This window comes from Collinsella sp. BM28 (assembly GCF_054551995.1).
In genome coordinates, this window is the sequence record NZ_JBTOLJ010000001.1 from 1,897,034 (window position 1) to 2,067,161 (window position 170,128).

A 170,128-nucleotide genomic window follows, 5' to 3' on the forward strand; every position below is an offset into this window, starting at 1 on the left:
GAATTCGGACAGGTTGGTGTCGAGAGACATGCGGCTTCCCCTCTGGATACCATGCGCGGTCATACGTTGGGAATTATACGCTCGCAAAGCGTTCTGCCTGCGCGCACGCCGAAACGACATGGCTTCGCGACTCAAATCCCATTCATTCAAATCCCATTCATGGCCTCAATTTAGCGCCTGTCCCTCAATTGAGGTCGCGGCGGTATGGTGAAACGGGGCGTTTTGGAACGAACAGCGGCACCACGGGCGCACTCCCGCATGATTCACCATACAATGGCGGTATTACACCCGCTATCCCACGAGGTGGACATGGACGAGCAGAACGCACCGCGCCCAACGGCAGTCCCGCGCGGAGTCTCCGAGGGCACGCACCAGCGACCCGGTCGCAAGCACATGGGCATCGCAACCAGCGACCCCACCTATCTGCCGCCCGTCGACAACCCTCGAGCACCTGCAAGCAATCGCGCGACGCACATACCCAGACGCAAGGCATCGCTTGGAAAGGGTGGTTCCGCCCAGGCGAGTGGCGGCACGGCACGCACGGGCGGATACATCCCGCCGAGCACTCCCACGCTGCAGGTTCGCGGGCGCGGCGGCGAGCAGGGCCTCGGCCAGCCGAGCAGCTATATTTCTCAGCCTAAAAAAGGGCGATCCATCTTCGTGTCCCGGCATGATCGCGCACGCAAACGCGTGCAGCTCCTCCTGCTCATCTTGATACTTGCCGCCATCGCCCTCGCCCTGTTCTGGTTCTTCGTTCTTCGATAGCGCCATTGACCGCCATGACCAACGCCAACGAACCCTATGTGTACGCCGACAGTGCGGCAACCACACCGCTCTCGCCCCGTGCGCTTGAGGCGATGATGCCGTACCTGACCACGAAGTTCGGCAACCCAAGCGGGATCCATCGCATGGCGCGCGAGACGGCCAGCGCGCTCGACGGAGCACGCAACGACATGGCGCGCCTCCTTGGGGCGGCGAACGCGTCGGACATCTACTTCACGAGCGGCGGATCCGAGTCGGACAACTGGATACTACGCGGCGCCGTGCAGCGCTACCGGGACCTCTACGGAGCGGCTACGCCCGTTCGGATTGTCACGAGCGCCATCGAGCACCATGCGATCCTCCACTGCTGCGAGGCGCTCGAGCGGGAAGGCGTCCAGGTGACGTACCTGCCCGTTGATCGCCAGGGGCTCGTGCACGCCGAGGACCTCGAAGAGGCACTCACCGCCAACGAACGCGCCGCCGCATGCGGTATCGAGGCTCCCGGATTCGCCGCGGCTCCCGGGCACATCACTGCCTCCGCGGGTGGCGATGCCCCTGGACTCGCCACCCCGCCCGCCACTGCCTTGGTCTCGATCATGCTTGCGAACAACGAGGTCGGCACCATCGAACCCATCCGCGAGCTCGCCGCCGTTGCCCACGCCCACGGTGCTCCCTTCCACACCGATGCGGTGCAGGCCGTGGGGCACATCCCCGTCGACGTACAAGAACTGGGCATCGACGCCCTTTCGCTCTCCGCGCACAAGTTCCACGGCCCACGTGGCGTTGGGGCGCTCTATCTGCGCAAGGGCTTCTCCATTCCACCGCTCATCACCGGCGGGGCCCAGGAACGCGGTGAGCGCGCCGGTACCGAGAACGTCGCAGGCATCGTGGGCATGGTCACCGCCCTCGAGGAAGCGTGCGAAACGCTCCGGTCCGACATCCTGCGCATCTCATCCTTACGCAATGAGCTCATTCGCCACCTTCTCGGCGAGGTCGAGGACATGGCCCTCACCGGCACGCCAATCAAATACGCCTCAGCCGATGGCACGAAAACCCCGTGCACCCCGGCCTGCGATGCGTCAGCTCTCCCGGACCGCAATGCACCAGTCTCCCGCGCCACAGATGGCGGCGCGACCGGTGAACCCAGCGCTGCCTCCGACGGAGAGGCCCTAGACCGCTCTCCCTCAATCGGCCGTCTCCCCTCGATCGCATCCTTCACCTGCGACGACGTTGACGGCGAGCTCCTCGTGGTCCTGCTCGACCGGGCAGGCGTCGCGGCGGCAACCGGTTCTGCCTGTTCCACCGGCTCAACCGAACCTTCGCACGTACTCACTGCCATGGGGATTCCCGCGCAGTGCGCCCGCGGTGCGCTGCGCCTTTCGCTCGCGAGCGACATCACCGCCGAGGACGTCACCCTCCTCAGCAAGCGTATCCCCGCCTGCATCCGCAAAGCGCGCCTCATCAGCTCCATACGGTAAAGGGCGGTGGTCGAAAGCGCGGTTGCCGAACGGGCAGCTGTCGGACGACGGCCCTCCGTCCATCAGCTCGCCCATCAACCCGCTCTCATCATCGGGCTTCACAGCCCCTCGCGATCGGCATGGCCACGCCGACCGCCAAGTTCGATGAGGTTTTTCGTATCAATTTTGCAATTCCGCGAGTACAAGGTAATTTCAGCTGAGTCCGACCTGCGTTTTTCATTGCAAACCATGTCTGCTACCAACCGAAATTAAAAATCAATACGAAAAACCTCACCCAACTCGCGCTCGGCGCGTCTCAACCGCCCGCCACGCGCCCCAAGCGCAGCCGAACATCAAAAGACGGACCGCCCGCAAAAGCGAGCGGCCCGTCTTCAGCTCCAGGACACGCGCGAAAACGCATGTATAAAACGCACCCGTCCCTAATTGCACATCACTGCGCGCTAGGACAGCAGCTTGCGGCCATCTTCCTCGATTGCGGCAATGAGTGCATCGGCGGCCGCGGCGTCCTCGCCCTTGGCAAAGATGTAGAGCTTGATCTTGGGCTCGGTGCCGGAGGGACGCACGATGGCCTTGTTGCCGCCCTCGAGGTCGAACTCGATAACGTCGGCCTTGGGCAGGCCATTCACGCAGTTCGCGTAGTCCACGACCGCCTCGACCTTGGCGCCGGCGATCTCAGAGGGGGCCTCAGCGCGCAGGGCTTTCATGATGCCGGTCATCTTGGCGGCGCCGTCGGCGCCGGGATAGCTCAGCGAGACGGTCTTGTTGTGATAGTAGCCGTACTTCTCATACAGCGCGCGCATGGCCTGAACCAGGTTGAGGCCCTGCAGTTTGTAGTACTGGGCCATCTGGCAGATGAGCATGGAGGCATTGACGGCGTCCTTGTCGCGCACGTGGTCGCCGGACAGATAGCCGTAGCTCTCCTCGAAGCCAAAGATGAAGCGGTCGACCTCGCCGGCGTCGGACAGGCCGGTGATGATGTCGCCGATGTACTTGAAGCCGGTAAGGCAGCGGCGCAGCTCAAAGCCGTACTCCTCGGCCAGCGCGTCAACCATGGCAGAGGACACGATGGTGGTGACGGCGACCTTGCGGGAGAGATCCTCGCCACGCTCGGCGCGCATCTTGCAGATGTAGTCGAGCAGCAGGACGCCCATCTCGTTGCCGGTCAGCAACGTGTAGTCGTCACCATCGGCGCAGGCCACGCCCACACGATCGGCGTCGGGGTCGGTCGCGAGTAGCAAGTCGGGCTTGACCTCCTGGCACAGATCGATGCCCTTCTGCATGGCCTCGCGGATCTCGGGGTTGGGATACGGGCAGGTGGGGAAGTCGCCGTCCGGGTCGCGCTGCTCGGGGACCACGGTGATGTCGGTCACGCCAACCTTGTTGAGGACGGTAGTGACCGGAATCAGACCCGTGCCGTTGAGCGGCGTGTACACGAGCTTGAGCGGGGCGTTGGCGATCTGCTCGGGCGTGAGGTTGTTCACGGACTTGGCGGCCACGGCGTCGTAGTAGGCGTCCAGCACCTCGTCGCCGATCCACTTGACCAGGCCCTGCTCGACGGCGGCATCGAAGTCCATGGTCTTGACGTCATGGAACGGGTCACACGCGTTCATGGCGGCGGAGATGGCGTCAGCGGCCTCAGAGGTGATCTGGCAGCCGTCGGGGCCGTAGGCCTTGTAGCCGTTGTAGGCGGCGGGGTTGTGGCTCGCGGTCATGCAGATGCCGCCGGAGCACTCGAGGTAGCGGGTGGCCCAGGAGAGCGTGGGCACCGGGGAGATCTTGGGGTAGACGTAGGAGGTCACGCCGTTCGCCGCGAGGATGGCAGCGGTGGTCTTAACGAACAGCTCGCCATTGTTGCGGCTATCGCGCGCGATAGCGACCGTGGGGTTCTCGAAGTTCTTCACCAGGTAGTCAGCGAAGCCCTGCGTGGCGCGGCCGACGGTGTAGATGTTCATGCGGTTGGTGCCGGCCCCCAGCGTGCCGCGCAAGCCCGCAGTGCCGAATGCGAGGTCCTGGAAGAACGCATCGGTGATCGCGCTCTCGTCGCCCGCCTCCTTCATCGCCTTCAGCTCGGCGAGAAGCCCTTCATCAGTGACATTCTCGATCCACGTGGCGAGAAGCTCATGCACATCAGCCATGGTCTTACCTTTCCCAATCCAACTTACCGTGCGGCGCCCGCCCAAAACGGACGCGGATATCTGCATCATACGCCCTCATGCCGCCAGGCGTGGCAAATTCCCCGAGTCGCAAGCGGAATATTCGGTGAGGGGTCAAAAGGGCAAATGGCGCGATTTTCCCAACTCACATCTAGCCCAAATACAAGATGAACATTTGTAAAACTCCTACGTACCTTATCGGGAATTGACCTATCCTGTTGAGCCGTACGCTGGTCCATAAGTCCGCGGAAAGGAATTGAATCATGACCAAACTCTATCAGCGTGAAGGCGCGTACATTCCGCGCGTGGCGGCCGTGCACGACATGTGCGGTTACGGCAAGTGCTCACTCGGCGTGGCGATCCCCGTGCTCAGTGCGGCGGGCGTCGACGTCTGCCCGGTGCCCACGGCCCTCTTTAGCGCCCACACCAAGTTCCCCGTCTTCCACATGCACGACACCACCGACATGCTCGAGGCCTACCTCGACGCCTGGCGCGAGGAGAACGTGGAGCTCGACGGCGTGTATTCGGGCTTCCTTGGCTCGGCCGAGCAGGTCGCCGTCATCCAGCGCCTGTACCGCGAGTACCCGAACGCCCTGCGCATCGTCGACCCCGTCATGGGCGACGGTGGCGTGAAGTACCCCACCTACACCGACGAGTTGTGCAAGGCCATGGCCGCGCTCGTCGACGGTGCCGACGTCCTCACACCCAACCTCACCGAGGCGTCCATCCTCACGGGCATCCCCTACGAGGGTCAGGACGTCTCCATTGAGTTCGTGCAGAAAAACGCCAGCGCCCTACTCGACATGGGCGCCAAGACCGTCGTCATCAAGGGCGTCGTGCACGAGGGCGAGCCCATCATCCACAACTACATCGCGAGCGCAGCCGACGGCGGCGCCGTGGAGGAGGTCTCCAGTGAGCTTCTCCCCTACATGCTCCATGGCACGGGTGACCTGTTCGCCAGCGCGCTAACCGCCGCCATCTACACCGGCCGTACCACGCGCGAGGCCGTTGAGTTCGCGGGCGACCTCGTCCGCGACGCCATGCGTGTGACCGTTGAGCAGCCCGATTTCGAGATGCGCGGCGTCTCCTTCGAGCCCACCCTCGGCAAGGTCGCAGCTCTGCTGGGCTAAGCCCGCGTGCGCCGCACCCGCGGTGCACCCCTGGGTGTGCCAAAGGGGCACGTCCCCAATTGGCACGCCAAGTGCCCCGGACCGGACTGGCACGGCCGACGCCGCGGCCCGCTCCCTACTCCGCCAACAGGGCGTCTTTGTCGCGCAGGGTGAGTTCCTCGTCGATCTCGCTCTGCGTGGCGCCGGGGTTCTCCGTGAGCGAGCTCACCGAATTCACCTGCTCCTGAATAGCCTCGGCAAGGTCGTCATCCATACCGATGATCTTGAGCTCCCAGTCGATGTTCGTCGGCGTGCTCGACTGCGACTTGGTCCACACAAACGTGAGCATCGCGCGACGCGTTCCACGCGCGGGAACAAAGCCGAACAGGCTATCGTGCTGATACGCGCCTTTGCTATCCACAAGCGCGTACACGTTGTAGACAACACGGTTGATCTTATCGTTGAGCAGCGCGTTGGTCGCCAAGGCGCTCGCCTGAATCTGCGAGTTCGACAGAATCTCAAGCTCGTTGCGCGAATCCGTGTCCACCACGGAGACCTCGACCGCTCCGGTCTTCTCGCTCGCCTCATCCACCGTGAAATCGTCGGGAAACTGCGTGAAGCCGTTACCCCACTCCACGCCCGATTCCATTGCGTGCGAGACCGTGTCGACGTTGGTGCGCTCGGACAGGTTCGCCGTGTTCAGGCGCCTGCTCACGCCGTACACGATCTGCATGCCCATCACAAACACGAATACGCCCAGGATAACCGCAATGGCAGTGCGGGAAATCGCCTTACTTACCTGCGAGCCCGACGGATCTTGCTCTGACAGCGGGTCGATTTTGCCGGTACGCGCCTGCGAGCGCTCGTGGTCGGCGGCATCGCGCTCAGCTTCCGCGGCCTCGCCCGCCGTCCGTCGCGCGAGCAGCCGACGCTTGAGCCTCCCCTCGCGCGCTGCTGCTCGATTGGGATCGAGCACGCCAGAGGAATCGAGTTCGGAAAAAAGCTCCTCCGCCTCGTCGGGTGTCATATTGTGCTTGCTGCTCATCGCCTACCTCACGTCGCGCGCCCGCGTGCCCTCAAACTGCATCCGATAGTAACGGGCATACGTACCGCCGCGCGCGAGAAGCTCGTCGTGCGTGCCGCGCTCCACAACGCGACCATGCTCAACCGTCGCGATTTCATCCGCGTTTTTAATGGTGGAGAGACGGTGCGCGATGATGATCGTGGTGCGGTCGGCAGCAAGGCGCTCGAGAGATTCCTGAACGGCCTCCTCGCTCTCGTTGTCGAGGGCAGAGGTCGCCTCGTCCAAGATTAGGATCGCGGGGTTCTTGAGGAACACGCGCGCAATGGCCACGCGCTGCTTCTGGCCTCCGGAAAGGCGACTGCCGCGCTCTCCCACCAGCGTGTCGTATCCCTCAGGCAAGCTGGCAATGAAATCATGGATGTTCGCTTTACGCGCCGCGTCCTCGATCTCCTTGTCCGTCGCGCCCGGGCGGCCGTAGGCGATGTTCTCGCGCAGCGTGCCGTCGAACAGATAGACGTCCTGCTGCACCAAACCGATGGCGCGGCGCAGGCTCTTTTGCGTCACCGAGCGCACGTCCTGGCCGTCAATGGAAATCGAGCCGGACGTCACATCGTAAAAACGCGGAAGCAGCGAACACGTGGTGGACTTACCGCCACCGGAGGGCCCCACGAGCGCGATCGTCTCGCCCGGGCGAATGCTGAGGCTCATGTGGTCGATGACCGGTCGCTCGCGCTCGGCGCCGTCCTCTCCGATCTCGGCGTCGGGGTAGGAGAAGCAGACGTCGCGATACTCGATGGCGCCCTGGCGTACCTGCAGCTCGGTAGCACCGGGCCTATCCTGGATGTCGGGGGCTGTCTGCAGCACTTCGTCCATGCGGTGGAAACCTGCGGCGGCCTTCTGGAAGTTCTCCGTGGAGTTCACGAGCGTCTCGATGGGTGTGGCGAACAGCGAGATGTACAGCGCGAACGTCGCCATGTCGACGGCCGTCATCTGCCCCTGAGCCACCAGATAGCCGCCGAGCACCACGATGGTCACGTACAGCACGCCAGTCATGAGCGCGCTGGTGGCCTGGTAACTTCCCATCACGTGGTACTGCGCGACCTTGGAGTCGAGATAACGGTCGTTGGAGGCGCGGAACTTGGCGCGCTCCGTTTCCTCGTTGGCAAACGACTTCACCACGCGCATCCCGGCGAGCGAGTCTTGGAGCTGCGCATTCACGTCGGAAATGCGATGGCGGTTGTCGGCGAACACGGCGCGCATATGGAAGTTCTGGCGCACCATGATCACAACGAACACGGCGGTGATGAGTGCCATCGCGCCCGCCAGCACCGGAGAAATGGTGAAGAGGATCACGAAGGCGCCGATGATCTCGATACCGCAGATGATGATCCACTCGGGCACGTGGTGCGCCGCCTCGCAGATGTCGAACAGGTCGTTGACCACGCGGCTCATCATGTCGCCGGAGTTGTGGGCGTCGAAATAGGCGAAGCTGAATCGCTCGTACTGGTCGAACAGCTCCTCGCGCATACGCGACTCCATGCGGGCGCCCATGATGTGGCCCTGCGCCGACACGAAGTACCGGCACGCGCAGCGAATCGCGTAGAGAATGATGAGGCCAGCGGCGATATACCCCAGCGCGCCCATAATGGCGACCTGCCCCTCGGTGAACAGCCCGTTGGTCAGGCCGCGCAGGATGCTCGGAAACGCCAAGTCAATGCCAGCAAGCACCAGTGCACACAGCGTGTCCGCAATAAAAAGTCCCTTCTCGGGCCCATAATAGGAAAGAAACCGTTTGAACATAGGCAAAGCCCTCAACAAACCCTTCACTCTAGCAAACCCGACCGTCCCACGGGCGCTCTCCCCCGCGCCGCAATCTCGCCGAGCAGGTCAACGCAGGTGGCGGGGGAGGGTTTTTGCGCCTGGGCGATTCCGCAGGAACGAGGACCAGCCCAGGTGTAAATACCCTCCCCCGCCGCCGGCCAGCTACAGCCGATGCGAGATCGCGTCGCAGGCGAGCGCGCCCACGACGGTCTTTGCGTCCTCGATCTTGCCGTCGAGCACCGCATCGATGAGCTCCGCAAGCGGCACCAGGTCCACGTTCACGAACTCGTCGTCATCCGGGTGCGCGCCGGCAAACGTGAGTCCCGTGGCCATGTAGATGTGAATGACCTCATCGCAAAAGCCGGGCGTGGTCGCAATCGTGGTGAGGTACTGAATGCGCGATGCCTTAAAGCCTGTTTCTTCAAGCAGCTCGCGCTTTGCGCATTCGATCGGGTCCTCGCCCGGATCGAGCTTTCCGGCGGGTATCTCAACCGTCACGCGATCAATCGCCGTGCGATACTGACGCACCAGCACAATCTTGCCGCTTGAGGTGAGCGCAACCACGGCGGAGGCACCCGGATGCCGAACCAGATCGCGACCAGCGATGCGCCCGTTCGGCAGCTCGACCTGAGCGCTGCGCACATCGAGGAACTTGCCCTTCCAGGCCTGCTCCTCCGAGAGGATGCGCTCGTGCAGCCCAGCATCGCGCGGATCGTCGTCGCCGAGCACCAAGGCGGGCTCGGTCTGCTCCATCTCGTTAGCCTCCGCTTCAACGACCTCGGCTTCGAACTCCTCGTTCCGCCCTTCGTCCATCATCGTCATCCTCCTACTTGCATCTTTGAAATGAGAGGTAGGAATGTCGAAAAAACGTCGAAATTTGACGCCGATTTTCGACATTCCTACCCTCTTCGTCCCATGAGAGCGGTCAGCGCAAAGTACGGCGACCCTATGCGTCCCAGGCGTCGCGGCCGCGCAGGGCGCGCAGACCGATGTCGTGACGAAGCGTCTTGCCCTCGAAGTCGATCTTATCGCAGGCAGCGTACGCCAAGTCGCGGGCGGCCTCAAAGGTGTCGCCCAACGCCGTCACGTCGAGCACGCGGCCGCCCGAGGTCACGAGCTCGCCGGCGTCGGTCATGGCGGTGCCGGCGTGGTACACGGTCACGTTCTCCATGGCCTCGGCATCCTCGATACCGGTGATGGCCTTGCCCTTTTCGTACGAACCGGGGTAGCCGGCGCTCGTGAGAACCACGGAGACGGCCCACTCGTCGCGCCACTCAAGCTCGATCTCATCCAAACGACGCTCGGCGCAGGCCAGCATGACCTCGACCAGGTCGCTCTTAAGGCGCGGCATGAGGACCTCAGTCTCGGGGTCGCCAAAGCGCGCGTTGTACTCGATCACCTTGGGGCCCTGGGGCGTGAGCATGAAGCCGCCGTACAGGCAGCCACGATAGTCGATGCCCTCACGCTGCGTGGCGGCGATGGTCTCCTCGAGGATGCGGCACATCTCGGCATGCTCCTCGGGCGTCACGATCGGCACCGGGCTGTACACGCCCATGCCGCCGGTATTGGGGCCCAAATCGCCCTCGAGGGCGCGCTTGTGGTCCTGCGAGGTGGCCATGGGGCGAACCGTCTTGCCGTCGGTGAAGGCCAGCAACGTGCACTCGGGGCCGGTGAGCATCTCCTCAATGACCACGGTGCTGCCCGCGTCGCCAAAGGCGCCGTCGAAGCACCCGTGCACGGCGTTCAGCGCCTCGTCGAGTGTGAGCGCCACCACGACGCCCTTGCCTGCCGCAAGGCCATCGGCCTTCACGACCACCGGGGCGCCCTGCTCGCGCACGTACGCAAGTGCCTCATCCTCGCTGGTAAAGGAGCCGTACGCCGCTGTGGGAATGCCGGCGCGGGCCATGAGCTCCTTGGAGAAGCGCTTGGAGCCCTCAAGCTGAGCACCCTCGGCACCCGGGCCAAAGCACGGGATGCCAGCTGCGCGCACCGCGTCGGCGACGCCCACCACGAGCGGAGCCTCGGGACCAATGACGACCAAGCCGCAGCCGGTCTCGCGGGCGAAGTCCGCCACGGCGGCGGGGTCCTCGGCATCAAGCGCCACGTTCTCGCCCACGGCAAGCGTTCCGCCATTGCCCGGGGCGATGTACAGGGTGCCGCAAAGCGGGGACTCGGCAAGCTTCGCCGCCAGGGCGTGCTCGCGACCGCCGCTGCCGAGCAGCAGGATGTCGATAGTGTTCTCGGTTGCGCTCATGCGTCCTCCTTATGCACGAACGGGCCCCAAACGGAGCCCGCTCAAAATTAACTCAACCAGAGATGTATCTCAGGTCCGAGGTAACGGGCTTTCCAGGTGCCGAAGATCGGGGTGAACGAGGAGGGAGCACGCCTAGCGTGCGGCGACCGACGAGTGAACCCCGAGCTTCGGGTGGCTGGGAAGTCCGTTACCAGTCGCGGACGATGGTCTGTTCACGATCCGGGCCCACGGCAACGAACGAGATCTTGCAGCCGGCGAGCTTCTCGATGTAGGCCACATAATCCCGCGCTGCTTGGGGCAGCTCATCGAACGTACGGCATCCGGTGATGTCGCACTTCCAACCGGGCAGCTCCTCATACACCGGCACGGCGCTCGCGAACGCGGCGGCGTGCTCGGGTACGCTCGTGTAACGAACGCCGTCGCAGTCGTAGGCCACGCAGACCTTGATGGTGTCGAACTCGGACAGCACATCGAGCTTGGTGAGGGCGATGTCGGTCAGGCCGTTCACACGCGTGGCATAGCGGGCAATCACGCCGTCGAACCAGCCGCAACGACGGCGGCGGCCGGTGGTCACGCCGTACTCGTAGCCGACCTCGGTAAGAGTGCGGCCCTCTTGGCTCGTCTCATAGTCGAGCTCGGTGGGCATGGGGCCGGAGCCCACGCGGGTGATGTATGCCTTCATGATACCCAGCACGCGGTCGATGTTCTTCATGCCCACTCCGGAGCCCGTCACGGCACCACCAGCGGTGCAGTTGGACGAGGTCACAAACGGGTACGTGCCGTGGTCGATATCGAGCAGCGTGGCCTGCGCGCCCTCGAACAGAATGGTCTTGCCCTGCTCGACCAGATCGTTGAGCAACAGTCCCGTCTCGCAGATGTAGGGACGCAGGCGCTCGGCCATGGGGAGGTAGGTCTCGGAAATCTGGTCAACCGTGTAGGTGGGCAGGTTGAAGATGCGCTCGAGCTGAGGATTCACGCGGTCGAGAACCGCGGACAGCCTGGACCGGAACGTCTCCTCGTCCAGCAGGTCCTGCATACGGATGCCGATGCGCGCCATCTTGTCCTGATAGCACGGGCCGATACCGCGCTTGGTGGTCCCGATGCTGTTCTTGCCGAGCAGCTCCTCGTACGCGCCGTCGAGGTCGATGTGATAGGGCATGATCACGTGCGCGTTGCCGGAGACCTTGAGGTTGGCGGTGGAGATGCCATCGCCCTCGAACATGTCGATCTCCTCAAGCAGGACCGCGGGGTTCACCACGCAGCCATTGCCGATGACCGAAATGCATTCGGGATACATGATGCCCGAGGGAACCTGGTGAAGGCCGTACTTCTTATCGCCCACCACGATGGTGTGACCGGCGTTGTTGCCGCCCTGATAGCGAACGACGCAATCGAACTCGGGAGCGATCAAGTCGCAGATCTTGCCCTTGCCCTCGTCGCCCCACTGGGTTCCCACCAACACTGTTGACGGCATGACTACTCCTCATTCCGTGCGCACGGAGGCTTGATCCGCACGAGTCGTCTTGTACGCCGGGGGTTTATCCGGCACGGCCGGGCAAAATCGACCCAGCGTTCCCATTATAGGCGTACTACGGCCCCGCGCCGCCAGCGATGCGGCACGGGGCCTCATTCCACCATTACTCAATAGGGCTAGACACGCCCCCTGCCGGCGAACACGCTGCGACACGTCTGCGACAAAATGTCGCAGACGTGGGGGGGTTTGGGCTGAACGCGCATTACTCGGCGGCGTGTTCGTCAATCTCGTAGAACTTCGTGGAAGCGGGCAGGAACATCAGGTCCACATCTCCGATGGGGCCCGAACGGTTCTTCGCCACGATCACGCGCGTGATGCCAAAGTCCGGGCGGTCTTCTCGCTCTGCCTCGCTCTCGGTGCTCGAGCGGTCCAACAGCATGACGATGTCGGCGTCCTGCTCGATGGAGCCCGATTCACGCAGGTCGCTCATTTGCGGGCGCTTGCCCGTACGTCCCTCGAGCGAACGGTTGAGCTGGGAGAGCATGATCACGGGGACGCCGAGCTCCTTGGCCATGATCTTGAGGCCACGACTCATCTCGGAGACCTCGACGGCGCGGTTGCCGTTGTAGTTCTTGCCCGCCGGAGGATTCACCAGCTGCAGGTAGTCCAGGATGATGACGGCCCGCTCCTTGTTGTGGAGCATACGGCGCGCCTTGGCGCGGATCTCGGTGACCGTGGTGCCCGGCGTGTCGTCAATGAGGATATCGAGGCGGCTGAGCTCGCCGATCGCCTCGTTGATGTTCGCCCACTCCTCGGGCGAGATGCGGCCGGTACGAAAGTTCGACATGTTGACCATGGCCTGAGCGCAAATGAAGCGCTGCGCGATTTCCTTGCCGCTCATCTCCAGGGAGAAGAAGCCGACCGTGTAGCCATCGGCGGCGGCGTTGAGTGCCAAGTTGAGTGCGAACGAGGTCTTACCGACTGCCGGGCGGGCACCCAGGACCACGAGCTGGCCCTCGCGCAGGCCCATGAGCATGCGGTCGAGGCTGGGATATCCGGTGGGGGCGCCATGGACGTCGCCGCCCGCGCGCGCGACCTCCTCGGCCTCCTGATACGCCTCGGTCATGAAGTCCGTGAGACCCTTGTACGAGCTCTTGACCTCGCGCTCGGTGACCGAGAGCAGCATGGACTCGGCGCGCTCGATGACCTCCTTGGTGTCGAGCGGAGAATCGTAGGCGAGCGCGCTGATCTGATTGGTCGCGCCAATGATCTCGCGCAGCATGGCATCGCGACGCACGATCTCGGCATGATGCTGCCAGTGCGCAAGCGCGAGCGTGTTGCCCATGAGTTCGAGGATATAGGCCTCGCCGCCCACCGATTCAAGCTTGTCGATGGAGCGCAGATAGTCGATGAGCGAGATGGAGTCGATGGGCATGCTGCTCTCGTACATGCCGGACATCGCCGTGAAGATCGTCTTGTGCGAGGGACGGTAGAAGTCATCGGGGAGCAGCTCGACGAGGGCCTCCTCGACAACCTCGCCCGAGAGCATCATGGCGGCTAAGACGTTGCCTTCGGCCTCTATGTTGTTGGGCAACCCCTTAAGGGCTCCCAAATCGGCAGAACCGGTCTGCGACCATCCGTCGCTCACGATCTCCACGCGCGCTCCTTCCCCACATTCTTCACGCAGGCACCCAAGGTGAGGCCCGCAATATGGCTGGACAACCAATGGTAGGGTATCCCCACGATTCCGAAAAGCACAATCCCAGCTCAAGTCAAGCGTTTTGTGGGGACAGAGCGCACTCCACAGACGGATGTTGAAAAGTCGGCTTCTCCATCTGGGCGCGCATGGGTTATCAACGTTTTCCACATTTTTGTACGATGACCCGTGATGGTTTTCCACAGATGCAGTTCTGACCTGCAGTTTTCAACGTTTTACCAGCTAGAGAAGGTTTCTTTGCATACAGCTTATATGATGATTCGGTGAACACGCAGGTAAAGGCCACTTTTTGAGTATGTTCGCTGGTAGAGGGCTTGCAACCTTGAAGTGGTACTTGAACTTGAGCCCAGCCCCTTCCAACTGGGACTTTTTCACATGTTCGCACGCCAAGACACAGGCCCTGTGGATTTCTCTCAAGTTTTCCCACGGAAGCGACAGCAAAAAGGACCCCGCACAACGATGCGGGGTCCCAAGGGAATAGGGTTCGTAATGTCCCTATGCTGCAACCTGCAGCTTGAACTACCTCCGGTGCTTAGCAAGCGCGAGGCCAGCAGCGGCAATGCCGATGCCCACGATCGCGATGCCGCCCACCATCAGGAGCGTAGAGTCGCCCGTGCCGGGAAGGCCCGTACCAGGCTTGGAGGGCTCGGTGGTTCCAGAGCCGGGCTTCGAGGGGTCGTCCGGATTGGTGCTTCCGGCCTTCTCCCACTGCGCCACGAGCGTGATGTCACCTGTAACGGCAGCAGAGAAGTCGTAGACCTTGCCGTTGAGCGTCCAACCCTTAAAGACGTAGCCCGCGCGGATCGGGTCGTTCGGCTTGGTAACCGCCTTGCCATCGACAACGGTAACGGACTCGGGCGCCACGCCCTCGTAGCCGTAGTCGAAGGTCACCGTGTGCTCCTGCTGGGACTCGGGCTTAGCGAGCTCCAGCGCGTCGATGGCCTTCTGCAGCGCATCACACGCGGCGTCGAACTCACCATAGGTGGTCTCAAACGTGCCCGCCTCGATCTCGGCGCGGACCTTGGCCGCAAACTCCTCGGCGGATTTCAGCGCGGTCTCAAGTTGCGCCACCGAATCGGCAGTGTAGCTGTCCTTGTTCTCAAGGGCGGTCTTTGCCTGGGCGATGATCGCATCGAGCTTCTCGATGCCAAACGGATCGCCCAGCGTCTGCTGCTCGGGACCCATGACCTCAAGCTCAACGACGTGGTTCGTATTACCGGTATGGCCAGGGCGCGTGTTGCCGTTCATGTACACGCGCACGTACCGCGCCTTCGTTCCACGGGCGACGTCGAACGATTTGCCCTCGGCGGTCTCGGCGTACGCCTCGTCTTCACCCTTGCCAAAGCCGTTCTTGTTGTCGGCATCGGAGTTGTAGACGATCGTGTCGTCCGCGTCGAACGTCTCGTCCTCGGAAAGGACGATGGTGGTGTTGGGATACGTGCGGCCGTCGCTGTAGAAGCGGACCAGGTTGATGCCCGTCACGTCCTCAATGGCCCCCAGATCGACCTGGAGATACGAGCTCTCAGCGCGGTCGTCATGGCCGAACTCGCCATACATGGCGCTCGAGCCCTTCTCGCCATCGACCGCCATGCTCGCAGGACGATCGGGGTTGTTCTCGGCGGCGGAATCATCCGCGGTCCAGTGCGCGGAGGCGTTCTTGCCCTTTGCGTGGTTCACGAACTCGGGCTCGCCCAGGCCGGGAACCAGCTTGGCACGGGCGGCGCGCAGTGCGTCATAGGCAGCCTGCTGGGCAGCGGTGTCGCCACTCTTCAAGGCCTCCTCGGCCTGCTCAAGCAGAGCATCCATGTTCGCCGCGGCCCAGGACTCGGCGGTCACCTTGTCCTTGAGGGCGCGGGTCTCGGCAATAAGGTCCTCGAGCGGAGAGGCCGGAACCTCGTCGTAGCCCAGTGCGCGGTCGTACACCTTGTAATCGGTCGCGGCGGCATCGACCTTGATCTCGCCCGCCTTGATGCTGTAACCAGCGGTCTTCTCGACATCGTAGCCGTTGCCGGAAATCTCGCCGTTCACGTACAACTTGAGCATACCGTTGTTCTCACGGGCACCGCTGATGGTCGTGATGCCGGAGACGGTGCTTTCGGACGTGGCGGTCACACCGTTAACGGTGAAGTAGGCCTTGCCTTCGGCATCGATACCGAGCGCCCACTGATCGCCCTGGGAGAGCAGGACGGTATCCGCTGCGGCGTCCTTGACGGTCGCCACAACGGTAAAGCCATTCGGACCCTCCACGGAACCAGCGGCACGCGTCCCTGTGAGGATGAGGCCGTCGGCATGGAAGGTACGAACAATGGAGCCCTCAAACGTGTTGCCGGCAGAATCGGCACCGGCAATCGCCTTGATCTCGACCGCCGCGCCGTTGGCGGGAGCGGCAGGCAGGGTGATGTCAAAGGTCTTGAGGTCGGCGTAGGCGGTGATGGCGTCCTCGGCCAGCTCCACCTTCTTACCGTCGATCAGCACCTCGAGCTGGGTATTGTACACGTGCTCGGAAGCCTGAACGCGCAGCGTCGTATTGCCCTCGTTGTACAGGCGCTCAAAGGTAGGCGCCGTTGTGTCACCACCCTTGGAGAGGTGCCAAATCTGGGTCTCGCCGGGCTTCAGGGTCACGGAGACCTTCTGGCCCTTGGCGATGGTCCTGGGTGCCTCGGCAGCGCTCTTGCCACCCTGGGTGTACACGTGGTCGCGCACGACCTGATAGGTGCCATCCTCGGTGCAGCCAATGCCGGCGTCGAGGGTGAACTCGATGGTGCGCTCGGCGTTAGCCGGGTTGCGCATGGAGATGATGCCCTCGTTGCCCGCGGTGTTGAAACCTGAGAAGCCGTAGGCCTCCTGCGTACCGGGCGTGTTGACCGTGGGATTGCTCGTCAAGCCAGCGTTCGACGCGGGGTCGCCGCCGATCCACTTGGCGTTGCGGAGCATGTCGAAGTTGCCCTCTTCCCATGCGAGGAAGTCGGCGTTGATGAGGTACTTCTCGTCGTTGAAGAGCGAGTCGGAGTAGTAGAGCTCCCAGAAGGCGGTGCCGCGCGTGCCCTGCATGAACAGGTAATTACGGAACTGCTCGCCGTCCATGGAGTCGGCGGTGATGCCGGTGCCCTCTTTGCCGTAGATCGGATCGTGGTTGTAGAGGTTTGCGAGCGGGAACTGGAACTGGTTGGAGTTGATGAACTCGTAGTAGCAGGCGTCACGGTACGTGAGCATGGTGTTCATCTTGTCGTTGCCCGCGCCGCCGTGGACCTCGCCGCGGTCGCCCACGCACTGGATCCACACGGAGTTGGACCACTGCAGGAACCACGGGCTGGGGTTGACGTAGCAGGTGAGCGAGATCCACAGATCCTCGATCTGCTCGGTGCTGGCGGTCTCCCACACCTTGTCGAACAGGACGATCCACTTCTCCCACAGGTCGGTGGCGTGGAAGTACCCGTTGGGACCACCGTACATATGCTGGTGAGCCTCGTCATAGCCCACGGCGCTCTCGCCCGAGGCAAAGGCGCCGTACTGGGCGCTGTCGGCAAAGCCGTCCCACTTCCAGTAGTTGACGCCGTAATCTTCCATCCACGTAACGGCCATGTCGGTGAAGTTGGTCACGTAGCGCTGGTCGGCCACGTCGATGGAGCCGCCGGCAGAGGAGCCCTTACCCGCATCCTGGATGATCGAGGCAAGGTTGCCGTAGTAGTTGTAGCCGCCGCGCGGGCCGATCCAAACACCAAAGTTGGAGCCGAGCTTGCGCACCAAGTTCGAAGACGGGGTCAGACCGTCGGGGAACTTGTTATTGAACTGCCAGAAACCGGTGTTGTTGACGCCGTACTTGCCGTCAACCGAGCCGTTCCTGCGCAGATCGTCGCCCGTGGTGTACTGCGTCTCGTTCTTGCGGTACTGGTTCCAGCCATCGTCGACCACGTAGGACTCGAGCGGGCGCACGCCGGTCTCGGAGAGCTGCTTATCCACGGCCTTGAACGACTCGATGATGTTCTCGTCGTCGATGAACATCATGTTGTCGAACCAGGAGTTGTACTGGATGCGGAACTCACTCGGCTTGGAGATGCTCGTGATGTAGGCGTAGAAGTCGGACTGGACAACGTTCATGTCGGAGCCGTTCGAGTGGGTGGCACCGCAGACCGTCTGCCACGAGACGTACTTTCCGTCCGTGGTGAGCTGGTTGTCGCGCTTGAAATCGGCGAAGTTCTTGCCCGTCCAATAGCGGGTGCGGCCCAGGCTGTCGGCAATCTGCGTGTCGGTCTCGGGGAACTCCGAGCCCATGAACAGGCCGTTCACGTAGATGGGCTGGCCGAGCGTCGCCTTGGCAGCGTCCATCTGCACGACGCCGGACTCCTTGGGGACCGTCCACATGGTGTCATCGCTCGACGTGACGATGTGCTCGCCGTCGATGAAGTTGATGCGAGCCGTTTCGTCCTCAAGCTTGACCTCGAGGAACTTGCGCATGAAGTGGTCGCCGTCGTACATGACGACCTTCTCCACCACGGTGCCGTCGGCGGAGCCGAACTGGGCGGCGTCAAAGGTGAAGGCGATCATCTTGCCGGGCTTGTCCGTGGTATCGGAAATCGCCACGTCCTTGAGTTTGAGCTTGCTGGCGGCAAAGCCCGAACCCTCGCCCTTGGGAACGGAGGTGAACTTCTCGGCGAACAAGTCGAGCTCAGATCCGGAGACAAAGTTGCCGTTCGCGCCCTGCGTCACGCGGAAGCCCACATAGCGACCGCTCTGTGCCTCATCGAGACCAAAGTAGATCATCTTGGACGTGTTGCCATCGTAGGCACCGGCGTAGTCGACCGTAAAGGAGCCCTTCTTGCTGGTCTCCTTATAAAGGTCGCTCTTGCTGTCCGCAACGTACAGCTCGAACTTCTGCACATTGCCGTTCGAGGTGGCGCTGCCCGGACGACCGGCGTAACCGACGGTCTGGAAGGCGGACTTGGCACCCTCGCCGCGATCGATGGTGATGTCCACGGGCATCTGGTTCGTAGTGCCCGTGCCATCGTTGTTGTAGCGAGAGTGGAAGTAGGTGCCAACGTTGCCGTCGAACAGCGCGGCGACACCGCCGCCGTCACCGTTCTGCACCGAGCTCGCCTCGGCAGACCACGAGGTGGTGGCACTGGCGGTGACCACACTCTTGCCAGCGGCGTCCTTGGCGTCGAACTCAGCGACGTTGATCGCGGTGTTGATTTTGTTAGCATCCCAGTGATGGGACTCAGTCGCCGTGAGGCGAAGCGCCGTGGTGGTAACGGCCTTGTTCAGCTGAACCGCAGTCTTGCCAGTAGCGTTGAACTCGCCCCGCGCAGCCTCAGTCCAAGCGTCGCCCTGCTTATACTCAAGGACGTACTTCTTGATACGACCGGTGCAGTCCCAGTTGGTTCCGCTTACGCGCGGCGTGTATTCAAAGGACGCGACAGTCTTCGCACCGTCAAAGTTGATGATTATCGACTGCCCGCCCTTGGTGTCTTCGGAGCACCAGTAGGTGGCAGGATCGCCGTCAATCGCGTTTGCGGCGGCGTTCCCCGCCTCGTCCATAGTCGACGAAACCTCGACGGTCGCCGTCGCGGGCGCCTTCCCAGCGGGTTTGACACTCGTCAGCGCCTCACTTGGCTCCACGCGAGAACTCTCAACGAGCTGCTCGATATAGAACTCCTCGGAGCCCTCCTGAGGCGTGAATTTCGATTTTCCAAGCTTGTTGTTTATTTCGGTGGTCTTGAGGACACCGTCCTTGATGGACCACGTACGCGATATCGCATCGTTTCCCATTGTGACGGTATCACCGGTTTTATTGGCGATTACGCTACCGTAACCCGCCGCCATTGCCTGCGCCGGAGCAGAAAAACTGAGCACGCCAGCTACTGCAAAAGCGGCAACTGTCGCAAATCTGCTCTTCCTCATCCGCACCCCCCTTTCCTCACTTGCGGACCATCTGCACAGTCCGCCCCCAATTAAACAGATTGACCATATCCCAAGCGGGTAAGTGGTTTAGATACGAGGGGGGGCACCGCCAACGGCCGATTATCATCGGCAAACGGTCAGTACTGGTTACAACCAGAAGATACCTTCCACATTTTTATCAGGTCTTATTCAGACTGGTATTTGTGGTACCTACCAATCTTTCCGTCATGAGCGCAGACTGAAAACACGCTGAACACCGCTGTTGACTGATTCCCGCGCAGGCCCAAGCCGCACACACCGGCACGCGCCCCGATGGCACGCGTGCCTTGAGTCCGGCAGTGACCCCTCGAGCGCCATCGGGGCGCCAGTGGATCACGTCCTCATTTGGCGCGCCCGCATCGGCCCAACAGCAAAATGGGGTCCCGCGCTTGGCACGGGACCCCATTCGAGTCGCTATATGCTATGCGTGCGGCACGTGCTACTCGGCGGCAGCCTCGGTCTCAACCTCGGCAGTCTCCTCGGCAACAACCTCAGCCTCGGCCTCGTCAGCCTCGGCCTCCTCAACGCCCACGAGGACGATGATGGAGGTGCGGATCTCGCGGTAAATGGAGATGGACACCTCGTGAGCGCCGGCAACCTTAATCGGCTTACCGAGCTCGATGCGCTTGCGGTCGACCTCGACGTCCAGCTGGGCCTTGATCGCGTCGGCGATCATGGCGGCGGTGACGGAACCGAAGAGGATGCCCTCCTCGCCGACCTTGGCATCGACGAGGACCTTCTGGCCCTCGAGCTTGGCCTTGAGAGCCTCAGCATCGGCAAGACGGACGGCTTCGCGCTTCTCGATATTCTTGCGGCGCTCCTCGAGCTGCTTGAGGTTACCCTTGGTAGCAGCAACGGCGAGCTTCTGCGGAATCAGGTAGTTCTCGGCATAACCCTGAGCGACGTCGATGATGTCGCCCTCGCCGCCCTTGCCCTTGATCTCGTCAAGCAGAACAACTTTCATGGGTACCCTCCCTACTTCTTCTCGCGAGGACCGCGGGTGGACACCACGGGCACGGCGTACGGCAGGAGAGCCATCTCGCGGGCGCGCTTGATGGCGTTCGCGATGTCGTGCTGATGCTGCGTGCAGGCGCCAGTGACGCGGCGCGGCTTGATCTTGCCGCGGTCGGTCATGTACTTGCGGAGGAGCTGAGTATCCTTGTAGTCGATATACTCAGTGCCCTCCTTACAGAACTGGCAGTACTTGCGACGCGGCTGACGGGCAGAATAATCATTAGCCATGTCTCAATACCTTTCGTGAACGACGGCTCGGCTTATGCCGTGCCGTCAACTACAAATCACCCCTAGAACGGGATGTCCTCATCGTAGACGTCGACCGCAGGGGGAACCGGAGCCGCCATGGGCGCCGGAGCCTGCTGCGGAGCGGACGCAGGAGCGTAGCCGCCCTGCTGACCGTAGGACGGGGCAGGCGCATAACCACCCGCATCGCCCTGCTGACCGCGGGACATGAACTCGATCTCATCGACGATGACCTCGAGCTTGCTGCGGCGCTGACCGTCACGCTCCCAAGAGCTGTAACGGAGCTTGCCCTCGATCGCGACCTTCGACCCCTTCGAGAGATAGCGCTTCACGGCCTCCGCGCGGGTGCCGAACATCGTGCAGTCCACGAAGTTCGGGTAGTCCTCCCACTCGCCCGTCTGAGGATTCCGGCGACGGTCGTTGACGGCCACGCCGAAGCTCAGGACCTGCGTGCCGCCAGAAGTAACGCGCAACTCGGGATCGCGGGTAAGATTACCGGAAATGTTGACTCGGTTGATGCTCATACGTGTTCACTACCTCTCATGCGGCGCATATGGGTGCCGCATCCATACAAATGACCTACTCCTGGTCGTCGCGACGGACGATCATGTGGCGGATCACGGCGTCGGTAATACGAAGCACGCGATCGAGCTCCGCGATGGAAGCCGGGTCTGCATGGAAGTTGATGAGGGTGTAGTCACCTTCGGTGAGCTTGTCGATCTCGTAAGCGAGCTTGCGCTTGCCCCACTCGTCGACGTTGTCAACCTTACCATTGCCCTCGGCGATCGTGGTGTCGATGCGCTTCATCACGGCGAGACGAGTCTCGGGATCGAGGTTGGGGTTAACGAAGAACAGCAGTTCATAAGCCTTCATGTGGTCACCTCCTCTGGACAAACGGCTTCGGGTCGTGAAGGTGCGCCCGAAGCAGGAAAAGACGTGCTAACTATAGCCGAGTCTGCACATCTTGCAAGGTGCCCCATCATCCACCCCATGACCTCCACAAATGCAAGAGCCTCTGCCCCGGCGCTCGCGTGTGTGATCCGCCATGGCACCAGCATGCCACGCCATCCCGACACAATTCTGCGTTTTGCAGCGCAAGCCCTGACCGCCCTTTCCGCATCATCCGACACGACCCACGCCCTCGCAGGTCATCGGCACGTCGACCCCGCCATGCAATGGCCCCCGTACGTGGGTTCTCCTCAGAACTACCACGCACGGGGGCTCACGTCGTCTTCACACGATGCACACAAGGTACCGGGTCTTTTCCGGACCTTATTTGTCCTCGGCCTCATCATCCGAGGTAATGGGGCCCAAAAGGATAGGCTCCTTAGAATCCTCCGCGCTCCCCTGCTCGGACTCGCCCGAGGAGTCGGTGCAACTTGCCGCATCGCTGGACGGGCAAGAGCCCTCCTCCGCGTCCAAGGGAACAACCGGATCGACGGGAATATCGGCATCCTCCGACAAGGGCGTAACCGGGTCAGCCTGCGGGGTCGACGGCTCTACAGGCGATGCGGCGGGCTCCTGCGCCGCATGGGCAGACGGCTCGGCGGGAACGGACGTGGACGGCTCGGTAACGAAATCGGTATTCGTCGCGCCTGCAGGGGTGACGGGGGGAACGGGAGCGGACTGCACGCCAGACGCGTAGCCATCCCGATGCGGCACGTCAGCAGGCAACGGATCGCCCGAAACACCCCAGCGGTCCACGTCAAAGCGGCAGAACCACTGTCCCATCGCGTTCATCGAAACCAGGCTCATTGCGGTGCTGATCACTCCGCCAATAAACGTGAGGGCGATGACGCACAGCAAGAACAGCAGCAGCGGACCAGCGCCGATCTGCAGCAGCCGTTCGAGAATGAAATGCCAACCGCTCATATAGGACCCCGAGATGCCCATGAATGCGGTGGCGCTCATGAGGCTGCCCACGGCAACCAGACCGCAAACAAGCGTGACGATGAACGCATAGGCGCCCGAGATAAGCCCACCTATGAACACGACGCCAAACGTATGTAGAAATCCGCCGAAATCGCGGCCGATCATCTGGAAGAGGCGGTCGAGACGCCAACCCGCGGAAAAGCTGTCGTACAACGTGGAACGAAGCGACGCCGCCTGCAAAAACGAACCCATAAGACCACTCGCGAAGATGGTGAACAACGAGAACGTCGCACCGGACGTTACGGCGAGCATCGTGCTCACCGCGTTGCCGCCCGTCAGGCCGGAGACGAGCAGATACAAAGATCCGGGGAACACGACCTGCAAAATCAGTGCCACCACGATTCCCATCGAAATCGTGACCAAAAACGCACGGCCGCCGGTGGAGAGCACCTTGCCGTAATCGACCCCGCGCTGCTTGGGTGCCGAGTCTACACCCCAAGCGGTGAGACGCGCCCATTCCATTCCATAGCCGAGCAAGGCAATCTGCCCCAAAATGGGAATCCAGCCCACCAACGTCAGCACCAGGACCGGCTTAAGCCAGCCCTTATCGCGCGTGAGCATATGCCATGAGGATACAAATCCCAGGTTTCGTGCGTTCATTCTGCCTCATCTCCATGTTGGACATCTTTTTCAAGATGCAGTGTATCCCGATGAACGCCCCCTGTACACGCGCGTGCACGGGATTAAGCAGGGCTTAAGACGAGCGCAAGTCAACCGTAAGGATCCTCGCGGGTTCGAATCCATGCAAGGTAAACGAAAAAGCGAGCCGCGCGGGCTCGCCTCTGGTTCGAAAATGGCGGAGGAGGAGGGATTCGCCGGGCGCTCCGCGCCCTCCCCTCGCTGCGCGCCTACGGCGCTTGCGGGCTACGCTGGAAAACGCTGCCGCGTTTCCTCAGCTCCGCCCCCTCACGGGTTCGAATCCACGCAGGGGATACGAAAAAGCGAGCCGCGCGGGCTCGCCTCTGTTTCGAAAATGGCGGAGGAGGAGGGATTCGAACCCTCGTACGGGGAGTACCCGTAAACGGTTTTCGAGACCGCCGCATTCAACCACTCTGCCACTCCTCCGTAAGAAGTGAAAACGGCACGTCACCCATATGGATGCGTGCCGCTGAAAGTTCTGGCGGAGAGTCAGGGATTTGAACCCTGGAGACGCTTTTGGCGCCTACACGATTTCCAATCGTGCTCCTTCGGCCACTCGGACAACTCTCCGTGAATGCAGGGGCTATTGTACCGTACTTTCCCACGCGCGCAAGTGAAATTGTGAGAAAGATTGCCAAACCCGGCGGGCCTCTTGATTTCCAACTTCAGCGAAACACTTAGCACACTCAGCGCAACACGTTTCGATAAGCGCGGGAAGACGGTGACCATGGCGGGAATCCGCAGAGACCCAGCGGGTCGATAGAGCCCTGTCGCCCATCACCCCCCCCCGTTAGGTGCCCATCGCCCCTCCGCAAGTGCCGTCAGGGCTGCGGGCACCCGTCAACGCCAGCAGGCTCCCGTCACCGCCCGGGCCCAAGCACCCATCGCGTGCCCCATCTGGCGCCTTGGCCTCTCTCGGCAGCTCGGGTCCTTGGGTAGCTCGAGTCCCATCTGGCCCCCTGGGCAGCCCGAGCTCCGCACTTTGTGAGAAAAGACGGGTTTGAAATGAACGCATCATTTCAAACCCATGATAAATCACATTACCATGCCCCTTTATGTGAGGAATCGTGGGTTTGAAACTCCCATTCTGTTTCAAACCCACGATTCCTCACATCCAAAACGGACCCCGGCCGCGCAGACCAAATATCGATGCGTACTTCGCCCCGCGCCATACCTCGGCTAAGATTGATAGGCGCAGGCACCGCTGCGCATCGAAGGCGCGGGCGTCGGCGCGCAGGGCAAGTGCACTGCAGGCTCGCATCGCAGGCGCATCGTGAAGGGAGACCAGCCATGAGTCCAGCCGTCTTGGCAGTTACTGCACACGCTGCCAACGCGATGGCCTTGGGCGAAGAGATGGTCCCGATCCCCATTGCGTTCGAAATGGTCGCCGTCATCGTGGCGGCGGCGTCTGGTGTGCTCGCCGCGCGCGAAAACAAGCTCGACCTCATCGGCGCCATCGGCCTCGCCGTGCTTGTGTCGCTGGGCGGTGGCTTGACCCGCGATGTCATTCTTCAGGAGCACAACGTCTACATCCTGCAGCAACCCCTCGCCCTGCCGGTATCCATCGGCACCGCGGCGGCCGTCTTCGCCTTTCCCTGGATGGTCGAAAAGCCCGACCGGCTTATCTCCGTTCTCGACATCTTCGCCGTCGGCCTGTTCGCCGTCATGGGTGCCGACAAAACAATGGCATACGGCTACCCGCCCATCACCTGCGTGATGATGGGCTTCATCACCGCCGTGGGCGGCGGCATGCTGCGCGATATATGCCTTGCGCGCGTACCCTATATCTTCCGGCGCAGCAACCTGTACGCCATGGCGGCAATCGCCGGCGCCATCACCTATATGGTTCTCATCGAAAGCCTGGGAATGTGGAACATCGCTGCTGCGTTCATCAGCGTCGCGCTCACGATGTTCATCCGTTGGTGGTCCATCCGGTTCAACATCATGAGCCCCACGGAATTCGATCCGCACAAGATGCCCGAACCTGTCAAGAAAGTTGCCCGCCCTGTGGTTCGGCCCATCCAACGCGCCGGGCGGCGCATAAGCGCCAAGATGTCCCACGAGGCCGAACACGCACGAACCCGGCCGCGTGACGGGTCGGACTTGAAGCGCGGTGGCTCCGCGAGGAACCGGAGATCTCAGTAGCGAGGAACCGGAGATCTCAGTAATTAGATAGGGTGCTTTTACTGAAAGGGAATTTTGCAGCACAACGCTTCAAGCTCCGACGTGCGCAGCTGAGCCACGCCACGCCTCGCACGAAAATGGCCCCACGCACGGCGGGCCGCCGCCCCGTGGCAACGACCCGCCCATCGGCACGCTCTCTCATGCGGCACAAAGCTTGTCCCAGTTCACGCTCGGCGCACGCGATTTGCCCGAGTATACGCGATCGGTCCGAGCATTAAAGCGCGGTCATGCTAAAGCTGTACTCCGCGGTCTTGCCGGGCGCCAGGATCGTGATGTCGCGCTTATGCTCAAGTACGTCGTCCTCGCTCGTGAGCGTGGCATGGCCGGTCCAAGGCTCCAGCGCGATGAACGGCGAGTTGCCCTCTTGGGCGGACCACAGACCAATGTACTTGAAGTCGGCGAAGTCGACACGCATGCCGCGACCGCTCTTGGTGCCGCGCAGCGTGAGCGTTCCGCCGGGGACATCGGTGAGCATAACGGCATCGTGCGCGAACAGGCTCCGCGTAACCGGCAGCACGTCCGAATTTTCGACTGGGACGAAGGACTCATCGAAGGTGAGGAGGCCGCCCTCGGCGATGCGAGGTGCGGTGCACGTCCAGGGCTCGGCGAACTCGAAAACGTAATCCTCGAAGTCCTCGCTCTCGGCGCCCGGCGCGGGAACGTTAAACGCGGGGTGGCCGCCAACGGAGAACGGCAGATCAACGTCACCGGTGTTGGTGACGGTGAACGTCTGTGTCAGCGTGGCATCGCCCGTGATTGCGTAGGTCATGTTGAGCTTGAAGTGATATGGGTAGGCCTTGAGAGTCTCGGGGGTGTCGCGGTACTCGAACGTCACCGCATACCCATCCTCAGCCATGCCGACGACGGCGTGCTCCGCGGTGCGGGCGAGGCCGTGGCGTTCCATGCGGCAGGCGCCCTCTGAGCACGTTGCCTCCCCGCCACGGATGGAGCCCACGATGGGAAACAGCACCGGTGCGTGCTTGCCCCAAAACGTTGGATCAGCCTGCCACAGATACTCCCTGTCATCTACGACGAAGCTTGTGAGCTCGGCGCCCATGGATGATATCTGAGCGGTGACGTTGCCTTTGGCAATGGTGGTGACAGTCGACATGGCAGGACCTTTCAATCGAGGGCGAAGCGGCGCACATGGCAACCCCGCCAGGCTGGCGCCTCCAATCGGGCGCCGTTGCATCCATTATCCCCGTTTTTCGCTCTGCGAAGCCCCTTTACGGAGCCCGGTGCCCCACCATCGAAAGTCTGTCGCAGTTTTGCGCGAATTCCCAAGCATTCATAGCCGTAGAACCTCTTCTACCTGCGTGTTTGCGAGTCTAATCAATCGGCCGCTCAGCGGGGAGTCAAAATGCGGCAAAACCTCAAGCTTGACGGAATGCTTCTAAAACGGGTTGTGCACGAACCAAAAATTAATTCGGTTCCTGATTATTTGGTACCTTGACTGTTGTTCGCAAGAGTCCTAATCTCTACACGGCCAAACAACAATGACATATATGGGAGGTGGAGATGACAGACCATGAGTACCACGAGGCGCTTGACGCGAGCGCCCCGGCGGAGACTGACGAGGACATTGCCCGTGCCAAGCGCATCCTGCAGGGCCTGGGTTTCTGCGGGCACTATATGCACTTTCACGGCGGTGGGCGATCGGGGCAGGTGCCCATCCTGTGCATGCTCGACCGCTGTGGGGGCCGACTCTCGCAGCAGGAACTCGGATCTCGCTTTGAGATCAAGCCCGGCTCGTTGTCGGAGATCCTATCCAAAATGGAGTGTGCGAGGCTCATTGAGCGTACGCGCGACACCAAGGACCGCCGTCAGCTTTTCGTGCACCTCACGCAGGCGGGTCGGGAGCTCGCCCAGCACGAGCACGACAAGCGGGAGGCCTTCAGACGCGCCGCGTTCTCGGCACTCACCGTCGAAGAGCAAGAACAACTCGCCGAAATGCTCGAGAAGATCCGTGTGACCTGGGAGGAGTTAGATGGTTAATACGCTTGCTGCATCCATTCGAAACTACAAGTGGCCCACAATCGCCACGCCAATCTTGGTGTTGTTCGAGGTCGCCTGCGAGATGGCGATCCCCTTTGTGACTGCCAACCTCATCGACGTCATCAAAGACGGCGCAACGGTCGCCGAGATCCTGCCCACGGCCGGGGTCCTCGTCGTCATCGCTCTCATATCGCTGCTGTTCGGTGCCGCTGCGGGCATTACCTGTAGCTACGCGAGCTGTGGATTCGCCAAGAACCTCCGTCACGACCTCTTCTACAAGATCCAGACGTTCTCGTTCGCCAACATCGACCGCTTCTCCAGCTCCTCGCTGGTCACACGCCTCACCACCGACGTCACCAACGTCCAGCAGGCGTTCATGCTCATCATCCGCATCGCCGTCCGTGCGCCGCTCGTGCTGGTCTTCGCGTTCGCGATGGCTTACGCCATGGGCGGTTCCATCTCCTTCGTGTATCTCGCCATGATTCCGCTGCTCGGTGGCGGTCTTGGTTTCATCATCCACAAGGTCGGCCCCATTTTCACCCGCGTGTTTCACAAGTACGACGCGCTCAACGAATCGGTCGAGGAGAACGTCACCGGCATGCGCGTGGTAAAGAGCTACGTGCGCGAAGACTACGAGAAGCAGAAGTTCGCGCACGCCGCGCAGGACGTCTGCGCCGACTTCACCCGCGCCGAAAAGCTTCTGGCTTTCAACAACCCGATGATGAACCTGTGCGTCAACGGCGCATTCGTCCTCATCATCTTCCTCGGGTCCAAGCTCATCATCACGAGCCAGGGCGAGCTATTCGACGTCGGCCAGCTCTCGTCCACCTTCACCTACGGCTTCCAGATTCTCATGAGCCTCATGCAGCTCTCCATGATCTTCGTCATGGTGACCATGGCCGAGGAAAGCGCCAATCGTATCGTCGAGGTGCTTCACGACGAGCCCACCATCGCCAATCCGAACGAACCCATTTATGAGGTCGCGGACGGCTCCATCGACTTCGACAACGTGAGCTTCAAGTATTCCGAGCATGCCGAGCGGCAGGCGCTCGATGGCATCGATCTTCACATCGCCAGCGGCGAGACCATCGGCATCATCGGCGGTACCGGATCCGCGAAGTCCACGCTCGTCAACCTCATCGCACGCCTATACGACGTCACCGAGGGCACGGTCCGTGTGGGTGGGCGTGACGTTCGCGACTACGACCTCGACTCCCTGCGTCATCAGGTCGCCATGGTTCTGCAGAAGAACGTGCTCTTTAGCGGCACCATCGCCGACAATCTGCGCTGGGGCGATCCCGATGCCACCGACGATGAGGTCCGAGAGGCGGCACACCTGGCCTGTGCCGACGAGTTCGTCGACGGCTTCCCCAAGGGCTACGATACGTGGATCGAGCAGGGGGGCTCCAACGTCTCCGGTGGCCAGAAGCAACGCCTCTGCATTGCGCGCGCCCTGCTCCGCCGCCCCAAGATCTTGATTCTCGACGACTCCACGAGCGCCGTCGACACCAAGACGGACGCCAAGATCCGCGCCGGTCTGGCCGAATACCTGCCCGAGACAACCAAGCTCATCATCGCGCAGCGCATTACGAGTGTGCAGGACGCCGACCGCATCATCGTCATGGAGGGCGGCCGCATCGCCAGCATCGGTACGCACGACGAGCTCATGGAGAGCTCCGAGATCTACCGCGAGACATTCGTCTCTCAAAACAAGATGAGCGAGGAGGCTCAGGAAGGAGGTGAGGCGCATGAGTAAGGCAACCACCGCAGCTCGCGCAAAGAATCGCCGCCCCGGAACGCTCAAACGTCTCGTCAAGATGCTGTTCTCGTTCTACCCCGTCCTGTTGCCGTTGGTCATGGCCGGCGTACTCCTATGCGGCCTCATCAACTCAGTTGGCTCGCTCTTCCTGCAAAAAGCCCTCGAAGTCATCTCGTCCTCTTGGCAGACGGGTGACTGGGCGGCGGCACAGCCCAAGATTGTGGGCCTCGTGACCGCCCTCGCCATTATCTACCTCATAGGCAACCTCTCCTCCCTGTTCTGGAATCGCTACATGGCCGTCATCACGCAGGGCTCTCTCGAGAAGCTCCGTGAAAAGATGTTCAATCGCATGCAGGACCTTCCCATCAGGTATTTCGACACCAACCAGCGCGGCGACATCATGTCGCACTACACCAACGACATCGACACGCTGCGCCAGATGATCTCGCAGTCCCTTCCCAACCTCCTACAAACCGTCATCGTGCTCGCCACCGTCTTGTTCATCATGTTCTACTTCTCGGCATGGATGGGCTTGGTGATCATCGCCGGTGTAGCCGTCATGACGTTCCTCACCAAGCTGCTCGGCTCCAACTCCGCGCGCTTCTTCATCGCGCAGCAAACCGAGCTCGGCGTTGTTGAGGGACACATCGAGGAAGTCATGAACGGCCAGAAGGTCGTCAAGGCGTTTTGCCACGAACATGCGGCGGAGGAGGACTTCGACGAGCGCAACGAGAAGCTCTTCGAGGTCTCGCAGAAGGCCAACATGTTCGCCAACATCCTCATGCCCATCCTGATGAACCTCGGCAACCTCATCTATGTCGTGGTTGCGCTTGCCGGTGGCGTCTTTTTGGCGCTCGGCGTGCCCAACCTCTCCTTCTCCGGCCTTCCGCTGTCCATCGCCGTGGTGGCTCCCTTCCTCAATATGACAAAACAGTTCTGCGGCCAGATTGGACAGGTCTCCCAGCAAATCAACGCCGTGGTCATGGGTCTCGCCGGAGCGGACCGCATCTTTGAGCTGCTCGACCAGGAGCCGGAGGTTGACGAGGGGTACGTGACGCTTGTCAACGCCCAGGTCAACCCCAGCACCTGGGAGATCGAAGAGGCTGATCACCGCACGGGCCTCTGGGCGTGGAAGCATCCGCACAAGGCCGACGGCACCGTGACGTACGTTCCGCTGCGCGGCGACGTCCGCATGGTCGATGTCGACTTTGGCTACACCCCCGACCATGAGGTTCTGCACGGCGTCTCGGTCTACGCCAAACCCGGTCAGAAAGTGGCGTTTGTCGGTGCTACGGGCGCAGGCAAGACCACGATCACCAACCTCATCAATCGCTTCTACGACATCGCGGACGGCAAGATCCGATACGACGGCATCAACGTGAACAAGATCAAGAAGGCAGACCTTCGCCGATCCCTGGGCGTGGTGCTCCAAGACGTCAACCTGTTCACCGGCACCGTCATGGACAACATCCGGTACGGCAAGCTCGATGCGACCGACGAGGAGTGCATCAAGGCAGCCGAGCTCGCAGGTGCCGACGACTTCATCCGCCGCCTGCCCGATGGCTACAGCACCATGCTTACCGGCAACGGTTCGCAGCTCAGCCAGGGCCAACGCCAGCTCGTCTCCATCGCCCGTGCCGCCGTCGCCGATCCGCCCGCGATGATTCTCGATGAGGCGACGAGCTCCATCGACACGCGCACCGAGGCGATTGTCCAGCGCGGCATGGATGCCCTTATGCAGGGACGCACCACGTTCGTCATCGCGCACCGACTCTCGACGGTCCGCAACTCCGATGTGATCATCTGCCTCGACCACGGTCGCGTAATCGAACGCGGCACGCATGATGAGCTCATCGCCAAGAAGGGTTACTACTACCAGCTCTACACCGGCGCATTCGAACTCGAATAGCGGACAAGCCCCCGCATCTTTGCCCAATCCCTCGCCTCGCCCACCCGAACCGCGCTTTGCGGGTACGGGTGGGCGAAGTTTTTGCGTGTGGCTACACCGTCGACATGAAATCGGCGGCAAGGGGTCGTATCTCGAACCAGGGGATGCCGTTTCTCACCACGGTGATCGTCTCCCCCGTACTGTTGGCATACGCCGCCAACCTGCTTAGATGCGTCTTTGCCGCTCGCATGGGAACACGGCCCTCATCGCGCAGCCATCTGCCGAGCGGTACTCCGCACCAACTGTCCCCACCCGCCTGCTCATCGCTCACCGAATCGATGAGTGCTTGTTCCAAAAAGCCCCGCGGTCCCGCATTTGGATCCGCCTTCACGCACAACCCGGTCATCTCGTCCTCCTTCTCTGTGTGGAGCACGAGCGTATCAGGCGCTTCCGACCAGTTCTCCAACGGCTTCTCACGCATGGCTTGCACCTGAGTCCGCATGTTCTGACACCCCAGCTCAGCACCCCTACCTTCGTTCACAAGGGCATCGTAAGGCACACGCATCTTCACGTGATATACGGAAAACGACCCTTGACAGCCACCTGCCAAGGGCCGTTTTGGCTTTATAGGGGTTTAAGCTTTCGCAGAAGAAGGAATGTGCCCTATCGGGACTCCCGTTCCCGCTCCTCGAGCGCGCGCCTGAGCGCTTCGATGTCGGCCTCCGTGCGCTTTGATTTGCGCCACAAGGAGAGTACGAACACAAACAACGCCAGCAAGATGCCCACATACGCAGCCAAGACAAAGGGCGCCGCAGGCAAAACAGTCGAATAGACCTCGGAAAGAATCGGATCCATTTAGCCCTCCTCAGGCTCGTTGGTTGCGGGAGAAACGACCGCGGCGCAGCTGGCGCCATCGCGGCCATCGGCAACGACGGTCGCGGCCTTTGTCCGCAGGCGCTCAAGCGCCTCGGCGGCGGCCGCACGGGACGCGGCGGAATCGAAATCCTCAAGGCGCCGCTTGAGCTCCTCAACCTCATCGGCGGCGGCATTCACCCGCAGCGCATAGCGATACAGAGCAAACGCGACCATGAGCACACCCGCCATACCCAGCAAAAACGGAATGAGCATAAGCGGCGGCAGACCAGAATCCGTCCTGAACACCACCGGATGCACCGAGCTCGGCACCAAGCGCGTGATGAGGAACGAAATGGGCGCATCCACAAACGAGACAACGCAAAACACTGCGGCGAAGCGTGCGATCTTCTCGGGATCATCGAGCGCGTTGCGCAGCACAAAGTACCCAATCACCAGCAGCATCAGGATGAAGTACGTAGTGAGTCGAGGCTCCCACACCCACCAGACGCCCCACTCGAAGCGCGTCCAAAGATCGCCCGAGATCATGGTTGCCACGATGAACACAAGCGTGACCTGCATGGCGGTGCGCGAGCGCACATCGCGCGCACGGTCCTTGGTCACAAGGAACCGCAGGGCGTGGTAAGCCGCCACCCCCATGAACACGAACGAGGCAATCGCAACGGGAACATGCAAGTAGAAGATCTTTTGGCTCAGCAGCAACTTGGTGGTGACCATTTGCCCCGCAATCACCACGGATTCGGACAGTCGCGCACCCTGCACGAGCGGCGCCAAGGTGAACGTCCATACCACGTCAGTCGCGATGAGCAGCGCGCCCAGCACGAGCAGGGCGGGCACCATTGCATTAGATTTCTTCAAGGTCACAAGACCCCCTTCCTTTTTGATTAGGTATGGTACCAGCTCGTTGGATCACGAATCGAGAACGAACTCGTAGAGGCCCCAAGCGGCTGCAATCATCACGACATCGTAGGTGCCGGCGAGCGCAAGGCTCCTCCAGAACGTGGCAAAGGTTCCCTCAACGCCAGCGAGCGCGACGCCGGTGGCCGAGACGCATGCATACAGCAGCGGAAACGCCACCGGTATGAACAGGATGGCGAGCAAGACGTCCTTGCCGCGCGTGTCGATCGCCATGGTCGACAGCAAGGTGCCCACACCGGCGACGCCCACCGTGCCCACCAACAACGGCAGCACGATCATCGGCGCAGTGGCGGACAGCGGTGCACCCGAGAGGAAGAAGACGAAGAACAGCGGTACGGTCACCAGCTCAACGGCGAGCAGGAACAGCAGATTCGAAGTCGTCTTGGCCAAGAACACGACCGCGCGGTCAACCGGCGCCAGCAGGATGCCCTCCAGGCAGCCCGACTCGGTCTCGTGCGAAAAACTGCGATTGAGACCAAGCAGGCTCGTAAACACGATAAGTGCCCACAGCAGACCGCCGGAAAAGGAGACAACCTGCAGTTTGTCCCCCACCTGCGCCAACGCGGCCCCGTACACCGTCAGCACCAAAAGCGAGTACACAGCCATCGAGGTGAGCATCTCGCGCGTGCGCAATTCCTGCCGCACGTCCTTGCCCAACAGGGCGCGATACTGGGCGAACGCCGAGGGTTTGGAGGTTGAGGGCTTGGCCGGGGCGTCCGAGGCGCGCGGGGCGCCGATAGCACCCGCGCCAACGGCGGCACCCGGAGCGACAACGGCACCCTGCGCCCCCACGTCACCACGACGCAGGCTCTCCCGCTTCTCCTCCATCTACGCCACCCCCATTCCCACGGTCGCCAAATACAAGTCGCGGAATGCCCCGCGGTCCACGTCGGCCTTCTGGGCGCACACCACGACCGCGCCCTGCGCCAGGATGAGGGCATGGGTGCATAGGTCGTAGCCCTTCTCGAGGTCATGACTCACCATCACGAAGGTCCGCCCCTCGCGCACACGGTCGATAAGCTGGTCGAAGAGCTCCGCCGCATGAGGGTCGAGTCCGGAATAGGGTTCATCGAGCAACACGATCTCGGGGTCGCTGATAAGTGCCCGGGCAATCGAGAGCCGCTGCTGCATGCCGCGCGAGAACGTACGCACGCAGTCGTTCCGCCGATGATCGAGCTCGACCAAACGCAGCAAATCGTCGATGCGCGCCTGTGCCGCAGCACCCGCCATGCCGTAGAGCGAGGCGAAGAACGCCAGGTTCTCTTGGGCGGTCAGGTCTCCATAGAGCATCGGCTTGTGGGAAATGAGCCCTACGCGAGCGCGCAAGGCATCGGGCTCCTCCAGGGCATTTACGCCGAGCATACGCAGTTCGCCGCATGTGGGGCGCGCCAGCAAGGCGAGCTCGCGCAGTAACGTTGTCTTGCCGGCGCCGTTGGGGCCAAATATTGAGAGGAAGGCGCCTTGGGGCAGCACGAGGTCGACCCCATCCAACGCGCGCCTGCCGCCGAACTGCTTGACAAGGCCACGCGCTTCAATGGCGAACGGATCGCACGCTCCCAAAGCCCCATCGCGGGAACCGGGGGCAAACGGCAGGGGACGGGCCGTCATCGCGCATTCGCCTTCGCTTGGGCACGAGCGCGCTCGTCTGCCGCCAGCAGCGGCGTGGCACGACGCGGCGCGAATGCCAAGACGATGCCTAAAGTCGAGATGGCGCCGCCCGCCCAAGTCAACAGGATGAGCGGGTTGACCTTGACGTTGATGGAAAGCGTGCCGTCGGCGTTCAGGCCCTGGAACGCCACGAACAAGTCTTCGAGCGGACGCGTAAGCACCGCGGCATCGAGGGTCGACTGACTCGTTGCGGCGGCAACCTTCATGGAAGGTGCCACATGCCCCATTAGGTTCCCCTGCTCATCAGCCACATCAAGTTCCACGCGCATGACTTCGTTATCCTGGCTGTCGGCATAGCGCTCGGTATCGGTCAGGGTCAGCACGTAGCCCCCCACCTGGACCGACTCGCCCTTCTCGCCGGCAAGGCTCACCGTCACATCGCGCACGTACATCATGGAACCCACCAGACCGAGCGCGGCGATCGCAATGCCCAGGTGGCACAGGTAGCCGCCGGCCTGCGCAGGCGAGCGACGGAACAGGTTGAACGCGGCGGCCGGCGCGCCCTCTCCTTTGTTCCGCATGCGGGCCCGCACCCCGCGCACCAAAAGGTAGGCCGAAGCGGCAATCAGCAGCGAAATAGCCGCGAGGGCCACGATTGTCAGCGCGAAGTAATACACCGCGGGCCCCTGTTCGGCCAAAGCGTCGGCAGCCGATCCGCCATCGGCCAAGATGGCACTGTAGGTGGGCATCAGCTTCGTCCCAAAGAGCACAAGTCCGGCCACAAAAAGGCAGGCGGCCACCGCAAGCGGACGGCGCATATGCCCCCAAAACGCAGGGCCCTGCGTCTTGCGCCAACCAAGGAGCGGACACACAGCCATGAGCAGTAGCACCACGACGGCGACCGGCCGCGCCACGGCGTTATACGCACCCGCCGCGACCACGGCGCCGCCCAGCGGCATCCATGTGGGAAGGGCGCTCGACACCGTAAGGTAGGCCACGAGCGCGCCCGCCATCACCATGATGATGTTCGTGAGATAGTACGATCCGTTCTTGGAGAGCATCGACTCGATCTGGTCGTCATCCTCGCCGATCTCGCCGTGACGGTACAGCAGGCCAAGCAAAAACGCTAGGCCACTTGCCACCATAATCGCTAGGAAGAAATATGTGGACACCGGGTCCTCGGCAAACGCATGCACACTTTGGACCAAGCCCGAGCGCGTGATGAACGTGCCAAGCACCACGAAAATGAACGTGATGGTGGCAGTGAACATGCTCCAACGCTTGAAGATGCCGTGCTTACGGTACATCGTAAAGCTGTGGATCATCGCCACGCAGGTGAGCCAGCTCATAAGGCTCGCATTCTCCACGGCGTCCCATGCCCAAAAACCGCCCCAGCCCAGGACCACGTACGCCCACACGGCACCCAGGCCCATGCCGATGGACAGGAAGATAAAACCGAACACCGCAACGCGGTCGCACAGTTCGACCCAGCGGGCCGAAAGATCGCCCGTGATAAGAGCCGCCATGGCGTACGCGAACGGCAACGTCATGGCGGCGTAGCCGATGAAGGTCGCCGGCGGGTGGAGAATCATCGCCCAATGCATGAGCAACGGGTTCATGCCGCCGATCTTGCTGGCGAGCGTGCCGTCGGCGTTGAGGTACTCGGCGGCGGTGGGCATGAACGGATTGTTGGAGCTCGAGAACACGAGCGCTGCGACGAACAGGGCGACGATGACCTGCGCCACGCCCAGGGCCACCAACGTGAGGTCCTCATGTGCGCGGCGGCGACGGCACGCCTGCACGGCAACGAAGGCGGAGATGAGCCACGTCCACAACAGCAGCGATCCCTGGCGACCGGCCCACACGGCACTCACCCGGTAGAGCGGCTGCAGGGGGCTGTCCGTCGCGGGGTAATTCGAAACCACATACGCTAGGCTGTAATTCTCCGTGAGCATGCACACGAGGATGATGCCCACACATGCCGTCAGCAGGGCGAAGCTCGCGTAGACGAACGCCTGCCCAGCGTGGCGCATGCGCGCAATCGGCACCGAGGGTTCCGGGGCCGTTGAGGGCGCGGCGCCGGAACCTGCCGCCCCCGTACTTGCCACTTTGCCGCTCGCCACGAGCAGCACTGCCGACACCAGCGCGAATACCAGGGCGAGCGCCTGGAATACATTACCTATCGTCGATACCATGCAGCACCTTTCCCGTATCTCGACATCCCGCGCGTCGACGCCATGCGCGCCCACGGGCCCATTTCGTTGTCCTTTACGTTCCTACTTGGTGATGGAGGCATCAATTGCAGGCTGCTCCGTCGCCACGAAGTTGCCATCGGAATCAAGATGACCGGACACGACCACGGCGACGCCGTCCGCGATCTGCTCATCAAGCCCTCCGCTATACACCACGTTGAGCGTAGCGCCCTGGGATTCGATGGTGAATCGAATGGCGGAGCTGGCATCGTTGACGTCACCCTCAACATAACCGCACACCTTGGTGTCCTCGAACAGCATGGCGTCCGCCTGGTCGAGTAGACCCTTCACCGTGAGGGATCCCTCGGCGCTCTCGTACTTGGACGGGCACTTGGTGACCATCTCCGTGCAGTTGAGGAACGGCGGGTTGTCCACGTCACCCGTGCAGATGGCCACAACACCCGCGCCAAACGTCGCGGGCAGCGCCCCCTCGTAGCCAACGCGCAGACGAACCGAGGGGTTCGGCGCGCCCGACTCATCCTCAGGCGCGATGTCAAAGGTCACACGCGCGCCGTCCTTCTCGATAGAATCTGCCACGACCACGCCGCTCACCTGGACTTTTTTACCTTGGTACGATCCGGTTGCGACGTCGGCGACCGTAACCGACGAAGCGGAACCACCCGCCCCCGCAATCGCCACGATCACCAGCATGGCAATGGCAATGATGCCGCCCATCACCACTAAACGACGCTTGGCCTTCTTGTTCATGTCGCTCCTCATGCCCTCGCCACGCGGACGCCCCGACGCGGCGGGAGCCCATGGCGGCGCTCTTTGCGTTTTTGACAGCCAATAAGTATACAATGTGCGCTGGCAGGCCGCATCGTGCGGCAATTCCTCCCCGTTAACGGAAGGTTCATCATCATGCTGCTAGCCATCGACATGGGTAACACGCAAACCGCCCTCGGCCTGTTTGACGGCAACGAGCTCCTGCATGCCTGGCGCATGCCCACCGACCGCGCCTTCACCAAAGACGAGATACACGTGCGCCTGCTCGGCTATTTCCGCAAAGACGGACTCGAGCTCTCCTGCGTGGATGCCATTGCCTTCGCCGGAGTCGTCCCTCAGCTCATGCGCGAATGGGAGGGCGTGGCCGAAGTGATTGGCGCGCGTCTTATCGTGGTCGGGGCGCAAACCTCCGCCGTAACCGCAATTGAGGCAGCCTCACCTGCCGAAGTCGGCGCCGACCGCATTGCCAACGCCACCGCGGCAGCGGCGCTCTATGGCAGCCCGAGCATCGTGGTGGACTTTGGCACAGCGACCAACATCGACGTGGTGAACGAACATGGAGCGTATATCGGCGGGTGTATCGCCCCCGGGATCCGCGTGTCACTCGATGCCCTTACCGCCCGCGCGGCCCGTTTGGCCAGCGTGCCCCTCGAAGCTCCGGCGCATGCCATCGGGCGCAACACCGTCGAGGCGGTGCAGAGCGGCACGGTGGTGGGTGCCGCCGCGATGGCGGAGGGGCTGGTCGCGCGCATCAAGCGCGAGCTGGGGCGCGACGACGCGTGCGTCATAGCCACGGGCGGACTTGCGGGCATCGTCTCCGAGGCCACCGACGTCTTCGATGTGGTCGACACCCAGCTCACCATCAAGGGCATCTGCGAGATCTACCGCCGCCTGGCCTAACCCGGCCCAAACTGGGTCAGGCTGGCCTGGGCTGGGTCCGTTCAGCCTGACCCAGTTCAGCCCAGCGCGGTGCCTGCATGCGCTCCCCCACCGCGGACGCGAGCGGGCGGCTTACAGGGTGCCGAGCTCCGCCACTACGTGGCCCACGCGGTCCTCGGGCTCCTTGACGTCGAGGCCCTCGTAGCGGAAGAAGCGCGCCGGGTTATGCATGAGGTCCTCAAGCGGAACCAACACGAAATCGCGCTCGCCCAGGCCGGGATGCGGGAGGCGTAGCTTTTCGCCGCCATGGATCTCGTTATCCATCCACAGCAGATCGCAGTCGATAACGCGCGGGCCGTTGGGGCGTGTACCCTTGCCGCGTGTGCGGCCGAGCTTCTGCTCGATCTTCATGAGCTCTTCGAGCAGGATGAGCGGAGCGAGCTCGGTCTTGATCTCAACCACGGCGTTGGCGAATGCCGGCTGGCGCGTCTCGTACGCGGGCTCGCTTTCGTAGATGCGCGAGCTGGCAGAGACACACGTCATGGGAATCTGCGCAATGAGGTCGCGGGCGGCGCGGATGTTCTCCTCTCGCTGGCCCTTGTTCGATCCGAGCGCCACGTATGCGCGGCGAGGCTGAGGGCGCGCAATGGCCCAGAAGCCGTTGAGGAACTGGTAAAAGCCCGCAACGTCGTGCACGCGAACAATGTTGGCACCCTGCTCGATAGCTCCCAGGCACACGCCGAAGGTGGCGATGTCGCGGTCATGTGCGTCCTCGACACCGGCGATGGCGCCCACCAGGCGCTTGCGCGACACGGCGCACAGCGTGGGATAGCCGAGCGAGGCGATCTTGCCCATCTCGCGCTGGATCACGATGTCCTCGTTGGCATCCTTGCCAAAACCGGGGCCGGGATCGAGGCAGATGCGCTCGCGGTCGACGCCCGCGTGAATGAGCGCGCGGGCCTGATCGGAGAGGAAACCCATGACGCGACGCATGATGGGGGCGGAATCGGGCAGGGTGAAGCGGCGGAGCTGCGACGTGCGGTTACCCGAGCCCGTGCGAGCGGCGGAACGTGCCATAACGGAGGCGAGGTCGTCGCCGGCTACTGCGGGCTCCGCGGCAACGGCGGCGGACTGGGGCATATCGAGCGCGACGACCTCGCTCTCGGCGGCGGGAGACTCGTCGCCGAGCGCGGCGGCGTCGCCGTTCGGGCCAACCGCCGCGGCATCGAACGGGAGCTGCGGCTGCAACGGCTGAATCATGCCCGAGATAAGCTTGGCCTTGGCAGCGCGCTTGGACTTGCCGGTTGCACCCAAGGCGCGGGCCGCGGCCTCCGCCTCACGAGCCTTCTCGGCCATGAACGCGGCGGCCGAGGTGTCAAGCTGCACGGCGGTGTGGGTGCGCGGACGCTCAAACTCGCCCACCTCACCTGCATGCATGACCACGAGGCCGCAATCGCTATCCTTCACAAAATCGACCATGCGCGGGTCCGTGAAGCCCGTCACGTCGTTCACGATCGACGCGCCCACGCGCACGGCGGCCTTGGCAACCTCCACGTGACGCGTGTCGATCGACACGATGGCACCCGCCCGCGCAAGGGCCTTGACCACGGGCAACACGCGCTGCGCCTCGGTATCGGGATCGACCGGGGTAAAGCCGGGGCGTGTGGACTCGCCACCGACATCGATGATGTCGGCACCGTCGTCGAGCATCTTGAGCCCGTGCGCAATCGCGGCATCGGTGTCGAGGTGCTCGCCGCCATCGCTAAACGAATCGGGGGTCACGTTCAGGACGCCCATGATGCGCGGGCGATCGAACTTGAGCTCGTACTTGCCGCAGCGCCAGACTTTGGAATCGCGTGCCATGAGGATCCTTTCGAGAACGTTCGAGTCCCTCTATTGTATCCAGCGAGGGCAGGCGCGTCACACTCGCACGCGATTTCCCATTTCCTCTAGTATAGTTACCCGAATGAAACCTTACATCGCCCTGCAGATGTAGCTCGTTGACGCACTCTGCAGGTGCAGAAATGGAGCCCTCTATGACCGCCACCCGGACTTACCGTCTCGCCTCTTGGAACGTGAACGGCCTGCGCGCCGTCCTCAAGAAGGACCCGAGCTTCACCGACATCGCCGCCGAGCTCGACGCCGACGTACTCGCTCTGCAGGAGACCAAGCTGCAGGAGGGCCAGGTCGACATCGACCTGCCCGGCTACCACCAAACGTGGAGCTACGCCGAGCGCAAGGGTTACTCGGGCACCGCCGTGTTCAGCCGCGAGGAGCCCCTCTCCGTCCGCCACGCCGACGCCGTGCTCGACGCGGGCCGCGGGGCGGGACTCGACGACGACCGCCTCGAGCTGGTTGCCGCGGCGGCAACCGAGGGCCGCGTGTGCGCGCTCGAGTTCGAGCACTATTGGTTCGTGGACGTCTACACGCCCAACGCCCAAAACGAGCTCGCCCGCCTGAACGTGCGCATGGCATGGGACGACGCCTACCGCGCCTTTCTGCGCTCCCTCGAGGACGAGACCGGCAAACCCGTCGTGACCTGCGGGGATTTCAACGTCGCCCATAACGAGATCGACCTCAAGAACCCCAAGTCGAACCGCGGCAACGCGGGCTTCTCCGATGAGGAGCGGGCCAAGTTCGGCGAGCTGCTCGACGCCGGCTACACCGACACCTTCCGCGCCGCCAACCCCGGCCTCGAGGGCGCCTACAGCTGGTGGAGCTACCGCTTCAACGCACGCAAGAACAATGCGGGCTGGCGCATCGACTACTTCCTGGTGAGCGATTCCATCGCCGACCGCGTGCGCGCCACGGGCATCCGCAGCGACATCTTCGGCTCGGACCATTGCCCCGTCACGCTGGAGATCGAGCTGTAAGCAACGACGGCAATCGCGGGCGGGCGGGCGCATGGCGCGCACCTTTGCCGTCGACTCCCGCGCGTCTCCGTACCGCCGCGAAGCGCGTTATCCGCGCGCGGCACCGAATCCCGCAATCCGCCAGCATCGACCCCCTCGGGCGCGGCACCATCGAGCAAGACCTTGCCGGACGAGAACCCATCCAGCGCGCCCGCGCCGGGCGCATCAGTGCCGACGGCCTCGCCATACAGCCGCGCAAGAGCGGGAACCCCACCCAACGCGTGCTCAAGCGGCATGCGCGCCTTGAACACAAAACTGTTCAGCGCAATAGACAGCACCGCCGCGCCAAGAATCAGGCTGTACTGATCCTGCGTGAGCACGCCGAGCGCCATGCCCGTCTGTCCAATGAGAAACGAGAACTCGCCAATCTGCGACAAACCTGCCGCAATGGTGAGCGAGCTTGCGAGCCCCGCGCGAAACGCCACCGGGAGCACCACCAAAATAACCACCGTGATCAGGTCCTCCACGATGAGCCATCCCGTCGCGATGCGACCGCCCTCGGTGTCGGCGAGGCCCGCGTCGGCCAGGTTTTTGATGAGCACGACCGTCGAAGCGATGGATACGGACAGGCCGAGCATGATGCCCGCCTCGATCGGCCAGCCCAGAGCAAGGCCCAGCCCACAGCCGGTGAGTGTGCCGAGGGCTGTTTGCAGCAAGGCACCCGGCACCGCAACGCGACGCACGGCCACGAGGTCGTCGAAGGAGAAGTGCAGGCCGGTGCCGAACATCATGAACATGACGCCCACCTCGGCAAGCTGGCTCATCGCATGCGAATCTCCGATGAAGCCCGGGGTGAACGGCCCTACCGCAAGACCGCCGAGCAGGTAACCCACAACCGGTGGGAGGCGCGCGGCACGGGCGAGGATGCCGCCCAAAAACGCCGCGACGAGGGCGATGACAAACGTGGCGAGGAGAATGCTGTCTCCGTGCATGTGGACCTCCGGGTGGGCACGCGCCCGGTCGAATCAGCTACATACGATGTTTGCATGAGATCAGTCTACCCACGCAGGCCGTATTTGCGCGCCACGCGGTTGATGCGGCGCGTCCACGGGCCATACAGGACCGCAAGAAACACCGCGGTCGCCACACCGTGAATGACGTCGAACGGCAGAGATGCCGCCACATACGTCAGAGCGCCAGGCCAGGTAAACGGGCGCACGAACCCCAAGACGCCGTAGGCGTTGATGATCACGCCGTAGAGGGCCCCAGAAGCAAGTCCGCATGTGACGAGTGTCACCATACGCGGCTTACCCGTGGCGCGGTTGTCGAATACGCCGGCGCTTGCGAGCACTCCGCCCAGGTATCCGACCATGCCCCAGGCGTACATCTGCCACGGACTCCACATGCCCTGACCAAAGAAGAAGTTACTGGCGAGCGCGGCGAGGGCCCCAACCATGAAGCCGTTTCGGCGGCCCAGGGTGGCTCCGGCGATGATCGCGATGGCCGAGACCGGCTTGAAGTCCGGCACCGCGGCGAACAAGATACGCCCGGCGGCCGCAAGGGCGGAGAGCACAAGCGTGGGCATAATCTGCCTCAGCGCCGGACGACCCGCCTCGTACCCCGCGAAGAACAAGGCGAGCACCACCGTCACCACCAGCAACATGAGCAGCGCCGTTTGGGCAAAGCCCGCAACGAGGGCCAATCCCATCGCAAGCGGAACCGCAGCGAGGAGCACGACCTCGAGCAGGGCTCCTCCGGGATAGGCGGCCAGCCCGTCAGGCGATGCCGCAGCACGCTGTTTCTCGTCGTCAAACCTCATGTACATCACAGCCGGTAGAAGATGTTGTTGCGGAAGAACTCGTCGGCAGGCTCCGTGCAGGCAACCTCGCCGTCAAACAGCAGCGAGACGCTGTTGGCAAGGCTCGAGACGAGCTCCAGGTCGTGCGTCGCCATAACGATGGTGGCACCCCGCGCGCGTTCCTCCTCGAGCACCTCCGCGACCCTGCGGCGAGCCGCGCGGTCGAGCCCCTTGGTGGGCTCATCGAGCAGCAGCAAGCGCGGCCGTACCAGGAGCACCTTGCCCAAGGCAAGCAGCTGACGCTGACCGCCCGACAAATCATACGGATGCGCAGCAGCGCGGTCGGCAAGGCCGAGCCTCGAAAGCATGGCCTCGACCTCTTGCGGCCCGTAAGCTCCAACGCTCGACCATTCCATAAGCTCGTCTAGCACGCACTCCTCGGCGAACAATGCCTTGGGGTTCTGCGGCAGTAGGGCCCTCTCGCGCACATCGATGCAAACGGCACCCTTCTGTACGCGTTTCGTTCCCGCCATCAGCGCCAGCAGCGTGGACTTTCCGCAGCCATTGCCACCCACCAGTGCGTGCAGATCGCCCGTGCGCACGGACAGCTCGGTGCCGCGCAGGACCCAATCTTCGTCGCGTCCATAGCGAAACCACGCACCACGCACCTCGACGGCAGTGCCGCCGTTCGCGGCACCGGCGCGCATCCGACCAGCGTGCGTGGTCGTAGCAGCCGCCTCGCCTGCAGCTCCTCGTATGGAAACGCGGCGGCCAAACTCCTCGAGCGCCACCTCGTGCACGCGGCCGCTCCGCAGCTCGAACGCGCACGTGGCGTAATCTGCCATGAGCTCCGGCGCATGGGTGGCCACGATCACCGTACAGCCCAGCTCGCGATTCACGCGAAACAGCGCATGCAGGAAATTCTTGGTCGCAATGGGATCAAGCTGCGCGGTGGGCTCGTCGAGCAGCAGCAGGCGCGGCTGCATCACCAGCGTGGATGCCAAGGCCAGAAGTTGTTTGCGCCCGCCCGAGAGCGCGTCCGTGGCGCAGCGAAACCAGTCGCCCATGCCAAAGAAATACCCCGCCTCCGCCACGCGACGCCGTATCTCGGCCTGGGGAACGCCCAGGTTCTCCAAGCCAAACGCCATCTCGTGCCATACGCTGTCGCACACGATCTGGTTGTCGGGATCCTGAAAGACAAACCCCACCGTACGGGCAGATTCCTCGTCCGAAAGGTCGTCCACCGGATGCCCGAATACCCGAACCGATCCTGCCCGGCGGCCAACTGGCGCAATCTGCGGCTTCACCAGCGACAGCAGGGTGGACTTGCCCGAACCGGTATCGCCCACCAAAAGGGCAAACGCGCCCGGCTCGATACTCAGGCAGACATCCTCTAGAACAGGCGCGGGCGAATCGGGATAGGAAAAAGTCAGACCTTGGAAAGAGAGCGCCGGGGCAAGCGCATGTGCGGGGGCTTCGGCCTGCGCGCGAGCTCCGCCGTCGTCCGCACGACACCCCGTGCCGCCCGTGCAAAGCCCATCGTCCGCACAGGGCCCTCCGTCATCCACGCCGAGCCCCCTGTTGCCCGTACCGGCTTGGCAATCGCTCATGTGAATCTCCTCATCTCATATATATGGAGCACGGCGGGCGTGAACATCCAGGCTGCGTACGGCAGGTACCCCCACCACATATCAATAGGGCTAAGACGCGGGTAGAACGCGTAGGGCGCGGTCAACGTCCAGGAGACCCACGCGCACAGGAGCCCTCCCATCAGCAGCATCGCCGCCGCGGCGGCATCGCGCGGCGTGAACCGATACGGCATGTAGGTCGTCCTGTGCTTGCAGGCGCCCCAGCCCCGGGCGCGCATGGCGTCGGCCGTCTCAAGCGAGTCCTCCATAGCCCACCCCATGAGCACGGAGCTCTGACGCAACCGGCTCGCAACGCCGGCGGGCAGCCCTCGACCCCGGGCAGCGCGTCCCCCCGATCTCAACGGCAGGTGCCACTCCGACGCGCCGACAACGGCCTCCGCGCTCGCCCGCGACGCACGCGGCCCCTGCGAACCGTGCTCCTTCGACCTCGCCTCTGCACCGTTCTCAGCACCGCCCCCCGCAGACACCGCGCAGCTCCGCGCCACATCCTGCGCTGACGCAATCGCGCGACCCTGCCTCAAAAACCTCGGCACCAGGCGCATCGTCATCGAGACCATAAGTGCCACAACGGGAATCGAATTTCCCAACAAGCCCAAAACCTTGTCATACGAAAGCATCGCGGAGGCGGCGGCGAACCACTGAACGCTCGCGAGGAACAAAAGCGCCATCGCGCAGCCGTAGAGCAGGCTCTCCATAAAGACCGGTCGCCCAAAGAACACAAACAGCTCGGTCGACCCCATGTGGACGAACAGGGGGTTCACCAGGGTGATCACGAGAACCACCGGCAGCTGCCAGCGCAGTGACCCCAGCGCCGCCCAGATGCCGCGCGCGCACGCCGCGTATGCAAATCCGCCGGCGAACGAGATAGCCACCAAGACCGGATGCATCGAAAACATGGTAAGAGCGAGCGTGATCGTGATGAACACCGCGGGCACCACGGGGTGCATGGCGTCGAACGCCGTGTGTCGTACTGCCCGAGCCAAGAGCGCACCTCCCCTGTGACAATTGCACGCGCATCCCCCGGTGCGCACCATCCGCCTCCCACGCTGCGGTATCATCGCATTACGCGCGCCATGCGCGCGTGGAACCTGCAACCAATCTTTGGGAGCCATATATGGATGTTACCGCGATTGTAATGGCCGCCGGCGAGGGCACGCGCATGAAGTCAAACCATGCCAAAGTGTCTCACAAGATTTTGGGAAAGCCCATGGCCTGTTGGGTCATCGACTCCGCGCTCGCGGCGGGCTGCAACCGCGTCATCGTTGTTGTGGGTAGCCACTCCGATGAGGTCCGCGCCATGATCGCCAGTGCCTATGAGGGCACGCCTGCCGCCGGTGTCGTCGAGTGCGTCGAGCAGGCCGAGCGCCTCGGCACCGGTCACGCCGTCCGCTGCGCGCTGGAGGCCACCGGCATCGATGCCGGACCCATCGTGGTCCTCAACGGCGACCTGCCGCTCATCCAGGCCGACACCATCCGCACCTTCGCCAACACGGTCGCCAACGGCACACACGCCGGTGCGGTGCTCACCTTCACTCCGCCTGCGCCCTTCGGCTACGGCCGCATCGAGCTCGCCGCAGACGGCTCGGTCAACCGCATCATCGAGCAGAAGGACTGCACGCCCGAGCAGGATGCCGAGCTGCTGGAATGCAATGCCGGCTGCTACGCCTTCGACGGTGCGCTGCTCGCCGCCCACATCGGCGAAATCGGCAACGACAACGCGCAGGCTGAGTACTACTTGCCCGACATGGTCGAGATCCTCAAGGACCACGGCCATGCCGTCACCATCTTCCACTGCGATGACTACCGCGACGGCCTGGGCGTGAACAGCCGCGTGCAGCTCGCCGAGCTCACCGCCATCGCGCGCGACCGCATCAACGAGCGCCTCATGACCGAGGGCGTCACGTTCATCGATCCCGCCCAGGCGTGGATTTCCCCCGACGCGACAATCGGTCGCGACACGGTCGTGTGGCCGCAGACGCACCTCATCGGCACCTGCCGCATCGGAGAGGGCTGCCAGCTCGGCCCCAACACCCGCCTCACCAACGTGGTCGCCGGCGACAACTGTTCGCTCGATGAAACCGTGGCCATCGACGTTGCGATCGAGAACGGCGTCACCTGCGGCCCCCGCTGCTACCTGCGCCCGGGTACGCACTTGCTCGACCGCGCGCACGTGGGCACGCATGTGGAGATCAAGAAGTCCACCATTGGCGTGGGCTCCAAGGTGCCGCACCTCTCCTACATTGGCGACACCACCATGGGCGCCGGCGTCAACGTGGGCGCGGGCTCCATCACCTGCAACTACGACGGCAAGAACAAACACGCCACCACCATCGGCGACCGCACGTTCATTGGCTCGGACACCATGATGGTCGCCCCCGTGAACATCGGCGACGACGCGATCACCGGCGCGAGCAGCTGCATCACACGTGACGTGCCCAGCGGCGCGCTCGCCGTCGAGCGTAACGACCAGCGCATCATCGAGGGCTACACCGAGAAGCGCCGCGCTCGCCTCTAAGTTTCAATTGGGGACAGGCACAAATTGAACATGCCGCCCGAGGTGCTTCGCCAAGGGTCCGCCGGCCATCCGTCACTTCGGAAGGCCGGCTTTTTCATGAACGCCGCAAGCCCAGCATATTTTCAATTTGTACCTGTCCCCAATTGAAACACCGCTCCTCTCACCGATGAAGTTTCCTTGGGCGGATTATCGATGGTCAAATAGCTGGCAAAGTGGCTAATATATAGAGCGTGTATGGATGTTGTGGCGTATAAAGGAGAAGTCATGCCAACAACCGATCCCAAAAAGACCGTTGATATGAGCAAGATCCTGCGAGTGTACTCCGGTTCCTCCAACCGTCCGCTTGCCCAGAAGATCGCCAACCAGCTCGGCGTTGAGCTCTCCGGACTCACCCTCAAGCAGTTCGCCAACGGCGAGATCTACGCCCGTTACGACGAGACCGTCCGTGGCGCCGACGTGTTCCTCATCCAGTCCGTCGCCGGCGGGAACGTCAACGACATGCTGATGGAGCTCCTCATCGCCACCGACGCCGCCAAGCGCGCATCCGCCCGTTCCATCACCGCCGTCATCACCCACTACGGTTACGCCCGCCAGGACCGCAAGGCCGGCCCGCGTGAGCCCATCACCGCTCGCCTCGTCGCCAACCTCCTCGAGTGCGCCGGCGTCGACCGCATCATCACGCTCGACCTGCACCAGGGCCAGATCCAGGGCTTCTTCGACATCCCGGTGAACCACCTTTCCGCGTTGCCGCTCTTTGCCGATTACTATGACGCCAAGGGCTTCGATACCGACAATCTAGTCGTTGTCTCCCCCGACGTGGGTCGCGCCAAGGCCGCCAAGAAGCTCTCCGACATGCTCGGCTGCAGCCTCGCCATCGCGCACAAGGGCCGTCCGCGCCACAACGCGGCCGAAGTCATGGGCATCATTGGCGATATTGAGGGCAAGACCTGCATCATCAACGACGACATGATCGACACCGCCGGCACCCTGTGCGCCAACGTGCGCGAGCTCAAGGCTCTCGGCGCTGGCGACATCTACGTGTGCGCAACCCACGGCATCTTCTCCGGCCAGGCCATCCAGCGCCTGAACGATGCGCCTATCGTCGAGTGCCTGGTCACCGACGCCATCCCCGTTGAGGAAGGCGGCAAGATCAAGACCATCTCCGTCGCCGGTGAGTTCGCCGAGACCATCTCCGCCGTGTACTACGAGCAGTCCGTAAGCACGCTCGTGGGCGGCGACTTCGCCATGTAAGGTAGCCGCGCTCATAGCTGCACCAAGCAGAGTTCTGCGGTAGGTTGCCCCCGTCTTCCAGGCTAGAGTCTGGGAAACGGGGGCTTTTTCTTTCCGATCAACTCCGTTTTCGTCCATGGAGAACCTTACCTCCATGGTGCTCCAGCTAAGAAGCATCTAGGTTCTAGAAAAATGGCTAATTATTACCGTTTTGTATCCCCCAAATGACCCTAGAAGCAGTTCTTGGTGCCATCAGCCACCCTCATTCGGCCATATCCGCTTGTTTGTGCTCATTTTTAAGCAGTTTTGCCGTGTTTTCTTTGACTTCAAGAGCCCAAGACCGTCGGAATCGTCCTCCAGCAGCCGACGGACGATACAAAACGGTAATTTTTAGCCATTTTTCTCAATTCACGTTTCTCGTGCCACGGGCGCGCGCCTTGATGTAGCTTCTTTACATGGACGCACTTGTTTTCTCACATATCTCGGCCTTGCGCGCAATCAGGCGTGCACGAGGGGCGTATTCTGCCGTTCCGTGGAGGTCGCTTACCGTCGCCGAACAACGCCGAGTTCTGGCGAATTGCAAGCCCAACCTCTCGACACTCGATTTTGATTATCTTGGTCGCCATGCCCTTTGGAATGGCGAGGACGGTGAGCGCCTTGACGTTCTCGTATCTGACCCAACATGTCGCCGAGCCAGAAAGCCCCTGACGTGCCATGTTATGTCGCGCGATCTTCCCGCTGGATCCATCCTCGAAATCGAGCGCGGTCTTTACTGCACCTCCCCCGCGTTCACCGCATATCTCTATTCGCGTGGCCGCTCCGTCCCAGAAATCGCCGCGCTCCTCATGGAGCTTCTTGGAACGTATTCCCTGCCTCACAATGCAACGCTTTCCATTGCGAGGGGCAAAACGTGGTCGTCAATGGACGGCATCCGGCTCCCCAATTCCGCGTCAGCCGAAACGCACCTCAGCGGCCTCGACACCTCCGCCGAGACCGACCCCGAGATTAACGACGTCTCCGATACGCCCCTTGGCGCGCCCGATGGAACAGCAACGCACCGCACACACGGCAACCAGCAGGTCAAGATTGAACAGACCCATTATTCATGCGAGCCGGCCGCCACCAAAAAGCAACTCAGGGCAATCGCGAAGTGGACCAAAAGCAGCCGTGACCATGCCTTTCGCCGAGCGGTCGACCTCGTCGCACCCAATTCCGCCTCGCCGGCAGAAACCATCCAGTACTGCATGCTCGGATTCCCCATGCAGTACGGAGGCTTTAATTGCGCCGCGCTACCCGACGGCATGTTGCTCAACCACCGCATCGACTTTACGCATGACGCGGTGCTCATGTCATCGGGTATGCCCTATGCCGTTGCCGATTGTTTCATTCCCGCAGCCAATGTCGACGTCGAATACAACGGCACGGGACACGAGGAGCTCCCCGCTCGCATCCACGACGGCAACCGCAACAACGGCCTTCGCTGCATGGGCATCAACGTTATCGTTATTCAACGCGACCAAATGCGCGACATCCAAGCGCTCGAGGCCATCGCGCGCACCATATACCGCTTTGCCCACATGCGGTTTAGGTACCAAGGAAAAGGCCATCGCGCCAAGCAGGCAAACCTGCTCAACGCCCTTCGAGGTGCGGTGGGGCTTAAGCCCGTGTAGCGCTACATGTTGCTCGGGATACCAGCAACTTATGCTCTCCCTGCGGGGTCGTTAACACCGCCGATCCGCATCGGCGGGCCACGTGGCTGCATGGTCATCACGGAATGCGCGCCCAGGCGGCCGCCCTCTCAAGATAGACAGCCCCCGCGTCATGACATAAGACGCGACTAAACGCGGGATTGACAGCGTTGCCTTGAACTACCGCCGCTTCTTTAGAATGATGGCGCCCGTAATTAACAGCACGCCCAGTACACCGAAAACAAACGGACCGTAGGTGCTGAGCAAGTTATCGCCTGTCTGCGCAAGGAGGTCGTCGGACCCCGCCGATACGCTCTCGCCGTCTTCTTGGGCGGTGAAGATCCACTTGATCTCATGCGACTGGCCCTGGAGCTCGTTGCCGATGCTCGTGGGCACCGTCATCGTTATACGCAGGCCCCGAGCGTTATCGGCGGTATAGGCACCGAGGTCGAGAGGCGCCCCCTCCGCCGAGGCGAGCCCGGAGAGCGTTCCCTGCGCGACGAGCGAACCCGTATCGTCGCACACCTCGATCGTCGCATCACCCAAAGCGTCCAGCGTCGCGCCGGACGCATCGGGGCGCATGCTCAGCGTCACGCCCCGCTCGACATGGCGGGCGGCGAGCTGAAACTCTTGCACGATCACGTCTCCGGGAAAGACGTCGGCAGCCGTCGCGATAACATCCTGTTCCTGCAGGTTCTCGCTGTGCCACGCCTTCGCCGCACCGTCGTACACCACCAACGGCTCGCCAACTGCGGGAGCCGCGCAGGCAACGGACGGCAAGCCGAAAGCGAGCACGAAGGCACAGGCAGCGACCATCGTTGCGAAAAGCCTCTTCACCATATCGCCTCCTACTTCCTCACAAGCACACCGTCGACGCCGACCGCAAGGCCGCTCGATGCCGACCACACCTTGTCGAACCCTTCGCCGGCAGACAAATTGGCCTGCAAAGCCTGAGTCGAGATATCGACCACAAGGCTTTTGCCCGCCACCGTGCCCGTCTGTCGAACCTCGTCGATGAGATTCTCGGTTTTGCCACCAGCCTCCACGGGCACGGACCAGTAGTAATAGCCGTCGGCGCCTTTGATCCAGCGCTCGCCCGTAGACGCCGTAAGGGCATCGCCCCACGTGATCGAATAGCCCTGGCCCTCCTGCGGCGCATCCCAGAGCTGGTTGCCATTTTTGTCTTCCCAATAGATGGATACGGTCGCACGCATGTATGCCGGCGCCGTACCTTCGTTTTTCACGAAGACGTTCTCTTTGACCGTGGAAGAGGCATCGAACGCTTCTTCGATGGAAGGCTGAATTTCGCCACGCGTGAACGTGTTGAGCACGTTGTCCTGCACTCCAAACCACGCCACCGCACCGCCGGCACCGCACATGGCGAGCACGGCGACGGCGACGATCACGGCGCGCTTGAGGGGACGCCGGCCGCCGCGACGCACCGGCGCGCCCCCCAGTGTCGGCTCCCCAGCGCACCCGCACGCATCGGCGCTGCCGACGGGGCGGAAATGGGCGCCCCGGGAGCCCTGAGGCGTGCCCGCCCCAAGACGGTCCCTATCGCGCTTGCCGCTCGCCATCAGCGCCCACCTCCATTCTCAACCGGATTCCTGCCGACTCCGAACACGTTCTTCGCACGGTCCTCGCCGTCGAGGTACTTGTCGTTCGTAAGCGCGTTGGTCACCTTGGCCGTGCCCTGGCTGCGGACCAGCACGACGTTATCCGGCCTACCTTCGACGGTCATGCCGCCTTCGAAGAACTGATACGTCGGGCTGTAGCGCCAGCCCCAGCTGGTTTCAACAACCTTGTAGTAACCCCACGGCACGTTGATCGTCTCCGAAGCGGTTGCCGCGCCCTGGCCGTTGTCCTGTGCAGTCATGGTCACCGTCGCGCTCTTAGCATCTTGCGCAACCTCACCGTTCTCGTCGCATTCAGTCACCGTAAAGGTGAAGGTGGAGCCGGCAGCCATAAGCGGAGCGGTCTTTTCGATCGTCAGCGAACCTGTGGTATCGAACTCGAACACGGCATCGCCTTCATGGCCCACGCCCAGATGCCCCGTCGCCTTCTTGTCGAGCTGTTTGGCCTTCGTAAAGTCGAAGTTGTCGAAGATGGCAACGAGCTTGCCGTCGACAGAAGCCGCACGGTCCGCCTCAGGCTTCGCATAGTGAACCTGATCCATATGGACAGTCAGGGTGTCGCCCAAATAAAGCGTGCGAGGACCGAACGCAATCTTGACGGCGGGCGTTGCGCCTTCGGCGTTGGGATCGGCAACTTCCTTTTCCAGTGCTGCAGGGTCTATCTGCCACACCAGATTGGAAGCGGCGTACGGCGCGCCATCCTGGTCAAGTGCGTTCAGGCGATGCGTCACCGGATACAGGTGCATCTCCGTCACGCCCGCATTCGTCATGCTCTCGACAATGGAAGCTCTGCAGAACGCATCCCAAGGCACGGTCTCCGTGTCGGATTTCTTCCACTCCCACTCCTTGAAGAGCTCCTTCACCTGGCCCTCGGCGTCTTTCTTGGACAGGAAGCCCTCCATGGCGGCCGTCTGCTCGCCGCCGACGACCGTAGCCTCAACTTCGACGTCCTCCATCTGAGGCGTGCCGTCGGGGTTATAGACAGGGTTGCCGTCGGGTCCGATTATGGGCTTCTGGACAGTTATCTTCTGCACAAAAGCTGATTTGTCATCGGCGGTGAACTCGATCGTGTCCGTGCTTGCCTCGAGCGGACCGTCCGCCCCGTCCATGTCCGGGAAGTGGTAAACCACCTTGTACACCTGCGTCTTCTGGTAGACCGCGGTATAGAGATTGCCGGCAAACATCTCATCGCCCGTCACGCGACTGCCCGGCACGGGCGTGCCTTCAACCGTGGCCTTGCCATCCGCGTCGACGGTCATGTCAATGTAATCCTTGTACCAGCCGATGAACTTATAGCCGTCCACCGCATCGGCCTCAAGCGCTACATAAGTCTGTGGGCCCTGCGGGGTGCTTGCGGTTTTCACCGTCGCACGACGGTGATCCACGCCGACGCCGTCCGTATTGTCGATGTTCGAATTCACGCGCACGTTGGCCTGATCGCCTTCGGTGCCGATGATGCGGTATATCGGCCACAACTCCATCGAGTGCTCAACAATCGTGTATTCGTCAACCATCTTGGACGCGTCGGCCGCATCGAACATGAGGTACTCGGCGCCTTTGGCGGGCTGCTGCTCGGTCCAGCCCACAAAGGCGGCGCCATCCACCTTGAACTCCGGCACCGGGCCGCGGCCGAGCGGCTCGCCCGCCTTCTTTGCGACAACCTTGGTCGCGGAGCCTGCTTCACCAGAGGGACGCACGTGATACGTCACATCCAGCTCAGCATCGCGGGTCGCCTCGTAGTTCGCCACGATCACGTAATGGGAGCCGGCCTTGATGGTGTAGACGAGCTTCGCGTTGTCGTTGCCCACGGCTGCGCCGCCGCTCGTGACCGGATTGCCGTTACCGTCCGTCGCGCGGATGGTGTCAATCACCGTGCCCTCGGGACTCTCGATGGTCCAAGATGCCAGCGAATACTTCTCAACCGTAGCCGATTCGATGTCGGCCTTCACCGCAACAGTCTTGGTGCCGTCACCGTTAATTGCCACATCGGCCAACGCGGGGGTGATTTCAGGGTTCGCAGGCTCAGTCAGTGCAGTGCCACGCGTGATATTGGTCGTAGTCTCGCAACTGTAGTCTGCATACACGGGATACAGCATCATGGGGCGATCGCATAGACGGTCTTCCTTGACCAAATACGGCTCGATCGTGTCGATGGATACCTTCGCCGTACGCGTATCTTCGCTATATAGGCTCTCGTACTCGCCCTCCGTCATCGTTCCCGCTTTAAGCTCGTATTTGTCGATCCAGCCCAGGAACAGCGAATCGGGGCGCTTCTTCTGCATATATTCATCAGACGGAGACGCTTCGATAGCGACCTTCAACCCATTAGGCTCTTCGCTTGCATCGCCACCGGTGTATTTCAAATAGCGGAATTCGTACTCAGAATCCGACTCCATGAACACCTTCTGGAATCCATCTGTGAACCCCGCATCACCGGCATAATCCGAATACGCACGGCTCACCACCTTGTCTCCGACATTTTCGCCAGCGTCAACAAATCTCACCTGAGCAACAAGATGGGCCTCATATGAATAGCGATTCGGCTTGGTGAAGTGTGCACCCGTCTCCCACGGATTGTTCGGGCTGGTTCCCTCGTTGCTATTCTGCTGCCACGACCATCCGATGAACTTAAACCCTGCGGGGTCTGTTGGCTCAGCTTTCAGCTCGAAGTTTTTACCGATATTATCGGGGTTGCCACTCATGTAGATACGTGCGGAATTGGGAAAATCGAACGTGGCAACGATATCGTACACGCCACCACTAGTTTTTTCGTTATGCCCATTCACTACATGATGGGCAACAATGCCACCCGCGAGCAACGTTGCGGCGTCATCGCCGGAAACATGGCCGCCAATCATTTCGTTCAAAGACCAGTGGTCGATGGTTTCGCGATAAAACTCAGGACCCCTCAGCTTGTCAAAGCTGGAACAATACGTCTTCCAGCGCTCCGTATACAAACGAGGGGATTCCCATTCAGCGATTCCACCCATAAGATACGCCGAGGCGTAGTAATCCACGCGGTACTCAAAGCGGGCGTAGTAGTAATGCTTCTGCGTTAGGTCGACATCGTCGGGAATCGTCACCACCGGATCGCCGCTCAACTTCCTGCCGAACTCGTACTGATACGCCGTAGACCTATCACCCGCCGCGTTATACACCACGTCCGGCTTCTCCTTATACACCGGCTCGCCGTTCGCGTTCTGCTTGACCTCGTACCAGCCCAGGAAGCGGTAGCCATCGGGCAATGCGCCTTCGGCACTGAGGCCGTTGATTCCCAGCTCGTATTTTCCGTCTTTCGCAGTGACCGTAGCCTGAGCAACGCCTTCGCGCACATTCACATCCGAACTGGTCGAATCGAGCTCGTGACCCTCGGCGATCACATTGATGTTGGCGCCGAGCGATGCGTAGACGGGATACAGGTCCATGGGACGCTCGATAGGCTCGCCGCCCTCGAAAAACGTGCCGCTGGCCTTCATGGCATTGAGCTCGGGCGTGGTCACATCGGGCCAACCGCCACCGGTAACTTTGTTTTTCTGCGTGGTCCAGCCCAGGAACTTCGCGGCACCGGCCACCGGAGCGTTTTCGCCGCCCTCGCGGTCGGCCTTCGGCTCGCCCACGCCGGGCAGCGCGTCCTGGTGGTTGTACCAATCGTCATCCGTTTGCGGCGTCGCCTCCGTTGCAGAGCTGTCCTTGTCGATCACGTCGCCCTTCACATCGTGGAACAGCACCTGGGCCTGGTAGTAGGCAACAAACAGGTCGTTATCCGAGAACTGGGCGCCCTCGTCGGCGCCCGTTCCAGAATTGGTCGCCACGTGCTCAAGTTCGGCACTCACCTGCTCGCCGTTCGGCTCGGGCGGCACCATGGGGTCGAAGAACGCGTGCTTGCCCTGCTGGATATGGTTGGACGTCACGCCCTTGTTGCGGAACCACCCCTGGAAACGGAAGCCCTCGTTGGCATCGGAAGACACCATGGCCAGCGCCGTGTTCGCAGCGCGGTCGTTGTTCACCGTTGCCGTGAACGTCAGCTCGGTCTCGTTGGCACTCACCGGCTGCACGGCGAAGTTGTACGGATCGGCCGTCTTCTGCTCTTTGCCGAGCGTGGATTGCGAGATGGTCACGTCACCCGCGCCCGGGAAGTCGAGCGTGGCCTTCACGGAGTCGCCGTGGACGGGGATGCCCAGGTAGTCGTCCATGATCCACTTGTTCACATGACCGGGGATCTGGTTGTCGATCGTGGAGAGGCGCACCTCATCTCCCTCGAAGTCATAGCCCTCCCCTTCCCAGAACAGGCGGTCGGCGTACTTCGCGTCGTCCACGATGGGGCCGTAGCTGAAGCCCTGGGCAGACGGGCCGTGCTCGCCGCCGCTATAGTTGAGGCCCAGCCAGTCGCCCCAGGCGCGTACGTAACCGTTGGGATGTGGCTTGATGGCAGAGTCCTTGCCCACGATATCGTTGCGCTTGAAGTACGAGTTGTAGAGACCCGTATCCTCGTTCCAGTCGCGCTCCACCAGGCCGGACAGGTACACGTTGCTCTGGATGATGGGGATGACGGCGACGGCGTTCCACTGATAGCTCTCCATGTTGCCGGCGTAATGGCAGCGGATGACCTGGCTCGCGTTGGCGCCCTCGCTCCCGCTCTTCGCATGCGCGATGATGCCACCCACGTAGCCGATGTTGCCCGAACCCACGCCTACGTAGTTGGCGACCCAGGTATGCACCCATGCCGTGGAGAAGCAGTCCACCACATCGACGTCGTTGGTATAGCCCACGATACCGCCTGCATACACACCCTGGCCCGCCACGGCGCCGACCGCCACCTCATAGCGGTTGTAGACCTCGGTTTGATATTTGTAATGGCCGTTGTCGTCGCGAGCGTACACGCTGGTATCAGGCTTCGCCGACCGATCGATGTAGTACTGATTGTTGGGGAGCACACGGCAATACTCGATCTGGGAGTCCTCCGCCGAGCCCACGAGCGCACCCAGGTACAAGCCCTCGCCGCCCAGGCCCGAGACGGCGACGACGGAGTTGTTCACCGCACGGCCTCCCTGGACGGTGCAGTCGTACATGTACGACTTGTCGAGCATCTCGCCCGCGATGATGCCGCCCATGACGCCCGCGTTGGTGATGAGCGACACCGCGTTGTTGGCCGGCGTGACCGAGATGGTGCAGTCCTCCATGCGCACCGATTCGATGCGCGTGTTTCTGGCCTGGCCCACCAGCACGCCGCCGCGGAAATCCGCGCCGACGTAGCAATCGGAGAAGTGCACGTCATGCAGGTAGGCGCCCTCGGTGAAGCTGAACAGGCCGGTGTTCGCCTTGGGTTTCCACAGGTCGCGATGGTAGTCGAGGTGCCTGATGTAGTGGCCGCGGCCGTCGAACTCGCCCCTGAAGGGGTGGTCCTTATCGCCGAAGGTGAGCGACCCCAGCTCGGTGATGATCTGGTCGATCTTTCCCTCGCCGTCGGGAATGGATGTGAAATCGATGTCGGCTTCGAGCGCGATCGTCTTGCCCTCGAAGCTCATGTAGTTTCCGTCCACCATGCCGCGCGACTGCTTGATGAGCTCGATCATCTCATCGACGTCGTGCACCAGGATGGGATCGACACCGCGGTCGAGGGCCAGCGCCCCCTGAGGCACTGCGAGCGAGCAGACCGCCAGGACGAGGGCGCCCAGCACGGCAGCCAGGACGACGCCTCTTGGACTCCGGGGCGCAGGAGCACCCTCGCCTGCCACTGCGCGCAGCCCGCGGCCGCCATGCGCCGCCGTCCTCGTTTCAACGCGGGCATCGTGAGCAATACCGCCCGGTTGCCTCTTCACGCTGCTCATCATGCCGGCCACCCCTCAGCCTCAAGCACGTCGTCGCTCTTCTGGTTCTCGCTCTGCACGGCGTAGCCGTCGGCCACCAAGCGGTAGGTGCACCCCTCCCCATGGCGGGCGATGGCGGCGGCGGTATCCACGTCCACACCGGTGACGGCAGGCTCTGAAATCTCGCCAGGCTCGAGCGCGGCAGTGAGATATAGGTAGCCATCGGACGGGTTACGCTGGATCCACGCGTCGTTGCCGACGTCGTAGGAAACGAGGTCGTCGGCCGGGCGCGGCGTGCCGGCGGCGTCGATGCACTCGAAGCGCAGCTTGACGCGGATGAACAGGGCGTGGTTGCCTGTATTCTTCACGCGGACGATGCGCTCCATGTGGACCGACCCGGTACCCAGCTCGCCGCCTTCGGGCGCAGGGATCTCCGCACCGGTCTCGTCTAAGGTGGTGATGGTGGTCTCGATCCCGACCGCGCCGAATTGCAGGCGATCGAGAAACGGCTTCTCTCGCGTGATGACAGAGAGGGTCTGTGCAGCGGCGAACACGCAGATTACGGCAACCAGGAGCATCCAGAGCCGCTTGCGCGTTTTCGTTGAGTCGGCTGTAGCTTGCGTATTGTCCGCAGGCATGAGCAGACCCCCTTTCTCATAACGCGGGATACCGGGAGCGGGAGAGGCCCCGCCCCCGGCGATCTGTTTATATTCCTTCACGCATGGTAAATAGCGAGGTAACGGGCTGGGTTAGGCCTTAACCTTCTCCGCCCACTTCTTGACGTTTGCCTCGATTTCCTTCTTGGCCTCGTCGGTCAGCTGGTTCTTGCTGCCGTCAGCATACTCGTGGTCGCCAGAAGCAGCAGCGAAGTAGGCGCTCACCGTGATGCTGTTCTTGTCATCGGTAATCTGGGTCGCGTCAAACCCATCACTGGTATAAATCTTGTCGAAGAGCTCGCCGGTGTAGTTAGCCTTGTTCTCCGGGACGCCAGGCGTCGGGGCGAGCATGGCCCAATCGCTTCCACTGTCGCCAACATACACAAACAGGCCCTTCGTGTAAGTCTCGGCGTCCACGTCGGTGATGGCAGCGTTCTTGCTGCCCGAGTACTTAGTAAAGTAACCCTCAACCGGTTTCCAACCCTTTCCAAGCACGAAGTACGCATCGGCGGGCAGGGTATTCTCAACCATAGCGAAGACGTACGTCGGCCTAGAATCCTTGCCGATGCCCATGTTGGGGTTCTTCGGCGTAATGGACCCTGGGGTCAGAGGAGACTTGTCATCCCAGTCGGTCTCGATGATGTTGCCGTCAGTGTCGGGATCGGTCTGGTCGGTTCCGGGCTCCGTAGGCCTATTAGGATTGGGCTTCACTTCGGGATCGGTGATACCGTTGCCCTGCACGAAGGTGTTGGTCTTGCTATCCTGCGCGCTAAACCACGCAAAGACACCGCCCACCGCGAGGATGCAGCAGAGCGCGAGCGCGACCACCAGGCCCGTCCTCTTCCTACCTGTTTGCTTCGAATCCATGGTGTCCATCCTTTCTGCTTTTGGATTCCTCTTATGTGCCAAGGCGTATGGCGCCCCGTGTCACCTCATGTGCTTTGGGGCCGGAGTCTCCGACACCCGCTTGTCAGGCGTGCGCATGCTCAGCAGTTCGAGCACGATGCTCACGCCTATCACCACGGCAACGCCGGCAATGACCATGAAGACCCCCGGTGGCTGCGTGACGAACGCGTTGACGTAGCCCAGCAGCGGAACGCACGCCACGACCGTGCCGATCAGGCTCGACCACGGGACCGGCGCCGCATCGGGCGAGATATTTCCTTGTGAGTCAACATTGGCGATACCATGTGTCTTGAACTCGCGCGCGGCGGAATCGATTTCATAGACCTCGTGGGTCACGAGCGTGCCCGACTCAAGCTTGAACGTGATGGCATCGCCGACCACGACCTCAGATGGGTCGACGGCGCGCACATATATGAGCGACCCCACGGGAAGCTCCGGCTCCATCGATCCGGAAAGCACGGCATACGGGGTGAGTCCGATCAAGCGAACCCCCGCAAACGCTATGACCAATGCGGCAACCAGCGCAAGCAGTACCGCCAGCACCGCGTTCCAAATCCGAGTCAACATCTTCCACACCATCTCGTGCCGTCGCGCCAAGGACGCGGCGCAGGGTCGAAAACGACCCCTACGATTAGACACACAGGATTTATTAGTTATAGCCCCCCCCCCGCACACTTTGTCAACTTTGTGTGTTGGTTCATTATCAAAGCTATCTGGCAGTTTTTATGCTCGCAACGATGCGCCTCCCCCCACTATTAGCGATTGGTGCACCCGTTTTCTGTAAGCCCCTCGGAACTCACGGGGGCATCGCCCAACTTATGCTCTCCCTGCGGGGGTCGTTGACAGCGCCGCACGGCACACGCACCATGTTCTGCAGGAAGTATCAACAGCAAGGAGACCTCATGGCCGCAGCACAGCCCAAGAAAATCCGTATGGTCGCCGGCCTCGGCAACCCCGGCGACGAGTACGCCGCTACCCGCCACAACGCCGGCTTTTGCGCCATCGACATCCTCGCTCGGCAGGCGGGCGTAAGCTATTGGAAGAACCAGGCGGGCGCCGAGGTCGCGCTCATCAGCGTGAACGACCCCGAAGAGGAGGGCGGCAAGCGCGAAGTCGTGCTGGTCAAGCCCCAGTCGTACATGAACACGAGCGGCGGGCCCATCTCCAAGCTCTGCGCGCAGTACAAAGTGAAGCCCGAAGAGCTGCTCGTGATCCACGACGAGCTGGACATCCCAGCGGGCGACGTACGCGTTAAGGTCGGCGGCGGGCACGCCGGCCACAACGGCCTGCGCTCCATCATCGACAAACTCGGCAGTCGCGACTTCTCGCGCGTCCGCGCCGGCATTGGCGACCCTCCGGGACGTATGCCCGTGGCCGATTTCGTGCTCAAGCAACTGCGCGCCAAGGAGGCCGAGGATTTCGGCTTTATGACGCAAGCCGCCGCTGAGGCCGCCGCGCTGGCCGTGACGCGCGGCGTCATCTTTGCCCGCGACCACGTCAACGGCGGCGCGGGATCCAACGGCAAGCACTAGGAGCCCAACCTCAATTTAGGGACAGGCACCGAATTGAGATGGAGACGCCAACGAGCACCGCCGGGCAGTCGTTGTAAAACTATCCCTAGCTGCTTCCCAGCAACGCCCACCGAACAACGGCCCACCATTGGCCCGATAGCACATCGGTTCGAACCCCGAATGGGAAACGCGCGGTATACTGAACACCGTATGCGCATATTCGCCATGCGCATATGCCGCTTAGGCTTCATCGGGGAACTCGTGCGCGCTACCTGCGCAAACGCCCCCGACCAATCAGAGAGGGGTTCTATGTTTGAAATCCTGAAAAAGACGCAGTTCTCGGACAAGGTGTTCGAGTTCCGCGTCCACGCCCCGAGGATGGCCAAGAAAGCTCACGCCGGCCAGTTCCTCATGGTGCGCATCGACGATACCGGCGAGCGCGTGCCATTCACCTTCGCCAACTGGAATGCGGAGGAGGGCTGGATCGAGTTCATCTTCATGGTGATCGGCAAGACCACCAAGTGCCTCTCCGAACTCAACGAGGGCGACTTCATCCGCGACATCACCGGACCGCTGGGCAAGCCCACCGAGATCGAGGGCGACTCCGTGGCCGTCATCGGCGGCGGCGTGGGCTTGGCCATCGCCTACCCCGTAGCCCGTATGCTCTGCGAGCAGGGCAAGAACGTCTACGTCATCATGGGTGCCCGCACCAAGGACCTCCTCATCCTGCATGAGCAGTTCGACGCACTGCCGCTCGCCGGCCTATACGTCACCACGGACGACGGCACCATGGGCGAGAAGGGCGTCGTGACTCTGCCGCTCGCGCGCCTGTGCGAGACGGACGCAATCGACCACGCCTTCTGCGTTGGCCCCGTGCCGATGATGAAGTTCTCCTCCCTCACCTGCCACGAGCACAACATCCCGATCATCGCCAGCCTCAACCCCATCATGGTCGACGGCACCGGCATGTGTGGTTGCTGCCGTGTCGAGGTGGGCGGCGAGACCAAGTTCGCCTGCGTCGACGGCCCCGATTTCGACGCCAGCGCCGTCGACTGGGACGACCTGGCCGCGCGCCAGGCCAGCTACCGCGGCGAAGAGGCCGTTTCCACCAAGCGTCATGAGGAGGCCTGCGCATGCCAGAAGTAAAGAAGTATCGCCCGAACATCGGCGCTCCCCGCACTGCTCCGAACGAGGAGCCGGCCGCTGAGCGCGCGTGCGATTTCCGCCCGGTCGACACGGGCTTCACCAAGGAAGACGCCATCGCCGAGGCCAACCGCTGCCTCGACTGCAAGAAGCCCCTGTGCATGCAGGGTTGCCCCGTCGGCGTGAACATCCCCGGCTTCATCTCCAAGATCCGCGATGAAGACTGGGCGGGCGCCCTCGAAACCATCAAGGGCGACAACCTGCTGCCCTCCGTCTGCGGCCGCGTGTGCCCGCAGGAGAACCAGTGCGAGGGCAAGTGCATCCTCGGCCGCAAGGGCGAGGCCGTGGCCATCGGCCAACTCGAGCGCATGGTGGGCGACATGGCCGACGAGGTCGGCCGCGCCCCGGCGTGCAAGCCCAAGAACGGCAAGAAGGTCGCCATCGTGGGCTCCGGCCCCTCCGGCATCGCCTGCGCCGGCGAGCTCGCACGCGAGGGCTTCGACGTCACCGTGTTCGAGGCCTTCTTCACCGGCGGCGGCGTGCTGACCTACGGCATCCCCGAGTTCCGCCTGCCCAAGAAGATCGTCAAGCGCGAGATCGACGGCCTGGAGCAGCTCGGCGTGCACTTCGAGTACAATTCCGTCGCCGGCCGCCTGTTCGACGCCGACGAGCTCTTCAACGAGGAGGGCTTCGACGCCCTGTACCTCGCCGTGGGCGCCGGTCTCCCCCGCTTCCTCAAGGTCCCGGGCGAGAACCTGCCCGGCGTGTACTGTGCCAACGAGTACCTCACCCGCACCAACCTCATGCACGCGTACGACTTCCCCGTCTACGACACCCCGATCCGCCAGGGCAAGAACGTCGTGGTGTTCGGCGGCGGCAACGTTGCCATGGACGCCGCCCGCACCGCTCTGCGCCTGGGCGCCGACAGCGTGACGCTGGCCTACCGCCGCACCGAGGCCGAGATGCCCGCGCGACTGGCCGAGGTCCATCACGCCAAGGAAGAAGGCGTGCACATCCTGGAGCTCGTCAACCCGCTCGAGTTCATCAAGGGCGAGGACGGCTTTGTGTCCGCAGTCAAGCTGGAGCGCATGGAGCTCGGCGAGCCCGACGCCTCCGGCCGTCGCCGACCGGTCCCCGTGGCCGACTCCGCCTTTGAGATCCCCTGCGATGTGGCCATCACCGCCATCGGCACCATGGCCAACCCCTTCGCCAAGCTCTGCGCCGACGTCGAGCTCAACCGCTGGGGCCTCATCGAGGCCGACGAGGACGGCCGCACGAGCAACCCCAAGGTGTGGGCCGGCGGTGACATCGTGACCGGTGCCGCCACCGTCATCCTCGCCATGGGCGCCGGCAAGAAGGCCGCCGCCTCCATCAAGAAGGAGCTGCTGGGCGAGTAAGCGCTCCGCGATTCCCATAACGGCATCCGGCCCGTCGACCACACGGTCGGCGGGCCGTTTTGCGCCGCGGCGATTGCGGAGCCCGGGCAGGACGCCATCGTGCGTGCCATTGGGCATGAACTGCGCAGCCGACCCCGGCGCCGACCGATGCGTACGCGTCCCTTTGTGCACGCCATGCCCGCAGGCCGCCCGCTCCCCCCTTGCATGCCAAAACGGGTACCATGAGTACACAGCCCATTTCGAACGCACGCAAGGAGCAGCACGTGACCAGCAGCACGAGCGCCGCGGCCGGTACAGCATCCAACCCCGACTACGACCTGCCCGGTAACGACCTCGATCCCAACAACCTCACCGCCGAGCAGCGCAAGACCATCCCGCTCATCATCCGCGTGTACGGGGCGCTTTGCGCACTCGACGGCATCATCGCGCTCCCGCTTATGGGCGCGTACTTCGGAATCATCCTGTACCGACTCGCCATTGGACAGGAAAGCGCGCTGATTGGCTCCGACCTCACGCTCACCTTCACCATGACGGCCATCGGATCGGTGCTGACCTTCATCTCCTCCGTCGCGCTCATCATCTTTGGCTGGACGCTTCTCAAAAGCTACCGCCGCGACGCCGGACGCTGGGCATACGCGCTCATCGTCATGACCGTGGGGCAAATCCTCATCGACGTCATGCTCCAGGGCATCGGCGTGCACCTCATCCGCCCCGCCATCCAGCTCGCCATCCTCACCGGTCTGTCGACCACCATCGACCCCACCTTGCGCGAGGAACGCGAACTCCAGCGCCACTTGCGCGACCTGGAAGACCGCGTTGCCGCGGCAGGCGGCATGCTCGGCCGCGATCTTACAGGTGAGGGTTACATTAAGCTGAACTTCTTCAACCTGTTCTGGGTCTTCATGGTGTGCTGCGTGCTCGGTCTCATCATCGAGGTCATCTTCCATATGGTGTACGTCGAACCGGGCGTCTACCAGGATCGAGCCGGCCTTCTGTTCGGGCCGTTCAGTCCCATCTACGGCTTTGGCGCCGTGCTGCTCACCATCGCGCTCAACCGGTTTTACAAGAAGAGCTTCGTCATTATCTTCCTAGTGAGTGCCGTTATCGGCGGCGTGTTCGAGGCTGCTGCGAGTTGGTGGATGCAGACGTCGTTCGGCGCCATCGCATGGAGCTACTCCTATGAGCTGCTGCCCGGCGTGTCCGATCCGATGGCGATCCTATTCGCCGGGCGCACGTCTACGCCGTTCATGCTCATGTGGGGCACGCTCGGCCTATTCTGGATCAAGCTGTGCCTGCCCAGGCTTCTCAAGCTCATCAACCTGATCCCCTGGAAGATGCGCTATTCACTCACCACGGTAGTGGCCGCGCTCATGTTGACGAACGGCGTCATGACGCTGCAGGCGCTCGATTGTTGGTTCTGCCGTGAGAGCGGCATCGCGCCGAGCTCGCCCGTCGAGGAGTTCTACGCCGAGCACTTCGACAACGCGTACATGGAGCATCGCTTCCAGAGCATGACGATCCACCCCAAGACCTCGAGCCGCGTGGATTCGCCCAAGACGGAGGCGTAGGATCAGCCGCAACATGCCAAAAAGGGGGGGGCGAGCCCCTTGGCACGCGAGCCTTGGCGAAGGAGAATGACCCGAGACACCTCATATCTGCAGGCGCGCCAAAACTGGCTAAAAAATACCGATTTGTATCCATAAGCGCGGCGCCATGCTGCCCATTTCACCCTAAACGCGCCCCTAACCGGGGTGCATCATGTCGCGAAAACGATTCGTGGAAACACTACACCCACGTGAACAGGCGTTTTTCCAATCTCGGTCCTTTGGCCGAGGTGTCGTTGGCGGGACGAGCGATACAAAACGGTAGTTTTTAGCCACTTCGGGGATATATACGATCCACATCCATTGAACTTCCGGGCAGAACGCAATCGAGCGTCACTGCGCCCGCCCCTCCCCATGTTCAATCTCGTTGACGCACTCGTTTTTGATGGTTGCCACGAGATGCTGCAGGCCGTCGATCACACGCGGGCGGATGTCGCCGCCGATGAGCACGAGCATGATGTCGTCGCCCACCGCAAGCTCACCGGAGTTGAGCCATACGCGCACGTACCCAATGCCGGGCAGGGTGCGCGCCTCCTCTACCGCAGCGGCGACCTTGTTCTCGTCGTAGGAAAAGTGCATGCCGGTGACTTTGTCGCCAGGCTGGACGCCATCGGTTTCGATTCCGCGTGCTTCGGCTTTGGGGGTCTCACGCACGGTGCCGTTGTGGACAAGGTACATGCCGCACGCGCGGAACGACGGGTCCGCTTTGGCCTCGCGCAACCACGCGTCGATAGAGGGCATATCTGCCATGGGTAAACTCGCTTTCTGCCAGATGGCCCTTGTTGGAACACCTGAGACGACTCGCATGGCAAGCGCGGACATCGCGCCGCCAGCACATCAACCACCCATCTTCTTTAGATTGAGCAGTTTCCATTGTGCCTCAGGACTCTGCGCGGCGCGCTGCGCAACTTCACCATCTCCAAAAAGAAGCTCTGGGCAGTAGTCCCCTTGGGACAATCGCTCCAGGTATTCTTTTTCTAAATCGTTTTTGGGAAGGACGAAACTCTCGACAAACCTCTCCGCCTTTTGCATAAGACTATCGAGAGTCGGGGCTTTTTCAAGCTGGCGCAACATGGGGACGAGCTGCTCTTCGACCTCCTTTTCACATTTTTCAAAACGAAGTGACCTGCCAATAAAGCTGTTTGGAAAATGAGCGGACAGCGAAGCATAGTACAGCAGCACCTTGTGAAGCAGCTCGTCTGGCGCCTCTACGCCGTTACAGTGCTCCGCCAGATTTCCGATGTCGTACAAATCGCGTATTTTGACCCTGTCAAAATACGCCTTGACCTTGTCCCCTGCCAATTCATAATCGTCAAACATCAAAACATCCAAATCGGGGCGCAGCGGAGACTGCCTCACTCGGAGCGGAATCAGGGGCGACCTATTCATGTAAATGCAATCGATCTTTACATGATCATTTCCCCAGTTTCCCCTATACCTCAATACAAATGTCCGTCCCGCATGTCCGCCTTCGCGAGCGTCAACTCTATATCCTAAATAGCTTGCAACTTTCTGTATGCCGCGCTCGATCCCTGGACGCTCTCTCATCATTTCCGCCCGTGAAAGACTCCCCACGTACGACATGTCTATATCAACCGACAAACGCGGAAGACCAAACATGAACAGGTTGATCGCTGTACCACCATGCATCGCAAGCTTGCCCTTTAAATCTGGGTGGCGACCCATTTCTGCCAGCAGCTCCAAAAGGCGGTTGACCTTGTCGAGCGTTTCCGGTCGGAAGCTTTCAATATCTATAGGACCCATGAGCGCAGCTCCTCTTGATCCGCAGGCAAACACAGGTTCCAGCGTTTTGACCAACCCGGGCTTCGCGTTTGTCTTTTGTCCAACCTGTATGGTCCGCCCGTCACCATGGTCTCTAGTCGGTCGAGCTGCTCATCTAGCACACGCCAATCGCGCTGCTTTTGCTCTAACAACCAGCCAACCCTCGCAGCAAGCGAGGCTGACCCTTGCTCCACAAGAGCAAGCAGCTCATCAACATCAAGGTAGGGAAAAAGCGAAAGGGATCGCAGCGCCTCCTCTACGCCACCCGCCCTATCTGTATAGCGCAAACAATCGACTAGCGTTTGCTCGCGCGTGGTAACTCCGGCCCCATTAGCGCCAACCGCTCCTATCAACTGATAGCGAATCGATCTGTCGCAAGCGTATGGTATATACAAAACACCGCCATAGGAGAACTTGGTCTTTATTGTTCTCGACCTAAACTGACACATGCTTGATACATTATGAGCAACGCCGTGGACCTCAAGGGCAGAGTGAAAAGAAATGACTGCATCTAGATCGATCGCCGCAAGGACATCCAGCGCACTCACGCCCGCGCCAGAATAATCCCCAATCTTTGAAACGTATGCGCCGCGTCGAATTCTCTCGATGCTTCCATGCTTTATCGCGCGATCCAAAGTTGTCCTCACCGATGCGGCAGACATACCAGACTCCGACATAAGCTGCTCAACGGTGAAGACTTGATTTCTTTCTATGTAGTCTCTGAACTTCATACTGACAAATTATAGTAGAAACAACTACACTTTGTATACTTTTCTAGTGATTATTGTCAGTATTCCATATTAACAGCCTCCAGAAACGAGTACCTCAATCAAAAAGTGTGGGATTTATCGCAGACCCTCGGACGCGTCCCGAGGCCATTCCTCAACTTCTTAAAGCCACGAATCGGCCGATTTTGTAACGAGTTTCCGAACACCCCGAGTAGAGGGACAATGATAAAAGATTTTATCTGCGGCGATGATGCCAAAAATGTCCCTCTACTCGGCACGCCTCAAAACTCGTTACAAAAACGCCCGATTCGTGGCACTCCACCCGCAACAGGGTCCCGGCGTGCCAAAAGGGGTACGTCCCCAAATGGCACGCCGGGCGGTTTGGCGTTTGGGAACGTACCCCCTTTGGAGCGGGGATGTCTTTTTGGAGCGCAGGTAGTTTTGCGCTTAGGGCTGGACGGTGTCGTACTCGGCGATGAGCGTGCACACCATTGCGGCGCGCTTGGTCTGCGCCAAGAAAGCATCGTCGCAGGTCACCAGCGTGAGCACCTTGGTTGCGTTGCTCAACTCCGTGTCGGCGTCCGTCGCCTTCGCCTCGGCGTGCTTAATGGAATCAGAGAGGTACTGCGCCAGACCACCATCACCCTCGAACGACGTCTGCCGCGCTTCGACGTAGTCGTCATCAACACGCATCGTAAACAGGGGCTTCAGCTCGTAGGTCTTCTCGGGCGTGATGTAGTAGACCTTCTCTATCGAGTCGAACTTCTCCTGATCAAGCGAATCGTACACCTGCGTGAACATCGAGCCGTCGTTCATGTGGTGACCGTACAGCGTCGTCTGCTGGTCAACAAGACCCGGCGCGGTTCCTTCGGAATCGAGGAAGACGGTGCCGTTGGCGTTATAGTCGCCCGAAATCAGCGTACGCAGATAGGTGTCATTGGTTTTGCCTTGGACGACGACGTAGTTGATGTTCGTGCCGGGGATGTAGATCCAGCCCACCACGTCCTCGTTCACCTTTTTGAGCGCATCGAAGTCGATGACCGGCACACCATCACCGCCCTCATCGGAGAGCGTGACCGCCTCTTTGGTAAGGCCATCGTAGAAATCCGCCGCCTGCTTGTAACCAATCTGCGCATGAACGAACAGACCGCCGGCCACGAGTAATAGCACGACCCCTATGGCGATGAGCACGTACGACGCGATATTGCGACCACGGCGGGGTCGTGGCGCGCTCGACGTCGACCCGGGCCTACCGCCGCGCGTGCCCGTCGAGCCTTGGGGGCGCGCATAAGGAGAAGCCTGAGCTACGCGGGGCGGCCGAATAGGCTGGGACACCCGCGCCCCGCTTGAGGGCGCGGCATTGTACGTCGCCCGGTTCTGCGGCGCGGTGACGTGCGACATCTGGCGAGGCGGTGAGGCGGCATGAGACCCCCGGTTCTGAGAGGCGGCGGCGCCTCCCATTGAGGTCGTATTCGGCTGGGGCGCGGCACCACTGGGCTTAAAGTGCCTTCCTCCGGTTGCCATACCGGGCTACGCTTCGGCCATATCGCGCTTGAGCCGCGCGATCGCATCACGGTACTCGGGCATGGTGGCGCCGAGAATCTGCGTGGCGTAAATTGCGGCGTTCTTGGCGCCATTGATGGCCACGCAGGCAACCGGCACGCCGGAAGGCATCTGAACCATGGAAAGCAGGGAGTCGAGTCCGCCCAGGTCGCTTGTCTTCACGGGGACGCCAATCACCGGCAACGGGGTGAATGCCGCCACGACACCACCCAGGTGGGCCGCCTTGCCAGCCGCGGCGACGATGACCTTGATGCCGCGGTCGGCAGCGGTCTCCGCCCACTCGTGGACCTTCGCGGGATTGCGGTGGGCGCTCGCAATGACGAGCTCGTAGGGCACGCCGAGGGCGTCGAGCTCGGCCGTGCAGCCCTCCATGACGGGCATATCGGATTTGGAACCCATGATGATTCCGACGAGCGGGGTCTTCTCGGAAGCGTTATCCATGGTAGTACCTCTCGGTCTTGTGTCTACAACGCTTCAAAGTATAGCCGAGACCGGCGAAATGCCAGCTATTAGCCTACTTGTTTCTCGGGTATCCGCATGTGCGTTCACCGGCTGGTCGAAACCTTGGCCGAAGGGTGACGGGCCGTGCGGATATGGGGAGATTATCCGATGATTCCGAGGGCGGTTGTCCCCGTTGCCTTCGCTCCTTTGGCAGTGTATTACCTCCTAGCTTGAATTTTTGCGTGCTGTCAGATGTTACCGGTGCCCAGGCCAGACAATCCGGGCATCATGCGGGAAAAAGGGACAAAAGCGTCCCCTACGCTTTCCTCCCCATACAACACGGGAGAACGGGAGGAACGGTGAAACGCTTTCGGACACACCTCGCCGCGCGCCGGCGACACGATCACTTCATCGCATCGAGAGGGCCGCGTGCAAAACCGCGACGTCCCGCTCCCAAGCTACTCGCCGCGCTCGCCGTGGCCGCCGTTGTCGCGCTGGGCATGCTGGCGGGAACGATGGAGGGCGGCAAGGCTACACCTACCGCATATGCGGCACCCAGCACGATCACCGGCAAGGCGGACATCGTCATTACGAACAAACAGCAGGCATACTATGAAGGTGCCGTGGCCCAATGCAAGGCAACGATCCATCTTCCCGATGGGTCGACGCAGATCGCCTATGGGCGCTGCATCTCGGGCATTCATTACGCCGTCCCCTACGACGGAACCTATGACTATGTGGGAACTCTCCAGCAGGACGGCACGTATTCCATCGTCATCCACTCCAACACGAGCGGCGGTGCAAACGCCGACGCGTTCCTCGAAGGCGAGATGTGGGGAACGCAGCAGATGGGAGAGATCCACCTGCGCTACAACCCCAAGGTAACAGTACGGTTTACCAAGACGTCGGCGGATGTCGAAATCACCAAGGGAAACGGGACGTACTTCCTCAAAGGCGCCGTTTACGACATCTATCGAGCGTCCGATGGGGCAAAAGTCACCTCAATAACAACGGACGAGCATGGGCACGCCTCCTGCGAGCTCACGCCCAACACCTCATACTACGCCATAGAGGTCAAAGCGCCGGCAGGGTTCAGCCTCAACAAGCAGCGCATCGAATTCTCCACCGGTGATTCCGAGGGCTCGGTCCCCCTCTCCGACAAGGCGGGGACCGTACGGCTCATCATCGCCAAAAAGGATTCCGCCACGGGCGGGAAAGCGCAGGTGGGAGCATCGCTCGAGGGTGCTGAGTTTCGCGTGACATCAACCTCCACATCCGGCTGGAGCGCAACGGGAACCACAAACAAAGAGGGGTCAGTCGTGTTCGACGCGGTGCCGCTCGGAAACATCGTCGTCACCGAGACCAAGGCACCTGCGGGATACAAGCTTGATCCAAACGCCCATACCTACACGGTCGGCGCCGATCAGCTGGGAGATGCCGAGGTCATCACCCTTGAGCCCGATGATTTCATCGAGCATGTCATCGCGTTCGACATCGACATCGTCAAATACCGTGACACCGGGGCCGAGGGATCGGGGCTGCAACATGCCGGGCCGGGCATCCGATTCGAGATCATCTCGAACACAACCGGCAAAACCGTTGGCTCCCTCATCACCGACGAGAACGGCAAAGCGTCCACCGATCGCGCCGAGACGGTGAATCGGGAGGCGATTGCCGCCGACAAGACGGATGACCCGCAGAAACCCTGGATGGGCGAGGGAAAACGCGTGGAGGGCATATCCGGCGCGCTCCCTTATGATGCCAAGGGCTATACGGTCCGCGAAGATCCTTCCACCACACCTGAGGGCTATCGTCCCTGTCCCGATTGGACCATCGGCGTGGACGCCATGGCAGACGGGGCGAGCCTACATTACATCGTCGATAACGACCTCATCACCTCGCGCATCCAGGTGGTCAAGGCCGATGCCGAAAGCGGGCAAACCGTACCGCTCGCCGGCTTCTCCTTCCAACTCTTGGACAAAGATCTCAAGCCTATTACCCAAGAGGTTTGGTATCCCAACCACAGTGAAGTCTCCATATTCGAAACCGACGAGACGGGAACCGTCACGTTTCCCGAGGCACTCAGGTCGGGAACGTATTATCTTCGCGAGGTGGCGGCGCGGGAGCCATATCTTCTTCCAAACAAGGATGTCAAGGTCGTCATTTCAGACGAGCATGAAACCGGCCCGGTGACTGTTGTCCGTGTGGCGGACGAGCAGGCACGGGGAGTCGCATCCATCCACAAGACCTGCTCTGAAAAGGATGATTGTCCACACCTTACCGAGTTTCAGGAGCCCAGCAAATCGCTTCAAACAGGGAAAATATCATCCCAGAGCAAATATGATGCAGCCTATGGCCTTGCAGGCGCCGAGTTCGATGTGGTGGCCCTCGATGACGTTATCAGCCCCGATGGAACCATTCAGGCAACCGCCGGACAGATCGTCGATCACGTGGTGACGCAGGAAGGCGGCTGGGCACAGTCCAGAGAACTGCCCTTAGGGATGGGCGGCGCGCGCTATGCCTTCGTTGAAACGAAGGCTCCAGATGGGCACGTTCTTGACGCGACGCCGCTCGAATTCACCCTCACATACCAAGACAGCTCCACGAACCTCGTGTATGCGGATGTCGAAGCGGCCAATGAACCCACGCATCTTGAAGTCGATAAGAACATTACGGACAACGGTGCTCCTTTGGAAGGTGCGTCCTTCTCCTTGTGGGATAGACGAGACGAGATCTCCGTCTCTCCGAACGAGGGCGGCGCGATCGCGGTGCGTGCTCCCGAGGGATCAAACGTCTGCGCCCAGCAGCGCGTTCCCTACGCCGTCATCGAGCTCGTCAAGCCAGACGCCATATCCGTCTCCCTCCAGCGTGAGGGAAGCTCTCCCCTCGAACTCACAACATCCCAAACCAACCTCGAGCCCGGCTTATACGCGCTTTCCGTTATTCGCGATGGCAAGCAACTCGACATCGACCTCAAGGAACTCGACATCGTCGAAAACCAGAGATATGTTCTTTCCATCACACAAGGGGTGTTCGGTACGAGCGCGACACTCGCGCATGCGGGAGATGCGTGCAAGCCGGTTGAGCTCACGTATCGGAAAGAAGACAACGCTTACACAGCAAGCGATCTTTCTGCCGGGCGTTACGAGCTAACCGTCGATGGAGGTGAGGCGCACACCGCAACCTTGGGAACCACCGCCTCATACGCCATGTTCGATTCGGGGACGTGGACAGATCTCCCCATCCTTCTTACCGGCAGCGCCACAACGTTCGACGCCTCCACGGATGCGAGCGGAACTCTGACCGTAAAGCACCTGGAGGAGGGGGCGTATGGCCTGCGAGAAACGGGGGCTCCCCCTGGTTTTATTGGCCCATACCTTCCTATCTTCTTCTCAGTCGACGCACATGGCCAGATTGAGGGTAAGCAAACCCACACCGTGACCGTAGAAAACGACTACACAAAAGTCGAGATCTCCAAAAGGGATATCACCAACGAAGAGGAGGTGGAAGGAGCCAAGTTGAGCATCCTCAACAATAAGGGTGAAGTCGTTGAGCAGTGGACGAGCGGAAGTGAGGCCCATCGTATCGATCGACTCGCACCGGGTACCTACACGCTCGTTGAGGATATGACCCCACGCGGGTACGACAAGGCCAAGAGTGTCGCGTTCACCGTTGAGGAAACGGGGGCGGTGCAGACCGTCACCATGTACGACGAGCCCGTTACCGTTCAAGGGGAAATCGACAAGCGTCAGGAAATCGCCGACCCAACGGCACCCGATACCGTCGAAAACGGAGACGGTCTTAATCAAGCGAACGTCACGGTCTCCCCCGAAGGCCGATTCGACTACAGCATCGACTTTAGAAACACAAGCTCCACCTGGGTCGACGAGTTCACCGTCACCGATGACCTGGATGCCGTGCGCGAGGGGCTGGCGATATTCGAGGGAATCACGACGCCGGTTGCGCGCGAGGACTTCGACGGCAAGCTCAACGTGTGGTACACCACGAACAACATCGATGATGACCATATGGATGAAAGTGGTGCAAACGCGACGCGTGACGATGGGCACGACAACCCCTGGCTCACCGACCCCGCCACGGTGCATCTAGGCGATGATGGTCGCGCGGTCTCTTATGCGGGCTGGGCCCTGTGGACACAAGACCTGCCGGCAGACGAAGCCCACATGTTGTTCGCAAAGGACCTTGGCCTAGGTGAGGGGGAATACATCACGGGTATTCGCCTTGAGTATGGTCGAGTGGAGCAGTCGTTTACGTCACGGCGCGATTCTTGGAAGCGTGATGACCTTAAAGATCCGCACGATGATCTAGACCGTATCGAGCGCGCGCAAAGCTCAAAGAGCGAGGGGGATAATCCAGCGGAACAGTCGTTGTCCCCCGCAGTCATTCACATGCGCGCGACCGGCGAATATCTCGCCGGCACCGATTTGTCTAATTCAGCCCACGTGGATTTGTATCGCAACGGAGGCGGTACCGGACTCGAAGACCATGACGAAGACTACGTAACCCAAACGCCGGGCAATGAACCCAAGGGCCCGCTCGCCCAAACGGGGTGGGCATCACCGGCGGCCTTCCTGCTTGCCGGGGCACTAGCCGCCGGCGGTGTGGGCCTCGCCTGCGGCAGGAGAGCACGTGTTCGGCCGCAGCGCCCTTATCTCAAACGGCGATCATGAGCGTTGGAGGACGACGTATTCGACCGCTCTTCAAGCGCGCCATGATGCTCACTGCAACGCTGCTCGCCGCGACGGCGGGCATCATGGCCGCCGGCACGTCACGCTCACTATCTCGATATAGCACGCTTGAGGTCGAGGTGATTGGCGATTCCCCAAACAACGCGGCAAAAGAGGGCATCGACTGGCCCTCTCTGAGGAAGGAGAACCCCGATGTAGTCGGATGGCTAACGGTTGAGGGCACGAGCATCAGCTACCCCGTTACATCAGAACGGGGAGAGCATGCTGGCGGATGGTATTTGAAACACGATTTCTGGGGGAGGGCAAGCACCTTGGGCTGTCCCTATATCGACCCCCGTTGCACTACGGAAGCTTCCCATATCCTCATCTATGGACACACCGTGGATGCGCCAGACTCGATGTTCACGCCGCTTTCGCACGCCTATGAACAGCAGACCTTTTCACTCATCGGAGACGCGCATTGGTCAACCCCCGAGCATGGAGATGCAACGTTTAAGCCTCTCATGGCAATCAACGTCGATGCCTTATACCCAGACATCCAGCAGTTCCGATTCGCCAGCAACAGTGGTCTGCGCTCCTTTTTGCGCTCCCTTTCCAAAGACGCCTCATGCTGCGCCGAAAACAAGGAGGAACTTATCGAACGGGCTCGCCGTGTACTCAGCTTGGTGACCTGCCCGTCACCCCATGAAGGAGAGTGCACAAGAACCATCGTGATCTTTGTCCAACTGCAAGCACGATCGCGACCACTTCGTACAAAGCATTTCCAGCCATAAAAGGGCCTCCCATTTCTTGTGTCCAAGAAATGGGAGGCAGTTCAGGCATATCGCTAGGGCCGGGGGCAAACGACAAGGGCGGGCGCCAGAGGCCTACTCGGTTAGCTAGAGACCCACTCGGTTAGCTCCTCGTCCTCCTGGGTTACAGCCTGATTCTCCTCAGCTCGCTGAGCGCGCACGCTATCAGGTGTAGACCATTTCTCTCCCAGATAGTACGACAAGCCCAACCCGAGCAAGACGGCGATGGTCGCCCCGATCAAATACTGAACCCAATGTTCCTTGATGTACCTGAACACGGTCTCTCCCCTATAGCATGTGTACCGCTTTTACGAGCGGCGGATGACCTCGGTGACCACATCGGACACGAAGGCAACGTTGTCCGTATCCACGTTGTACGGCTGATCCTCCTCCGTATGGGCGAGGGCGAAGCCGGTGCCCTCAACACCACCGATGGTCAGGGAGCGCAAGCTCATACCCATGGCGACATGGGCATCGGTTGTCACGTACGGCATGTCGACCGTCGCACACTCGCGATGGAAGTCGCTGCTCACCTGCTGGACCAACTTCATGATGCGCTTGTCACCCTTGAAGACGCGTTGCTCACCTTCGGTGGCGAGCATGGCGAGCTGACCCGCACCCACGCTCTCGAGGTTGATGAGGAACACACCGCGAAGCTTGTCACGATGGGCATCGAGGAAGGCGCGGATGCCGGCGTTGCCGTTTTCGGATGCGCCCGTGGCCACGAACCAGATGTCGTGTCCCAAAAGCTCGTCATCGCCCATGTCGGCAACGGCCTCGCGCAGCTCCTCCTCGGTTGCGCCGTCGTAGCCAGCGGCGCCGCCCTTCCATCCGTCGTCGAAGTTGTCCCAGGAACCGATGTCGTTCCCCGTGGACTTGGCATCAAACGAGCCATCGACACCAAGCCACTCACTCATGCTGTCATCGTTCTTCCTCTTGCGTCCAAAGAGGCGGCCGATTCCACGGTGCGGCTTCTCTTGAGCGGGCGCCGGGGCGCTGATGGTCTCAAACGACTGCTCAGGAGCTGCAACGGGCTCGGGAGAACTGATGACCGTAAAGGCACTGCGGGCCTCGGAGGCGACATCAGCGGTCCCGCTTTGGTTCGGAACATTTGGGACACCCTGAACGCCAAACGGATCGGCCGGGGCGGCGGAAGGATCAGGTAAATCGAACAAGGAGGCGCGGTTCGCCGTCTGGGGTACCCGGGGCACAGGGGCGTCCGCCGTGCTCGGCACGTTGATGGTGCGCTTGGGGCGTGCCGGCACCGCAGAGTCTATCTGGGCCATGAGGGAGTCAACCGTCTCCACAGGCTGGACGGAGGGCTGGACGGGCATGGCAATCGTGCCGGACATGTCGGCTTCTCCGCGAGGCGTGGCAGAGGGCATCGCGAACACCTCAGTAGCGCCAGCTGCGTCCTGATCCTCGTGATCCTCCTCCACGTGATGCTCTTCCTCAACGGGCTGCCCCGCAGGGGCCTCCTCTGCAGCAGCGTCAACGGCGGCGTTCCCATCCTCAGAAGGAGTCTCGTCGCTCGCCGCCATGGCCGTCTCCTCAGCAGCTTCGTCCTCAGCCTCGTCCTCGATGACCTCATACTCAGCTTCCATCACGACGTCGAAGTCGTCTTCTTCCTCGACCTCTTCCTGAGGGGCGAACGCTTCTTCAAATCCGTCCTCATCCTCAGCCTCATCGTAGGCCTCGGCGAGCTCGCTCTCATCGTTAGTGTCCTCTTCGGAATAATCCTGCTCGAGCTCAACATCCTCGTCGTAGGTGTCGTATGCGTCATACGCGACGGCGGCGGGAGCCTCCTCCTCATGCTCAACCTCAAACGCGGTTGGGGTCTCGGGCTCGGGCTCATCACCCGGTTCGTACAGCACGACGCAGCTCTCGGGAAGCATACCCAAACCGCGAATCACGTCAGCGCCAAAACGAACGTTGCCCGCGCTGTTCAAGTAGAAGGGAAGCTTGGGCTCGGGGGCGGCGGCATCCAAATCAAGCTCGGACTGCGTCCCGGCACCGAGATCTTCTTCCTCGCTCTCCAGGTCCTCTTCGACAACAGGCGCGCTATCAATAGCGGGCATGGTGGCGACCGTGGCATCGGCGTCGAGCTGCTCCTCGACCTCATCCTCCGCGGGAGCGACATCGTTCTCGACATTCATGGTCACCGTCGACCCAAGATCAACAGCAGGAAGATCGGTAGCCGTCGCGCCGAGCACGTCGACGGGCTCGAGCACCACAGGCACCTCGGGAACCTGCTCGACAACCTTACCAACCTCGGCGGTCTCGGTAACCTCGTCCGCCTCGCCATTCTGCTCGTCTTGCCCCTCAACCTCGTGGGGGTAAGCCATGGCAGCCTCCGCCTCAGCGGCAGCAGCCGCCTCTGCCGCGGCGATCGCGTCTTCGAGGATGCGCTGCTGCTCGGCGAAATACTCGTCCGCCGGCGTATCATGCGGGAATTCCTCACCAAGCTCGTACGGCGAAACGGCATCCATCACGCCGAGCATCGCGGCAACGGAAGACTTGTTCGACACGGCGCCCGTGGTATACGGCAACACGAAACGATTGGCAATAATCGCAACGCCGTTCGCCAGCGGAACCAAAGCAGCAAGAATGGCGAGAACCCAAAGCACCGCTTTGGCGGCACCCGGAACGGGGAACAGGCGAATGAACGCGAGAACCGCGGGCGCGACCATCGCAAAGGGCAGCAACTTGACGATGAGGGGCTTGTACGCCGCGAACGGCTCACGGGCAAGCAGGTCCTCACGCGGCGAATCGTAATGGGCGACCACCACGACAGGGCGGTTGCGGGGCGAGGCGAGCGGGCCGGAAGCACGATGGTAGGCGATGACATTCTGGCTCAAACCACCAGAGCCCAAACCGGAGATCACGGGGCGACCCGTGCGCTCGAGCACGTAGACAACGGCGGCGGCGAGGGCCAAAAGCAGGCCGACCACGCCAAGGGCCCCTCCAATGCCGCAAAGCACGGCACCGACGAAAGCGACGATACCCAAGATGGCCTGGGCAACCTTGGTCATGCCACTCGCGCTGAACTCTTGCATCTCGGGCGTGAATCCGTGATCGGCAAAGATCTTCGCGATGACGTTGGCCGCCTCGCGCTCCTCTTCACTACACGCCGGAGTGATACCCGTGTTCTGCAGTAGGTGGCTCAGGTATTGTTTCGTATTCGCCATGTGGGCTCCACATCGAACTCGCTTATGTGCAAACGCATCGAATTCACGATGCGCATGTATAGTCGCAAGTATACCCTTACTTATGCTTTACCTGCAGAATTTCAACCCCTCAATATGGTTCCTGCAGTCGCAATTCCCCATTAACACACGGCGAACATGAGCAGAACACCCCACCTCCTTACACTAGAATGAGGTAACCAACGAGCAGGTGTTGACCAAGTGGGAAACGGGAGGGTGCGCATGCAGAACGGAACTTCGAATGCCGCACATGACGAGGTGAAACCGCGTGCGTGGACGAAGTCCGAAGACATCGCGCGGCGCATGCTCAACCTCATGTTCTCCCTCAGCGTGGCACAAGAACCCCTCACCACTGAGCACATCATCAACGACCCCGAGATCGGCTACACCAGTCCATCTCGCGAATCGCGCATCAAGGCGTTTGCCCGCGATCGCGAATCTTTGGCCTCTCTCGGCGTCCATATTCGAGAGGCGTCCGACTCCCACAACGCCAAAAACGAGCAGCGGAGCTGGGAGATCGACCGAACTTCCACGCATGCCGACACTGCCGCGCTCTCGCCGTACGATGCGGAGGAGGCAGTTGCGGCAATCGACCAGATATTTGCACTTCACGCCGACGATCCAGCGCGTTGGCCCCTCCAAATGGCCCGCACCAAACTGTGTGAAACCGCGGGCATCTCCCCGGAGGGCTCCAGCACGCAGCCGCTGAACATCAAGCGCGATCTCACCAACTTGTGGAACGCTTTTTCGCGCAGAAGGCCGGCGTCGTTTACCTATCGCGACGCACGCGGAAACGAGAACATCCACACCGTCGACCTCTACGGATCTTTTGAACGGGGGAGCTACGTATATCTTGTCGGACGCGACCATGGGGCAGACGGGCTGCGCACTTTTAGAACCGACCGCGTTGTCTCCGCAAAAAGCTCACCGGAATCGAGCAGGCCCTACGTGATTCCCTCCGAGTTCGACATCACCGGCTCTCAATTCCTCCCCTTTGACTTCTCCGCATGCAACCCCGTCTTGGCGGAATTCTCCTTTTCGCCCGGCGTGGGCGCTCACGAGATCGAACTCATCACCAAAGGCAGGGGAGAGACACGCGATGAGGAGGACGGGTCGACGCAATGGTCCGTCGACGTACGGGACGTTGATGCCGCAGCGCGATTTGCCCTCGAGCACGCTCATATCGGCCTTTCCGTTCGTGGACCCAAGGTGCTCGTCGACTGCGTGAACCTTATAAAACAAAAGGCGGTAATGGCGCATGAACAGCAATGATAAGCCCCTGGGTAGGGACGAGATTACGAATCTGTGCTTAATTCTTCTCACTTCCCTCACCGCATCGACAGGAGGCCATATACGCATCACGGATTTTTGCCGCAAGTTCGGTATCAGTTCATCCCAGTTCGAGCGCGTTTTTGAACTGCTCCAGTCAATCGCCGATGAACGCACGGGTGCGCGCATCGCCATCGTGCGGGACGAAGATCGCGTCTCCCTCATGGGCAACGCCGGAGCAATAGAACCCGTTCGCCTCACCGCTCCCGAGGCACTTGCGCTCAACCAAGCGCTTGAACGCTGCAACCTCGACAACCGCGTGCGGGAGCGAATCGCGACGGCACTCGCCCCCATCACGCATGAAGCCACAGGCAAGCGCCTCCTCTCCGGCGATGCCCTCTTCGGCGGATTCTATCCCGCCGTCGCCGAGGCAATCGCCTATGGGGTGCGCCTGCGCATGAAGTATCGCGCCATATCCGAAGATGCCCCGTGCGAGCGAATCATCGACCCCGGGTACATCGAGGTCGCGGGTGATGCCGCATACCTCGTGGCGTGGAATGTCGTGAAGGGTGGGCAGCGCAGCTACCGACTCGATCGCATCGATTCAGTCGAGTTGACCGAGGATTCCGTAATCGACCATCCCTTTGTCCGCCTCTCCGCCGCGGAAAGCCTGCAAAAGCATGGAGACACCGCCAAGATGCGATGGAGCACCCAAGAGGCGTTCGACGCGTCCACATGGGCGGGTATCGACCGCGATAGCGCGAAGCGCAACGACGATGGCACGGTCGAGGCGAACGTGAGTTATACCTCAACGCCATGGCTCTTCGACCAGGTGCTCGCTGCCGGTGGAGAGCTCATCATCGAGGCGCCGGATGAGCTCAGAGCTGCTCTCATCACCTACGCACGATAGACACGGGGCGCGGCGACCAAACTACCGGTGGCTGGCACGCCAAAGCTCAAGATAGCGACCTACCTGTGGGCTTTCGATACGCTGGTACGCGGCGGGCAGAGACGAGAGGAACTTCTTGCCATACCCCTTGGTCACCAAACGCGAATCCGCCAACACCAAAACGCCGGCGTCGGTCGACGTGCGAATCAGTCTACCAGCGGCCTGCTTGACCTCCAACACCGCCTCGGGCAGCGAGTAGCGGGCCCATGCGCGATCCTCACGCACACCGCGTTCGCACGAGAGCGGGTCCGTCGGGCTCGAGAACGGCAACTTGGGAATCACCACGCAGCGCAGGGTGTCGCCGGCGGCGTCAAAACCCTCCCAAAACGCCTTAAGGGCAAACAGGGAACTCGTCTCGTCGGAGAGGAATCGATCACGCAGGATCTTGGCGGACGTGTTCTTCTTCTGGCAATCGAGAGCGAGGCCCTCCTTTGACAGGCGGGGAGACACGCGGTCGAACAACTCCTCCATGTCACGCCTATTCGTAAAGAGAGTGAGCGTTGAGCCCCCCATTGCCATATGTACGTCTACCAGCAGGTTTTCCAAAGCATCGAGGTATGCCGCCCGATTACGCGGATCGGGGATATCGCCCGCAACCACCACTGCCATATTTCGCTCGAAATCGTAGCTCGAATCGAGGTGTAGAGTCTGGAAGGACTCGCGTCCCAAGCGATCCAACCCCACGGCATGGGTGAAATGATCAAAACTGCCCGAAACTGTCATGGTCGCCGAGGCGAATATCGCCGTGTGCATCTCGGGCAGCCAATTTTCAGCAAGAGCCTCACCAATATCAAGGCGCTCGGCGCTTAGGCTCTCCCCACCCGCCTTGATGCGGCGGTTGACCTGGCACGAGTAGACATAACGGTCGTTGGTGCCTTCCACCACCAGCTTGAGTCCGTCGTTCAGCTCCTTGAGACGGCGTTGCCCATCTGCGACGTCTGCGACAAGCTCCGGCTTTTCCTCCGCCACAGTCTCAACGAGTGAGGCGAGGTTCTTTGATGCCTCATCGAGTGCGTCGATGGCCGTATTCGCGACCTCGGCGAACACACCCCATGCGGCACTTTCCCGCACCTCGCGGCCAATCCACATGTTGGCGGTATCGTATCCGCTATCCGAGCGGGCAGATCGCGCGAGATCGCGCACGGCATCGAAAAGATCGGCCATGGCCAGGGATGCACGTTGCGTGCTCGAGGTCGCCTTGGCGGTCAAACCCATGAACAACGTGGCGGCGTCAGAAGCTGCGAGGTCTCGGGTGATCCTCCCCAGCGAACCGGTGCGCGCACCGCCCAACCGCTCAAAAATCGATCGGCTCTCGTCCGCAGAGACCGTGACCGCCCACTGCCTGCGAGCCTCACCTTCGATCGAATGGGCCTCGTCAACCACCCAATGACGAATAGGCGGCAGGATCTTTCCGTCCGCCGCGACATTGCGGAAGAGCAGCGAATGGTTGGTTACCACCACATCCGCGCGGGCGGCGCGCCGGCGAGATCCGTGGACCATACATTTGTCGGGGTAAAAGGGGCACAGCCGCCGAGCGCATTCGCGAGAGGAGGTGGTGAGATCTGCCTTTCGCACACTCCTCCAGCGAATGCCCAACCCATCGAGATCGCCAGCGGGCGATTGGCAGGCGTAGGCGTAGATAACGGCGATGGCGGTGAGCGTGTCTGCCGGGTCGCGCGTGGTGTGGACCTCGCTGGCGCGCGCCAAGCGCTCAAGTTTTCGCAGGCATGGGTAGTGGTCATAGCCCTTGAGGGCACAATACGTCAGACCGCCCTCGATTTCACGGGCCAGACGGGGCAGCTCGTGATACATCAGCTGATCCGCCAGATTATTCGACTTCGTGGCGATGCCAACCGTGATGTTGTTGCGTTTTGCCGCCTGAGCGAAGGGCACGAGATAGGCGATTGACTTGCCCACACCGGTACCAGCTTCGATCACGCGATGCGAAGAAGTCGCCAGGGCATCACGTACCTCGGCTGCCATCTGCATTTGCTCCACGCGCGGTTCGTAACCAGGGTACATGCGGTTGACGAGACCGTCTGGCTCAAAGCACGCTTCGACCTCTTCGCGCGAGGGCATATTGAGTCCCGGAAGCTCATCGGCATCGATACGCGCACCAAATCCCGCCGCAGACGAAGAGTCGGCGGCCAAAATGTCATGTCTGGCACTTACCAGCGAAAACACTGCTTCGGGATGGCTGCCGGCCAAGAAGCTAAAGATCGGCCGGTAGCTCCACGGTACATCGGGGTGCATATCCGCCAAACGGCGCATGAGGCCGAGCGGCAGGTCATCAAGCCCGCAAAGCAGGATGCGCCAGACACCGCACAGCGCCTCGACATCGGCATTCGCACGATGAGACACGCTCGCACACCCAAACAGCTCGGCCATGGACGCGAGCTTATGTGAACTCAAACGCGGCAATGCAATGCGCGAGAGGGCGAGAGAATCAATCCAGATGTCCGACACTTCCGAGCCGCCACTCACGGCCTCTATGAACCCTCGGTCGAAGGCTGCGTTATGGGCAATCACCGGCGCGCCACCCACGAACTCCGCAAGAGCGGCAACCGCCCCTTCGGCGGAAGGGGCGTGAGCAACATCGGCATTCGTGATACTCGTAAGCTCCGTAATCTCGGCCGGTATAAGCCCCGAGGGCTTGACGAACGTATCAAAGCGATCGACGATCTCGCGACCGCGCAAACGGGCGGCGGCGATCTCAATCAGCTCGTTCTCACGATGGGATAGCCCCGTGGTCTCGGTATCGAGCACCACCACGTCATCTTCTATCAGGCCAAACGAACGCGTCTCGGCACGGGCGGCGAGCGTTGCGTATGCGTCAATAACCTGCTGCGGAGTGCCCGGAAGCACCGCCGCAGCCATCGCGAGCGGTGATGCCGCGGCGGAGGCGCTCATCGACCGGCTCGCTCGAGGGCCAGATCGACCAGTTCGACACACAGATCGCTAAACGCGATACCGGCGTGGCGTGCCTCATCAGGCACGAGAGACTCAGGCGTCATGCCGGGAATGTTGTTAGTCTCGAGGATGACGGGGCCTTCCTCCGTGACAATTACGTCTGTACGCGAGATACCGTACAGACCCAACGCCTCATGCGCGCGACAGGCGATATCCTGCACCTGTGCGTAGACATCCTCAGGCAGCTGGGCTGGAATCCGATGGATTTCGGCGGGGTCGGCGTACTTCACCTCGAGGTCGTAAAACTCCGACTGCTTGGGCATGAGGATCTCCACCACGGGCAGAGCGCGAAGGGTGTCGCCATCGCCAACGGCGGCAACTGAACACTCGGTACCAAAGACCCGACGCTCCACCATGACCTTCTCACCGTGCTCGAATGCGAACTCAATAGCAGCGGCGAGCTCCGAGGGGTCCTTCACCAGGGAAATACCGTAGCTCGAGCCGTTCACCACCGGCTTTACGAAGCTCTGAGGCCCCACAACCTCGATGATCTCCTCTATCGAAGGCATATCGGCGCGGCCGAACGTCACACTCGGCGCGACGGGCAGGCCGGCGCGGCGATAGAGCAGCTTGGAAAGGTCCTTGTCCATGGCGATGCCGCTCGCAAGGGGAGACGAAGCCGTATAAGGGATGCCCATGAATTCCAGCACGTGCTGGGTCATGCCATCCTCGCCACCGCGGCCATGGAGGGCGATAAACGCCACATCGAACGACCCCGTGGACATGGTGTTAAGAAACGACGGGTCGGCGGGATCAACCAGCTCCACCGCTCCATAACCCGCCTCCTCGAGCCCCTGTACGACATGAGCACCCGAAGCGAGGGAAATCTCGCGCTCATCCGAGATTCCTCCCGCAAGGACTGCAATCTTCATGTCCTGGCGCGTCTTGTCGCTCATGATGTCACCTTTCAGGCTCGAATCCCCCTCAAAGCCCGTTATGGCGAGGGAGCGGTGTCCATTTCACGCAATAGCTGCGCATCTGCATCGCAAATGCCCAACAATACCCTATTGTATAGGTATATATGCCCTTGAGACGCACGAGCATCTCACCACCCGAAAGGCGACAAATGGAACGCACCGATCGTGCACGCGATATACGTCTCCTCGATTTAGAGGAACTGCAGAATTTGGTCAAAGAACTCGGTCAACCTGCTTTTCGCGCCAAGCAATTGAACGAATGGATTCACGAGAAGAACGTATGTTCGTTTGATGAGATGACCAATCTCCCTGTGGCAATGCGTGAGAAGCTATCAGAGCGCTTTTCCTTCAATGTACCGGTTGAGCTTGTTAAACAGGTCTCCAAGGATGGCTCTCGCAAGTACCTCCTGCAATTTGCCGATGGCGTCTCCGTCGAGACCGTTGGCATGCCTAATCGAAACAAGCTGGCCGTCTGCATTTCTTCTCAGGCGGGCTGCGCCATGGGATGCGCCTTTTGTGCGACCGGCCTTGCCGGCCTTTCCCGTTCTTTGACGGCTCAAGAAATGGTCGATCAGGTGCTCCATGTCTCCCGTGACTTCGGCGAGCGCGTTACGAGCGTTGTCTTCATGGGTCAAGGTGAGCCCTTCGCTAACTTCGACGCTACGATCGACGCGTTGCGAGCGCTCAACGATCCCGATGGACTCGCCATCGGAGCGCGCCATCTCACCGTCTCCACCTGTGGCGTTATCCCCGGCATTCGCAGATTCGCTGAGCTTCCCGAACAGTTTACGCTTGCGATTTCTCTGCACTCGGCCGTCCAGGGAACACGCAACCAGCTCATGCCTGGCGTGAAGAAGTACACGCTTCCCCGGCTCCACGAGGCCATCCAGCTCTATGTTGAGAAGACCGGCCGCCGCCCAACGTACGAGTTTGCCATGATCGACGGCATCAACGACACCAATCCCGAGATGCAGGCTTTGATCGACTTCTGCGCCGGGACGCTCTGCCACGTCAATCTCATTCAGCTCAACAACATTCCCGACAGTCCGTTCCGTCCTTCTCCCATCGAGAAGGTCGAAACGCTGCAGCGCCGCTTAACCATGCACGGCGTCGAGACGACTATTCGAAATTCTCGCGGCAGCGATATCGATGCCGCGTGCGGCCAGCTCAAGCAGCGCCGCTTCCGCGTTCAGTAGGGGACACTGCCAAGGAGACGTCGTCCAGGTAGTTACTCAAGGGTCCAGCCGGGAGAACTGTCCAAGAGCGCTTCCTATGGGGCGAACAGGAGGCACCACCCAGGGGAGACCATCAATCCACGGGTGATGTGTTTCACATGAAACGAAGTAGGGGTCGCGAATTGTGTTCGCGACCCCTATGTTTATATCTCTCTCATCAACCCACATGAAGGAGGTGTTATTCAAAGCCTGAGGCTAATGCTTAGCATTGGGTGGATCAAAAGCATTGAGGTGTCTTCCCGAGTATTTCACACCTACTTATTGTTAGGTACCTAATAACCTATTGACTCCCACTGTCTTTCCACCCAGTCCTGATTGACTTGAGGATTCTTGGTCAACCGTGCTGTTCGCAGAGCAACTTCTTCCGACATCTCGTCTACCTTCTTTTTCGAAGTTGAGAAGATATCGGTCACACCATTTTTCATTCGTTCGATGGACTCGGGCCGCGTCACAACAATGAATCCAACAACAGCTCCAAGCCCCACTGCCAACGAAGTTAAAGCAATCTCAGATGCCCTGCTCATCGTTTACCTCAATCATTATTTACATCGACCATAGATTCAAGGATGCGTTGCAGGTCATCCTCATCCTTGAACTCGATTTCAATCTTATTCTTACCCCGTGTCGCGCGCACCTTAACATTGGTATTGAAGATCTGCCGCAGCACACGCGCTGCCTTTTTATACGACTGCGGTGTGACCGGACGAGGTGCACGCGGCGAATCTCCGACTGAAAATAACGGAGCAAGGTTTTCAGTCGCACGAACTGACAAACCTTCAGCAATAACTTTTTCAGCAAGCTTAATCCTTGCATCCTCAAAGGGAACAGCAAGAATGGCGCGCGCATGACCAGCAGTCAGCTTACCCTCGTACATCATCTGCTGGACCGACTCTGGAAGGTCAAGGAGACGAAGTGAATTCGTTATCGCTGAACGAGACTTAGAGACAGCTTTCGAGAGAGCCTCCTGTGTCATTCCACTCGCCTTGATGAGCTGCTTGTAACCCTTTGCCTCTTCTATGGGGTTAAGATCGGATCTCTGAAGATTTTCGATCAACGCAAGTTCGAGCATCTTCTGATCGTCAACGTCCCTAACAATAACCGGAACTTTTTCGAGTCCCGCTATCTTCGAGGCCTGATACCGACGTTCACCGGCAATAATCTCATATTTAGAGCCATTCTTTCGCACGAGGAGCGGTTGCAGGACACCATTCTCGCGAATTGACTCACTCAACTCCTCGAGTTCAGATTCATTGAAATGAGTTCGTGGCTGATTGGGGTTTGGAACGATCTGCTCCAACGGCATCTCCGTCTCAGGGGCTGCAAATCCAGTCTCAGACTGAGCTTCCCCCATAAGAGAACCCAGACCACGTCCGAGCGCGGGCTTTTTCTTTGGACTAGGCACGACGAATCACCTCTGTAGCCAGATCCATATAGGCAATTGCGCCCTTGTTATGTGGCGCGTACTCAATCACAGGCATACCGTACGAAGGAGCCTCAGACACCTTTACAGAACGAGGAATGCAGGTTTTGAAGGCGGTATCTCCAAAATAGTTCTGTACTTCCTCAACGACCTGATTCGACAAAGAAGTTCGCGAGTCATACATGGTCATTAGCACACCATAGGTATCAAGGTCTTTATTAATGCGACCTTTAACCATACGCATCGACTCCAAGAGTTTCGTTACGCCTTCAAGTGCGTAATACTCGCATTGAATCGGAATGAGTACACTGTCTGCGGCAGCAAGTGCATTAATCGTTAACAAGCCAAGTGAGGGTGGACAATCTATGAGGATAAAATCGAATTCCTCTTTAACGGGATCCAGAAGATCTTTCAGACGTGTCTCTCTGGCCATAGCAGAAACGAGCTCAATTTCGGCACCGGCAAGTTGAATAGTTGCCGGAATGATGAATACCCGTTCACTAACCGTATCGTGAATGAGTTGTTCTGCGGGAACATCATGCAGGAGCGCATCGTAGATGCATTGCGAAAGTTCCTCTTTATCGACTCCGATTCCGCTCGTACTGTTACCTTGCGGATCAAAGTCGACAATCAGAACCTTACGTCCCTGCTTTCCTAATGCTGCTGCAAGATTTACCGTTGTTGTCGATTTTCCGACGCCACCTTTTTGATTGATTATTGCAATTGTGTGCAATGGCTTAGCACTTTTCGAGCGCTTAACGTCGCGAAATCCCACATTCCCTCCTGGATCTTCAATATGTATGCTGCATTACTCCCATAGGGATCAAGTTTCACGTGAAACATTGCGGACACAACAACGTCCTTTTGTCCCAACGATATAACTCATTAACAATCTTAATATGTTTCACGTGAAACAGCTAGTAAGAGATATCTTGTTTTTAAATTCACCTATGCCGTCAATTCAAGCTGCTTATGGCTTCACATTGGGATATCAATAATGAAATTTCCATTCCAATTGAGCGAACACTATTTGCGCACTGAATACCGATGCTTCGTGATTGTTTTGAACATAGTACTTATATGCTTAGTTGCCAGAGGATTAGATCTCTTAAGAAACAAACAGCCATGAACTAGCTAGAAATTTAACAATCATCTGCATTACATCAAGCCAGATGAATCACAGTTTCACGTGAAACAAGATCGGGAGACTGAGGGTAAACGCGATTGTGTTACCCTTCAATACCTGTTTCTTCTTTTAATAGCATTCTCGACATGAATGGATGATCTATTTAGATTGGTTCAGTTGGAAAACACAATAACCAACACTTCGAACATAACTCAAAACTAGAAACGCATAACGTAAAAGACAAGACGAATAAAGAAATAACCACCCCCAAACATGAGGTGGTTACAATAAAACAGACATGAATTGGAAAAGAGACTAAGAAACCAAGGGCTGTTTCTTAGCAAGACCAACAGGTCGAGGGAGATGAATCTTTGGATTCGAGACTTTCTGGTAAAGAAACACTGTGCGATGACCCAACCCACGAGGCAACTCGAACTCATCGGAACCAATGAGTTCCAATCCACATATCGAAGCTGTTTGATCTGCAATATGACATTCATCTTTGGAGGGGTTTGCCTTTGCAACAATCAAATAGCCATCTTCTTCAAGAAATGGAGTGGCATATTCAACAATGAGATTCATCTGTCCAACTGCGCGCGCAAGGACGATATCGAAAGCGTGGTGATGCGCGGTAGCATATGATTCGCAGCGATCGTGAACAGCCTCGACACCTTCTAATCCAAGTTCCTCTATAAATGCCTGAACGGCTTGAACCTTCTTACCAACCGAGTCGAGTAACACACCATCACAGCCGGTGTAAACACAGAACGGAATACCAGGGAAGCCGGCGCCGGTACCAATATCCAAGAATCTTTCCGGTTCAATGGGCAGATCCCTGGTAAGGGCAAGGGAATCGACGATATGCAGAATCAAGGCATCGTGAATATCTTGAATCCTTGTGAGATTCATATACTCATTGACCTGATTGACCATGAGTAGATGCTTGATACACATTTCCGCTTCGTCCCTACTGACCTCAATATCAAGCTCTAAACAGTAGGAGATAAGCTCATTTACGAGGTTTGAAATTTGCTCCTCGGATTCACCGAGTGCATGTAGTTGAATCCTGCGAGACGTCTCTTGCGACATAGACACCATCCAATCAAAATGACTGAGGTTAGTGTATCAAGAAGTTCAGTCATAAGAAAAGGGCACCCGAAGGTGCCCTTTCGCAAGCAAATACCTTGAAGCTTATCGAAGCGTAATGACCACGCGACGCTCAGGTTCCACACCTTCGGAGTGAGTATCAATGCGATCGTCTTCACGAAGAGCGATGTGAACAAGACGGCGTTCATATGCCGACATAGGAGGAAGGTTAACCGAACGACCCTGAGAAACAGCACGAGAGACAGCGTTCTTTGCCATACTCACAACCTTGTCGTGGCGTCGACTCTTGTAACCCTCAACGTCAATAGACACCGGATAACGGAATCCAAGCTTACGACTCACAAGCAGGGAGACAAGCGTCTGAAGAGATTCAAGCGTGCGACCATGGCGGCCAATCAGGACAGCTAAGTCGGGGGCAGTAATATCCAGAATGAGCTCACCCTCATCACCTTCGTACTCGTCAATGGAAGACCCTTCCGCATCGAAATGAGAAAGGATGGAGCGCACCACGGAAATGGCGACATCGGCAATGGTGTCGAGCTCTTCATCAGTTAAGGCGACGCCTTCTTTATAATGGACGGCAATCTCGGGATACTGGCCGACAATCTGCTCATCAGCAGACTCTACAGCCTCGTCGATAATCTCTTCAACAAGTTCGTCAGCCATGATCTTCTCCATAGTTTGGTACCTAAATAAGATTACAATCCGCTACGTGAGCTAGCGACATTAGCGGCTTTTATGGGGGCGCTTCCTGTGCTCGCGACGAACCACATCGACCTCGATGGGAGCGTTCACCATGCGCTCCTCCTCCTCGGCCTTAGCCTTCTCGATGACCTTCTGGGTGACGAAGATCTGCTGGATGACCTGCCATGCGGAGGAAACGTCATAGTACAACAGGACGCCGGCGGGAAGACCCCAGCCCATGAAGAGCATCATAACGGTCATGACGACCATCATCATCTTGGTGCTCTGCGCCTGGGCGCCCGTCTGGTTGCGCGTCATGTACAGCTGCGGGATGAACGTCAGCAGACCGAACAGGATCAGGGCGAGCAGGTACGGCAGAGCCTCGGCAAACCCACCAGCAAAGGCCTGGGAGGGAGACATGACGAGGTTGGGCAGGATGTTGAAAAAGGAGAAGCCCTGCTCAGCAGCACTGGGGAAGTAATGACCGAGGTCGCGCAGGAGGTTGAATAACGCGATCATGATCGGCATCTGGATGAGCAGGGGCAGGCACCCGCCAAAGGGGTTGAACTTGTTCTCAGAGTAGAACTTCTGCATCTCCTCTGCCTGCCGCTGGGGATCGTCCGCGTAGCGCTCTTGAATCTCCATGAGCTTAGGCTGCAGCACCTGCATACGAGCGGTCGATTTGGTCGACTTGAGCATCATGGGCGTCAAAGCGAGGCGAATAATCACCACCAAGATGATGATGGAAAGACCCCAGTCGCCCGCAAAGCCCTGTATGAGCTGAAGCGCCTGGAAGAGAATCTGAACAATCCAGTCCCACATACCAATAATCCTTACAGTAGGAACCAATACTTACGGCACGGGGTCATACCCGCCGGCATGAAACGGATGACAGCGCAAAATACGCCGCACACCCAGCCAACAGCCTTTGACCACGCCATATTTCTCTATTGCCTCAACAGCATACTGAGAACAGGTGGGGATGTATATACACGCATCGGGTAAAAGGGGCGAAATATACCGCTGGTACCCGCGAATCGCGGCAAGGCAAAAGCGCTTGAACATCCCCGTACTCCACATCCTGCTCAGTTGTTGTGGACAACGTGAGCCCGACGCAAAAGAGCGAGCAGAGCCAGCCGCATCTCCTCAGGAGAAGCGGTACGAGTGCGGGGCGTCGCGAAGAGGATAATCTCGTGGCCCTCGATGGGCAGCTCACAGGAACGCGCGGCTTCTCGCAGCACACGCTTGGAGCGGTTGCGGACCACGGCATTTCCCAACCTTTTGGCAGCAGCGAAGGCGACCCGAGCCGGATCGCCTTCGCTGACACAATCACATATAACCATGCGAATCAGAGGATGGTTGAGCCGCTTCCCCTGAGTAAACACCCGCTCAAAGTCCTGATGGGACTTGATGGTCTGCATGAGAGCTTAGTTGTCGCTCACCGTGAGACGCTTGCGGCCCTTAGCGCGACGACGGGCGAGAACGGCGCGACCGGCCTTGGTGGCCATACGGGCGCGGAAGCCGTGGGTCTTGGCGCGCTTGCGCTTGTTCGGCTGGTAAGTACGCTTCATGGTTAACATCCTCCTGGTGCGTTTCGACTACTCGAAAAATATACGCGTGAGCTAAGAGATTGTAGGGAATATGGTGCGGGAATGTCAATCTCGCAACCATGAAATACGCATACTTTTCGAAGGTGCGCGATCAAGGGCATTGGCGCCTCCCGTCACGAACCGTTTCTTTCATAACTTTTCATGCACTTATCAACAGGTTGTTAGCAGTATGTGGATAACTTTTCAGTTCTTTCCAACACTTTTCAACACAATGGGAAAACTTGTTGAAAAGTTTTGAAAGCTTCCAACGTGACCTGCTATCCTAGGTTCACGGCAAACGTAGAAAGAACGCACCATGTCAGAAGACTTCTACCCATTTGTGGATTCCGGCGATCCGGCTCCGGACAACACCCACCTCACGGGAGCAGCGCCAATACAGGAAGCCAACCGTAGCGGCGCCTCAACGGGGGCGACGGAGCGGTCGCAATCTGCATACACGACGCGAATCTCGGTGTACGACGACATGTTGTCCACACCGCGCGTCATCGTAGTCGAACAGGCGGATGTACGTACGTACCTGGAAGATGTGACCAACACCGTCCATCGCACCATGAAGGAACAGGGCGGTCACCTCTCGCTCATGATCATCCGCGAACTTGTGGAAAACTTCATACACGCGCAGTTCAGCGAGCCGGTCATTTCCATATTGGACAACGGCGACACGATTCGCTTTGCGGATCAGGGCCCCGGCATCGACGACAAGGAGCGCGCGTTTGAATTCGGCGTGACGAGTGCGGATCGATTTAAAAAGCGATACATCCGAGGAACCGGCGCGGGACTCCCCATGGTGCAGCAATATGTCGAGGCCGCCGGGGGCGCCATCTCGGTGGAAGATAACCTGGGCGCGGGGACGGTGGTCACGGTGAGCGTGAATCCCGTGCGTGTTGAGGAGATCGAGCGGGCCGTTTCACGTGGAGCAGCCGTGCGCAGTGGGCACCATGATGAGGTACCCATGCAGGCGGGCGCGCAGCCAAGTGGATTCGGGGCCGTGGGGGCGCAAACAAGTCCGAATCCGAACTGGGGAACGGGAATGCAGGCGGAAACCGATCCGCGGGCGATATCCATGGGGACGATGGCCCCGCCGTACCCACAAGGGTATCCATGGACGCCGGGGGCGGGTGTGGGTTACCCGGCATATGGCAATCCGTACGGCATGACACAGCCATACGGCGGTATCCCGCAAGGATACCCAATGCAGATGGGGCAACTGGGGCAGCAGTCGCATCAAGCGATGATGGGCGGGCAGATGATGGGAATGCCCAATCTCGGCGGCATGACCGGCGGCGCAGAGACGGCGCCCGCGTCGATGGCACCCGGGACAGCCATGCCCGGCGCGGCCATGCCCGTAGCAATGCCAACGCCGGGCATGCCGACGAATGCCATACCCGGCGAGCAGCAGCCCTCGCTCGCACCAAGACCATATGTGAGCGAGCGTGGGGCCCTTGCTCTGCGTTATATCGCACAAAACGGCAAGGGAGGCCCAACCGACCTCACGCGCACCTACGGAAATTCAGATGCAACGTGGTCGCGCGAGCTCGACACCCTCTCGGGGACGGGGCTCATATATAAACGTGGTCAGAAATACGTGCTCACCGAATTGGGTCAAGGATGGGCGCAGCAACAATAGCCCACGCACGACGGTTGGACCGCCCCTCGATGCAGAGATAAGGAATGGGGAAGATGGATAACGAAGCGCGCATACTCCTCGATGACGTCATCGAGTTTTGCCGGCGCGACGAGCGCGAGCCGCGCCTCATACATATGCTGGAACAGTGTCAGGCCGTCGCATTCGACGACGAGTCCCTCACCGTGCAGGTGCCAAGCCGGTTCGCCTATACCTACCTCGTTAAACAGCGCGAGTCTATCGAAGCGTACCTCGAGGAGATCTCCTTCATGCCCATGAGGCTTGAGGTCGTCGTCGACGGACGAGGTGCCGCTGGAGAATCGAGGGCCACCGCAGCAAGTGTGCGGGAGGCCTCACGCCGACAGGCGGAGCCTCCCCTCGCGAGCATACTCGCAGATACCAAAAGCATGCGCAGGGAGGATCCCCTCCCCTCCAACGAGAACGGCGCGGCTCCCCAAGAGAGCGTGCCAGCCGCGACCCACCCCCTCGACGCAGCGGTCTCGACTCCCACGGGCGGCGAGACCGGCCGATCGGGCATCAGCGTGGTGAACACCGTGTCCCCCGACACCTTCCGCCGCATGATGCAGGAGATGCGCGCGGGCGACCCAGGTGCAAAGAAGCCCTCCACAGGAGAAGCCGCCGCGCGCGGAAACAACCCCACGATGGTGCGCGCGGCGGCGGGGGACGGCTCCCAGCCAGGCAGGGGCCCGGCGGGCGACATCAACGCCAAATACACGTTCGACAGCTTTGTCGCGGGCGACGAGAACCGTCATGCCTTCAACAGTGCCATGCGCTTCGCGGCGTTTGCCGAGGAGCCTGGGCAATGCCCCTCGCTGTTCATCTACGGCAACTCGGGTCTTGGAAAGACTCACCTGCTCTTCGCCGTGCGCAATTACCTTGCCAAGGAAAAACCCTATATCCGCGTCAAATACGCGAATTCCCAAGCATATCTCGACGACTACATGAACGAACTCGGCGGGCAAAGAGGTCCGGGCAGCCTCATCATGCGCGAGTATCGCGATGCGGACATCCTCATCATCGATGACGTGCAGAACATCGTGGGCAAGCAGGCGTCGGTCGAGTTCTTCTTCCAACTCGTCGACAGCTTCATCCGCGATGGCAAAAAGGTCGCGTTCGCATCGGATCGCGCGCCCAAGGACCTCGCCATGGACGAACGTCTCACCAGCCGTTTTAGCCATGGCATGCTGTGCCTCGTCTCCGAGCCGGGATTTGAGATGAAGTACGTCATCCTCAAACGCTATTACGAGAACATCATCAACGGCTCGGGCAATCTCGACGGACTCAACGTCGACACGTCCCTGCTGTCAATGCTACCCGAACACGAGGGGCACCTCACTGACGAGCATCTGCGCCACATGGCGGAGATCTCGGGCAACAACATCCGCAACCTCGAAAGTTTCTGCGAACGCTGCGCGGGACTCGCTGCCGAGCGCGAGGCGTCAGGGCTCGAACTCTCGGCGTCGGATATCGATGAGACGGCAAAGACCTACTTCAACACCGCGCGCAAGATCATCCATATCGATATGGTCCAGCGGGTGGTCGAGGAGTTCTACCACGTGAGCCACGAGGAGCTGATAGGTCCCCGGCGCACCGCGACCATCGCCTTCGCGCGTCATGTCGCGGTCTATCTCGCCAACAACTTGTGCGAGATGACCACACCGGCCATCGGATCCGAGTTCGGCGGTCGCGACCATTCAACCGTACTCAACTCGCTCAAGGTCGTGGAAAACAAGATGCGCGAGGACCGGCGGATCTACGAAGACGTCCAAAACCTCAAGAACACGATCATGCTCAAATCGTAGAAGACACCTGTGGAAAACCTGTTGGAAGGTGGGGGTAGAAGTTGGGGACAACGCGGCCGTCCATGTTGAGAAAAATATGGGTCGACTCACGATGGGCAAAACTCAACGGTTGTCTACAATGGATTGTTGAGAGAAATCAATGGGTGTAACTGGGCAAACAAGCGTAGTCCACACCATCCACCGGGTTATTACTGTTGTTACTTATATATATTTAAGAGAGGAATAAAAAGAGATGAAGTTCACGGTCAGCCAATCTGCGCTCTCTGATGCCATCGCCATCGTCATGAAGGGCATTGCCCCCTCATCGACCCTTCCCATCCTCTCCGGCGTGCTCGTGCGCGCAGCAGACGGCGTCCTCGAATTCCAGACGTCCAACTACACCATCTCGATCCGTCATCGCATCGCCGCGCGTGTGGACGAAGAGGGGCAGGTCGTCATTCCATGCAAGATGCTCTCGAACATCTGCAAGACCCTACCCGATGCGCCCGTATCCTTCGATGTGACCGAACACCAGGTGAGCATTACGTGCGAGCGCTCTACGTTCCGACTGAACACGCTCGACGCCGGCGATTTCCCCGAGTTCCCCACGTTCGCCCTTGAGCGCTCCGTCGAGCTCCCCGCGAACATCTTGAGTGAAATGGTCTCCCGCGTGTGGCGCGTCACCTCGACCGACAAGAATCGCCCCGTGCTCAACGGCGTCTACATGACGGTTGAAAACAACACGATTCGCCTGGTTGCCACCGACTCGTATCGCCTTGCCGTGTGCGACACGCAGGTGGAGACCTCTACGCTGGAGGGCAGCTTCGAGCTGAACGTCCCCGCTGACGCCTTCAACGACGCGCTGGCTATCACCGGCGGCCAGGGTTCGATCCTCATCGGCTCGACCGATACGCAGGTCGTCTTCGTGGCGGGCAACACCACCTACGTCGCCCGTCGTATCGAGGGCACGTACCCCAATTACAAGGCGCTCCTCCCCGCCGCCTGCGCCACAACGGTTAAGATCGACGTTGCCGCCCTTAGTTCGGCGCTCAAGCGCGTTTCGACTGTCGCCCAGGCGAACTCCGCGGTCAAGTTCGATATCTCCGCGGAGACGGGCACCATGGTGCTTTCCGCGATTTCCAACGACCAGGACGCCGCCACCGCCACCGTCGAGGTCGAGGCGGAGGGCGCATCGGGCGTCATCGCGTTCAACTACCACTACATCTTTGGTTGCCTGAACGTTCTATCGCACGAAAAGGAGATCACGCTCGAGCTGCAGAGCTATAACCAAGCAGGCGTGTTCAAGTCGTATGACAAGATCAACTACCTGTACCTCGTCATGCCGGTGCGTATTTAGCGCCGCCGCGGGTCGGCGGCCGAGCGCGTCGCGCCCGCCGGCTGCGCGTGCCCACCGCGCCCACCCGGCGTGCCATTGTGTTGACATGCTACGTCCCCAACTGCACCAACCGCACCACATTCCCGGTCCCTTCGCCATTCCGACCATCTGAGGTTTTTCGTTCTATGAGCATCACCGCGACGGAGCTCTCCGTTGTCAATTACCGCAGCTTCGATGAGTGCGTGTTGGCGCTCAGCCCGCATGTGACGGTACTGGTGGGCCGCAATGCCGTGGGAAAGACCAATCTCGTCGAGGGGCTGCAGCTACTCACTGCCGGTTCGTCGTTCCGCAAGCCGTCTCCATCCGAGCTGCTGCGCGAGGGCGCATCGACGGGCCGCGCTCGGCTCTCGCTTGCGGGTGACGGAAGAGCGCTCGAGATGGGGCTTGAACTCGCGGACGGTAAGCGCGCATTCACCCGTAACGGCAAGCGCACCACCGCCGCTGGGGTGCGCGGCGTTTTGCCGAGCGTACTGTTTTGCCCGGATGACCTTGACATGGTCAAACGCTCGGCCTCGGTTCGCCGCGCCGCTCTCGATTCCTTTGGTGTCCAGCTGAATGCTCAGTACGCCAAGCTGCTCTCGGCATATGAGCGCACGGTCGAGCAGCGAAACAGCCTGCTGCGCGATTGCCCCGCATCGGAGCTGCTTGAGGCCTGGGACGAATCCCTGGCGGCGACCGGGGCTCAGCTTCTCATGCATCGGCGCGCCTTGCTCGCGCGCATTCGAATGCATTTTGTTGACGTCTATCGCGTCATTGCCCCGCATGAGGAGCCAGATGTGGCCTACGAGTCCACGATAGGTGAGCTGGGGGAGGGGCGCGAGGAGGTATCCAGCCAGTTCCTAGGGGCACTCCGCGAGCGCCGCACGGATGAAGTGCGCCGGGGGCTCACGCTCGTGGGCCCGCACCGCGATGAGATATCCTTCACCATAGATGGGCGCTCGGCGCGCGACTTTGGGAGCCAAGGCCAGCAGCGCTCCATCGTGCTGGCATGGAAGATCGCCGAGGTGGAGGTGACGCGCGATATCTTGGGCCGCCCGCCCCTGTTGCTGCTGGATGACGTGATGAGCGAGCTGGATGCCACGCGCCGCGAGGCCATCATGGGATTCGTGGCACAGGAGGTCCAAACGGTCATTACCACGACGAACCTCGGGTATTTTTCGGATGAGGTGCTCGACGGCGCAAAGGTCGTACGCGTGGGGTCCATCGATTGATGAGTGGCCGCGTGCCAGGGGGCGTGTTTCCCCTTGGCGCGCGAGCTTGGTGCGGACCCGCAGAAGGAGGAGCGGATGGGTCGTGTGACCGAGAAAGGGCGCCTTAACGCCACAGCCGGATTAGGGGACTTTATCAATTCCGAACGCAGCCGTCTGTTTGACGGCGCGACCCCCGAGCGCCGGCAGCAGTTTCGGCAGGCGGAGCGTCGGCATGAGATCTATCATGCCTGGAATCAGGTGTGCGCCAACTCCCGCGAGGGTAAGCACGTGACCGGCCTGCATTACGTGCCCGAACGGGACGAGCTCGTGGTGTACACGGACGGCGCCTCCTGGACGCAAGAGCTGAGCATGATGCGTGAGATTATCCGCGCGCGTATGGAGCGCTTGGGCGGCGCCGTGGGCAACATCGTGGTCAAGACGTCGCGCCCGGGGTTTGAGCGCGCATAGCGCATGGGGTCTCCGAGCGAGACTCTTTGGACTCTTGGGTTCAAGCCGACACATCGCCCTTGAGCGCACTTCTCTCATGAGGAGGCGGGAGGGACGCAGAAGAGCCCTCTATCGCCCTAAATGAGCCCTCATTGGCTTCTAGGGGTATTTGTGATGTGGTCGATATCGCGTTTTGCCATTGGTTCATGCGATAAACTGTAAAGGTTAGCCATACTTCACAGCATAGAGGGAGATTACGTGGCGGATCAGAACGAATACGGCGCGGGCGAGATTAAGATCCTCGAGGGCCTCGAGGCCGTCCGCAAGCGCCCAGGCATGTACATTGGTTCGACCTCGGTGAGCGGTTTGCACCATCTGGTGTGGGAAATCGTGGACAATTCGGTGGACGAGGCCATGGCCGGCTTCTGCACCACCATCGAGGTCACGGTGCATCCCGACAACTCCATCACCGTTGTGGACAACGGCCGCGGCATTCCTGTCGCCGAGCACCCGGTCAAAAAGATTCCGACGCTCGAGGTCGTCATGACGATCCTGCACGCCGGCGGCAAGTTCGACAACGCTGCCTACAAGGTCTCCGGCGGCCTGCACGGCGTCGGCGTCTCCGTCGTCAACGCGCTCTCCAAGAAGATGAACGTTCAGGTTCGTCGCGACGGCAAGATCTACGAGATGGAGTTCAGCCGCGGCAAGACCACCCAGAAGATGCGCGAGATCGGCACCTGCGGCACCACGGGCACCACCACCACCTTCTGGCCCGACGAGGAGATCTTCGAGACCACCGTCTACAACTACGACACCCTGCGTGATCGCCTGCAGGAGACGGCGTTCCTCAACAAGAACCTCAAGATCGTCCTTAAAGACGAACGCGCGTCGACCCCCCAGGTGGACGAGTTCTGCTACGCCGGCGGCATTATCGACTTCGTCAAGTACCTGAACGACGGCAAAACCGTGCCTGACGGTCTCAAGAACCCCATCTACCTTTCCGGCGCCTCCGAGCCCGACGCCCCGGTGGAGAAGACCGGTGAGGTCGAGATCGCGATGCAGTGGAACACCTCGTACTCCGAGACCGTCATGAGCTTCGCGAATGACATCAACACGCCCGAGGGCGGCATGCATATGGAGGGCTTCCGCACCGCCCTCACCAGCGTGATCAACGATTATGCACGTAAGAACAACATCCTCAGGGAGAAGGATGCCAACCTTACCGGCGACGATGTTCGCGAGGGTCTTACCGCTGTGGTCTCCGTCAAACTGGCCGACCCCCAGTTCGAGGGCCAGACCAAGGCGAAGCTCGGCAGCTCCTTCATGCGCACCCTCGTTCGCAAGATCGTGGCCGAGCAGTTCACCGATTACATGGAAGAACACCCCAAGCAGGCGCGCGAGATTATCAAGAAGGCGCAGCAGGCGAGCAAGGCCCGCAACGCCGCCCGCAAGGCCCGCGAGGCCACGCGCCGCAAATCCCTGCTCGAGACCGCGAGCCTGCCCGGCAAGCTCGCCGACTGCTCGGTGCGTGACGCTGAGTTGACCGAGCTCTTCATCGTCGAGGGCGACTCGGCGGGCGGCTCAGCCAAGGACGGCCGCCGCCGAGACATCCAAGCGATCCTGCCCCTGCGCGGCAAGATTCTGAACGTCGAGCGCGTGGGTGACCACCGCGCGTTCTCGAGTGATACCATCCAGTCCCTCATCACCGCCATTGGTTGTGGCGTGACCACCGGCAACGGCGATGGCGGGGACTTCGACATCACCAAGGCGCGCTACCACAAGATCATCATCATGACCGACGCCGACGTCGACGGCGCGCACATCCGCATCCTGCTGCTCACGTTCTTCTACAAATACATGCGCCCGCTCATCGATGCCGGCTACGTGTACGTCGCCTGCCCGCCGATCTTCGGCATCAAGGTCCGCAACAAAATCCACTACGTGTACCCCAACGGACGCCAGGCTGAGGACGAGATTCTGCGCGAGTCCATCGCCGCGCTCGGCCTCAACCCCGACGAGGGCGATGACGAGCAGGCAAACGGAAAGGTCACCAAAAAGCGCAAGGGCTACACCGTCCAGCGCTACAAGGGCCTCGGCGAGATGGACCCCAAGCAGCTGGCGAGCACCACGATGGACCCCAAGACCCGCATCCTGCAGCGCGTCACCATCGAGGACGCCGTGGTGGCCGACCGCGCCGTGCGCGAGCTCATGGGCTCTGAGGTCGGGTACCGCCGCGAATACATCGAAAAGCATGCTCATGATGCTCGATTCTTGGACGCTTAAGGAGGACACGTGGCTGACGATATGAACAACGACGAGCGCGAGTTCGAAGGCGCATCCGAGGGCATGCCCGAGGACCTCAAGCGCCTGCTCGCCCGCGCGAACGAGGACGAGGACGGCGGATACGACCCCGATGCCGACTCCGACGAGGAAGAGGGCGACGACGAGGAGCTCGAGGAGAGCTTTGGCGCCAACGACCGCGGCGAGGACGCCGGCACCGATGTTAACGGCGGCTCCCTGCAGATCAGCGAGTTCGGCCGCGAGATGAAGCAGTCCTTCATCGAGTACTCCATGTCGGTCATTACCGCCCGTGCTCTGCCCGATGTGCGCGATGGGCTCAAGCCGGTCCATCGCCGCATCCTGTACGCGATGAACGAGAGCGGCATCTTCCCCAACCGCCCACACAAGAAGTCCGCGTGGACGGTCGGCGAAGTTATCGGTAAGTACCACCCGCACGGCGACTCCGCGGTTTACTACACGATGGTTCGCCTTGCCCAGTGGTTCTCCATGCGCACGCCGCTCATCGACGGTCACGGCAATTTCGGCAACATCGACGGCGACGGCGCGGCGGCCATGCGTTATACCGAGTCCCGCCTGGCAAAGCCCGCCATGGAGCTCCTACGCGACTTGCAGAAGGATACGGTCGACTGGCAGCCCAACTACGATGAGTCCCTCGCTGAGCCCACCGCCCTGCCCGCGCGCTTCCCCAACTTGCTGGTCAACGGCAGTCAGGGCATCGCGGTCGGCATGGCGACCAACATCGCACCGCACAATTTGAACGAGGCCGTCGAGGCGACCTGCTACCTTATCGACCATCCCGACGCGACGGTCGACGAGCTCATGCAGATCATGCCCGGCCCCGACTTCCCCACCGGCGCCCTCATCATGGGTACCGACGGCATCCGTCAGTCCTACGAGACCGGACGCGGCTCCATCACGGTGCGCGCCAAGGCACATGTGGAGTCCACCAAGACCGGCCGCAGTCGCCTCGTTTTCACCGAGATTCCGTACATGGTGAACAAGGGCACCTTGCAGGAGAAGATCGCGAGCCTCGTCAACGAGAAGCGCATCGAGGGCATTTCCGATATGCGCGATGAGTCCACGCAAAAGGGCCTGCGCCTCGTCATCGAGCTCAAGAAGGGCGTCATCCCGCAGGTCGTGCTCAACAACCTGTACAAGTACACCTCCCTGCAGACGACCTTCGGCGCAAACAACCTTGCGCTCGTGAACGGCGTGCCCAAGTGCCTGTCGCTGCGTGAGATGCTCTCGCACTACATCGACCACCAGGTCGACGTCGTGACCCGCCGCACCCGGTTCGACCTCAAGAAGGCCCAGGCCCGCGCTCACATTCTCGAGGGCTACCTCATCGCGCTCGACCACATCGACGAGGTCATCTCCATCATCCGCTCCTCGCAGACGGACGCGGAGGCCTCCGCGCGCCTCATCGAGCGCTTCGGCTTCACGCCCGAGCAGACCACGGCCATCCTCGAGATGAAGCTCCGCCGTCTCACCGGCCTGGAACGCGACAAGATCGAGGAAGAGCTCGCCGGCCTGCGCCGCGCCATCGCCTACTACGAGGACCTGCTCGCGCACGAGGAGAAGATCCTCGGCGTGATCAAGGAAGAGATGCGCGAGATCGCCCGCAAGTTCGGCGACAAGCGCCGCACCCAGATCACCGGTGCCGAGAAGGACCTGAATGTCGAGGACCTCATCGCCGACGAGGACATGGTCGTCACCATCACCCACACCGGTTACGTCAAGCGCATCCCGGTGGCCGCGTATCGCGCGCAGAAACGCGGCGGCAAGGGCGTCTCGGGAGTGAGCCTCAAGGAAGACGACGTCATCGACGAGATGTTCATCGCCAGCACCCATGAGTACGTGCTGTTCTTCTCCACGCGTGGCAAGGTGTACCGCCTCAAGGTGCACGAGCTGCCCGAGGGCACGCGTCAGGCGCGCGGCACCGCTATCGTGAATCTACTGCCGTTTGAGGACGGCGAGAAGATCGCTTCTGTCATTTCTTGCCGCGAGTTCCCTGAGGACGAGTACCTCATGTTCGCCACGGCGGGTGGCATGGTAAAGAAGACGGCTATGGCGGCCTACGACCGTTCCCGCCGCGACGGCATTATCGCCATCAACATCAAGAGCGGTGACCGCCTGCTGGGCGTGCGCCGCGTGAAGCCTGGCGACAAGATCATCATGGCGACCACCGCCGGTAAGGCCATCATGTTCTGCGAGGACCAGGTGCGCGCCACTGGCCGCGACACGAGCGGCGTGCGCGGTATCAGCATGAAGGGCGACGCCGAGGTTCTGGGCATGGAGATCACCAGCGGCCAGGGCGAGCTTTTCGTGATCACCGAGCGCGGTTACGGCAAGCGCACCCCGGTTTCCGACTACCCGGAGCAAAACCGCGGCGGACAAGGCGTCTACACGATTCAGATGACCGAGCGCAAGGGCGCACTGGCGGCCATGAAGGTCGTGGGTCCGCAGCATGAGCTCTTTATCATTACCGAGGGCGCGACGGTCATTCGCGTCAAGACCGCCGAGATTTCCCAGACCGGTCGTGCCACACAGGGAGTGAAGATGATGAGCGTGGATGACGGCGACCGCGTGACGGCTGTGGCTCGCATGACGAGCGCCAAGAAGGAGGCCGAGGATTCCGACGAGACAGAGGGCGGGGATTCATCCGACTTGGTGGCCGAAGGCGAGACGGATGCCGAGGCTCCCGGCAGCGAGGTCCGCGTGGACATCGGATCCGGCAGCGAGCCACTTGAGGACACGATGGACGAGTAGTCCCGTTTGACACAGCGCACTTCACCAGAAAGGCCCCGTAAAGGGGCCTTTCTGGTGGGTGGCGTGCCCGCCCCCCCCGCCGAAATGCACAAATGCGGGGATAAAAGGCGAAGGTGGAAGTATGGGAGAAATGCATCAATTCCCTGACCTGCATGTTTTTCATCCTGGGAACCGCATATGCTCTGCAGATCCCGAGATTATCCCCGCATTTGCGTATTTCCGTGCGCCTCGTGGCTCCTGAGGGTGATTTTGCGCACGGACCCGGCATCCCTTCGTGCCTTAAGCGTCGCCAGGGGGCGACGGCCCCGCCCTCCGCGGGAAAGGGTGCGCGCTTTCGCGCCGGGTGTTCATACGTGGGTACAAGGTTTCTGTGGTCGACAGGCGCGGGGGAGGCCGTGGGGATGACGCTCAAAGAAAAAGCGCGGGTGCTGGCCGGCGCATCGCATTGGCGTACGCACGCACTGCGTGCATGCGGCATCGAGTCGCTTGTACTTTCCGACGGTCCGCACGGTCTGCGTAAGCAGGAGGGGAACGCTGACCACCTGGGCATTGCCGAAAGTCGTCAGGCAACATGTTTTCCCACGGCCTCGGCGCTCGCGTGCTCGTTCGACCCCAATCTCGTCCGGCGTGTTGGCGCGGCTATTGGCGAGGAGGCCCGCAGGCAGGGAGTCGACGTAGTCCTCGGGCCGGGGGTGAACATCAAGCGTCACCCACTATGTGGCCGCAATTTTGAGTATTTCAGTGAGGATCCCCTGATATCCGGCGAGTTGGGTGCCGCTATGGTGTGCGGCATCCAAAGCAAAGGAGTCAGCGCATGCCTTAAACATCTGGCTGGCAATAGCCAGGAGCACGCACGCATGGTCTCCGATTCCGTTATCGACGAGCGTACGTTACGCGAGCTGTATCTGGCGCCCTTCGAGCGCGTTATTCGCCGGTCGCATCCATGGAGCGTCATGACGGCGTACAACAAACTTAACGGCGTGTATTGCTCCGAGCACGAGTGGCTTCTGCGGGATGTGCTTCGCGGCGAGTGGGGGTTTGACGGTGTAGTTGTGAGCGACTGGGGAGCCATGAGCTCGAGCGTCTCCTCTGTGCGCGCCGGTCTCGACCTGTGCATGCCCGGCCCCCGCGCTGATCACGCGCGCGCCCTGGTAGAGGCGGTCAACGCCGGAGAGCTGGACGAGCGCCACGTAACGGAGGCGGTCGGTCATATCGCGCATCTCTCATGTAGGGTTGATGAAGGACGCCGCGCCGTTCCCGCGAGTACGCTGCCCGATGAGGAGTTGTATCGATCCCATGCCGACCTTGCCCGGGAGGCCGCCTCGCAAAGCGCGGTGCTCCTTAAAAACGAGGGCGCGCTGCCGCTTGAGACTTCGCAATCGGTGGCGGTGATCGGTGCCTTTGCCCGCATGCCTCGCTACCAAGGTTCGGGCTCATCGCGCATCAATCCAAAGTTCATCGACAATCTGTGGTATCGATTGGAGCAACGGGGTTTTGCCGCGCGCTATGCGGACGGCTACGAACCGATTATGGGCGAGACGAGCGAGCGACTCCTGCGTGATGCGGAGCAGGCCGCAGCGCACGCGGATGTTGCGGTCGTGGTTGCGGGCCTTCCCGCGCGATACGAATCCGAGGGTTTCGATCGCAAACTCATGACCATGCCCAAAGGTCAGGTCGAGCTGATCGAGCGAGTGTGTGCGGTGAATCCGCGGACGGTGGTGGTGCTGCAGGGCGGCGCCCCCATGGAAATGCCCTGGCGCGACAAGCCTGCTGCAATTCTGCTTATGTACCTCTCGGGCTGCCAGGGCGGCGGTGCCGCCGTTGACATCCTTGCGGGTGATGTCAGCCCCAGTGGCAAGCTGGCGGAAACCTGGCCTATCTGTCTGGGAGACACCGCGCTGGGAGTAACGTATCCCGACATGGACCGCGAGGTGTACTATCGCGAAGGGCCATTTGTGGGATACCGATATTACGACGCGGCGAATATCGAACCGGCGTATCCGTTTGGCTTTGGGATGTCGTATACGTCGTTTGCCTACCGCGACCTCGAACTCACGCAGAGGTGCGTGCGCCTAACGGTGGAAAACACCGGAGCGTACCGCGGCGCCGAGGTAGTGCAGCTCTATGTGGCTCCCGCCCCCGGCGTGGTTCCATCGCCCTGCCCGCCGCAGCACCTGATTGCGTTTGAGAAGGTCGTGTTGTCGCCCGGCGAATCCAACCGCATCGAATTCGCTCTTGATGACGAGGCGTTTCGCGTTTGGGACGTGCAAGATCATGCGTGGCGCGTATGGCCCGGCGCATACGAGGTACGCGCCGCCGCCTCGAGCAGAGATGTGCGCCTCTCGGGATGGATCGACGTTCCCGCACCGACGCCCCAAGGCGACGCTGGGGGTGCCACCTCAGTGGCTCCGGCCCTTCCTAACATGTATGCTCAACCTTATCCGGGATGCTTCACATCGTTGGGGGCGATTGCCGCATTTGAGGGCCTTTATAGCTCCCCGCTGCCCGTCCGCCCACCGGTCGTCCCGTTCACCGTCGATTCTACCGTTGAGGACATGGAAGCGAGCTGGCTCGGTCGCCGTATGTTTCGCATCATCGATTGGGTGATGGCAGATCCCACCAGCAAGATGGATCATATACAGCGCACCATGATGAAGGAGATGGCGGCAGACATGCCGCTGCGGTCGCTTACTACCAGCGGTGTACCGCTCGGCGCCGTTGAGGGGTTCGTGAACATGCTGAACGGGCGCTACCTCTCAGGGTTCATGCGGATCATTCACGCACTCGTCCGCAGCATTCGCGAGAGATGAGGAGACCGCACGACAAAGAAAACGGCCGAACCCGCATCGGGCTCGGCCGCCATGGTTGGGATGATGACCCAATCCTAGAAATCGTCGGGGCTCAGGTTTTTGACAAACTCATCGAAGCGCTCGATTTCCTCTTGCGACGACTGCTCATCGCGCGCGGCTTGGTACGAGATGCTTCCGGCGCGGTTCATGACATCGTCTTCAACGTAAATGGGTGCGTTTGAGCGCGTGGCGAGGGCGAGGGCATCGCTCGGACGGGCATCGAGTTTAATCTCGCGCACGCCATCGCCTTGCTCCGACACCTTGGACTCCGCGGCATTCCCCGTGCACTCAAGTACGATGTCGGCATAAAACACAGGTGCATCCCAACGGTTGATCTCCACGCGTTCCACGCGGGCTCCCAACTCCTTAACGGTGTTGAGCAGCAGGTCGTGCGCTATGGGTCGCGGAGCCGCCTTGTCGGAGTCGATGCCATTGCCAATAGAGGCGGCCTCGTAGGCTCCGGTTTGGATGGACAGCGCTCGCAGGGGCGCATCGGCGGTGGCGCCGTTTTTGCGCTCGCGCAGGACGACGACGGAGGGCACCGGTCCCGAGGCCATGACGATGCTTTCGATATCGACGCGAATCATGCAAACCTCCAGATGTGCACGGCGAGTTGCGGACGGTGAACAGACATAATACCCAAATGTCGCGATGAAGCCAGACTCGATCGCAGTCCGTGTATTTGTTCACATTGGGGCCCTCTGAGCCCGTGGGAAATTCGCCCTCAAAAAGCCGTCCTCAAAAATAATGAAAAAAGGTGTTGACGCGCCTTTGGTGCCTGGGCTATATTAATCCCCGCGTTGGACCTGTAGCTCAGTTGGTCAGAGCGTCCGGCTGATAACCGGGAGGTCACAAGTTCGAACCTTGTCAGGTCCACCACCTCTTTCGCAATAAACACCCCAGCGAGAGCCGAGTCGCCGCTGGGGTGTTTATTACTACAGTGGGGGTTTAGCTCAGCTGGGAGAGCGCGGGCTTTGCAAGCCTGAGGTCAGGGGTTCGATCCCCCTAACCTCCACCATATGAACTGATGGGGCATCGGCATAGTCGGTGCCTTTTTGCTTTTAAGGAGCAGGTCATGGCAGACGAGATGAACGACGTGCAGCAGGACGAGGTTTCCCCCGAGCTCGATTCCATGGTGTGTGATCTGCTCGACGGCTATCTCAATGCACTTGCCGACGGCGAGGATCTCGGTGTGGTCCTCATTGCCGAGGATGCTCGTGCCAATCGCTATCAAGCTTGCTTTACCGAGGATGGCCCCGAGGCGTGCCTGGAGGGTGCCAAGCATTTTGTCGAGTCGAACGCGACGGGCATCCAGTCCGATCACGTTGGCCCGCTCGATCGCTACGCCATCGCCTACGCAGGTGGTGTGGAGCTCGACTGCGAGTTCCAAGATGCCATCGTCGTGAGCTTTTACCAGCGCGGCATGTCCCTGGGCTATTCGGCATATGTACTCTACGAGGGTGCCGGAACTGGTGAGAATTTCCGTTGGTGCGATCCCGAGCCTGCTGGCGAAGAGCCCCCGCTGTTGTAGGCCGTCTGCGCCACATCGCGCGGTGCAGGCGCCCCATTCTTTGTCACACTTATGTGTAGGGCGGCAAAACCGCTGGATACAACAGCTTGTGAGCGTCACAACAGATACAATACCGCCGTGCAAAAACCGATTACCGACTATGTTGGGCGCTTTGCCGGATGAAGGCTTGCGCATCGAAGAGCTAAAGGATAAGGGGAAGCCCATGCGCGTAGATAATCTGCGAGACATCGCCATCATCGCCCACGTCGACCATGGCAAGACTACTCTGTGCGACAAGTTGCTGCGCGCCGCCGGCGCCTTCCGCGCCAACCAGGAGGTGCAAGACCGCGTGCTCGACTCCAACGATCAGGAGCGCGAGCGCGGCATCACCATTCTCGCCAAGAACATCTCCATCGATTACAACGACGTCAAGATCAACATCATCGATACCCCCGGCCACGCCGACTTCGGCGGCGAAGTCGAGCGCGTGCTGCGCATGGCCGATGGCGCGCTGCTGCTCGTCGACGCTTTTGAGGGCCCGATGCCCCAGACCCGCTTTGTGCTGCGCCACGCCATCGACACCGGCCTCTCCATCATGATCGTCATCAACAAGATCGACCGTCCCGGTGCTGATCCCGAGAAGGCATACAACGATTGTCTGGATCTCATGGCCGACCTCGGTGCCACCGACGAGCAGCTTGAGTTCGCCATGGAGCACGTTGTGTACTGCTCGGGCGTAAACGGCTACGCCCGTCTCGACCCCGAGGACGGCAACATGGACATGTATCCGCTCCTCGACATGATCGTGAACGACCTCCCCGCGCCTGAGGTGGACATCGACGGACCGCTCGCCATGCAGTGCGTCACCATCGACCACTCCAACTTCGTTGGCCGCATCGGCATCGGCCGCGTGTACTCCGGCACTATCCACACGGGTGACCAGATTCTCGTCGTGAAGAACGATGGCGAGCGCAAGACGGCTACCGTCAAGCAGCTCTTCACCTTCGACTATCTGGGCCGTACCGAGTGCTCCGAGGTGAGCGCCGGTGACCTGGCGGCTGTGGTTGGCGTGGACAACACCGACATCGGCGACGTGTATACCGATCCCGAGAATCCCGTCGAGCTCGACCCCATCGAGATCGACCCGCCCACTCTGTCCATCGTGTTCGAGGCCTCCACGTCTCCGCTCGTGGGGCGCGACGGCGACATCGTGGGCGCTCGCCAGCTCAAAGAGCGTCTGTTCAACGAGCGCGAGAACAACGTGACCATGCGCATCGAGGAGCTGCCCGATAAGAGCGGCGTTGAGGTGAGCGGTCGTGGCATCCTGCATCTTTCCGTTCTCATGGAGACCATGCGCCGCGAGGGCTACGAGTTCCAAGTTGGTCGCCCGCGCGTTCTGTTCAAGAAGGATGAGAACGGTACCCTGCAGGAGCCCATCGAGCAGGCCGTCGTGGAGTGCCCCGACGAGTACGCCGGCAAGGTTATCGAGATCTTCGGCAACGCCGGTGGCACTATGACCGGCATGGAGACGGGCACGTCCGTCACTCACGTTGAGTTCCGCATCCCCACCCGCGGCATCATGGGTCTCAAGAACCGCATCCTCAACGTCACGCACGGCGAGGGCGTGTTCTACCACACCTTCCTCGAGTATGGCCCGTATGCCGGCGAGATCGGCGGCCGCAAAAACGGCGCCATGATCGCCATGACCACCGAGAAGGCCGTCGCCTACGCTTTGGGTACCCTGCAGGAGCGCGGTTCCCTGTTCGTTGAGCCGGGTACCGAGTGCTACGAGGGCATGCTCGTGGGCGAGCGCAGCCAGCCGGGCGACATGGTCGTGAACATCGCGCGCACCAAGAACCTGGGCAATCAGCGTTCTTCCACCGCTGACATCTCGGTGCAGCTTGTGCCGCCACGCACCTTCTCTTTGGAGGAGGCGCTTGAGTACATCATCGACGACGAGCTGGTCGAGGTCACCCCCAAGAACATTCGCATGCGCAAGCGCCTGCTGAACGCCACCGACCGCAAGAAGGCGGCGAACCGCGCCGTCAAGTAATCGAATAGTGCAATGGTGCAATTGAGGACGTACCCCAATTGCACCATTTTAGGTAGGCTTCGCGCCGGCCTGGCTTCATTCGCACGATAGGGGACGGGGCCGATTCACAGGTATGCTGGTACACTGGCATGCATATGGATCGGTCCCGTCCCTTTTCCATTACATGCGGGGCGGAGTTTTGAGGTGAGTCATGAGCGAGGAATTTGAGCCGGTAGAAGGGTGTGCGGGATGCGTTGCCAACACCGCTGTCGAGGATGCGGTTGCCGTCGAGGCTCCGCACTTCGCGCCGGGTGGATCCGACAGCGCCCCCTCATCCACGCCCAACGATGACGGTGAAAAGGACGTTGGAGCCCCTACGCCTGAGGGCCTCGCCGCTATTCACGCCCGCAACGATTGGTTGATTGCAGCGGACCAGGCCCTCGCCGACCTGCGCCGTCGGTCGACGGACGGCAAGCTCACCTCTCCCGAGCGCTGGGTGAAGCGCGCGTTCGCGCCGGCGGGCGTGGATGCGAAAGCGTTCGGGGACGAGCTGCTCTCCTATATTGAGGAGCATCCGCATGCAGAGGACTCCCCTGCAATCGGCAGGCGGGAAGTGCCTGTGGGGTATGATGATCGTCCCGAGCTCGATGAGCTGGGCCTGGATGATCCTCTAACCGAGCCCGACGTGACGGATATCGTGGTGCTGTACGGCAAGTCCGGGGTGTACCTGTACTCCAAGCCGATCATGTCCCACAGCTTTGCCCATGCACTGTTCAACACGGCGGAGGGGGATGACCTAGCGACGTTTGCGGATGTGATTCGCACGGAGTCTCGCGTGTATCCGCGGCCTACGGCGGCGTCTGACTTCCTCAACAGCCCTTACTTGTGGTCCGCCTCGAAGGTTACCGAGCTCTACGAGCGCGCGACAGGCGACGACGCGTATGCGGACATTGAGCTCACCACGACCAGCTTGAACGAGTCGTTCTTCTATTCCACGCGCCATCTGAGCCCTGCGCAGGGCAAGGCGTTGGCCGAATGGTACGGCGTGGAGAAGTTCCGCAATCCATAGGAGTTCGAGCCGCCTGCCGTGCCATTGGACGTGCCATTTGGGCACGCCTCCTCGACATGTGTACCAAACGACTTACCAAACGACTACGTCCCCGATTGGGAATGGGAGAAGGGAAACGTTTATGGCAAAGCGCCGTCTGACCGAGGACACACCGTTTTTGCGCACGCCCGACATGTACCAGATCGAGAACGACGCGCCCATCACGGAGTACTCCGAGCGTTCGCTCGACCTCATCGCCGATGCCAAAAACGGCGGCATCCCCGACGGGGCCAATGCGTTTTGCAGCGTGGGCAAGGAGAAGCGCGGCACGGTGCAGATGCAACTGTTCGCGCAGATCGACCCCGAAACCGAGACCTTCGTCGAGGTGGGCTTTCGCAGCCACGGCTGCCTCGCGGCCATCGCCTGTGCTACCGCGCTCGCCACGATGTTGCGCGGCAAGACGTTCGAGGAGGCACTCGCCATAAGTAAGGAGGACATCCTCGAGGCAGTGGGTGGCCTGCCGAATGGCCGCAAGTACACCCTCACCTACGCCATCGAGGCCGTGCGTGCCATCATCGGCGATTACCTGTTACGCATCAAGGGGTGCAACCTTGCCCAGCTCAACGAGGTTATCAGGTGCGAAAGCATGTGCCCTAACTGCCTGCTCACCGAGAATTGCTCCCTGCGCGACGAGCGTGTGGACCAGGAGCTGCGCGAAGTCGGAGAGATCGAGTAGCGCCACGCGCCGACACGGGCTGGTGTCCGAGTACGGTCGCCCTTCTCAGGTACGTAAGAACAATGCTCATTATTCTCCAAATAGAATAATGAGCATCTGCGGCTTAAACGCCTTATTCAGGCATAATTGAACGTGTCTGCATGTGCGCATTTTCGCCGCGCACAGTGCTTCAAGGTTCCGCGGGTGTAGCCTCACCCGTGAAGCAAATAGGGGAGGGAACTATGAAAGAGAACACCGCCATGGAGCAGGTCGGCTCCGGTGCGGATCGTCTCGACTCCTTCTTTACCCGTCGTGGGTTTGTGAAGGTGTCGGGCGCGTTCGTGGCTGGCATGGTGGCGCTGGGGTTGCTCCCGGATTCCGCCGCCGCGGCCCCCACGAGCTCAAAGGGCGAGGTCGATTACTACGCGACCCCGGCCCACGTGCTCAAGGTCAACCGTGCTCGCTGCACCGGTTGCCAGCGCTGCGAGATGATGTGCACCCTGCAAAACGATGGTGCATCTCAGCCCGCCGCCGCCCGCATCCACGTGCACGACGGCTTCAACTTCGGCTCCGACTGGGAGTCCTTCGACGGCATTTACTATTCCTGCGAGTGGCAGATCCGCGCCTGCCACATGTGCACAACCGCTCTTTGCCAGACGTCGTGCCCGCATGGGGCCATCATCACCATGGAGAACGGCACGCGCACCGTCGACCCCGACAAGTGTGTGGGCTGCGGTACCTGCGTCGCCGCCTGCCCGTGGCACATGCCCGTGGTGAACACCGAGACCCACAAGTCCACCAAGTGCATCGCCTGCGGCCGTTGCGCCGACCAGTGCCCCAACGGCGCTCTCGAGCTCATCAAGTGGGAGAACGTGAACCACTCCTCCGGTCCCACCCGTTCCGAGATCAAGTGGCCCTACGTCAGCGAGGTCCAGGACTTCGTCGGCGGCGGCAAGATCGCCCAGTAAAGGAGAAGCGCAATGGCTGAAACCTCTTACGGTTGGGCTGGCTGGATCGCCCGCGTCAACCTTACGAGCGGAGATATCACCGAAGAGTCCGATGTCGAGATGCAGAAGGACTACATCGGCGGTATGGGCTTCGCGAACAAGATCATGTACGACGAGGTCGGCCCCGAGGTCGATTGGATGGACGAGGAGAACAAGGCCGTTCTCGCCGTCGGTCCCTTGACCGGTTCCGGTGTGCCGTTGGCGGGCCGCTCCACCTGGGCGTCCCTGTCCACGTTCACGACTGACCATCTCGTGGTCGACATGCACTGTGGCGGTCAGCTCGGTGCCATGCTCAAGTACTCGGGCCACGACGGCCTGATTATCGAGGGCAAGTCCGACAAGCCCGTTTACATTTTCATTGACGACGACAAGATCTCGATTGAGGACGCCTCCGCCCTGTGGGGCAAGGGCACGCGCGAGACTACTGAGGCCCTGTGCAAGAAGCATGGTGCCGAGTGCTGCGTCGCCGCTATCGGCCCCGCCGGCGAGAACCTGCTGCCTTACGCCTGTGTGATGAATACCCGTTCCCACTCCGCCGGTGCCGGCCTGGGAGCCGTCTTTGGCGTCAAGAATCTCAAGGCCGTCGTTATCCGCGGCACCAAGGCGGTGCACGTGGCCGACCCGCAGATGGTCGCCGACCTTTCCGACTACATGATCGCCCAGGTCATCGGCTCCAACAACAACCACGTCGTCCCGAGCACCCAGCAGTCTTGGGCTGAGTACTACGACGCCGGTTCCCGTTGGACCGCCAAGAAGGGCCTTTATTGGGCTGCCGCCGAAGGTGGTCCCATCGAGACTGGCGAGCCCAAGCCGTTTGAGCCCAACACCATGGGATACCGCTGCATGAAGTCCACCAAGGACATGGGCCCCGCCGCCGAGAAGTACACGGTCAAGATGGCCGGCTGCCACGGCTGCCCCGTTCGTTGCTACGCACAGGTGCACGTGCCGTTCGTCCAGGAGAAGACCGGTTACGAGTCCCAGGGCAACACCTGCGTGCCCAACTTCCCCTTCACGGCCTATATGCAGTCCTTCCTCAAGGCCGAGGGGATCTACGAAGAGGATGGCAAGACCCTGACCGACCTCTCCGTGAACTACAACATGCTTATCTCCGCCACGGTCGATGACCTTGGCCTGTGGTGCAACTATGCCCAGCTCTACCGCGACTTGGCCTACACCTACTCCGCGGGCATCCTCGAGAAGCACGTTCCCGCCGAGCAGATGGCCGAGTACAACTTCGACGCGATTCTCCATGGCGGCGATCCCTCCAGCTTTGTGAAGATCCTGCTGGACATCGCTTCCAACGATACGGAGAACAAGCCGATCTCCTGGCTCGGCCACGGTCCCATCGTGTGGACCAAGGAGTGGGGCTGCGAGGATTGGTTCGACAACGCCAAGTCCGCGCTCATCAACTACCGCGGTTGGCCGGTCCACCACTCCATCGAGTGCTTCGGCCAGACTGGCGGTCTGTACAACATGATGTTCAACCGCGATGACATGATCCACTCCGCCGTCAACTTCCAGGGCTGCGGTCTGCCGCAGGAGCTCAAGGAGGAGATGGCTGCCGAGATGTGGGGCGAGGGCGCTATCGACGCCACCAAGGATTACACCCCCATGAACGAGGCTAAAGCCGAGTTCGCCTGGTGGAGCATCGTCACCGACGTTCTGCACGACTCCCTCGTCCTGTGCAACTGGGTATGGCCGATGGCCATGGCCCCCGCCAAGGAGCGCAGCTATCGCGGCGACCTGGACCTCGAAGCCCAGTTCTACACCGCGGTCACCGGCCAGAAAGTCACCATTGACGACCTGTACAAGGCTGGTGAGCGTATCATGACGCTCCAGCGCGCCAACACCGTGCGCGGCATGAAGGACAAGGACGGCAACGTGGGCTGCAACGACATGCGCAATGTCCATGATGTCATTACCGAGTGGGTCTTCGAGAAGGATCCGGATATCGAGCCCTTCACCCCTGGCACCGACAAGATGGAGCGCAAGGACTGGAAGAAAGCCCTTACCATGCTCTATAAGCGCTTTGGCTGGGACGAAAAGCTCGGCTGCCCCACCAAGGAGTGCCTGAACGACCTTGGCATGAGCGATATCGCCGAGGATCTTGAGTCGCGCGGTCTGTTGACCGAGGGTGGCACCTCGTACGACAAGCGCACGCGCACGTACGACCATATTCTTGAGAAGTACTGCGGCGACAACCCGGCGCTGTCTGCGTAGACCGTCTGATCTAGAGGAGCAAGTATGGCTGATGAGATCAAGGGGACGAGCGCGGCCGAGGCCACGCCCGAGACTCCCAAGAAGAAGCGCGATTGGAAGGGCAAGCGCCTGCCCATCGTGATTGCCGTCGTGGTGGCGGCGACCGTTCTCGGCGTTGCCGGCTGGGCCTGGCGTGCTACCCCCGGTTACTGCGACGCTCTGTGCCACAGCACCATGGGCAAGTATTACGACACGTTCGAGAATCAGACCGATTCTTTGGCGTATGCCCACAAGGCCGTTGTGAATGGAAAGTGCCTTGACTGCCATGAGAACACCCTGGGCACCTCTGCCCGCATGGTGCAGTCCCAGCTGACCGGCGATCACGATACGCCGCTCGCCAAGGTGACCTATACCAATGAGTTCTGCCTGCAGAGCGGTTGCCACGCTGGTGCCGGCATCATGCCCGGCGCGAGCGAGTCTTCCACGAAGGACCTCTCGTTTGATCCGCATAGCGATTACCACGGCGTACAGCAGTGCAATTCCTGCCACCGCATGCACGACCAGAGCGTCTTCACGTGTGCCGGTTGCCACCAGGTTGGTGCCTGGGAGGGCGAAGGTGGCATTCCCGAGGGCTGGAGCAAGGTTGACCTGGGCGACGGCCAGCAGGGTGCCGTGCCGGATGGCTGGACCACTCCATTCCTGTTCGAGGCTTCCGAATAGGGCACTCAACAAGAACGACCGAAAAGGGCGGGCCTTTAGGGTCCGCCCTTTCCATAACGATGACAAGATGGAGTCATGTTGCCGATACATGCTGTGTGGCATACTGGCAGCAGTGAAAAATGTTAGGGAAAGGCACCTTTGTGATCGATCTTGATTTCAAACCGCGCGGCGTGTGCGCCCGTATGATTCACGTGGAACTCTCGGATGATGGCTCGACTATCGAAAATGTGGCGTTCGACGGAGGCTGCAACGGTAACCTCAAGGCCATCGGTAGGCTTGTCGCCGGCCAACCGGTCGATTCCATCGTCGAGCTTTTGCAGGGAAACACCTGCGGGCCGCGTAAGACCTCTTGTGCCGATCAACTCACGCTTGCCTTGCGCGAAGCACAGGCCAAGGTTCGGGCGTAGCTGCCATGAAAACTAGGGAGTACCATTTCGATTCGCGGACCGATCGCCGTGCCACTGCTTCTCGCAGCGTGAGCCGCCGAACGCTGTTCAAGGGAACTGCGGCCGCCGGAGCAGCGCTCACGGCAATATCCCTTGTGGGTTGTGGATCAGATGGCGGCGCTGCGAATGTGAGCGGTGAGCCGCAGGTCATCACTGACGACTCGAAGATCACCAACGTCACCGATGACTTCGAGGGGGTGGACAACACCCTGACCGCCCAATACGAATGGGACCTTCCCTTGGGCACTGTCCCGTTCCACTGCGAGGGGTCGTGGGCGGCACTGCTGGAGGCCCCGGCGAGCGCCCGCACGATCAACACGCTCGGCATCATTTCTCTCGCCAGCGGAAACACGTCGACTCTGGTGTCGGAACCGGTAGCGGGAAAGACCCATGCGTTCCACGATGTTCGCTGCTCGGAGCAGGTGTACGCGTGGGTTGAAATGGATTATGCGGCGGGAGCTTGGGTACTCATTGCCCAGGCACTCGAGAACGGGGTGCTTGTTGGAGATCCTGTTGAGCTCGACAAAGGCGACGCCGATTGGGAGCCGGCGCGTTTTACCGCAACGGGTTCTTCGGTCATCTGGCAGAAAATGCCCTTTGCGACGGGAGCCAAGAGCTCGGAGTTCTCCCATTGCTACCTGTGGAACGTGGGAGACGAAAAGGGTGAGGACCTGTACGAGAGTCCCGGTCGATTTGCGACGTGGCCGCGTGTGAGCGACGGTTACCTCACCATCGCCCCCCGCGTCAATTCCGATGATGGTACATATTACGGGCTCACCGCGCTTGACCTGCAGAATAACAATAAGGTTGCCGCCCAGCTGGTCATGCCCGAAACGGTCAGTCCCTTCGAAGCTGTGTTCATGGGCGAAAGTTTTGCCTTTTCGGTCGAGGCAAACTACGGATACGGCGGCAGCCTGGGGAACATGGGCACGTTCATCGGCAACTCGGGTGGTCCGTTCGTATATTTGAGCCGCGAGCCGCTCGCCTGCGTCACGGGCAAGGGGAGTCTGTACGTCATCAAAGCCCAGTCCTCGCATTTTGTGGTCGACACAAGTGCCCAGACCTATGCAATCCTCACGGCCCCAGATAAGGCGCTTGATTTTGGCGACTATCCGGCAAGCGAGGGAACGACGGATCGTCTGGTGACGTATGCCACCGTGCGAGGTGACGACGGCTTACCGGCGTTGGTGCGTCTGCGGGTGTTCGCCCTGTAAAGCGCGCCTGCTATCCAATGCCGCCCGCGCCAATGATTGAGCACTCCGCAGATTGGGCATACTTCGTTAAAGGTGTGCGCCATTTGTGTGCGCTAGAATAAAACGACGTTTGTTTGCGAGACGAGGAGGCCGCCCATGGCTTCAGATGCACGTAAGATTTTGTTGGTTGAGGATGAAAAGGCCATCCGCGACGCGGTGGCAGCCTATCTTGAGCGTGAAGGTTATTGGGTCGTGGGTGTTGGCGACGGTCAATCCGCCGTTGAGGAGTTCGAGAAGCACCAGTTTGACCTGATCGTGCTCGACCTTATGCTCCCTAAGCTTTCCGGTGAGCGTGTGTGCCGTGCCATCCGTGACACCTCTGATGTGCCGATTATCATGCTTACCGCTAAGGGAGAGGTTGAGGATCGTATCATCGGCCTCGAGCTCGGTGCGGACGACTACCTCATCAAACCCTTCTCCCCGCGTGAGCTCGTGGCGCGCGTGCGCGCCTTGTTCCGCCGCACTCACCTTGCCGACGAGCCGCAGGTCGAGGTCCTCGACTTTGGCGATCTGGTCATCGATATCTCTGGGCACAAGATTCTTGTTGAGGGCAAGGAAGTTGACCTCACCGCATCCGAGTTTAAGCTCCTCACCACGCTCGCTCGCCATCCCGGCCGCGTGTACAACCGTATGGAGCTCGTGGAGAAGGTTCTCGGTTACGACTTTGAGGGCTATGAGCGCACCATCGATAGTCACGTGAAGAACCTGCGCGCCAAGCTGGGGGATGATCCCAAAAAGCCCAAGTGGCTCTATACCGTGCACGGTGTCGGATATCGTTTTGAGGCATCCGCGCAGCCTGACAAGGCGGACAAGTAACACGACTCACGCCGGGCGCCGCATCACGTGGCGCCCATTTTATGTGGTGCGGTAGGGGGATTCATGGAGCGCCTGGTCATTGGAAAACACGGAGCCGAGGCGGAGCAGCCGTCGCCGCGAGCGAGTTGGAATACGCCTCATCCCATGCCGCGGTCGGGCATGAGCTATGGCGGGCGCATGGCGCTCTCGTTCGCCATGACATCGCTTGTAACGGTCGTTATCTTGGCACTCGTGGTCACGGTGGTTTGGGGTGGCGCGTTTTCGGATTACACACGTGCCAATGTCGAGGAGATTGCCCAAGTTGCCGCCGAGAAGCTCGCCGAGCGATACGAGGATGCCGGCGAGTGGAGCGTCGATGCCATTAAGACCGTGGCGGAGTCAAGCACCCTGTCAGACGACATCGGTATGCAGGTCAAAGATGCCGGTGGCGCTATCATGTATGACGACACGTGGCCTGCCGCCGCAATGGCGAGTACTGCCGACAAGTCAGATGGAGGGCTGGGCACCCGCAGCCCCGTTTCTAAAGCCCCAACCGATCCCGAGTCCGCCGTGGTCGCCCCCATCGTGGATAGCAATGGGGGCGAGATCGGCTCTCTCCGTCTTTGGGTGTTGGGTAGTGATGCACTGCTCACCAAGGCAGACACGGCGTTTCGCGAGCGGACGTTCAACGCCATGGGACTCGCTGCTTTTATCGCGGTCCTTATGGCGGTGGTGATTGGCTTCCTTGTTTCGCGCATGTTTACCAATCCCGTCCGCACCATCACCGACACCGCCCGCCGGATACGCGAGGGTGATCTTTCGGCACGGACGAACATGCGGGGAGAGGATGAAATCGATCAGCTGGGCGAGACATTCGACGAGATGGCCGCCAGCTTGGAGCGCGACCTCAAGCGCGAACGTCGTCTCACGTCCGACGTGGCTCATGAGCTGCGCACGCCGCTCATGGCCATGCAGGCGACCGTGGAAGCCATGCAAGACGGAGTGTATCCCACAGACGCCGAGCATCTTGAGACGGTCGCCGCGGAGACTCGCCGCTTGGCACGTCTCGTGCAGCAGACCCTCGACCTCTCCCGATTGGAGAATCACACCGCGCCCCTCAGGCTCGACAAGGTCGACATTGTGCAGCTGGCGCAAAACATCGTGAACAATCAGCATCAACTCTTCCACAACAAGGGGCTTCATCTGCGGTTCGTTAATGAGATGCAAGGTCGTTCGGCGGTCATCACGTGCGACGCGGACATGATCACGCAATGCATTATCAACCTTATGAGCAACGCCATGCGCTATACGCCCGAAGATGGATGGGTGGTTGTTTCGATCCATGGCGACCGCAAACATGTGATGGTGACGGTATCAGATACGGGTATTGGCATCGCAAAAGATGATCTTGCGAGGATATTCGGTCGTTTTTGGCGCGCAGATGCCAGCCGCGCTCGTGAGGCAGGCGGTCTGGGCGTTGGCTTGGCCGTGACCAAGCAGATCGTAGAGCGCCATCATGGCTTCATCGCGGTGGAGAGCGAACTTGAAAAGGGTACGACTTTTACGATTCATCTTCCCCGTGAGCTGGAAGAGGAGGCGTCATCCACTACAATGAAATATTAGCTGTGCTATGGCGGTAAAGGAGCGGGACAACGCCGCTGCCGCTCCGCCAGGAACAGGCCGTTGTGAGGGAAGATTTCTCAACAGCGGCGATGACATTCGCGTAAGGAGTTGACGCACATGACCACGATGGAGCGCCGTCCCGATTCCCGGGGCAAGGTCCGTGACATTTACGACGCCGGCGACAACCTGCTCATGGTTGCCTCCGACCGTATCTCCGCATTTGATTACATCTTGCCCGACGAGATTCCCTACAAGGGCGAGGTGCTCAATCGCATCTCCGCGTTCTGGTTCGATAAGTTCGCCGACCTCGTGCCCAACCATATGGTGTCCATCGACACGACCGATTTCCCGGCTGACTTCGCCGATTACGGCGACTATCTGTCCGGCCGCACCATGTTGGTCAAGAAGGCCGAGCCCATCATGATCGAGTGCATCGTTCGTGGGTATCTCACCGGTTCCGGCAAGAAGACCTACGATGCCGACGGAACCGTATGTGGCATCTCCCTGCCCGCCGGCCTCACCGAGGCATCCAAGCTCCCCGAGCCGCTGTTCACGCCGTCCACGAAGGCGGCCATCGGCGACCATGATGAGAACATCTCCTACGAGCGCTGCGTGGAGCTTGTGGGCGAGGACATCGCATCTCAGATCCGCGACCTCTCCCTCACCATCTATAAGGCAGCGGCGGAGTACGCGGCCACGCGCGGCATCATCATCGCCGACACCAAGTTCGAGTTTGGCGTGATTGACGGCAAGGTCACCCTCATCGACGAATGCCTCACGCCCGACTCAAGCCGCTTCTGGCCCGCCGATTCCTACGAGGAGGGCAAGGTCCAGCCCAGCTATGACAAGCAGTACGTGCGCGATTGGCTCAAGGTCAATTGGGACTTCTCCGGTGACGCGCCGCAGCTGCCCGCCGAGGTGATTGAGGGCACGTCCGCGCGGTATCGTGAGGCGTATGAAATCATCACGGGCGAGAAGTTCGTCCCTATGAAGTCCAAGTAAGTATCTAAGGAGAACGAGTAAGTGAGCACCCGTAGCGCCCAAAACAAGCGTACCCAGGAAAAGCTGCAGGGCGAAAACCGTCAGGGAATGGCGCGCAAATCCGCTTCGTCCGCCAAGCCCGCTCGCGCCGCCGGAAGCTCCGTGCGCGTAGTACCGTCGTCGTCCAAGGCCAAGCGCGCCGCAGCGGAGCGCGGCGAGGATCTTTCCGGCTTGTCCAAAGAGGAGAAGAAGGCACGCAAGGCTGAGCTTCGCCGTCAAGAGGACCGGGTGTATACGGCATCGAACGCCCTGCTCAACGAGAACGAGGACTATGTTCGTTTTCGCCGTATCTGGTGGGTGCTCCTCGGCATCGGCATTGCGGCGCTGGTTGGTACATGGGTGGCGCTCGCCGTCTTTGGCAAGGATGGGGCCGATACCCAGCTTGCCCAGACGGTGCAGATGGGGCTGATCATCGTCGCCTACGCTGCCATCATCATCGCGTTCATCTTTGACTTCATGAAGATTCGTCCCATCCGTAACGCCTGCCGTACTGCCGCTTCGGGTATGAGCGAGTCCAAGCTTAATGAGGCGATTGCCCGATCGGTGCAGGATAAGAAGTCCAAGAAATAAGCGCCGTTTGCGAGATTTGCCTCAAGGCGCACTCATGTCGCGAAGGCGTGGGTGCGCCTTTTGCAAAGCGGTGCAATCGGGGGCGTACCCCAATTGCAGCACTGCGTCTCTGGCGTTCAGCAAAAGAAGGGAACAGCATGTTTAGGGCCGAATTAACCGTTGAGGAAGCTCGTTCCGGGATGGCGAACCTCAAACCCAAGCTCGAGCGATATGCCGACTTGATTGTTCGCAAGGGGGTGAATGTCAAGCCTGGCCAGGAGGTCGTGGTGCAGGCTCCCGTTGACGTGGCAGCGTTCGTTCGGCTGCTTGTCGCCCGCGCCTACGCTGTCGGTGCCGGACATGTCACGGTGATTTGGAACGATGATGCGGTGACGCGCCTGACGTACGAGAACGTCGATGCCTCATGGTTTGAGACGGTCCCCGCCTGGCAGCGCGAGCAGCTCGATTCCCTTGCCGAGGCCGGCGCGTGCTTCATCTTCGTCGAAGGGGCGGATCCCGAGGCGCTCAAGGGCATTGACCCCGCCAAACCCGCTGCCGCCTCCAAGGCACGTAACACCCAATGCGTGAAGTACCGACATGGTATGGATTTCAATATCAACCCGTGGTGCATTGCCGGTGCCCCGGTTGCGGCATGGGCGCGACAGGTGTATCCGGGTGTCGAGGACGAGGTTGCGACGTACCGTCTGTGGTGCGCGATCCTCTCCGTTGCCCGCGCTGACGGGGACGATCCCGAGGCCGCCTGGGAGTTGCACAATGCGACGTTCGAAAAGAACTTGCGTCTGCTCAACGAGCGCCACTTCGATCGACTGCACTATACCTCCGCGAATGGCACCGACTTGTGGGTGGGCATGACCGATAAACACGTGTGGGAGGGAGGCTCGAGCAGTACCCCCGATGGCCATGTCTTTTTCCCCAACATCCCTACGGAGGAGGTTTTCACTTCACCGCATTGCGAGCGCGTGGACGGTGTAGTGTACTCCGCATTGCCGCTGGTACGACATGGCAACAAGATCGACCGCTTCTGGTTGCGCTTTGAGAACGGTCTGGTTGTTGATTTTGACGCCGAGGTGGGTCGCGACACCCTGGCGAGCATTCTCGACACCGACGAAGGTGCCCGCCGCTTGGGTGAAGTCGCGTTGATTTCCAAGAACACGCCGATCCGCGAGACGGAGACCCTGTTCTACGACACGCTGTACGATGAAAACGCGAGCTGCCATTTGGCGCTGGGTTCTGGTTTCCCCGAGTGCTACGAGGGCGGTTACGCCATGACGCAGGATGACCTGCGCGACCTTGGCCTGAACAAGAGCGGTACTCACGTGGACTTCATGATAGGAGCAGACGATCTGGACATCATGGGCGTCACCGCCGACGGCGAGGAGATCCCGGTGTTCGTAAACGGCCAGTGGACCTGGGAGTAGCTTGGTTCACCAGATGCCCGGACCCGTCACGAGGTCGAGGGCTTGCGTGCGCCAGTGCGCTACGCCCTCGCCTCCGGCAACCTTGGACATATCGGAAACCTTCGGATCGATGCGCGCGCACGGCGACTGAGTGGAACTTCTTGAGGTTTTTCGTATTGATTTTCCAATATGTCGAGTACACTCTCATATGGGCGGCATAAAACCGCAGGAACGCGACGCTGCATGTAAGTGACTACTTCGGATTTTCCGAGATTGATACGAAAAACCTCAACTTTTACTGCAGGCTGGGGAATGGGATCCCAGGCAAGCCAGTTCAGGCAGCCGCCGCAGTCGGTTGCGGGTGATTCGTAACAGACGGGTTCGTCTGCGTCGCCGCTCCTTTGCTGCAGTGAATCGCTTAGTGGCAAATTCTGCTACAATACGGCACGCGGGTCATTAGCTCAGTTGGCAGAGCAGGGGACTTTTAATCCCAAGGCCCAGGGTTCGAACCCCTGATGACCCACCATTATGAGAAGGCGCGAGGAGCAGCGATGCCCCTCGCGTTTTTTGTTGTAAACGGTAAGGGATGCACGCGGAAGAGAATTGGCAATCCAGTGACAGTGAATAGAACAGGCCATTATGTAACATTAATTGCATATTAGAACTTTTTAAGCAACATAGATGGATAAGCGCGTACAATACTGTGAAACCATACGGCCTTTAAGCCGGTACCGAGAGACCGAAAAGGAGACGAGATGGGTTCAAATCACCCTATGGGTGCTTGCGCATCCGCCCTGCCGCGCACGGCTATGAGCCCCCTGGCTCAACGCATCATGGATTCAACCACAAAAGGCAATACGCTCCCCGCTGTTCTGCTGCTGGCAGATGGCACCGTGTTTTACGGCCGCGCGTGCGGAGCATGCGGAACGGCGACGGGAGAGGTGTGCTTCAACACCTCGCTTGAGGGCTACTTCGAAGTTCTCACCGATCCCAGCTACGCGGGACAAATCGTAACCATGACGTATCCACAGATCGGCAATTACGGTATCGACCTTGCCGATGTTCAGAGCGCGTATCCCGGAGACGCCGACCGTCCCGCATCTGCCCCCGCGTTGCGCGGCATGGTGGTGCACGATATGTGCCGCACGCCGTCCAATTGGCGCAGCTCGTTGAGCGTTCCAGACTACCTGGCCCAGCAGGGCGTCGTCGCGATTGAGGGCGTTGATACCCGCTCCCTCGTTCAGCATCTTCGCGACCATGGCTCGCAGATGGGCATTGTTTCCACCGAGGAATTCAACCTCGATGTCCTTGCCGATCGTTTGGCGGCCGCTCCACAGCTCGTTGGCGAGAACCTGGTCAAAACGGTGAGCTGCCCCCAGCCTCATACATACGACTCCTCGGACCTGCCGGTCTCCCATGAATTTGCCCTTGCCGCCACAGCGACCCGTCGCGCTCCGTATCGTGTGGTCGCATATGATTGCGGCGTCAAGCGGGGCATTCTCGAAGGTCTGGTTCGTGCCGGCTGCGACCTCACCGTTGTGCCGTGGGATACCCCCGCAGAGGATGTTCTTGCCCAGAACCCAGACGGCGTGTTCCTCTCCAACGGTCCCGGCGATCCCGATGCCGTACCCGAGACATACATGCAAGTCCAACAGCTTGTTGGCAAGGTACCGGTGTTCGGCATCTGCTTGGGCCACCAGATGATCAGCCTTGCGGCGGGTGCGCAGATCGAGAAGCTCAAGTTCGGCCATCGCGGCGGCAACCAGCCCGTTATGAATCTGCTCACGCGTCGTGTTGAAATCACGGCGCAAAACCACGGCTTTGGTTTGGTGTTCCCCAGCTTGGGAAACTTGGTACCCGAGCTCTCTGGCGGCGTGAGCGAGCATTCGACCCAGAGCGACCTGCGCTTTTGGGTCGAGCGCGGAGTGGCACCCGTTGTGCGAAACGAACGCTTTGGCCGTATCCGCCTCACCCACGTGAACCTTAACGACGGCACCGCCGAGGGCATTCAGCTGCTCGACGTCCCCTGCTTTAGCGTGCAGTACCATCCCGAGGCCTCTCCTGGCCCCACCGACGCTCATTACCTGTTCACCGCTTTCACGCGACTCATGGACGGCGACCCGGATTACCTGGGCATCGACATCGCGGCCGACCGGTTGCACGGCTGGAATTTCGCAACGGAGGAGAACTAGCATGCCCAAGCGTACCGATATTAAGCGGATTTTGGTTATTGGATCCGGACCAATCGTGATTGGCCAGGCATGCGAGTTCGACTACTCGGGTGCTCAGGCCTGTAAGGTACTCAAAGAAGACGGATACGAGGTCGTGTTGGTCAACTCGAATCCCGCGACCATCATGACGGACCCGGGCCTCGCCGACCGCACCTACGTGGAGCCCATCACGGCGGAGTTCATTGAGAAGGTCATCGAGCGCGAGCACCCCGATGCCCTGCTGCCCACCCTGGGTGGCCAGACGGGCCTCAATGCCGCCGTCGAGCTGGCGAAGTCCGGTGTACTCGAGCGCTACGGCGTCGAGATGATCGGATGCGACCTTGATGCCATCGAGCGCGGCGAGGACCGCAAGCTGTTCAACGAGGCCATGGCTGACCTGGGTCTCGAAGTGGCGCGCTCGGGTTATGCGTACTCCGTTGAGGATGCCCTCTCGATTGTCAAAACCACCGGCTATCCCTGCGTATTGCGTCCGAGCTTCACCATGGGCGGTGCCGGCGGCGGTATCGCGCACGACGAGGAAGAGCTCATTCAAATCGTGACGCAGGGCCTTGAGCTGTCCCCGGCAGGTGAGGTCCTGGTCGAGGAATCCATTGAAGGCTGGAAAGAGTATGAGATGGAGGTCATGCGCGACCGCGCCGGCAACGGCATCATCGTGTGCTCCATCGAGAACCTCGACCCCATGGGCGTGCATACCGGCGACTCGATTACCGTCGCCCCCGCTCAAACGCTCTCGGATCTCGAGTACCAGCGCATGCGCGTCGCCTCGCTCGCCATCCTCGAGAAGATCGGAGTCGAGACCGGCGGCTCCAACGTACAGTTCGCCGTCAACCCCAAGAACGGGCGCCTTATCGTCATCGAGATGAACCCGCGCGTAAGCCGTTCCTCCGCGCTTGCCTCCAAGGCGACGGGCTTCCCCATCGCCAAGGCGGCCGCGCGCCTGGCCGTGGGCTACACGCTCGACGAGATCACCAACGACATCACCCGTGCCACGCCGGCGTGCTTTGAGCCTTCCATTGACTACTGTGTGGTCAAGGTGCCGAGGTTCGCATTCGAGAAGTTCAAAGGCACCGACACCACGCTCACCACGCGTATGAAGGCTGTGGGCGAGGTCATGGCCATCGGACGTACCTTCGAGGAGGCGCTCGGCAAGGCCATGCGCTCGCTTGAGGACGGCCATCGCGGCCTGGGGGCCGATGCCAAGGCGTCCGCGCTTGAGCAACTGTCTGACGAAGAGCTTGCCGAGCATGTCGCCCGCGCTACGGAGCAGCGCATTTTCTACCTGGCGGAGGCACTGCGTCGTGGATGGTCGGTCGAGCGTTTGCATGACCTCACGCGCATCGACCCGTGGTTCCTCTCGCGCATGCACGACATGATCGCGGTTCAGACGGCGGTTCGCGGCCTGCGTGTTGAGGACATCGACGCCGACGCGATGCGCCTGCTTAAGCAATACGGCACCTCGGATGCCCAAATCGCGCACCTTACCGGCAGCGACGAGCGCTTTGTGCGTGCGTACCGCAAGGGTTTGGGCGTGGTTCCGAGTATGAAGACGGTCGATACCTGCGCCGCCGAGTTCGAGAGCGCCACGGAGTACCACTACAAGACCTACGAGAACCTCATGCGTGTCTCTCCCGTTGCTCACCGCAGCGTGGCGGTAGACGAAGTACGCCCCTGCGACAAGCCCAAGGTCATGATCTTGGGCGCCGGTCCCAATCGTATTGGGCAGGGCATCGAGTTCGACTACTGCTGCGTACACGCTTGTTACGAGCTGGCCGAGCGCGGATACGAGACCATCATGGTCAACTGCAACCCCGAGACGGTCTCCACCGACTACGACACCTCCGACCGTTTGTACTTCGAGCCGGTTACGTATGAGGACGTCATGGATATCGTCGACGTCGAACGTCCCGTCGGCGTCATCACCACGCTCGGCGGCCAAACGCCGGTCAACCTTACGCGCCAGCTGGCCGAGAGCGGCGTGACCATCATGGGCACCCAGCCTGACGCCATTGATTTCGCCGAGGACCGCGAGCGTTTCTCGGCGTTGCTGGACCGCTTGGGCGTCATGTATCCGCCGGCAGGTATGGCAACCTCGTTTGCAGAGGCCGAGTCCGTCGCCGCCCACATCGGCTACCCGTTGCTCGTCCGCCCCAGCTATGTTTTGGGCGGTCGCGGCATGATGATTGCCTACGACGCCGAGCACCTGCGCGAGTACATGGCCGAGGCTGCGCGCGTGAGTCCCGATCACCCTATCTACCTCGACCGATTCCTCGAGGGCGCGTACGAGAGCGATGTCGACGCGTTGTGCGACGGTGAGAACGTCTATATTGGCGGCATCCTCGAGCATATCGAGGAGGCGGGCATCCACTCGGGTGACTCTGCAACGTGCATCCCGCCGTTCTCGTTCTCCGAGGGCCTCAAGGCGAAGCTCCGCGAGACCACGCGCCGCATCGCGTTGGCCCTGGGCGTGCGCGGTTTGGTGAACGTGCAGTTCGCCATTAAGGGCGAAACGGTCTACGTCATCGAGGCGAACCCCCGCGCGAGTCGTACGGTGCCGTTCATCTCGAAGGCCACGGGCGTGCCGCTGGCGCGCTATGCCGCCCGTATCATGGCGGGGGAGAGCCTTGAGTCGCTTGGCTTGACGGGCGAGTATCGCGAGCCCGAGTACTTCTGCATGAAGGAGGCCGTGATGCCCTGGGGCCGCTTCCCCGGCGCCGAGGTCATTCTTGGCCCCGAGATGAAGTCGACGGGTGAGGTCATGGGTATCGCGAAGAGCTATCCGGAGGCCTACGCTAAGACGCAGCTCGCTATCGACTACCAGCTGCCCACGCCTGAGGATGGGCGCGTGTTCATCTCGGTGTGCGACCGCGACAAGCGTCATATCCTGAGCCTTGCGCGTATCCTACGTCACCTGGGATTCGATATCGTCTCAACGGCCGGTACGGCGCGCGTGCTGCGCGGCGGCAATGTGCCGTGCGAGGTCATTGGCAAGATCGGTGCCCCTGATGACGCCGAACTCGTTGTTGGTGAGGAAGCCGAGCGCGGAATCCTCGATATGATCGCGGATGGCGAGATCGCGTTCATCATCAACACACCGTATGGTCCTGGATCCCGTGGCGACGGGTACCGCCTGCGCACCGAGGCAGTCCGTCGCGGCGTGACCTGCGTGACCGCCCTCACGGCGGCGAATGCTTACATTGCCGCCCTTGAGGCCCGTCAGTTTGGCGACGGCATGGAGGTCATCGCGCTGCAGGATCTGTAGCGCGCGGGTGGGAGTCAGGCTTTCATGTGCGTTTTAGCCGGGGGCGACACCTATCGGTGGTGTCGTCCCCGGCTTTCTTGTTGCCCGCTGAATATTACGCAATGATTCTTAATGCCTCATGACGGGCAAACCTGAGGAAATGGAAAACCATCAGCCGATTTCTAGTGGCTTTCTAGGTGTCATCTGGTTGTCGATTTCTCGCATCGGGGCGGATTGATCGGCTTTGATCTTGATTCGGCGCCTCCCCACGCCCTCACGGTTCCAGTTGCCGGAAACGGATCTTTTCGGTTCGTCGTTTTGGGCCGAAACCGGCTGAATGGCCGCTTTGCTCCGTCGAACACTTATAGAGAAAGTATGAATACTGAGCCAAATGGCCTTTTCGAACTAATACCAGTTTGAGTTCCAAAAAAACGTTGGGGAGGGGTATCCTACCATTCGCCGCTAACGACCCAAGGATAATCAAGTGAATATGAGAGTCCCCTTACAATTCATTACGTAGGATTAATAGGTCTGCTGGTACATACCAGTTGTCCTGTGTACAGCGTAGAAACCTAATGGGAAGGGGACTCACGTGCATCACAGCTCAATCTTGAAACGCAATTGGGTGCGCGGTTCGGCGGTTATTGCATCTGCGGCGCTTTCGCTTGCCCTTGCGGTGCCTGCCCAGGCGGCACCTCTTACGGGTGTGAAGGATGCCAAGGCCGACAAGAACGTCGTTACCGTGACATTCCGGCAGGGTGATGATGAGGTTACCGGTAGGATTACGTTCCTTGAGGACGACATCTTCCGTTACAACGTGGATCCCTCGGGTGAGTTTAGCGAGTATGCGGAGCCGAAGAGCGAGGCCCATAAGGCCAGGATTCAGGCACAGCCGGATTCTTCGAGCAAGTACAATCACCCCGATGCTCAGGTAAAGGCGGAGGGCGATAGGTTCGTCATCACTTCTGGTGATACCACCATCGAGTTCGCCAAGGATAGCGCCCTTATGACCGTCAAACGCGGCGGTAAGGTTGTCATGGAAGAGACCTCCCCGCTCGACGTAGATAAGGCCGGCACCGTCCAGACGCTCAAGAAGCACGACGGCGAAGACTTCTTTGGCGGCGGCACCCAGAACGGCCGCTTCATCCACACGGGCACCACCATCAATATCGCCAATGAGAGCAACTGGGTTGACGGTGGCGTGGCTTCGCCGAACCCGTTCTATTGGTCCGATAACGGCTACGGCGTCATGCGCAACACGTTTGCCGACGGCTCGTATGATTTTGGCGCGACCGATGCCGGTGTTACGACTGCCCGTCACAACGAGAACGAGCTCGACGCCTATTACTTCGTTGCCGATGCTAAGGAGGGCAAGGCCACCGCGCCGATCGCCCAGGATCTGCTCCAGGACTACTTCCAGGTCACCGGCAATCCGGTGCTCCTGCCCGAGTACGCTTTCTATGTTGGTCACTTGAATGCTTGGAACCGCGACATGTGGTCCTCCGAGGCCAAGGACGGATACGGCAAATGGCAGATTAAGGGCAGCGAGCCCGCAGGGGCCGGCACGGGTAAGGTTCAGTATGAGAAGGGCGGCACCGGTACTTCCATGCAGCCCGGCTCTCACGTGGAGTCTCTGAACGGCCACGGTGCCACTGAGCAGGGCGAAAATATCCCCGAGGGCACTGACTTCCCCAAGGAGTTCTCCGCTCAGTCCCGTTTGGACAACTACCTCGAGAACGATATGCCGCTGGGCTATTTCCTACCCAACGACGGCTATGGCGCGGGCTACGGCGTGAATGGCTTTGGCAAGACCGGCGGCGTCAATGATGACGGCACCAGCTCCGCCGAGCGCCTCGCCGCGGTCGCCGCTAACGTGCAGAACCTCAAGGAGTTCACTGATTACGCCAACGGAAAGGGTGTTGCGACCGGTCTGTGGACGCAGTCCCAGCTCTCCCCGGATTCCAATCCCGACACGCAGTGGCAGCTGCTCCGCGACTTCAAGGCCGAGGTCAACACCGGCGGCGTGACCACCCTCAAGACCGACGTTGCATGGGTCGGTAACGGCTATTCCATGGCGCTCGACGGCGTCAAGACGGCCTACGACATCATCACCGAGGACGTCAATTTCCGTCCGAACATCATCTCCCTCGACGGTTGGGCGGGTACCCAGCGCTTCGCGGGCATCTGGACCGGCGACCAGACCGGCGGCAACTGGGAGTACATCCGCTTCCACATTCCCACCTACATTGGTCAGTCCCTCTCCGGTAACCCTAACATCGGCTCCGATATGGACGGCATCTTCGGTGGCCAGCCTGTCATTGCCACGCGCGACTATCAGTGGAAGACCTTCACTCCGCTCATGCTCGACATGGACGGCTGGGGCTCCCACGTCAAGTCTCCGCAGACGCACGGCGACCCCTACACCGGCATTTCCCGTATGTACCTCAAGCTGAAGTCCCAGCTCCTGCCGTACATCTACACCTCTGCAGCATCCGCGGCGAATATCAACACGGGCAACGGTGACACCGGTCTGCCGATGATCCGCGCCATCCTGCTGAACGATGATTCTGCCTACGCTCAGAGCACCAAGACGCAGTACGAGTACACCTTCGGTGGCTCCTTCTTGGTCGCTCCTGTGTACCAGAACACCGACGGCGATGCCGCCAATGGTGGTATTGGTGACGGCAACGATCTCCGCAACGGCATCTACCTGCCCAACTATGGTACCGAGGAGGAGCCGACCATCTGGATCGACTACTTCACGGGCGACCAGTATCGCGGCGGCCAGGTGCTCAACAACTTCAATGCCCCGCTGTGGAAGCTCCCGTTGTTCGTGAAGGCTAACGCTATCGTCCCGATGTACGAGCCCAACGACAACCCCGAGGACATCGATCGCACCAAGCGCGAGGTGGAGTTCTTCGCTACGTCCGGCAAGGGCGAGTACACCCTGTTCGAGGACACCGGTACCTACATCGAGAACAAGTCGGACTCCTCCAACGAGGCGTACGGCAAGGAGGACAACATCGACTACGGCAAGAGCGTGAAGACCACGTTCACGTCCGAGGCCGATGCCAAGTCCGGCACCGCTACCTTCAAAGCGGGCAAGTCCGAGGGTGCCTACGATGGTTACGATTCCAACCGCACCACCGTCTTTACGGTGAACGTGTCCAAGGAGCCCGAGTCCGTTGTCGCCAAGAACGGCGATAAGGAGCTCACTGTCGAGAAGGTCGACTCCTTCGACGCCTTCAAGAAGGCGGAGCCTGCTGAGGGCAAGGCCGTCTACTTCTACGAGCAGACCCCGAACCTCAACTACGGCGCCACCGCCGAGAGCGAGCAGGTACGCAACGAGGACTTCTCCAAGCAGCCGATTAACACCACGCCCAAGCTGCACGTCAAGTTTGCCAAGACCGATGTGAACAGCAGTGAGCAGACGCTCGAGGTGAAGGGTTTTGAGAATAAGGGCGAGCTGCCGGGCAACACGCTCGACAAGAACCTCAAGGCTCCCGCGAACCTTGCTGCTCCCGAGGATGGCCTGACCCCCACGAGCATTAAGCTCACGTGGGATAAGGTCGAGGGTGCTACTGCGTACGACATCGAGATCGATGGCATGGTCAACAACATCCCGAGTGGCGATACCGTCGAGTTCAACGTGACGGACCTGCCGTACAACACGGAACACGAGTTCAAGATTCGCACTCGCACCGCTACCGGCTACTCCGAGTGGAGCGCGCCCCTCAAGGTCAAGACCCTTGAAGACCCGTGGCGCAATGCCCCCAAGCCTGTCCACGTTGATTGGGAAGGCGGCGAGAAGTGGGGCAAGCTGGACCTTGCGTTCGACCACGACGACAAGAGCGGCAGCAGCTTCCACTCTACCGACAGCGTTATCGGCATGCCGATGACTATCGACTACGGCAAGACCTACAGCCTGGATAAGTTCGTCTACACGCCGCGCCAGGACAACGGCGGCAACGGCAACGTGTCCAAGATGAAGGTCGAGATCAGCCTCGACGGCGCAAACTGGACCGATCTGGGTGTTCAGACGTGGGATAACAAGGGCGAGGGCAAGATGCAGCCCAAGACCGTTGACCTTAACGGTAAGTCAGCTCGCTACCTGCGTCTCACCGTTGAGGAGTCCACGGGCGGCTTCTTCTCCGCTACCGAGCTCGCGCTTTACAAGGCCGACAAGACCGAGGCTGCCGAGACCGGCTCCCTCAAGGCTCCCGGCACGGTTGGCGAGGAAGACGCGAACCATCTCCCGAACTGCTATGGTCGCGAGAATCGCGGTACTGGTACGAATGATTGGACCTCTCACATCGTCCAATCCAACGCTGACTACAACCTGAACAACGCCTACGACGTGTACGACATGTCTTTCACCATGTCCAAGCTTAACGGCGGCACCAAGAAGGACGGCAAGGTTGCCGGTGCCATCTCGGTTGTCCCCGAGAAGACTTCCGTCAAGGCGGGCGAGACCATCACGGTTGCCGTCAAGGTCAAGGACGGCAAGAACGTCAATGCTATGGGCGCCCTGGTTAAGTACCCCGTTGCAGACTTCGACTTCGTTAAGGACAGCCTCAAGGTCGCGGATAGCACGAAGGGCATGGAGAGCCACTCCGGTATGTATACCTTCAACGAGCCGACCAATTCCGTGAATATCGCGCTTGCCAACAGGGGCGACAAGAACCTGTGGAACGGTTCTGAGGATGTGGCGACCTTCCAGCTCACCGCCAAGAAGGACTGCGAGGTCAACCTCGATAGCCAGGCATGGCTCATCGGTCCCACGCAGGACTTCATCACCGCGGACGCCGACCCGGCTCCGGTGGTCGAGGAGCTCAAGCAGGATGCGTTCAACATCAGCATCACCAACGAGGGCTACCCCACCGATGACGGCAAGAACGTCGAGCGTCTCGTTCAGCAGAATAACTACGATGGCCTGTTCAACGACAACGATAACGACCGTGCGTTCGAATTCAAGTGGTTCACCGATGCGGAGACCTTCGACACGAAGGTCGGCCTGCCGGCGAATCTGACCTTTGAGCTCAAGGAGCCTCGCACGCTCAAGAACGTCGAGCTCTTCAACGGTGCTGCGACCTCTAACGGCTCCATCAACAGCCTCGAGGCGGTCATTACCTTCACGGACGGCACCACGCAGGAGTTCAAGGACGGCGACTTTGCCAAGAACCAGCCTTCCTATAACTTCGAGATCTTCGAGGCAAACAAGGCCAAGAAGGTTGCCAAGGTCGAGATTAAGCCTCTGACCTCCACGGGTGTTGCCACGGGTATCGAGAACCCCGAGAACCGCATGCTCACTATTGGCGAGATCAACTTCAATTACGTTGAAGGCGAGGAGCCTCAGGAGGAGATCAAGGAAGTCGCTCAGGAGCAGTTCGGCATCACGATGACGAACGATATCCTCACGACTGACGATGGCACCAACGTTGAGAAGCTCGTCGAGAGCAAGAAGTACGATGGCCTCTTCAACGGCAAGGAGGGTGACGCGGATAACGACTTCGAGTTCAAGTGGGACCTCGACTACAATTACGTGAACGGCAAGCTGCCCGAGTACGTGAAGCTTCCGACCACGATGCACTTCGAGCTCAAGGACCCGATGGTTCTGCGCGATGTTCAGATCCTGAACCGCAAGAACTCCAACGGTTCCGTCAACTCCCTCGAGGCCGAGATCACCTACACCGACGGTTCCACCACAGAGTTCAAGGACGGTGGCTTCGCCAAGAAGCAGGAGGTCTACACCCTGACCGCCGACAACACCAAGAAGGTCAAGAGCGTCGACATCACGCCGCTCACCTCCGACGGCACCGCCAACGGTTACCAGGGCGACGAGGCTAAGAACCGCATGCTCACCTTGCGTGAGATCAACTTTCACTACGCCGAGGGCGACCAGAAGCCTGAGGTGCCTGAGGTGAACAAGGCCGATCTCCAGGCCAAGTACGACGAGCTCAAGGGCAAGGCCAACGACGGCTACACCGAGGACTCTTGGAACGCCTTCCAGAAGGCTCTCGAGGGCGCCAAGGCGATTCTCGACAACGAGAAGGCCACCCAGTCCGAGGTCGACGCCGCGCTCAAGGCCCTCACCGACGCCAACGCCGGCCTCGTGAAGCCTGAGGTGCCTGAGGTGAACAAGGCCGATCTCCAGGCCAAGTACGACGAGCTCAAGGGCAAGGCCAACGACGGCTACACCGAGGACTCTTGGAACGCCTTCCAGAAGGCTCTCGAGGGTGCCAAGGCGGTCCTTGACAAGGCCGACGCCACCCAGTCCGAGGTCGACACCGCGCTCGACGCTCTCGTCAAGGCCGACGCTGGCTTGACCAAGGCGGAGAATCCCAGCCCGAACCCCGATCCGGATGATCCCAAGCCGGAGAACCCGGATGGAAACGGTGGTCAGGACGGCGGCAATCCCGGCAACACTAACAAGCCGGGATCCGGCCTGCCCCAGACGGGCGATCTTGCCGTGGTGGCCGTGGCCGGCACGGGCATCATCGGCTCCGTGACCGCTGCGCTCGGCGCGTTCTTCCACCGTCGCCGTCGCGACCAGTAGTCGCTTGCGGCGGTTGGGGAGACGCTGGTCGGGCCCACAGCGGTAAAGGGCCCGGTGGAGTACAGCAATGGCTCCGCTGGGTCCTTCCTGCAAGGACGCGCAAGGCTCGGTTCCGTAAACATGGGAAAGATTGCCCAGAGAGACGCTGGCGTGGTATGATACCGCTCATGCGGGTATCGCCAAGTGGTAAGGCATCAGCTTCCCAAGCTGACATTCGCGGGTTCGAGTCCCGTTACCCGCTCCATTGAGAGCTAGAGAGCCCGGTGTCATGGCGGCACCGGGCTCTTTTCGAGTGCGCGCCGGGATCGGAGCCCTCAATTGGTAGCACAACTCGACAAAACTCCGGCATTTTACGAAGTTTTGTCGAGTTGTGCTACCCTTTTGCGCTTTTGATGACCTCAGCTTCATCAGGCGATGCCGGGAATCGGGCGAAAATGTAACGAAGAATTCGATACGCCGGGTAGACGTGGATTTTGACAGCTTGCGAGCTGGGGGTTTGCCGCCTCAACTGACGCTCTACTCGGCCTCTTCGAAAACTCGTTACCTTTTCGCCCGATTCCTGGCACACACCCCCACTTCCATGGTGCGCGGGAAGCGCGGGGGTCTCGTGCGAGTGGTTTTGTTCGCTTCTTGCAGCGCGTGCATGTGTAAGTCCGTGCACGTACAATAAAGCGTGTACGTTGCGTGCCAATACTCAAAAAGGAGCCGCCATGATCGACCGCTATACCCGTCCCGAGATGGGCCACATCTTCTCGCTTGAGAATAAGTACGCTATTTGGCAGGAGATTGAGGTCCTTGCCTGCGAGGCGCAGGCCGAACTCGGCAAATGCGGTATTACCAAGGAGGAGGCCGCTTGGATTCGCGAGCACGCCGCTTTTAACAAGGCTGAGGTGGACGAAATCGAGGCCGTCACCAATCATGACGTCATCGCGTTCCTTACCAACATGGGCTCCTATATCGACGCCGATGTGCCCGAGGGCGATCCCAAGCCCAGCCGCTGGGTGCACTACGGCATGACCAGCTCAGACCTGGGAGACACTGCCCTGTGCTATCAGCTTGTTCAGGCCACGGACATCATCATTGAGGACGTACGCAAGCTCGGCGAGATCTGTCGCCGCCGTGCGTTCGAGGAGCGCAATACCCTGTGCGTGGGTCGCACCCATGGCATCCATGCCGAGCCCATGACGTTCGGCATGAAGTTCGGCAGCTGGGCCTGGGAGCTCAAGCGCGACCTCGACCGCCTCATCGACGCGCGTAAGAACGTCGCGTTCGGCGCGATTTCCGGCGCGGTGGGCACGTACAGCTCCATTGACCCGTTTGTCGAGGAGTACGTGTGCGAGCACCTCGGTCTCGCCCATGATCCGCTGTCTACGCAGGTTATTTCGCGCGACCATCATGCATATCTCGCCGGCGTGTTGGCCACGACCGCCGCGACCTGCGACCGCATTGCCACCGAGATTCGCAATTTGCAGAAGACCGACACCCTCGAGGCCGAGGAGCCCTTCCGCAAGGGTCAGAAGGGCAGTTCCGCGATGCCCCACAAGCGCAATCCCATCACCCTCGAGAAGGTGTGCGGCCTGTCGCGCGTGGTGAAGGCGAATGCCCAGGTTGCGTTTGACAATGTGGCCCTGTGGCACGAGCGCGACATCTCGCATTCCTCTGCCGAGCGCGTGGCGCAGGCCGACAGCTTCATCGCGCTCGACCACATGCTCACCTGCCTCATTCGCATCGTCGACGGCCTGATTCTGTATCCGGCACGCATGCAGGCGAACCTCGACCTTACGTGCGGCCTCATCTTCTCTTCCAAGGTGCTGCTCGCCTTGGTGGACACGGGCATTACGCGTGAGGACGCCTACAAGATCGTCCAGCGCAATTCCATGGCCGTGTGGGACGATGTTCACGCTGCCGTCGATGGCCCGACGCTGCGTGAGCGCCTCGAGGCCGATCCGGAGTGCACGGTGCCTGCCGAAAAGCTTGACGAGATTTTCGATCCGTGGGACTTCCTCACCCGCATCGACACGGTCTTTACGCGTCTGGAGCAGCTGAGCTTCTAGCGTGTAAGGGAATGGCTCGTTTTGCATACAGACGAGGGAATTAGGGGTGCCACCGGCGTGAAACAGTCGGCGGCACCCTTTGTCATACGGGCAATGTTTTGCCCCATGCTCAAGTGCTGGAACTGTACAATGAAAGCACCCGGCGACGCGATCGCCCCGATGGCGTCGTTGACGAACGAGAAGTCGGACCCCAAGAGAAACGAGGTGGGTATGAGTATCGGAACAAAGAAATGTACAACCGCTATCCTCGTGTTGGCCACGGCGCTATCTACGGCTACTTTTTTGCCGTCCGTGGCGTATGCGCATGAGGAGCCCGTCCCTACAGTTCGGACGACCGAGTAGCAGGCAACCATACTCTCTCTCGATGAGGATGTTTCCGAGCGCGCCGGAGGGGTGGTTGCGAGCATTGACGGCGTCGAGTACCCGACGCTCAACGAGGCACTTGCGGCTGCTAAAGACGGCCAAACGGTCAGGGTGCTGGCAAACACGACCATGACCACGGGTCGCGTGGACGGCGTCTCCGTCACGCTGGACCTGAACGGATGCACCGTCCAGGTGGACAACCGCGCGTTCAATGTAATCTCCGGCGGCAGGCTCACGCTCGATGACACCGTAGGCGGCGGTCTGCTCAAGGTCAACAAGGTCGGCAGCACGCTTTCGCTGGGTATTGTGACCGGGTCCAAAGGCTCGGTGGTCATGAAGGGCGGCACGCTCGAGGTTCCCGAGTACGGCATCTACACCACCAAGGACGATACGGATGCGTACGTCTTTCTACAGGGCGGCACCATCAAGGCGGACTACGGCATCTGCGCTCTTGGAAACGGAACCGAGCACAGCGCGAAGGTCGAGATCTCCGGCGGAGAAATCCAGGCGGGAATATTCGGATTTAGCACCAACGGCTCCGAAGGTATCGGTGGCGTTGATTTCGTCATGACGGGCGGTACCATCACGTCCACCGCAGAGGATGCCCCCGCGCTCTACCTGCCTGCCTTCTATAGCACGGCCACCATTACCGGCGGCACCATTACCGGAGGTACGGGTATCGAAATTCGTGCGGGCGAGCTTACCGTGTCGGGAAACGCCCAGATTTCAGGCATCGGCCCGCTGGAGTCCAGCCCCAACGGTAGCGGCAGCACGTCGTCCGGAGCGGGTATCGCGATTGCTCAGCACGCCACGAAGCAACCCATCAACGTTACGATCTCAGGCAACGCGAAGATTTCCGGAACCTACGCCTTGCATGAGAGCAATCCGCAAAAGAACGATCCCGAAGCGATCGAGCAGGTCAAGATTGCCGTCACGGGTGGCGCACTCGAGACCAACGCACCCGATGCATCGCAGGCGATTTATAGCGAAGACTGCACTGGATTCGTAAAGGGCGGTACGTCCAACACCGAGCTTCCCGGTGCTGTTTTGGCCGACGACAGCGCCATGCTGGTGAACGAAGAGGGATCCGTTTCTGTAGTGAGCGAGGCCGACGCCGTCGCAGGCGCGGGTGCGTTCGTCGAGAAGGACGGCAAGAAGGTCTACTACACAACGCCTGCCGCTGCGGAAAACGCCAACCCTGGTGCGACCGAGGACATCAAGGTCTACGCTGTTGAGGTGAACGGTCAGAAGTTCGCCACGCTTGAAGAGGGCATCGCGGCTGCCAAAAATGGCGGCACGGTCACCCTTCTGAGCGATTTGGGCGCTGATCAGGTCTCTGCTGGCAAAGACAAGTACATCAACATCACCGAGGCCGGTACCAAGGCGACCATCGACTTGGCGGGTCATACCATCACGCTCGACAGCGCTGATACCATATCGGTGTCTGCGTCCAATGTGACTCTTGCGGTAAAAAACGGCACAATCGTCAACACCAACAAGGACAGCTACGGCCTGTATACCTACGCCACCAATGACAACATCACCGTGACGCTGGAAGACCTTACGCTTCAAACGGTTGACCAGGCCATTGGCGTTCAGGGACTCAATTCCAACCAGAACGTGACGCTCAAGAACTGCAATATCACGTGCGAGACCACCGCAGTGTACTGGCCGCCGAAGTCCGGCACGCTGACTATCGAGGACACCTCCATTGAGGCCAAGAGCGGCGTCACCATTAAGGGTGGCTCGGTTGTCGCGGAGGGCGATACCCATATTAAGGCTACCGGCGAGAAGAAAAACCCCGAGGACTACTACGACGGCAGTCCCTCTGGCAATCTGATTTCGACCGGTGCAGCCATCTACGTGGAAAGCGGCTATAACGATCGCGACATCTCTCTGGATATCCAGGGCGGCACCTTCGAGAGCGAAAAGGGCGCGACCGTCTTGTACTTCGTCAAGGAAGGCGAAAGCACTACGGTCGGCCGCGATATTGCCATCTCCGGCGGCACATTTGTGGGCGAGCCTCCCGCTGCCGGGTTCATCGTCTCCGGCTCCGGACTGCAGCTTGATAAGGATGGCAACTTAGTTGCCGTGAGTGCGCAGCTGGTTCCGAACGCCGACAAGGTCGTCGACGGCGTGTATGTCTACGATGTGGCATCTGGTAAGGAAATCACCGAAGCCGACCTTCTAGCTTTGATGGGCATGAACGTGGATGTCGAGAAGAGTGGCTACGCCATCAAGGTGGACACCGCTAACCTCGCGGCCCTGAATAAGGCCATCGCGGCAGCCGACACTTCGGCAGAATTCTCCTTTGAGTTCAGTGCTGAAAAAGAGGCGGATGCATCACAGGCCTCCTCTGGGGTCGCGCCCTTCACGCTCAAGGTTAAGCTGGTTGATTCGGGTGTCGCTCCCGAGCCCGTTGACAAAGTCACGGTCACCTTCGAGACCGGTGCGGGTTCCTCTTTTACGCAAGAGGTTGAGCCGGGCTCCAAGCTTACCCGTCCTGCCGACCCCACGTACAAAGGGTGGAAGTTCGTTGGCTGGTTTAAGGTCAAGGCTTCCGACGGGTCCGTGTCTGGCGAGTGGAACTTTGACAAGGATGTCGTAACGGCAGATATGACGCTTTACGGAGGCTGGGTGAAGGCCAGCTCCACCACCAACGCGCAAAAGCCCCAAAACGGGCTTCCCCAGACGGGCGATACGAGCGCCATCGGCATGGTCGCCCTGGGCGTCGCTGGTGCCGTCGCCGTTGTTGCGGGTGTCATCGTCGCCAAGCGTCGTAAGTCCGAGTAACCCATAGACCGCACGAGACACACGTGCTTCAGACGGGTCGCTGTCCTATGGCAGCGGCCCGTTTCTGCTATCCGCCGCCGCGCGTTTTGGGTATCATATCCAGCAGACTATAGGAGGAACCATGCACATCGCGCTCGATAAGCTCTAGCTACGCCTGCATTTTTGCTTGGACGTTGTCCGGCATAACTCATCCCGCACGTCGATCAAACCATCGGCGCCCCCGTTATTCCTACGCGTATACAAGGAGCCATCATGCGCGACAAGCTTGAGAAAATCATCATCGCCTTCGAAGAGCTCGAGAAGAAGCTCTCCGACCCGGCCGTTGCCAGCGACATTAAGGAATTCACGCGCCTCAACAAGGAATATGCGCACCAGACTGACTTGGTGAAGGCAGCTCGCGAGTACCTTGGTGCCCTCGATGACATCGAGGTGGCCAAGGAGATGCTGCACGATGCCAGCGATGCCGACGAGAAGGAGATGCTCCAGATGGAGATCTCCGAGAACGAGGCCAAGCTCCCCCAGCTCGAGGAAGACATCAAGATCATGCTCATTCCGGGTGATCCGATGGACGAGAAGGACACCATTGTCGAGATTCGCTCCGCTGCGGGCGGCGACGAGGCTGCCATCTTTGCGGGCGACCTCTTTAAGATGTACCAGCGCTTCATCGAGTCCAAAAAGTGGAAGATGACGGTCCTCGACTCCAGCCCATCCGAGGCGGGTGGCTTCAAGTCCATCGAGTTCAAGGTCGAGGGTGACAAGGTCTACTCCGTCATGAAGTATGAGTCGGGCGTGCACCGCGTCCAGCGTGTTCCCAAGACGGAGTCGCAGGGCCGTATCCAGACGTCCACCGCGACCGTTGCCGTGTTGCCCGAGGCCGATGAGATTGACATCCAGATCAACCAGTCCGACCTGCGCATCGACACGTACTGTGCCTCCGGTCCTGGCGGCCAGTGCGTCAACACCACCTATTCGGCGGTTCGCATCACCCACCTGCCCACGAACACCGTGGTCCAGTCCCAGGAGCAGCGCTCTCAAATCCAGAACCGCGAGGTCTGCATGCAGATGCTCCGCGCTCGTCTGTACGAGATGGAGCTCGAGAAGCAGCAGGCTGAGCTTGGTGCCGAGCGCTCCGCGCAGATCGGCCACGGCAACCGTTCGGAGAAGATCCGCACGTACAACTTGCCGCAGGACCGTGTGACCGACCATCGTATCGGCTATAACTCCACGTACAACGGTGTATTGCTGGGCGACCAGCTCGCGGGCGTCATCGACGCGCTCGCCGCCGCCGACCGTGCAGCAAAGTTGGCCGAGGCCGTATAAGCCATCGCGTCACAACCATATAGCGTGTGTGAGGGCGGTTTGTTTGCAAGCCGCCCTTGTTTGATGTGTGCATGGTCTTGCCGGAAGTTCTCTGCCTTACGAACGACTTTGGCCGGGATATGCTGTAATTTGCCATTTCCGAAAGGTGGGCGACGGCCGTGCCGTAGAATCGCGGATGAGCAATACATGAGGACGGGGGCCGAGATGCCAAACGAGACTTGGACCATCAAGCGGTGTCTGGATTGGACGCGCGACTACCTGAGAGATAAGGGCGACGAGCGTCCGCGCCTGTCTGCCGAGTGGCTTCTCTCCGGGGTTACGGGGCTCTCACGGACAGAGATCTACATGAGCTTCGACAAGCCCATGTCGCCTGAGGAGCTTGCTCGCATGCATAGCGCCGTGGTACGCAGGGCCAAGGGTGAACCGCTGCAGTACATCATTGGGGAGACGGATTTTCGAACCATCACCGTTGCGTGTGCCCCCGGCGTCCTCATTCCGCGTCCCGAAACGGAGCTTTTGGTTGAGGAAACCCTCAAGTACATCGATGCCGACGTTTTGGGTGCTGCTGCATGCAGGCCGCGCAGCCGTGTTGAGCTGCCATGGAACGCCGAGATTCAGGCGGCGCGCGAAGCGGAGTTGGCAACGGCGGCAGCCCAGAGCGAGGATCGCCTTGTCGAACGCGAGCTCACGGAGGAGGACATCGCGGCGCTTGAAGAGGATGCCGAGCTTGAGGCCGGAGATTCTGGTGATTCTGGCGATGAGGTGGGCCTGCAAACCGCCGTTCCTCGGGATGGGGAGGGCGCATTGGGCGCCACGAGCGCAAACGGTGTGAACACGTCGGATGACGATGATTCTGCATCGCAGGTGGCTCGTGTGCTGGAAGTCGGCTGCGGAACCGGGTGCATCTCGCTTTCCATCGCCGCCGAGCGCCCGGAGCATACGTGCTGTGTTGCGATTGACATAGAGCCGCGCGCTGTCGACCTTTCCATCCGCAACCGTGACGCGTTGGGTATTGCGCCCGATGTTGTGGATGTGCGCTTGGGCAACCTCGTCTCGCCCCTCAATCGTGAGACTGAGTGGGGGACGTTCGATGTGTTGGTGTCGAATCCCCCCTACATTCCAACATCGGTGATGGGTAACCTTCCGCACGAGGTGGCGGATTATGAGCCGGCTCTGGCTCTCGATGGCGGGGAAGATGGTCTGGACATCTTCAGGCGTCTGGTGAATGCCGCCCCCCACATGCTCAAGCCCGGTGGACTTCTTGCATGCGAGCTCTATGAGGGACACCTCGACCAGGCAGCCTCCCTGTGCCGCGCCGCCGGCATGCGTGAGGTCCGTGTCGTCAACGATCTTACCAATCGCCCCCGCATCATCCTCGCTCGCGTGTAGGCCGGCATCTCGCGGTGACACGTGGAGAGGGCTGACCTGCAGGACATTCAGCCGTTGGATCAGGTGGCAATAGGCTAATAGACGCAGCAAAAGAAGTAGCAGCTGGAGGGATGTATGTTCAACTTTACCGAGACAATCGACAGGACAGGCAAGGACGCCATCGCGTATGACGCGCAGGCGGCGATGCGTGGGTTTTAGCAAGACCCTAAGCGATTAAGTTGAACTTGGCGCTGCCCACTGAGCGTTTGAGAGAAGCGCTCGGCAGACTGAAAGAGTACGTGTTCGTTGCGAAGAGGTAGAACCAGCGAGAGAGGGCGATGATGGTCGAGGTGTACCGCGTTACAGCAGGGGGAGCGCGCGAAGGCGTGCCCGCGCCCGATGGAGAGCTACTCGGGGTCGCCGCCGAGGCAATGAGTTCAGGCGCCCTCGCGTTGGTGCCCACCGAGACGGTGTATGGCGTTGGCGTTGCGGTTCGGGCTTACGCCGCGTGTGCAGAAATGCCGGGGCCCGCCACGGGGTACGGGCGTATCTTTACGCTCAAGCACCGCGATACCGCCCAGACGGTTCCCTGGCTCGTGTCGGGAGCAGAGGCGCTTGATGAGTACGGAGTTGATGTGCCGCAGGCGATTCGCGACCTTGCCGCGGCATTCTGGCCCGGCGCCCTCACCCTTGTTGTGCCTGCGGGGCCGCGAGTCCCAGCCTTCATGCGCGCATCTGACGGCACGGTTGCATTGCGCGCATCGGCGTCGTCGGTGGTACAGGAGCTGATCCGTCTCTGTGACTCTCCGCTCGCCATGACATCTGCCAACACGCATGGCAAACCCGCACCAACTTCGTTCGTCGAAGTAGAGCCACGCATCTTGAGCGGGGTGGATGTTGCCGTCGATGCGGGGGAGACCCCGTGCAGGGATGCGTCGACCATCGTAGCCGTACAGGGCGGAGAGGTGACGATCCTTCGCCAGGGGGCGCTTGCCGCAAAAGACATATACGAGGCTCTGGCGTAGCTTCCGTTGCGGCCGATGGTTGACAACCCACTCAAGTGGTAGTTAAGAAAAGAGACCAATGTATACCGTTTGAGCAGGGGAAATACCATTCAGCCCCCAATAACTCACCGTTCATGTGAGTTGAATGGCGAGTCCGATGTGAGCCATGTGAAAATCCTTCCTTGAATGTCGCTATCTGTAGGTGGGTCCTGCCGCGAGGCGGAGCCCCTTAGGCGAAGGGGGATATGAATGAAGGCACGTCTGACTCATGGACGAACGAGGAGCCAGTTTGTCTGCGCGCTCGCCGCAGGTGCCCTTATCGCAACTGCACCGCTCGCACAAGCTTGGGCCGAAATCGCACCCGACGTTCGGTCGCAGTCGTCGACGCAGATGAGTTCGGAGCCCGAGCTCGTCTACATCAACACCGTGAGCGATTCGTCCGTGCGCACGCAGAACTTCAATGAGAATTGGAAGTTCTACCTTGGCGATGCAAGTGGCGCCGAGGGCGAGCAATTCGATGACTCCGCATGGAAGAACGTCGACCTTCCGCATGATTACAGCATCGATCAGGAATACACCACCGCCGGTGAGGCCGAGAGTGGCTACAAGCTGGGTGGTATCGGCTGGTACCGCAAGAGCTTCACGGTGGGCGAAGCCCTCAAGGGCAAGACGGTCCGTATCGATTTCGATGGCGTGTACATGGACTCTACGGTGTGGGTCAACGGTCACCAGCTTGGCAACCACCCCTATGGCTACTCGCCGTTCTCGTACGACATCACCGAGTACCTTAAGTTCGGTGAATCCAACACGATCACCGTAAAGGCGAACCATCAGACGCCGTCGAGCCGTTGGTATTCCGGATCGGGTATCGGTCGCGATGTCGATCTCGTGATCACCGATCCCGTGCACGTCGATCGCGATGGCGTAGTCGTGACCACTCCAGAGCTTTCCGACTCCAACAAAACCCAGGTGAAGACTCATCTCAAGACCGTCGTCACCAACAAGGGGAACAAAGACGCCTCCGTCAAGGTCGTGCAGACGGTGATCCCCCGTGGTGGCACTCCTGAGCAGGCAATTGCCCGCGTTGAGAGCGCTGCCACCAACATCGCTGCGGGCGCAAGCGCAACGGTCGAGCAGGATGCCATCACCACGGCTGCCCCCGAGCTCTGGACCCTGGATAATCCTAACCTGTATACCGTTCGCACCGAGATCAAGCAGGAAGATCGTGTCGTCGACTCGTATGACGTTGACTTCGGGTACCGTTTCTTCAACTTCGACGCCAATACGGGGTTTTCCCTCAATGGTGAGGGCATGAAGCTCAAGGGCGTTTGCATGCACCATGACCAGGGCTCACTCGGCTCCGTGGACACACACGACGCCCTCGAGCGCCAGGTCAAACTCCTCAAGAACATGGGGTGCAACTCCATCCGCGCCACCCATAACCCGCATTCTCGCGAGCTCACCGAGATCTGCAATGAGCAGGGCATGCTGCTGGTCCTCGAGATGTTCGACGGCTGGACTTCCGCGAAGAACGATAACCGCAACGACTATTCCCGCTTCTTCAATCAGGCGATGGGCGAAAGCGAGCTCATCGACGGCGAGGCCTCAAAAACGTGGGCCCAGTTTGATCTCGAGCAATCCATGAAGCGCGATATCAACGCCCCGTCCGTCATCATGTGGTCCCTTGGCAACGAGATGACCGAGGGAACGGGCGGCATTGCGAATTTTCAGCAGGTGCAGAAGAACCTCATTACGTGGGCGCAGGCAGTTGACACCACACGTCCCATCACCACGGGCGATAACAAGTTCAAAGGCGGCGAGCAGGCGACCGAGCTCAACCCGGCCGGCATCGCCGATGCTGGCGGCATCGTGGGCTTCAACTATATGGACGGTAACCGGTACAAGGATGTTCACCAAAAGCACCCCACGTGGAAGCTCTACGGATCCGAGACCGCTTCTGCCACCAACAGCCGTGGCGTGTACACCACCAAGGACAGCAACAGGCTCAACGCCGACAAGTTGCTGACGTCGTACGACAAGTCCGCGGTGTCGTGGGGTCACACCGCCTCCAAGGCGTGGTTCGACATCATCACCAACGACTTTATGGCTGGCGAATATGTGTGGACCGGTTTTGATTATCTGGGAGAACCCACGCCCTCAAACGGCACCGTCCCCGGCGCGCAGGGCGCATGGCCCTCGCCGAAGAGCTCCTACTTTGGCATCATCGATACCGCCGGCCTGCCCAAAGATTCGTATTACTTCTATCAGAGCCAGTGGAACGACAACGTCAACACCCTCCACATCCTGCCCGCGTGGAATGAGAACGCGGTCATGACGACGGGCAATGACAAGCAGGTCGAGGTCGTCGTCTACACCGATGCGGCCGAAGTCGAGCTGTTCTTCACGCCGGCGGATGGTGGTGAGGCGCGCAGCCTTGGTAAGAAGAAACTGAGCAAGGTCACGTCCGAGGGTGGAAAGTACACCTACCGCGTCTATAAGGGCGAGGACGGCACCGAGACCCCGACTCATGAGGACCTCTACCTCACTTGGAACGTTCCCTATGCCGATGGCACCATTTCCGCTAAGGCGTACAACGACGAGGGTCAGGAGGTTTCCACCGAGAATTGGGTCGGGCGCAAGAGCGTGAAGACGGCCGGCGCGGCTGCCAAATTGACGGTTGACGTGGACCGTACCGCCATGAAGGCCAACGGCACCGACCTCGCGTATCTCACCGTGAACGTTGAGGATGAGAATGGCGTCATCGTTCCCACGGCCAAGAACAAGGTTACCTTCACGGTTGAGGGTGCGGGCGTGCTCGCCGGCATTGACAACGGAGTCCAGGCTGATCACCAGTCGTTCCGCGACGACAATCGCGCTGCCCATGCCGGTCAGCTCGTCGGCATCGTGCGCGCTGCAAAGAATGCGGGCACGGTTACGGTGACGGTGAGCGCCGATGGTCTCACGCCTGCAACGGTCGAGATTCCGGTTGAAAAGGTTGCCGACCAGCCGTCCGAGCAGAAGCAAGTCGATGCCCTGGTCTATTCCCGGTACCACTATGTGAAGATGGGTGCGTCCGTTACGCTTCCCTCCCAGGTCGAGGTTCGTTACACGGATGGCTCAAGTTCGCAGGAAGAGGTCAGCTGGAACGCGATCGACGAGGAGAAGCTTACTCAGCCTGGTTCGTTCACCGTTAAGGGCACCGTTGCCAACACGGAGATCAGCGCCATCGTCACGATCGTCGACGAGGTCGTTGCACTGCGCAATTACTCGACCACCATTCCGGTTAAGGGCGAGCCCGTGCTTCCTGCCTCCCGTCCGGCCATCATGCCCGACGGTACGATCATGAACGCAAGCTTCCCTGTCACATGGGATGAGCCGGAGGCTGGGCGTTTCGCAGAGCCCGGTGAGGTCGTAATCGAAGGTCACGCGAGCGTGTTCGGCAAGGACATGCCGGTCACTGCGACCGTCCGCGTTCAGAAGGGCAACATCACCCTGGGCACCAACATCGCCCCCGACGCGATGACGCTCACCCAGGATATTCCCGAGGATAAGACGTCCGACACCCTTGAGGCGATTCGCAACGGGTCGACCACCATGGACGCCAACACGGGCGGTGGCAGGAACCAGAGCTGCTGGTCGAATTGGCAGTGGGCTCAGGACGGTCACCGGGAATCGAAGCTGACCTTTAACTATGCAACTCAGCAGCCGCTCGGTCAGATCAAGGTGTACTTTGGCAGGGATGGGGGCTCCGGCAGGTATCCCGATGCGAATACCGTCACGTTCGAGGTGTCCGAGGACGGTAGCGAGGGATCGTGGAAGAAGGTCGAGGCTCGCGAGACGATTGCCGAGACCGACGCAAGCACCAATGTCAGGCTCTACACCTATGACTTTGAACCGGTCACGGCCGTGTTCGTTCGCATGAACATTGTGAACTCGACCGCAACCGACACGGGCAGCAACAAGCCCTGCACTATGATTACCGAGGTCGAACTTATCAAGGCGACCACTTCCTACCCGGTGGGAGCCGAAGCTGCGCTCAAGAGCCTCAACGTGAATGGTAAAGATCTGTCGGCGAGTGCTCTTGCCTCGGGCAGCTATGACACGCGCGCCATTGTGGCCGAAGTCGCCGCTGCTGGCAAAGACAATGCCGCGGTCACCATCCTTCCCGCCTATGAGAACCAAATCAAGATCCTGCTCGAGTCCGAGGACCACGCCAAGACCGGTGAGTTTGTCATCAACCTTGGCTCCGACACGGTCTCGCCGGACCTTGGGGCCGATGATGATGCGCGCGACTACCCCGTTGGGGATATGACGCCCGCGGCATCGAACGAGCAGGGGCAAAGCGGCAAGGAAGGCCCGGTCAAGTTCGCCTTTGATGGCGATCACGACTCCATCTACCATTCTTTGTGGAGCGGCACTCCGCAAGATGAGCTCTATGTTGACATGACGCTCGAGGAGCCGACGAGTATTGAAGCCCTGAGGTATCTGCCCCGTCAGCAGGGACCCAATGGTCTCATCGAGGAGTACTCCATCTGGTATCGCAACGGTGCTGATGAAGAGTGGGTTAAGTGCGCCGAGGGAACGTGGGATACGAACGATCGCTCGTGGCAGATCGCCCAGTTCGACGAACCGGTAACGGCCAGCCAGTTCCGCTTCAAGGCCGAGAAGTCCCTGACCGACAAAGCCGATAAAAGCACGACCTTCATGTCCGCCGCTGAGATTCGTCTGCGCAAGACCGCCGAGACGGTTGATCTCAACACGCTGCAGACCGACCTTCCGAGCGTCGTTAAGGTCAATCGCGTTGACGCGGATCATCCGGTGCTCGCCGACCAGTTTGATGAGCGTATCGTCGATGGCGAGCGGGTGCTCGTCTATGGTGTGGACTACCTACTCACGTTCCAAAACAACACTGCTGTTGGCACCGCCAAGGTGCTTATCGAGGGCATTGGTGACTACTCCGGCACAATTGAGCATGACTTCACCATCGAACTCAACGGCCGTACGCTTACGGGCATTGCGGTGGAGACGCAGCCCGCCAAGCGTATCTACACCGTGGGTGAGGCGTTCGACCCGGCCGGCATGGAGCTTGAGCTTTCTTACAGCAACGGTGACATTGAACACGTCGCATACGGCGAGGACACCAAGGCCGACTTCACCTTTGATCCCGCGCTCGGGACCGCCTTCGATGAGGAGGGCACGGTCGACATCAAGGTCACCTATGGCGAGCGCGACGCCGTTCTGTCTGTCACGGTGAACAAGGCCTCCCAGCCCGATCACGGCCCCGATCCCGTGCCCCCGATCGATCCCGATACGGATCCCAACCCGCCGGTGAGCCCCGGTGGTGGCAATACCGGTTCTGGCGCGGGTGACTCCGGCGCGAACAAGCCGGGCACGACGCTGCCGGGAACCGGCGATGCATCGATGCTGTCGATTGTCGTCCTCGGTGGTCTTGGGTTGGCAGCGGCGATTGCCGGCGTCAAGCGGCGCGACGAACCCCCTCGCGGGTAAACGTGGATTATCCCACTAGGTTGGTACTCAATAGTAAATACCAGCGGAAACAATAATCCACATAAAAGAGATAGGCTGAACCGTTCAACGTTCGATAAGGTGCCGCTCGCCAAATCGCGAACGGGGAGGGGCAGCCTCCTACGGGAAGATTGATGCGTTATGTACAAAGGGATGGCTCTGTCTCGAGCGAGCGGAGTGCCCGTTGAACGAGATGGGGAAATGGATGGCGAGAGGAATACGATGGAAGATTGCGAAGGCTATCGCCTGCGCGTGTGCAGTCGTGGGCCTGAGCGTATCGCCCGCAATCGCCCATGCGGCTGAAGGGGATTACCAGATCTACCCGACGCCGCACACGGTGACATATGCAAACGGCGAGGTTCCACTCAGCGACACCATCACCACGGTTGTCGAGGGTGGTATCGATGCGGACACCGTAACGCGCATGAACGAGGCGCTCGACCTCAAAGGGCTCAAGGCCGCTCAGGGCGCTTCGGTTCCCACAGGCGGCAGTGAAACGTCGCTGCTTGTGGGTATTAAGGGCTCCAAGGGCGCGGTCGACAGTCATGTCGAGAAGCTCGTAAAGGAGGGTAAGCTCTCCTATACGGACGGTCTGTTCGACAAGACCGATAGCTACATGCTGGCATCGCTGCCGGCAAGCAGCACGGGTTCCAACCAGATCATCGTGCTGGGCAAGGATACGGACGCCGCATACTACGGCCTTACGACGCTGTATCAAATCCTCCAGCAGGTAGAAGGCAAGACGCTTCGCGCCTTTACTGCCTCGGATTACGCGGACGTGACCACGCGCGGCTTTATCGAGGGCTACTACGGAAACCCGTGGAGCACCGAGGATCGCGTGAGCCTGATGGAGTGGGGTGGCTACTATAAGCTCAATGCCTACTTCTACGCGCCCAAGGATGATCCCAAACACAACGCCAAGTGGCGCGAACTATACACCGAAGACGAGCTGCGCGACAAGATCGAGCCCCTTGCCAAGGCGGGCAACGAGTCCAAGTGTCGCTTTGTCTTCGCGCTGCATCCGTTCATGAGCAACCCGATCACGCCTGCGAACTACGACGAGTCCGTGAAGGTCCTCAAGCAAAAGTTCACCCAGGTCATGGATCACGGGGTTCGCCAGATCGCGATCCTGGCGGACGATGCGGGTAACCAGGGCAAGGATCTGTACATCAAGCTCTGCAAAGAGATGACCGACTGGCTGCATGAGCAGCAGAAGGCCAAGAATGCGGACGGTGCGGTCAAGTATCCCGGCCTTAAGGACACGCTCATCTTCTGCCCGGTGAACTACATGGGTAATGGTGAGGATTGGTACAGGCAGCTTCCCGAGAACGTCCAGGTCATCAATACCGGTGGACGCGTGTGGGGCAAGATTGACAACAGCTTCGCCTCGACGTTCCAGAAGAACTCCGGCGTTGCCCCCTTCATGTGGATCAACTGGCCCTGCTCCGATAACGACAAGGACGCCCTCCACATGGGTGGGCACAACAACTTCCTGGGTTCCGACCTCAAGCCGGGTCAGGTCAAGGGCGTTGTCATCAACCCCATGCAGCAGTCCGAGCCTTCCAAGCAGGGCATTTTCATGAACGCGGACTTCACCTGGAACCTCTGGGAGTCCGAGGCCCATGCCGATGACACCTGGGAGAACTCCTTTAGTTACATCGATCACAATTCGCCGATTCCCACCGAGGGCTCTAACGCGCTGCATGACCTCTCTGAGCATATGAAGCGTATGTACGGCGGCGGCGCTACGTGGGAGAACGGCGAGTCCGCGGATATCAAGGACGAGCTCAACGACTTCGTTGCCAAGCTTGCCGCCGACACGGTGACTGTCGAGGATTGCGACAAGATGATCGCCGTCTTCGAGGAGATCCAGAAGGACTCCAAGACGTTCCGCGAGCAGGCGGGCACTCCGGCGATGCTTGAGCAGATGACGCCCTGGGTCGACACATTCGACGGCATCACCCGTGCCGCCATCACCGAGCTGAATGCCGTCAAGGCTTCCATCGGCGGTAGCGCCAACGAGCTCATCACGCTGTTCGCCGAGGGCACCTCAGCGCTCGAGGCCGCGAACAACAATCAGCTGTGGTACATCGACCACTACGAGAAGGCTCGCGTGGGCAAGGCGTACATCACGCCCACAGTCAACGCGCTGAACGACTATGTGGCTGAGAAGGCAACACTCGCCGCTGACCCGGACGCGGTGGTAACCAAGCTGGTGACCAACCGAACCGACACGCCCGAGGGCAGCAAAGATGCCGTCTTTGACGGTGATCCCGCCACGGGTGCCGAGTATCGTTCTCCGAACAAGGTATCCAAGGACGATTACTTTGGCATGATGCAGACCAAGCCGTTCGACCTCGATACCGTGACGTTTGTTCAGGGCACCGGCAAGAACTTCTTCGACTGCAGCAAGGTCCAGTATCTCAAGGATGGTGAGTGGCGCGACGTTCCGAATGCTCAGGAATACACCACGAGCACCGTCGCGGTGACCGATCTTGGCCTCAAGCAGGTCGACGGCGTACGCCTGGTTGCCGTTCGCGATAATAAGCTCGACGCTTGGCCCACCATCAACGAGATCATGGTCAACCAGAAGGTCGAGACGAGCGGCATGTTCACCGGTACGGTAACGCTCGCTAAACAAGAAACGGCGGATACCTCCAAGCCGCTGCAGAACGCCTCCGACGGCAAGGACACCGAGGCGTGGTTCACGCACAAGGCCGCCGAGCCGAACAAGGACGACAGTACCGTCAAGGACGCGGCCGTCATCGTTACGTTCGACATGCGCAAGACCATCGATGCCATCGTGTTCCAGCAGGGCGTGAGCCAGGCGGGCGATGTCATCGACGAGGGCACGGCGTACTATCAGGACACCAATGGTGCCTGGCAGCCGGCCGGTGCCATCACGAGTGAGACGAATCAGGTCGTCAAGCTGAGTGCCCCGGTTGAGGCCAAGGCCATCAAGGTCGTGAACAACAAGGACAAGAAGATTTGGTGGCGCGTGGCCGACCTGCACGCGACCTGCGGCATGTCCGCGGCTACGCAGGCCATTTCCACCAACATGCCCGTGTATACCACAAACAGCATTGATCGTGCCATCGACGGTAATGATTCGACGCAGTTCTGGAGCAGCCGCAACACGGCCGCGAACGACTGGGTCATGCTGAACTTCGGCGAGAGCAAGTTCATCGACTCGGTACGCATGCTCCAGGGCGAGGGCGACCGCTTCACGGCTTCCAAGCTCTACTACACCACTGATGAGCAGCCCAAGCAGGACGGCAATTGGACCGAGATTGCCACGCTCGGCAGCGCGGCAGACCAAACGGCCACCTTCAACCGCGTCGAGGCCACCGGCATCAAGGTCGTTGCCACCGCGGCTACGGCGAATTGGTTCCAGCTCTTTGAGCTCCAGGCGTTCGAAAAGTTCTCCTACACCAAGGACAACTTCTACGCCTCGTTCGACCTAGCAGACGTTCAGCTCACCGCTCGTGTGGGTGACGGCACGTTCAAGACGACCGACGGCGCGGTGGCCCTCCCCACGAAGGGCGATGTGTTCGCGCTCGACCTCGGTTCCATCCGCCGCGACATCAAGGTTGCCAACCTGGACCAGCAGACGCTCTCCAGCGCCGAGGCTGTGTATTCTCAGAACGGTCTTGAGTGGATTCCTGTCGAGGGCTCCAACGTGGAGCGCGCACGCTATGTGGGCTTCCGCGCTATGGGAGACAAGGCAACCGTGACCCTCAAGGGTTTTGAGGGCTCCTATCTCAACTCCCTTGCGCCCACGTTGGTGAAGAGCGATCTTCCCGGCAATCAGACGCTGGATGCCTCCAGGGTCTTCGACGGCGATGTGACCACGGCCACCAAGTCTTCCGGTGCTCCTGCCAAGGGCAGCACCGTCGTGTTCGATTTGGGTCAGGCCCGTACGATCAACTCGATTGAGTACTTCGTGCCCGAGGCCAGCCTCGACTTCATCCGCAATGCGGTTGTTGAGGTCGCCGACGCGCCCGACGCCGCCGATGCGGATTGGAAGCTCGTCCTCGACATCAACAGCGATGGTAAGATCGCCGACCCCGGCACGCAGTCGACGGCCAAGGAAGCCGGTTGGCTCACGCACTCCAGCGAGACCCCCGGAAACATGTTCATCGAAGCGAAGGACCTCGACCTGAGCGGTCGTTACCTGCGCATCCGCTTTACCGAGGCATATCCGAATCGCTGGGTCGAGATCGGTGAGCTGCGCATCAACAAGGGGGGATACGTTTCCACCTATGCTGGTGGCGACTTTGAGTCCACGGTGATGGAGCAGCAGGGCAAGACTCCGCAGAACCTAATCGACAAGAACCTGCTTACCGCGTGGACACCGCAGGGATCCGAGGCTGGTTCGCTCACCTACCACGTTTCCGCTCCGCTCAAGGCCGATGGCACGCCGCTCCAAGGCGTCCGCATCGTCTCCCATGGCAAGCCGAGCAATGTGACGGTGAAGGCGGTCCTCTACACCGACGATACGTACAGCACGACCACGACGGTCGAGCTGGGTGTCGACAACAAGGTGCTGAAGGAGTTCAGCTTCGGAAAGCTCAAGAACGACGGTCGCGCGCTCGCGGAGTACACTGCGGTGAAGGACCTCGTGTTCGAGTGGGCTGAGGGCACGACGCCCCAGATTTCCGAGATCTACCTGCTGGGCGCGCTCTCCGGTATGGATTCCGATCTCATCGCCGAGCTACAGGAGACGGTCGATGCCGCGGGCCAGCAGGACACGAGCGCCTGGACCACTGACTCCATCAATGCGCTGAACGCCGCCGTGGAGCAGGCGAAGGATGCGATTGCGCACCCCGAGAGCCTGACTGCCGACCAAGTTGAAGACATCAAGGCCGCTATCGAGACCGCGCTGAACAGTCCGGTCCTCAAGTACACGGGCACGGAGCTCTCCGAGCTGGTGAACGGAGCGATCACGGATGGCTCTCGGTACACGGATGAGACCTGGCAGGCATATGGCGAGGCTCTCGCGGCAGCCAAGGTTGGACTTGAGAAGGGAGACAATCTTTCCCAGGCCGAGGCTGAGCAGCTGGTGAGCGCCCTTAAGGCGGCTCGCGATGGACTGAAACTCAAGGGCGAATCCGGAAACGGTGGCAGTGGCGGCGGAAACAACGGCGGCAGCGGCGCTGGCAACGGTGCCGATACCGGCACCGGTTCTCCCCAGACCAAGCCGAATGGCGGTCTGCCGGCTACGGGCGATTCCTCGCTGATCCCCGTCATCGCGCTGGGAGCCCTTGGCGCCATCGTGGTCATCGCCGGTATCGCGATGGTTGTTCGCCGCAGAGGAGGGAAGTAGGTCCACGCCTTTCACCCACCAAATGTGTGCATTGACCGACTGATTGCCCCGTCTATCGGATGGGCCGCAGGCGCCACGGTGGCGACCCCGTGCCCGTGAAACAATGCTAATGGCATGTATTGTGCCCGGTGCTCCAATCAGGGGCGCCGGGCACTCTCATAGAAAGGCCCTCCAATGGCGCTCTCGCTCAAAGACCTCGGGAAGATTGACCGCATGTACACGCCCTTGGGCGGCCGTTACATCATGGCGCTCGACTCGGGGACCACATCGGTGCGCGCGATCATCGTCGACGAGTACGACTGCGTGGTTGCCCAGGCGTCGCGCCACATCAAGACCATGTATCCGCGCTCTGGATGGGTCGAGCAAGACCCTATGGAGATCCTCGCCTCTCAGATTGCCGTCATGATGGAGGTGCAGTTCAAAAGCGGCATCCACTCGGATCGCATTGCGGCAATCGGTATTACCAACCAGCGGGAGACCATGGTGGTGTGGGATCGCGACTCTGGTCAACCTATCCACAACGCCATCGTGTGGCAATGCCGCCGTACCGCCGGCATCACCGACGCCCTCATCGCCGAGGGTGTGTCGGACACCATTCGGAGCAAGACGGGACTCATGCCCGATCCGTACTTCTCGGGCACCAAGATCAAGTGGATCCTCGACAACGTCGATGGTGCCCGCGCCGCCGCCGATGCGGGAGAGCTGATGTTCGGCACCATCGACACGTGGCTCATCTACAACCTCACGGGAGGCGCGGTTCACGCCACCGACTACACCAACGCCAGCCGCACCATGCTGTTCAACATCCACACGCTCGAATGGGACGATGAACTCCTCAAGATACTGGACGTTCCGCGCTCTATGCTTCCCGAGGTGCGCTGGAGTTCAGATGGTTACGGGAGTGTGTCGAACGAGATTATGACCTACGGGCCATCGATCACGGGCGTGGCGGGCGACCAGCAGGCGTCGCTGTTCGGCCATTGCTGTTTTGAGCCCGGTTGCACCAAGAACACCTACGGCACCGGATGTTTCATGCTCATGAACACCGGCGAGGCGTGTGTTGCCTCCGAACATGGTTTGGTCTCGACCATCGGCATCGCCCATGCCGGCAAGATCTCCTACGCCCTCGAAGGATCTATTTTCCACGCCGGCGCGACGGTGCAATGGCTGCGCGATAAACTCGGCTTGATTTCCAGCACCAAGGAGGCGTCCGATCTGTGCCGTCATCTTGACGACAACGGCGGTTGTTATCTGGTTCCGGCATTCAGCGGCCTGGGAGCTCCATGGTGGGATCCTGATGCCCGAGGCCTGATTTGCGGTTTGACGGGTGCGAGCGATCGCGCCACGCTCGTGCGTGCCGCGTGCGAGTCGATGGCATACCAGAGCTTTGACGTACTGCGCTCCATGGAGCGCGATGCGGGCGTGAAGATAGAGACCCTTTCGGTGGACGGGGGAGCTTCGCGCAACGACTTTATCATGCAATTCCAGGCCGACCTTCTGGGCATTCCAGTGGTTCAGACGGAAAATGTGGAGACTACGGCGCTTGGCGCGGCATATCTCGCCGGTCTTGCGGTTGGATATTGGGAGGATCTCGATGACCTGGAGCAAAACCGCGTGCCCGGCAAGAGGTTCGACCCCAGTGCATCTGAGGAGGTCGTGGCGCGCAGCCTCTCTGGATGGCACGATGCGGTCGCGCGTGCCCGTTCACGTTAAGGACGCACGTTCCCTGCGAACCTGCTAGAGTGAAACCGTTGCATTCAACAGTTGAAAGGACGTGCACGATGCGTGTCGCCATTGCCTCCGATCATGGTGGATTTGAGCAAAAAGAAGCCCTGGCGAGCTACTTGACCGAGGAGCTGGGTTGCGAGGTCGCCGATATGGGCCCCGACTCCGATGCTTCCGTCGATTATCCCGACTATGCCGTGAAGGTCGCGCAGGCGGTCTCGGCCGGCGAGGCGGATCGCGGCGTGCTGGTGTGTGGCACCGGCATCGGCATGGCGCTCGCCGCCGATAAAGTAGCCGGCGTTCGCGCCTCGTCCATCACATCGGTTCCGTTTGCCGAACTCTTCCGCCAGCACAATAACGGTAACGTCGTGTGCCTGTCGGGCCGTTTTGTTGACATCGACGTCAACAAGGAAATCGTCAAGACGTTCCTCGAGACGGAGTTTGAAGGCGGTCGCCATGAGGCCCGCGTGGCCAAAGTCATGGCGCTTGACTAGATAGGAGGACGATATGTCCGTATCATTTGACAGCAGCCGCGTCACGCTGGTTGACCATCCGCTCGTCCAGCACAAGCTGACAATCATGCGCGACGAGCGCACCGGTTCGAAACAGTTCCGCGAGCTCGTTAAGGAGCTCGCCCTGTTTGAGGGCTATGAGGCCACGAGAGATTTCCCGCTTGAAGATGCTCCCGTAAAGACGCCGATTTGCGCCACCACGGGCAAGCAGATCGCTGGGCGCAAGGTTGCCATTGTTCCGATCCTGCGTGCCGGATTGGGCATGGTGGACGGCCTACTTGAGCTCATCCCCGCTGCCCGCGTTGGTCATGTGGGCATGTACCGCGACGAAGTGACGCACGCGCCGCACGAGTACTACGCTAAGCTTCCCGCCGACGCCGAGCAGCGTACGTGCTTGGTGGTCGATCCCATGCTCGCCACGGGCGGCTCCGCCACGGCGGCGATTGACTACCTGCGTGGTCAAGGCGTGAAGGACGTGCGTCTGCTCGTGTTGGTTGCCGCTCCCGAGGGTATCAAGACGGTGCTCGACCACGATCCCGATGTTCGCCTGTACACGTGTTCCATCGACGAGGGCCTTAACGACGCGGCATACATCGTTCCCGGTCTCGGCGATGCCGGAGACCGCATCTTCGGCACTCTGTAGGGTCTCGCGCGTGCCATTGGGGCACGTTTCGGTGCGGTAACGCGGTGCGTTTTGACGGCGCACCGCGTTTTTGTTTGGGTTAAAATAAACAACAAACGCCCCAATATGTTCTCAAATTTAATGAACGAATGTCGTATTGTGAACAAATGTCCATAAACATCATCCGGTTGTACGATTTTACTTGCGCGGGGATTATTGAGCGATATACTGCGAAGCACTGGTATTCGCAAGGTCGTGCGTTGCCGCATCAAACTGCATGTATGTGCAGGTTTGGAACTTGTGGCACGCGCATTCCACGTGAATGTCCCGCAGCGGAAGGGTAGCCGATGCTTGCAGTTGGGATGGGCTTAGGGGTCGCAACGTTCGCCCCCTTATTCGCGGTCGTGCTTTTGGCGCGGTCGGGGCGCCTTAAACCAACGGTAGGCAGGGGGATGGCCGCACTGGGTGTCTCCTTTGCTTTTGCCATGGCGGCATTTGCCTTGGTTTGGATGTCCGTTCCGCAGGACTTGCCGGTGGTCGCGGTCGGGTTCCTCATGGGGTTCCTGGTCATGTGGGCGGTACTTGCCGCCAAAACGATGAGTCACTGACTCTAGGAGGGTTAGCGCATGGAAGCGTTTGAGAAGCTGCCGGGCGAGATCAACCACCTCGTGTCGAGCTTCAGCTCGATACCCGTCGTGGGCGACTTGATGCACGGCGTGACCCAGTATTCATTCTGGCTCATCGTGTCTTCGATCGTCTTACTTGTCATTATGTTCGCGTTCGCCAAGCGCGTCGCCGTAGTTCCGCACGGCAGGTTTGCCAACGCGATCGAATTTGTGATCGAGTACCTTGAGAACGACGTGGGAATCGGCATCTTGGGCAAGGAGTCCTGGCGTCGTCACCTGCCGTTCTTGGGAACGTTGTTCATGTTCATCGTGGTCAACAACATCATCGGCATCATTCCCGGTATGAAGCCGGGTACGGGCACGATTTCCACCACCGCGGCCCTCGCACTCGTCGCGTTCGTGTACTTCGTTTGGGTGGGCATGAAGAACCACGGCGTGTGGGGCTACATCAAAAGCCTCGCGCCCAAGGGGGTCATGTTTCCGCTCAACATACTTATTTGGGTGATCGAGGTCATCTCCACGCTGCTGCGACCCATCACGCTGGCGGTTCGTCTGTTCTGCAATATGTTCGCAGGCCATATCGTTCTGGGCTCCTTTGCGCTTATGGTTTCGCTGTTCGCGGAGCCGCTCATTGCCGAGTTCAGCGCCGCCAACGCCCTTGGCGCTCTGCCGTCCCTTGCGTTCGCGGCAATCCTATTTGTGATTTACGCCATCGAGATCTTCGTCGGCGTGATTCAGGCATACGTGTTCACCGTTCTCACCGCCGTGTACATCCAGGGCGCAGAGGCCGAAGGGCACTAGCCATACGTGTAGGGGTACCCTGCGTGCGGTTCGAGCCGTGCGCTTGAGATAGGTATCGTGATCAAGGTGCGCCACGAAGGCGCGCGATCTCAAGGAGGAATTGTGGGAGTTATCGGTTACGGTCTTGGTGTTATCGGTGCAGGCCTCGCTATCGGCCTCGCTGCATATGGCGTTGCGAGCGCCATGGCGCGTCAGCCTGAGGTTCAGGACCGCGTGTTCACCGTCTTCATCATGGGCTCGGCTTTCGCCGAGGCTCTGGCCCTGATCGGCTTCGTCGTCGCACTGGTTGTCAAATAGGCCGGGTCCTCGCAAGAGTACCGGGCGATACGTCCCGAGGGGGAAGTCATGAAAAACGTTGAACGCGCAGGTGTCGCGCTTGGGGCCTTCGCCTCGGTGCTTCTCACGCCCACCTTGGCTTTTGCCGAGGGAACCGAGTCCGGTGGCGCGGATATCCTGATCCCCAAGATGGCGGAGTTCGTTCCCGCGCTCCTCATCTTCCTGATCATCTGGTTCCTCTTGGCCAAGTTCGTGTGGCCCAAGGTCATCTCCGTTCTCGATGCCCGCGAGCACAAGATCGAGGACAGCATCGAGGAAGCCGACGCCACCAAGGCTGAGGCTGCCGAGATTCGCGACGAGGCGGACGCCATTGTCGCCGAGGCGCGCCGCAAGGCGTCCGAGATCGTCCTTGAGGCCCGCGGTGACGCAGAGAAGGAGCGCGCTCGCATCGTCGCCGCCGCTCACGCGGAGGCCGAGGACATCATCGCCAAGGCGCACGATCGCGCTGATGACGAGATGAAGCGCTCCCTTGCGTCCGCCACCGACACCATCGCCAAGGTCTCTGTCGCCGTGGCAGGCAAGATCGTGGGCGACACACTCGCCAGCGATGAAGCCAAGCAGCGTGAGCTCATCAAGAAGTACCTTGCGGAAGTGGGTACCATCAATGGTCGATAAGGATATCAGCGAGCGTTTCGAAAAGCGCAAGCTCGAGACGTACGCCCGCACGCTGCTCGAGGCGGCTAAGAACGAGGATCGAGTCTACGAGAACCTCGCCCCCCTCAAGGCCGAGGCAGATGCGAGCCCCGAGGTCCTTTCCGTCCTGTCTCAGATGGCCGTCAATGGCGACTTGGACAAGTTGGCCGACGTCCTCGATCTCTACAGTGAGATGGCCGATGGCGACCAGCAGACGGTCGGCGTGACCGTCACCACGGCGGTGCCGCTCGACAACGAGTTGCGCGCGCTGATCACGCAGAAGTGCGAGCTTGACCTGGGCTGCAACGTGTTTTTGATCGAGCGCGTCGACCCGTCCATCATCGGTGGCTTGATCATCTCCGCGCAGGGGCGTCGTCGTGACGCGTCGGTGCGTCACCAGCTTGAGCAGGCCCGAAAGGTCATGACTCAGTCAGTTAAGAATTCGGAGGTATAGCCAATGTCCGAGGCAATTACTGCCGAGAACATCGAGCAAGTCCTACAGCAGCGCCTGTTCGACCTGTCGGCTACCGTCGATACCCAAGAAGTATCCCACGTAGCCGAGGTGGGCGATGGTATCGCCCACGTCTTCGGTCTCAAGAGCGCGATGGCAGGTGAGCTCCTTGAGTTCACGAGCTCCATCACGGGCCGTACGGTGTACGGCCTGGCTCAGAACCTCGATCGCGATGAGGTCGGCGCGGTCCTGTTCGGCGAGGTCGATTCCATTAAAGAAGGCGACCAGTGCCGCACGACCGGCCGCGTCATGGACATCCCTGTGGGCCGTGGCATGCTCGGCCGCGTGGTTAATCCGCTCGGCCAGCCCATCGATGGCAAGGGCAGCATCGGCCAGACGTCGCGTCGACCCATTGAGTTCAAGGCTCCCGGCGTTATCGAGCGTACCCCGGTATGCGAGCCCATGCAGACGGGCCTGCTTGCCGTCGACGCGATGATCCCGATTGGCCGTGGCCAGCGCGAGCTCATCATCGGCGATCGTAAGACGGGCAAGACCGCCATCGCCGTCGACGCCATCATCAACCAGCGCGGCAAGGGCGTGATCTGCGTGTACGTCGCTATTGGCCAGAAGGCCTCGACGGTCGCCGCGATTCGCGAGATGCTCGCCGCACACGGTGCGCTCGAGTACACGGTCATCGTGTCCGCCACCGCTGCCGATTCGGCCCCGTTGCAGTACATCGCGCCTATGGCAGGCGCCGCCATTGGCGAGTACTTCATGTACAACGGCGAGGACGGCCGTCCCGCCAGCGCCACCAACCCCGGCGGTCACGTCCTGGTCGTGTACGACGACCTGTCCAAGCAGGCCGTCGCCTACCGTCAGATGTCGCTTACGCTGCGTCGTCCCCCGGGACGCGAGGCGTACCCCGGCGACATCTTCTACCTGCACTCTCGTCTGCTCGAGCGCGCCTGCAAGCTCTCCGAGGAGAACGGCGGTGGCTCCCTCACGGCTCTGCCGATCATCGAGACGCAGGATGGCGACGTCTCCGCGTACATTCCGACCAACGTCATCTCGATTACCGATGGTCAGATCTACCTGCAGTCCGAACTGTTCCACCAGGGTCAGCGCCCCGCAGTCGACGTGGGCATCTCCGTGTCCCGCGTTGGTGGTTCGGCTCAGACCAAGGCCATGAAGCAGCAGGCGGGCAACTTGCGTCTCGATCTCGCGTCGTATCGTGAGCTCGCCGGCTTCATGCAGTTCGGCTCCGACCTCGACGCCACCACCCAAAAGCAGCTCACGCATGGTGCTCGTATGACCGAGCTCCTCAAGCAGGGTCGCTATAAGGCATTGGACGTTACGGAGCAGGTCGCCGTTCTGTACGCCGGTAACAAGGGCTACCTGGACGATATGGACCTCGCCGACGTCGTGCCGTTCCGTGACGGCCTCGTGGATTACCTCGAGGGCGCCCACCGCAAGCTGCTCGAGAGCTTCCGCACCGTCAAGATGGACGATGCGATGGCATCCCAGCTCGAGACGGCGATCCGTGATTATAAGAGTCAGTTCCTGGCCTCCCGTGAGTCCCAGGCGTCGAGTGCCTCCGCGCTCGACGGCGAAGCAGGAGAGAACTAGGCCCCATGGCTAACCTCCGCGACATAAAAAAGCGCATCAACTCGGTCTCCACGACCCAGCAGATTACGCGCACGATGGAAATGGTGGCTACGGCTAAGATCGCTCGCGCGCTCCAGCGCGAGAAGGATTCCGAGCCGTATGCCGCCGCCATCACGGACGTCATGCTGACCGTTGCGCAGGATTCGTCGGTCGATGTCTCCAACCCACTGCTCGTCGACCCCGAGGTTTACGAGCGAGCGCTGGTGATTGTGATCAGCTCCGACCGCGGCTTGGCCGGCGGCTACAACGTACAGGTGGAGCGCGCCGCCGAGCAGCGCATCAAGCACTTCTATCGCCACGGTGCGAAAGAGGTCGAGCTCATCACCTGTGGACGCAAGGCGACGGAGTTCTTCCGCAAATACCCCAACAAGGTGATGGCAATCGTCGGTGAGTCCGACGACCCCACGATCGAGAATGCGCGTATCGTCGCGAATTACGTGATCGATGCGTATTCCCAGGGGCATCTTGGCCGCGTGGACATCGTCTACTTCCATGCCAAGAACCGCGTGGAGCAGGTGCTTCGTCTCGAGCGCATTCTGCCGCTCGACCAGCTGGTGCTGCAGACCGCCCGTGGCCCGCGCGCGAACGAGAACGAGGCGCCTACGGGCCTCTCGTCGCCCTTCGAGTTCGTGCCTTCCGCTGACCATGTGCTGAGCAAGCTCATTCCGAGCTACGTCCTCACCATCGTCCATCAGGCGATGATCGACTCGGCGGCAGCCGAGCAGGGAGCCCGCCGCAAGTCCATGCACTCCGCGACGGAGAACGCCACCGCCATCATCGCCGACCTCTCGCGCACCTATAACCGTGTACGCCAGGCTTCCATCACCACCGAGATCAACGAGATCGTGGGCGGAGCCGCTGCATTGGAGGAGAACTAATGGCAGATACCATCGCTGTGGACTCCACGCCCACCGCGGGCGTCGGGCGCATCACGCGCATCATCGGCGCCGTCGTGGACGTTAAGTTCAAGGGCGGCGTGCCGAACATCTACAACGCCCTCACTGTCGACGTGGACACGCCCGTCGGCCACATCAACACCATCCTCGAGGTCGAGAGCCAGCTGCCCGGCGATGTCGTGCGCTGCGTCGCCATGACTTCCACCGACGGCTTGCAGCGCGGCCTCGAGGTCGTCGACACGGGCGCCCCTATGCAGATGCCGGTGGGTAAGGGCACGCTCGGTCGCATCTGGAACGTCATGGGCGAACCCGTCGACGGCAAGGAGATGCCCGAGGTGGACGCGTACTACCCGATCCATCACCCGGCCCCTTCGTTCGACCAGCTCACCACGCAGACCGAGATCTTCGAGACCGGCATCAAGGCCGTTGACCTGCTCGAGCCCTACATCCGTGGCGGCAAGACGGGTCTGTTCGGTGGCGCCGGCGTTGGCAAGACGGTGCTTATTCAGGAGCTCATCAACAACCTCGCCCAAGAGCATGGCGGCACTTCGGTGTTCACCGGCGTTGGCGAGCGTACCCGCGAGGGTACCGACCTGTACCTCGAGATGAGCGAGTCGGGCGTTATCGACAAGACCTGCCTGGTCTACGGTCAGATGAACGAGCCTCCGGGAGCCCGTCTGCGCATCGGCCTGGCCGGCCTTACCGAGGCTGAGTACTTCCGCGATCGCGGTCAGGATGTGCTGCTGTTCATCGACAACATCTTCCGTTTCTCCCAGGCCGGTTCCGAGGTCTCGGCGCTTCTTGGCCGTATGCCCTCCGCCGTCGGTTACCAGCCCACCCTGGCTACCGAGATGGGCGACCTGCAGGAGCGCATTACCTCCACTAAGACCGGTTCCATCACCTCGGTTCAGGCCGTTTACGTTCCCGCCGACGACCTGACCGACCCCGCGCCCGCCACGACGTTCACCCACTTGGACGCCACGACGGTTCTCTCCCGCTCCATCTCCTCGCTGGGCCTGTTCCCGGCAATCGATCCGCTGGCCTCCACTTCCGACGCGCTCGATCCCGCGATCATCGGCGAGGAGCACTACCGCGTGGCCGTGCGCGTCCAGGAGATCTTGCAGGAGTACTCCGACCTTCAGGACATCATCGCCATTCTCGGTATGGACGAGCTCTCCGATGAGCAGCGCCTTACTGTGAACCGCGCTCGTAAGATCCAGCAGTTCCTGTCCCAGTCCTTCCACGTCGCCGAGAAGTTCACCGGCAACCCGGGCGTCTACGTGCGCGTCGAGGACACGGTTCGCTCCTTTGCCGCCATCATCGACGGCGAGTGCGACGATCTGCCCGAGCAGGCGTTCCGTTACGCCGGCACCATCGACGACGTGCGCGAGCGCGCCGCCAAGATGGGGGCGTAGGACATGGCCATGCAGTTGCGCATCGTCTGCCCCGAGGAGTGCGTGTTCGAGGGCCCGGTTGCCTACGTGGCCGTTCCCACGACTGTCGGCGAGTTCGGCATCTTGCCACACCATGCGAGCGAGATTTGCACGATTGATGGCGGACGGATTCGCGTCTCCGAGTCGCAGATGGGCGTGACCGACCGCGTCTTCGCGGTCACCGATGGATATGTCCAGGTTGCGAATGACGAGGTCATCGTGCTTGCTGAGCGCGCCCTTGATATCGAAAAGGTCGACGCCGAAGAAGTCTCCGCCCAGATGGCCGGTTTTGAAGACGAGCTGGGGAAAATGTCGGAGAATGATGCACGCCGTGCGTACCTCTATAATGAAATCGCATGGTGCAAGCTGCTGCTATCCCAATAGGGTCAGTGGCGACGCGTTTGACGCGCACAGTTTATGACATCGTGCCCGGGGCGACCCGGGCATGTTTTTTGAAAGGGAAGCGCTTGGATATCATCCGCGTTGAGGGCGGGCACGCAATTGAGGGCCGCGTCGTCGTTTCGGGAGCCAAGAACTCAGCGCTCAAGCTCATGGCCGCCACGTTGCTGGCGCCCGGTGCCACGACGCTCGAGAATGTCCCCAATATTTCCGATGTTCATGTGATGGGCAAGGTGCTCAAGCGCATGGGCGCCACGATCGATGTGCTTGATGAGCATACGCTGCGCATCGACACGTCTGCGGTCGACTCATATGAGGCTCCCTATGACTTGGTTGCCAAGATGCGCGCGTCGACTGCCGTGATGGGCCCCCTGCTCGGCAGATTCGGTAAGGCCAAGATTGCCATGCCCGGTGGCTGCAACCTTGGCGCCCGCAAGATCGACATGCACATTCTCGGACTCGAGGCGCTTGGCGTTTCGTTCGATACCGACCACGGCTACATCCACGCTACAGCACCGAACGGACTTAAGGGTACGTCCGTCACGCTTGAGTTCGCCAGCGTTGGCGCTACGGAGAACCTCATCATGGCCTCGGTTAAAGCCAAGGGCACGACGGTGATTGACAACGCCGCTCGTGAACCGGAAATCGTAGACCTCGCCAACATGCTCAACGAGATGGGTGCCCGCATCATTGGTGCCGGCACCCCGGTTGTCACCATCGAGGGCGTCGAGGAGCTATGCCCCGTGACGCATCGCGTGGTGGGTGACCGCATCGAGGCCGGAACCTTCATCGTCGCCGGCGCGCTCGCCGCCGGTCCCGCCGGAATCGAGGTTCTCGGCTTCAATCCGCATCACTTGGGGATGGTCCTCAAGAAATTCGAGAGCATGGGTGTGTGCATCGAGCGCATAGAGCAGGGCGTGCGCGTCCAACGCTGCGAGCGATTTGCCCCTGTTGACATTCAAACCTTGCCGTTCCCCGGGTTCCCCACCGACATGCAGGCTCAGGTCATGGTGCTTTCCGCGCTCGCCGACGGTAACTCCATCATCACCGAGAACATCTTTGAGAACCGCTTTATGTTTGCCTCTGAGCTCGTCCGTATGGGCGCGGACATTCGTGTCGAGGGGCATCACGCCATGATCCACGGTGTTAAGGGCTTCTCCGGCGCGCAGGTTACATCCCCCGATCTTCGTGGCGGTGCCGCCCTGGCCATTGCCGGTCTTGTCGCAGAGGGCTATACGGAGGTGTCCGCTATCCACCATATCGATCGCGGATACGAGCGGTTTGTCGACAAGCTACGCGGGCTGGGCGCCACAGTGGAACGCCTCTCCCTTCCCGATCCCATTGATGACTAACAATTGAGTGCAGGTGTCTATGAGCCGTCGTAAGAAGCCCATCCAGGAGGGACGTCGCCCCTCAACCGGAGCGAGCAGCCGCATCTATAGCCGTGAGAACGTTGGCCGGTATTCCGAACGTGCCCGCCAGCGCCGTCGTGGCCGCATGGTCAAGCGCGGCGTGCTGGGCGGCCTGTTGGCGGTGCTGCTCGTGGGCGTGGTTGGGGTCGGCGCCTGGTTCGTTCGAGTAACGGGAAACCTCTCCGGCAACGGAGTGCTCGGCGAGGGCATCCGGATGATTTTGAACGACTCCGACGTCGCTCGTGAGCCGTTTTACATCCTGCTGCTCGGCACTGACGGTCGCCCGGGCGAAGATACGTACCGCTCCGACTCGATTATCCTCGCCCGCGTCGATCCCACTGAGAAGCAGGCGACGCTCATCTCCATCCCGCGTGACACGATGGTGGTCTATAACGGCGAGACGATGAAGATCAACGCCACCCACTCTGTTGACGGCCCGGAGGGCGTTGTGAAGGCGGTCAATCAGCTGTGTTTTGGTGGCGAGCAGAAGATCTCCCACTACGCCGAGATCAACTTCGAGGGCATGGAACAGCTTATCGATGCGGTGGGCGGCATCGACCTCAACGCGACCGAGGAGGTCGATGATCCCGAGCATCTCGATATCAAGATCGAAACGGGATATCAGCATATGGACGGCGCCACGGCACTCACCTACGCGCGCTGCCGCTATACCTATGCCGATGGCGATTACACGCGCATGCGCCACCAGCGCCAGGTGCTCGCCGCCCTTGCTTCGAAGATTCTCAACGAGCTCGATGCAACGACGGTGATGGGCATTGTCGAGGCGCTCTCCGAGGTCGTCATGACCACGTTAAGCCCCCAAGATATCATCTCCGTTGCCAACGCGATGCGGGGCATGGACGTCGAAAATGACATGTACGTCGCCAACGTCCCCTCGTATGCCGATGATACGACCTACGTTAACGGTGTGAGCTACGTCTTTGTTTACGAGAGCAAGCTCGCCGATATGATGGAGAGGGTCGATGCGGGTGAGAACCCCCAGGGTCCGCAGACCAGTGGACAAGATACTTCAGGCGCCTCCACGGCGGGCGACATCTTGGGGTCGGCCACGTCTGATGGCGAGAACGAGGCGGAGTAGTGGCCGATGGTTCCACGCTGGGGGCGTCGACGTCGCCGGCCCTAACGCCAGCACCCTTTGACTCAGAAGCACCCCTGGCATACGCTGGGGGTGCTTTTCGTTTGTATCACGTTGCGCTACATGGCGCCGAGGAAAGGAATGCCCCCATGTCCGATGTGCTCGAGAGGTTCTTGCGGTACGTGCAAGTTGATACCCAGTCGGCAGACGAGCATTGCGATCGCGTCCCGTCAACGGAAATTCAGTTTGACTTGGCGCATATGGTTGCGGAAGAGCTGCGCGGGATGGGTGCCCGCGACGTGACGGTGACGGACCATGCGTATGTGACCGCCTGGATTCCCGCAAGCTCGGGCTCCGAGGAGCGTCCGCGCCTCGGTCTGATTGCCCATCTCGATACCACGGAGCAGGCACCTGGTTTTGGCGTCAAGCCGCATGTGCTCACGTACCAGGGCGGTGACCTAGTGTGTGGTGTGGTGGACGGCGCTCCTGTTTCCATCGCCCCCAGTGTGCTTCCCGCTTTGAACGACCTTGTTGGACAGGACCTGGTCTGCACCGACGGAACGACGCTCTTGGGCGCCGACGACAAAGCGGGTGTCGCCGAGATCATGGCACTCTTCGCCGAGTTGTGCGCGCACCCCGAGACGCCTCATCCCGCCATCGGCGTCTGCCTGTGCCCCGACGAGGAGATTGGACACGGCGCTGAGCTGCTCGACATCGACGGGTTTGGGTGCACCTATGCGTATACCGTTGACGGCGGTCCTCTTGGTGAGCTTGAGTGGGAATGCTTCAACGCGGCAGAGGCTACCGTGAGCTTCCAAGGGTTCTCCATTCACCCCGGGGACGCGAAAGGACGCATGGTGAATGCCGGCGAGCTCTTCCACCGCTTCCATGGATTGCTGCCAGCAGCCCAACGCCCGGAGTATACCGAGGGCTACGAGGGCTTCTATTACCTGGAAGGCGTGAGTGCGACGGTCGAGCACGCGACGGCGCGTTACATCATCCGAGATCACGATGGCGAGAAATTCCAAGCGAAAATCGACCATCTGCTTTCCGCCGCCGCCTTTGTGAATGAGGAACAGGGGCGCGAGCGCGTGAAGGTCGAGATCAAGTACCAGTATCGCAACATGGCAGAGGTCGTGGCCGATTACCCCGAGCTTATCGATCAGGCGAAAAAAGCTTTTGAGGACGCCGGCGTCACCCCAAATGTCATCCCCATCCGCGGCGGTACGGACGGAGCACAGCTTTCGTTCCGCGGCCTGCCGTGTCCCAATTTGTCGACCGGAGCGTATTGCTGCCACGGCGTGAATGAGTTCATTCCCGTCCTCTCGCTCGAGAAGATGGTGGAGGTCCTCAAGCATCTGGTCGCCCGCTTCGCATAGCGGGCAGAGTCCGGCGCCGATGCGTTGCCGCCGGAAATGGTAGAGAAGGGAACAAACGCCATGGAGCATGACGAGTTCACAGCTGAGCCCCATCTGACGACGGCAAACGAGGACTATCTCGAGTGTATTGTTCGAATCGAGGGAGAGAACGGCGGAGAAGTCGAGGGTGGTATTCGTTCGGTAGACATCGCTCAGCGCCTTGAGGTGTCAAAGACATCGGTCAACAAGGCGATCACCGCGCTCAAAGCGCAGGGCATGGTCGAGCAATCTCACTATGGCAGAGTGCGTCTGACATCTCAGGGGCGCGAGATTGGCTCCGCCGTCTGGCGCCGTCATCGCATGTTGCGCGCCTTTCTCGCGGGCGAGCTCGGAGTCGACTTTGAGCGCGCCGATGCCGAAGCGTGTTTGATGGAGCACGCGCTCTCCGAGGACACGATGAATCGCTGGTTGGCCTATCTCGAATCGTCGGGAATCACCATAGAAGGGTAAGGCGAGATAGCGGACGACGGCCGCCCGCGTTGGGACGTGTTCCCAGCGCGGGCGATTGTTAGTTTGCGAGCCCCATCCTTACACTTTGCTTAGATTTCACCGCCTGCGGTTGGCGCGCCTTGGTTGGGGTATACCGAACAATGCATTGACGCGATGACATAATCACCGTAAGGGGTGCATACGCGCATGAGCGAAATAATACGATTTGGAACAGATGGCTGGCGTGCGCGCCTTGATGGTGATTTCACCAACGATAACGTGGTGCGAGTTGCAGATGCGGCGGGTGCTCTTTGGGCACGCCGCGCAGCTGGTGCGCTGGTGTATGTTGGGTACGATGCACGTCCTGGTGCACGTGAGTTTGCGCGCCTTGCAGGCAAGGTCCTTGCGGCGCACGGTCTGGCGGTCAAGGTTTCCGATAGGCACGTTCCCACGCCCGCGTTGGCGTGGACAGTCGCCCGGGATGACCGCGCTGTGGGCGGCTTGATGGTGACAGGTTCGCATAGCCCCGCAGACTATCAGGGAATCAAGCTGCGCATGGCGGATGGTGGTGTGGGGTCGGACGATTTCTACGAAGAACTACAGCGCATCATCGATTCCGATCCAACGCTTGCCCGCGGGGCAATCGCCGAGACGGACTTTCTTACGCGCTATTTAGACCATCTGTATGCAATGGTGGACACCGAGGCAATCGCTGCGGCGCAGTTACGGGTCGTATACGATCCGTTGTACGGATCGGCAAGTGGCTGCTTCGCCGATTTGCTGCGTGCCATGGGGGCTGATGTGACCGAGATCCATGGTTCGCCAGATGAAGAGACCGATGGAACCCATCCCGAGCCTATTGAGCCTTGGGTTGACGACTGCGAGCGCGAGGTTGTCGCGTGTGGCGCATGTGCGGGGCTTGTCAACGATGGGGATGGCGATCGCATTGGCGCGGTGGACGAACACGGCAGATTTGTGAATTCGCAAAAGGTCATAGCTCTCATTCTCGGTCACTTATGCCGCAACCGAGGATGGAACGGGCGCGTGGTGCTCAACACGACGTCGTCGATTCTCACGCGAAGGGTTGCACGTGAGCTGGGATGTAAGCTCTCCATAAAACCCGTTGGTTTCAAGCATATATATAGTGAGATGAAAAAACGGGACGTGTTGCTAGGGGGCGGAGAGTCAGGAGGTGTGGGCATTGCCCACCATATGCCGGAGCGCGATGGCCTTCTGGTCAACCTTCTTCTCTGTGAGGCGATGGCGGTGACGGGGAAGTCACTTGCGGAGCTTGTAGACGAGCTGGAAAGCTATTTCGGGCGGTATTACTATGCTCGCCGCGACCTTCGAATAGACCCGGAGATTGTCGAAATGCTCCGTACGGTCTTACCAGGACTCAACCCTCCGATGGTGGCAGGTCGAGTTCCGGTGCACGTGAGTCATATGGATGGGTTGCGGCTGGAGTTCGATGACGAATCGTGGATCCTGCTAAGGCCTTCCCAAACTGAACCGCTCATACGCGTATATGCAGAAGCGCAGACGATCGAAATGCGGGACGAACTGCTGGATGCGGGGATAGATCTCGCTCATGGCGAGTTTACATAGGAGCAAAGTTTCCCGCC

General features: G+C 60.6%; 121 protein-coding genes and 6 tRNA genes (1 of these 127 only partly in view). 74 read left to right on the plus strand and 53 right to left on the minus strand.

Annotated features, from left to right (window positions below; all coding sequences use genetic code 11):
- A protein-coding gene (locus ACX9NZ_RS08205; protein ID WP_118652171.1) for an amidophosphoribosyltransferase crosses the window boundary here: on the minus strand, positions 1 to 30 show its 5' end (the start). The gene continues 1,620 nt to the left of window position 1, outside the view; the window shows 30 of its 1,650 coding nt (coding positions 1-30); its start codon is at positions 28 to 30; the stop codon falls past the left edge of the window.
- A 279-nt stretch (positions 31 to 309) separates the two neighbouring features.
- On the opposite strand from ACX9NZ_RS08205, the gene ACX9NZ_RS08210 reads away from it, so the two are divergent.
- Both ACX9NZ_RS08210 and ACX9NZ_RS08215 read left to right on the plus strand, forming a co-directional pair.
- Positions 310 to 765 carry a hypothetical protein gene (locus ACX9NZ_RS08210; protein ID WP_118652168.1) on the plus strand — a complete coding sequence of 152 codons (456 nt, stop codon included), beginning with the start codon at positions 310 to 312 and terminating at the stop codon, positions 763 to 765.
- A 14-nt stretch (positions 766 to 779) separates the two neighbouring features.
- A complete protein-coding gene (locus ACX9NZ_RS08215) occupies positions 780 to 2,240 on the plus strand; it encodes a cysteine desulfurase family protein (RefSeq protein WP_407496229.1) in 1,461 nt (486 codons plus the stop codon).
- A gap of 440 nt (positions 2,241 to 2,680) precedes the next feature.
- Here ACX9NZ_RS08215 and ACX9NZ_RS08220 read toward each other — a convergent pair whose 3' ends face one another.
- On the minus strand, positions 2,681 to 4,375 hold the full coding sequence (locus tag ACX9NZ_RS08220) for a phospho-sugar mutase (RefSeq protein WP_118652162.1): 1,695 nt from the start codon (positions 4,373 to 4,375) through the stop codon (positions 2,681 to 2,683).
- A 281-nt stretch (positions 4,376 to 4,656) separates the two neighbouring features.
- Here ACX9NZ_RS08220 and ACX9NZ_RS08225 point away from each other — a divergent pair, with 281 nt between their 5' ends.
- On the plus strand, positions 4,657 to 5,523 hold the full coding sequence (locus tag ACX9NZ_RS08225) for a pyridoxamine kinase (RefSeq protein WP_407496227.1): 867 nt from the start codon (positions 4,657 to 4,659) through the stop codon (positions 5,521 to 5,523).
- Positions 5,524 to 5,638: 115 nt separating this feature from the next.
- On the opposite strand, the gene ACX9NZ_RS08230 is transcribed toward ACX9NZ_RS08225, so the two are convergent.
- From ACX9NZ_RS08230 to ACX9NZ_RS08295, 14 genes are all read right to left on the minus strand, one after another.
- Entirely contained in the window at positions 5,639 to 6,547 is a 909-nt protein-coding gene (locus ACX9NZ_RS08230; RefSeq protein WP_407496225.1) for a hypothetical protein, read from the minus strand.
- A 3-nt stretch (positions 6,548 to 6,550) separates the two neighbouring features.
- Complete coding sequence (locus ACX9NZ_RS08235) at positions 6,551 to 8,326, minus strand: ABC transporter ATP-binding protein (RefSeq protein WP_407496223.1); 1,776 nt, start codon at positions 8,324 to 8,326, stop codon at positions 6,551 to 6,553.
- Positions 8,327 to 8,509: 183 nt separating this feature from the next.
- Positions 8,510 to 9,169 (minus strand): NUDIX domain-containing protein, encoded by a 660-nt coding sequence (locus ACX9NZ_RS08240; RefSeq protein WP_369834756.1) that lies wholly within the window; start codon positions 9,167 to 9,169, stop codon positions 8,510 to 8,512.
- Between the two features lie 124 nt (positions 9,170 to 9,293).
- The gene (purD, locus tag ACX9NZ_RS08245) at positions 9,294 to 10,601 is read right to left on the minus strand and encodes a phosphoribosylamine--glycine ligase (RefSeq protein ID WP_118652152.1); all 1,308 of its coding nucleotides are present in this window, start codon (positions 10,599 to 10,601) and stop codon (positions 9,294 to 9,296) included.
- A gap of 187 nt (positions 10,602 to 10,788) precedes the next feature.
- The gene (locus tag ACX9NZ_RS08250) at positions 10,789 to 12,075 is read right to left on the minus strand and encodes an adenylosuccinate synthase (RefSeq protein WP_118652150.1); all 1,287 of its coding nucleotides are present in this window, start codon (positions 12,073 to 12,075) and stop codon (positions 10,789 to 10,791) included.
- Positions 12,076 to 12,337: 262 nt separating this feature from the next.
- The gene (gene dnaB, locus ACX9NZ_RS08255; RefSeq protein WP_199588915.1) at positions 12,338 to 13,732 is read right to left on the minus strand and encodes a replicative DNA helicase; all 1,395 of its coding nucleotides are present in this window, start codon (positions 13,730 to 13,732) and stop codon (positions 12,338 to 12,340) included.
- A gap of 579 nt (positions 13,733 to 14,311) precedes the next feature.
- Positions 14,312 to 19,690: a discoidin domain-containing protein gene (locus ACX9NZ_RS08260; protein ID WP_118654074.1), complete on the minus strand. Its 5,379-nt coding sequence runs from the start codon at positions 19,688 to 19,690 to the stop codon at positions 14,312 to 14,314.
- Positions 19,691 to 20,168: 478 nt separating this feature from the next.
- Positions 20,169 to 20,693: a 50S ribosomal protein L9 gene (rplI, locus tag ACX9NZ_RS08265; RefSeq protein WP_118654073.1), complete on the minus strand. Its 525-nt coding sequence runs from the start codon at positions 20,691 to 20,693 to the stop codon at positions 20,169 to 20,171.
- Positions 20,694 to 20,704: 11 nt separating this feature from the next.
- Positions 20,705 to 20,971, minus strand: coding sequence for a 30S ribosomal protein S18 (rpsR, locus tag ACX9NZ_RS08270; protein ID WP_006721901.1), 267 nt, complete (start codon positions 20,969 to 20,971; stop codon positions 20,705 to 20,707).
- A 62-nt stretch (positions 20,972 to 21,033) separates the two neighbouring features.
- Positions 21,034 to 21,513: a single-stranded DNA-binding protein gene (locus ACX9NZ_RS08275; protein ID WP_118654072.1), complete on the minus strand. Its 480-nt coding sequence runs from the start codon at positions 21,511 to 21,513 to the stop codon at positions 21,034 to 21,036.
- A gap of 55 nt (positions 21,514 to 21,568) precedes the next feature.
- Positions 21,569 to 21,862, minus strand: coding sequence for a 30S ribosomal protein S6 (gene rpsF, locus ACX9NZ_RS08280; protein WP_118654071.1), 294 nt, complete (start codon positions 21,860 to 21,862; stop codon positions 21,569 to 21,571).
- Between the two features lie 399 nt (positions 21,863 to 22,261).
- Positions 22,262 to 23,521 (minus strand): DUF4013 domain-containing protein, encoded by a 1,260-nt coding sequence (locus ACX9NZ_RS08285; protein WP_118654070.1) that lies wholly within the window; start codon positions 23,519 to 23,521, stop codon positions 22,262 to 22,264.
- 374 nt (positions 23,522 to 23,895) lie between these two features.
- Positions 23,896 to 23,986: transfer RNA gene (locus ACX9NZ_RS08290), tRNA-Ser, on the minus strand.
- A gap of 53 nt (positions 23,987 to 24,039) precedes the next feature.
- Positions 24,040 to 24,130: transfer RNA gene (locus ACX9NZ_RS08295), tRNA-Ser, on the minus strand.
- A 720-nt stretch (positions 24,131 to 24,850) separates the two neighbouring features.
- Between ACX9NZ_RS08295 and ACX9NZ_RS08300 the strand changes: the two genes are divergently transcribed.
- Positions 24,851 to 25,705, plus strand: a complete 855-nt coding sequence (locus ACX9NZ_RS08300) for a trimeric intracellular cation channel family protein (protein ID WP_407496217.1) — start codon at positions 24,851 to 24,853, stop codon at positions 25,703 to 25,705.
- A gap of 253 nt (positions 25,706 to 25,958) precedes the next feature.
- On the opposite strand, the gene ACX9NZ_RS08305 is transcribed toward ACX9NZ_RS08300, so the two are convergent.
- Positions 25,959 to 26,855 carry an aldose 1-epimerase family protein gene (locus tag ACX9NZ_RS08305; RefSeq protein ID WP_407496215.1) on the minus strand — a complete coding sequence of 299 codons (897 nt, stop codon included), beginning with the start codon at positions 26,853 to 26,855 and terminating at the stop codon, positions 25,959 to 25,961.
- Positions 26,856 to 27,262: 407 nt separating this feature from the next.
- Between ACX9NZ_RS08305 and ACX9NZ_RS08310 the strand changes: the two genes are divergently transcribed.
- Genes ACX9NZ_RS08310 through ACX9NZ_RS08320 form a run of 3 tightly spaced genes read left to right on the plus strand, consistent with a single transcriptional unit; the run spans position 27,263 to position 31,407 of the window.
- Entirely contained in the window at positions 27,263 to 27,739 is a 477-nt protein-coding gene (locus ACX9NZ_RS08310) for a MarR family winged helix-turn-helix transcriptional regulator (protein WP_118654067.1), read from the plus strand.
- Positions 27,732 to 29,495 (plus strand): ABC transporter ATP-binding protein, encoded by a 1,764-nt coding sequence (locus tag ACX9NZ_RS08315; RefSeq protein ID WP_294159879.1) that lies wholly within the window; start codon positions 27,732 to 27,734, stop codon positions 29,493 to 29,495. The genes ACX9NZ_RS08310 and ACX9NZ_RS08315 overlap by 8 nt, the downstream gene beginning before the upstream one ends.
- Positions 29,488 to 31,407 carry an ABC transporter ATP-binding protein gene (locus ACX9NZ_RS08320; protein WP_407496212.1) on the plus strand — a complete coding sequence of 640 codons (1,920 nt, stop codon included), beginning with the start codon at positions 29,488 to 29,490 and terminating at the stop codon, positions 31,405 to 31,407. Before ACX9NZ_RS08315 ends, ACX9NZ_RS08320 begins: the two co-directional genes overlap by 8 nt.
- Positions 31,408 to 31,498: 91 nt before the next feature.
- Here the strand turns inward: ACX9NZ_RS08320 and ACX9NZ_RS08325 are convergent, their stop codons facing one another.
- The 7 genes from ACX9NZ_RS08325 to ACX9NZ_RS08355 all read right to left on the minus strand — a co-directional run bounded on the left by ACX9NZ_RS08325 (position 31,499) and on the right by ACX9NZ_RS08355 (position 37,745).
- Entirely contained in the window at positions 31,499 to 31,867 is a 369-nt protein-coding gene (locus tag ACX9NZ_RS08325) for a type II toxin-antitoxin system Phd/YefM family antitoxin (RefSeq protein WP_147352853.1), read from the minus strand.
- A 182-nt stretch (positions 31,868 to 32,049) separates the two neighbouring features.
- Complete coding sequence (locus ACX9NZ_RS08330; RefSeq protein ID WP_118654063.1) at positions 32,050 to 32,241, minus strand: hypothetical protein; 192 nt, start codon at positions 32,239 to 32,241, stop codon at positions 32,050 to 32,052.
- Positions 32,242 to 33,123 carry a cytochrome c biogenesis protein CcsA gene (gene ccsA / locus ACX9NZ_RS08335; protein ID WP_233546210.1) on the minus strand — a complete coding sequence of 294 codons (882 nt, stop codon included), beginning with the start codon at positions 33,121 to 33,123 and terminating at the stop codon, positions 32,242 to 32,244.
- Positions 33,124 to 33,168: 45 nt separating this feature from the next.
- Positions 33,169 to 34,005 (minus strand): heme exporter protein CcmB, encoded by an 837-nt coding sequence (locus tag ACX9NZ_RS08340; protein WP_304291961.1) that lies wholly within the window; start codon positions 34,003 to 34,005, stop codon positions 33,169 to 33,171.
- Positions 34,006 to 34,785 carry an ABC transporter ATP-binding protein gene (locus tag ACX9NZ_RS08345; protein WP_118654061.1) on the minus strand — a complete coding sequence of 260 codons (780 nt, stop codon included), beginning with the start codon at positions 34,783 to 34,785 and terminating at the stop codon, positions 34,006 to 34,008.
- A complete protein-coding gene (locus tag ACX9NZ_RS08350) occupies positions 34,782 to 36,980 on the minus strand; it encodes a heme lyase CcmF/NrfE family subunit (RefSeq protein WP_407496208.1) in 2,199 nt (732 codons plus the stop codon). Before ACX9NZ_RS08350 ends, ACX9NZ_RS08345 begins: the two co-directional genes overlap by 4 nt.
- Positions 36,981 to 37,061: 81 nt before the next feature.
- On the minus strand, positions 37,062 to 37,745 hold the full coding sequence (locus ACX9NZ_RS08355; RefSeq protein ID WP_294122248.1) for a cytochrome c maturation protein CcmE domain-containing protein: 684 nt from the start codon (positions 37,743 to 37,745) through the stop codon (positions 37,062 to 37,064).
- Positions 37,746 to 37,898: 153 nt separating this feature from the next.
- On the opposite strand from ACX9NZ_RS08355, the gene ACX9NZ_RS08360 reads away from it, so the two are divergent.
- On the plus strand, positions 37,899 to 38,663 hold the full coding sequence (locus tag ACX9NZ_RS08360; RefSeq protein ID WP_294122247.1) for a type III pantothenate kinase: 765 nt from the start codon (positions 37,899 to 37,901) through the stop codon (positions 38,661 to 38,663).
- Positions 38,664 to 38,774: 111 nt separating this feature from the next.
- Here the strand turns inward: ACX9NZ_RS08360 and folP are convergent, their stop codons facing one another.
- Positions 38,775 to 40,505 (minus strand): dihydropteroate synthase, encoded by a 1,731-nt coding sequence (gene folP / locus ACX9NZ_RS08365; protein ID WP_302741967.1) that lies wholly within the window; start codon positions 40,503 to 40,505, stop codon positions 38,775 to 38,777.
- Positions 40,506 to 40,678: 173 nt separating this feature from the next.
- Here folP and ACX9NZ_RS08370 point away from each other — a divergent pair, with 173 nt between their 5' ends.
- Positions 40,679 to 41,515: an exodeoxyribonuclease III gene (locus tag ACX9NZ_RS08370; protein ID WP_317440359.1), complete on the plus strand. Its 837-nt coding sequence runs from the start codon at positions 40,679 to 40,681 to the stop codon at positions 41,513 to 41,515.
- Here ACX9NZ_RS08370 and ACX9NZ_RS08375 read toward each other — a convergent pair.
- From ACX9NZ_RS08375 to ACX9NZ_RS08390, 4 genes are all read right to left on the minus strand, one after another.
- The gene (locus ACX9NZ_RS08375; protein ID WP_118654055.1) at positions 41,407 to 42,486 is read right to left on the minus strand and encodes a cation:proton antiporter domain-containing protein; all 1,080 of its coding nucleotides are present in this window, start codon (positions 42,484 to 42,486) and stop codon (positions 41,407 to 41,409) included. The genes ACX9NZ_RS08370 and ACX9NZ_RS08375 overlap by 109 nt on opposite strands.
- Positions 42,487 to 42,551: 65 nt before the next feature.
- Positions 42,552 to 43,319, minus strand: coding sequence for a DUF6580 family putative transport protein (locus tag ACX9NZ_RS08380; RefSeq protein WP_317440358.1), 768 nt, complete (start codon positions 43,317 to 43,319; stop codon positions 42,552 to 42,554).
- Positions 43,319 to 44,902, minus strand: coding sequence for an ABC transporter ATP-binding protein (locus ACX9NZ_RS08385; protein WP_407496203.1), 1,584 nt, complete (start codon positions 44,900 to 44,902; stop codon positions 43,319 to 43,321). The genes ACX9NZ_RS08380 and ACX9NZ_RS08385 overlap by 1 nt, the downstream gene beginning before the upstream one ends.
- Positions 44,899 to 45,924 (minus strand): energy-coupling factor transporter transmembrane component T, encoded by a 1,026-nt coding sequence (locus ACX9NZ_RS08390; protein WP_317440356.1) that lies wholly within the window; start codon positions 45,922 to 45,924, stop codon positions 44,899 to 44,901. The genes ACX9NZ_RS08385 and ACX9NZ_RS08390 overlap by 4 nt, the downstream gene beginning before the upstream one ends.
- 131 nt (positions 45,925 to 46,055) lie before the next feature.
- On the opposite strand from ACX9NZ_RS08390, the gene glmU reads away from it, so the two are divergent.
- The 3 genes from glmU to ACX9NZ_RS08405 all read left to right on the plus strand — a co-directional run bounded on the left by glmU (position 46,056) and on the right by ACX9NZ_RS08405 (position 50,356).
- Positions 46,056 to 47,456, plus strand: a complete 1,401-nt coding sequence (gene glmU / locus ACX9NZ_RS08395; RefSeq protein WP_407496201.1) for a bifunctional UDP-N-acetylglucosamine diphosphorylase/glucosamine-1-phosphate N-acetyltransferase GlmU — start codon at positions 46,056 to 46,058, stop codon at positions 47,454 to 47,456.
- 264 nt (positions 47,457 to 47,720) lie between these two features.
- Positions 47,721 to 48,707 carry a ribose-phosphate diphosphokinase gene (locus tag ACX9NZ_RS08400; RefSeq protein WP_118654053.1) on the plus strand — a complete coding sequence of 329 codons (987 nt, stop codon included), beginning with the start codon at positions 47,721 to 47,723 and terminating at the stop codon, positions 48,705 to 48,707.
- A 698-nt stretch (positions 48,708 to 49,405) separates the two neighbouring features.
- Complete coding sequence (locus tag ACX9NZ_RS08405; RefSeq protein ID WP_118654052.1) at positions 49,406 to 50,356, plus strand: hypothetical protein; 951 nt, start codon at positions 49,406 to 49,408, stop codon at positions 50,354 to 50,356.
- 198 nt (positions 50,357 to 50,554) lie between these two features.
- Here ACX9NZ_RS08405 and ACX9NZ_RS08410 read toward each other — a convergent pair whose 3' ends face one another.
- From ACX9NZ_RS08410 to ACX9NZ_RS08435, 6 genes are all read right to left on the minus strand, one after another.
- A complete protein-coding gene (locus tag ACX9NZ_RS08410; RefSeq protein ID WP_407496198.1) occupies positions 50,555 to 51,214 on the minus strand; it encodes a hypothetical protein in 660 nt (219 codons plus the stop codon).
- 8 nt (positions 51,215 to 51,222) lie between these two features.
- Positions 51,223 to 51,951 carry a hypothetical protein gene (locus ACX9NZ_RS08415; protein WP_407496196.1) on the minus strand — a complete coding sequence of 243 codons (729 nt, stop codon included), beginning with the start codon at positions 51,949 to 51,951 and terminating at the stop codon, positions 51,223 to 51,225.
- On the minus strand, positions 51,951 to 57,839 hold the full coding sequence (locus ACX9NZ_RS08420) for a hypothetical protein (RefSeq protein WP_302741986.1): 5,889 nt from the start codon (positions 57,837 to 57,839) through the stop codon (positions 51,951 to 51,953). The genes ACX9NZ_RS08415 and ACX9NZ_RS08420 overlap by 1 nt, the downstream gene beginning before the upstream one ends.
- Entirely contained in the window at positions 57,836 to 58,453 is a 618-nt protein-coding gene (locus ACX9NZ_RS08425) for a hypothetical protein (protein ID WP_407496194.1), read from the minus strand. The genes ACX9NZ_RS08420 and ACX9NZ_RS08425 overlap by 4 nt, the downstream gene beginning before the upstream one ends.
- 111 nt (positions 58,454 to 58,564) lie before the next feature.
- On the minus strand, positions 58,565 to 59,338 hold the full coding sequence (locus ACX9NZ_RS08430; RefSeq protein ID WP_294122225.1) for a SipW-dependent-type signal peptide-containing protein: 774 nt from the start codon (positions 59,336 to 59,338) through the stop codon (positions 58,565 to 58,567).
- A 60-nt stretch (positions 59,339 to 59,398) separates the two neighbouring features.
- Positions 59,399 to 59,944, minus strand: coding sequence for a signal peptidase I (locus ACX9NZ_RS08435; RefSeq protein WP_407496192.1), 546 nt, complete (start codon positions 59,942 to 59,944; stop codon positions 59,399 to 59,401).
- 335 nt (positions 59,945 to 60,279) lie between these two features.
- Between ACX9NZ_RS08435 and pth the strand changes: the two genes are divergently transcribed.
- The 4 genes from pth (at position 60,280) to ACX9NZ_RS08455 (ending at position 64,996) form a co-directional block, all read left to right on the plus strand.
- Positions 60,280 to 60,909 (plus strand): aminoacyl-tRNA hydrolase, encoded by a 630-nt coding sequence (gene pth, locus ACX9NZ_RS08440; protein ID WP_199588914.1) that lies wholly within the window; start codon positions 60,280 to 60,282, stop codon positions 60,907 to 60,909.
- A 288-nt stretch (positions 60,910 to 61,197) separates the two neighbouring features.
- Positions 61,198 to 62,034: a sulfide/dihydroorotate dehydrogenase-like FAD/NAD-binding protein gene (locus ACX9NZ_RS08445; RefSeq protein WP_302741995.1), complete on the plus strand. Its 837-nt coding sequence runs from the start codon at positions 61,198 to 61,200 to the stop codon at positions 62,032 to 62,034.
- Positions 62,022 to 63,428 (plus strand): NADPH-dependent glutamate synthase, encoded by a 1,407-nt coding sequence (gene gltA, locus ACX9NZ_RS08450; RefSeq protein WP_302741997.1) that lies wholly within the window; start codon positions 62,022 to 62,024, stop codon positions 63,426 to 63,428. The genes ACX9NZ_RS08445 and gltA overlap by 13 nt, the downstream gene beginning before the upstream one ends.
- Before the next feature lie 263 nt (positions 63,429 to 63,691).
- On the plus strand, positions 63,692 to 64,996 hold the full coding sequence (locus tag ACX9NZ_RS08455; protein WP_407496189.1) for a putative ABC transporter permease: 1,305 nt from the start codon (positions 63,692 to 63,694) through the stop codon (positions 64,994 to 64,996).
- Positions 64,997 to 65,365: 369 nt separating this feature from the next.
- Here the strand turns inward: ACX9NZ_RS08455 and ACX9NZ_RS08460 are convergent, their stop codons facing one another.
- The 5 genes from ACX9NZ_RS08460 to purE form a co-directional block, all read right to left on the minus strand.
- Positions 65,366 to 65,782, minus strand: coding sequence for a molybdenum cofactor biosynthesis protein MoaE (locus tag ACX9NZ_RS08460; RefSeq protein WP_407496187.1), 417 nt, complete (start codon positions 65,780 to 65,782; stop codon positions 65,366 to 65,368).
- An 87-nt stretch (positions 65,783 to 65,869) separates the two neighbouring features.
- Complete coding sequence (locus tag ACX9NZ_RS08465; RefSeq protein ID WP_407496185.1) at positions 65,870 to 66,796, minus strand: nucleotidyl transferase AbiEii/AbiGii toxin family protein; 927 nt, start codon at positions 66,794 to 66,796, stop codon at positions 65,870 to 65,872.
- Positions 66,784 to 67,545 (minus strand): type IV toxin-antitoxin system AbiEi family antitoxin domain-containing protein, encoded by a 762-nt coding sequence (locus tag ACX9NZ_RS08470; protein WP_294159904.1) that lies wholly within the window; start codon positions 67,543 to 67,545, stop codon positions 66,784 to 66,786. The genes ACX9NZ_RS08465 and ACX9NZ_RS08470 overlap by 13 nt, the downstream gene beginning before the upstream one ends.
- 444 nt (positions 67,546 to 67,989) lie before the next feature.
- A complete protein-coding gene (locus tag ACX9NZ_RS08475; protein WP_294159906.1) occupies positions 67,990 to 68,733 on the minus strand; it encodes a class B sortase in 744 nt (247 codons plus the stop codon).
- A 339-nt stretch (positions 68,734 to 69,072) separates the two neighbouring features.
- On the minus strand, positions 69,073 to 69,546 hold the full coding sequence (gene purE, locus ACX9NZ_RS08480) for a 5-(carboxyamino)imidazole ribonucleotide mutase (RefSeq protein ID WP_407496182.1): 474 nt from the start codon (positions 69,544 to 69,546) through the stop codon (positions 69,073 to 69,075).
- Positions 69,547 to 69,905: 359 nt separating this feature from the next.
- Here purE and ACX9NZ_RS08485 point away from each other — a divergent pair, with 359 nt between their 5' ends.
- Positions 69,906 to 74,237, plus strand: a complete 4,332-nt coding sequence (locus ACX9NZ_RS08485; RefSeq protein ID WP_407496180.1) for a SpaA isopeptide-forming pilin-related protein — start codon at positions 69,906 to 69,908, stop codon at positions 74,235 to 74,237.
- Positions 74,234 to 75,028: a class B sortase gene (locus tag ACX9NZ_RS08490; protein WP_302742005.1), complete on the plus strand. Its 795-nt coding sequence runs from the start codon at positions 74,234 to 74,236 to the stop codon at positions 75,026 to 75,028. Before ACX9NZ_RS08485 ends, ACX9NZ_RS08490 begins: the two co-directional genes overlap by 4 nt.
- A gap of 326 nt (positions 75,029 to 75,354) precedes the next feature.
- Here the strand turns inward: ACX9NZ_RS08490 and ACX9NZ_RS08495 are convergent, their stop codons facing one another.
- On the minus strand, positions 75,355 to 78,234 hold the full coding sequence (locus tag ACX9NZ_RS08495; RefSeq protein ID WP_407496178.1) for a M28 family peptidase: 2,880 nt from the start codon (positions 78,232 to 78,234) through the stop codon (positions 75,355 to 75,357).
- A 240-nt stretch (positions 78,235 to 78,474) separates the two neighbouring features.
- Here ACX9NZ_RS08495 and ACX9NZ_RS08500 point away from each other — a divergent pair, with 240 nt between their 5' ends.
- Entirely contained in the window at positions 78,475 to 79,524 is a 1,050-nt protein-coding gene (locus tag ACX9NZ_RS08500) for a helix-turn-helix transcriptional regulator (RefSeq protein ID WP_407496176.1), read from the plus strand.
- Positions 79,511 to 80,431, plus strand: coding sequence for a helix-turn-helix transcriptional regulator (locus tag ACX9NZ_RS08505; protein WP_294122193.1), 921 nt, complete (start codon positions 79,511 to 79,513; stop codon positions 80,429 to 80,431). Before ACX9NZ_RS08500 ends, ACX9NZ_RS08505 begins: the two co-directional genes overlap by 14 nt.
- A gap of 21 nt (positions 80,432 to 80,452) precedes the next feature.
- Here the strand turns inward: ACX9NZ_RS08505 and ACX9NZ_RS08510 are convergent, their stop codons facing one another.
- Positions 80,453 to 83,380, minus strand: a complete 2,928-nt coding sequence (locus ACX9NZ_RS08510; protein ID WP_407496173.1) for a helicase C-terminal domain-containing protein — start codon at positions 83,378 to 83,380, stop codon at positions 80,453 to 80,455.
- Complete coding sequence (locus tag ACX9NZ_RS08515) at positions 83,377 to 84,336, minus strand: D-alanine--D-alanine ligase family protein (RefSeq protein WP_294122189.1); 960 nt, start codon at positions 84,334 to 84,336, stop codon at positions 83,377 to 83,379. Before ACX9NZ_RS08515 ends, ACX9NZ_RS08510 begins: the two co-directional genes overlap by 4 nt.
- 170 nt (positions 84,337 to 84,506) lie before the next feature.
- Between ACX9NZ_RS08515 and rlmN the strand changes: the two genes are divergently transcribed.
- Positions 84,507 to 85,553 (plus strand): dual-specificity RNA methyltransferase RlmN, encoded by a 1,047-nt coding sequence (rlmN, locus tag ACX9NZ_RS08520; protein WP_302742016.1) that lies wholly within the window; start codon positions 84,507 to 84,509, stop codon positions 85,551 to 85,553.
- 311 nt (positions 85,554 to 85,864) lie between these two features.
- Here rlmN and ACX9NZ_RS08525 read toward each other — a convergent pair whose 3' ends face one another.
- The 9 genes from ACX9NZ_RS08525 to rpmH form a co-directional block, all read right to left on the minus strand.
- The gene (locus ACX9NZ_RS08525; protein ID WP_294122184.1) at positions 85,865 to 86,116 is read right to left on the minus strand and encodes a hypothetical protein; all 252 of its coding nucleotides are present in this window, start codon (positions 86,114 to 86,116) and stop codon (positions 85,865 to 85,867) included.
- Between the two features lie 8 nt (positions 86,117 to 86,124).
- On the minus strand, positions 86,125 to 86,943 hold the full coding sequence (locus tag ACX9NZ_RS08530; protein ID WP_118654034.1) for a ParB/RepB/Spo0J family partition protein: 819 nt from the start codon (positions 86,941 to 86,943) through the stop codon (positions 86,125 to 86,127).
- 43 nt (positions 86,944 to 86,986) lie between these two features.
- Complete coding sequence (locus ACX9NZ_RS08535; protein ID WP_407496170.1) at positions 86,987 to 87,787, minus strand: ParA family protein; 801 nt, start codon at positions 87,785 to 87,787, stop codon at positions 86,987 to 86,989.
- A 666-nt stretch (positions 87,788 to 88,453) separates the two neighbouring features.
- Complete coding sequence (gene rsmG / locus ACX9NZ_RS08540; protein WP_118654032.1) at positions 88,454 to 89,227, minus strand: 16S rRNA (guanine(527)-N(7))-methyltransferase RsmG; 774 nt, start codon at positions 89,225 to 89,227, stop codon at positions 88,454 to 88,456.
- 102 nt (positions 89,228 to 89,329) lie between these two features.
- Positions 89,330 to 89,911: a Jag family protein gene (locus ACX9NZ_RS08545; protein WP_199588913.1), complete on the minus strand. Its 582-nt coding sequence runs from the start codon at positions 89,909 to 89,911 to the stop codon at positions 89,330 to 89,332.
- A 60-nt stretch (positions 89,912 to 89,971) separates the two neighbouring features.
- On the minus strand, positions 89,972 to 90,751 hold the full coding sequence (locus ACX9NZ_RS08550) for a YidC/Oxa1 family membrane protein insertase (protein WP_407496167.1): 780 nt from the start codon (positions 90,749 to 90,751) through the stop codon (positions 89,972 to 89,974).
- A gap of 30 nt (positions 90,752 to 90,781) precedes the next feature.
- Positions 90,782 to 90,994: a membrane protein insertion efficiency factor YidD gene (gene yidD / locus ACX9NZ_RS08555; protein ID WP_233546205.1), complete on the minus strand. Its 213-nt coding sequence runs from the start codon at positions 90,992 to 90,994 to the stop codon at positions 90,782 to 90,784.
- 20 nt (positions 90,995 to 91,014) lie between these two features.
- Positions 91,015 to 91,350: a ribonuclease P protein component gene (gene rnpA, locus ACX9NZ_RS08560; RefSeq protein WP_294122178.1), complete on the minus strand. Its 336-nt coding sequence runs from the start codon at positions 91,348 to 91,350 to the stop codon at positions 91,015 to 91,017.
- Between the two features lie 6 nt (positions 91,351 to 91,356).
- Complete coding sequence (gene rpmH, locus ACX9NZ_RS08565; protein WP_039910401.1) at positions 91,357 to 91,500, minus strand: 50S ribosomal protein L34; 144 nt, start codon at positions 91,498 to 91,500, stop codon at positions 91,357 to 91,359.
- A 358-nt stretch (positions 91,501 to 91,858) separates the two neighbouring features.
- Between rpmH and ACX9NZ_RS08570 the strand changes: the two genes are divergently transcribed.
- The 8 genes from ACX9NZ_RS08570 to ACX9NZ_RS08605 all read left to right on the plus strand — a co-directional run bounded on the left by ACX9NZ_RS08570 (position 91,859) and on the right by ACX9NZ_RS08605 (position 105,878).
- On the plus strand, positions 91,859 to 93,166 hold the full coding sequence (locus ACX9NZ_RS08570) for a sensor histidine kinase (RefSeq protein WP_302742025.1): 1,308 nt from the start codon (positions 91,859 to 91,861) through the stop codon (positions 93,164 to 93,166).
- 53 nt (positions 93,167 to 93,219) lie between these two features.
- The gene (locus ACX9NZ_RS08575; RefSeq protein WP_407496163.1) at positions 93,220 to 94,986 is read left to right on the plus strand and encodes a DnaA ATPase domain-containing protein; all 1,767 of its coding nucleotides are present in this window, start codon (positions 93,220 to 93,222) and stop codon (positions 94,984 to 94,986) included.
- 232 nt (positions 94,987 to 95,218) lie between these two features.
- Positions 95,219 to 96,322, plus strand: a complete 1,104-nt coding sequence (gene dnaN / locus ACX9NZ_RS08580) for a DNA polymerase III subunit beta (RefSeq protein WP_118654025.1) — start codon at positions 95,219 to 95,221, stop codon at positions 96,320 to 96,322.
- Between the two features lie 164 nt (positions 96,323 to 96,486).
- Positions 96,487 to 97,572 (plus strand): DNA replication/repair protein RecF, encoded by a 1,086-nt coding sequence (recF, locus tag ACX9NZ_RS08585; RefSeq protein WP_118654024.1) that lies wholly within the window; start codon positions 96,487 to 96,489, stop codon positions 97,570 to 97,572.
- A gap of 75 nt (positions 97,573 to 97,647) precedes the next feature.
- A complete protein-coding gene (locus tag ACX9NZ_RS08590) occupies positions 97,648 to 98,019 on the plus strand; it encodes a DciA family protein (protein ID WP_304291140.1) in 372 nt (123 codons plus the stop codon).
- A gap of 237 nt (positions 98,020 to 98,256) precedes the next feature.
- Positions 98,257 to 100,281, plus strand: a complete 2,025-nt coding sequence (gene gyrB / locus ACX9NZ_RS08595) for a DNA topoisomerase (ATP-hydrolyzing) subunit B (protein ID WP_118654022.1) — start codon at positions 98,257 to 98,259, stop codon at positions 100,279 to 100,281.
- A 21-nt stretch (positions 100,282 to 100,302) separates the two neighbouring features.
- Complete coding sequence (gyrA, locus tag ACX9NZ_RS08600; protein ID WP_407496232.1) at positions 100,303 to 103,068, plus strand: DNA gyrase subunit A; 2,766 nt, start codon at positions 100,303 to 100,305, stop codon at positions 103,066 to 103,068.
- Between the two features lie 401 nt (positions 103,069 to 103,469).
- The gene (locus ACX9NZ_RS08605) at positions 103,470 to 105,878 is read left to right on the plus strand and encodes a glycoside hydrolase family 3 C-terminal domain-containing protein (protein ID WP_407496159.1); all 2,409 of its coding nucleotides are present in this window, start codon (positions 103,470 to 103,472) and stop codon (positions 105,876 to 105,878) included.
- Between the two features lie 74 nt (positions 105,879 to 105,952).
- On the opposite strand, the gene ACX9NZ_RS08610 is transcribed toward ACX9NZ_RS08605, so the two are convergent.
- Complete coding sequence (locus ACX9NZ_RS08610) at positions 105,953 to 106,504, minus strand: bifunctional nuclease family protein (RefSeq protein ID WP_118654446.1); 552 nt, start codon at positions 106,502 to 106,504, stop codon at positions 105,953 to 105,955.
- Between the two features lie 215 nt (positions 106,505 to 106,719).
- On the opposite strand from ACX9NZ_RS08610, the gene ACX9NZ_RS08615 reads away from it, so the two are divergent.
- The 45 genes from ACX9NZ_RS08615 to ACX9NZ_RS08835 all read left to right on the plus strand — a co-directional run bounded on the left by ACX9NZ_RS08615 (position 106,720) and on the right by ACX9NZ_RS08835 (position 170,111).
- Positions 106,720 to 106,796 (plus strand) — tRNA-Ile (locus tag ACX9NZ_RS08615).
- Between the two features lie 63 nt (positions 106,797 to 106,859).
- Positions 106,860 to 106,935, plus strand: a tRNA-Ala gene (locus tag ACX9NZ_RS08620).
- Between the two features lie 57 nt (positions 106,936 to 106,992).
- The gene (locus ACX9NZ_RS08625; protein WP_118654445.1) at positions 106,993 to 107,448 is read left to right on the plus strand and encodes a hypothetical protein; all 456 of its coding nucleotides are present in this window, start codon (positions 106,993 to 106,995) and stop codon (positions 107,446 to 107,448) included.
- Between the two features lie 202 nt (positions 107,449 to 107,650).
- Positions 107,651 to 109,480, plus strand: coding sequence for a translational GTPase TypA (gene typA / locus ACX9NZ_RS08630; protein WP_118654444.1), 1,830 nt, complete (start codon positions 107,651 to 107,653; stop codon positions 109,478 to 109,480).
- Between the two features lie 190 nt (positions 109,481 to 109,670).
- Positions 109,671 to 110,528 (plus strand): hypothetical protein, encoded by an 858-nt coding sequence (locus ACX9NZ_RS08635; protein WP_407496156.1) that lies wholly within the window; start codon positions 109,671 to 109,673, stop codon positions 110,526 to 110,528.
- A gap of 121 nt (positions 110,529 to 110,649) precedes the next feature.
- The gene (locus ACX9NZ_RS08640) at positions 110,650 to 111,243 is read left to right on the plus strand and encodes an iron-sulfur cluster assembly scaffold protein (RefSeq protein ID WP_118654443.1); all 594 of its coding nucleotides are present in this window, start codon (positions 110,650 to 110,652) and stop codon (positions 111,241 to 111,243) included.
- A 221-nt stretch (positions 111,244 to 111,464) separates the two neighbouring features.
- The gene (locus ACX9NZ_RS08645; protein WP_118654442.1) at positions 111,465 to 112,190 is read left to right on the plus strand and encodes a 4Fe-4S binding protein; all 726 of its coding nucleotides are present in this window, start codon (positions 111,465 to 111,467) and stop codon (positions 112,188 to 112,190) included.
- 12 nt (positions 112,191 to 112,202) lie between these two features.
- Positions 112,203 to 114,449 carry an aldehyde ferredoxin oxidoreductase gene (locus ACX9NZ_RS08650; protein ID WP_118654441.1) on the plus strand — a complete coding sequence of 749 codons (2,247 nt, stop codon included), beginning with the start codon at positions 112,203 to 112,205 and terminating at the stop codon, positions 114,447 to 114,449.
- 24 nt (positions 114,450 to 114,473) lie between these two features.
- Positions 114,474 to 115,148: a cytochrome c3 family protein gene (locus ACX9NZ_RS08655; protein WP_407496153.1), complete on the plus strand. Its 675-nt coding sequence runs from the start codon at positions 114,474 to 114,476 to the stop codon at positions 115,146 to 115,148.
- Between the two features lie 140 nt (positions 115,149 to 115,288).
- Positions 115,289 to 115,555, plus strand: a complete 267-nt coding sequence (locus tag ACX9NZ_RS08660) for a TIGR03905 family TSCPD domain-containing protein (protein WP_294123321.1) — start codon at positions 115,289 to 115,291, stop codon at positions 115,553 to 115,555.
- A 5-nt stretch (positions 115,556 to 115,560) separates the two neighbouring features.
- Positions 115,561 to 116,808: a hypothetical protein gene (locus ACX9NZ_RS08665; protein WP_118654438.1), complete on the plus strand. Its 1,248-nt coding sequence runs from the start codon at positions 115,561 to 115,563 to the stop codon at positions 116,806 to 116,808.
- Between the two features lie 135 nt (positions 116,809 to 116,943).
- Positions 116,944 to 117,663 carry a response regulator gene (locus ACX9NZ_RS08670; protein WP_407496151.1) on the plus strand — a complete coding sequence of 240 codons (720 nt, stop codon included), beginning with the start codon at positions 116,944 to 116,946 and terminating at the stop codon, positions 117,661 to 117,663.
- A 63-nt stretch (positions 117,664 to 117,726) separates the two neighbouring features.
- Positions 117,727 to 119,265, plus strand: coding sequence for a sensor histidine kinase (locus ACX9NZ_RS08675; protein WP_294123320.1), 1,539 nt, complete (start codon positions 117,727 to 117,729; stop codon positions 119,263 to 119,265).
- A gap of 117 nt (positions 119,266 to 119,382) precedes the next feature.
- Positions 119,383 to 120,267, plus strand: a complete 885-nt coding sequence (locus ACX9NZ_RS08680; protein WP_199588946.1) for a phosphoribosylaminoimidazolesuccinocarboxamide synthase — start codon at positions 119,383 to 119,385, stop codon at positions 120,265 to 120,267.
- A 21-nt stretch (positions 120,268 to 120,288) separates the two neighbouring features.
- Positions 120,289 to 120,876 (plus strand): hypothetical protein, encoded by a 588-nt coding sequence (locus ACX9NZ_RS08685; protein ID WP_407496148.1) that lies wholly within the window; start codon positions 120,289 to 120,291, stop codon positions 120,874 to 120,876.
- A gap of 137 nt (positions 120,877 to 121,013) precedes the next feature.
- Entirely contained in the window at positions 121,014 to 122,294 is a 1,281-nt protein-coding gene (locus ACX9NZ_RS08690) for an aminopeptidase (protein WP_118654434.1), read from the plus strand.
- Between the two features lie 429 nt (positions 122,295 to 122,723).
- A tRNA-Lys gene (locus ACX9NZ_RS08695) sits at positions 122,724 to 122,799 on the plus strand.
- 229 nt (positions 122,800 to 123,028) lie between these two features.
- Positions 123,029 to 124,465 (plus strand): glutamine-hydrolyzing carbamoyl-phosphate synthase small subunit, encoded by a 1,437-nt coding sequence (gene carA, locus ACX9NZ_RS08700; RefSeq protein ID WP_199588945.1) that lies wholly within the window; start codon positions 123,029 to 123,031, stop codon positions 124,463 to 124,465.
- Between the two features lies 1 nt (position 124,466).
- Positions 124,467 to 127,763: a carbamoyl-phosphate synthase large subunit gene (carB, locus tag ACX9NZ_RS08705; protein ID WP_407496145.1), complete on the plus strand. Its 3,297-nt coding sequence runs from the start codon at positions 124,467 to 124,469 to the stop codon at positions 127,761 to 127,763.
- Positions 127,764 to 128,334: 571 nt separating this feature from the next.
- Entirely contained in the window at positions 128,335 to 134,298 is a 5,964-nt protein-coding gene (locus ACX9NZ_RS08710) for a discoidin domain-containing protein (RefSeq protein WP_407496143.1), read from the plus strand.
- Between the two features lie 169 nt (positions 134,299 to 134,467).
- Positions 134,468 to 134,542, plus strand: a tRNA-Gly gene (locus ACX9NZ_RS08715).
- 466 nt (positions 134,543 to 135,008) lie between these two features.
- Entirely contained in the window at positions 135,009 to 136,352 is a 1,344-nt protein-coding gene (gene purB, locus ACX9NZ_RS08720; protein ID WP_330006657.1) for an adenylosuccinate lyase, read from the plus strand.
- Between the two features lie 393 nt (positions 136,353 to 136,745).
- Complete coding sequence (locus ACX9NZ_RS08725; RefSeq protein ID WP_407496141.1) at positions 136,746 to 139,508, plus strand: InlB B-repeat-containing protein; 2,763 nt, start codon at positions 136,746 to 136,748, stop codon at positions 139,506 to 139,508.
- A 252-nt stretch (positions 139,509 to 139,760) separates the two neighbouring features.
- Positions 139,761 to 140,828 carry a peptide chain release factor 1 gene (gene prfA / locus ACX9NZ_RS08730; RefSeq protein ID WP_118654388.1) on the plus strand — a complete coding sequence of 356 codons (1,068 nt, stop codon included), beginning with the start codon at positions 139,761 to 139,763 and terminating at the stop codon, positions 140,826 to 140,828.
- A 204-nt stretch (positions 140,829 to 141,032) separates the two neighbouring features.
- Positions 141,033 to 142,217: a N5-glutamine methyltransferase family protein gene (locus ACX9NZ_RS08735; protein WP_407496138.1), complete on the plus strand. Its 1,185-nt coding sequence runs from the start codon at positions 141,033 to 141,035 to the stop codon at positions 142,215 to 142,217.
- A 317-nt stretch (positions 142,218 to 142,534) separates the two neighbouring features.
- Positions 142,535 to 143,221, plus strand: coding sequence for an L-threonylcarbamoyladenylate synthase (locus ACX9NZ_RS08740; protein WP_407496136.1), 687 nt, complete (start codon positions 142,535 to 142,537; stop codon positions 143,219 to 143,221).
- A 228-nt stretch (positions 143,222 to 143,449) separates the two neighbouring features.
- Complete coding sequence (locus tag ACX9NZ_RS08745) at positions 143,450 to 148,708, plus strand: sugar-binding domain-containing protein (protein ID WP_407496134.1); 5,259 nt, start codon at positions 143,450 to 143,452, stop codon at positions 148,706 to 148,708.
- Between the two features lie 223 nt (positions 148,709 to 148,931).
- Positions 148,932 to 154,052, plus strand: coding sequence for a beta-N-acetylglucosaminidase domain-containing protein (locus ACX9NZ_RS08750; RefSeq protein ID WP_407496132.1), 5,121 nt, complete (start codon positions 148,932 to 148,934; stop codon positions 154,050 to 154,052).
- A 174-nt stretch (positions 154,053 to 154,226) separates the two neighbouring features.
- Positions 154,227 to 155,765 (plus strand): glycerol kinase GlpK, encoded by a 1,539-nt coding sequence (glpK, locus tag ACX9NZ_RS08755; protein ID WP_407496130.1) that lies wholly within the window; start codon positions 154,227 to 154,229, stop codon positions 155,763 to 155,765.
- A gap of 68 nt (positions 155,766 to 155,833) precedes the next feature.
- Positions 155,834 to 156,271 (plus strand): ribose 5-phosphate isomerase B, encoded by a 438-nt coding sequence (gene rpiB / locus ACX9NZ_RS08760; RefSeq protein WP_294123593.1) that lies wholly within the window; start codon positions 155,834 to 155,836, stop codon positions 156,269 to 156,271.
- A gap of 13 nt (positions 156,272 to 156,284) precedes the next feature.
- Positions 156,285 to 156,932: a uracil phosphoribosyltransferase gene (gene upp, locus ACX9NZ_RS08765; protein ID WP_407496128.1), complete on the plus strand. Its 648-nt coding sequence runs from the start codon at positions 156,285 to 156,287 to the stop codon at positions 156,930 to 156,932.
- Between the two features lie 431 nt (positions 156,933 to 157,363).
- On the plus strand, positions 157,364 to 157,519 hold the full coding sequence (locus ACX9NZ_RS08770) for a hypothetical protein (protein ID WP_233546250.1): 156 nt from the start codon (positions 157,364 to 157,366) through the stop codon (positions 157,517 to 157,519).
- Between the two features lie 18 nt (positions 157,520 to 157,537).
- On the plus strand, positions 157,538 to 158,338 hold the full coding sequence (gene atpB, locus ACX9NZ_RS08775; protein ID WP_294123595.1) for a F0F1 ATP synthase subunit A: 801 nt from the start codon (positions 157,538 to 157,540) through the stop codon (positions 158,336 to 158,338).
- A 102-nt stretch (positions 158,339 to 158,440) separates the two neighbouring features.
- The gene (locus ACX9NZ_RS08780) at positions 158,441 to 158,635 is read left to right on the plus strand and encodes an ATP synthase F0 subunit C (protein ID WP_118654399.1); all 195 of its coding nucleotides are present in this window, start codon (positions 158,441 to 158,443) and stop codon (positions 158,633 to 158,635) included.
- A 48-nt stretch (positions 158,636 to 158,683) separates the two neighbouring features.
- Positions 158,684 to 159,289 (plus strand): F0F1 ATP synthase subunit B, encoded by a 606-nt coding sequence (gene atpF / locus ACX9NZ_RS08785; protein ID WP_118654400.1) that lies wholly within the window; start codon positions 158,684 to 158,686, stop codon positions 159,287 to 159,289.
- Positions 159,279 to 159,761: a F0F1 ATP synthase subunit delta gene (locus tag ACX9NZ_RS08790; protein ID WP_118654401.1), complete on the plus strand. Its 483-nt coding sequence runs from the start codon at positions 159,279 to 159,281 to the stop codon at positions 159,759 to 159,761. Before atpF ends, ACX9NZ_RS08790 begins: the two co-directional genes overlap by 11 nt.
- Positions 159,762 to 159,764: 3 nt before the next feature.
- Complete coding sequence (gene atpA, locus ACX9NZ_RS08795) at positions 159,765 to 161,384, plus strand: F0F1 ATP synthase subunit alpha (RefSeq protein ID WP_118654402.1); 1,620 nt, start codon at positions 159,765 to 159,767, stop codon at positions 161,382 to 161,384.
- Positions 161,385 to 161,389: 5 nt separating this feature from the next.
- Positions 161,390 to 162,301, plus strand: a complete 912-nt coding sequence (gene atpG / locus ACX9NZ_RS08800) for an ATP synthase F1 subunit gamma (RefSeq protein WP_294159140.1) — start codon at positions 161,390 to 161,392, stop codon at positions 162,299 to 162,301.
- Positions 162,301 to 163,734 carry a F0F1 ATP synthase subunit beta gene (gene atpD, locus ACX9NZ_RS08805; RefSeq protein ID WP_407496124.1) on the plus strand — a complete coding sequence of 478 codons (1,434 nt, stop codon included), beginning with the start codon at positions 162,301 to 162,303 and terminating at the stop codon, positions 163,732 to 163,734. Before atpG ends, atpD begins: the two co-directional genes overlap by 1 nt.
- 3 nt (positions 163,735 to 163,737) lie before the next feature.
- Positions 163,738 to 164,136: an ATP synthase F1 subunit epsilon gene (gene atpC / locus ACX9NZ_RS08810; RefSeq protein WP_199588944.1), complete on the plus strand. Its 399-nt coding sequence runs from the start codon at positions 163,738 to 163,740 to the stop codon at positions 164,134 to 164,136.
- Between the two features lie 83 nt (positions 164,137 to 164,219).
- On the plus strand, positions 164,220 to 165,503 hold the full coding sequence (gene murA / locus ACX9NZ_RS08815) for a UDP-N-acetylglucosamine 1-carboxyvinyltransferase (RefSeq protein WP_118654405.1): 1,284 nt from the start codon (positions 164,220 to 164,222) through the stop codon (positions 165,501 to 165,503).
- 19 nt (positions 165,504 to 165,522) lie between these two features.
- The gene (locus ACX9NZ_RS08820; RefSeq protein ID WP_118654406.1) at positions 165,523 to 166,662 is read left to right on the plus strand and encodes an LCP family protein; all 1,140 of its coding nucleotides are present in this window, start codon (positions 165,523 to 165,525) and stop codon (positions 166,660 to 166,662) included.
- Positions 166,663 to 166,808: 146 nt separating this feature from the next.
- Positions 166,809 to 168,038 (plus strand): peptidase T, encoded by a 1,230-nt coding sequence (gene pepT / locus ACX9NZ_RS08825; RefSeq protein WP_304291904.1) that lies wholly within the window; start codon positions 166,809 to 166,811, stop codon positions 168,036 to 168,038.
- Positions 168,039 to 168,098: 60 nt separating this feature from the next.
- Entirely contained in the window at positions 168,099 to 168,527 is a 429-nt protein-coding gene (locus ACX9NZ_RS08830; protein ID WP_317440558.1) for a metal-dependent transcriptional regulator, read from the plus strand.
- 186 nt (positions 168,528 to 168,713) lie between these two features.
- A complete protein-coding gene (locus tag ACX9NZ_RS08835; RefSeq protein WP_118654409.1) occupies positions 168,714 to 170,111 on the plus strand; it encodes a phosphohexomutase domain-containing protein in 1,398 nt (465 codons plus the stop codon).
- Positions 170,112 to 170,128: the final 17 nt, after the last annotated feature.

Bases quoted from the DNA above. Each gene is read 5' to 3' on its own strand.
- upp (WP_407496128.1), top strand. From the start codon at position 156,285: ATGTCCGTATCATTTGACAGCAGCCGCGTCACGCTGGTTGACCATCCG.
- ACX9NZ_RS08315 (WP_294159879.1), top strand. From the start codon at position 27,732: ATGGTTAATACGCTTGCTGCATCCATTCGAAACTACAAGTGGCCCACA.
- prfA (WP_118654388.1), top strand. From the start codon at position 139,761: ATGCGCGACAAGCTTGAGAAAATCATCATCGCCTTCGAAGAGCTCGAG.
- yidD (WP_233546205.1), bottom strand. From the start codon at position 90,994: ATGTTCAAGCGCTTTTGCCTTGCCGCGATTCGCGGGTACCAGCGGTAT.
- carB (WP_407496145.1), top strand. From the start codon at position 124,467: ATGCCCAAGCGTACCGATATTAAGCGGATTTTGGTTATTGGATCCGGA.
- ACX9NZ_RS08415 (WP_407496196.1), bottom strand. From the start codon at position 51,951: ATGGCGAGCGGCAAGCGCGATAGGGACCGTCTTGGGGCGGGCACGCCT.
- ACX9NZ_RS08330 (WP_118654063.1), bottom strand. From the start codon at position 32,241: ATGGATCCGATTCTTTCCGAGGTCTATTCGACTGTTTTGCCTGCGGCG.
- typA (WP_118654444.1), top strand. From the start codon at position 107,651: ATGCGCGTAGATAATCTGCGAGACATCGCCATCATCGCCCACGTCGAC.
- ACX9NZ_RS08220 (WP_118652162.1), bottom strand. From the start codon at position 4,375: ATGGCTGATGTGCATGAGCTTCTCGCCACGTGGATCGAGAATGTCACT.
- purB (WP_330006657.1), top strand. From the start codon at position 135,009: ATGATCGACCGCTATACCCGTCCCGAGATGGGCCACATCTTCTCGCTT.
- ACX9NZ_RS08300 (WP_407496217.1), top strand. From the start codon at position 24,851: ATGAGTCCAGCCGTCTTGGCAGTTACTGCACACGCTGCCAACGCGATG.
- ACX9NZ_RS08670 (WP_407496151.1), top strand. From the start codon at position 116,944: ATGGCTTCAGATGCACGTAAGATTTTGTTGGTTGAGGATGAAAAGGCC.
- ACX9NZ_RS08310 (WP_118654067.1), top strand. From the start codon at position 27,263: ATGACAGACCATGAGTACCACGAGGCGCTTGACGCGAGCGCCCCGGCG.
- ACX9NZ_RS08360 (WP_294122247.1), top strand. From the start codon at position 37,899: ATGCTGCTAGCCATCGACATGGGTAACACGCAAACCGCCCTCGGCCTG.
- ACX9NZ_RS08675 (WP_294123320.1), top strand. From the start codon at position 117,727: ATGGAGCGCCTGGTCATTGGAAAACACGGAGCCGAGGCGGAGCAGCCG.
- ACX9NZ_RS08590 (WP_304291140.1), top strand. From the start codon at position 97,648: ATGGGTCGTGTGACCGAGAAAGGGCGCCTTAACGCCACAGCCGGATTA.
- ACX9NZ_RS08380 (WP_317440358.1), bottom strand. From the start codon at position 43,319: ATGTACATGAGGTTTGACGACGAGAAACAGCGTGCTGCGGCATCGCCT.
- ACX9NZ_RS08490 (WP_302742005.1), top strand. From the start codon at position 74,234: ATGAGCGTTGGAGGACGACGTATTCGACCGCTCTTCAAGCGCGCCATG.
- ACX9NZ_RS08260 (WP_118654074.1), bottom strand. From the start codon at position 19,690: ATGAGGAAGAGCAGATTTGCGACAGTTGCCGCTTTTGCAGTAGCTGGC.
- ACX9NZ_RS08215 (WP_407496229.1), top strand. From the start codon at position 780: ATGACCAACGCCAACGAACCCTATGTGTACGCCGACAGTGCGGCAACC.
- ACX9NZ_RS08530 (WP_118654034.1), bottom strand. From the start codon at position 86,943: ATGGGGGAAGCTCAGTCTGAGACTGGATTTGCAGCCCCTGAGACGGAG.
- ACX9NZ_RS08420 (WP_302741986.1), bottom strand. From the start codon at position 57,839: ATGATGAGCAGCGTGAAGAGGCAACCGGGCGGTATTGCTCACGATGCC.
- ACX9NZ_RS08400 (WP_118654053.1), top strand. From the start codon at position 47,721: ATGCCAACAACCGATCCCAAAAAGACCGTTGATATGAGCAAGATCCTG.
- ACX9NZ_RS08610 (WP_118654446.1), bottom strand. From the start codon at position 106,504: ATGATTCGCGTCGATATCGAAAGCATCGTCATGGCCTCGGGACCGGTG.
- rpsF (WP_118654071.1), bottom strand. From the start codon at position 21,862: ATGAAGGCTTATGAACTGCTGTTCTTCGTTAACCCCAACCTCGATCCC.
- rsmG (WP_118654032.1), bottom strand. From the start codon at position 89,227: ATGTCGCAAGAGACGTCTCGCAGGATTCAACTACATGCACTCGGTGAA.
- ACX9NZ_RS08470 (WP_294159904.1), bottom strand. From the start codon at position 67,545: ATGAAGTTCAGAGACTACATAGAAAGAAATCAAGTCTTCACCGTTGAG.
- purD (WP_118652152.1), bottom strand. From the start codon at position 10,601: ATGAGCGCAACCGAGAACACTATCGACATCCTGCTGCTCGGCAGCGGC.
- ACX9NZ_RS08345 (WP_118654061.1), bottom strand. From the start codon at position 34,785: ATGACGGCCCGTCCCCTGCCGTTTGCCCCCGGTTCCCGCGATGGGGCT.
- ACX9NZ_RS08605 (WP_407496159.1), top strand. From the start codon at position 103,470: ATGACGCTCAAAGAAAAAGCGCGGGTGCTGGCCGGCGCATCGCATTGG.
- ACX9NZ_RS08655 (WP_407496153.1), top strand. From the start codon at position 114,474: ATGGCTGATGAGATCAAGGGGACGAGCGCGGCCGAGGCCACGCCCGAG.
- rplI (WP_118654073.1), bottom strand. From the start codon at position 20,693: ATGAAAGTTGTTCTGCTTGACGAGATCAAGGGCAAGGGCGGCGAGGGC.
- ACX9NZ_RS08375 (WP_118654055.1), bottom strand. From the start codon at position 42,486: ATGCACGGAGACAGCATTCTCCTCGCCACGTTTGTCATCGCCCTCGTC.
- ACX9NZ_RS08750 (WP_407496132.1), top strand. From the start codon at position 148,932: ATGGCGAGAGGAATACGATGGAAGATTGCGAAGGCTATCGCCTGCGCG.
- pepT (WP_304291904.1), top strand. From the start codon at position 166,809: ATGTCCGATGTGCTCGAGAGGTTCTTGCGGTACGTGCAAGTTGATACC.
- ACX9NZ_RS08650 (WP_118654441.1), top strand. From the start codon at position 112,203: ATGGCTGAAACCTCTTACGGTTGGGCTGGCTGGATCGCCCGCGTCAAC.
- ACX9NZ_RS08275 (WP_118654072.1), bottom strand. From the start codon at position 21,513: ATGAGCATCAACCGAGTCAACATTTCCGGTAATCTTACCCGCGATCCC.
- rpiB (WP_294123593.1), top strand. From the start codon at position 155,834: ATGCGTGTCGCCATTGCCTCCGATCATGGTGGATTTGAGCAAAAAGAA.
- ACX9NZ_RS08640 (WP_118654443.1), top strand. From the start codon at position 110,650: ATGGCAAAGCGCCGTCTGACCGAGGACACACCGTTTTTGCGCACGCCC.
- ACX9NZ_RS08285 (WP_118654070.1), bottom strand. From the start codon at position 23,521: ATGAACGCACGAAACCTGGGATTTGTATCCTCATGGCATATGCTCACG.
- ACX9NZ_RS08250 (WP_118652150.1), bottom strand. From the start codon at position 12,075: ATGCCGTCAACAGTGTTGGTGGGAACCCAGTGGGGCGACGAGGGCAAG.
- ACX9NZ_RS08460 (WP_407496187.1), bottom strand. From the start codon at position 65,782: ATGGCAGATATGCCCTCTATCGACGCGTGGTTGCGCGAGGCCAAAGCG.
- ACX9NZ_RS08625 (WP_118654445.1), top strand. From the start codon at position 106,993: ATGGCAGACGAGATGAACGACGTGCAGCAGGACGAGGTTTCCCCCGAG.
- ACX9NZ_RS08405 (WP_118654052.1), top strand. From the start codon at position 49,406: ATGTCGCGCGATCTTCCCGCTGGATCCATCCTCGAAATCGAGCGCGGT.
- ACX9NZ_RS08435 (WP_407496192.1), bottom strand. From the start codon at position 59,944: ATGTTGACTCGGATTTGGAACGCGGTGCTGGCGGTACTGCTTGCGCTG.
- gltA (WP_302741997.1), top strand. From the start codon at position 62,022: ATGCCAGAAGTAAAGAAGTATCGCCCGAACATCGGCGCTCCCCGCACT.
- carA (WP_199588945.1), top strand. From the start codon at position 123,029: ATGGGTTCAAATCACCCTATGGGTGCTTGCGCATCCGCCCTGCCGCGC.
- ACX9NZ_RS08430 (WP_294122225.1), bottom strand. From the start codon at position 59,338: ATGGATTCGAAGCAAACAGGTAGGAAGAGGACGGGCCTGGTGGTCGCG.
- ACX9NZ_RS08350 (WP_407496208.1), bottom strand. From the start codon at position 36,980: ATGGTATCGACGATAGGTAATGTATTCCAGGCGCTCGCCCTGGTATTC.
- ACX9NZ_RS08465 (WP_407496185.1), bottom strand. From the start codon at position 66,796: ATGGGTCCTATAGATATTGAAAGCTTCCGACCGGAAACGCTCGACAAG.
- ACX9NZ_RS08340 (WP_304291961.1), bottom strand. From the start codon at position 34,005: ATGGAGGAGAAGCGGGAGAGCCTGCGTCGTGGTGACGTGGGGGCGCAG.
- ACX9NZ_RS08445 (WP_302741995.1), top strand. From the start codon at position 61,198: ATGTTTGAAATCCTGAAAAAGACGCAGTTCTCGGACAAGGTGTTCGAG.
- dnaN (WP_118654025.1), top strand. From the start codon at position 95,219: ATGAAGTTCACGGTCAGCCAATCTGCGCTCTCTGATGCCATCGCCATC.
- ACX9NZ_RS08635 (WP_407496156.1), top strand. From the start codon at position 109,671: ATGAGCGAGGAATTTGAGCCGGTAGAAGGGTGTGCGGGATGCGTTGCC.
- ACX9NZ_RS08645 (WP_118654442.1), top strand. From the start codon at position 111,465: ATGAAAGAGAACACCGCCATGGAGCAGGTCGGCTCCGGTGCGGATCGT.
- ACX9NZ_RS08550 (WP_407496167.1), bottom strand. From the start codon at position 90,751: ATGTGGGACTGGATTGTTCAGATTCTCTTCCAGGCGCTTCAGCTCATA.
- rnpA (WP_294122178.1), bottom strand. From the start codon at position 91,350: ATGCAGACCATCAAGTCCCATCAGGACTTTGAGCGGGTGTTTACTCAG.
- ACX9NZ_RS08770 (WP_233546250.1), top strand. From the start codon at position 157,364: ATGGCCGCACTGGGTGTCTCCTTTGCTTTTGCCATGGCGGCATTTGCC.
- ACX9NZ_RS08790 (WP_118654401.1), top strand. From the start codon at position 159,279: ATGGTCGATAAGGATATCAGCGAGCGTTTCGAAAAGCGCAAGCTCGAG.
- ACX9NZ_RS08385 (WP_407496203.1), bottom strand. From the start codon at position 44,902: ATGAGCGATTGCCAAGCCGGTACGGGCAACAGGGGGCTCGGCGTGGAT.
- purE (WP_407496182.1), bottom strand. From the start codon at position 69,546: ATGGATAACGCTTCCGAGAAGACCCCGCTCGTCGGAATCATCATGGGT.
- ACX9NZ_RS08835 (WP_118654409.1), top strand. From the start codon at position 168,714: ATGAGCGAAATAATACGATTTGGAACAGATGGCTGGCGTGCGCGCCTT.
- ACX9NZ_RS08230 (WP_407496225.1), bottom strand. From the start codon at position 6,547: ATGAGCAGCAAGCACAATATGACACCCGACGAGGCGGAGGAGCTTTTT.
- ACX9NZ_RS08495 (WP_407496178.1), bottom strand. From the start codon at position 78,234: ATGGCGAATACGAAACAATACCTGAGCCACCTACTGCAGAACACGGGT.
- ACX9NZ_RS08545 (WP_199588913.1), bottom strand. From the start codon at position 89,911: ATGGCTGACGAACTTGTTGAAGAGATTATCGACGAGGCTGTAGAGTCT.
- pth (WP_199588914.1), top strand. From the start codon at position 60,280: ATGGCCGCAGCACAGCCCAAGAAAATCCGTATGGTCGCCGGCCTCGGC.
- ACX9NZ_RS08225 (WP_407496227.1), top strand. From the start codon at position 4,657: ATGACCAAACTCTATCAGCGTGAAGGCGCGTACATTCCGCGCGTGGCG.
- atpD (WP_407496124.1), top strand. From the start codon at position 162,301: ATGGCAGATACCATCGCTGTGGACTCCACGCCCACCGCGGGCGTCGGG.
- ACX9NZ_RS08680 (WP_199588946.1), top strand. From the start codon at position 119,383: ATGACCACGATGGAGCGCCGTCCCGATTCCCGGGGCAAGGTCCGTGAC.
- atpF (WP_118654400.1), top strand. From the start codon at position 158,684: ATGAAAAACGTTGAACGCGCAGGTGTCGCGCTTGGGGCCTTCGCCTCG.
- ACX9NZ_RS08505 (WP_294122193.1), top strand. From the start codon at position 79,511: ATGAACAGCAATGATAAGCCCCTGGGTAGGGACGAGATTACGAATCTG.
- ACX9NZ_RS08325 (WP_147352853.1), bottom strand. From the start codon at position 31,867: ATGCGTGAGAAGCCGTTGGAGAACTGGTCGGAAGCGCCTGATACGCTC.
- ACX9NZ_RS08820 (WP_118654406.1), top strand. From the start codon at position 165,523: ATGAGCCGTCGTAAGAAGCCCATCCAGGAGGGACGTCGCCCCTCAACC.
- atpG (WP_294159140.1), top strand. From the start codon at position 161,390: ATGGCTAACCTCCGCGACATAAAAAAGCGCATCAACTCGGTCTCCACG.
- ACX9NZ_RS08370 (WP_317440359.1), top strand. From the start codon at position 40,679: ATGACCGCCACCCGGACTTACCGTCTCGCCTCTTGGAACGTGAACGGC.
- rlmN (WP_302742016.1), top strand. From the start codon at position 84,507: ATGGAACGCACCGATCGTGCACGCGATATACGTCTCCTCGATTTAGAG.
- ACX9NZ_RS08320 (WP_407496212.1), top strand. From the start codon at position 29,488: ATGAGTAAGGCAACCACCGCAGCTCGCGCAAAGAATCGCCGCCCCGGA.
- ACX9NZ_RS08355 (WP_294122248.1), bottom strand. From the start codon at position 37,745: ATGAACAAGAAGGCCAAGCGTCGTTTAGTGGTGATGGGCGGCATCATT.
- ACX9NZ_RS08425 (WP_407496194.1), bottom strand. From the start codon at position 58,453: ATGCCTGCGGACAATACGCAAGCTACAGCCGACTCAACGAAAACGCGC.
- rpmH (WP_039910401.1), bottom strand. From the start codon at position 91,500: ATGAAGCGTACTTACCAGCCGAACAAGCGCAAGCGCGCCAAGACCCAC.
- ACX9NZ_RS08410 (WP_407496198.1), bottom strand. From the start codon at position 51,214: ATGGTGAAGAGGCTTTTCGCAACGATGGTCGCTGCCTGTGCCTTCGTG.
- atpB (WP_294123595.1), top strand. From the start codon at position 157,538: ATGGAAGCGTTTGAGAAGCTGCCGGGCGAGATCAACCACCTCGTGTCG.
- ACX9NZ_RS08500 (WP_407496176.1), top strand. From the start codon at position 78,475: ATGCAGAACGGAACTTCGAATGCCGCACATGACGAGGTGAAACCGCGT.
- recF (WP_118654024.1), top strand. From the start codon at position 96,487: ATGAGCATCACCGCGACGGAGCTCTCCGTTGTCAATTACCGCAGCTTC.
- rpsR (WP_006721901.1), bottom strand. From the start codon at position 20,971: ATGGCTAATGATTATTCTGCCCGTCAGCCGCGTCGCAAGTACTGCCAG.
- ACX9NZ_RS08240 (WP_369834756.1), bottom strand. From the start codon at position 9,169: ATGACGATGATGGACGAAGGGCGGAACGAGGAGTTCGAAGCCGAGGTC.
- ACX9NZ_RS08575 (WP_407496163.1), top strand. From the start codon at position 93,220: ATGGATAACGAAGCGCGCATACTCCTCGATGACGTCATCGAGTTTTGC.
- folP (WP_302741967.1), bottom strand. From the start codon at position 40,505: ATGGCACGCGATTCCAAAGTCTGGCGCTGCGGCAAGTACGAGCTCAAG.
- ACX9NZ_RS08525 (WP_294122184.1), bottom strand. From the start codon at position 86,116: ATGAGCAGGGCATCTGAGATTGCTTTAACTTCGTTGGCAGTGGGGCTT.
- ACX9NZ_RS08740 (WP_407496136.1), top strand. From the start codon at position 142,535: ATGATGGTCGAGGTGTACCGCGTTACAGCAGGGGGAGCGCGCGAAGGC.
- ACX9NZ_RS08210 (WP_118652168.1), top strand. From the start codon at position 310: ATGGACGAGCAGAACGCACCGCGCCCAACGGCAGTCCCGCGCGGAGTC.
- ACX9NZ_RS08515 (WP_294122189.1), bottom strand. From the start codon at position 84,336: ATGAGCGACAAGACGCGCCAGGACATGAAGATTGCAGTCCTTGCGGGA.
- ACX9NZ_RS08665 (WP_118654438.1), top strand. From the start codon at position 115,561: ATGAAAACTAGGGAGTACCATTTCGATTCGCGGACCGATCGCCGTGCC.
- ACX9NZ_RS08305 (WP_407496215.1), bottom strand. From the start codon at position 26,855: ATGTCGACTGTCACCACCATTGCCAAAGGCAACGTCACCGCTCAGATA.
- ACX9NZ_RS08690 (WP_118654434.1), top strand. From the start codon at position 121,014: ATGTTTAGGGCCGAATTAACCGTTGAGGAAGCTCGTTCCGGGATGGCG.
- ACX9NZ_RS08830 (WP_317440558.1), top strand. From the start codon at position 168,099: ATGGAGCATGACGAGTTCACAGCTGAGCCCCATCTGACGACGGCAAAC.
- glpK (WP_407496130.1), top strand. From the start codon at position 154,227: ATGGCGCTCTCGCTCAAAGACCTCGGGAAGATTGACCGCATGTACACG.
- ACX9NZ_RS08745 (WP_407496134.1), top strand. From the start codon at position 143,450: ATGAAGGCACGTCTGACTCATGGACGAACGAGGAGCCAGTTTGTCTGC.
- gyrA (WP_407496232.1), top strand. From the start codon at position 100,303: ATGAACAACGACGAGCGCGAGTTCGAAGGCGCATCCGAGGGCATGCCC.
- atpA (WP_118654402.1), top strand. From the start codon at position 159,765: ATGTCCGAGGCAATTACTGCCGAGAACATCGAGCAAGTCCTACAGCAG.
- ACX9NZ_RS08735 (WP_407496138.1), top strand. From the start codon at position 141,033: ATGCCAAACGAGACTTGGACCATCAAGCGGTGTCTGGATTGGACGCGC.
- glmU (WP_407496201.1), top strand. From the start codon at position 46,056: ATGGATGTTACCGCGATTGTAATGGCCGCCGGCGAGGGCACGCGCATG.
- atpC (WP_199588944.1), top strand. From the start codon at position 163,738: ATGGCCATGCAGTTGCGCATCGTCTGCCCCGAGGAGTGCGTGTTCGAG.
- ACX9NZ_RS08510 (WP_407496173.1), bottom strand. From the start codon at position 83,380: ATGAGCGCCTCCGCCGCGGCATCACCGCTCGCGATGGCTGCGGCGGTG.
- ACX9NZ_RS08235 (WP_407496223.1), bottom strand. From the start codon at position 8,326: ATGTTCAAACGGTTTCTTTCCTATTATGGGCCCGAGAAGGGACTTTTT.